The 187,505-nt window shown below is 71.3% G+C and carries 183 protein-coding genes, 1 tRNA gene and 1 riboswitch (1 of these 185 only partly in view); of the genes, 115 read left to right on the top strand and 69 right to left on the bottom strand.

From position 1 onward, the window contains the following. Positions 1-134 precede the first annotated feature (134 nt). Positions 135-779: a pyridoxamine 5'-phosphate oxidase family protein gene (locus QQ657_RS20300; RefSeq protein ID WP_284743742.1), complete on the bottom strand. Its 645-nt coding sequence runs from the start codon at positions 777-779 to the stop codon at positions 135-137. Between the two features lie 80 nt (positions 780-859). Here QQ657_RS20300 and pdxR point away from each other — a divergent pair, with 80 nt between their 5' ends. Both pdxR and QQ657_RS20290 read left to right on the top strand, forming a co-directional pair. Further along, positions 860-2,230: a MocR-like pyridoxine biosynthesis transcription factor PdxR gene (gene pdxR, locus QQ657_RS20295; protein ID WP_284743741.1), complete on the top strand. Its 1,371-nt coding sequence runs from the start codon at positions 860-862 to the stop codon at positions 2,228-2,230. 361 nt (positions 2,231-2,591) lie between these two features. Further along, positions 2,592-3,686: a D-alanine--D-alanine ligase family protein gene (locus tag QQ657_RS20290; protein WP_284743740.1), complete on the top strand. Its 1,095-nt coding sequence runs from the start codon at positions 2,592-2,594 to the stop codon at positions 3,684-3,686. Here QQ657_RS20290 and QQ657_RS20285 read toward each other — a convergent pair. Then, on the bottom strand, positions 3,683-4,222 hold the full coding sequence (locus QQ657_RS20285; protein WP_284743739.1) for a DUF3515 domain-containing protein: 540 nt from the start codon (positions 4,220-4,222) through the stop codon (positions 3,683-3,685). The genes QQ657_RS20290 and QQ657_RS20285 overlap by 4 nt on opposite strands. Before the next feature lie 19 nt (positions 4,223-4,241). After that, a complete protein-coding gene (locus QQ657_RS20280; protein ID WP_155545137.1) occupies positions 4,242-4,475 on the bottom strand; it encodes an Lrp/AsnC ligand binding domain-containing protein in 234 nt (77 codons plus the stop codon). A gap of 124 nt (positions 4,476-4,599) precedes the next feature. Here QQ657_RS20280 and QQ657_RS20275 point away from each other — a divergent pair, with 124 nt between their 5' ends. Together QQ657_RS20275 and QQ657_RS20270 are read left to right on the top strand one after the other, a co-directional pair. Continuing rightward, a complete protein-coding gene (locus QQ657_RS20275) occupies positions 4,600-5,556 on the top strand; it encodes a thiamine-phosphate kinase (protein WP_284743738.1) in 957 nt (318 codons plus the stop codon). Between the two features lie 16 nt (positions 5,557-5,572). Continuing rightward, positions 5,573-6,052, top strand: a complete 480-nt coding sequence (locus tag QQ657_RS20270) for a GNAT family N-acetyltransferase (protein ID WP_284743737.1) — start codon at positions 5,573-5,575, stop codon at positions 6,050-6,052. On the opposite strand, the gene QQ657_RS20265 is transcribed toward QQ657_RS20270, so the two are convergent. Further along, entirely contained in the window at positions 6,039-7,193 is a 1,155-nt protein-coding gene (locus QQ657_RS20265; protein WP_284743736.1) for a glycoside hydrolase family 27 protein, read from the bottom strand. The two genes, QQ657_RS20270 and QQ657_RS20265, sit on opposite strands and share 14 nt — an antisense overlap. 92 nt (positions 7,194-7,285) lie before the next feature. On the opposite strand from QQ657_RS20265, the gene QQ657_RS20260 reads away from it, so the two are divergent. From QQ657_RS20260 to QQ657_RS20250, 3 genes are read left to right on the top strand one after another with little or no spacing between them, the layout of a single operon-like run. Next, positions 7,286-7,816 carry a gamma carbonic anhydrase family protein gene (locus QQ657_RS20260; protein ID WP_284743735.1) on the top strand — a complete coding sequence of 177 codons (531 nt, stop codon included), beginning with the start codon at positions 7,286-7,288 and terminating at the stop codon, positions 7,814-7,816. Between the two features lie 30 nt (positions 7,817-7,846). After that, positions 7,847-8,524, top strand: a complete 678-nt coding sequence (locus tag QQ657_RS20255; protein WP_284743734.1) for a uracil-DNA glycosylase — start codon at positions 7,847-7,849, stop codon at positions 8,522-8,524. A 60-nt stretch (positions 8,525-8,584) separates the two neighbouring features. Continuing rightward, complete coding sequence (locus tag QQ657_RS20250) at positions 8,585-9,355, top strand: alpha/beta fold hydrolase (RefSeq protein WP_284743733.1); 771 nt, start codon at positions 8,585-8,587, stop codon at positions 9,353-9,355. A 58-nt stretch (positions 9,356-9,413) separates the two neighbouring features. Here the strand turns inward: QQ657_RS20250 and rpmB are convergent, their stop codons facing one another. Further along, positions 9,414-9,605 carry a 50S ribosomal protein L28 gene (gene rpmB / locus QQ657_RS20245; protein WP_003091970.1) on the bottom strand — a complete coding sequence of 64 codons (192 nt, stop codon included), beginning with the start codon at positions 9,603-9,605 and terminating at the stop codon, positions 9,414-9,416. Positions 9,606-9,738: 133 nt separating this feature from the next. Here rpmB and QQ657_RS20240 point away from each other — a divergent pair, with 133 nt between their 5' ends. Genes QQ657_RS20240 through QQ657_RS20230 form a run of 3 tightly spaced genes read left to right on the top strand, consistent with a single transcriptional unit; the run spans position 9,739 to position 13,937 of the window. Continuing rightward, the gene (locus QQ657_RS20240; protein ID WP_284743732.1) at positions 9,739-11,316 is read left to right on the top strand and encodes a DAK2 domain-containing protein; all 1,578 of its coding nucleotides are present in this window, start codon (positions 9,739-9,741) and stop codon (positions 11,314-11,316) included. 3 nt (positions 11,317-11,319) lie between these two features. Beyond that, positions 11,320-13,473, top strand: a complete 2,154-nt coding sequence (gene recG / locus QQ657_RS20235; protein WP_284743731.1) for an ATP-dependent DNA helicase RecG — start codon at positions 11,320-11,322, stop codon at positions 13,471-13,473. Further along, entirely contained in the window at positions 13,470-13,937 is a 468-nt protein-coding gene (locus QQ657_RS20230; protein ID WP_284743730.1) for a GNAT family N-acetyltransferase, read from the top strand. Before recG ends, QQ657_RS20230 begins: the two co-directional genes overlap by 4 nt. On the opposite strand, the gene QQ657_RS20225 is transcribed toward QQ657_RS20230, so the two are convergent. Further along, on the bottom strand, positions 13,897-14,532 hold the full coding sequence (locus QQ657_RS20225; RefSeq protein ID WP_284743729.1) for a TetR/AcrR family transcriptional regulator: 636 nt from the start codon (positions 14,530-14,532) through the stop codon (positions 13,897-13,899). The genes QQ657_RS20230 and QQ657_RS20225 overlap by 41 nt on opposite strands. 31 nt (positions 14,533-14,563) lie before the next feature. Here QQ657_RS20225 and QQ657_RS20220 point away from each other — a divergent pair, with 31 nt between their 5' ends. The 5 genes from QQ657_RS20220 (at position 14,564) to QQ657_RS20200 (ending at position 23,383) form a co-directional block, all read left to right on the top strand. Continuing rightward, positions 14,564-15,703, top strand: a complete 1,140-nt coding sequence (locus tag QQ657_RS20220; protein WP_284743728.1) for an erythromycin esterase family protein — start codon at positions 14,564-14,566, stop codon at positions 15,701-15,703. Positions 15,704-15,756: 53 nt separating this feature from the next. Further along, positions 15,757-18,135 carry a caspase, EACC1-associated type gene (locus tag QQ657_RS20215; RefSeq protein ID WP_284743727.1) on the top strand — a complete coding sequence of 793 codons (2,379 nt, stop codon included), beginning with the start codon at positions 15,757-15,759 and terminating at the stop codon, positions 18,133-18,135. 43 nt (positions 18,136-18,178) lie between these two features. Next, complete coding sequence (locus QQ657_RS20210; protein ID WP_284743759.1) at positions 18,179-19,075, top strand: S8 family peptidase; 897 nt, start codon at positions 18,179-18,181, stop codon at positions 19,073-19,075. 133 nt (positions 19,076-19,208) lie between these two features. Further along, positions 19,209-22,586: a pyruvate carboxylase gene (locus QQ657_RS20205; RefSeq protein WP_284743726.1), complete on the top strand. Its 3,378-nt coding sequence runs from the start codon at positions 19,209-19,211 to the stop codon at positions 22,584-22,586. Continuing rightward, complete coding sequence (locus tag QQ657_RS20200) at positions 22,583-23,383, top strand: arginase family protein (RefSeq protein WP_284743725.1); 801 nt, start codon at positions 22,583-22,585, stop codon at positions 23,381-23,383. The genes QQ657_RS20205 and QQ657_RS20200 overlap by 4 nt, the downstream gene beginning before the upstream one ends. A 15-nt stretch (positions 23,384-23,398) precedes the next feature. Here the strand turns inward: QQ657_RS20200 and QQ657_RS20195 are convergent, their stop codons facing one another. From QQ657_RS20195 to QQ657_RS20180, 4 genes are read right to left on the bottom strand one after another with little or no spacing between them, the layout of a single operon-like run. Beyond that, entirely contained in the window at positions 23,399-23,761 is a 363-nt protein-coding gene (locus QQ657_RS20195; RefSeq protein WP_284743724.1) for a GntR family transcriptional regulator, read from the bottom strand. Beyond that, complete coding sequence (locus QQ657_RS20190; RefSeq protein WP_284743723.1) at positions 23,758-24,453, bottom strand: hypothetical protein; 696 nt, start codon at positions 24,451-24,453, stop codon at positions 23,758-23,760. The genes QQ657_RS20195 and QQ657_RS20190 overlap by 4 nt, the downstream gene beginning before the upstream one ends. A gap of 44 nt (positions 24,454-24,497) precedes the next feature. Next, positions 24,498-25,133 (bottom strand): VC0807 family protein, encoded by a 636-nt coding sequence (locus tag QQ657_RS20185; RefSeq protein ID WP_284743722.1) that lies wholly within the window; start codon positions 25,131-25,133, stop codon positions 24,498-24,500. Then, positions 25,133-25,600 carry a MarR family winged helix-turn-helix transcriptional regulator gene (locus tag QQ657_RS20180; RefSeq protein WP_284743721.1) on the bottom strand — a complete coding sequence of 156 codons (468 nt, stop codon included), beginning with the start codon at positions 25,598-25,600 and terminating at the stop codon, positions 25,133-25,135. The genes QQ657_RS20185 and QQ657_RS20180 overlap by 1 nt, the downstream gene beginning before the upstream one ends. Before the next feature lie 304 nt (positions 25,601-25,904). On the opposite strand from QQ657_RS20180, the gene QQ657_RS20175 reads away from it, so the two are divergent. Then, entirely contained in the window at positions 25,905-27,185 is a 1,281-nt protein-coding gene (locus QQ657_RS20175) for a PucR family transcriptional regulator (RefSeq protein WP_284743720.1), read from the top strand. A 222-nt stretch (positions 27,186-27,407) separates the two neighbouring features. On the opposite strand, the gene QQ657_RS20170 is transcribed toward QQ657_RS20175, so the two are convergent. Continuing rightward, on the bottom strand, positions 27,408-28,841 hold the full coding sequence (locus tag QQ657_RS20170; protein WP_284743719.1) for a DUF6801 domain-containing protein: 1,434 nt from the start codon (positions 28,839-28,841) through the stop codon (positions 27,408-27,410). Positions 28,842-28,929: 88 nt separating this feature from the next. Continuing rightward, positions 28,930-29,550, bottom strand: a complete 621-nt coding sequence (locus QQ657_RS20165; RefSeq protein ID WP_284743718.1) for a DUF6801 domain-containing protein — start codon at positions 29,548-29,550, stop codon at positions 28,930-28,932. Positions 29,551-29,942: 392 nt separating this feature from the next. Here QQ657_RS20165 and QQ657_RS20160 point away from each other — a divergent pair, with 392 nt between their 5' ends. Further along, positions 29,943-30,845 carry an RCC1 domain-containing protein gene (locus tag QQ657_RS20160; protein WP_434056759.1) on the top strand — a complete coding sequence of 301 codons (903 nt, stop codon included), beginning with the start codon at positions 29,943-29,945 and terminating at the stop codon, positions 30,843-30,845. 54 nt (positions 30,846-30,899) lie between these two features. Here the strand turns inward: QQ657_RS20160 and QQ657_RS20155 are convergent, their stop codons facing one another. From QQ657_RS20155 to QQ657_RS20095, 13 genes are all read right to left on the bottom strand, one after another. Next, positions 30,900-31,568, bottom strand: coding sequence for a hypothetical protein (locus QQ657_RS20155; RefSeq protein WP_284743716.1), 669 nt, complete (start codon positions 31,566-31,568; stop codon positions 30,900-30,902). A 40-nt stretch (positions 31,569-31,608) separates the two neighbouring features. Further along, the gene (locus QQ657_RS20150; RefSeq protein WP_284743715.1) at positions 31,609-32,202 is read right to left on the bottom strand and encodes a hypothetical protein; all 594 of its coding nucleotides are present in this window, start codon (positions 32,200-32,202) and stop codon (positions 31,609-31,611) included. Then, complete coding sequence (locus tag QQ657_RS20145) at positions 32,199-32,714, bottom strand: Rv1363c family protein (RefSeq protein ID WP_284743714.1); 516 nt, start codon at positions 32,712-32,714, stop codon at positions 32,199-32,201. The genes QQ657_RS20150 and QQ657_RS20145 overlap by 4 nt, the downstream gene beginning before the upstream one ends. Continuing rightward, positions 32,699-33,904 carry an MCE family protein gene (locus QQ657_RS20140; RefSeq protein ID WP_284743713.1) on the bottom strand — a complete coding sequence of 402 codons (1,206 nt, stop codon included), beginning with the start codon at positions 33,902-33,904 and terminating at the stop codon, positions 32,699-32,701. The genes QQ657_RS20145 and QQ657_RS20140 overlap by 16 nt, the downstream gene beginning before the upstream one ends. Beyond that, positions 33,904-34,968, bottom strand: coding sequence for an MCE family protein (locus QQ657_RS20135; protein ID WP_284743712.1), 1,065 nt, complete (start codon positions 34,966-34,968; stop codon positions 33,904-33,906). The genes QQ657_RS20140 and QQ657_RS20135 overlap by 1 nt, the downstream gene beginning before the upstream one ends. Positions 34,969-34,982: 14 nt before the next feature. Continuing rightward, positions 34,983-36,002, bottom strand: coding sequence for an MCE family protein (locus QQ657_RS20130; protein ID WP_284743711.1), 1,020 nt, complete (start codon positions 36,000-36,002; stop codon positions 34,983-34,985). After that, complete coding sequence (locus tag QQ657_RS20125; protein ID WP_284743710.1) at positions 35,999-36,991, bottom strand: MCE family protein; 993 nt, start codon at positions 36,989-36,991, stop codon at positions 35,999-36,001. The genes QQ657_RS20130 and QQ657_RS20125 overlap by 4 nt, the downstream gene beginning before the upstream one ends. After that, positions 36,988-37,995, bottom strand: a complete 1,008-nt coding sequence (locus QQ657_RS20120) for an MCE family protein (RefSeq protein WP_284743709.1) — start codon at positions 37,993-37,995, stop codon at positions 36,988-36,990. The genes QQ657_RS20125 and QQ657_RS20120 overlap by 4 nt, the downstream gene beginning before the upstream one ends. After that, positions 37,992-39,269: an MCE family protein gene (locus QQ657_RS20115; protein ID WP_284743708.1), complete on the bottom strand. Its 1,278-nt coding sequence runs from the start codon at positions 39,267-39,269 to the stop codon at positions 37,992-37,994. The genes QQ657_RS20120 and QQ657_RS20115 overlap by 4 nt, the downstream gene beginning before the upstream one ends. After that, positions 39,266-40,117 (bottom strand): MlaE family ABC transporter permease, encoded by an 852-nt coding sequence (locus tag QQ657_RS20110; RefSeq protein WP_284743707.1) that lies wholly within the window; start codon positions 40,115-40,117, stop codon positions 39,266-39,268. Before QQ657_RS20110 ends, QQ657_RS20115 begins: the two co-directional genes overlap by 4 nt. Positions 40,118-40,119: 2 nt before the next feature. After that, on the bottom strand, positions 40,120-40,914 hold the full coding sequence (locus QQ657_RS20105) for an MlaE family ABC transporter permease (RefSeq protein ID WP_284743706.1): 795 nt from the start codon (positions 40,912-40,914) through the stop codon (positions 40,120-40,122). Between the two features lie 474 nt (positions 40,915-41,388). Continuing rightward, the gene (locus QQ657_RS20100; RefSeq protein ID WP_284743705.1) at positions 41,389-42,381 is read right to left on the bottom strand and encodes an LLM class flavin-dependent oxidoreductase; all 993 of its coding nucleotides are present in this window, start codon (positions 42,379-42,381) and stop codon (positions 41,389-41,391) included. An 8-nt stretch (positions 42,382-42,389) separates the two neighbouring features. After that, entirely contained in the window at positions 42,390-43,769 is a 1,380-nt protein-coding gene (locus tag QQ657_RS20095; protein ID WP_284743704.1) for an FAD-dependent monooxygenase, read from the bottom strand. Between the two features lie 59 nt (positions 43,770-43,828). Between QQ657_RS20095 and QQ657_RS20090 the strand changes: the two genes are divergently transcribed. From QQ657_RS20090 to QQ657_RS20080, 3 genes are read left to right on the top strand one after another with little or no spacing between them, the layout of a single operon-like run. After that, a complete protein-coding gene (locus QQ657_RS20090; protein WP_284743703.1) occupies positions 43,829-44,032 on the top strand; it encodes a helix-turn-helix domain-containing protein in 204 nt (67 codons plus the stop codon). A 4-nt stretch (positions 44,033-44,036) separates the two neighbouring features. Beyond that, on the top strand, positions 44,037-44,504 hold the full coding sequence (locus QQ657_RS20085) for a Clp protease N-terminal domain-containing protein (RefSeq protein ID WP_284743702.1): 468 nt from the start codon (positions 44,037-44,039) through the stop codon (positions 44,502-44,504). A 55-nt stretch (positions 44,505-44,559) separates the two neighbouring features. Further along, positions 44,560-48,345 (top strand): nSTAND1 domain-containing NTPase, encoded by a 3,786-nt coding sequence (locus QQ657_RS20080; RefSeq protein WP_491047354.1) that lies wholly within the window; start codon positions 44,560-44,562, stop codon positions 48,343-48,345. Between the two features lie 174 nt (positions 48,346-48,519). Here the strand turns inward: QQ657_RS20080 and QQ657_RS20075 are convergent, their stop codons facing one another. Further along, entirely contained in the window at positions 48,520-48,918 is a 399-nt protein-coding gene (locus QQ657_RS20075) for a nuclear transport factor 2 family protein (protein WP_284743701.1), read from the bottom strand. Between the two features lie 76 nt (positions 48,919-48,994). On the opposite strand from QQ657_RS20075, the gene QQ657_RS20070 reads away from it, so the two are divergent. Next, complete coding sequence (locus tag QQ657_RS20070; protein WP_284743700.1) at positions 48,995-49,429, top strand: MarR family winged helix-turn-helix transcriptional regulator; 435 nt, start codon at positions 48,995-48,997, stop codon at positions 49,427-49,429. 34 nt (positions 49,430-49,463) lie between these two features. On the opposite strand, the gene QQ657_RS20065 is transcribed toward QQ657_RS20070, so the two are convergent. Continuing rightward, positions 49,464-51,578, bottom strand: a complete 2,115-nt coding sequence (locus tag QQ657_RS20065; RefSeq protein ID WP_284743699.1) for a HelD family protein — start codon at positions 51,576-51,578, stop codon at positions 49,464-49,466. A gap of 123 nt (positions 51,579-51,701) precedes the next feature. On the opposite strand from QQ657_RS20065, the gene rsmD reads away from it, so the two are divergent. The 14 genes from rsmD (at position 51,702) to QQ657_RS19995 (ending at position 62,475) form a co-directional block, all read left to right on the top strand. After that, a complete protein-coding gene (rsmD, locus tag QQ657_RS20060) occupies positions 51,702-52,262 on the top strand; it encodes a 16S rRNA (guanine(966)-N(2))-methyltransferase RsmD (protein ID WP_284743698.1) in 561 nt (186 codons plus the stop codon). A 53-nt stretch (positions 52,263-52,315) separates the two neighbouring features. Then, the gene (gene coaD / locus QQ657_RS20055) at positions 52,316-52,801 is read left to right on the top strand and encodes a pantetheine-phosphate adenylyltransferase (protein WP_284743697.1); all 486 of its coding nucleotides are present in this window, start codon (positions 52,316-52,318) and stop codon (positions 52,799-52,801) included. Positions 52,802-52,943: 142 nt separating this feature from the next. After that, on the top strand, positions 52,944-53,663 hold the full coding sequence (locus tag QQ657_RS20050) for a ribonuclease domain-containing protein (RefSeq protein ID WP_284743696.1): 720 nt from the start codon (positions 52,944-52,946) through the stop codon (positions 53,661-53,663). A gap of 66 nt (positions 53,664-53,729) precedes the next feature. Beyond that, complete coding sequence (locus QQ657_RS20045) at positions 53,730-54,245, top strand: RNA polymerase sigma factor (RefSeq protein WP_284743695.1); 516 nt, start codon at positions 53,730-53,732, stop codon at positions 54,243-54,245. Next, on the top strand, positions 54,245-55,048 hold the full coding sequence (locus tag QQ657_RS20040; protein WP_284743694.1) for a hypothetical protein: 804 nt from the start codon (positions 54,245-54,247) through the stop codon (positions 55,046-55,048). The genes QQ657_RS20045 and QQ657_RS20040 overlap by 1 nt, the downstream gene beginning before the upstream one ends. A gap of 114 nt (positions 55,049-55,162) precedes the next feature. Next, a complete protein-coding gene (locus tag QQ657_RS20035; RefSeq protein WP_284743693.1) occupies positions 55,163-55,891 on the top strand; it encodes a DivIVA domain-containing protein in 729 nt (242 codons plus the stop codon). Between the two features lie 77 nt (positions 55,892-55,968). Then, positions 55,969-56,571, top strand: a complete 603-nt coding sequence (locus QQ657_RS20030) for a YceD family protein (protein WP_284743692.1) — start codon at positions 55,969-55,971, stop codon at positions 56,569-56,571. A gap of 70 nt (positions 56,572-56,641) precedes the next feature. Further along, positions 56,642-56,824: a 50S ribosomal protein L32 gene (gene rpmF / locus QQ657_RS20025; RefSeq protein WP_013223689.1), complete on the top strand. Its 183-nt coding sequence runs from the start codon at positions 56,642-56,644 to the stop codon at positions 56,822-56,824. A gap of 13 nt (positions 56,825-56,837) precedes the next feature. Next, on the top strand, positions 56,838-57,587 hold the full coding sequence (rnc, locus tag QQ657_RS20020; RefSeq protein WP_284743691.1) for a ribonuclease III: 750 nt from the start codon (positions 56,838-56,840) through the stop codon (positions 57,585-57,587). A gap of 89 nt (positions 57,588-57,676) precedes the next feature. Then, complete coding sequence (locus tag QQ657_RS20015; RefSeq protein ID WP_284743690.1) at positions 57,677-59,032, top strand: polysaccharide lyase 6 family protein; 1,356 nt, start codon at positions 57,677-57,679, stop codon at positions 59,030-59,032. Positions 59,033-59,062: 30 nt separating this feature from the next. Beyond that, a complete protein-coding gene (gene mutM, locus QQ657_RS20010) occupies positions 59,063-59,920 on the top strand; it encodes a bifunctional DNA-formamidopyrimidine glycosylase/DNA-(apurinic or apyrimidinic site) lyase (RefSeq protein WP_284743689.1) in 858 nt (285 codons plus the stop codon). A gap of 58 nt (positions 59,921-59,978) precedes the next feature. Continuing rightward, positions 59,979-60,413 (top strand): helix-turn-helix domain-containing protein, encoded by a 435-nt coding sequence (locus QQ657_RS20005; RefSeq protein ID WP_284743688.1) that lies wholly within the window; start codon positions 59,979-59,981, stop codon positions 60,411-60,413. 323 nt (positions 60,414-60,736) lie between these two features. Then, complete coding sequence (locus QQ657_RS20000; RefSeq protein WP_284743687.1) at positions 60,737-61,306, top strand: hypothetical protein; 570 nt, start codon at positions 60,737-60,739, stop codon at positions 61,304-61,306. After that, a complete protein-coding gene (locus QQ657_RS19995) occupies positions 61,303-62,475 on the top strand; it encodes an MAB_1171c family putative transporter (RefSeq protein WP_284743686.1) in 1,173 nt (390 codons plus the stop codon). The genes QQ657_RS20000 and QQ657_RS19995 overlap by 4 nt, the downstream gene beginning before the upstream one ends. Before the next feature lie 65 nt (positions 62,476-62,540). On the opposite strand, the gene QQ657_RS19990 is transcribed toward QQ657_RS19995, so the two are convergent. Further along, positions 62,541-63,440: an SMP-30/gluconolactonase/LRE family protein gene (locus QQ657_RS19990; RefSeq protein WP_284743685.1), complete on the bottom strand. Its 900-nt coding sequence runs from the start codon at positions 63,438-63,440 to the stop codon at positions 62,541-62,543. Between the two features lie 61 nt (positions 63,441-63,501). On the opposite strand from QQ657_RS19990, the gene QQ657_RS19985 reads away from it, so the two are divergent. The 4 genes from QQ657_RS19985 (at position 63,502) to QQ657_RS19970 (ending at position 66,734) form a co-directional block, all read left to right on the top strand. Beyond that, the gene (locus QQ657_RS19985; protein ID WP_284743684.1) at positions 63,502-63,948 is read left to right on the top strand and encodes an Lrp/AsnC family transcriptional regulator; all 447 of its coding nucleotides are present in this window, start codon (positions 63,502-63,504) and stop codon (positions 63,946-63,948) included. Between the two features lie 88 nt (positions 63,949-64,036). Continuing rightward, complete coding sequence (locus QQ657_RS19980) at positions 64,037-64,360, top strand: PadR family transcriptional regulator (RefSeq protein WP_284743683.1); 324 nt, start codon at positions 64,037-64,039, stop codon at positions 64,358-64,360. Continuing rightward, a complete protein-coding gene (locus tag QQ657_RS19975) occupies positions 64,357-65,601 on the top strand; it encodes a DUF1700 domain-containing protein (protein ID WP_284743682.1) in 1,245 nt (414 codons plus the stop codon). The genes QQ657_RS19980 and QQ657_RS19975 overlap by 4 nt, the downstream gene beginning before the upstream one ends. 227 nt (positions 65,602-65,828) lie before the next feature. Continuing rightward, positions 65,829-66,734, top strand: a complete 906-nt coding sequence (locus QQ657_RS19970) for an alpha/beta fold hydrolase (RefSeq protein WP_434056758.1) — start codon at positions 65,829-65,831, stop codon at positions 66,732-66,734. A gap of 174 nt (positions 66,735-66,908) precedes the next feature. Here QQ657_RS19970 and QQ657_RS19965 read toward each other — a convergent pair whose 3' ends face one another. Then, the gene (locus QQ657_RS19965) at positions 66,909-67,430 is read right to left on the bottom strand and encodes a YflT domain-containing protein (RefSeq protein WP_284743680.1); all 522 of its coding nucleotides are present in this window, start codon (positions 67,428-67,430) and stop codon (positions 66,909-66,911) included. A 211-nt stretch (positions 67,431-67,641) separates the two neighbouring features. Between QQ657_RS19965 and QQ657_RS19960 the strand changes: the two genes are divergently transcribed. Genes QQ657_RS19960 through QQ657_RS19945 form a run of 4 tightly spaced genes read left to right on the top strand, consistent with a single transcriptional unit; the run spans position 67,642 to position 71,840 of the window. After that, on the top strand, positions 67,642-69,006 hold the full coding sequence (locus QQ657_RS19960; protein ID WP_284743679.1) for a glutamine synthetase family protein: 1,365 nt from the start codon (positions 67,642-67,644) through the stop codon (positions 69,004-69,006). Continuing rightward, on the top strand, positions 68,987-69,712 hold the full coding sequence (locus tag QQ657_RS19955) for a gamma-glutamyl-gamma-aminobutyrate hydrolase family protein (protein ID WP_284743678.1): 726 nt from the start codon (positions 68,987-68,989) through the stop codon (positions 69,710-69,712). The genes QQ657_RS19960 and QQ657_RS19955 overlap by 20 nt, the downstream gene beginning before the upstream one ends. Continuing rightward, positions 69,709-71,073, top strand: coding sequence for an aldehyde dehydrogenase family protein (locus tag QQ657_RS19950; protein WP_284743677.1), 1,365 nt, complete (start codon positions 69,709-69,711; stop codon positions 71,071-71,073). The genes QQ657_RS19955 and QQ657_RS19950 overlap by 4 nt, the downstream gene beginning before the upstream one ends. After that, positions 71,073-71,840 carry a 3-oxoacyl-ACP reductase gene (locus QQ657_RS19945; RefSeq protein ID WP_284743676.1) on the top strand — a complete coding sequence of 256 codons (768 nt, stop codon included), beginning with the start codon at positions 71,073-71,075 and terminating at the stop codon, positions 71,838-71,840. The genes QQ657_RS19950 and QQ657_RS19945 overlap by 1 nt, the downstream gene beginning before the upstream one ends. Here QQ657_RS19945 and QQ657_RS19940 read toward each other — a convergent pair. Beyond that, positions 71,837-72,043, bottom strand: a complete 207-nt coding sequence (locus QQ657_RS19940; RefSeq protein ID WP_284743675.1) for a hypothetical protein — start codon at positions 72,041-72,043, stop codon at positions 71,837-71,839. The genes QQ657_RS19945 and QQ657_RS19940 overlap by 4 nt on opposite strands. Positions 72,044-72,115: 72 nt before the next feature. Here QQ657_RS19940 and QQ657_RS19935 point away from each other — a divergent pair, with 72 nt between their 5' ends. The 7 genes from QQ657_RS19935 (at position 72,116) to QQ657_RS19905 (ending at position 81,772) form a co-directional block, all read left to right on the top strand. Beyond that, positions 72,116-73,414, top strand: a complete 1,299-nt coding sequence (locus QQ657_RS19935) for a helix-turn-helix domain-containing protein (RefSeq protein WP_284743674.1) — start codon at positions 72,116-72,118, stop codon at positions 73,412-73,414. A 150-nt stretch (positions 73,415-73,564) separates the two neighbouring features. After that, positions 73,565-73,658: riboswitch (glycine riboswitch) on the top strand. 140 nt (positions 73,659-73,798) lie between these two features. Further along, positions 73,799-76,630 (top strand): aminomethyl-transferring glycine dehydrogenase, encoded by a 2,832-nt coding sequence (gcvP, locus tag QQ657_RS19930; protein ID WP_284743757.1) that lies wholly within the window; start codon positions 73,799-73,801, stop codon positions 76,628-76,630. Between the two features lie 6 nt (positions 76,631-76,636). Then, entirely contained in the window at positions 76,637-77,728 is a 1,092-nt protein-coding gene (gene gcvT, locus QQ657_RS19925) for a glycine cleavage system aminomethyltransferase GcvT (RefSeq protein ID WP_284743673.1), read from the top strand. A 12-nt stretch (positions 77,729-77,740) separates the two neighbouring features. Next, positions 77,741-78,118, top strand: coding sequence for a glycine cleavage system protein GcvH (gene gcvH / locus QQ657_RS19920; RefSeq protein ID WP_284743672.1), 378 nt, complete (start codon positions 77,741-77,743; stop codon positions 78,116-78,118). Then, positions 78,118-79,392 carry a serine hydroxymethyltransferase gene (gene glyA, locus QQ657_RS19915; protein WP_284743671.1) on the top strand — a complete coding sequence of 425 codons (1,275 nt, stop codon included), beginning with the start codon at positions 78,118-78,120 and terminating at the stop codon, positions 79,390-79,392. The genes gcvH and glyA overlap by 1 nt, the downstream gene beginning before the upstream one ends. Further along, complete coding sequence (lipA, locus tag QQ657_RS19910) at positions 79,389-80,390, top strand: lipoyl synthase (protein ID WP_284743670.1); 1,002 nt, start codon at positions 79,389-79,391, stop codon at positions 80,388-80,390. The genes glyA and lipA overlap by 4 nt, the downstream gene beginning before the upstream one ends. 14 nt (positions 80,391-80,404) lie before the next feature. After that, positions 80,405-81,772 (top strand): L-serine ammonia-lyase, encoded by a 1,368-nt coding sequence (locus QQ657_RS19905; protein ID WP_284743669.1) that lies wholly within the window; start codon positions 80,405-80,407, stop codon positions 81,770-81,772. A gap of 37 nt (positions 81,773-81,809) precedes the next feature. On the opposite strand, the gene QQ657_RS19900 is transcribed toward QQ657_RS19905, so the two are convergent. Then, complete coding sequence (locus QQ657_RS19900; RefSeq protein WP_284743668.1) at positions 81,810-82,112, bottom strand: hypothetical protein; 303 nt, start codon at positions 82,110-82,112, stop codon at positions 81,810-81,812. A 65-nt stretch (positions 82,113-82,177) separates the two neighbouring features. Between QQ657_RS19900 and QQ657_RS19895 the strand changes: the two genes are divergently transcribed. Beyond that, positions 82,178-82,897, top strand: coding sequence for a FadR/GntR family transcriptional regulator (locus QQ657_RS19895; RefSeq protein ID WP_284743667.1), 720 nt, complete (start codon positions 82,178-82,180; stop codon positions 82,895-82,897). 89 nt (positions 82,898-82,986) lie between these two features. Beyond that, positions 82,987-84,900, top strand: a complete 1,914-nt coding sequence (locus tag QQ657_RS19890; RefSeq protein WP_284743666.1) for a transglycosylase domain-containing protein — start codon at positions 82,987-82,989, stop codon at positions 84,898-84,900. Position 84,901: 1 nt separating this feature from the next. On the opposite strand, the gene QQ657_RS19885 is transcribed toward QQ657_RS19890, so the two are convergent. Further along, on the bottom strand, positions 84,902-85,558 hold the full coding sequence (locus QQ657_RS19885; RefSeq protein ID WP_284743665.1) for an O-methyltransferase: 657 nt from the start codon (positions 85,556-85,558) through the stop codon (positions 84,902-84,904). A 68-nt stretch (positions 85,559-85,626) separates the two neighbouring features. On the opposite strand from QQ657_RS19885, the gene QQ657_RS19880 reads away from it, so the two are divergent. Further along, entirely contained in the window at positions 85,627-86,949 is a 1,323-nt protein-coding gene (locus QQ657_RS19880) for an aminotransferase-like domain-containing protein (RefSeq protein ID WP_284743664.1), read from the top strand. A 95-nt stretch (positions 86,950-87,044) separates the two neighbouring features. After that, positions 87,045-88,163, top strand: a complete 1,119-nt coding sequence (locus tag QQ657_RS19875; RefSeq protein WP_284743663.1) for an FAD-dependent oxidoreductase — start codon at positions 87,045-87,047, stop codon at positions 88,161-88,163. A gap of 3 nt (positions 88,164-88,166) precedes the next feature. On the opposite strand, the gene QQ657_RS19870 is transcribed toward QQ657_RS19875, so the two are convergent. The 3 genes from QQ657_RS19870 to QQ657_RS19860 all read right to left on the bottom strand — a co-directional run bounded on the left by QQ657_RS19870 (position 88,167) and on the right by QQ657_RS19860 (position 92,655). Then, on the bottom strand, positions 88,167-89,960 hold the full coding sequence (locus QQ657_RS19870; RefSeq protein WP_284743662.1) for a hypothetical protein: 1,794 nt from the start codon (positions 89,958-89,960) through the stop codon (positions 88,167-88,169). Positions 89,961-90,397: 437 nt separating this feature from the next. Beyond that, a complete protein-coding gene (locus QQ657_RS19865; RefSeq protein ID WP_284743661.1) occupies positions 90,398-92,377 on the bottom strand; it encodes an SDR family oxidoreductase in 1,980 nt (659 codons plus the stop codon). Positions 92,378-92,451: 74 nt separating this feature from the next. Continuing rightward, complete coding sequence (locus QQ657_RS19860) at positions 92,452-92,655, bottom strand: hypothetical protein (protein ID WP_284743660.1); 204 nt, start codon at positions 92,653-92,655, stop codon at positions 92,452-92,454. A gap of 207 nt (positions 92,656-92,862) precedes the next feature. On the opposite strand from QQ657_RS19860, the gene QQ657_RS19855 reads away from it, so the two are divergent. Next, the gene (locus QQ657_RS19855; RefSeq protein WP_284743659.1) at positions 92,863-94,086 is read left to right on the top strand and encodes an NAD(P)/FAD-dependent oxidoreductase; all 1,224 of its coding nucleotides are present in this window, start codon (positions 92,863-92,865) and stop codon (positions 94,084-94,086) included. Here the strand turns inward: QQ657_RS19855 and QQ657_RS19850 are convergent. Further along, a complete protein-coding gene (locus QQ657_RS19850) occupies positions 94,079-94,855 on the bottom strand; it encodes a MerR family transcriptional regulator (RefSeq protein ID WP_284743658.1) in 777 nt (258 codons plus the stop codon). The genes QQ657_RS19855 and QQ657_RS19850 overlap by 8 nt on opposite strands. Here QQ657_RS19850 and QQ657_RS19845 point away from each other — a divergent pair. Next, positions 94,854-95,108, top strand: a complete 255-nt coding sequence (locus QQ657_RS19845; RefSeq protein ID WP_284743657.1) for a hypothetical protein — start codon at positions 94,854-94,856, stop codon at positions 95,106-95,108. The two genes, QQ657_RS19850 and QQ657_RS19845, sit on opposite strands and share 2 nt — an antisense overlap. Here QQ657_RS19845 and QQ657_RS19840 read toward each other — a convergent pair. Then, positions 95,098-96,303 (bottom strand): multidrug effflux MFS transporter, encoded by a 1,206-nt coding sequence (locus QQ657_RS19840; RefSeq protein ID WP_284743656.1) that lies wholly within the window; start codon positions 96,301-96,303, stop codon positions 95,098-95,100. The genes QQ657_RS19845 and QQ657_RS19840 overlap by 11 nt on opposite strands. Before the next feature lie 203 nt (positions 96,304-96,506). Here QQ657_RS19840 and QQ657_RS19835 point away from each other — a divergent pair, with 203 nt between their 5' ends. From QQ657_RS19835 to QQ657_RS19810, 6 genes are read left to right on the top strand one after another with little or no spacing between them, the layout of a single operon-like run. After that, the gene (locus QQ657_RS19835; protein ID WP_284743655.1) at positions 96,507-97,358 is read left to right on the top strand and encodes a fumarylacetoacetate hydrolase family protein; all 852 of its coding nucleotides are present in this window, start codon (positions 96,507-96,509) and stop codon (positions 97,356-97,358) included. A 2-nt stretch (positions 97,359-97,360) separates the two neighbouring features. Beyond that, on the top strand, positions 97,361-98,665 hold the full coding sequence (locus QQ657_RS19830; protein ID WP_284743654.1) for an enolase C-terminal domain-like protein: 1,305 nt from the start codon (positions 97,361-97,363) through the stop codon (positions 98,663-98,665). Further along, positions 98,658-99,404 (top strand): SDR family NAD(P)-dependent oxidoreductase, encoded by a 747-nt coding sequence (locus QQ657_RS19825; protein ID WP_284743653.1) that lies wholly within the window; start codon positions 98,658-98,660, stop codon positions 99,402-99,404. Before QQ657_RS19830 ends, QQ657_RS19825 begins: the two co-directional genes overlap by 8 nt. Positions 99,405-99,451: 47 nt before the next feature. Then, a complete protein-coding gene (locus QQ657_RS19820) occupies positions 99,452-100,483 on the top strand; it encodes a sugar ABC transporter substrate-binding protein (RefSeq protein WP_284743756.1) in 1,032 nt (343 codons plus the stop codon). Then, positions 100,480-102,003 (top strand): sugar ABC transporter ATP-binding protein, encoded by a 1,524-nt coding sequence (locus tag QQ657_RS19815; protein ID WP_284743652.1) that lies wholly within the window; start codon positions 100,480-100,482, stop codon positions 102,001-102,003. Before QQ657_RS19820 ends, QQ657_RS19815 begins: the two co-directional genes overlap by 4 nt. After that, positions 102,000-103,013, top strand: a complete 1,014-nt coding sequence (locus QQ657_RS19810) for an ABC transporter permease (RefSeq protein ID WP_284743651.1) — start codon at positions 102,000-102,002, stop codon at positions 103,011-103,013. The genes QQ657_RS19815 and QQ657_RS19810 overlap by 4 nt, the downstream gene beginning before the upstream one ends. A 28-nt stretch (positions 103,014-103,041) precedes the next feature. Here the strand turns inward: QQ657_RS19810 and QQ657_RS19805 are convergent, their stop codons facing one another. After that, positions 103,042-103,773 (bottom strand): FadR/GntR family transcriptional regulator, encoded by a 732-nt coding sequence (locus tag QQ657_RS19805; protein ID WP_155545211.1) that lies wholly within the window; start codon positions 103,771-103,773, stop codon positions 103,042-103,044. Positions 103,774-103,853: 80 nt separating this feature from the next. On the opposite strand from QQ657_RS19805, the gene QQ657_RS19800 reads away from it, so the two are divergent. From QQ657_RS19800 to QQ657_RS19790, 3 genes are read left to right on the top strand one after another with little or no spacing between them, the layout of a single operon-like run. After that, positions 103,854-104,192 (top strand): L-rhamnose mutarotase, encoded by a 339-nt coding sequence (locus QQ657_RS19800; RefSeq protein ID WP_284743650.1) that lies wholly within the window; start codon positions 103,854-103,856, stop codon positions 104,190-104,192. A 5-nt stretch (positions 104,193-104,197) separates the two neighbouring features. After that, on the top strand, positions 104,198-105,166 hold the full coding sequence (locus QQ657_RS19795) for an aldo/keto reductase (protein ID WP_284743649.1): 969 nt from the start codon (positions 104,198-104,200) through the stop codon (positions 105,164-105,166). Next, a complete protein-coding gene (locus tag QQ657_RS19790) occupies positions 105,163-106,020 on the top strand; it encodes an amidohydrolase family protein (protein ID WP_284743648.1) in 858 nt (285 codons plus the stop codon). Before QQ657_RS19795 ends, QQ657_RS19790 begins: the two co-directional genes overlap by 4 nt. A 30-nt stretch (positions 106,021-106,050) precedes the next feature. Here QQ657_RS19790 and shbA read toward each other — a convergent pair whose 3' ends face one another. The 4 genes from shbA to QQ657_RS19770 form a co-directional block, all read right to left on the bottom strand. Further along, positions 106,051-106,707, bottom strand: a complete 657-nt coding sequence (gene shbA, locus QQ657_RS19785) for an RNA polymerase sigma factor ShbA (RefSeq protein ID WP_284743647.1) — start codon at positions 106,705-106,707, stop codon at positions 106,051-106,053. A gap of 254 nt (positions 106,708-106,961) precedes the next feature. Next, positions 106,962-107,258, bottom strand: a complete 297-nt coding sequence (locus QQ657_RS19780) for a DUF202 domain-containing protein (RefSeq protein ID WP_284743646.1) — start codon at positions 107,256-107,258, stop codon at positions 106,962-106,964. 583 nt (positions 107,259-107,841) lie between these two features. Continuing rightward, positions 107,842-108,195: a YidH family protein gene (locus QQ657_RS19775; RefSeq protein ID WP_284743645.1), complete on the bottom strand. Its 354-nt coding sequence runs from the start codon at positions 108,193-108,195 to the stop codon at positions 107,842-107,844. A gap of 11 nt (positions 108,196-108,206) precedes the next feature. Then, entirely contained in the window at positions 108,207-108,680 is a 474-nt protein-coding gene (locus QQ657_RS19770; RefSeq protein ID WP_284743644.1) for a GtrA family protein, read from the bottom strand. A 134-nt stretch (positions 108,681-108,814) separates the two neighbouring features. On the opposite strand from QQ657_RS19770, the gene QQ657_RS19765 reads away from it, so the two are divergent. Both QQ657_RS19765 and QQ657_RS19760 read left to right on the top strand, forming a co-directional pair. Beyond that, the gene (locus tag QQ657_RS19765; RefSeq protein WP_284743643.1) at positions 108,815-109,210 is read left to right on the top strand and encodes a hypothetical protein; all 396 of its coding nucleotides are present in this window, start codon (positions 108,815-108,817) and stop codon (positions 109,208-109,210) included. A gap of 83 nt (positions 109,211-109,293) precedes the next feature. Then, positions 109,294-109,587: an iron-sulfur cluster biosynthesis family protein gene (locus QQ657_RS19760; protein WP_284743642.1), complete on the top strand. Its 294-nt coding sequence runs from the start codon at positions 109,294-109,296 to the stop codon at positions 109,585-109,587. 57 nt (positions 109,588-109,644) lie between these two features. Here the strand turns inward: QQ657_RS19760 and QQ657_RS19755 are convergent, their stop codons facing one another. From QQ657_RS19755 to QQ657_RS19740, 4 genes are all read right to left on the bottom strand, one after another. Then, on the bottom strand, positions 109,645-110,760 hold the full coding sequence (locus tag QQ657_RS19755) for a glycerate kinase (protein WP_284743641.1): 1,116 nt from the start codon (positions 110,758-110,760) through the stop codon (positions 109,645-109,647). Next, positions 110,757-111,689, bottom strand: a complete 933-nt coding sequence (locus QQ657_RS19750) for a 2-hydroxyacid dehydrogenase (protein WP_284743640.1) — start codon at positions 111,687-111,689, stop codon at positions 110,757-110,759. Before QQ657_RS19750 ends, QQ657_RS19755 begins: the two co-directional genes overlap by 4 nt. Positions 111,690-111,719: 30 nt before the next feature. Then, on the bottom strand, positions 111,720-112,607 hold the full coding sequence (locus QQ657_RS19745) for an SGNH/GDSL hydrolase family protein (RefSeq protein ID WP_284743639.1): 888 nt from the start codon (positions 112,605-112,607) through the stop codon (positions 111,720-111,722). A 106-nt stretch (positions 112,608-112,713) separates the two neighbouring features. Beyond that, complete coding sequence (locus QQ657_RS19740) at positions 112,714-114,804, bottom strand: alpha-galactosidase (RefSeq protein ID WP_284743638.1); 2,091 nt, start codon at positions 114,802-114,804, stop codon at positions 112,714-112,716. 76 nt (positions 114,805-114,880) lie between these two features. On the opposite strand from QQ657_RS19740, the gene QQ657_RS19735 reads away from it, so the two are divergent. The 28 genes from QQ657_RS19735 (at position 114,881) to QQ657_RS19600 (ending at position 143,900) form a co-directional block, all read left to right on the top strand. Continuing rightward, the gene (locus tag QQ657_RS19735; RefSeq protein WP_284743637.1) at positions 114,881-116,071 is read left to right on the top strand and encodes an ROK family protein; all 1,191 of its coding nucleotides are present in this window, start codon (positions 114,881-114,883) and stop codon (positions 116,069-116,071) included. Positions 116,072-116,089: 18 nt separating this feature from the next. Then, positions 116,090-117,355, top strand: coding sequence for an ABC transporter substrate-binding protein (locus tag QQ657_RS19730; protein ID WP_284743636.1), 1,266 nt, complete (start codon positions 116,090-116,092; stop codon positions 117,353-117,355). Next, positions 117,355-118,311, top strand: coding sequence for a carbohydrate ABC transporter permease (locus tag QQ657_RS19725; RefSeq protein WP_284743635.1), 957 nt, complete (start codon positions 117,355-117,357; stop codon positions 118,309-118,311). Before QQ657_RS19730 ends, QQ657_RS19725 begins: the two co-directional genes overlap by 1 nt. Then, on the top strand, positions 118,311-119,144 hold the full coding sequence (locus QQ657_RS19720; RefSeq protein ID WP_284743634.1) for a carbohydrate ABC transporter permease: 834 nt from the start codon (positions 118,311-118,313) through the stop codon (positions 119,142-119,144). The genes QQ657_RS19725 and QQ657_RS19720 overlap by 1 nt, the downstream gene beginning before the upstream one ends. An 87-nt stretch (positions 119,145-119,231) precedes the next feature. Then, complete coding sequence (locus tag QQ657_RS19715) at positions 119,232-120,485, top strand: glycoside hydrolase family 27 protein (protein ID WP_284743633.1); 1,254 nt, start codon at positions 119,232-119,234, stop codon at positions 120,483-120,485. 167 nt (positions 120,486-120,652) lie between these two features. Continuing rightward, the gene (locus tag QQ657_RS19710) at positions 120,653-121,462 is read left to right on the top strand and encodes a CoA transferase subunit A (protein ID WP_284743632.1); all 810 of its coding nucleotides are present in this window, start codon (positions 120,653-120,655) and stop codon (positions 121,460-121,462) included. Further along, positions 121,459-121,704 carry a hypothetical protein gene (locus QQ657_RS19705; RefSeq protein WP_284743631.1) on the top strand — a complete coding sequence of 82 codons (246 nt, stop codon included), beginning with the start codon at positions 121,459-121,461 and terminating at the stop codon, positions 121,702-121,704. Before QQ657_RS19710 ends, QQ657_RS19705 begins: the two co-directional genes overlap by 4 nt. Next, positions 121,701-122,453, top strand: a complete 753-nt coding sequence (locus tag QQ657_RS19700; protein ID WP_284743630.1) for a CoA-transferase subunit beta — start codon at positions 121,701-121,703, stop codon at positions 122,451-122,453. The genes QQ657_RS19705 and QQ657_RS19700 overlap by 4 nt, the downstream gene beginning before the upstream one ends. Next, on the top strand, positions 122,450-123,631 hold the full coding sequence (locus QQ657_RS19695) for a thiolase family protein (protein WP_284743629.1): 1,182 nt from the start codon (positions 122,450-122,452) through the stop codon (positions 123,629-123,631). Before QQ657_RS19700 ends, QQ657_RS19695 begins: the two co-directional genes overlap by 4 nt. Before the next feature lie 12 nt (positions 123,632-123,643). After that, positions 123,644-124,381, top strand: coding sequence for a protocatechuate 3,4-dioxygenase subunit beta (pcaH, locus tag QQ657_RS19690; RefSeq protein WP_284743628.1), 738 nt, complete (start codon positions 123,644-123,646; stop codon positions 124,379-124,381). Beyond that, positions 124,378-124,932 carry a protocatechuate 3,4-dioxygenase subunit alpha gene (pcaG, locus tag QQ657_RS19685; protein ID WP_284743627.1) on the top strand — a complete coding sequence of 185 codons (555 nt, stop codon included), beginning with the start codon at positions 124,378-124,380 and terminating at the stop codon, positions 124,930-124,932. Before pcaH ends, pcaG begins: the two co-directional genes overlap by 4 nt. Continuing rightward, positions 124,929-125,732: a 3-oxoadipate enol-lactonase gene (gene pcaD / locus QQ657_RS19680; RefSeq protein WP_284743626.1), complete on the top strand. Its 804-nt coding sequence runs from the start codon at positions 124,929-124,931 to the stop codon at positions 125,730-125,732. The genes pcaG and pcaD overlap by 4 nt, the downstream gene beginning before the upstream one ends. Beyond that, positions 125,729-126,133 (top strand): 4-carboxymuconolactone decarboxylase, encoded by a 405-nt coding sequence (gene pcaC / locus QQ657_RS19675; RefSeq protein ID WP_284743625.1) that lies wholly within the window; start codon positions 125,729-125,731, stop codon positions 126,131-126,133. Before pcaD ends, pcaC begins: the two co-directional genes overlap by 4 nt. A 10-nt stretch (positions 126,134-126,143) precedes the next feature. Further along, the gene (locus QQ657_RS19670) at positions 126,144-126,974 is read left to right on the top strand and encodes an IclR family transcriptional regulator domain-containing protein (RefSeq protein ID WP_284743624.1); all 831 of its coding nucleotides are present in this window, start codon (positions 126,144-126,146) and stop codon (positions 126,972-126,974) included. A gap of 498 nt (positions 126,975-127,472) precedes the next feature. Further along, the gene (locus QQ657_RS19665) at positions 127,473-128,078 is read left to right on the top strand and encodes a nucleotidyltransferase family protein (protein ID WP_284743755.1); all 606 of its coding nucleotides are present in this window, start codon (positions 127,473-127,475) and stop codon (positions 128,076-128,078) included. 148 nt (positions 128,079-128,226) lie between these two features. Then, positions 128,227-129,096, top strand: coding sequence for an AAA family ATPase (locus QQ657_RS19660; protein ID WP_350310687.1), 870 nt, complete (start codon positions 128,227-128,229; stop codon positions 129,094-129,096). A gap of 259 nt (positions 129,097-129,355) precedes the next feature. After that, positions 129,356-129,429 (top strand) — tRNA-Arg (locus QQ657_RS19655). A gap of 66 nt (positions 129,430-129,495) precedes the next feature. After that, positions 129,496-130,608 (top strand): vWA domain-containing protein, encoded by a 1,113-nt coding sequence (locus QQ657_RS19650; protein WP_284743623.1) that lies wholly within the window; start codon positions 129,496-129,498, stop codon positions 130,606-130,608. Next, entirely contained in the window at positions 130,601-131,713 is a 1,113-nt protein-coding gene (locus QQ657_RS19645) for an XdhC family protein (protein WP_284743622.1), read from the top strand. The genes QQ657_RS19650 and QQ657_RS19645 overlap by 8 nt, the downstream gene beginning before the upstream one ends. Positions 131,714-131,935: 222 nt before the next feature. Further along, a complete protein-coding gene (locus QQ657_RS19640; RefSeq protein ID WP_284743621.1) occupies positions 131,936-132,460 on the top strand; it encodes a (2Fe-2S)-binding protein in 525 nt (174 codons plus the stop codon). After that, on the top strand, positions 132,460-134,901 hold the full coding sequence (locus QQ657_RS19635; protein ID WP_284743620.1) for a xanthine dehydrogenase family protein molybdopterin-binding subunit: 2,442 nt from the start codon (positions 132,460-132,462) through the stop codon (positions 134,899-134,901). Before QQ657_RS19640 ends, QQ657_RS19635 begins: the two co-directional genes overlap by 1 nt. Continuing rightward, positions 134,898-135,752 (top strand): FAD binding domain-containing protein, encoded by an 855-nt coding sequence (locus QQ657_RS19630; protein WP_284743619.1) that lies wholly within the window; start codon positions 134,898-134,900, stop codon positions 135,750-135,752. Before QQ657_RS19635 ends, QQ657_RS19630 begins: the two co-directional genes overlap by 4 nt. Positions 135,753-135,844: 92 nt before the next feature. Further along, positions 135,845-136,582, top strand: coding sequence for an SRPBCC family protein (locus tag QQ657_RS19625; RefSeq protein ID WP_284743618.1), 738 nt, complete (start codon positions 135,845-135,847; stop codon positions 136,580-136,582). 573 nt (positions 136,583-137,155) lie between these two features. Beyond that, the gene (locus QQ657_RS19620) at positions 137,156-138,382 is read left to right on the top strand and encodes a GGDEF domain-containing protein (RefSeq protein WP_434056757.1); all 1,227 of its coding nucleotides are present in this window, start codon (positions 137,156-137,158) and stop codon (positions 138,380-138,382) included. A 266-nt stretch (positions 138,383-138,648) separates the two neighbouring features. Continuing rightward, positions 138,649-139,716, top strand: a complete 1,068-nt coding sequence (locus QQ657_RS19615) for an NAD(P)-binding domain-containing protein (RefSeq protein ID WP_284743753.1) — start codon at positions 138,649-138,651, stop codon at positions 139,714-139,716. 459 nt (positions 139,717-140,175) lie between these two features. Next, complete coding sequence (locus tag QQ657_RS19610) at positions 140,176-141,729, top strand: discoidin domain-containing protein (RefSeq protein ID WP_284743752.1); 1,554 nt, start codon at positions 140,176-140,178, stop codon at positions 141,727-141,729. 9 nt (positions 141,730-141,738) lie between these two features. Further along, the gene (locus QQ657_RS19605; protein WP_284743616.1) at positions 141,739-142,971 is read left to right on the top strand and encodes an MFS transporter; all 1,233 of its coding nucleotides are present in this window, start codon (positions 141,739-141,741) and stop codon (positions 142,969-142,971) included. Next, positions 142,968-143,900: a TolB-like translocation protein gene (locus tag QQ657_RS19600; protein ID WP_284743615.1), complete on the top strand. Its 933-nt coding sequence runs from the start codon at positions 142,968-142,970 to the stop codon at positions 143,898-143,900. The genes QQ657_RS19605 and QQ657_RS19600 overlap by 4 nt, the downstream gene beginning before the upstream one ends. Here QQ657_RS19600 and QQ657_RS19595 read toward each other — a convergent pair. Then, complete coding sequence (locus QQ657_RS19595; protein WP_284743614.1) at positions 143,890-144,462, bottom strand: TetR/AcrR family transcriptional regulator; 573 nt, start codon at positions 144,460-144,462, stop codon at positions 143,890-143,892. The genes QQ657_RS19600 and QQ657_RS19595 overlap by 11 nt on opposite strands. A gap of 78 nt (positions 144,463-144,540) precedes the next feature. Between QQ657_RS19595 and QQ657_RS19590 the strand changes: the two genes are divergently transcribed. Continuing rightward, the gene (locus QQ657_RS19590) at positions 144,541-145,920 is read left to right on the top strand and encodes a cytochrome P450 (RefSeq protein ID WP_284743613.1); all 1,380 of its coding nucleotides are present in this window, start codon (positions 144,541-144,543) and stop codon (positions 145,918-145,920) included. Here QQ657_RS19590 and iolD read toward each other — a convergent pair. The 8 genes from iolD to QQ657_RS19550 are packed head-to-tail and all read right to left on the bottom strand — an operon-like array spanning position 145,910 to position 154,063. Then, complete coding sequence (iolD, locus tag QQ657_RS19585) at positions 145,910-147,745, bottom strand: 3D-(3,5/4)-trihydroxycyclohexane-1,2-dione acylhydrolase (decyclizing) (RefSeq protein ID WP_284743612.1); 1,836 nt, start codon at positions 147,743-147,745, stop codon at positions 145,910-145,912. The genes QQ657_RS19590 and iolD overlap by 11 nt on opposite strands. After that, positions 147,742-148,632: a 5-deoxy-glucuronate isomerase gene (iolB, locus tag QQ657_RS19580; RefSeq protein WP_284743611.1), complete on the bottom strand. Its 891-nt coding sequence runs from the start codon at positions 148,630-148,632 to the stop codon at positions 147,742-147,744. Before iolB ends, iolD begins: the two co-directional genes overlap by 4 nt. Beyond that, positions 148,629-149,417 (bottom strand): Cgl0159 family (beta/alpha)8-fold protein, encoded by a 789-nt coding sequence (locus tag QQ657_RS19575; protein ID WP_284743610.1) that lies wholly within the window; start codon positions 149,415-149,417, stop codon positions 148,629-148,631. The genes iolB and QQ657_RS19575 overlap by 4 nt, the downstream gene beginning before the upstream one ends. Further along, positions 149,414-150,343 (bottom strand): 5-dehydro-2-deoxygluconokinase, encoded by a 930-nt coding sequence (gene iolC / locus QQ657_RS19570; protein ID WP_284743609.1) that lies wholly within the window; start codon positions 150,341-150,343, stop codon positions 149,414-149,416. Before iolC ends, QQ657_RS19575 begins: the two co-directional genes overlap by 4 nt. Then, positions 150,340-151,119 carry an ATP-binding cassette domain-containing protein gene (locus QQ657_RS19565; protein WP_284743608.1) on the bottom strand — a complete coding sequence of 260 codons (780 nt, stop codon included), beginning with the start codon at positions 151,117-151,119 and terminating at the stop codon, positions 150,340-150,342. The genes iolC and QQ657_RS19565 overlap by 4 nt, the downstream gene beginning before the upstream one ends. After that, a complete protein-coding gene (locus QQ657_RS19560; RefSeq protein WP_284743607.1) occupies positions 151,116-152,159 on the bottom strand; it encodes an ABC transporter permease in 1,044 nt (347 codons plus the stop codon). Before QQ657_RS19560 ends, QQ657_RS19565 begins: the two co-directional genes overlap by 4 nt. Positions 152,160-152,168: 9 nt before the next feature. Beyond that, positions 152,169-153,164 carry a sugar ABC transporter substrate-binding protein gene (locus tag QQ657_RS19555; RefSeq protein ID WP_284743606.1) on the bottom strand — a complete coding sequence of 332 codons (996 nt, stop codon included), beginning with the start codon at positions 153,162-153,164 and terminating at the stop codon, positions 152,169-152,171. 20 nt (positions 153,165-153,184) lie between these two features. After that, positions 153,185-154,063, bottom strand: coding sequence for a TIM barrel protein (locus QQ657_RS19550; protein WP_284743751.1), 879 nt, complete (start codon positions 154,061-154,063; stop codon positions 153,185-153,187). 113 nt (positions 154,064-154,176) lie between these two features. Here QQ657_RS19550 and QQ657_RS19545 point away from each other — a divergent pair, with 113 nt between their 5' ends. Both QQ657_RS19545 and QQ657_RS19540 read left to right on the top strand, forming a co-directional pair. After that, positions 154,177-155,196 carry a LacI family DNA-binding transcriptional regulator gene (locus QQ657_RS19545; RefSeq protein WP_284743605.1) on the top strand — a complete coding sequence of 340 codons (1,020 nt, stop codon included), beginning with the start codon at positions 154,177-154,179 and terminating at the stop codon, positions 155,194-155,196. Beyond that, the gene (locus QQ657_RS19540; protein WP_284743604.1) at positions 155,193-156,191 is read left to right on the top strand and encodes a Gfo/Idh/MocA family protein; all 999 of its coding nucleotides are present in this window, start codon (positions 155,193-155,195) and stop codon (positions 156,189-156,191) included. The genes QQ657_RS19545 and QQ657_RS19540 overlap by 4 nt, the downstream gene beginning before the upstream one ends. 124 nt (positions 156,192-156,315) lie before the next feature. Here the strand turns inward: QQ657_RS19540 and QQ657_RS19535 are convergent, their stop codons facing one another. Beyond that, positions 156,316-156,897 carry a TetR/AcrR family transcriptional regulator gene (locus tag QQ657_RS19535; protein WP_284743603.1) on the bottom strand — a complete coding sequence of 194 codons (582 nt, stop codon included), beginning with the start codon at positions 156,895-156,897 and terminating at the stop codon, positions 156,316-156,318. A gap of 59 nt (positions 156,898-156,956) precedes the next feature. Here QQ657_RS19535 and QQ657_RS19530 point away from each other — a divergent pair, with 59 nt between their 5' ends. Continuing rightward, positions 156,957-157,463, top strand: a complete 507-nt coding sequence (locus QQ657_RS19530; protein ID WP_434056755.1) for an SRPBCC family protein — start codon at positions 156,957-156,959, stop codon at positions 157,461-157,463. 1 nt (position 157,464) lies between these two features. Here the strand turns inward: QQ657_RS19530 and QQ657_RS19525 are convergent, their stop codons facing one another. Then, positions 157,465-157,770 (bottom strand): hypothetical protein, encoded by a 306-nt coding sequence (locus QQ657_RS19525; RefSeq protein ID WP_284743602.1) that lies wholly within the window; start codon positions 157,768-157,770, stop codon positions 157,465-157,467. Positions 157,771-157,813: 43 nt separating this feature from the next. Then, positions 157,814-159,655, bottom strand: coding sequence for an asparagine synthase (glutamine-hydrolyzing) (gene asnB, locus QQ657_RS19520; RefSeq protein WP_284743601.1), 1,842 nt, complete (start codon positions 159,653-159,655; stop codon positions 157,814-157,816). A gap of 402 nt (positions 159,656-160,057) precedes the next feature. On the opposite strand from asnB, the gene kdpF reads away from it, so the two are divergent. From kdpF to QQ657_RS19480, 8 genes are all read left to right on the top strand, one after another. Further along, positions 160,058-160,159 (top strand): K(+)-transporting ATPase subunit F, encoded by a 102-nt coding sequence (kdpF, locus tag QQ657_RS19515; RefSeq protein ID WP_247062298.1) that lies wholly within the window; start codon positions 160,058-160,060, stop codon positions 160,157-160,159. Beyond that, on the top strand, positions 160,159-161,820 hold the full coding sequence (gene kdpA / locus QQ657_RS19510; RefSeq protein ID WP_284743600.1) for a potassium-transporting ATPase subunit KdpA: 1,662 nt from the start codon (positions 160,159-160,161) through the stop codon (positions 161,818-161,820). Before kdpF ends, kdpA begins: the two co-directional genes overlap by 1 nt. Beyond that, a complete protein-coding gene (gene kdpB / locus QQ657_RS19505) occupies positions 161,817-163,862 on the top strand; it encodes a potassium-transporting ATPase subunit KdpB (RefSeq protein ID WP_284743599.1) in 2,046 nt (681 codons plus the stop codon). Before kdpA ends, kdpB begins: the two co-directional genes overlap by 4 nt. 5 nt (positions 163,863-163,867) lie before the next feature. Next, complete coding sequence (locus QQ657_RS19500) at positions 163,868-164,458, top strand: potassium-transporting ATPase subunit C (RefSeq protein WP_284743598.1); 591 nt, start codon at positions 163,868-163,870, stop codon at positions 164,456-164,458. Positions 164,459-164,462: 4 nt separating this feature from the next. Beyond that, positions 164,463-166,991 (top strand): sensor histidine kinase, encoded by a 2,529-nt coding sequence (locus QQ657_RS19495; RefSeq protein ID WP_284743597.1) that lies wholly within the window; start codon positions 164,463-164,465, stop codon positions 166,989-166,991. Beyond that, a complete protein-coding gene (locus QQ657_RS19490) occupies positions 166,988-167,686 on the top strand; it encodes a response regulator (RefSeq protein ID WP_284743596.1) in 699 nt (232 codons plus the stop codon). Before QQ657_RS19495 ends, QQ657_RS19490 begins: the two co-directional genes overlap by 4 nt. A gap of 21 nt (positions 167,687-167,707) precedes the next feature. Continuing rightward, on the top strand, positions 167,708-167,932 hold the full coding sequence (locus tag QQ657_RS19485) for a hypothetical protein (RefSeq protein ID WP_284743595.1): 225 nt from the start codon (positions 167,708-167,710) through the stop codon (positions 167,930-167,932). Between the two features lie 102 nt (positions 167,933-168,034). Further along, positions 168,035-168,211, top strand: a complete 177-nt coding sequence (locus QQ657_RS19480) for a hypothetical protein (protein ID WP_284743594.1) — start codon at positions 168,035-168,037, stop codon at positions 168,209-168,211. A gap of 154 nt (positions 168,212-168,365) precedes the next feature. Here the strand turns inward: QQ657_RS19480 and QQ657_RS19475 are convergent, their stop codons facing one another. Beyond that, the gene (locus QQ657_RS19475) at positions 168,366-168,944 is read right to left on the bottom strand and encodes a hypothetical protein (protein ID WP_284743593.1); all 579 of its coding nucleotides are present in this window, start codon (positions 168,942-168,944) and stop codon (positions 168,366-168,368) included. A 234-nt stretch (positions 168,945-169,178) separates the two neighbouring features. Between QQ657_RS19475 and QQ657_RS19470 the strand changes: the two genes are divergently transcribed. Together QQ657_RS19470 and smc are read left to right on the top strand one after the other, a co-directional pair. Continuing rightward, on the top strand, positions 169,179-169,466 hold the full coding sequence (locus tag QQ657_RS19470) for an acylphosphatase (RefSeq protein ID WP_284743592.1): 288 nt from the start codon (positions 169,179-169,181) through the stop codon (positions 169,464-169,466). 169 nt (positions 169,467-169,635) lie between these two features. Further along, positions 169,636-173,238 carry a chromosome segregation protein SMC gene (gene smc, locus QQ657_RS19465; RefSeq protein ID WP_284743591.1) on the top strand — a complete coding sequence of 1,201 codons (3,603 nt, stop codon included), beginning with the start codon at positions 169,636-169,638 and terminating at the stop codon, positions 173,236-173,238. Between the two features lie 4 nt (positions 173,239-173,242). On the opposite strand, the gene QQ657_RS19460 is transcribed toward smc, so the two are convergent. From QQ657_RS19460 to QQ657_RS19445, 4 genes are all read right to left on the bottom strand, one after another. Next, the gene (locus QQ657_RS19460) at positions 173,243-173,467 is read right to left on the bottom strand and encodes a hypothetical protein (protein ID WP_284743590.1); all 225 of its coding nucleotides are present in this window, start codon (positions 173,465-173,467) and stop codon (positions 173,243-173,245) included. A gap of 58 nt (positions 173,468-173,525) precedes the next feature. Next, on the bottom strand, positions 173,526-174,026 hold the full coding sequence (locus QQ657_RS19455; protein ID WP_284743589.1) for a DUF3455 domain-containing protein: 501 nt from the start codon (positions 174,024-174,026) through the stop codon (positions 173,526-173,528). Between the two features lie 84 nt (positions 174,027-174,110). Further along, positions 174,111-175,676, bottom strand: a complete 1,566-nt coding sequence (locus QQ657_RS19450; RefSeq protein ID WP_284743588.1) for a sodium:solute symporter — start codon at positions 175,674-175,676, stop codon at positions 174,111-174,113. Between the two features lie 15 nt (positions 175,677-175,691). Continuing rightward, positions 175,692-176,897 carry an anhydro-N-acetylmuramic acid kinase gene (locus tag QQ657_RS19445; protein WP_284743587.1) on the bottom strand — a complete coding sequence of 402 codons (1,206 nt, stop codon included), beginning with the start codon at positions 176,895-176,897 and terminating at the stop codon, positions 175,692-175,694. Between the two features lie 140 nt (positions 176,898-177,037). On the opposite strand from QQ657_RS19445, the gene ftsY reads away from it, so the two are divergent. Next, positions 177,038-178,315 carry a signal recognition particle-docking protein FtsY gene (gene ftsY / locus QQ657_RS19440; protein ID WP_284743586.1) on the top strand — a complete coding sequence of 426 codons (1,278 nt, stop codon included), beginning with the start codon at positions 177,038-177,040 and terminating at the stop codon, positions 178,313-178,315. Here the strand turns inward: ftsY and QQ657_RS19435 are convergent. Continuing rightward, a complete protein-coding gene (locus QQ657_RS19435; protein ID WP_284743585.1) occupies positions 178,312-178,797 on the bottom strand; it encodes a hypothetical protein in 486 nt (161 codons plus the stop codon). The two genes, ftsY and QQ657_RS19435, sit on opposite strands and share 4 nt — an antisense overlap. 147 nt (positions 178,798-178,944) lie before the next feature. Here QQ657_RS19435 and QQ657_RS19430 point away from each other — a divergent pair, with 147 nt between their 5' ends. Continuing rightward, on the top strand, positions 178,945-179,448 hold the full coding sequence (locus QQ657_RS19430; RefSeq protein ID WP_284743584.1) for a GNAT family N-acetyltransferase: 504 nt from the start codon (positions 178,945-178,947) through the stop codon (positions 179,446-179,448). A 4-nt stretch (positions 179,449-179,452) separates the two neighbouring features. Here QQ657_RS19430 and QQ657_RS19425 read toward each other — a convergent pair whose 3' ends face one another. Further along, positions 179,453-179,851 (bottom strand): hypothetical protein, encoded by a 399-nt coding sequence (locus QQ657_RS19425; RefSeq protein WP_284743583.1) that lies wholly within the window; start codon positions 179,849-179,851, stop codon positions 179,453-179,455. Between the two features lie 16 nt (positions 179,852-179,867). Further along, the gene (locus QQ657_RS19420) at positions 179,868-180,644 is read right to left on the bottom strand and encodes an IclR family transcriptional regulator (protein ID WP_284743582.1); all 777 of its coding nucleotides are present in this window, start codon (positions 180,642-180,644) and stop codon (positions 179,868-179,870) included. 113 nt (positions 180,645-180,757) lie between these two features. Here QQ657_RS19420 and aceB point away from each other — a divergent pair, with 113 nt between their 5' ends. The 3 genes from aceB (at position 180,758) to QQ657_RS19405 (ending at position 184,832) form a co-directional block, all read left to right on the top strand. Continuing rightward, positions 180,758-182,335 carry a malate synthase A gene (gene aceB / locus QQ657_RS19415; RefSeq protein WP_284743581.1) on the top strand — a complete coding sequence of 526 codons (1,578 nt, stop codon included), beginning with the start codon at positions 180,758-180,760 and terminating at the stop codon, positions 182,333-182,335. Next, entirely contained in the window at positions 182,335-183,522 is a 1,188-nt protein-coding gene (locus QQ657_RS19410; RefSeq protein ID WP_284743580.1) for a DUF6986 family protein, read from the top strand. The genes aceB and QQ657_RS19410 overlap by 1 nt, the downstream gene beginning before the upstream one ends. 158 nt (positions 183,523-183,680) lie before the next feature. Then, positions 183,681-184,832, top strand: a complete 1,152-nt coding sequence (locus QQ657_RS19405; protein WP_284743579.1) for an IS481 family transposase — start codon at positions 183,681-183,683, stop codon at positions 184,830-184,832. 58 nt (positions 184,833-184,890) lie between these two features. On the opposite strand, the gene QQ657_RS19400 is transcribed toward QQ657_RS19405, so the two are convergent. Further along, a complete protein-coding gene (locus QQ657_RS19400) occupies positions 184,891-186,030 on the bottom strand; it encodes a DUF2786 domain-containing protein (protein WP_284743578.1) in 1,140 nt (379 codons plus the stop codon). A gap of 56 nt (positions 186,031-186,086) precedes the next feature. Here QQ657_RS19400 and QQ657_RS19395 point away from each other — a divergent pair, with 56 nt between their 5' ends. After that, on the top strand, positions 186,087-186,413 hold the full coding sequence (locus QQ657_RS19395) for a DoxX family protein (RefSeq protein ID WP_284743577.1): 327 nt from the start codon (positions 186,087-186,089) through the stop codon (positions 186,411-186,413). Here the strand turns inward: QQ657_RS19395 and QQ657_RS19390 are convergent. Then, positions 186,410-186,898: a MarR family winged helix-turn-helix transcriptional regulator gene (locus QQ657_RS19390; protein ID WP_285484762.1), complete on the bottom strand. Its 489-nt coding sequence runs from the start codon at positions 186,896-186,898 to the stop codon at positions 186,410-186,412. The two genes, QQ657_RS19395 and QQ657_RS19390, sit on opposite strands and share 4 nt — an antisense overlap. Before the next feature lie 8 nt (positions 186,899-186,906). Further along, a protein-coding gene (locus QQ657_RS19385; RefSeq protein ID WP_284743576.1) for a PucR family transcriptional regulator crosses the window boundary here: on the bottom strand, positions 186,907-187,505 show its end. Its footprint extends 733 nt past the window's final position; the window shows 599 of its 1,332 coding nt (coding positions 734-1,332); its start codon lies off the right edge, out of view; the stop codon is at positions 186,907-186,909.

Below are 187,505 nucleotides of genomic sequence, written 5' to 3'. Positions count from 1 at the left end.
TGCGCGACCACCAGAGCAGCAAGCTCGTCATACGACGGACGCCCATCCCCGGTCACACGATGATCATCGCACCACGACAACCACCACACGACCGGGGACCTGACTAGTTACAAACAGTGTTCTAACCCTGTTTCTCACTCACGACCGGTGACGTGCGGGGGCGTCGTCCAGCCGGGGGAGAGGTCGGTGGACGGCTCGGGCGCGCCGAAGACCGTCCGGACCGGCAGCACCCCGGCCCAGGCCGCGTCGGCGTCGAGGTCCTCCGGCTCGTCGTCCGGGCCCTCGGCGCGCATCTTCACCGACGCCTCGGCGAGGTCGAGCGCCAGCACGCTCACCGCCGCGAACTCCTTCGCGTTGACCTCGCGCGCGTGCTCCCACGAGCCTGGGGCGAGGTGGTCGGTCAGCACCTTGAGACCGTGCATCTTCGCTTCGGAATCGGTGACCAGTGTCGCTTTCCCGAAGATGACCGCGCTGCGGTAATTCATCGAGTGGTTGTTCACCGACCGCGAGTAGACGATGCCGTCGAGGAGCGTCACCGTGACGCAGACGTCGAGGTCCCGCGACGCCGTGCGCAGGCTCGACGCGCCGGTGGAGCCGTGCAGGTAGAGCGTGTCGCCGTCGCGGCCGTAGCCGGTCGGCAGGACCATCGGCGCGCCGTCGCGGACGATGCCGAGGTGGCAGATCAGGCCCTCGTCCAGGACGTCGTGGAGGGCCGAGCGGTCGGTCACGGCCCGGTGCTTCTTGCGGCCGAGCGTGGTGCGGGGCGTGGTGGACAGCATGCGACCAGCGTCTCCCAGTGCAGTGGCATCGGAAAATGTCCACTTCTCGTACACTTGGGAAGTCCACTTGAGGAGGTCCCGTGACCCACGCCGACACCGCGCTCCCGGTGAGCCTCGATCGCTCGGCCGTGACGCCGTTGGCCGTCCAGCTCGCCGACGCGCTGCGCGAAGCGGCGGCTTCCGGCCACCTGCGCGGCGGCGACCGGCTCCCTTCGACGCGGGCCTTGGCCGGCCGGCTCGGCGTCAGTCGCACGGTGACGTCCGCGGCTTACGAGCAGCTGCACGCCGAGGGGTGGATCGCCGGGCGCCACGGCTCCGGCACGTACGTGACGACGCCGCCTTCGTTTTCGGCTTCGGAGGTCCCGGCGCCCGCGGTCCCGGCGCCCGAGACGGAGGTGCCGTCGCTGCTCGACCTGGGGCCCGGCACGCCGTGGGCGGACGGCCTGGACCGCGCGGCCTGGCGCCGCGCCTGGCGTGCCGCGGCCGACCCGGACCCGCTGGTCCGCGCGCACCGCGCCGGGCTGCCGGAGTACCGGGCGGCGGTGTCGGAGCACTTGCTGCGCCACCGCGGGCTGGCGGCGGGTTCGGTGCTGGCGACCGGCGGGACGACGGCGGCGGTCGTCGAGCTGGCCGCGGCGGTGCTCGAACGCGGGGACGTCGTCGCCGTCGAGGAGCCGGGGTACCAGCGCGCGGTGCAGGCGTTCCTGCGGGCGGGCATGCGGGTGGTGGGCGTGCCGGTGGACGACGAGGGGCTGCGGCCGGACGCGATCCCGCCGGGGGCGAGGGCGGTGTACTGCTCGCCGGCGCACCAGTACCCGATGGGCAGCCGGCTGAGCGCGGCGCGGCGGGTTTCGCTGGTGGAGCTGGCGCGTTCAGCCGGGATGCTCGTTATCGAGGACGACTACGACGGCGAGCTGCGCTTCGACGTGGCGCCGTTGCCGATGCTGGCTTCGCTGGCGCCGGACGTCGTGGCGCATCTGGGGACGACGTCGAAGATCCTCACGCCGACGCTGGGTGCGGGGTGGATGGTGGCGCCGGAGGCGATCACGTCGGCGGTGCTGGCGTATCGGGATTTGACGGGGACGCGGCCGTCGCCGGCGGGGCAGCGGGTGTTGTACGAGTTCGCGCGGAACGGGGATTTGGGTCGTCACCTGCGGAAACTTCGGCGGGAGATGGCTGAGCGGCGGACGTTGCTGGCGGGGGCGTTGGCCGCGGCCGGGGTGCCGGTCCGCGGTGACGACGCGGGGGCGCACCTGGTGGTGCCGTTTCCGTCGGCTTCGGTGGAGGTTTCGGTGATCGCTTCCGCTGAGCGGCGGGGGATCCGGTTGGACGGGTTGGCTCGGCATTTCGCCGGGGAGCCTTCGTCGCATGGGGTGGCGATCGGGTATGCCGGTTGTGCTCGGGAGGCTTTGGTGGCTGCTTTGCCTACGTTGGTTTCTTTGCTGCGCTGAGGTTTGGTGGTTTCCACGGCTTGTTGTGGTGTGCTTGCGCTGTTGTCCACAGCCCGGCCGTGATGTGGACAACTGGGTTCGGCCGGTGGTTTTCGGGGCTTTGCGTCGGCCCTCGTCGATACGCTGGAGCGGGCGGTGGCCCCCAAGGGGAGGGCGGGCTCCGCCCTGGCCGGCCGCAGCCGAACCCCAGCGCCCAGCAATGCCGAACCCGGTCCCGAGCGCGAAGCATTCCCGGGCCCACCGGTCCCTCGATGTACCAGACGTGACAGGCCCCGCACAGGTTGCGCTCACCGCCCGCCGTCGGCCGCCCGGCGCACCGGGCTCGGCTGTTCGCCGAGGTCACCGGGTACGGTGGCTCACCATGAGCGAGAAGATCCGGGTGGCGGTCGTGTTCGGCGGGCGCAGCAGCGAGCACACCATCTCCTGCCTGTCCGCCGGCAGCGTCCTGGGGAACCTCGACCCGGAACGCTTCGAAGCCGTCCCGGTCGGCATCACCCGCGCCGGCCGGTGGGTGCTCGGTACCGGGGACTCCGCCCAGCTCGCCATCCGGGGCCGCGAACTGCCTTCCGTCGACGACGGCAAGGGCCTCGTCCTCGCCGGTGATCCCTCCAGCCAGGGCCTCGTCGCCGTCGAAGCCGGGCGGGAAAGCGAGCTGCTGTCCCAGGTGGACGTCGTCTTCCCCGTGCTGCACGGCGCCTTCGGCGAGGACGGCACCATCCAGGGCCTCCTCGAGCTCGCCGGCATCCCGTACGTCGGCCCCGGCGTTCTCGCCAGCGCCGCCGCCATGGACAAGGAGACCGCGAAGAAACTCCTTGCCGCCGAAGGGCTTCCGGTCGGTACCTTCGCCGCCCTCCGGCGGGATCAGTCCACTTTGGACGACGAGGACAAGGGCCGGCTCGGCCTGCCCGTCTTCGTCAAGCCGTCGCGTGCCGGGTCGTCCGTCGGCATCAGCCGCGTGACGGACTGGGACGACCTCGACGCCGCCATCGAACTCGCCCGCGCCACCGATCCCAAGGTCCTCGTCGAGGCCGCTGTCGTCGGTCGCGAGGTCGAGTGCGGGGTGCTCGAGTTCCCGGACGGCCGCGTCGAAGCCTCGCTGCCCGCCGAGATCCGCGTTCTCTCCGAAGACGAAAACGCTTGGTACGACTTCGAAACCAAGTACCTCGGCGACGACGCGGAGCTGGACATCCCCGCCAAGCTCGACGACGCGCTCACCGAGAAGCTCCGCGCCATGGCCGTCAAGGCGTTCCAGGCGCTCGACTGCCAGGGCCTCGCCCGCGTCGACTTCTTCGTCGGCGCCGACGGCGAGCTGACCATCAACGAGGTCAACACCATGCCCGGCTTCACGACGAAGTCCGCCTACCCGAAGATGTGGGAGGTCACCGGCGTGGACTACGCGACGCTGCTGACCACCCTCATCGAGACGGCCGTCGCCCGCGGCACCGGCCTGCGCTAGGAGAACCGCAGCGGACGCGGGGGCAGCTTCGCCGCGACCGTGTCCGAGATCTGCTGCAACGGCCCCGTCCCGGCGCTGTCCGGCACCGTCAAAGCCGCGTAGACCTCGCGATCCACGACGTACCACGTCGACGCGCCGTCGCCCGGCACCTGCAGCCACTGCACCTTGTTCACCAGTCGCAACGCCGCGGTCGGCGTCAGCTCCGGGGGCCGGTCCAGCCCGCAGCGCAGGACGAGCGGATCGGTCGAGCCCCAGGCCACCGTCGCCGGCGGCGCCGGGTCGGCCAGGGTGCGCACCTTCAGAGACGTCCCGTTCGACGTCAGCTCGGTCGGCACCGCGCTCAGCAGCGTCGTGCAGCCCGGGGCCGTGGCGAAGGGCGCCGGCACCGGGACGAGCGGCAACGGGCCGGAATCGGCGGAGTTCGAGGAGCGCAGGGTCAGCGCGAAGACGGCGACGGCGACCGCCAAGGCCACGGCAAGGGCAGCCGCGGTGACGAGCACCACCTTGGGTGGAGCACCGGTGTCGGAATCTGGCACCCGACCACTACACCACTGCTCAGAGATGCACGACCGGGCAGGTCAGGGTCCGCGTGATGCCTTCCACGTTCTGCACCTTCGCGACCACGAGCTGGCCCAGCTGGTCGACGCTGTCGGCGGCCGCGCGGACGATCACGTCGTACGGTCCGGTGACATCCTCCGAACTGGTGACGCCCGCGATGCTGGAGATCTCGGCCGCCACCGCGGCCGCCTTGCCGACCTCGGTCTGGATGAGGATGTATGCGTGGACCACGGCGCGCCCTTTCGTCGGGATCGGTCAGCTCAGGTAGGAACGTATAGCCAGCTCACCGAAAAACATAGGGCATCCGACTATCGGTGATCGATCTTTGTCCCGGTAGAGAAAGCAGAGGTGACCGGTGTCACCGAACGACGCAACGGTCGCCGAGACCGGCGAGTTCGCGCTCATCCGCGCCGTCACCGAAGGACGGCGCCAGCCCCCGGGCACGCTGCTCGGCCCGGGTGACGACGCCGCCGTCGTCGCCGCCCCCGACGGCCGCGTGGTCGCCAGCACCGACGTGCTCGTCCAGGGCGTCCACTTCCGGCTCGACTGGTCGCCACCCGAGTACGTCGGGCGCAAGGCCGTCGCGGTCAACCTGGCCGACATCGCCGCCATGGGCGCCACCCCGACCACCGTCCTGGTCGGCCTCGCCTGCCCACCCGACACCCCGCGCGAGCTCGTCACCGCGCTCGCCGACGGCATGTGGGCCGAAGCCGAGCGTGCCGGCATCGGCGTCTCCGGCGGCGACATGGTCCGCGCCGACCAGCTCGTGATCAGCGTCACCGCGCTCGGCGACCTCGGCGACCGCGAACCCGTGACGCGCTCGGGCGCCCGGCCCGGCGACGTCGTCGCGGTCTGCGGGAAGCTCGGCTGGGCCGCCGCCGGACTGGCCGTGCTCGGGCGCGGGTTCCGCTCCCCGGTCGGCGTCGTCAACGCCCAGCGCTGCCCGGAACCGCCCTACGACGCCGGCCCGCGTGCCGCCCTGGCCGGGGCCACCGCGATGATCGACGTCTCCGACGGGCTCCTGGCCGATCTCGCCCACATCGGCGAGGCCTCCGGCGTCGGCCTCGATATCCGGACCGCCGACCTCGACATCCCCGCGCGGCTCACCGAAGTCGGCGCCGCGCTGGGCGCGGACCCCCTGGACTGGGTGCTCACCGGCGGTGAGGACCACGCGCTGGTGGCCACCTTCCCGCCGTTCGCCGAGCTGCCCGAGGGCTGGCGCACGATCGGCGTCGCGACCATGCCGGACTCGGGGATCACCGTGGACGGCAAGCCTTTTGCGCGAGAAGCCGGTTGGACCCACTGGCGCTGAACTAAAGTCGGCGGACGTGAGAATCGTTCCGGTCCCCTTCGACCATCCCGACGCGGTCACGCTCATGGCCGCGGTGCAGCAGGTGTACGTCGACCGCTACGGCAGCGAAGACGCCACCCCGATGAACCCCGAGCAGTTCGACCCGCCCGCGGGCCTGTTCCTGGTCGGCTACCAGGGCGACGAGGCCGTCGCCTGTGGAGCGTGGCGGGCGCACGACGGCCCCGAGCCGGACTTCCAGGACGGCGACGCCGAGTTCAAGCGCATGTACGTCGCCGATTCCGCCCGCGGCCGCGGCTTCGCGCGCATGATCCTCTTCGAGCTGGAACGCACGGCCGCGCTGTCCGGCCGCAAGCGCGCGGTGCTGGAGACCGGCACCCTGCAGCCGGAGGCGATCGCGCTCTACGCGTCCTCGGGCTACGTCGAGATCCCGGGCTTCGGCATGTACAAGAACGAACCCGAGAGCCGGTGCTACGCCAAGGACCTCAGCGGGGCGTGAGCTTCAGCAGGGCCGCGGCGTGCGGCCGCAGCGACGCGGAGACGTCCGTTCCGACGTCCTGGTGGGCCCACAGGTCCCGGACGTTCCACGCACCCGGGATCGCCGCGGAGACGGTCGCGGTGGTGGTGCCGGTGTTGAGCAGCACCACCGCGAACCCACCGCCGGTCAGGGGTTTCCCCCACACCTGGTAGCCGGGACCCGCGGCGAGCTGGCGGCCCTGCCCGCCCGCGAAGTCCTGGTCGACGGCGATCGCCTCGGGGTTGCCCAGCGTCGCGAGGTCGTCGTCGCTCAGCTTCGCCGGGTCGGTGCCGGCGAACAGCGGCGCGTTCAGCACGGCCCAGACGCTGAAGTGCGCGCGGGCCTCGTCCGCGCTCAGCGTGCCGTTGCCGACCTGCAGCATGTCCGGGTCGTTCCAGCCGCCCGGCGAGCCGCTGTGGACGGCGACGGTGGCCTGCTGGTCGATCGTCGCGAGCACGGAGTCCCAGGTCGGGGTCAGGTCGTAGGTGGTCCGCCACAGGTTCGCCACCGGCCGCGCCCAGGTCCACGGGCTGGAGACGCCGTATTCGGAGATCGCGTAAACGATCGGGCGGGGGAGCGCGGCGAGCTCGTCGCGCATCTTCTCGAACGCCGCCTTCCGGTCGAGGCCGTCGACGGTGTCGGCGTTGCACCAGTCGTACTTGAGGTAGTCGACGCCCCAGCGGTCGAACGTCTCGGCGTCCTGCTGCTCGTGGCCCAGCGAGCCGATGCCGGACGCGGGGTAGGCGTCGTTGGCCATCGCGCAGGTCCGGCTGCCCGGCACGGCGTAGATGCCGAACAGCAGGCCGCGGGAGTGGACGTAGTCGGCTAGGTCGGCGATGCCGTGCGGGAACCGCGTGGGATCGGCCGCCAGCGAGCCGTCGGCGGCGCGCTTCGGGGCCTGCCAGCAGTCGTCGACGACGACGTAGCGGTAGCCGGCGTCCCGCAGGCCGGTGTCCGCCAGCGCGTCGGCCGCCTTCTTGACGACGTCCTCGGTCAGGTCGTGGCAGCGGACCTGGTTCCAGCTGTTCCAGCCCATCGGCGGGGTCGCGGCCAGGCCGTTCGCCAGCGCCGGCGACGCCCCGGGCAGGCTGAGCAGCCAGGTCAGCACGACGAGCAGGAGCACGAGGGCCGTGCTCCCGGTACTGGCGTTCCTGTCGGCGGCGATGCCGTGATCCAATCGCAGAGCACGTGAAACCGCAGTCACCCGGAGGCGGCATGCCGATCTACGCTCTCGGTTCCCTCGAGCCGACGATCCACCCCGACGCCTACGTCCACCCGGACGCGACGGTGATCGGCGACGTCCGGATCGGCGCGTTCGCGTCGGTGTGGCCGCAGACGGTGCTGCGCGGCGACCACGGGTACATCGAGATCGGCGACCGCTCCAACGTCCAGGACGGCTGCGTCCTGCACTGCACGGAGAGGCACCCGACGATCCTCGGGCCGTCGTCGGCGATCGGGCACGCGGTGCACGTCGAGGGCGCGACGATCGGCACCGGCTGCCTGATCGCGTCCGGCTCGGTGGTGCTGAACGGCTCGGTGATCGAGGACGGCGGCATGGTCGGCGCCGGCGCGGTGCTGTCGTACGGCTCACACGTGAAGACCGGCGAGATCGCGCTCGGCGTGCCCGCGAAGACGCGGGAGAACAAGTCGTTCAGCGCGGAGAACATCGCGCTGGTGGTGGATTCCTACGTCGGACGCGGGCAGCGGTTCCGGACCGAGCTGAGGCGGCTCGACCCGCTCGGGTGACGCCGGCCACGCCCGGTAGGCTGGCGCGCCGTGACCGCACGACCGCTGCAGGACATCGTCGAGGCAGGCTGGGCCGAGGCCCTCGAACCGGTGGCGCCGCAGGTCGCCGCCATGGGGGAGTTCCTCCGCGCGGAGATCGCCGCCGGCCGGACCTACCTGCCGGCGGGTGAGCACGTGCTGCGGGCGTTCAAGCAGCCGTTCCACGACGTCCGGGTGCTGATCGTCGGGCAGGACCCGTACCCGACGCCGGGGCACGCGGTCGGCCTGAGCTTCTCGGTGGCGCCGGACGTCCGGCCGATCCCGAAGAGCCTGGTCAACATCTACAAGGAGTACGCCGAGGACCTCGGCCACCCGCTGCCGGCCAACGGCGACCTGACGCCGTGGGCCGACCAGGGCGTCCTGCTGCTCAACAGGGCCCTGACGGTGCAGCCCGGCAAGTCGAACTCGCACCAGGGCAAGGGCTGGGAAGACGTCACCGAGCAGGCGATCAAGGCCCTCGCGGCCCGGTCGGAGCCGATGGTGGCGATCCTGTGGGGCCGCAACGCCCGCAACCTGCGCCCGATGCTGGGCGAGGTGCCGTGCATCGAGTCGGCGCACCCGAGCCCGCTCTCGGCGCACAACGGCTTCTTCGGGTCGCGGCCGTTCAGCCGCGCCAACCAGCTGCTGGAGAAGCAGGGCGCGGCACCGGTCGACTGGAAACTCCCGTAGGTTCGGTGTCCGGATCCGCGTGACGGCTCCGACCAGGGGGAACGGACCTTGGAGGACACCATGAACGTCACATCGGCCGACGGCACGCCGATCTTCTTCGAGCGGCGCGGCACGGGCGCGCCCGTGATCCTCGTGGGCGGCGCGTTCAACGACCGGACCACGGTCGCCGGCTTGGCCGAGGTCCTGGCCGACGACTTCACGACGATCGCCTACGACCGGCGGGGGCGCGGCGCCAGCGGCGACACCGGCCCTTACGCGATGGAACGGGAGATCGAGGACATCGCGGCGCTGATCGCCGAGGCCGGCGGGACGGCGTCGGTGTTCGGGCACTCGTCGGGCGCGGTGCTGGCCCTGGAAGCGGCCGCCGCGGGCCTGCCGATCGAGAAGCTGGTGGCGTACGAGCCGCCGTACGCGACGGACTCGGACCCCCGCGACGACGTCACGGAGAAGGTGCGCGCGCAGATCGCGGCGGGCGACCGCGACGGCGCGGCGGCGACGTTCCTCGAGGTCGCGGGCACGCCGCCGGAGATGATCGAGGGCATGAAGTCGGCCCCGGTGTGGGGCTGGTTCACCGGCCTGGCGCACACGCTCCCGTACGACCTGACGATCTGCGGCCCCGGCGCCCGCCCGCGCAAGGACCACCTGGCCCGGATCTCGGTCCCGACCTTGGTGATCGGCGGCGGCGCGAGCCCGGAGAAGCTGCAGTCGGGAGCCCGCATCGCGGCGTCGTCGGTGCCGGGAGCCCGCCACGAGACCCTCCCGGGCCAGGACCACGGGGTCCTCCAGCACCCGGAGACCCTGAAGCCGCTCCTGACGGACTTCCTGAAGTAAGCGCACAAAAATGGCGGGTGCTCCGGAGAGCACCCGCCATTTTCGAACTCTTCTCGCCTCAGCCGCGAACGACCTTGCCCGCCTTGATGCACGAGGTGCACACGTTCAAGCGCTTGCGCTGGGACACACCCACCTTGGCGTGGACGGTCTGGATGTTCGGGTTCCACCGGCGGTTGGTACGGCGGTGGGAGTGCGAGACCGACTTGCCGAAGCCGGGTCCCTTGCCACAGACGTCGCACACGGCAGCCACGTCGAACTCCTTTGGATCTGGGTCATAGAAATGAGCCCAGATGCACTGGGCAACTCGACCATAGTAACTACTGGCTTCGCGAGGTTCCGCACCGGGTCGATACGCTGCCTCGGACCGGTCAGGAGGTTACGGGGTGCGGGTGCTGGACACGGCGGCGGTGTCGGCCTGGGCGACGGGCTGCGTGCACAGTCTCGCGAGCCTGCGGCCGGCCATCGACGAGATCAACGTCTACCCCGTCGCGGACTCCGACACCGGCTCCAACATGCTCTTCACGATGACCGGCGCGGCCCGGGAGCTCGAAGCCGCCGAGCCGGAAAGCGCCGCCGAAGCGCTGAAGATCCTCGCCCGCGGCGCCGTGGCTTCGGCCAAGGGCAACTCCGGCGTGATCCTTTCCCAGGTCGTGCGCGGGCTGGCCGACCGCGCCGAAGGCGAGCTCGACGGCGAGTGGCTGGCCGGCGCGCTCGGGCACGCCGACGAGGTCGCCACCGGCGCCGTCAGCCGTCCGGTCGCCGGGACCATCCTCACCGTCCTGCACGCCGTGGCCCTCGCCGTGCGCGGTGACACCCGGTCCCTGACCGAGGTCGCCCGGGAGGCCGCGCGGGAAGCCGCGCACGCCCTCGAGAAGACGCCCTTGCAGCTGCCCGCGCTGGCCAAGGCCGGCGTCGTCGACGCGGGCGCCCGCGGGCTCGTCGCCGTGCTCGACGCCCTGGTCGGCGTGCTCACCGGCACCGCGCTCGAGCAGTTCCACGCCCTCGAGGTGCACGCGGACCCGCTGGCCGAGGCCTTCGCCTGGGAGGTCATGTACCTCCTCGACGGCGTCGAGGAAGCAAGCCTGCCGACCCTGCGCAAGGAGCTGAGCGGCCTCGGCGACAGCGTCACGGTGGCCGGCGACGGCTCCGGCAGCCACGCCGTGCACGTCCACTGCGCCGACATCGGGGCCGCCATCGAGGCCGGGCTCGCGCTCGGCCGTCCACGCAAGATCCGCGTCGAGCCGCTGCTCACGCCGACGCCGATCGAGCCCGGCGGCGGGATCGACCGCACGGTCGTCGCCGTCGTGCACGGCGGCGAGCTGGCCGAGCTGCTGCGTGCCGAGAGCATCCCGGTGCTGGCCGTGCCCGACGGCGAAACCCCCAGCGTCGAGGACGTGATCAGCCTGCTCAACGAGGCCGCCGGCCGGCACGTCACCGTGCTGCCGGGCAGCGTCGCGCTCACCGCGGCGGCCGACACCGCGGCCGGGCACGCGATGGCCGCCGACCGGGACGTCGTGGTCATCCCGTGCGTCTCGCCGGTGCAGGTCCTGGCCGCCCTCGCGGTGCACGACGCCGGGCGCCGCACCAACGACGACGTCGTCGCGATGGCCGAAGCGGCCGCCGCGACCAGGCGTGGCGAACTCCGGATCGCGCGGGAGGAATCGCTAACCTGGGTGGGCCGGGCCCAGTCCGGCGACGTGGTCGGCCTGGTCGACGACGAGGTGGTGCTGATCGAACCGGCACCGGCGTCGGAGACGAACCTGGTCGCGGCCGCGATGAAGGTGCTGAACCGGATGCTGGCGCTCGGCGGTGAGCTGGTGACGGTGCTGAGCGGGGACGCCGCCCCGCCCGGGGTCGCCGAGGAGCTCGCCGAGCAGCTGCGGGTGGAGCACCCGGAGGTGGAGCTGACGAGCTACGCCGGCGGCCAAGTGGAGGCCGTGCTGCTGATGGGAGTCGAATAGCCGATGGCCGGACTGCGCGACAAGCTGCCGCTGCTGCTGGGCGCCAAGACGGCGAAGGCGCTCGCCACGGCGTTGGACATCGAGACGGTCAGCGACCTGCTGCGCCACTACCCGCGCCGCTACGCCGAGCGCGGCGAGCTCACCGACATCGCGGGCCTCGAGCTCGGTGAGCACGCCACCGTGCTGGCGCGCGTGGAAAAGGTGAGCAAGCGGCGGATGAAGTCCCGGAACGGGACCATCCTCGACATGGTGATCACCGACGGGAAACGCCGGCTCACCTGTGCCTTCTTCAACCAGGCCTGGCGCGAGAAGGACCTCGTCCCCGGCAAGACGGGCCTGTTCGCCGGCAAGGTGTCCGCCTTCCGCGACACCCTCCAGCTGACCAACCCCGAGTACGAGCTGTTCGAGGCCGACCGCGAGGCCGAGGCGATGGACGACTTCCTCGCCGCGATCATCCCGGTGTACCCGGCGGCGCAGGGCATGCCGACGTGGTCGATCGCGAAGTGCGTGCGCCAGGTGCTCGACGTCCTCGAGGTCGACGACGACCCGATGCCGGCGGAGCTGCGGCGGCTGCACCGCCTCTCGGACCTCGACACCGCGCTGCACGGCATCCACCGCCCGGACAACTGGGCGCACCTGGAGGCGTCGAAGAAACGCCTCAAGTGGGACGAGGCCATGGCCGTCCAGCTGATCTTCGCGCAGCGGCGCCACTCGGCCATCTCGCGGCCGGCGAAGGCGAACCCGCACGTCAGCGGCGGTCTGATGGACGCCTTCGACAAGCGGCTGCCCTTCGACCTGACCGCGGGCCAGCGGGGGATCGGCGACGAGATCGCCACCGACCTCGCCTCCGAGCACCCGATGAACCGGCTGCTGCAGGGCGAGGTCGGCTCCGGCAAGACGATCGTCGCGCTGCGGGCGATGCTGCAGGTCGTCGACAACGGGCGGCAGACGGCGATGCTGGCGCCCACCGAGGTCCTCGCCGCCCAGCACGCGCGGTCGCTGCGGGAGATGCTCGGCGACCTCGGCCAGGCGGGCGAGCTGGGCGCGGCGGAAAACGCCACGAAAGTCACGTTGCTCACCGGGTCGATGGGCGCGAAGGAGCGCAAGAAGTCGCTGCTGGAGATCGTCAGCGGCGAAGCGGGCATCGTCGTCGGCACGCACGCGCTGATCCAGGACCACGTCGAGTTCGCCGACCTCGGCCTCGCGGTCGTCGACGAGCAGCACCGCTTCGGCGTCGAGCAGCGGGACGCGCTGCGCACCCGCGGCGCCGGGGACACCAGCCCGCACGTCCTCGTCATGACCGCGACGCCGATCCCGCGCACGGTCGCGATGACCGTGTACGGCGACCTCGAGGTGTCCGCGCTGCGCGAGATGCCGGTCGGGCGGTCGCCGATCAAGACCACCGTGGTGCCGGTCGCGGAGAAGCCGGCCTGGTTCGACCGGATCTGGCAGCGGGTCCGCGAAGAGGTCGGCAAGGGGCACCAGGGGTACGTCGTGTGCCCGCGGATCGGCGACGAGCCGCCGTCGGACAAGAGCGACAAGCGGCCGCCGCTCGCGGTCCTCGACGTCGCGCCCGACCTGGAGCACGGCGCGCTGCAGGGGCTGAAGATCGGCGTGCTGCACGGCCGGATGCCGCCCGACGAGAAGGACGCTGTGATGCGCGCGTTCTCCGCGGCGCAGCTCGACGTCCTCGTGGCCACCACGGTGATCGAGGTCGGCGTCAACGTCCCGAACGCGACGGCGATGGTGATCATGGATGCCGACCGCTTCGGCGTCAGCCAGCTGCACCAGCTGCGTGGCCGTGTCGGCCGGGGCAGCGTGCCGGGCGTCTGCCTGCTGGTCACCGAGGCCCTCGACGGCACGGCGACGCGCGAGCGCTTGGCAGCGGTCGAGTCGACGACCGACGGCTTCGAGCTGTCGCAACTGGACCTGGAGCTGCGCCGGGAAGGCGACATCCTCGGCTCCGCGCAGTCCGGCAAGCGCTCGACGCTCAAGCTGCTTTCGCTGCTGCGGGACGAGGACGTGATCGCCGCGTCGCGGGAGAGCGCGCAGGAGATCGTCGAGAAGGACCCGGACCTGAAGAAGTACCACGGCCTGGCGCAGATGGTCGCCGACGTCGTCGACGTCGACCGTGCGGAATACCTGGAGAAGAGTTGATCCGCCCGGCCACGGTCGCCGACGCCGCGGCGATCGGCGAGGTCCACGTGGCGTCGTGGCAGGCGGCGTACGCGGGGTTGATTCCGGCGGACTTCCTCGCCGGGCTCTCCGCGGAGTCGCGCGCGGCGTCGTGGGCCCGGCGCATCGGCGATGGCGGCCCGGTGCTGGTCGCCGAAGAAGACGGCGCCATCGCGGGGTTCGCCGCGTACGGGGATGGCCGGCTCTACGCGCTGTACCTGCTGCCGGAGTACTGGGGGCGGGGCCTCGGCCGGGAGTTGCACGACCGGGTCGTCGAAGAGCTTTCCGGTGACAGCGTCGTCCTGTGGGTGCTGTCGACGAACGAACGAGCGAAGGCCTTCTACGTCCGGCAGGGCTGGGTGGACGACGGCGCCACCCAGACCGAGACGATCGACGAGGGCCGGGTCACGCTGGAGGAGCGGCGGTTCCGGCGTTCGTTGCCGTGAACACGCCGGCTTTCGCGGCGGCCGCGGCGGCTTTCGCGGCGAGATCGGCGTCCGCCGGCGTCACGCCTTCGCGGGAGATGAACAGGCGGTAGAAGATCGGCCCGCACGCCACCCGCACGACCTCGACGGCGTCCGTGCCGGCCGGGACTTCGCCGCGGTCGACGGCCCGGCCGACCACCACCGCCGAGCGCGCGTGGCGGTCGACGTAGAACTCCTGCAGGGCGTCCGCCGCGCGGGAGGAGAGGAACGCCGCCGAGATCGACGCCGTCGGGAGCTCGCGCTCGCCCGGCGAGGTGAAGTAGTGCACCAGCTCCAGGTTGATCCCGCGCAGGTCGCCTTCCAGGGAACCGGTGTCCGGGGCCGTCCACTCCTGCTCGGTCCCCATCGACAGGGCCGCCGCGACCAGGCCTTCGGCGGACTCCCACCGGCGGTACAGCGTCGTCTTGTGCACGCCGGAGCGTTCGGCGACCGCCTCGACGGTCAGCTCGGCGTACCCGCGTTCGCCGAGCAGCTCGAGGGTGGCATTGAGCGCGGCGAGGCGGGTCCGCTCGGTGCGTCCGCCCGGCCGCCGCGTGCCGGAAATCTCGGTTGCCAACTGCTACTCCTGTTGCGTTAGTGTGCCCAGTATGCCAGAACCGGAGTCCGTCGACGTCACGTCCATCGCCGCGCTGATCGGCGACGCCGAGGTCGTCGCGATCGGCGAGAACAACCATCACATCCGCGAGTTCGGCGTGCTGCGCGACCGCCTCCTGCGTCACCTCGTCTCCGAATGCGGGTTCACCGTGCTGGGGTTCGAGGGTGGGTTTCCCGAAGGGCACCTGGTCGACACGTGGCTGTCCGGCGGCTCGGGTGACGTCGCCGACATCGCGCGGGACGGCTTCACGTTCGGCCTGGGGGACTCGGCCGAGGTGCACGCGATGCTGACCTGGCTGCGCGGCCGCGGTGTCCGGTTCGCCGGTCTGGACGTGCCGAGTTCGGCGGGTTCACCGGTGCCGTCGCTGCAGGCTCTCCGTGAGCACGTCCTGCGCGTGGACCCGGCCAATGTGTCGCTTGTGGACGCTGCGCTGACGGCGTGCGAGCCCTATGCGTCGATCAGCAGTGCGGTCGCTCCCGGGCGGTACAAGGAAATGAGCGCGTCGGCGCGGGATGCGGCGACGGTGGCGCTGACTGTCCTCAAAGGACATGTGGAGGCGCTCGGCTACGGCGACGTCGCCGCCCACCACGCTGAGGGCGCGCTGCGGATCGACCTCTACCTGCGGGAGCTGGACGCGTTGATGGCGGGCCGCGCGCCCGAGCCGCAGAGTTCGTCGCGGGACACGTACATGGCGGCGACCGTGCGGCTGCTGCGGCGGCTGTACCCGGGCGAGAAGATCGTCCTGATGCTCCACAACGGACATCTGCAGCGCGTGCCGTTCTCGCCGATGCCCGGCATGACGGCGCCGTCGGCGGGTACCCACCTGGCCGCGGAGCTGGGGGACAAGTACTTCGCGCTCGCGCTGACCGCCGTCTCGGGGACGACGACCGGCCTCGTGCCCGACCCGGAAGCCCGGCTTGGGTTCCGGATGTACGAGCAGGCTCTGGAGGGGCCCGCGGAAGGCAGCGTGGAGGCGGCGCTGGCTTCTCAGGCCCCGTGTGTGGTCGCGCATCCCGCGGCGTCGAGCATCCGGCACGCGCACATGGCGCCGGCGGTCGACGTGGCGGCCGCGTTCGACGCCGTCGTCTGCCTGAAAGGGCAGGAAACGATTTTCCAGGCGTCCGCCGGCTAGGTGTGCCCGTTCGGCTGCTTGCCGTAGTGCGCGGGTGGGCGTTTCCTACCGGTATGGCCGGGCGGAGGCGGGCGTTGATCGTCGCCAACGGCGAGTACGACAACGCGGGGCTGCAGCGGCTGGGCTCGCCCGCGGCGGACGCGGACGCCCTCGTGGAGGTGCTGTCCGACCGGGCGATCAGCGACTTCGAGGTGCGGGTGGTCCGCAACGAGACCGCGCACGTCGTGCAGGCGGAGATCGAGGATCTCTGCGCCGAGGGCCGTCCCGACGACGTCCTGCTGATGCACTTTTCCTGCCACGGCTTGAAGGACGACTCGGGCGGCCTGTACTTCGCCGCGCGCAACACCCGGCCCGACCGGCTCCGGTCGACGGCGGTACCCGCGCAGTTCGTGCAGCAGTGCCTGCGACAGAGCCGCTCGCGCAGCGTCGTGCTGCTGCTGGACTGCTGCTACGGCGGGGCGTTCGGGCAGGGCGTGGCGGTGCGGGCGTCGGGCGACGCGAACGTGCTCGACAGTTTCCGCGGCGGCCGCGGCCGGGCGGTCATCACGGCGTCGAACTCGATCGAATACGCCTTCGAGGGCGCCCGGCTGGCCGAGGGGGAGCCCGCGCAGCCGTCGGTGTTCACGGCGGCGCTGGTGGAGGGGCTGCGCACGGGCGAGGCCGACCGCGACGAGGACGGCTGGATCGCGCTGGGGGAGCTGTACGAGTACCTGTTCGACCGCGTCCGCGAGCGCAACCCGAAGCAGACCCCGAGCCGCGACATCGAGATGCAGGGCGAGCTGTACCTGGCGAAGAGCCGACGCCGCCGGATCAAGCCGTCCCCGATCCCGGCCGACCTCGCGGGCGCGATCACGGCGGAGAACCCGTTCACGAGGCTGGGCGCGGTGGCGGAGCTGAGACGCCGGCTGGCGAGCGACAACCTCCCGGTGGCGATGGGAGCGTTCGAGGCGCTGAAGTCCATGGCGGCGACGGACATCCAGCACGTCGCGGCGGCGGCTTCGGACGCGCTCGGCTTCGCGGTGGTCCGGGTGGACGTGCCTTCGGTGCGGTTGTCGGCTGCTTCCGGCGCGCGTGCCTCGGCGTCGCTGCGGGTGCCGGGCCCGCCGGTGGCGCGGGAGGTGCGGTTCGAGGCATCGCACGCGTGGATCGCGGTGACGCAGACGGCTTCGGGCGCGGACCTGTCGGTGACGGCCGGGGAGCCGGGGGTGCGGCGCGGGAAGGTGGTGGTGACCGGGCCGACCGGGGATGCCGTGGTGGAGGTGGAGATCGAGGCGGTCCCGGCCGCCGAGCCGGAGCCGGAGGTGGCGGCCGAGCCGGAGCCGGCTGTCGAGTCCGAACCGGAGGTGGCGGCCGAGCCGGAGCCGGAACTGGTGCCGGAGCCGGAGGTGGCGGCTCAGCCCGTGCCGGAAGCCGAGCCGGAGCCGGTGGCCGGGCCGGAACCCGAGGCGGCACCGGAGACCGCGACTGAACCCGAGCCGGTGAAGCGCCCCGATGTGGCATCGGGTGCGTCCGACGCACCCGGCACCACAGGGGGCCGCGCCCCCGAACCCGTGGTGGTGGCGGATCCCGGCTCCGCAGCCGAACCCGCCGTCGCGGAAGCAGAAGCGCGGCAACCCGTCGAGCAGGCGGATCCCGTCGCCGGCACCGCCGGGATCCTCGCCATCGCCGGCGCCGTCTTCGCACTGATCGGGCTCGGCCTGCATTACTACTACGACAACTCCTTGGCCTCCTACCGGCCGGGCATGCCCCTCTACGTGGTGGTCGTGGCGGGGTGCGCGCTCGTCGCGGGGGTCCTGTCCCTGAGCCCGCGCACGCGGCAGCGGATCGGTCCGTCGTTGCTGCTGGGAGTCGGCTTCGCGGCGCTGTTCGGCTTGCTGAGGTTCAGCGCGGAGGGTGTCGTGGTTTCGTCGGTCACCCCCGACGAGGTCCTGGGCGCCGGGTTCACCTTCGAGCTGATCGCGCACAGCGCGATGGTTCTCGCGGGGGTGTGCGCGCCGATCGCGCTACGCCGGAGCCCCGCGGCCGGGCTGGGCGCCGGCATGGTGCGCGGCTGGGAAGGGTGGGTGGCGATCGGGCTCGGAGTGGGAGTCGCCGCCGGGTGGATCATCGAACTCGCCCAGCTGGCCGAGGCCGATCCGAGCGAAGGCGAGCGGGTCGCGGCGTACTACGTCCTCGGGGCGGTGCTCGCCGTCGTGCTGCCTGCCGTCGCGGCGGTCCTGCGGCCGCCCGTCGTCGGCTGCGCGGTGCTGGCCGCCGGGACCGCCGGGCTGGCCGGTGTGCTGGGCCCGACGTTCGCCACCATGGATCCGTACACCTACCTGAGCTACGCGGGCCTGGTGATCGCGGTGTCGGGGTTGGCGGGGCTCTTGGTGCTCGCCGTCGTGTGGGGCGTCCGGCTTCGCAGGAATCAGCCGATCGAGCGACAGTCCTGAGTTGTCGCCCCGCCACCGGCGGGGTACCACGACGATCATGAGGATGCTGCTCGCCGCCGTGGCCATCGTGTTCGCCGGACAGACGCCGGCCGTCGCCGCCGGTGGGGTGCAGCCCGATCCGCCCAGCTGGGGCCTGGACCGGATCGACCAGCGCGCCGGGCTCGACCACGCCTACCACTACGCGAGCGACGCTTCGGGCGTCACGATCTACGTGATCGACAGCGGTGTCGACGCGCGGCACCCCGACTTCGAGGGCCGCGTCGCGCCCGGGCGGGACTTCCTGAACGGCGGCTCCGACACCTCCGACACCAACGGCCACGGCACGCGCCTCGCCGGGATCGCCGCCGGCAAGGACTACGGCGTCGCGAAGGGCGCGCAGATCGTGCCGGTGCGGGTGCTCGACAAGGACGGCGGCGGTGCCACCGACCAGATCATCGCGGGCATCGACTGGGTCGCGCAGAACGCCCAGCAGCCCGCGGTCGCCGTCCTCGGCATCGGCGGCGTGCCGAACGACCAGCTCGACGCGGCTGTCAAACGGCTCGCCGCGGTGGTCCCGGTCGCGGTCCCAGCGGGCAGCGAAACGGCGGACGCGAGCGGCTTCTCCCCGGGCCGCGTCACCGAGGCGCTGACGGTCGGGGCCACCGACGCCCAGGACCACCCCGACAAGGCGTCGAACTTCGGCCAGGACGTCGACCTGTACGCGCCGGGCGTCGAGGTCCCGGCCCCGATCGCGGGCGGCACGGGCGCCGGCCCGGAGTCGGGCACCTCGATGGCGGCGGCGTTCGCGGCGGGAGTGGCGGCGCTGTACCGCGCCCAGCACCCGGAAGCGGCGCCCGACCAGGTGGACCAAGCGCTTGTTCAGGCGGCGACCCCGGACGCGCTCAAGGGAGTTCCGGACGGCACGGCCAACCGGCTCCTTTACGCACCCGCGGGATCCTGAGAAGCTGCCCAGACGCGCTCCCGGCCAATCTTCCGCGGCGCATGATGTCCATCACCTGGTACTGAACTCCCGCAGAGCGGGAAGAACCGGGTAACGTGCGTTGACTTACCGATCCATACGGGAAGGACCGGGCATGTTCCGCAAGGTGCTGGTGGCCAACCGCGGCGAGATCGCCATCCGCGCGTTCCGCGCCGGCTTCGAACTGGGCGCGGGCACGGTCGCCGTGTTCCCCCACGAAGACCGCAACTCGCTGCACCGGCTGAAGGCCGACGAGGCGTACGAGATCGGCGAACCCGGTCACCCCGTGCGCGCCTACCTCTCGGTGGACGAGATCGTCAGCGCGGCGAAGAAGGCGGGAGCCGACGCCGTCTACCCCGGTTACGGCTTCCTCTCCGAGAACCCCGATCTCGCGCGCGCGTGCGAAGAAGCGGGCATCACCTTCGTCGGGCCGAGTGCCGACATCCTCGAGCTCACCGGCAACAAGGCACGCGCGGTCAAGGCCGCGCGGGAGGCCGGCGTGCCGGTGCTCGGGTCGTCCGAACCCTCCAGCGACGTCGACGCGCTGGTCGCGGCCGCCGACGACCTGGGCTTCCCCGTGTTCGTGAAGGCCGTCGCCGGCGGTGGCGGGCGCGGGATGCGCCGCGTCATGGAGCCCGCCCAGCTGCGCGAGTCCATCGAGGCCGCCGCGCGCGAGGCCGAGTCCGCCTTCGGCGACCCGACCGTCTTCCTCGAGAAGGCCGTCGTCGAGCCGCGGCACATCGAGGTGCAGATCCTCGCCGACGGCGCGGGCAACATCATCCACCTCTACGAGCGTGACTGCTCGGTGCAGCGGCGGCACCAGAAGGTCGTCGAACTGGCCCCGGCGCCGAACCTCGATCCCGAGCTGCGGGACCGGATCTGCGCGGACGCCGTCAAGTTCGCGAAGCAGATCGGCTACCGCAACGCCGGCACCGTCGAGTTCCTGCTCGACAAGCAGGGCAACCACGTCTTCATCGAGATGAACCCGCGCATCCAGGTCGAGCACACGGTCACCGAAGAGGTCACCGACGTCGACCTCGTGCAGTCGCAGCTAAGGATCGCCGCCGGCGAGACCCTGGACGACCTGGGCCTGAGCCAGGACAAGATCTACCTGCGCGGCGCGGCTCTCCAGTGCCGCATCACCACCGAAGACCCGGCCAACGGCTTCCGCCCGGACACCGGGATGATCTCCGCCTACCGCTCGCCGGGCGGCTCGGGCATCCGGCTCGACGGCGGCACCGCCTTCTCCGGCACCGAGATCAGCGCGCACTTCGACTCGCTGCTGGTGAAGCTCACCTGCCGCGGCCGCGACTTCAAGACCGCCGTCGGCCGCGCGCGCCGCGCCGTCGCCGAGTTCCGGATCCGTGGCGTCGCGACGAACATCCCGTTCCTGCAGGCGGTTCTCGACGACGAGGACTTCCGCGCCGGGCGCGTCACGACGTCGTTCATCGAGGAGCGCCCGCAGCTGCTCACCGCGCGGCAGTCCGCCGACCGCGGCACGCGCCTGCTGACCTACCTCGCCGACCAGACGGTCAACAAGCCGAACGGCGAGCGCCCGAAGACCCCGGACGCGACGCTGAAGCTGCCGAAGCTCCCGAAGGACGCCCAGCCGGCCGACGGCTCGAAGCAGAAGCTCGTCGAACTGGGCCCGGGCGGGTTCGCGGAGTGGCTGCGGAAGTCGCCGCACATCGGGGTCACGGACACGACGTTCCGCGACGCGCACCAGTCGTTGCTCGCCACCCGCGTCCGTACGAAGGACCTCCTCGCGGTCGCGCCGGTCGTCGCGAACACCCTGCCGCAGCTGCTGTCGCTGGAGTGCTGGGGCGGCGCGACCTACGACGTCGCGCTGCGGTTCCTCGCCGAGGACCCGTGGGAGCGTCTCGCCGCGCTGCGCGAAGCCGTGCCGAACATCTGCCTCCAGATGCTGCTGCGCGGGCGCAACACCGTCGGCTACACGCCTTATCCGACCGAGGTGACCACCGCCTTCGTCGAGGAGGCGACGAAGACCGGCATCGACATCTTCCGGATCTTCGACGCCCTCAACGACGTCGAGCAGATGCGCCCGGCCATCGAAGCGGTGCGCGAGACCGGCTCCGCCGTCGCCGAAGTGGCGCTCTGCTACACCTCGGACCTGTCGGACCCGGGCGAGAAGCTCTACACGCTCGACTACTACCTCAAGCTGGCCGAGCAGATCGTCGGCGCCGGGGCGCACGTCCTGGCGATCAAGGACATGGCCGGGCTGCTGCGCGCGCCCGCGGCGACCCGGCTGGTCACCGCGCTGCGCAAGGAGTTCGACCTGCCGGTGCACATCCACACCCACGACACCGCGGGTGGCCAGCTGGCCACCTACCTCGCGGCGATCAACGCGGGCGCGGACGCCGTCGACGGCGCGGTGTCGTCGATGGCGGGCACGACGTCGCAGCCGTCGCTGTCGTCGATCGTGGCGGCCACCGACCACTCCGACCGCACGACCGGGCTCGACCTGGACGCGATCGGCGAGCTGGAGCCGTACTGGGAGAGCGTGCGCAAGATCTACGCGCCGTTCGAGGCCGGGCTGGCCTCGCCCACCGGGCGCGTCTACCACCACGAGATCCCCGGCGGGCAGCTGTCGAACCTGCGCACGCAGGCCATCGCGCTGGGCCTGGGCGACCGGTTCGAGGACATCGAGGCGATGTACGCGGCGGCCGACAAGATCCTCGGCCACCTGGTGAAGGTGACGCCGTCGTCGAAGGTCGTCGGCGACCTCGCGCTGCACCTGGTCGGCGCGGGCGTCTCGCCGGCCGACTTCGAGGCGGAGCCGAACAAGTTCGACATCCCCGACTCGGTGATCGGCTTCCTGCGCGGCGAGCTCGGCGACCCGCCGGGCGGCTGGCCGGAGCCGTTCCGCACCAAGGCCCTCGAGGGCCGCGCGGCGGCGAAGCCGGTCGCCGAACTGTCCGAAGAGGACCGTTCCGCACTGGCGGAGCACCCGCGCCGGACGCTCAACCGGTTGCTGTTCCCGGCGCCCACCAAGGAGTACGAGACGCACCGCGAGGCCTACGGCGACACATCCGTGCTACCCAGCAAGGACTTCTTCTACGGGCTGCGGCCGGGGGAGGAGTACCAGGTCGACCTCGAGCCGGGCGTGCGGCTGCTCATCGAGCTGGAGGCGATCGGCGAGGCCGACGAGCGCGGCGTGCGCACGGTGATGTCGACGCTCAACGGTCAGCTGCGCCCGATCCAGATCCGCGACCGGTCGATCGCGTCGGACATCCCGGCGACCGAGAAGGCGGAGAAGGGCAACCCGAAGCAGGTCGCGGCGCCGTTCGCCGGCGTGGTCACGCTGCAGGTGTCCGAAGGCGACACGGTCGAGGTCGGCGCGACGGTCGCGACGATCGAGGCCATGAAGATGGAGGCGTCGATCACCGCGTCCGCCGGCGGCAAGGTCGGCCGGCTGGCGATCAACTCCGTCCAGCAGGTCGAGGGCGGTGACCTGCTACTGGTGCTGGAGTGACGCTGGTCAACGCGGTCCCGCAGCGCCAGGGCGCGGTGGGACCGCGGGCGGCGGAGCTGCCGGACGGCTGCCTGGCGCTCGCGGAGCTGGCCGGGCACGTGCTCGGCCGGCCGGTGCACCACGTCCGGCAGACGCGCTCGGTGTCCGAAGTGGACCGCGGTGTCTCTTCGCGCGCCGAGCTGACGGGCCCGAACCGCGCCGCCCAGCTGGCGGCACTGGAGTCACCCGGCGGCCCGGTCCTGACGATCGGCGGCGACTGCGGGGTCGAGCTGGTCCCGATCGGCGTGGCCCGCTTCCGGTACGGGCCGGGCCTGGGCGTCGCGTGGTTCGACGCGCATGCCGACCTGAACACGGCCGAGTCGTCGCCGTCCGGGGCGTTCCACGGCATGGTGCTGCGGTCGTTGTTCGGCGAGGGCGACCCGGAGTTCGCGGCGGCGCCCGCGCTGGAGCCGGGCCGGGCCGCGCTGCTGGGGACCCGCGTGTTCGACCTGGAGGAACGGGCGGCGGTCGCGCGGGGGCTGGCGGTCACGTCGATGGATGCACTGGCGGGCGCGGAGAAGCTGTACGTCCACGTGGACCTGGACGTGCTCGACCCGGCGGAGTTCCCGGGCCTCAACTACCCGGAGCCGGGCGGCTGGACGATCGGGCGGCTGGTGGCCGAGCTGGACGCCCTGGCCGGGTACGAGGTCGTGGGCGCGGGGATCACCGAGTGCGTGGGCACGTCCCGCGAGGTCGAGGTGCTGACGCCGGTCCTGGAAGCGGTGGGCCGGCTGCTCGTGAGTGGGAAACAGGGTTAGAACACTGTTTCCCACTCACGACCGGTAGGCCGCGCGGACCGCGTCCAAGGCGGTGTCGAGGTCCGCGCCCAGGTCCTGGGCGTGGGTGGCGAACTCGGCCGCCGCGGAGTGCAGCAGCGCCGTGCGGTCCGGGCGGCCGGCCGGGATCGTCACCACCGTGCCGCGCGCGCGGGCCGTCGCCACCCAGCCCGCCGCCTCCAGTTCGCGGTACGCGCGGGCCACCGTTCCGGACGCCAGTCCCAGGTCCCGGGCCAGCTGGCGGATCGGCGGTAGCCGCGCACCCTCCGGCAGCGCTCCGGTCGTGATCGCGTGGATCACCTGGTCGTGCACCTGCCGCCACGGCGCGAGCCCGTTCTCCGTGTCGACGACGATCTTCACGCGGCCGCCGGCAGCCGTTTCACCGGGGCCGTCACGGCGAGGAACGCGGCCAGCCCGGCCACCACGACCACGAGCGAGCCGAGGTTGCCCGCCGGCCAGCCGAGCGCGGCGCAGGTGCCGATGCCCAGCCCGATCGCGACGCGCCCGCTGCGGCGGCGCAGCGCCAGGTCGGCACGCGGCTCCCCGACCGCCGGGCGGCGCACCGCGAGCGCGGTGATCACCCAGCAGAGCAGCGTGGTGCCCGCCGCGACGGCCACCAGCGTCCACTGCCGGGTCCAGGCCAGGTGCGCGATCGCGCCCGCCGAAGCCAGCCCGCTGAGCACCAGCGCCCAGACCGGGACGACGTCGCGCAGCGTTCGCGGCACCAGGACGGCTTCCCGGCGCGGGCCGCGCGCGGGCCGCTGGGCGAACAGCTCGGCGATCAGGCCGCCGAGCAGCAGCGTCGCGACGATCGTGCCGGCCCCGGTGCCGTCGAGGACCGGCGGGATGACCAGGAACAGCCACGGGTACCAGATCCGGCGCCGCTTGAGGTACCGGACGGCGAGCGCCACCTCGGCGGCGTCCGGGTCCGGCACGCCCCAGCGTTCGAGCAAGCGCTTTCCGTGCTTCTCGCCGGGCCACAGCACGATCAGGATCGCCAGGCCGATCAGCCCGGTGAAGAGCGCGACCGCCAGCACGTTGTCCCACGGCATGTCCGGACCTCCTCGCTTGTATCAAGCACACGATACAAGCAGTCTCAGCCCGCCGCGACCCGGTGGGCCTCGATCACGGGCCGCATCGGGCGCATCCGCAGCCGCGTGACCACCACGGCCAGCACGAACACCACCACGAGTGGCACTTGGGAGAGCCACACGGACTCGTCCACGCGCTCGGGCGGCAGGCTGTAGACGACCACGACGCGGAAGACCGCGTCGAGAGCGAAGGCGCCGGCCCACACCGCTGTCACGCCGCGGACCGTGCGGCGGAACCGGTCCGAGTGGGTCCACGCGCGTTCGTAGGCGTCGGCGAGCGCGGGATCGCCCCGGGTGGCGAACGGCTTGCCCGAGTCCAGCACCAGCGGCCGCCCGGTGAAGCAGGTCACCAGCGCGTACACCGCCGCGACCGCCAGGTAGAGCGCCGGTTTCGCCAGCACGATCCGCGGGTCGCCGCTGACGATCAGCAGCGCTGCCGAGAGGCCCATCTCCAGGAAGATCAGCACGCCGAGCGCGTCCACCTTGCCCCGGCGGAGCGTGGTGACCAGCGCGTGGAGGCCGGTGGCGGCGCCGGCGATCGTGAGCGACCAGAACGCGCTCAGCCCGAAACCGGAGTGCAGCAGGAAGTAGCCGCCGATCGGCAGGGCGAGGTCGAGGACGACCGGGAGGAGGGCGCGCATCAGTCCGCCTCCCGCTGCCAGCGCCGTCCGGGAGCCGGCCGTTTCTTGGCCGCCGCGACCGAAGTCTCCAGCCGGGCCAGCAGTTCGCCGAGCCGGCGGACGTCCTCGGCGGACCAGTCCCGCAGGAAGTCGGCGAAGCGGTCGAGCCCGAGCTTCGTCAGGCGGCGCACCTCGTCCCAGCCCGGCTCGGTGAGCGAGATCAGGCAGGACCGCCGGTCTTCCGGATCGGCCTCGAGCCGCACGTGCCCGGCGTCTTCCAGGGCTCGCGTCTGGCGGGTGATCGACGACTGGTGCACGTCCAGCTCGGCGGCGACCTCCGACGGCCGGACGCGGCCCTTGACGGCGGCCAGCCGCAGGATCGCGACGCGGGTCGGGTCGGCGGCGCGCAGCTGGGCGCGGCGCATCGCCTCGCTGATCCGGGACAGGGGATAGACGACGCTCTCGAGGTCCTCATCGCTGTGCGGCATGACGACGACGGTAAGGCTACTTGCGTCACGCAAACAAGTGGTTGGCGAGAATCTCAGGGATATCCCCGAGGACTCCGGGGTCTGGGGGAGTTCGGCCGTTCGTACGTACAATCGTGAGCAGTCGGCGGGGTGGTTGTCAGCGTTCCGCAGCCGAGCCTCGTGAACTTGTCACGAAGATGACAAGAAATCGGTTTCCCTTCGAAGGTGTGACACGTTCCGGACTACTTTTTCGATGTGTCCGGTGTCACCCCGCATCAGGTGGGGTGCGCTGGCCGGGATCCCGGGGCGGAGCGAAGGAGCTGCGATGTCGGTGGAGCGCGGATTCGATCACGCTGCGCCGCCACCCGCCGCACTACCTCGCAAGCTCGCCGACATCCTGCGTCCCGAGCTGGCCAGCCTCGCCGCGGAGATCGTCGACGAGATCCGCGCGACCATCCCGGCCTACGCCCGCCCGCTCGACGGCCCCTACGGCAAGTCGATCCGCGCCGGCGTCGAGTACGCGATCACGTTGTTCGTCGCGCAGATCGCCGACCCGACGGTGTCCAAGGAGCAGTCCCACGAGGTGCACCACCGCTTGGGGCAGAACGAAATGCGCGAAGGCCGCAGCCTCGACACGCTGCAGTCGGCGTACCGGGTCGGCGCGCGCGTGTCGTGGCGGCGGATCATGCGCGTCGGGCGAAGAAGCGGGCTCTCGTCGGCGGTGATGTCCCAGCTGGCCGACGCGATGCTGGCGTTCATGGACGAACTCGCCTCCGTCGCGCTCGACGGCTACCTGGAGGCGAAGGCACGCACGGCGGGAGCGCTCGACACCTGGCGCCGCAAGCTCTTGCACCTCATTCTCGAGACGCCCCCGGCGTCCCCCAAGGCGATCGCCGAGCTGGCCCAGCTGATCGGCTGGCCGGTGCCGACCGACGCGACGCCGGTGGCGGTCTGCCCGGCCGACGGCGTCGCCCCGGCCCGCCGTCACGCGGGACTGGACGCGGACATCCTCGCCGAGCTCGACACGCCCGACCCGAAGCTGGTGATCCCCGGCGAGCTGAGCGGCGCCCGGCTGGCGACGCTGCAGGTGGCCCTGCCGGACTGCCGGCTCTCGATCGGCCCGTGCGTCCCGCTCGCGTCGGTCGCGGATTCCCTGCGCTGGGCCCGGAACGCGCTGCACCTGGCCGAGCGCGGCGTGCTGATGCCACGCCCGGTGCTGCGCGCCGAGGAGCACTTGGCGACGCTGCTGGTCAACTCCGACACGGGCCTGGTCGGCACGCTGCGCCACCGCCTGTTCGCGCCGCTGGCGGACATGACGGGCAAGCAGCAGGAGCGGCTGCTGGAGACGCTGCGGGCGTGGCTCGACAGCCAGGGCAACGTGGTGGAGATCGCGGAGCGCCTGGGTGTCCACCCCCAGACGGTCCGCTACCGCATGAGACAGCTCCAGGCGACGTTCGGCGACAGCCTGCGTGATCCGGCGGCACGGTTCGAGATGGAGCTGGCCCTGCGCGCGGGCGCGGCACCGTTGCCGCTGCGCTACCCGGTCACCGAGCTGCTCCCGGCCCCGCGCAGCGGCGGGTTGCATCCACAGTGGACGCCGCGGTAGCCGGGACTAGGTAAGCCGCTGGAGTCGGCTGCCCACACCTGTGTTGTGTAGTGGCGGACGAACCTTCCCTTGGCGCCGAACGACTCGCCACGCCGTGTCCGCTCCGGACGCCGCACAGGCGAAGGCGTCGGTCAGGCCACGCAGGTACCAGCCGGAAGGGCCGGCCGTCGGGCTTCGGCGACCGGGAGACGCCGGAACACGGTCCCTCCGCTGTGGATCGGGTCAGCGGCTCGCGCGGAAGACCTCCGCCGGGATCGGCGCGACCGGCGGGCAGTTGCGGTGGTCCGGCTCCTGGCACAGGGTGATGAGCGACAGGTGCGCCGACGCCTGGTTGCCCGGCCCCGAGTTCTGGCCGGTGAACAGTGAGCTCAGCTTCTCGGCCGCGCCGCAGTTCTTGAACGGTGGCAGCGTGAAGCCGCGGTACTTCGGGTCGGGGTTGGCCGAGTCGGTGCCGATGAGGCCGCCGGCGCCGAACGGGTCGTACTCGCCGATCATGTCGATCGGGATCGGCTTCTCCGACACGCAGTCCGGGCCGGCCTCGAGCGGGACGCCGTTCACCTTGACGTCGCTCAGCCGCGAGACCACGTCGAGGTGGTTGCGCAGGATCCCGTCGAACAGCGTCCCGAACGAGTGGATCATGGTGCTGCTCCGGTAGTCGACCGGCAGGAACTCGACGGTCGCGCTGATCGGCAGGAACCCGTACCCGAGGTACGACACCGTCACCGGGGCGAAGGCCAGCTCGCCGGTGATCTCGCTCCGGATCGGGAACCCGTCGACGTCGGTGATCCGGAACCAGACGCCGTTGGCCAGCACGGCCGGCTTGCTGTGGATCTTGCTGCCGGTCTTGGCGATCGTGCTCGTGTTGTCGACCTGATTCGACTGCAGCGGCAGCACCATGGTGAAGGTCTCGTCCGGTGGCGGTTCTTCGTCCAGCAGAGAGTGTTTCTGCGGGACGGTCGACCGCGGACCGGGTGCGGCCTTCTTCTCCGGCGCCGGCTTGCCCGCCGGTGGCGTGGTGGCCGCCAGCACCGGGACAGCGCCGAAGGAGAGGTCCTGGCCGCTGTCGGCGGCGCAGGTCACCTGCTCGGCGGGCTGGTCCGGTGGCGCGCCCGTCGGGCCGATGGCGAGTTTCGGCGGCGTCAGCCGGATCCGCAGCACGCCGGCGGCGGACGGGGAGAACGACGGCAGCTTCCCCTTGGCCACCAGGGTGAGGTCGCCTTCGGCGGGCAGCGCGGTCGCGGCGATGGTCATCGGGACGGCGAGGGTGTCCTTGACCTTCCCCTGTTCCAGCAGCAGCTGGAAGGCCAGGCCGCCCTCGAGGGTGGCGCCGGTGCCGAGCAGCTGCTGGGCGGCGGCCCGCGGCAGCGAGAACGACACGGACAGGTCGTCGATGGCCGCCGGCTTGCCGATCGTCATCGAGGCGGGCAGGGTCGCGGTCGTGGCGACGGTGAGCTTCAGCGGTCCGATCGGATCGGCGAACGGGCACGTCGCGGCCACGGTCTTGGCCAGCTCGTGACGCCCGGACGCCGTGGCTCCGGCGGGTTCGCCCGGTGCGGCCGACCCGATGCCGGTGAACGCGCCGGTGGTGACCGACACGACGCACACCAGCGCGATCGCGCCGCGGGTCGCCGTCCGCCGGGTCAGCCTGGGGGCCATGCCGTGCTCCTGTCCGTGCCACCGGGAAACGAGCCGTAGGGATGGCCGGGGCCCCGGCCATCCCTACGGTGCTGCTAGTTCAGCGCTGTCACGTGATGACGAAGGTCGGCGAGAACGCCAGGTTCTGCGCCGGGCTCGTCGTCTTCGGCGTGCAGCTCATGTTCCAGTTCGCCCAGGTGTTGTTGGACGCCTTGTGGAACTGCAGAGCCGCGGTGATCGGAGTGCCGAGCGACAGCGTGTCGCTGCCCGCGGCCGCCGGGGCCGTGTAGGTCGGGATCGACGAGGACGCCACCTGGCTGATGACCACGGTGATCGGTCCGCCGGTCGGGTAGATCGTCTCCGGGATGTCCAGGCCGCTCGCCGGGCCGGAAACCGTTCCGCTCGCGGCGGTCACCGGGACCGTCGCCGTGCCGCGGAGGCCGTTGTAGCCGACGGCGGTCAGCAGCGAGTGCACCGCGGCGGAGATCGTCGCGGTGCCACCGACGTTGGTCGGCGTGACGGTGGTGCCGGCGGCGATCGAGTCCGGCCCGGTCAGGGAGGCGGTGATCCCCACGTCCTGCTGCGGGATGCCGGGGAAGGTGCATCGGTAGGTGGCGCCCGCGTTGTAGGCGGTGTCGGCCGAAGCCACGCCGGTGAAGACCATGCCGAGCGCGCTGACGGCCGCGGCGGTGGTGACTGCTTTGAGGGACAGGTTCCTGAGTCGGGTCATGACTGCCAATCTCCTTTGATCATCCAGCTGACGTCTCGGTGGGCGCTGCCCACGCGCCCCGCGGACCGATCGGTACCGCGAATTCCCCGGTGTTTCCCTGGTGCAGCCCAGACCCTCGCGAGGTGGCTGTGAGAAAGTATGTTACTCACCAGTCGGTTGCGCAACAAGCGTGTGCCGGACCGGCTTCCGGAGTGGTCCTCAGGCGGGTATTTTTTGTCAACGACGGAGTATTCGGAGGCGGACCTTGGTCGGCGCTTGACAAAGAATCCGGCGGGTATCCTCCGGCGATTGTCCGGGTTAGTATCGAAGTGCGCGTGTGCGCCGTGATCGCAGGGACCGATTCAGGGAAAGAAGATACCGTGGCCGCAGTCTTCCGTTTCCGGCGCGCCGCCGTGCTGGTGGCCGCCGCGCTGGTCGTCACCCCGCTCGTGCCGGCCGCGTCCGCCTCGGCCGAGGACACCGGGGGCGTCCTCGCGTGGGGGCTGACCTACTACATCATGGGGCCGCCCCCGGAGGCTTCCGAAGGGCTGAGCGCGGTCTCCATGGGCAGCCTGGACGCGATCGGGCTCAAGGCGGGCCAGGTCCTGGTCTGGGGCGACAACAACTTCGGCCAGACCGAGGTGCCCGAGGCGGCGATGTCGGGCGTGAGCGCGGTCGCCGCCGGCTGGGGCCACGAGCTCGCGCTCAAGAACGGCGGCGTCCTGGCCTGGGGGAACAACTGGTACGGCCAGGCCGAGGTGCCCGCCGACGCGAAGTCGGGTGTCGTCGCCATCTCCACCAGTGCCCTGCACAACCTCGCGCTCAAGGAAGGCGGGCGCGTCGTCAGCTGGGGCCTGCGCACGGACGTCCCGGCCGCCGCGACGTCCGGTGTCACCGCCGTTTCCGCCGGTGGCGACCACAGCCTGGCGCTGAAGAACGGCGGGGTCATCGCCTGGGGCAGCGACAGCTTCGGCCAGGCCGAGGTGCCCGCCGACGCGAAGTCGGGTGTCACCGCCATTTCGGCCGGTCACCAGCACAGCCTCGCGCTCAAGGACGGCCGGGTGATCGCCTGGGGCCGCGACGACAACCACCAGGCCGAGGTCCCGGACACGGTCCAGTCCGACGTCGTGGCGATCGACGCGGGCTGGACGTTCAACCTCGCGCTCAAGAGCAACGGCGACGTCGTCGCCTGGGGCTCCAACGACCAGATGGAGAGCGACCCGCTGAGCAACGGGATCTGCGGCCCGCTGCTGGCCGTGTCGGCGGGAGACCGCTACAGCGTCGTGCTCAAGGCGGACCCTTCCGCACCCTGCTGACCAGGCACGAAAGAGGGGCGCACCGGCCGGTGCGCCCCTCTTCCGTGCCCCGGGTCAGCCTTCGGTCTTGGCCGCCAGGTCCAGCGAGATCGTGTTGCCCGGACCCGAAACCAGCGCACCGAGCGCCAGGTCCGCGATGAAGCAGTTCTTGAAGTCCGGGATGGTGTACGTGCCGGTGACGGTGATCTTCGGGCCGAAGATGTCGACGTCCTTGGCGCTCAGGTCGAGGTCGAGCGGCTTGCTCGCCTTGCAGCTGCCCGGCACGGTCGGCAGCGGGATCACCGGGATGATCAGGCCGGCCCAGATGTCGTAGATCTCCATGTTCGCCTGGGCGTGCGTGGTCAGCGTGCCGTCGGCGATGGTGCCGGTGGCCGGGCCGGTCGGGGTGATCTTGACCTTCGCCTTGATTCTGAACAGCCCCGACACCAGCGAGATGTTCGCCTGCGACGTCGGCAGCGTCAGGTCCGCGCGCAAGCCCACCGAACCGGTCTGGTCGTCGATGATCAGGGCGCCGTCGAGGTTGCCCGGGCCGAGGGCCATCGCGCTGCCGGTCTTCTTGATCACGGTGCTGCCGGTGACGGTGTAACCGACCGGGATCTCGACCACGTCGGCCGAAGCCGGCACGGCGGTGACAACGCTCATCGCGATGCCCGCGGCCGCCGTGACCGCGGCCGCGCGTGCCATTTTCCGGCCGTTCTTCCGAGTGCGCGACAAAGTAGGCATGCCAACTCTCCTTCGAATTGTGCAGCGGTGTGAAACAGGGTCAGCGGGGGGTCAGCCCGGTAATCTTCCAGGCATTACCCTCACGTTCCGCGGTCACCGAAAGCTGAGCGGCCGCGGAACTGCTGGAATTGTTGTCGGCGCGGGTGGCGGCTTGGTCCAGGAACACGAGGAGCCGGGCGTGCCCTTCGCGCAGATCCTGTACCGCGGATGACGTCACCCGTGTTGTCAGCACCAGTTTCTGGGCCGGTGCTTTTTCCTTCACCTGGGCGAACAGCCGGTCGTAGGTGGTGAGTGCGTCGCCGCGCAGGACGTCCCGCGCGGCCTGTTCCGTGACCTCGGTCTTGTCGTAGGAGTAGGAGAAGATCCGGTTGAGCGCCAGCGTCACCGCCGAGGTGACGTCGGCGGTCGCCCCGACGTCGGTGAGCGCGTGGTTGGCCGCGGCCGGGTCGTCCGCCGCCGAGCGCGCTGCGAGCGTGAACACCACACCGGCGGCCGCCAGCAGCACCGAGACGACGACCAGCAGCGGCAGCAGGAGCGGCCGGCGCCGGGGCGGTTCAGCTTCGGCGACCACCTCGTCGGAGGAGGCCGTCACTTCGGCTTCTTCCTCAGCAGTGGGCAACGCGTCGGTGCTCATCTCGCCCCCACCGGCAGTTCGTCGAGGGCGCTGAGCTTCCAGCCGCCGTCGGTCCGGGTCAGTCCCGCGGCGAACCGGTTGCGCTTGGTCGCCGGCGCGACACCCTCCTTCAGCGCGGTGATCTCCACCGAGGCCAGCAGCTTGGCGGTGCCGGCGTGCTCGTCGAGCTCGCTGAGCGCCGCGTCCAGCACCTTCCCGGTGGACACGGTCGCGTCCTGGGTGAGGGTCTTCTTCGTGGCTTCGTCGGTGTGGGCCAGCCGGTCGTGCAGTGGCCCGGTCGACGCGTCGAGCCACTGCGCGAGCCCCTGGTCCAGCTGGTGGTAGTCGAGGGTGCACAGCAGCGCGACCAGCTGCCGGCCGCTGGACAGCGCTTCGTCGCGGGCGGTCCCGTAGGTCAGCGTTTCGCTGTTTGCCGTGCGGTACCAGCCGATCCCCGCCCAGGCCGCGAACGCCGCGGTGACGACCACGGCGGCGACCGCGGCCCGCAGCGGCCGCTTCACTTTCCCAGCCACAGCATCTCCTCGAGGGTCGGGGAATCCGGCTGGCCGGCGGACACGGTCAGCGGGGTCCCGGAGCCGGGCACCGCGGCGGGCGGCACCGGCGGGTGCGCCGCGTTCTGCGAGCCGCGCACCGATGTCGCGTCGCCCTTCTCGAGCGTGCAGGACGCGCCCGTGTTGAACGGCAGCGGTGTGGTGTCCGTGCTCGGCCGGTACTGCGTGCTTTCGTACCCGGCGCGGCAGGGCAGCGGGTCGTAGAACGTCAGCGCCATGCCGAGGTTGCCGTCGCCCCCGCCGAAGACCGTCGACGCCGTCGCGACCGCCTTCGGGGTCGCGACGAGCAGCTGTTCCAGGTCGCCGGTGCGGGCCTGGAACACCTGCGCGGTGGTGAGCAGGTTGGCGAGCAGGATCGGCAGCCCCGGGTCGGTCTCCTTCAGCAGGCTGCCCAGCTCGGACGCGGCCGGCGGCGCGGTCGCGATCAGCCGCCTCAGGTCACCGTCCGAACTCGACAGCTGCGCGGCGAACAGCTTGGCGTTGCTCGTGAACGAGCGCCACTCGGTGGCGGAGTCGAGCTGGGTGCGCAGCACGGTCGAGCCGTCGTCGATCAGCTTCGTGGTCTGCGGCAGGTTGGCCGAAGCGTCCTTGGTGAACGACGTCGCGGTGTCCAGCAGGACCTGCAGGTCGGGCCCGGTGCCGCGCAGGGCGTCGTCGAGTTCGTCGACGACCGTGCGCAGGTCGCCGGTCGGCACCGACGCGGTCAGCGAGTCGAGGTCGCCGAGCAGGTTCTGCACCGGCATCGGCAGCGTCGTCTTCTCGCGCGGGATCACCGAGCCGCCGGTCAGGTAGGGGCCGTCGGCGGTCCGCGGCTGCAGGTCCACGTACTGCTCGCCGACCGCGGAACGGTTCGCCACCACGGCCTGGGCGTTCGACGGGATCGGCGGGGCCGAGTCGTCGATGACCAGGTCCGCCTCCATCCCGGACGGCGTCAGCCGCAGCTCGCCGATCCGCCCGACGGCGACCCCGCGGTAGGTCACCTCGCCGTTGGTGAAGATGCCGCCGCCCTCGGCGAGTTCCAGCTTCACGGTGTACCCGCTGCCGCCGAAGAGCCGTCCGATGCCCGCGTAGTTCGCGCCGACGAACGCGACCGTCACCAGCGAGATCACCACGAACGCGATCACCTGGACCCGGACCCTGGTGGTCAGCATCAGCGCCCTCCCGACGTCGTGACGCCGCTGGCCGGCAGGGGCAGCGTCGGCAGGCCGGGCGGGACGCCTTCGCCGGGCGGCGGCAGCGCCTGCCCGGGCGCCGGGATCACCGACGCGTAGACGTTGAGGTAGTCGCCCTTGATCGCCGGGAGGACCGCGTCGGTGTACGGGAAGGACGGCAGGATCTCCAGCGACTTCGGCAGCGACGCCCCGGCGTCGGCGAGCCGGTGCAGGATCGGCGCGAGCGCGGTCAGGTCGGCCACCAGGTCGTCCTTGCTCTTGTGGATGACGTCGGTGGCGACACCGGAGAGCTGGTCGAGCGACTGGAGCATGGCGACGAGCTGGGTGCGCTGGTCGGTCAGCGTGCGCAGGCCAGGGGTGAGGTCGGTGAGCGCGCCGGACACCTGCGCGTCGCGGTCGGCGAGCGTGGTCGCCAGCTGGTTGACCCCTTCGAGGGCCGCGGTGATGTCCTGGCGGTGCGCGTCCAGGTCGGTGGCGAGGGTGTTGACCCCGGACAGGAACGAGCGGATCTGCGTCTCGTTCCCGGTCATCACCTTCGACAGTTCGCGGTTGATCGTCTGCAGCTGCCCGATGCCGCCGCCGTTGAGCAGCAGCGAAAGCGCGCCGAAGACCTCTTCGAACTCCGGGTTGCGGTTGGTGCGCGACACCGGGATCACGGCTTTGTCGGCCAGCCGCGCGGTCTGCTGCGGCGCGGTACCGTCCGGGGCGGCGAGCTCGACGAACTTCTCGCCCAGCAGGCTGGACTGCCGCAGCCGCGCGACGGCGTCGGCGGGCAGCACGACGTCGCCGTTGACCTCGACGACGGCCTCCGCGGTCCAGCCGTCGGCGCCGAGGCGGATGGTCTGGACGCGCCCGACCGGGACGTCGCCGACCTTCACCGCGGCCTGCGGCACCAGGTCGAGGACGTCGGCGAACTGCACGGTGACGTGGTACGGGTGGTCGCCGACGTCGGCGCCGCCGGGCAGCGGCAGGTCGTAGACACCCTTGAACTCGCCCGAACAGGCGGTCAGCACCAGGCAGCAGCCGGCGGCCAGGGCCGTCATGCGTCTCAACGGTTTCATCTGCCGCCCGCCTCGTTCGTGTAGACGGATCCGGTGACCGGCAGCGGCAGGTAGTCGAGCAGGTCGGTGCGGCTCTGCAGGGCGCCGGTGGCGGGGTCGACCGTCTGGAGCAGGTTGGTCGCGGCCAGCGGGGCGGTTTCGAGGGTCTCGGCCAGCGACGCGCGCTGGTCGACGAGGGTCTGCGTGGTCACCGCCAGCTTGTCCACATTGGACGTGATCAGCGCGCGGTTGTCCTTGATGAACCCCTGGATGTCGGCGAGCGCGCTGCCGAGCGAGCGCAGCGCCGTGGCCAGCTCGTCGCGGTTGGCCGACAGCGTGCCCGACACCGCGGCGAGCTGCTGGTTGACCTGGGTGACCTGGTTGTCGTTGGCGGCCAGCATGCTGGTGAACTGCTGCAGCTCCCGCACGGTGGTGAACAGGTCGCCGGAGTTGCCGGCCAGCGTCCGGGCCAGCTCCGCGAGCTGCTTGACGGAGTCGTTGAACGCGGCGCCGTTGCCCTCCAGGTTGCGCGCGCCGGTCTTCAGCAGGTCCGACAGCGCGCCGTTCTTGTTCGCGCCGTCCGGCCCGAGCGCCTTGGTGAGCGAGTCGAGGCTGGCGTAGAGCTGGTCCAGCTCGACCGGGGTCGCGCTGCGGTCGACGCCGATGGTGGCGTTGTCGACGAGCCGCGGTCCGCCGCGCGCGGGCTTGGAGAACTGGACGTACCGGTCGGCGACGACGCTGGGCGCGATGACGACGACGTCGGTGTCGGCCGCGATCGGCGCGGAACCGTCGTAGGTCAGCGTCACCTCGACCTGCTCGCCGCGTGGGGTCACCGACTCGACCTGGCCGATCCGGACGCCGAGGAGCCGGACGTCGGAGCCGCTGTAGACCCCGACCGCGCGGGAGAAGAGCACGGTCGCGCGGTCGAGCCCGGTGCCGGAGAAGATCCACCACAGCGCGGCCACGACGACGAGCGCGAGCACGACGGCGGTGGCGACGAACCGGCTGAGCCGGACCTGGTTGCGGGTCGAGTTCACTTCGGGGCTCCCGTCTGCTTCGGCGGCACACACGGGTCGCGGTTTTCGGGGAGCAGGCCGCAGAGGTAGGTGTCGAGCCAGCGGCCGTTGCCGAGGGCGTTGTTCGCCAGCCGGAAGTACGGCCCGGCGGCGGCGAGGCTCTTGGCCAGGTTGTCGTTCTGCCGCGTCAGCAGGTCGGTCACGGTGTTCAGCTGGCTCAACGCCGGCTTCAACGCGTCGGTGTTGTCCTTGACCAGGCCGGAGAGCTGGGTGGCCAGCGCCTGCGCGCCGGTCAGCAGGTCGTGGATGGCCTGGCGGCGCCGGTCGAGCTCGCCCAGCAGCAGGTTGCCGTCGGAGAGCAGCTGCTCGAAGTCCTCGTTCGAGTTAGCCAGCGTCGTGGTGATCTTCTTGGCGTTGGCCAGCAGATCGGCGAGCTGGTCGTCGCGCGAGGACACCGTCTTCGACAGGGCGGACAGCCCGTCCAGCGCGGTGCGGACGTGGGCCGGGGCGTTCCGGAACGTGTCGCTGATCGCGGTGAAGCTGTCGGCGAGCTGCTCGGTGTTGATCGACCCGGCGGTGTTCGCGAGGCCGTTGAACGCCTCGGTGACGTCGTACGGCGTGACCGTCCGGCTCCGCGGGATCGCCTGGCCGGGGTCCTGCACGCCGTCGCCGGTCGGCTTGAGCGCGAGGAACTTGCGGCCCAGCAACGTCTTGATCCGGATCTCCACCGACGTCCGGTCGCCGACCCACGCGTCCTTCACGCGGAAGGTGACGAGCACGTGGTCGTCGGCCAGCTCGACGTCGCGGACCTCGCCGACCTTGATGCCGGCGACGCGGACCTCGTCGTCGGCCTGCAGCCCGGCCGCCTCGGAGAACTCCGCGTGGTAGGTGGTGCCGCCGCCGACGATCGGCAGGTTGTCGTAGTTGAACGTCACGGTCAGCAGCGCGGCCAGCACGACGCTCCCGGCGACGCCGAGGGCGAGCGGATTGCGTTCCTTGAAGGACTTCACGCGCCGCACCTCTCCGCCGTGACCGGCGTCCCGCGCGGGGGCGTGGTCTGCAGGGTGGCGCTGCACAGGTAGAAGTTCATCCACGAGCCGTAGGAGCTGATCCGGCCGAGCCCGTTCAGCTTCTCCGGCAGCGTGCTGAGCGTCTGCTCGAGACCGGGCAGGGTGTCCTTGTCCGCCAGGTTCTTCGTGACGCGGTCGAGCCCGGTGATGCTGTCCTTCAACGGGGTCCGCACGTCGCCGAGCAGGCCCGCGGTGGCCGTGGACAGGTCGCCGAGGCCGCCGATGGCGTCACCGATGACGGCCCGGTCCGAGGCCAGGCCGGAAACCAGCTCCCGCAGGGTCGAAATCAACGTCGTCAGCGCGGTTCCCTTGCTGTTCACCGTGCCGAGCACGTGGTTGAGGTTGGTGATCACCTCGCCGATGAGCTGGTCGCGGCTCGCGAGCGTCGAGGTCAGCGAGCCGGTGTGCGCGAGCAGCTCTTCGACCGTGCCGCCCTCGCCCTGCAGCACCTGCACGATCTCGCCGGAGAGCTGGTTGACGTCGGTGGGGGAGAGCGCCTGGAACAGCGGCTTGAAGCCGTTGAACAGGTCGGTCAGGTCGAGGGCGGGCGTGGTGCGGTTCAGCGGGATCTCCCCGCCGATCGGGAGCGTCCCCTGGCCGCCGGCACCGCGCTCGAGCGCGATGTAGCGCTGGCCGACCATGTTGCGGTACTTGATGACCGCGCCGACGTCGGCGGGCAGCTGCCGGCCTTCGTCGAGGGAGAACCGGATGTGCGCGAGGCTGTGGTCGGCGATCTCGAGCTCCTCGACCTGCCCGACGCGGACCCCGGAGATCCGGACGTCGTCGCCGACGTTCAGCGACGTCGCGTCGGTGAACGTGGCGCCGTAGAGGTCGGTCCGGCCGACGCCGGTGCCGGCGATGGAGATCGCCAGCAGCACGGTCGCGGCGGTGGTGACCAGGATGAAGATCAGGCTCTTGACCAGCGGGGCGGCGAACTTCCTCACTTGAGCGTCACCTCCGTGCCGCGGTAGAGCGGGCCGACCAGCACGCTGCTCCAGTCCGCGACGTCCTTGGTGGGCACGCCCAGCTGCGGCGCGAGCACGGTGGCGAGCAGCTCGCGTTCCTGCGGCGAGTTCGCGACGCCGAGGTCGTCGCGGGTGCCGACCAGCAGCGGGTGCTGGGGCGCGCCGGGCGCCACGGCGGCGGTGCCGGTCGTCGGCGCGACGCCGCTGGGGTAGCAGCGCGGACCGCCGCCGCTCGCCGGGACCGCCGGCTCGTCCTTGCCGGGCACGTACTTGCCGCGGGCTTGGGTGACGGTGATCGCGGCGTGCATGCCGGGCTGGTTCGTGCCCTTGCCGAGCGCTTCGTCGACCGGCCCGCGCAGGGCGTCCATCGCCTTGAGGGTGCACGGGAAGCTGGGGGAGTACTCGGCCGCGACCTCGAGGGCGGCGCGGCTGTCGGCCGACAGGGCGATGATGTTGTTCTTGTTGCGGCTCAAGAAGTTTTCGACCTCGCCCGCGGAGTCCGTCACCTGCTGGTACACGGTGGCGAGGTCGGCCGTCTTGTCGTGCACCGTGTTCAGCGTGACGGCGGAGTCGGTGAGCGCGTCCAGCAGATCGGGCGCGATGTCGCCGTAGAGCCGGGAGACGGACGCGAGGTCCTGGATGTCCTCGGTGAACTTCGGCAGCTGCGGGGTGAAGTCCTTCAGGTACGTGGCCGCGGTGGAGAGGGTCTGGCCGATCTGCTCGCCGCGGCCCTCCAGCGCCGTCGAAACCGCGGTCAGCGTGGTCGCCAGCTTCTGCGGCTGGACGGCCTTGAGCAACGGGAGGAGGTTGTCGAAGACGCGTTCCAGCTCGATCGCGTTGGCCGAGCGATCCTGCTCGATCGTGTCACCCGCGACCAGGTGGGAGTCCCTCGCGCCGTCCGGAATGGACAGCTGGACGTACCGCTCGCCGAACAGCGTCTTCGGCACGAGCAGCGCGGAGACGTTGCGCGGCAGCATGTCCACCTTGTCCGGCTCCAGCGCGAGCGCGATCTCGGCACCCTGCGGGGTCGCCCGGACGTCGCGGATCTCGCCGACGAGCACCCCGCGGGCCTTGACCTGGCCGCCCGCCGAGAGCTGGTTGCCGATCCGGCTCGCCTTCAGCGTCACCGGGACCGTGCTGACGAAGTCCTTGTCGTACACCTTGATCGAGAGCGTCACGAGCACGCCCATGACCACCAGGAACAGCACCCCGGCGGTGCGGACCCCGGCCTTGCGGCGGGTATCGCGTCTCATCCGGCCACCTGCACGGTGGTCGTCGCGCCCCAGATCGCCAGGCTCAGGAAGAAGTCGATGATGCTGATCGCGACGATCGCGGTGCGCACCGCGCGGCCGACCGCCACGCCGACGCCGGCCGGGCCGCCGCTCGCGCGGAAGCCGTAGTAACAGTGAGCCAGGACCACGACGACGCTGAACACCAGGACCTTCCCGAACGACCACAAGACGTCGCCGGGCGGCAGGAACAGCAGGAAGTAGTGGTCGTAGGTGCCCGCGGACTGGCCGAAGAACCACACGGTGATCTGCCGCGAGGCGAGGTAGCTCGACAGCAGGCCGATCGCGTAGAGCGGGATGACGGCGAGGAAACCGGCGATCACCCGCGTCGTCACCAGGTACGGGACGCTCGGGATGCCCATGACTTCCAGTGCGTCGATCTCCTCGGAGATCCGCATCGCGCCGAGCTGCGCGGTGAAGCCGCAGCCGACGGTGGCGCTCAGGGCGAGGCCGGACACCAGCGGGGCGATCTCGCGGGTGTTGAAGTAGGCGGAGACGAACCCGGCGAACGCCGACGTGCCGACCTGGTTGAGCGCGGAGTAGCCCTGCAGGCCGACGACCGTGCCGGTGGCGACGGTCATCCCGATCATCACGCCGATCGTGCCGCCGATGACGGCGAGCGCGCCGCTGCCGAAGCTGACCTCGGCCAGCAGGCGGACGACCTCGCGCAGGTAGCGGCGCAGTGCTCGCGGCGTCCAGGCGATCGCGCGGAGGAAGAACAGGATCTGGTCGCCGAGGGTGTCGAGGAACCCGAACCGGCGGTCGACGGCTTCGCGCACGCGCGCGGCCTTGGGGACTTCCGTGGTCGTCACGTTCAGCTCCCCTTGGGCGGCACGAGTTGCAGGTAGACGGTGGTGAGCACCAGGTTCAGCACGAACAGCAGCAGGAACGTGATGACCACGGACTGGTTGACGGCGTCGCCGACGCCCTTCGGGCCACCCTTGGGGTTCAGCCCCCGGTAGGCGGCGACCACGCCGGCGACGAAGCCGAAGATGACCGCCTTGATCTCGCTGATCCACAGGTCGGGCAGCTGCGCCAGCGCGGAGAAGCTGGCCAGGTACGCACCCGGCGTCCCGTGCTGCATGATCACGTTGAAGAAGTAGCCGCCGAGCACGCCGACGACGCTCACCATGCCGTTGAGGAAGACCGCGACGCCCATGGCGGCGAGCACCCGCGGCACGATCAGCCGCTGGACGGGCGAGACGCCGAGGACCTCCATGGCGTCGATCTCTTCCCGGATGGTGCGCGCGCCGAGGTCGGCGCACATCGCGCTGCCGCCGGCCCCGGCGATGAGCAGCGCGGTGACGATCGGGCTGGCCTGCTGGATGATCGCGAGCACGCTGGCCGCGCCGGTGAAGGACTGCGCGCCGATCTGCGTGGTCAGCGACCCGATGTGCAGCGCGATCACCGCGCCGAACGGGATGGAGACCAGCGCCGTCGGCAGGATCGAGACGCTCGCGATGAACCAGAACTGCTGGATCAGCTCACGCAGCTGGAACGGGCGGCGGAACGTCAGCCGGACGACGTCGAGGCCGAGCCCGTAGAGCCGTCCGGTCTGCCGCAGCGCGGCGGCCCCGGGGAACGACGTCGTCGTCGTCCGTTCGGCCATTCGTGTGCCTCCCCAGCGGTTTCGACGGCACGCCGAATACACCCGAGTCGAGCAAGGGGAATGGTCCGAACGGGGTAACAATTGTCGGCCATTCACGGTCTCGGGGCTCACCGTGCCGGTTCCTACTGGTCGGTACGTTAACCACGGCCTTGTTGGGAGACAAGAACTTGAGCAGGATCACGCGGTCACGGGCTGGTAACCGCGCATTTCTTGTCCGCGGCTGACAAACCGACCTGATCTTGTTGTCAAAGATGGGAAAAAAATCCCGTCCCGGATGTGAGAGGCGTTTACGAGCTGCGCACTCGCGTTCATTTCCGCTCGAGGCGACACCGCCGAACGGATGACACGCGTGATCGGGAGGCCGGCACGCGTGATCAGAGGGTCGACACGCCGCAGCAGGGTAGGCCGCGCCGTGTCGTCCGTCCAATCACGCGTGTCGACCCTTCGATCACGCGTGTCGACCTGCTGATCACGTCAGGACTTGAGGCCGGCCAGCAGCTCGTAGGAGCGGACGCGGTCCGCGTGGCCGTGGACCATGGTCGTGACCATCAGCTCGTTGGCGCCCGTGTCGGTCAGCAGCTGCTCGAGTCCCTTGTGGACCGTCTCCGGCGAGCCGACGATGCTCGAGCCGAAGCGCTCGGCCAGGAACGCGCGGTCCATCTCCGTGTACGGGTACTCGGCCGCCTCCTCCGGCGTCGGCAGCGCGATCGGGCGGCCGCGGCGCAGGCTCAGGAACGTCAGCCCCGACGGCCCGGCCAGGAACTGCGCGCGGTCGTCGGTCTCGGCGGCGACCACGGACACCCCGAGCATCACGTACGGCTCGTCGAGCACCCCCGGCCGGAAGTTCTCCCGGTAGAGCTGCACGGCCGGGATCGTGTTCTCCGCCGCGAAGTGGTGCGCGAAGGAGAACGGCAGCCCGAGCCGCCCGGCCAGCTGCGCGCTGAAGCCGCTCGAGCCCAGCAGCCACACCGGCGGCTGGTTGCCCTCGGCCACCACCGCGTTGACGCCGCGCGCCTCCGAGTGGGTGAAGTAGCCGATCAGCTCCTGCAGGTGCTCCGGGAAGTTCTCCGCGGACAGCCCGCCAGGGCCGCGCAACGCCAGCGCCGTCCGCTGGTCGGTGCCCGGCGCGCGGCCGATGCCGAGGTCGATGCGGCCCGGGTGGAACGCCTCCAGGGTGCCGAACTGCTCGGCGACCACCAGCGGCGCGTGGTTGGGCAGCATGATCCCGCCCGAGCCGACGCGGATGCGTTCGGTCGCGCCGGCGACGTGGCCGATCAGCACGGCCGTCGCCGAGCTGGCGATGCCGGGCATGTTGTGGTGCTCGGCCAGCCAGTAGCGGTGGTAGCCCAGCCGTTCCGCGGCGCGGGCGAGGTCCAAGGTGTTTCGCAGCGTCTCGCCGACGGTGTTCCCCTCGGAGACGGGGGACAGGTCGAGCACGGACAGCGGCACGTCAGGCAGTGAGCTCACAACCGGGGTCAACGCCCCGGTGCCGTCATTGCTTCCCGCAACGCCGCCGGATCGTCCCCGCTGAACGCGACCACGCCGTCCGGGCGCACGAAAAGCGCCTCCGCCGGGGCGTCCGGACACTCCGCCGTGACGATCTTCACGTCCGGGCCGGCGGCTTCCCGCAGGTCGGCGCGGTCGGCGAAGTCGAACAGCACCGGACGCGCCGCGCGCATGACCTCGGCCACGCGGGTGGCGCGGCCGCCGACGGTCAGCGGCAGGTCGGGGACGTACGGCAGCTCGTCGGCGTCCCGCAGCAGCCCGGCCAGGTGCCGCGTCGCTTCGGGAAGGGCCGCCAGCTCGCCGAAGAGCGTCCGCAGCGCGTCGCCGTCCTCGCCGGTGACGCGGTCGAGCAGGGCCTGGACGCGGGTCTGCGTCAACGTCCGCGCGGCGACCGGGTGCCGTTCCGCGTGGTAGCTGTCGAGCAGGCTTTCCGGCGCCGAACCGCGCACGACGGCGGCGAGCTTCCAGCCCAGGTTGACCGCGTCCAGCAGCCCGACGTTGAGCGAGGAGCCGCCGGCCGGGAAGACGTGCGCCGCGTCGCCCGCGAGGAAGACGTTCCCGGCGCGGTAGCGCTCGGCGAGCCGGGCCGAGCTGACCGTCCGCGACAGCCACAGCGGCTCCTCCAGCGGCAGGTCGGTGCCGAGCACGCGGCGCACGGCGTCGCGGAACTCGCCGAGCGTCGGCTCGCCCGCGGGCTCTGGTGCCACCTCCCGGACGCCGGCGATCACGACGCCCGGCGTCAGCGACGTCACCAGCACCCGGCCGCCGGGCCGGCGGTTCCAGCCCCGCACCAGGCCGGGCACCGTCGCGAAGAGGCCGGCGTCGGCGCGGAAGTGCCCGAGCCGCATCAGCTCGTCGTCGGTGGTGCCGGGGAAGCCGATCCCGGCCAGGTCTCGGACGCGGCTGTGCGTGCCGTCGCAGCCGACGACGTACCGCGCCTCCAGCCGGTACGAGCCGTCCGGGCCCCGGACCGTGTCGAGGTCCACCAGCTCGTGGCCGCGCCGGATCTCCGCACCGAGTTCGGTCGCGCGGGCGGCCAGCAGGGCTTCCATCCGCGGCTGCTGCAGCATGAGTCCGCGCATCGGTGAGTCCAGCCCGGCGAAGTTCAGCGGCACGGGTCCGAACGGGAATCCGGGGAACGGGCCGGCGAACGCGGCCTCGGCCCGGAAGCGGTCCAGCAGGCCCCGGTGGTCGAGCTGCTCGACGATCCGGCCGCCGAGCCCGTTCGCCCGTGGCCGTTCGTCCGGCGTGGCCCGCCGGTCCAGGACCGCCACTTCGGCTCCGCCGAGCCGCAGCTCCGCCGCCAGCATCAGGCCCACCGGGCCCGCACCGATCACCGCGACATCCATGACGTCCTCCTCATGTCAGTTTGGACTGACGAACTGATGTCAGGCTAGACTGACACACCATGGAAGCGGAAGAGCTTTCCGGGCGGATCTCGGAAACCGACCCCGCGGTCGCGCTGCGGGCGGTCGGCGCGCTGCATCGCCTCGCCGAGCAGGTCGAGGCGGCCGCCGTCGCGCACGCGAGGGAGCGGGGCTGGTCGTGGGAGCAGATCGGGGACGCGCTCGGCGTCGCCCGCCAGTCCGTGCACGCGAAGTACGGGACGTGAGGCCGTGGTGCTCGACCGGCTGATCGCGAAGAGCCCGTTCGCCGTCGTGGTGACGGCGGCCCTGGAGGAGTCCCGCCGCCGCGGCGACCGGCGCCTCGGCACCGAGCACCTGCTGCTCGGCCTCCTCCACGACCCGGACAGCGCGCGGGCCCTCGGCAAGAACGTCGAGGAGGCCCGCGCGGCCCTCGACCGCCTCGACCGCGCGGCCCTGGCGGCGCTCGGCATCGAAGTGGAAGGGCTGCGGCCGGCGCAGGTCCCGGTGAAGCGCGGACGCCTGACTCCGGGCGCGTTGACGTCGAACGCCCGCGCGGTCGTCAACGAGGCGATCCGCGGGAAGCCGCGGGAGCCCGCCGAACTGCTGCGGGCGCTGCTGAAGGTGACTCCGCCCGATCCGGCCGCCGACCTGCTCGCGGAGCTCGGTGTCGACGCCGGAGCCGTCCACCGGCGGCTGGTTTCGCCGAACGAACAGTGACGCGGCGCGGCACCCGATACGGTTGGGGACAAACCGGCGGACAAAGGGAGGACGGGTGCCGCGTCCGGAGCGACCCTTGGATCCCGGCGACGATCCGCTGACCGAATTCGCCGCCGATCTCCGGCGATTGCGGGAGAGTGCCGGGAATCCGACGTACCGCGAGCTCGGCCGGCGCGCGCACTACTCGGCCGGGACGCTTTCGGAGGCTGCCGGCGGGCGGAAACTCCCCAGCCTGGCGGTCACTTCGGCCTACGTCCGGGCCTGCGGCGGAGTGCCCGGTGAATGGGAAGAGCGCTGGCACGCCGTCGCCGGAAGTGCGAGCCGCGAGGGTGACGATTCACCACCCGAGCCGGAAAGCGGGGAAAAGCCGCCGTATGTCGGCCTGGGTGCATTCGGGCCCGCCGACGCGAGCCGATTCTTCGGCCGGGAACGACTGGTCGAAAAGCTCGTCGGCCGGCTTTCGAGACAACGTTTTCTCGCCGTCCTCGGCGCGTCCGGTTCGGGGAAGTCCTCGCTGCTGCGCGCCGGCCTGCTGCCGTCGGTGAAGGACCCGGTCGTGCTGCTCACCCCGGGCGCCCGGCCGCTGCAGGAGTGCGCCGTCAAGTTCGCCGCCGCGCTCGGCCTCGCGCCCGGCGCGCTGCTCGACGACTTCGCCGCGCACCCGCGCAACCTCGGCCTCGCGGCCCGCCAGCTCGCCGATGTCGACGACACCGACGTCGTCGTGGTCGTGGACCAGTTCGAAGAGGTCTTCACCCTGTGCCAGGACGACCAGGAACGCACGCGGTTCCTCGGTGCGCTCGTCACCGCGACCACCGAGCCCGGCAGCCGGACCCGGGTCGTCCTCGGCATCCGCACCGACTTCTACACGCACTGCGCGCAGCACGCGGACCTCGCCGAGGCCATGCAGGACGCCCAGGTCCTCGTCGGCCCGATGACCACCGAGGAGCTCCGGCAGGCGATCTCGCGGCCCGCGGTCGACGCCGGGTACCGCGTCGAGAACGCCTTGGTCTCGCGGCTCGTCGCGGACGCCACCGGCCGGCCCGGCGTGCTGCCGCTGCTCTCGCACGCGCTCCTCGAGACGTGGCGGCGGCGCCGCGGCACCACGCTCACCCTGGCCGGGTACGAGTCCACCGGCGGCATCGAGCGGTCGGTCGCGCAGACGTCGGAAGGCACCTTCGCGACGCTCTCGGCGCGCCAGCAGCGGCTGGCGCGGCAGATCTTCCTCCGGATGACCGCGCTCGGCGAAGGCACCGAAGACACCAAGCGCCGGATCAGCCGGGCCGAGCTCGACACCGACGACGAGGACACCGCCGTCGTGCTCGGCGAGCTGGCGGCGGCGCGCCTGGTCACCCTGGACGACACCGGTATCGAGATCACCCACGAGGCCCTCATCCGCGGCTGGCCGCGGCTGCGCGAGTGGCTCACCCAGGACCGCGAAGGCCTGCGCGTGCACCGGCAGCTCACCGAGGCGACGGACGCGTGGGAGTCGGTCGAGGAGGACCCCGGCTGGCTCTACCGCGGCACCCGGCTGGCCATCGCGCGGGAGTGGGCGGCGCGCCAGGACACCGCGCTTTCCCAGCGGGAACGGCGTTTCCTCGATGCCAGCCTCGCCGTCGAGCACGCGGAGCAGGAGCGCGACCGCCGTCGCACGCGGCGGCTGCGGCAGCTCGTCGCGCTGCTCGCCGTGCTGCTGGTCGTCGCCGTCGCGGCCACCGCGTATGCCGTGCGCGCCGAGAACACGGCCACCGACCAGCGCAACAGCGCGCTCGCCCAGAAGGTCGCGGGCCAGGCCCTGGCCATGCGCGCCACCAACCCCGCGCTGGCCGCGCAGCTCGCGCTCGCCGCGTACCGCCTCGATCCGAGCGCCGACGCGCGCAGCAGCGTGCTCGGCATGTTCGCGACGCCGTACTCGACCCGCGTCACCGGGCACACCGGCCGGGTCAACACCGTCGCCCTCCGCCCGGACGGGCAGGTCCTCGCGACGGCGAGCTGGGACGGCACGGCGCGCCTGTGGGACGTCCACGACCCGCACCACCCGGTGCCGCTGGGCGTCCTCGCCGGGCACACCGGCAACGTCAACAACGTCGCCTTCAGCGCCGACGGCCGGACCGTCGCGACCGCCGGGTTCGACGGCACCGTCCGGGTCTGGGACGTCGGCGACCCCGCCCGGCCGGGGCCCGGGGTGACCATCGAACAGCACGAAAACAAGGCGTACGCGGTCGCGTTCAGCCCGGTGGGGCCGCTGCTGGCGACCGGCGACGGCGCCGGCACGCTCCGGCTGTACGACACCACCGACCCGGCGCACGCGCGGCCGGTGGGGGAGCTGACCGGGCACACGTCGTACGTCAACAACGTCGCTTTCAGTCCCGACGGGCGGCTGCTCGCGTCCGCGTCGGCCGACAAGACCGCGCGCGTCTGGGACGTCGCCTCGCGGCGTCCACTGGGTGTCGCGACCGGGCACACCGACGTCGTCCACTCGGTCGCCTTCGGCCGCGACGGGCGGACGCTCGCCACCGCGAGCGCCGACGAGACCGCGCGCCTGTGGGACGTCACCGACCCTGCGATGCCTCGGCAGCTGTCGTCGCTCGGCGCGCACAAGGCGATCGTGCGGTCGGTCGCGTTCGCCCCCGACGGGCACACCCTGGCCACCACCGGTTTCGACCGCACGGCGCGGTTGTGGGACGTCGCCGACCCGCGGCAGCCGCGCGAGGTGTCGGCGCTGCCCGGGCACACCGGCGCGATCGGCTCCGCGGTGTTCACCCGCGACGGCCGCAGCCTCGCCACCGCCAGCGACGACCAGACCGCCCGGCTCTGGGACCTGCCCGGCCCGGCGATCCCGGCCCACACGGCACAGGCGTGCCACGCCGCGTTCGGCGGCGGGGTGCTCGCCACCGGCGGCTACGACAAGGCGGTGCGGCTGCACGACTTCGCCGACCCGGCCGCGCCGCGGACCGTCGCCACCATCGGCGGCTTCGGCAACGCGGTCTGCGGCGTCGCGATCAGCCCGGACGGCCGGACGCTGGCCACCGGCAGCTGGGACCACACGATGACGCTGCGGGACATCACCGATCCGGCCCACCCCGGGCCGCCGGTGGTGTTCTCGCGCCCGCACGACGACATCGACGCCGTCGCGTTCAGTCCGGACGGCCGGGTGCTCGCCACCGCGGGCGAGGGCCACACGGCCCGGCTCTGGGACCTCGCCGACCGCCTGCACCCGGTGGAGATCGCCACGCTGACGGGCCACGACGACGACGTCCACACACTCGCCTTCAGCCCGGACGGCCGGACGCTGGCGACCGCGGGCTGGGACCACACCGCGCGGCTGTGGGACGTCTCGGCGCCCCGGACCCCGCGGCCGCTCTCGAAGCTCGAAGGGCACACCGACACGATCTTCTCGGTCGCGTTCAGCCCCGACGGCCGGACGCTGGCGACGGCAGGCGCCGACCGCATGATCCGCCTGTGGGACGTCGCCGACCCCGCCGCCGCGCACGTGTCGGCGGTCCTCGCCGGGCACGCCGACATCGTCATGTCGGTGTCCTTCAGCGGCGACGGGCAGGTGCTGGCGTCCGGCAGCTACGACCGCACGGTCCGGCTGTGGGACCTCGCCCGGCGCGAGCCGTACGCGGTGCTGCCCGAAGAGGACGACCGGGTCTACGCCGTGCAGTACGCCCCGGACGGCCATACGCTGGTGGCGACCGTCGCGGACGGCACGGTCCGGTTCGCCGAGACCGACCCCGGCCGCGCGGCGGCGAAGATCTGCGCGGTCGCGGCGCCCCGGATCACGGCGGCGGAGTGGTCGGCGAACCTGCCGGGCATCGACTACGGCCCGCCCTGCCCCTGACGAGTTGTTCGGTGTTGTTGTTCGGTGCCGGCACGCGGACACCGAACAACGATTGTCCAGTAGACATGCCCTCGGACGCGTTCCGTCCGAGAGACGTTTTTTCACCGGGGGTCTGAAGGGCTCCTTCAAGGGCACGGGAACCCGCCTCCCGCCCCTCGAAGGAGCCCTTCAGCGTCACTGCTCCCGGGTCCAGGCGAGCGTCGCGGCCATTTCGCCGAACCGCCAGCCCGCCGGGGTGCGCGTCGCGGTGCAGGCCACGCGCAGGCCGCTGCTCCGGTGCGGCGGTTCGCCGTCGCGCCAGAAGTGCACGAGCTGGCCGGCCCGGGCCTTCGCGTGGTCGCCGTCGACCTCCACCAGCACGTCCCCGTGCACGTGCTGGGTGCGGATTCCCGCGACCTCGCTGCTCTTCAGGAAGGCGATCACCTCGTCGAGGCCGCGCAGGTCCGCGCGCGGCGAGTGCACCACGGCGTCGGGGCTGTAGACCTCGCCGGCGTCGTCGTGGCGGCATTCGTCCAGCAGGTTCGCCAGGCGGGCGAAGAGGTCGGCGATCTCGAGGCGGTCTTCGGCGGACATCCGGGCTCCTTGTGTTGGTGAGACCAACACTACCGCTAGAGTGTTGGTCTCACCAACACAATGGGAGTGGCCCGGCATGGACGAGATCCCGGAGCGCCTGACGGCGAAGCCGAGCTGGCTGATCACGCAGCTGGCCGTGCACGTCCGCCGGCTGGTGTCCGACGGCTTCGCCGCCGCGGGAGCGCGCGGGTACCACTACCGGATCCTGGCCGCGCTCCACGAGTCCGGGCCGGCGAGCCAGGCCGAGCTGGGCCGCCGGTGCCGCGTCGACCGCAGCGACGTCGTGGCGGCGGTGGGGCAGCTCGTGGAGCTGGGCCAGGTCGACCGCACACCGGACCCGGACCACGGGCGCCGCAACCGCGTGACGCTCACCGAAGCCGGCCTTCGTCAGCTGCGGCGCATGGACGAGGTCCTCGACCAGGTCCAGGCCGACCTGCTCGCCCCGCTCCCGGAGGAGGACCGGCGGACGCTGGCCCGCCTGCTCAAGCAGGTCCTGGCCCACCACGAGTAGCCGACCCGCCGGGTACGCGAGCCGACCCTCCGGGTCAGCCCGCCGGGATCCAGTCCGGGTTCGAGGCCAGCACGATCAGCTGCTGCGTCGCCCGGGTCAGCGCGACGTACAGCACCCGCCGTCCGGTCGTCGACTCGGTGATCAGGTCGTTCGGCTCCACGAGCACCACCGCGTCGTACTCCAGGCCCTTCGAATCCAGGCTGCCGACGACCTTGAGCCGCTCGTCCGCCTGTCCCGACACCCAGCCCGAGACCTCCGGCACCCGGTCCATCGCCGTGATGACGCCGACCGTGCCCTCGACCGCGCCCAGCAGCTCCTTCACCGCCGCCTGCGTCGCCGAGGCCAGGCTCGCCGCCTCCACCGGGCGGACCTCCGGCTCGACGCCCGTCTTGCGCACCGCCACCGGCAGCTCGCCCGACTCCGCGTGCCCGGCCACCACCTTGGCCGCCAGGTCGAAGATCTCCGCCGAGTTCCGGTAGTTCGTCCGCAGCGTGAACCGCCGCCGCGCCGTCTTCACGCCGAACGCCTGGTCGCGCGCCTGGGCCGCCTCCGCCGGGTCCGGCCACGAGCTCTGCACCGGGTCGCCGACGACCGTCCAGCTCGCGTACTTCCCGCGCCGGCCGACCATCCGCCACTGCATCGGCGACAGGTCCTGGGACTCGTCGACGACCACGTGCGAGTACTCGTCGTAGTGCTCGGGCCGGGTCGGGGCGCCGCCGGACCGCTGCGGCTCCACCTCGATCATCTGACGGCGCTTGCGCTTCGGCGGCGGCCCGATCAGCACGCGCAGCTCGTCGAGCAGCGCCACGTCGGCGATCGACCAGCCCCGCGACCGGTCCGCGAGGTCCGCCGCCAGCAGCGAGATCTCCTGCCGGTTCAGCACGCCCTTCGCGACCGACGCCAGCCGCTTCTCCTCGCCCAGCCACTTCAGGATCTGCGCCGGGTAGAGCACCGGCCACCACACCACCAGGAACCGGTGGAAGTCGATCCGCTCGCCCAGGTCGGTGATCATCTCCGCCCGGTCGAACGGCTTGTGGTCGGCCTTCGCGTACTCCTCGGCCTTCGCCGCCAGGGTGTCGAGCAGCAGCTCCGCCGCCCGGATCCGCGACCGGTTCGGCGGCGCGCCCTGCGTGTGGGCCTTGCGGCGCACCTTCTCGAGCTCCCGCGCGTTCAGCCGGAGGACCTCGCCGCGGTAGACGATCCGCATCTCCTCGGGCGCCTCCGGCGGGGTGTCCCGCAGCGCCCGCAGCAGGATCTTGCGCATCCGCAGCGACCCCTTGATCGCGGCGAGCGGCGCCGCGTCCTGCCGCGTCGCGTCCAGGCCGTCGAGGACTTCGCCGAGCGCGCGCAGTTCGACGTTCGTCTCGCCCATCGAGGGGAGGACGCGAGAGATGTAGCTGGTGAACACCCCGGACGGCCCGATCACGAGCACGCCGGCCCCGCCGAGCTGACGGCGGTAGCGGTAGAGCAGGTAGGCCGCGCGGTGCAGCGCGACCGCGGTCTTGCCGGTGCCCGGGCCGCCGGTGATCTCGGTGACGCCGCGCCACGGCGCCCGGATGACCTCGTCCTGCTCCTTCTGGATGGTCGCGACGATGTCGCGCATCTTCTCGCCGCGCGAGCGTCCCAGCGCGGCCATCAGCGCGCCTTCGCCGACGATCTGCATGTCCTCGGGCACGGCGTCGGCGATCAGGACGTCGTCGTCGACGTCGAGGACGTTCTGGCCGGAGCAGCGGATCACGCGCCGCCGCACGACGTCCATCGGTTCCTCGGCCGTGGCCTGGTAGAACGCGGCCGCGGCCGGCGCGCGCCAGTCCGTCACGAGGTTGTCGAACTCCGCGTCGCGGATGCCGAGCCTGCCGACGTAGGTGCGTTCGCCCTCACGGTCGTCGAGCCGGCCGAACACGAGCCCCTCGTACTCGGCGTCGAGCGTCTGGAGCGTCTGGTTCGCGTGGTAGACCATCATGTCGCGCTCGAACAGCATCGACGCCTGCTCGAAGATCGCCTCGCGCTGCGCGCCCTGGCCGATCTCGTAGCCCTTGGTGCGCATCGCTTCCGCTTGGGCACGCAGTTCGTCCAGACGGGTGTACACGCGATCGACGTGGGCTTGTTCGATGGCGATCTCGGCCCGTCTGACCCGAGGTTCCGACACGCATGGCTCCTTGACAGCTCTGGATCGCCTCCGAGGGCGAAGAACGACTCTACGCGTTGGGTCCGGCGGGTACACCCGTGTCCCGGTCATCCGCGCTCCGTGTCCTCCCCTCACAATCGGGGGGTGACCAGGATCGTGGCCGGGACGGCGGGCGGGCGGCGGCTGAAGGTGCCGCCGAAGGGCACCCGGCCGACGTCCGAACGCGTGCGGGAGGCCCTGTTCAACGCACTGGAGACGGCGGGCGAGCTGGACGGCGCCCACGTCCTCGACCTCTACGCCGGCTCCGGCGCCCTCGGCCTCGAAGCGCTGTCCCGCGGCGCGGCGGACGCGCTGTTCGTGGAGTCCGACCGGCGCGCGGTGGACGTCCTGCGCGGCAACGTCGCGGCGCTGGGCCTGGGCGGCACGGTCCGCGCCGGGCAGGTCGAGGCGGTGGTCGCGGCCCCCGCGCCCCGGCCGTACGACCTGGTGCTGGCCGACCCGCCCTACGCCGTGGACGCGGCCGCGCTCGGCAAGGTGCTGGCTTCGCTGGCGGCGGGCGGCTGGCTGGGGGAGAGCGCGCTGGTCGTGGTCGAGCGCGCGGCCCGCGACGGCGAGCCGGACTGGCCGGCGGGCTTCGAGCCCTCGCGCGCGAAGAAGTACGGCGACACGGCGGTCTTCTGGGCGGAGTACTCGGCTGTGGCGTGAGCCACGTGCGGCAGAGCGGGCGCCGCGACCTGCGGCACGGTAGCGTCCGCGCCATGCGGCGTGCGGTCTGTCCCGGTTCCTACGATCCGGCCACCAACGGGCACCTCGACATCATCGAGCGGGCGAGCGGGCTGTTCGACGAGGTCGTCGTCGCGGTGGGGGTGAACAAGAGCAAGAAGGGCCTCTTCGAGATCGAAGAGCGCCTGGAGATGCTGCGCGAGATCACCTCGAAGCTGCCCAACATCCGCGTCGACTCGTGGGAAGGCCTGCTCGTCGACTACTGCCGCGAGAACGACATCGCGGCGATCGCCAAGGGCCTGCGCTCGGTCAGCGACTTCGACTACGAGCTGCAGATGGCGCAGATGAACCGCGAGCTGACCGGCGTCGAGACGCTGCTGATGGCGAACAACCCGGCGTACGGGTTCGTGTCCAGCTCGCTGGTCAAGGAGGTCGCGGCGCTCGGCGGCGACATCGAGCACCTGGTCCCGCCGGTGGTCTACGAGCGCCTCTCGGAGAAGTTCCCCAAGCTCGGCGCCTGATCATCCACAAGAGACTCCGCGCAACCCGGGACGTCCGGTTCCCGTCGTTCGGCCCCCTACGTTCGTCGGGACTTCCGCCGCGCACGGCCGGAGTTCACGTTCCTGTCTTCTGACGATCATCCGATCGGGTTACGGTCCGAAAATGACCAACTACCGATCACGCCTGGTCGCGGTCTTGTTCGCGCTCCTGGCCACGCTGTCCATGGGGGTCACCGCCGCCGAAGCGGTGACGGCATCACCGGCATCACCGGCATCACCGGCCGTCGCCGCCCAGAACGCGTGCGGGAACCTCTCCGGGTTCTCCCACACGACGCTCTCGGCCCTGCCCGCCGAGGCGACGACGACGTACAACCTGATCCAGAAGGGCGGCCCCTTCCCGTACCCGCAGAACGACGGCGTCGTCTTCGACAACCGGGAAGGCATCCTCCCGGCCTGCGCGTCGGGCTACTACCACGAGTACACGGTGCCGACGCCCGGCTCGAGCAACCGCGGCACGCGCCGCATCGTGACCGGCTCGGGCGGCGAGTACTTCTACACCGGCGACCACTACGCGACCTTCAAGGTCATCGACATCAGCGGCGGCGGCACGACGCACGCCTGCGGCGACCTGTCCGGCCTCACGAAGATCGGCTACTCCCAGCTCTCGGCGGCGGCCCGCACGGTGGTCGACAACGTCCGCGGCGGGGCGACCAGCAGCACGACCTACGAGAACCGCGAAGGCGTGCTCCCGGCCTGCGCGTCGGGCTACTACAAGCTCTTCAACGTCGGTACGAACGACCGCGTGATCTCCGGCAAGGCGGGCGAGCTGGCCTACACGCCCGACCACTACGTCACCTTCAAGCGGATCGACCTGAATTCCTGACCCGCGTGCAACGCGCCGCGCCTCCCCGTCCGTGAGTACCGGGGGAACATCGGACGAGGAGGCGCGATGCGGTCTGGGGACGAGGCGGCGTTCCGGGAGTTCGCCAGGGAACGGGCGCTGCCGCTGCGGCGGACGGCGTTCCTCCTGTGCGGCGACTGGCACTTGGCCGAGGACCTGGTCCAGGTCGCGCTCATCAAGCTCCACCGGGTCTGGCCGAAGGTCACCCGGACGGGGCCCGTCGACAACTACGCGAGACAGGTCCTGCTCCGCTGCTGGCTCGACGAGCGGCGGCGACCCTGGCGGCGCAACGAGCGTCGCGACGGTGTCGTCCCCGACGAGCCGCGGTCCGGCCCGGCCGACGCCGGGATCGGCGACGACCTGCTCCGCGCCCTCGCCGAGGTTCCGCCGAAGCAGCGCGCCGCCGTCGTGCTCCGTTACTGCGCCGACCTCCCGGTCGCCGACGTCGCGAAGGCACTGCGCTGCTCCGAAGGAACCGTCCGGAGCCAGGCCGCGCGCGGACTCGAAGCGCTGCGCGCGGCCTTGACGCGGCTGGAAGACCCGGCCGCGGAGAGGAGCGCGTGATGACCGACCTGGAGACCAGGCTGCGCGAGGTGGTGCTCGCCGAGCCACCCCTGGGGTTCGACCCCGACGACGTCGTGACGAAGGCGGCGAAGCGGCAGCGCAACCGCCGCGCGACCGTGGCGACCGTGGTCGTGACGCTGGGGATCGCCGGCGCCGCGGTCGTGGCTCTGCGGCCGTCGCCACCCCCGCTCGCGCCCCCGGCGGCGACGTACCTGCCGCCGGTGATCATCGTGAAGCCGCCGCAGCAGCCGCAGACGCCACTCGAACAGCGGAACATGGCCCACCTGAAGGAAGTGCTGCCCGGCGTGATCCCCGGTGCGCGCAAGATCATCATCGACAGCTTCTACAGCATGGGTGGCGAGCTGCACGCCGACGAGATGAGCACCGGCATCTCCTTCGTCGATCACGACGGGAAGGGGCACTCCTTCAACCTCGCGATCCTGGGAAAGCTCACGGTGGCGCGGAACACGCGGCCGGTGTCGGAGGCGTGCCCGCCGGGCGGGCGGATGCGCTGCGACAAGATCCCCCAGCCGGACGGCAGCACGGTCGTGATCTCGGAACTCTCCGAAGGAGGACTGCCCGGCGGGCCGCCGTCCACCGTGGTGGCCGGGCGCGCCGCCGCCCACTACCGCGTCGACGGGACCTCCGTCGACGTCAGCGACCTGGGACGGGTTCCCCCGATGACGGCGGCCGAGCTGGGTATCCCGGCCGCGCCGATCGACGCACCGGCCGGGGAGGGCCTGACGCTCGACGACCGGCAGCTGATCGCCCTCGTCACCGATCCGGGCTTCGCCGCCCAGTAGGGGGACCCCGTCGCTGGGCGTGGCCTGGGGGGACACGCCCGGTGCCGGTGGCGTTCACCGGTTCCGCGGGAAAAACGGGCAGACTGATCTCAGCGACAGGGGATTGGAGTTGCCGTGTACCGGGTTTTCGAGGCGCTCGACGAGCTCGTCACCATCGTCGAGGAGGCGCGCGGCGTTCCGATGACGTCCAGCTGCGTGGTGCCCCGCGGCGACGTGCTCGAGCTCCTCGACGACGTCCGCGACGCACTGCCGGCGGAGGTCGACGACGCGCAGGACGTGCTCGACAAGCGCGACGACCTGATCCACGCCGCCCGCAAGGAGGCGGGGGAGGCGGTCGCCGGCGCGAACGCCGAAGCCGAGCGTGCGATCGCCGACGCCACCGACGAGGCCGAGCGCATCCTGGCCGACGCGCGCGCCCGTGCCGAGCAGATGCTCGCCGACGCGCACGACCAGGCCGACCGCACGGTCGCGGCGGGCCAGGCCGAATACCAGAACCTCACCGACCGGTCCCGCGCCGAGTCCGAGCGCATGATCCAGGCCGGCCGCGACGCCTACGACCGGGCCATCGAGGACGGCCGGGCCGAGCAGGGCCGCCTGGTCGCGCAGACGGAGGTCGTCCAGGCCGCCCACGCCGAGTCGGCGCGCATCGTCGACGAAGCGCACGCGGAGGCCGACCGCCAGCGCGGCGACTGCGACGCCTACGTCGACGGGAAGCTCGCGGAGTTCTCGGAGCTGCTGGCGACGACGTTGCGGACCGTCGACTCGGGCCGCAACCACCTGCGGTCCCCGGCGAACCTGCCCAACAGCGGCGGCCGCCCGACGCTCTACGACTATCAGGTGTGACCAGCCTCCCATCGGCCGGATGACGTGCGTGGGTGCCAGCTCGAATGGACTGGCGACCAGTGCGTACTCTGGTCTGGATGTCCGAGAACAAGACCCCCCAGCTCGACGACCGCAGCCCCTGGGTGATCGACACCCGTGAGCTCGGCCGTCACGCCGGCCTGAGCCGCGCCGTCCAGCGCAGCGTGCCGGTGGAGACGCCGCTCGGCGTCCCCGATGTCATCACCATCGACGCGGGCTCCGAGCTCAAGCTCGACCTGCTGCTCGAGTCCGTCGTGGAGGGCGTCCTGGTCAGCGGCACCGCCACGGCGACCGCGAAGGGCACCTGCGCGCGCTGCCTCGACCCGCTGACCGAGGAGATCGAGGTCGAGGTCCAGGAGCTGTTCGCCTACCCGGGCTCGGCCACCGAGGAGACCACCGACGAGGACGAGATCCCCCGGCTGATCGACGACCGGATCGACCTCGAGCCCATCGTGCGCGACGCCGTCGTGCTCGCCCTGCCGCTGGCGCCGCTGTGCACCGAGGACTGCGCCGGGCTCTGCATCGAGTGCGGCGTCAAGTGGGCCGATCTCGAGCCCGGACACGGGCATGAGAAGATAGACCCTCGGTGGGCCGCACTGGTCGAGCGCTTCGACGAGAATGCGGGCGAGAAGCCTGCGCCGGGTCCCGCTGAGCAAGCCTGACGAGCGACCCAGCTCGTTGCGGAGGAAGTTCGCTCGCACCGCGAGCAGACCGTCTTAAGGAGATCTACTCGTGGCCGTCCCGAAGCGGAAGATGTCGCGATCCAACACGCGCTCCCGCCGCAGCCAGTGGAAGGCGGCTCCGGTGCAGCTGGTGCCCTGCTCCAACCGCGCCTGCAAGCAGCCGAAGCTCCAGCACATCGCGTGCCCGTCGTGCGGCCAGCACAACGGTCGCCAGGTCGTCGAGCCCGCCTGATCGGGTAGCCGACATGGGGGGCAAGACGCCCGGGGGACCACCAGCCGATCCGGCGCCGTTGCTCGAAGCGCTCGGGGTCACACTCGACCCCGAGCTGCTCGGGCTGTCGCTGACCCACCGTTCGTACGCGTACGAAAACGGGGGCCTGCCGCCGAACGAGCGGCTGGAGTTCCTCGGTGACGCCGTGCTCGGCCTGGTCGTCACCGATCACCTGTACAACACGCATCCCGACCTGCCCGAGGGCCAGCTCGCGAAGCTCCGCGCCAGCGTCGTCAACATGCACGCACTGGCGCGGGTCGCGCGCGGGCTCGGCGAGGGCGGGCTCGGGGCGCACCTGCTGCTGGGCAAGGGCGAAGAGCTCACCGGCGGCCGGGACAAGGCGAGCATCCTCGCCGACGGCCTGGAAGCGGTCATCGGTGCCGTCTACCTCGAGCACGGCATCGAGATCGCGCGCAAGCTCGTGCACCACCTCTTCGACGGCCTGCTCGCCGAAGCTCCGCTGCGCGGTGCCGGGCTGGACTGGAAGACGAGCCTGCAGGAGCTGACCGCGTCGGCCGGCCTCGGCGTGCCCGAGTACAAGGTCGAGGACACCGGTCCGGACCACCGCAAGGAGTTCACGGCCACCGTCCTCGTCGCCGGCCGCCCGCTGGGCAACGGCAACGGGTCGACGAAGAAGGAAGCCGAGCAGAAGGCCGCCGAGACGGCCTGGCGCTCGCTGTCGGCCGAACTCGAAGCCGAGAAGAAGGACGACTCGGAGTCCTGATCACCGGGAACTCCGTTTGACGCTTCCGCCTGCCCCTCAGTAGCGTGATGATCATCCGCCGCGCTCGTACTCACTGAGAGGTCTGGCGGATGCGTCTGTTCTTGGTTCCCCTGATCGTGGCGGCGTTCGTCGTCGTTCCCGGACCGTCCGCGTCGGCGGCGCAGGTGCGCGTCACCTCGCTGCCGGCGCTGCAGTCCGCGCTGGACAAGGCGAACCCGGGCGACACGATCGTCCTGGCCGACGGCTCGTATCCGGCGGGCTCGACGCTCTCGATCAAGCGGTCCGGCACGGATGCCGCGCCCGTGACCGTCGCCGCCGAGCACACCGGCAAGGCCACGATCACCGGCTCGAAGACGTTCGCCTTCGCGAGCGGCGTCTCGAACGTGGTCTTGCGGGGGTTCAAGTTCCGCAATGGCGCGTCCCTGAGCATCCCCGCCGGCGCTTCGCACAACCGCCTGACGCGCAACGACTTCCAGCTCACCGGCGACGGGAACTGGGTGACGGTCAGCGGTGACGACACGGTCGTCGACCGCAACGTCTTCCAGAACCGCACCAGCCAGGGTGTGTTCCTGCAGATCCTCGGGCCGTCCGGGGCCATGGCGAAGCGCGTCCACGTGCACCACAATTACTTCTTCAACCACCAGTTCGCCGGTTCCAACGGCGGCGAGTCGATCCGGCTCGGGCTGAGCGACCGCCAGTCGTACTCCGCGAACGCGCTGATCGAGAACAACCTCTTCGAGAAGGCCGACGGCGACAGCGAGGCGATCTCGGTCAAGTCGTCCGACAACGTGGTGCGGTACAACACGATCCGCGACAGCAAGGGCTACATCGTGCTGCGGCACGGCAACCGCAGCGTCGTCGAGGGGAACGTCCTGTTCGGGTCGGGCATCCGGTTCCACGGCAACGACCACAAGATCGTCGACAATTACGTCGCGAACTCCGGCGACCGCGCGATCGTGTTCGGGTCCGGCGACGAGGCTGACAGCGGTCCGACGAGCAAGCTCCATGATCGACCCGATCGGGTGACGGTCGCCTACAACACGGTGCTGGGTTCGAAGAGCGTCATCGACGGCGACGGCGGCGACTTCAAGCCGAAGGACTGCGTGGTCGCGGACAACATCGTGCAGGGGACGTCCGGCCCGCTCGTGACGCTGCCCAGCGGGTCGACGGTGAAGTACGAAGGCAACATCACCTTCGGCGGCTCGGCGGGGATCCCGTCCCGTTCGGTGGATCCGAAGCTGGTCAAGGACGCTGCCGGGCTGTACCGGCTGGCGGCGGGGAGCCCGGCGATCGACGCGGGCGTGGGTTCGTACCCGTTCGCCGCGAAGGACTTCGACCTGCAGTCCCGTTCGGGTGCTTTCGACGTCGGCGCGGACGAGTACGCCGCCTCCGGCGCGACGCGGGTCCCGCTGACGAAGGCCGACGTCGGACCTACCGCTCCTTAAATTGTCGTACCTCCCGGGCACAATGAACGCATGCCCGAACTCCCCGAGGTCGAAGTCGTCCGCCTGGGCCTCCAGACGCACGTCGCGGGCCGGACCATCCGCGAGGCGGAGGTCCTGCACCCCCGCGCCATCCGCCGGCACGCGCTGGGCGCGGAGGACTTCGCGAAGCGGCTGGCCGGCAGCCGCGTCGAGGCGGCGCGGCGCCGCGGCAAGTACCTGTGGCTGGAGCTGTCCGACAAGGAGGCGCTGCTGGCCCACCTCGGGATGAGCGGGCAGATGCTCGTCCAGCCCGAGGAGGCACCGGACGAGAAGCACCTGCGGGTGCGGCTGCGCTTCGACGACGACGGGCCGGAGCTGCGGTTCGTCGACCAGCGGACGTTCGGCGGCCTGGCGCTCGACGACCTCAACGAGGTGCTGCTCCCGGACACGATCGCGCACATCGCCCGCGACCCGATGGACCCGGCGTTCGACCTCGACGCGGCGGTGCGCGCGCTGCGGTCGCGGCGCACCGAGGTCAAGCGGGCGCTGCTGGACCAGACGCTGGTTTCGGGCATCGGCAACATCTACGCGGACGAAGCGCTGTGGCGTGCTCGCCTGCACTGGTCCCGGCCGACCGAAAAGCTGACCTTGGCGAAGGGGCGTGAGCTGCTGACGGCGGCGTCCGACGTGATGAACGCGGCGCTGGGCGCGGGCGGGACGTCGTTCGACGCGCTGTACGTGAACATCAACGGGCAGTCGGGGTACTTCGACCGGTCACTGGACGCGTACGGCCAGGAGGGGCTGCCGTGCCACCGGTGCGGGACGGCGATCCGGCGGGAGCCGTTCATGAACCGGTCGTCGTTCTCCTGTCCCCGCTGTCAGCCGCGGCCGAGAGCGAACTCGCGTTGATAAATGGTGTTCAGCTTTCAGCTAGGATGAATGTGCCTGGTAGCTGAGGGAGTGCATCGTGGTCAAGGAGCCCGGCAAGTCGACGCTGGCCGACAAGATCGACCGGCTGTTCCACGTGGTCCGCAGGCCCGATCGGGAGCCGTACAGCAACGAAGAGGTCGCGAAGGCCTGTCGTGAGGCAACGGGCGAGAGCTTCTCGACGACCTACTTGTGGCAGCTGCGTACGGGCCGCCGCGACAACCCGACGAAGCGTCACCTCGAAGCACTGGCCCAGTTCTTCGGGGTACCTCCGGCATACTTCTTCGACGACGAGCAGAGCACGAAGATCGCGGAGGAGCTGGCGTTGCTGGGGGCCCTGCGCGACGCGGGGGTCCGGGACTTGGCGCTGCGAGCGGTGACGTTGTCATCGGACGGCTTGGACACGATCAGCGACATGATCGACGCGATCGCCCGAAGGGAGGCCGGTCGCAGCGGACCGAAGAAGGAGGGCTGAGGTGACGGCGTTCCCGGGATCGGCAAGCGAGCCCTGCGCTGCGGACCCCCTGCAGAGCGCCGACTCGCCGGCGGGTCCGAGCTGTCGACCAGGCGCGGCTTATCGCGACCGCCGCGCTGACCCGGGTCGCGTGGCGGGCGCTGCCTTCCGCCGTCGGCCGTGCCCCGCGGCCCCGGACCGCTCGCCGGAACCCGCGTCCACTCTCAGCTCGCAGGCCGGCCCGAAATCCGCCGGGCCGATCTTGCTTCCCCCGCGTATCCCCGCCGTCTTCGTCGCGTTGAACCGGCCGGGGCCGTGGGGTCGCGGCGTGAGGGAGGGCTGACGTGGCGCGGACATCGTGGCTCCGGCGACCGGGGCGGGCGCTGTGGAAGCGGGCCCGCGAGGTCGCCGACGCCGTCACCCTTCCCGAGCCCTTCGATGCCGAGGCGTTCATCGCCACCCTGGCCGCCGGGCGGGGGCGCCCCATCGAGCTCATGCCCGTCAGCGCTCCCGAAGGCGCCCCCTGCGGGCTGCTCATGAGCACCGAACGCGCCGACTACATCCTCTACCCGACCACCACCACCGCCCTGCACCGGCAGCACATCCTGCTCCACGAGGTCGGCCACCTGCTCTGCGGCCACACCGGCCCGGCCGGCGGCGCGGACGGTGTCGCGCTCGACGCCGCCGCCGGGCGGCAGCTCATGCCCAGCCTTTCGCCCGAGCTGGTCCGGCGCGTGCTCGGCCGCACCACCTACACCGAGGTCGAGGAGCGCGAGGCCGAGCTCGTCGCGAGCCTGCTCGCTCAGCGCGTCGTCCGGCCCGGGGAGCCGCGCGAGCTCGCGGCCGACGTCCCGGACGGCGTGCGGCGCTTCGACTCCCTCTTCGGCGGCCGGGACCGCCGCCGGGCGCCGTGACCGAGACCCTGGCCTACCACCTCTGCCTGATCGGGTTCGCCGGGTTCGGGTACAAGCTCGTCGAAGCGCGCCGCAGCCAGCCGGTGCGCACCATGTGGTTCCTCGCCGGGTTCGGCATCTGCATCGCCATCGGCATCGTCGTGCTGACCCCCGCGATGGCCGCCCTCGCCGGCCCGGGCCCGGTGGCCGAGTGGGTCCTGAGCCTGGCCGGTGACGAGCTGAAGCTGGGCGCGATCGGCTTCGCCGTGGCGTTCACGCAGTCGGTGTGGCGCGGCGAAGGCGCCCGGCTCGCCCCGCACGCGCTGTTCACCGGCGCGACGATGGTGCTGCTCGCGGTGTGCTTCACGCTTTCCGGACCGCGGCGCGTCGGCGACGACACGGTCTTCTCGGACGCCGGCCTGCCCTTCGCCCTGGCCGACAAGCTCATCTTCCTGGCCTACAGCCTGATCAGCCTCGCCCTGCTGATCGCGGTGTTCGCCCGCAGCGCGTGGCAGGCGGAACCGGGCCCGCTGCGCACCGGGCTCTGGCTGCTGGTCGTCGGCGTGGGCGCGGCGTTCGCGTGGACGTTCTGGGACATCGACGACGTCCGCCAGCTCGCCGAGACGGCCCGGATCGGCGCCCGCGAGGACGTGCCGTCGTCGGTGCTCGCCGCGACGACGATCGGCTTCGTGGCGGCCGGCGCGACGCTCAGCGCGTGGTCGCCGGCGGTGTCGTCGGCGATCGGGCGGGTGCGGGCGTACCGGGCGTACCGCCGCATCGAGCCACTGTGGACGGCGTTGCGCGCGGCGGTGCCCGGCATCGCGCTGGACCCGGGCCGCGAGCTGACGGGCGGCGCCGAGTTCGCGCTGTACCGCAGGGTGATCGAGATCCGCGACGGTCACCTGGCGCTCCGGGCCCACTTCGACCCGGACCTCCCGGCCCGGGCGGAGACGGCGGCCCGCCGTGCGGGAGTGCCGGAAGCCGAGCTGGCACCGACGGTAGAGGCGGTGACCCTGGCCGCGGCGATCGAGGCGGGCCGGCAAGGACGAAGGTTCGCACCGACCGAGGCGACGCCGGACCCCCTCCCGGACGCGGACGTGGTGGCGGAAGCGGCGTGGCTGGTCCGGGTCAGCCGGGCGTGGCAGCGCGCCGCGGTGGTGGACCGGGTCCGGGCCGGCGCGCTTGGCTGAGCACACGTCCTCACCGAATGCCATGAGGGGCACCTTCATGGTTTTAAAGTCCATGAGGGTGCCCCTCATGGGTAACGAGCGCCGTTGACCGTCACCCTCAGCGTGTACAGCGAGCTCGAAGCCGTGATGAACAGCTCGTTCCCCCTCGCACCCCCGAACGTGAAGTTCGAGCAGATCTCCGGCACCCGCAGCTTCCCGATCCGCGTCCCGTCGGCCGCGAAGCAGTGCAACCCGTCGTGCGCAGCCGCCCAGACCTGGCCTTCACTGTCCACCCGGACGCCGTCGAACACGCCGTTGTCGCACGTCGCGAAGACCGATCCGCCGCTCAGCGCGCCCTCGCGGCCCACCTCGAACACCCGGATGTGGCTGGGTTTCTGCCGCGTGTCCACTATGTACAGCAGGGACTCGTCGGCCGAGAACGCCAGCCCGTTCGGGCGCGAGAAGTCGTCCGCGACGATCCGCACCTCACCCGATGGCGCCACGCGGTACACGTGGCACGCGCCGATCTCGCTCTCCGCCCGGTACCCCTCGTAGTCGCTGTCGATGCCGTAACTCGGGTCGGTGAACCAGATTGACCCGTCCGAGTGCTCGACGACGTCGTTCGGGCTGTTGAAGCGCTTCCCCTCGTACTCCGATGCCAGCACGGTGATCGAGCCGTCGTGCTCGGTGCGCGTCACCTGGCGGCGGCCCTGCTCGCAGCTGACCAGCCGCCCGGCGCGGTCGACCGTGTGGCCGTTCGAATAGTGGGCGGGCTGCCGGAACACGCCGACCTGGCCCGTCGTCTCGTCCCAGCGCAGCGTGCGGTCGTTCGGGATGTCGCTGAACACCAGGTAGCGCCCGGCGGGGAAGTACGCCGGCCCCTCGGTCCAGCGGCAGCCGGTGTGCAGGCGCTGCATCCACTCGTCGCCGTTGACGCGGGCGAAGCGCTCGTCCAGCACCTCGAAGTCCGTCTTCACCAGATCCATCTGTCACCCCTAATGAGATTCTGCGCTAAGCATGGATCGCCGAACCTGATATGGTCAAGCCGTGGACGACGTGGATCGCATGCTGCTCGCCGAACTCCAGCAGGACGCGACGCAGGCGTACGCCGCGCTGGGCAAGGCAGTCGGCCTCTCCGCGGGGGCGGCCCACGAACGCGTCCGCAAGCTGCGCGAGCAGGGCGTCATCCGCCGGACCACTGTGGACGTCGACCCGGCCGCGGTCGGCCGCGGCGTCGCGGCGTTCGTCCTCGTCGAGGCCAACGCCTGGATGGGGGACGAGCCGGTGCGCGCGGCCCTCGAAGCGCTGCCCGAGGTGGTGGAGGCGCACGTCATCGCGGGGCCGGCGTCGCTGCTGGTCAAGGTGCGCACGCCGACGACCGAGGAGCTCCAGGCGTCGCTGCGCCGGCTCTTCACGATCGACGGCGTCACCGGCACGCAGACCATCGTGATCCTCGATTCCTTCTTCGAACGCCCGGTGGACCCGACCGCCTGAAGCAGCCCGACACGGCCGGATGGCCCTCCGCCGTGCGCACTACTGTGCAATGCGTGGTACCTTTCCAAGCGTAAGACTGGAGGGTGCAGTGGAGATCAGTCAGCTGCTCAAAGGGGTGCTCGATCTGGCCGTGCTCGCGGTGCTCCGCGAGGAAGACGGCTACGGGTACGACGTCCTGCGAAGACTCAGGAGCGCCGGCCTGGACGAGGTGGGGGACGCGTCGGTGTACGGGACGTTGCGCAGGCTCTACAAGGCCGGCCTGCTCACCTCGTACGTGGTGCCCAGCGAAGAGGGCCCGCACCGCAAGTACTACAGCCTGAACGAGCCGGGCCGGCTCCGCCTGACGGAGTCGGGCAAGACCTGGCAGAACTTCGCATTGACGATGAACGTGCTTTTGGGAGAGGCAGCATGAGCGACAAGCCGACCGCCGTGCGGGTGTATCTGGCGCGGGTCCGCACCGCGCTCGCCGACCTGCCCGCGAGCGAGATCGAAGAGATCCTCGAAGACGTCCGCCCGCACCTGGCGGAGCTGGAGGCCGAGCTGGGGGAGAGCGCCCGCGTCGAGGCCCTGATCGAACGGCTCGGCACTCCCGAGAGCTACGCCGCCGAGCTGCGCGCGTCCGGCGGGTACCCGCCGGCGGCCGAAGGCGCGACGCAGGTGCTCGCCACGACCAAGAGCCCGAGCCTCGCGAAGCCGCGGATCGCGTTCTGGGGCCTGGTGCTCTGCGCGGTGGCGCTCGCGCTGTTCGCGTTCGCCGCCGCGGTCAGGGTCGACCCCGACGGGCTGCTGGGCGCGGTGCTGTTCCTGCCGGTGTTCCTGGTCAGCCTGTTCCTGCTGCTGAAGGGCGGGGTCGAGCCGGTGCTCGCGCTGCCGGAGGTGGTGTGGCTGCGGCAGGCGCTGAACAAGGGGCGGCAGCAGGAAGACTCCGGGAAGGCGCTGAACTACCTCGCTTCGCTGAAGCCGGCGTGGTGGATCGTGTGCGCCGTCGTCCTGATCGCCTTCGGGCTGCTGCTCATGCTGCGCACGCGCAGTGCCGTGCTGCTGCTGCCGTTCCTGCTCGTCGCGGGCGGCGCGGCCGTCTGGGCGGGCCCGCGGCTGCGGCGCGACCGGCGGCTGCTGTGGGTGGCCGTGCCGATTTCGGCGTTCGTCATCGGCGGCATCCTGGGCGGGTTCGGCGCCGCGGTCGACCTGATCTCGCACCGGAACTCGTACTCGAGCTCGCCGTCGTACTACCCGTCGTCGTCCGACCGGTACGGCAACGAGCAGCTGAGCTACGGCAACCGCGAGATCGAGAACGTCTACGCGTTCGACGCCGAGGGCAAGCCGCTGACGGAGGTCTACCTCTACGACGAGGAGGGCCGGCCGATCACGCTGACCCGCTACGGCTGCGAGCGCTCGAGCGGGACCAAGGAGAAGATCGGCGAGGACAACCGGTTCCCGCGGCCGAAGATCGACCAGGGTGTCACCGACGACCAGGGCAACTACAACGGCTACAACGGGTACCGCTCGGCCTGCCGCGAAGACGCGGGGGTGCCGTTCAGCGCGGCGATCCCGAAGGTGACGGTGCCGCCGAGCCCGTCCGCCGCGACGACGCCCGCGTCACCGACGACGACGCCCGCGCCGACGACGACCACGCCGCCGCCGACCAGGTAAGAAGCCATCAGGAGCGGAGGTCGGGGCCGCTCCTGACGCGACGAAGGCCGCCTCCGGACCCGATCCGGGGGCGGTCTTCGATCTTCCGCCGCTCGCGGTGTTCACCCGATCCCAACGTGCGTGAAACGCGGGCGTGCTGAGCTGGGTTCGTGCCACTCACGGAGGTCGGGGCGGACACCTTCGCCCCGCGGACACGGGTCGTCCACGGGTACGAGCGCGCCTACCGGATGGCCGGGCGCGGGCCCGCCCTGCTGTTCCTGCACGGCATCGGCGACGACTCGGCGACGTGGCTGGAGCTGCTGGCCTCGCTCTCGGCCGACCACACGGTGATCGCGCCCGACCTGCTCGGCCACGGTGCTTCGGCCAAGCCGCGCGCGGACTACTCCGTCGCGGCCTACGCGTCCGGCATGCGCGACCTGCTGACCACCCTCGACGTCGACCGGGTGACCGTGGTCGGGCACTCGCTCGGCGGCGGCGTCGCGATGCAGTTCGCCTACCAGTTTCCGGAACGCTGCGAACGGCTCGTGCTGGTCGGCTCGGGCGGCGTCGGGGCGAGCGTGCACCCGCTGCTGCGGCTGGCCGCCGCGCCGGGTGCGGGGCTGGTGCTGCCGCTGCTGGGTACGCGGCCGGCGCTGACGGCGCTGCGCGGGCTCGCCGAGCTGCTGCGGGTGTCCGAGGGGCTGGGGCTGGGCCCGGACCTCGACTACGTGGTGACCCGCTACGTCCGGCTGCTCGAGCCGAGCACGCGCTCGGCGTTCCTGCGGACCCTGCGGTCGGTCGTCGACTGGCGCGGGCAGGTGGTCAACATGCTGGACCGCTGCTACCTGACCGAGGGGATCCCGACGCTGCTGGTGTGGGGGACCGACGACCGGGTCGTGCCGAGCGGCCACGCGCTGCGCGCGCACCGGGCGATGCCGGGCAGCAGGCTGGTGCTGTTCGAGGGCGCGGGCCACTTCCCGCACCGGTCCGACCCGCAGCGGTTCCTGGAGATCCTGCGCGAGTTCCTGACGCAGACGCCGCCGGCGCACTACGACCGCGGCCGGTGGGGCGATTTGCTGCGGGCCGGCCGGCGGGAGGGATCGCCGGACCCGGAGGAGGTCCCCGATGCGCCGACGGTTTCCTCGGGGACCTGAGCAGCCCCCGTTTTCCACGCTACCGGTGGGCACCGACAGTTCCGGTGTCGTCCGCGCGGGTTGTCCACAGCCGGCAGGCGCCCTGACACCACATCGGCGGCCTCGGCCCGGACGCGACGAAGGCCACCTCCCCTCAGGAAGGTGGCCTTCCGATCGGCCCGGGTCAGTGTCCGGTCAGTGGCCGAAGGCGCTGCGGGCTGCGAGGTCCGCCAGGAGCGCACGTCCCTTCTCGGCGTTGCGGGGCTGGGACAGGACGTCGTAGCGGCGAGCCACCAGCTGGCTCTGGGAAATGAACCCGCGCTTGTTGCGGTTGGCCGCGTACCCGAGTGCGCCGAACGCCAGGTTGAACCCGAGGCCGGCGACCAGGCCGATCACGATCGGGACCAGGCCCGCGCCGGGGTTCAGCAGGCTCAGCACCAGCCCGAGGAACACACCGAACATCGCGCCGGACGTCGCCGCGCTGCCCAGGACCTTGCCCCAGGACATCTTGCCGGCGATGCGCTCGACGAGCATCGGCTCGACACCCACGATCGTGACGTCGGTGACCGGGAACTCCGCGCCCGCGAGGTGGTCGACCGCGCGCTGCGCCTGCTCGTAGGACTCGTAGGAACCGATCGGCCAGCCGGTGGGCAGGGTGGGCAGCTGGGGCCGCGCCTGCTGCTGTCCGATCGTGTTCTGCTGCGTGAATGTGGTCATCGATCTCACCTCTCCTGCCCCATACAACGTGGGAGTACCCCGGATTCCTCCCTTCGCGCGGAATTCACAGGCTTCTCTCAGCCGGGCAAACGACGCATACCGACCGCCGATCCAATGGCTCAAGAAAATACCTTTGTTCCGGTTGACCCGCCGGGCGTGACCGGGTAGGAAGAAGCCGCAAAGGATTCGCATCAAACCTTTGGGGCGGCTGATGGCACGCAGACGAGGCATGCTCACGCTCGACGAGCTCCGGGCGCGGGTGGACGCGGGCACGATCGACACCGTGCTCGTCGCGATCACGGACATGCAGGGGAGGCTCCAGGGCAAGCGCTGCTCGGCGGAGTACTTCCTGGACGAGGTCGTCGGCCACGCCACCGAGGCGTGCAACTACCTCCTCGCCGTGGACGTCGACATGAACACCGTCGACGGCTACGCGCTCTCTTCCTGGGACAGCGGCTACGGCGACTTCGTGCTGCGCCCCGACCTCGAAACCCTGCGCGAGATCCCCTGGCACGAGGGCACCGCGCTGGTCCTGGCCGACGTCGAGCGCGTCGAGGGCGGGCCGGTGCCGATGTCGCCGCGCCAGATCCTGCGCCACCAGCTCGACCGCCTCGCCGAGCGCGGGCTCGCCGCCTACGTCGGGACCGAGCTGGAGTTCATCGTCTTCGACGACACCTACGAAGCCGCCTGGGACAAGCGCTACCACGGCCTCAAGCCCGCCAACCAGTACAACGTCGACTACTCGATGCTCGGCACCGCGCGGCTGGAGCCGCTGCTGCGCCGCATCCGCAACGACATGGCCGGCGCCGGGCTCTACCCGGAGTCCGCCAAGGGCGAGTGCAACCCCGGCCAGCAGGAGATCGCCTTCCGCTACACCGACGCGCTCAGCACCTGCGACAACCACAGCGTCTACAAGAACGGCGCCAAGGAGATCGCCGCGCAGGAGGGCAAGAGCCTCACGTTCATGGCGAAGTACAACGAGCGCGAGGGCAACTCCTGCCACATCCACATCAGCTTGCGCTCCACCGAGGGGCGGGCGGTGCTTTCGGGCGACCACGACCACGGCTTCTCGACGCTCATGGAGCAGTTCCTCGCCGGCCAGCTCGCCGGGTTGCACGAGCTGACGTACTTCCTCGCGCCGAACATCAACTCCTACAAGCGGTTCGTGCCCGGCAGTTTCGCGCCGACCGCGATCGCGTGGGGCACCGACAACCGCACCTGCGCGCTGCGCGTCGTCGGCCACGGCGATTCGCTGCGCGTCGAGAACCGCGTGCCGGGTGGGGACGTCAACCCGTACCTGGCCGTCGCCGCGCTGATCGCCGCCGGCCTGCACGGCATCGAGAACGAGCTGGAGCTGGAGGACCCCTTCACCGGCAACGCCTACCACTCCGACCGGCGCACGGTGCCGACCACGCTGCCCGAAGCCGCCGCGGCGCTCGCCGGCAGCGAGCTGGCGCGCGAGGCGTTCGGCGAGGACGTCGTCGAGCACTACCTGAACGCGGCGAAGATCGAGGTCGACGCCTACAACGCCGCCGTCACCGACTGGGAGCTCGTCCGTGGTTTCGAGCGCCTCTGAAAACCCTGACGACCGCCCGGTCATCGGGCTCACCAGCTACCTCGAACCCGCGAAGTTCCTGGTCTGGGAGACCGAAGCCGTGCTGCTGCACCGGGTCTACGTCGACTGCGTCGTCGCGGCCGGCGGCATCCCGGTGCTGCTGCCGCCGGTGAGCGACGCGTACGACCGACTGGTGTCCACTGTGGACGGGCTGGTGCTGACCGGGGGCGCCGACGTCGAGCCGGAGCGCTACGGCCAGGAACAGCACCCCACGACCTACATCCGGCCGAACCGGGACGCCTTCGAGTTCGGCCTGTTCGAGGCGGCGCGGAAGGCGGGCAAGCCCGTGCTCGGCGTGTGCCGCGGCCTGCAGGTGATGAGCGTCGCCCTCGGCGGCACCCTGGTCCAGCACCTGCCCGAGGCCCGGGAGACGACCGAGCACCAGCCCGCGCCCGCGACGTTCGGCCGGGGCACCGTCACCCTCGCCGACGGCAGCCGGGCGGCGGCGATCCTCGGCTCGGAAACCAAGACGCTGTGCTACCACCACCAGGCGATCGACCGGCTCGGCGCGGGCCTCGAACCGGTCGGCTGGGCCGCCGACGGCACGGTCGAGGCCGCCGAGGTGCCCGGCGAGTTCACCCTGGGCGTGCAGTGGCACCCCGAGCAGGACGGCGACGACGTCCGGCTGTTCCGAGCACTTGTCGAAGCCAGCAAGGAGAGGCGATGACGACGTTCGACGTGATCAACCCCGCCACCGAAGCGGTGGTGCGGTCGGTCGCGCTGACCAGCGCCGAGGAGACGGACGCGGCGATCGCCCGCGCCCGGGCGGCGTTCCCGGCGTGGCGCGACGTCACCCCCGGCGACCGCGCGCGGCTGCTGCGCCGCTTCGCCGACGCCGTCGAGGCCGATCTCGAGCACCTCGCACGGCTCGAGGTCGAGAACTCCGGGCACACCATCGGCAACGCCCGCTGGGAGGCGGGCAACGTCCGCGATGTCCTCAACTACTACTCCGCCGCGCCGGAACGCCTGATCGGCAAGCAGATCCCGGTCCCGGGCGGCGTCAACGTCACCTTCCAGGAACCCCTGGGCGTGGTCGGCGTGATCGTGCCGTGGAACTTCCCGATGCCGATCGCGGGCTGGGGCTTCGCGCCCGCGCTCGCCGCGGGCAACACCGTCGTCCTCAAGCCCGCCGAGCTGACGCCGCTCACCGCGATCCGGCTGGCCGAGCTGGCGCGCGAGGCGGGCATCCCGGAAGACGTCTTCCAGGTGCTGCCGGGCAAGGGATCCATTGTCGGGCAACGGTTCGTGGACCACCCGGGCGTGCGCAAGGTCGTCTTCACCGGCTCCACCGAGGTCGGCAAGCAGATCATGGCCGGCTGCGCGGCCCAGGTGAAGCGCGTGACGCTCGAGCTGGGCGGCAAGAACGCGAACATCGTCTTCGCCGACTCCGACCTGGAGAAAGCGGCGGCGACCGCGCCCTACGGCGTCTTCGACAACGCGGGCCAGGACTGCTGCGCGCGGTCGCTGATCCTGGTGCAGGCGAGCGCGTACGACCGCTTCATGGAGCTGCTGGAGCCCGCGGTGCACGGCGTCGTCGTCGGCGACCCCGGCGACGAGAAGACCGAGATGGGCCCGCTGATCTCGGCCGTGCACCGCGAGAAGGTCGCGTCGTACGTCCCGGACGACGCGCCCGTCGCGTTCCGCGGCAGCGCGCCCACCGGCCCCGGCTACTGGTTCCCGCCGACCGTCCTCACCCCCTCCGACCTGCGGCACCCGGCTGCGGCGGACGAGGTCTTCGGCCCGGTCGTCGCCGTCGTGCCGTTCGACGGAGAAGCCGACGCGATCCGGATGGCCAACGCCACCGAGTACGGCCTGTCCGGGTCGATCTGGACCCGCGACGCCGGCCGTGCGTTCCGGGTGGCGCGGGGCGTCGAAGCCGGCAACCTGTCGGTCAACTCGCACTCTTCGGTGCGCTACTGGACGCCGTTCGGCGGCTTCAAGCAGTCCGGCCTCGGCCGCGAGCTGGGCCCCGACGCCGCGGCGGCGTTCACCGAAACCAAGAACGTCTTTCTCAGCACGGAGGAGTAATGGTCCAGCGTTTCGAAGGCCGCGTCGCGGTCATCACCGGCGGCGCGAGCGGCATCGGGCTGGCCTCGGCCCGCCGCCTGGCGAGCGAAGGCGCGAAGGTCGTCATCGCGGACCTGACGCCGGCCGTGGGCAAGGCGGCCGCGGACGAGGTCGGCGGCGCGTTCATCCAGACCGACGTCACCGACGCCGAGCAGGTCGAGAACCTGTTCCACAGCACGGTCGAGCAGTTCGGCTCGGTCGACGTCGCGTTCAACAACGCGGGCATCTCCCCGCCGGAGGACGACTCCATCCTGACCACCGGCATCGAGGCGTGGGAGCGGGTCCAGCGCGTCAACCTGACGTCGGTGTTCCACTGCTGCAAGGCCGTCCTGCCGCACATGCAGCGCCAAGGTCGCGGTTCCATCATCAACACGGCGTCGTTCGTCGCGGTGATGGGCGCGGCGACGTCGCAGATCTCCTACACCGCGTCGAAGGGCGGGGTGCTGGCGATGAGCCGTGAGCTGGGCATCCAGTTCGCGCGGGAGAACATCCGCGTCAACGCGCTGTGCCCGGGGCCGGTGAACACGCCGCTGCTCAAGGAGCTGTTCGCGAAGGACCCGGAACGCGCGGCGCGGCGGCTGGTGCACGTGCCGGTCGGCCGGTTCGCCGAGCCCGAGGAGATCGCGGCGGCGGTGGCCTTCCTGGCCAGCGACGACGCCAGCTTCATCACGGCGTCCCAGTTCCTGGTCGACGGCGGCATCTCCGGCGCGTACGTCACCCCGCTCTAGCGGCGCGTCTTCTCCCCGGGTTTCCGCACGCCGTACACCTCCCGCAGGTACTTCCAGGCCGCGTTGAGGGTCTTGCGCTCTTCGGAGATCTGACGTTCGCGCCGCCGCAGGATGCGGGTGGCGACCTCGGCGGCGAGGAAGGCGCCGGCGGCGAAGGTCAGCGTGCCGACGATCAGGATGAGGGCGATCACGGTGGTGGTCATGGTGACCAGCGTCGATGCCGGGTGGGCGATTCGTCCCTGCGCAAAGCTAGCGGGTTTCGTTAGCTTTGTGAGGTGACGCACTGGCGCGCCGACGAGTGGGCGGAAGCGGTCCGGACCGGGATCCGCTCGCGCGGGCTCTCCCTGGACGAGGCCGCGAGACGCATCGGCGTCCCCACGTCGACGCTGCGCAGCTGGATCGAGCACCGGCACGCGCCGAAGGTGACCGTCTTCGACCACTGGGCGCAGCTCGCCGAGGTCACCGGGCTCGGGGAGGCCGAGCTGCTGCGCGTCGCCGGCGTGCTGCCCGAGAGCCTCGCCAGCCCGGTGCACGTGGCCCAAGCCGCGAAGGCGCTGCGGGAGGGCATCGACCAGGCCGGGCAGTTCCTCCGGCAGGCCACGGCGCTCGTGTACTCCTCGCCCGGCACGCAGGTGGCCAACCTGATCGCCGCGTCGCCGGTCGACTGGGAGATGCGGATCCGCTCGGCGACCCGCGGCGACGAGGTCCGCGTCACCTACCACCACTACGTCGGCGTCGTGGCGCCCCGGGACTTCCCCCACGACGACGCCGAGGTGCGCCGGATCCTCGAGCACGACGTCCTCGGCGAGCTGTGGCGGCCGCTCGGGCTCTACTGGCGGGTCGCCGAGGTGCACGACTGGCACGAGCCGCCGCGGCTGGTGATCCAGGTGCCCGAGCAGGAGGCGACGCGCCCGCCCGTGCCGTCGCCGGTCGTCGCCGCGCCGCCGGTCGTGGTGCTGTCGCCGATCTGGGGGTACGGCGAGCTGCTGGCGTCGCTGGTCGCCGACGGCCTCGGGTTCGGCAACGTCGACTTCCGCTACTTCGGCCTCCCGGACGCGATGGCCGACCGCGTCCGGATCACCGCCCGCGAGCTGGCCGAGCCCGCGCCGCGGCTGGTGCACTCGGTGCCGCCGATCATGCTGCTGCACGGCCTGGCCGTGCCCGACCTGACCGGACGGCTTCCGGTCGTCGTCCGCTACGGCCCCCGCATGCGCGGGCGGGCAGCGCGTATTTATCGCGAGCCGCTGCTCGAAGCCGGGTTCGCGGACCCCGAAGAGGGGGCACGCGCGATCGAAGCCGCCGTCGAGGCCGGGATCCCGCCGGGCTGCGCGTACTACGAGGTGACGCTCGACGACGAGGACGTCTTCGACGGCGACCGTCCCTCGCTGGACCGGCTCAACGACGCGGTGGCGTGGTACGCCGAGCAGATCGTCGAGCAGGTGCTGCTGGGGGCCGGCCACCCGCCGGTGCCGCTGGGCGGGCCGCTGAAACGGCTGGTCCTGCCGTCCGGCCGGGTCCGGCGGCCGCCCGCGCTGGCCGGTCAGGTGGTTCGCCGGGTCGCCGGGACGTCTTGAATGAGTCATTCAGGACCTCCGAAGACCTGAATGACTCATTCAAGACCTCCGGGGCCGGCGTTCGGAGCCTGATGTGGCGTTGCCCGTGTGAAGTAGACGGATCTCGAAGGCGGCAGGTACCGTAGCCGCCACAACTGCAGATCGGGCCGTCGAGCCGAGGCGGGAGAGCCCTCACGAAGTCAGTGGGGCACCGAAGGAGCAAACTCCCCGGAATCTCTCAGGTATCCGCTACCGCTTCGTGCGAGGCCACTCTGGAAAGCAGGCGCACCCGCGCCTCACCCAAGGTGAAAGCCGTGTCTGACACGGTGAAACTCTCAGGTGCCATGACAGAGGGGGAGTTCCCAGCGCACCGTTGTGCCCGGTGCCCGGCCCGAGGAGCTCCCGATCACCTCTACGCAGTTCGACGCCCGCCACATCGGCCCGTCCGAGGCCGAGCGCGCGAAAATGCTCGCCGAGTGCGGTTACGGAAGCCTGGACGCCCTCGTCGGCGCCGCCGTCCCGAGCGCCATCCGCGCCACCCGTGACCTGCGGCTCCCGCCCGCCGCGTCCGAAGAGGAAGCCACCGCGGAGCTGCGCGCTCTCGCCGCGCGCAACCGCCCGATGACGCAGATGATCGGCCTGGGCTACTCCGACACCGTCACCCCCGGCGTGATCCGCCGCAACGTCCTCGAGAACCCCGCTTGGTACACGGCGTACACGCCCTACCAGCCGGAAATCTCCCAGGGCCGGCTCGAAGCGCTGCTCAACTTCCAGACGATGGTCGCCGACCTGACCGGCCTGGCCACCGCGAACGCGTCCCTGCTGGACGAGTCGACCGCCGTCGCCGAGGCCGTCACGCTGATGCGCCGCGCGTCGAAGTCCAAGTCGAACAAGGTCGTGCTGGACGCCGAGTGCCTGCCGCAGACCATCGCCGTCGTGCGGACCCGCGTCGAGGCCCTCGGCATCGAGGTCGAGGTCCGTGACCTGCTCACCGGCCTCCCGGACGACTTCTTCGGCGTCGTCGCCCAGTACCCCGGCGCGTCCGGCGTGCTGCGCGGACGCGGCTTCTACCACGCGATTTCCGAGTCGGCGAAGGCCGCGGGCGCGCTGTTCACCGTCGCCGCCGACCTCCTCGCCCTGACGCTGATCACCGCCCCCGGCGAGTTCGGTGCCGACGTCGCCGCCGGCTCGACGCAGCGCTTCGGCGTCCCGCTCGGCTACGGCGGCCCGCACGCCGGGTACATGTCCGTCCGCTCCGGCCTCGAGCGCTCGCTGCCCGGGCGCCTGGTCGGCGTCTCGGTCGACGCCGACGGCAACTCCGCCTACCGGCTGGCGCTGCAGACCCGTGAGCAGCACATCCGCCGCGAGAAGGCGACGTCCAACATCTGCACCGCGCAGGTCCTCCCGGCCGTGCTGGCCGCGATGTACGCGGTCTACCACGGCCCGGACGGCCTCAAGCGGATCGCCCAGCGCGTCCACGGCCTGGCCGCGGGCTTCGCGGAGGCTCTCCGGAAGACCGGTGTCGAGGTCGTGCACGAGTCCTTCTTCGACACGGTCGTCGCGCGCGTCCCCGGCCAGGCCGCCGAGGTCCACGCGGCCGCCCGCGAGGCCGGGATCAACCTCGGCCACATCGACGCCGACCACGTGCGGGTCGCCTTCGACGAGGTCAGCACCCCGGCGATCACCACGAAGGTCCTGCGTGCGTTCGGCGTCGAGGCGGACGTCGAAGACGGCGTCGCCCTGCCGAACGGCCTGGCCCGCGAGAGCGGCTTCATGGGCCACGAGGTCTTCGGCAGCCACCGCTCCGAGACGGCGATGCTGCGCTACCTGCGCCGCCTGTCCGACCAGGACTACGCGCTCGACCGCGGCATGATCCCGCTCGGCTCCTGCACGATGAAGCTCAACGCCACCAGCGAGATGGAGCCGATCAGCTGGCGCGAGTTCGCCGGCATCCACCCCTTCGCGCCAGCCGAAGACGCCGAGGGTTACCACACGCTCGTGGGGCAGCTCGCGGACTGGCTGGCCGAGGTCACCGGCTACGACAAGGTGTCGCTGCAGCCGAACGCGGGCAGCCAGGGCGAGCTGGCCGGGCTCCTCGCGATCCGCGCCTACCACCGCGCGAACGGCGACGACGCTCGCGACGTCTGCCTGATCCCGTCGTCCGCGCACGGCACCAACGCCGCGTCCGCGGTGCTCGCCGGGATGCGCGTGGTCGTCGTCAAGTGCACCGACGAGGGCAACGTCGACCTGGCCGACCTGCGGTCCAAGGTGGACACCCACCGGGACACCCTGGCCGCGATCATGGTCACCTACCCGTCCACGCACGGCGTGTACGAGCACGACATCGACGAGCTGGCCAAGATCGTCCACGACGGCGGCGGCCAGGTGTACGTCGACGGCGCGAACCTCAACGCTCTCCTCGGCCTGGCCAAGCCGGGCGAGTTCGGCGGCGACGTCTCGCACCTCAACCTGCACAAGACCTTCTGCATCCCGCACGGCGGTGGCGGCCCCGGCGTCGGCCCGGTCGCGGTGCGCGCGCACCTGGCGCCGTACCTGCCGAACCACCCGCTGCTCGACCAGGCCGGCCCCGAGACCGGCGTCGGCCCGATCAGCGGTGCGCCGTACGGCTCGGCGTCGATCCTGCCGATCTCGTGGGCCTACGTCCGGATGATGGGCGCGCCCGGCCTGACCGCGGCCACGAAGGTCGCCGTGCTGGCCGCGAACTACGTCGCCTCGCGCCTGGCCCCGCACTACCCGGTGCTCTACACCGGCCAGGACGGCTTGGTCGCGCACGAGTGCATCCTCGACCTGCGCCAGCTCACCAAGGAGACCGGCGTGACGGTCGACGACGTCGCGAAGCGGCTCATCGACTACGGCTTCCACGCGCCGACGATGTCGTTCCCGGTCGCGGGCACGCTGATGGTCGAGCCGACCGAGTCCGAGGACCTGGGTGAGATCGACCGGTTCATCGCCGCGATGATCGCCATCCGCGCCGAGATCGACGAGGTGGCCGCCGGCAAGTGGAGTGCGGAGGAGTCGCCGCTGCGGGGCGCCCCGCACACCGCGGAGACGCTGGTCGGGGAGTGGGACAAGCCCTACGACCGCGAGCTGGCCGTGTACCCGGCCGGGGTGTCGCGCAAGAACAAGTACTGGCCGCCGGTCCGCCGCATCGACGGCGCCCGCGGCGACCGCAACCTCGTGTGCTCCTGCCCGCCCCTCAACGCTTACGAAGGCTGAACCCCAGTGTCGAAGGAAACCTCACTGCACGGCGTCCACAAGGGACTCGGTGCGCTGTTCACCGACTTCGCCGGCTGGTCCATGCCGGTCCGCTACGCCAGCGAGCTGGCCGAGCACAAGGCCGTCCGCGAGGCGGCCGGGCTGTTCGATCTCTCGCACATGGCCGAAATCCACGTCACCGGCAAGCAGGCGGCCGACGTCCTGGACTTCGCGCTGGTCGGCAACCTCACCGGGGTCAAGCCGGGCCGGGCGCGGTACACGATGATCTGCGACGCCTCCGGCGGCGTGCTGGACGACCTGGTCGTCTACCGGCTCGCCGACGAGCACTACCTGGTCGTCGCGAACGCGGGCAACGCGAAGGTCGTCGCGGACGCGCTGGCCGAGCGGGTCGCGGGCTTCGACGCCGTGGTGGACGACCGGTCCGAGACGACCGCGCTGATCGCCGTCCAGGGCCCGAACGCCGCCGCGATCCTCGGCGCCGTCACCGACGCCGACCTGGGCGCGCTCAAGTACTACGCCAGCGTGCCGGCGGTCGTGAAGGGCCACGAGGTCCTGCTCGCCCGCACCGGCTACACCGGCGAAGACGGCTTCGAGCTGTTCGTCCCGGCCGACGAGGCACCGGCGGTCTGGCGGATCCTCACCGAGGCGGGCGAGGGCCACGGCCTGGTCCCGGCGGGCCTGGCGTGCCGCGACACGCTGCGGCTGGAAGCCGGGATGCCGTTGTACGGCAACGAACTCACCCTCGACCAGAGCCCCTTCGAAGCCGGGCTCGGGCGCGTCGTCAAGTTCGAGAAGCCGGGCGACTTCGTCGGCCGCGCGGCGCTGGAGGAGCGGTCCAAGCAGGACGTCCCGCGCGTGCGGGTCGGGCTCAAGGGCGCGGGTCGTCGCGCTCCGCGGCACGGCTACAAGCTGCTGTCGGACGGCGTCGAGATCGGCGAGGTCACCAGTGGGGCGCTGTCGCCCACGCTGGGTTACCCGATCGCCATGGCGTACGTCGATCGGGCGTACGCCGAGCCCGGCACCGAACTTTCCGTCGACATCCGGGGCAGGATCGAGCCCGTCGAGGTCGTCGCCCTGCCCTTCTACTCCCGCGCGTAAAGGACTTTCACCATGAGCATCCCCGAGAACCTGAAGTACACCAAGGAACACGAGTGGCTGAACGTCGAGGACGGCGTCGCCACCGTCGGCATCACCGCCTTCGCCGCCGAGTCGCTCGGTGACATCGTGTTCGTCCAGCTTCCCGACGCCGGCTCGACCGTGACCGCGGGCGAGGTGTTCGGCGAGGTCGAGTCGACCAAGTCGGTCAGCGAGCTGTACGCGCCCGTGTCCGGCGAGGTCGTCGAGGTGAACGAGGCCACATCGGACCGCCCCGAGGTCATCAACGAGGACCCGTACACGGAAGGCTGGCTGCTGAAGGTGCGTCTCTCCGGTGACGTGCCCGAACTGCTCGACGCCGCCGCGTACGCCGCGCTCACCCAGGAGAACTGATGACGACGTTCGACCAGCACCTGTCCGAAGTCGACCCCGAGGTCGCTGCGGCCGTCGCCGACGAACTGACCCGCCAGCAGTCCACCCTGGAGATGATCGCCTCCGAGAACTTCGCCCCGGTGGGCGTGCTCGAGGCGCAGGGTTCGGTGCTGACCAACAAGTACGCCGAGGGTTACCCCGGCCGCCGCTACTACGGTGGCTGCGAGCACGTCGACGTCGTCGAGCAGCTCGCGATCGACCGCGCGAAGGCGCTGTTCGGCGCCGAGCACGCCAACGTCCAGCCGCACTCCGGCGCGCAGGCCAACGCCGCCGCGATGTTCGCCGTGCTCAAGCCCGGCGACACGATCCTCGGCCTCGACCTGGCGCACGGCGGCCACCTGACGCACGGGATGAAGATCAATTTCTCGGGCAAGCTCTACAACGTCGTCGCCTACCACGTCGACAAAGAGACCGGGATCGTCGACCTGGCCGAGATCGAACGCCTGGCTGTCGAGCACAAGCCGAAGCTGATCATCGCCGGCTGGTCGGCGTACCCGCGTCAGCTCGACTTCGCCGAGTTCCGCCGCATCGCCGATCTCGTCGACGCCCGCCTGATGGTGGACATGGCGCACTTCGCCGGGCTGGTCGCGACCGGGCTGCACCCGTCGCCGGTGCCGCACGCCGACATCGTCACCACGACCACGCACAAGACCCTCGGCGGCCCGCGCGGCGGGCTCATCCTGTCGCGCCAGGAGCTGGCGAAGAAGATCAACTCGGCGGTGTTCCCGGGTCAGCAGGGCGGGCCCCTGGAACACGTCATCGCGGCCAAGGCCGTCGCGCTGAAGATCGCCGCGAGCGAGGAGTTCAAGGAGCGCCAGCAGCGCACCCTGGAGGGTTCGCGGATCCTGGCTTCTCGCTTGTCCCAGTCGGATTGTGCGGACGCCGGAGTGCGCGTGCTGACCGGCGGCACCGACGTCCACCTGGTGCTCGTCGACCTCGTCCAGTCCACTCTGGACGGTCAGCAGGCCGAGGACCGGCTGCACGAGGTCGGCATCACGGTCAACCGCAACGCCGTCCCGTTCGACCCGCGCCCGCCGATGATCACGTCGGGCCTGCGGATCGGTACGCCGGCACTGGCCACCCGCGGCTTCCAGGCCGACGACTTCACCGAGGTCGCCGACGTCATCGCGGAGGCTTTGAAGCCGGACTTCGACGACGCCCTGCGTTCGAAGCTGCGCGACCGCGTCGAAGCGCTGGCGGCGAAGCACCCGTTGTACGCGGACCTTTCGCGATGAGCGCGCTGCCCGAGGGCCGGAAGCTGCTGCGTCTCGAGGTGCGCAACAGTGAGACGCCGATCGAGAAGAAGCCGCCGTGGATCAAGACGCGGGTGCGGATGGGGCCGGAGTTCACCGAACTCAAGGGTCTCGTGCGCCGCGAAGGCTTGCACACGGTGTGTGAAGAGGCCGGTTGTCCCAACATCTACGAGTGCTGGGAAGACCGGGAAGCCACGTTCCTCATCGGTGGTGACCAGTGCACGCGTCGGTGCGACTTCTGCCAGATCGATACCGGTAAGCCGGCTGAGCTGGATCGGACTGAGCCGCGGAAGGTCGCGGAGTCCGTTCAAGCGATGGGTCTGCGCTACTCGACGGTCACCGGTGTGGCTCGGGATGACCTTGAGGACGGCGGTGCCTGGCTGTATGCGGAGACCGTCCGGCAGATCCACGACTTGAACCCGGGTACGGGTGTGGAGTTGCTGATCCCGGACTTCAACGCGGACCCGGCGCAGTTGGCCGAGGTGTTCGGTTCGCGTCCCGAGGTGTTGGCGCACAACGTGGAGACGGTGCCGCGGATCTTCAAGCGGATCCGTCCCGGGTTCCGGTACGCGCGTTCCCTGGAAGTCATCACCAAGGCCCGTGAATTCGGCCTGGTCACGAAGTCCAACCTTATCCTGGGTATGGGCGAGACGCCTGACGAGGTCGCTCCGGCGATGCAGGACCTGGTGGACGCGGGCTGCGAGATCTTGACGATCACGCAGTACCTGCGTCCGTCGCCGCGGCACCACCCGGTGGACCGGTGGGTGAAGCCGGAGGAGTTCGTCGAGCATTCGAAGGCTGCCGAGGCGATGGGCTTCGCCGGTGTGATGGCCGGACCGCTCGTCCGGTCGTCCTACCGCGCGGGACGCCTGTACGCGCAGACCAAGGGCTACCGTGGGGAGGAGCTGCCGGCGAACCTGCAGCACCTCGCCGACCAGGGCCCGGCCGCGCAAGAAGCCAGCTCCCTGCTGGCGCGATAGGAAGGGGCGGATCAATGGCGATCAGCGTCTTCGACCTGTTTTCCATCGGCATCGGCCCGTCGAGCTCCCACACCGTCGGGCCGATGCGAGCGGCACTGACCTTTGTGGACGGACTCGGCGACGACCTCGGCCGCACCGCCCGCGTCCAGTCGGAGCTCTTCGGCTCGCTCGGCGCGACCGGGTTCGGCCACGGCAGCGACAAAGCCGTCCTGCTCGGGCTTTCGGGCGAGCGTCCCGAAGGGATCGACACCGACACCGTGCCGATTCGCGTCGCGGAGATCCGCGAGTCCGGCAGGCTGCTGCTGGGCGGCACGCACGAGATCGCGTTCGACGAGGACAACGACCTCACGATGCACCGGCGCAAGTCGTTGCCGGCGCACCCGAACGGCATGGTGTTCCGCGCGTTCGACGCGTCCGGTTCGCTGCTGCGCGAGCGGACGTACTACTCGGTGGGCGGCGGTTTCGTCCGCGACGAGTCGTACGAGACCGACACGGTGTTCGTCGAGGACTCGACGCCGGTGCCGTACCCGTTCCGCACGGGCGCGGACCTGCTCGGGCACTGCGCGTCGACCGGGCTGCCGATCAGCGAGATCATGATGGCGAACGAGCTGTCCTGGCGTTCGCGCGACGAGGTGCGGGCCGGGCTCCTGGCGATCTGGGCGGTCATGGCCGAGTGCGTCCGCAACGGCTGCACGCACGAAGGCGTCCTGCCGGGCGGGCTGAAGGTGCCGCGTCGCGCGAAGGCGTTGCACGAGAAGCTCCTGGCCGAGGACGGCGCGGACGACCCGTTGTACGCGATGGACTGGGTCAGCCTGTACGCGCTGGCGGTGAACGAGGAGAACGCCGCGGGCGGGCGCGTGGTCACGGCGCCGACCAACGGCGCGGCGGGGATCATCCCGGCGGTGCTGCACTACTACCAGCGGTTCATCCGGCACTCGACCGACGACGGCATCGTGACGTTCATGCTCACGGCGGCCGCGATCGGCTCGATCCTCAAGCAGACGGGCTCGATCTCGGGCGCGGAGGTCGGCTGCCAGGGCGAGGTCGGCTCGGCTTCGGCGATGGCGGCGGCGGGGCTGACGGAGGTGCTGGGCGGCTCGCCGGCCCAGGTGGAGAACGCCGCGGAGATCGGGGTGGAGCACCACCTCGGCCTGACGTGCGACCCGGTGGGCGGGCTGGTCCAGATCCCGTGCATCGAGCGCAACGCGGTGGGTGCCTCGAAGGCGATCCACGCGGCCCGGATGGCGATGCGCGGCGACGGCAGTCACGTGGTGACGCTGGACAAGGCGATCAAGACGATGCGCGAGACGGGCGCGGACATGAGCGTGAAGTACAAGGAGACCGCCCGCGGCGGCCTGGCGGTGAACGTCATCGAGTGCTGACGGCGCAGCTTTCGTAGGGAAAGTGCCGCTTGGCGGGTCAGTTCCGCCGGTCCTCGTCTTCCACCGCCAGCTTCAACCCCACCTCGACCAGTCTCCAGCCGAGCTGCTGTTTTCTCGTTCCCGGGCTGCGGCTCGGCGTCGCCCGCCCCGGAGGGCGGTTGCGGACTCCGTGCCGCAGCTCGTTCTCGCGCTCGTGAACCAGATCCTCGGCCATGAGGAAGTGCACCGGATCGCCCCCTGCGTCGATGTTCGGTTTCGGTGGTGCCATCGTCGCCGACCGTGGCCGTCGGGTTCCACCTGTTTTCCGCGCGCGAACAGCATTGTCACCGACAGCGATCATCCGTGGCCACTCCGAAGGTGCGCCGCGCCGGGGGTGATCCACACGCCGCGGCCTAAACTCGCGGGATGGAACCGACCTCGGTGGTGAATGCCGGTGAAGCGCTGTTCCGGCCGGTCCGCGCGGGCAACGCCTTCGAGGAGACCGTCGAGCGGCTGCTCCAGGCCATCCGCCTCGGCGTCGTCGGTGCGGGGGAGCGGCTGCCGTCGGAGCGGGAGCTCGCCGAACGGCTCGGGGTCAGCCGCGTCACGCTGCGCGAAGCCATCCGGGCCCTCGCCGATGCCGGTTACGTCGAGTCACGGCGAGGCCGCTACGGCGGCACTTTCGTGCACGACACCCTGCCCGGACCGCCCGCGCCCGACGGCAAGGTCGACGCCGTCGGCATCGAGGACGCGTTGTGCCTCCGCTACGTCCTCGAGACCGGCGCGGCGGAGATGGCCGCCGCCCGCTCGCTCAGCCCCGCCGACCGCCGGCACCTCACCGGCACGCTCGCCGAAGCCGCGAGCGCGGACCTCGACGACTACCGCCGCAAGGACTCCCGCCTGCACCTCGCGATCGCCGAGGTGACCGCGTCCGGCTCCCTGACCACGGCGATGGCCGACGCCCGCACCCGCGTCAACCAGCTGCTCGACCGGATCCCGCTGCTCCCGCCCAACCTCGAGCACTCGAACGCCCAGCACGAGGCGATCGTCGACGCGATCCTGGCCGGCGACGCCCCCGCGGCCCGCCAGGCCATGGCGGAACACATCGAAGGCACGGCTTCCCTTCTGCGCGCGTTCCTGGCCTGATCGAGGTCTTGACAGAAGTCTTGACAGGATTCGAACAACCTCGTTAGTTCTCCACAGAACCTCCTCACCCGTTCGGCCGTCATCCATTCGTGACCTTGGCGACCGAGGAAATAGAGGAAGAGAACGAGCAGCCGGACACCCCGCGACGCCGGAGGTGGCGGCGGATCCGACGCATCGGGTACTGGACCTTCGGGCTGCTCGTCGGCGTACCGCTGATCGCCTTCTGGGTCGCCTACCTCGTGCTCGACGTCCGCAGCCCGCAAGAGGTCCTCGCCGGGCTCGACAAGACCGTCGTCCTGCAGTACTCGGACGGGTCGCCGCTGCTCAAGGTGATCCCGGCCGACGGCGACCGGACGTTCGTGCCCTACTCGCAGGTGCCCGAGAAGCTGCGTGACGCCATCATCGCCACCGAAGACCCGACCTTCTGGGACAACCAGGGCTTCGACCCGACCGGCATCGGCCGCGCGTTCCTCACCGGCGTCGGCGGCGGGTCCGGGATCACCCAGCAGTACATCAAGAAGTCCACCGGCGACGACGACGCGACCATCGGCCGCAAGTTCGCCGAGCTCGTCCTGTCCACGAAGATCACCCAGGAACAGAGCAAGGAACAGATCTTCGAGAGCTACGTCAACATCATCTCCTTCGGCCGCGGCACGTTCGGGCCCGCCGCGGCGATGAACGCCTACTTCGGCAAGAAGCTCGACGACTCGATGACGTGGAGCGAAGCCGCCTTCCTCGCCGGGATGATCCAGTCGCCGTCGGTGCACGACCCGGCCGCGTCCGGCGACGCGCACGCCGCCCGGCGCTGGCAGTACGTGCACGACAAGCTCGTGGCCCGCGGATACGTCAAGGCCGGCGAGCCGATGGCCTACCCCGGCGAAGAGATCCAGGCGCCGTCGGAGACCCGCGCGGGCCGCCTCACCTACGACGAGTTCCACATCAAGCAGCAGGTCCTGGCCGAGCTCGAGCAGGACGGTTTCCCGCTCGGCCGGCTCCAGCAGGGCAACATGACCGTCGTGACCACGCTGGACCACGGCCTGCAGGACGCCGCGAAGAAGGCGTTGCAGGACAGGCTGAAGGGCGAGCCGAAGGAGTTCCGCGGCGCGGTGGTCGCCGTCGACCCGAAGACCGGTGCCGTGCGCGTCTACCAGGGCGGCGACCAGGGCGTCCGCGACTACGCGAGCACGCCGCACGCGGCAGGCTCGGCGTTCTACCCCTTCACGCTCGCCGCCGCCCTGCGCCGCGGCTACGGCCCGGACGTGCCGGTCCCCGCGCCCGAGGAGCAGGAGTTCCTCGGCGAGAAGTTCAAGTACCCGGACGTCTGCGGCGTCAAGTGCACGCCGCGCACGGCGATGCAGGCGCACGCCGACGGCCCGTTCATCGCCCTGGCGAAGAAGCTCGGCCCGGACGCGCTGAGCGAAACCGCGCGGCAGGCCGGCATCCCCGAGACCGTCGACGGCACGCCGACCATGCGGGAGAAGGACGGCTTCCTCATCGGGCCGGGCATCGCGATCGGCCGGTACCCCCTGCGGCCGCTGGACATGGCCGGCGCCTACGCGACCTTCGCGAACGACGGCGTCCGCACGACCCCGCACCTGGTGGCGAAGGTGCGCGACGAGAGCGGCGCGGTCGTCTGGGAGCACACCGACACCGCGCGCCCCGCGTTCGACGAGGACGAAGACGCGAGCCGCCGCATCGCCCGGGACGTCACCGGCACGCTGACCGACGGCGGCGGGGCGGCGCTGCGCACCGGCGAGGCCGAGCACGGCAGCAGCCCGGACAACCAGGACGCCTGGGCCGTCGGCTACACCCCGCAGCTGGCCGCCGCGGTCTGGATCGGCTCCGACGACGATCGCCGGCTGGTCGACGCGAACGGCGCGAAGCTCACCGGCGACGTCGTCCCGGCCGACATCTGGCGCGGGTTCATGACGGCGGCCCACCAGCCTGTGCCGGACCGGAAGATCGTCGTGGCCCCGCCGCCGGTGGTGCGGCCGCCGCGGTGAGTCAGCGGACCAGGGCCAGCACGAACCCGTCGTGTCCCTTGGTGCCCACGGTCTGCACGGCGGTCGCGTCCAGCCGCGGCTCGGCGGCGAGGACGTCGACCATCTCGCGCACGCCGAGGACGTCCGGGTCGGTGCTGCCCGCGTCGATCACCCGGCCGGCCCGGACGACGTTGTCGACGACGATCGTCGTGCCCGGCCGCGACAGGTCCAGCACCGCGCGCACGTAGTTCCCGAGGTTGTTCTTGTCGGCGTCGACGAAGATGAAGTCGAACGGCCCGGTGAGCGTCGGCAGCGTGTCGAGCGCGGCGCCGACGCGGATGTCGACGACGTCCTCGCCGAAGCCCGCCCGCGCCAGGTTGGCCTTCGCGACTTCGGCGTGCTTGGGCTCGTACTCGCAGGTCACCAGCTTGCCGCCGGCCGGGAGCGCGCGGGCCAGCCAGATGGTGCTGTACCCGCCGAGCGTGCCGACCTCCAGGATCGAGCGGGCCCCGGCCTGCCGGGCCAGCAGGTTCAGCAGCTTGCCCTGGTTGGGCGCGACGGCGATGCGCGGCAACCCGGCGGCGGCCGAGTCGGCGAGTGCGTCGTCGAGCACCGGATCGGGGGAGAGCAGCGCGCCGGTGAAGTAGTCGTCGACTTCGGCCCAGTTCTGGTCGGTCATGGCACCTCCACCGCCAATCTAGCGGGCTGGGATCATGCTCAGGAGCGATCGAAAGCGGAAAGGTGGACATGGACGACTACCGCGTCGTCGCGGACGCCCTCGCCGCCGACATCGAGGCCGGCCGCCTCCGCCCCGGGGACCGGCTCCCTCCGCAGCGCCGCTTCGCGCGGCAGCGCGGTCTCGCGAACTCCACCGCCGCCCGCGTCTACGGTGAGCTCGTGCGGCGCGGCCTGGCCGTCGGTGAGGTCGGGCGTGGCACCTTCGTGCGGGCCGCGAAACCGCCGCCCGAACCCGCGCTCGCCGAACCCGGGGACGCCCGCGTCGATCTCGAGCTCAACTTCGCCGTCCTGCCCGACCAGAGCGCCCGGCTCGCCAAAGCACTCGAACCCCTGCTGCGCGACGACGTCCTCACCGCGGCCCTGCACCCGATCGGTGCTGCGGGAACTACCACCGCCCGGGAAGCCGCGGCCGCGCTGCTCACCCGTGGCGACTGGCGGCCGGACCCCGCAGCCGTGCTCTTCACCGGCAACGGTCGGCAGGCCATCGCGGCCGCGATCGCCGCGTTCGTGCCGGTGGGGGAGCGGCTCGCGGTCGAGTCGCTGACCTACCCGGTCGTGAAGGCCGTCGCGGCGAGGCTCGGCGTGGAGCTGGTCCCCATCGACACCGACGAACACGGACTCGTGCCGGCCGCCCTGGCCGAGGCAGGGCCGGTGCGCGCGCTCTACGTCCAGCCGACCCTGCACAACCCGCTCGGCACGACCATGCCGCCGAAGCGGCGCGAAGAGCTCGCCGCCGTCGCCGCGCGGCTGGACCTGCCGGTGATCGAAGACGGCATCTACACCTTCCTGCGCGACGACGTCCGGCCGTTCGCCGCGTACGCGCCGGAGCGGACGGTCTTCGTCGACAGCCTGTCCAAGCGCGTCGCGCCCGGCCTCACGGCGGGATTCCTGGTGGCGCCGCCGGCCTGGACCGCGCGGCTGGCGTCGTCGGTCCGCTCGGGTGCGTGGGCCGCGTCGCGCTTCGCCGTCGAAGCGGCGACGCAGTGGATCGTCACGGGCACCCTCGCCGAAGTCGAAGCCGCGAAACGCGCGGACGCCGCCGCGCGGGCGTCAGTCGTCGAGGCGAAGCTGCCGGGACTGCGGGGCGACGCGGCGTCCTACCACCGCTGGTGGGAGCTGCCGGAGCAGTGGCGGGCGGAGACGTTCGTCGCGGCGGCGGCCCGCCGGGGCATCGCCCTGCTGCCTGCCGCGGCGTTCGCGGTGCTGCCGGGCCACGCGCCGAACGCCGTGCGGATCGCCGTGTCGGCCCCGCCGGTGCCGACGCTGGCCGCCGCCCTCGACGTCCTGGCGGCGCTGGCGAACGGCAGCCCGGACGACCTGCTGGCCGACTGACAGCGGGTGCCAGCGGCGTGCCAGCGCGGTGTGCGGCCCGCACCAGGCACCCCCGCCACTCTTCGGTTGTCGCGAACCGAACCGAAGGAGCATCCATGAACGTCACGATCATCGGCGCCGGCCTCGGCGGCCTCACCCTGGCCCGGGTCCTGCACGTCCACGGCATCCCCGTCACCGTCCACGAGGCCGAGTCCTCCCCGATGGCGCGCATGCAGGGCGGGATGCTCGACATCCACGACTACAACGGGCAGCTCGCCGTCGAAGCCGCCGGCCTGGAGGACGAGTTCCGCGAGCTCATCCTCGAAGGCCGCCAAGCGATGCGGATCCTCGACCGGGACGCGAACCTGCTGTACGAGAAGACCGACGACGGCACGGGCGGCCGTCCCGAAGTGCAGCGCGGCGAGCTGCGCCGCATGCTGCTCGACGCGCTCCCGGAGGGCACCGTCCGGTGGGGGCACAAGGCCGCCGGGGCCCGCACCCTCGACGACGGCCGCCACGAAGTGACCTTCGAGGACGGCACCAGTGTCGTCACCGACCTGCTTGTCGGCGCGGACGGCGCCTGGTCGAAGGTCCGGCCGCTGCTGACCGACGCCACTCCGGTGTACGAAGGCACGGCGTTCGTCGAGACGTACCTGTTCCTCGCCGACTCCCGCCACCCCGAGACCGCCAAGGCGGTCGGCGGCGGGTCGATGGTCGCGCACGGCGGCTCGCCGGACGAAGGGATCAACGCCCACCGCGAAAGCGGCGACACCCTGCACACCTACGTGTCGCTCAACCGGCCGCTGGACTGGTTCACGGCCATCGACTTCACCGATCCGGCCGCGTCCGCCGCGCGCGTCGCGGCGGAGTTCGAGGGCTGGGCGCCGGAGCTCACCGCGCTGATCACCGACGGGGACACCACCCCGGTCCTGCGCCCGCACTACTCGCTGCCGGTCGGGCTCCGGTGGGCCCGCGTGCCGGGCGTGACCCTCGTCGGCGACGCCGCGCACCTCGCGCCCCCGAACGGCGAAGGCGCCAACCTCGCCATGCTCGACGGCGCGGAGCTCGGTCAGGCCCTGGCCGCGCATCCCGGCGACGTCGAGGCCGCCATCGCGCAGTACGAGGAAGCCATGTTCGTCCGCGCCGCGACGCCGATCGACGACGCCGTCCTCCTCGAGAGCCTGTTCGGCGACGACGTCCCGGAGACCCTGCTCGAGCTGGTCCGGGGCGAGTGAGAACTAGGGCGCGTACTTCCCGACGAAGCTGCCGCAGGTGACCGCGCGGCCCGTGAGCCGGGCCTGGATCGCCTTCTCCAGGCCGAGGTAGTCGAACACCGGTGTGTCGATCGGGATCGACTCCGGCACCGGGCCGCCGGTCGCGAGCATCCGGATCGAATCCGTCTCGAACAGCACCAGGTAGCCGCCGTCGCGGTTCAGCTCGTCGGCCGTCGCGAGCATCCGCTCGGGTGCGTCGCCGACGATCTCCAGCGGCAGCGGCCACTCCAGCGGGAACGGGTTGCGCAGGCCGAACGCGGGGTAGGCGAACGTGCTGTCCGGCAGGATCGCCGTCTTCGCGGCCGGGAACTGCGCGAGGCAGTCGCGGATCTGCCGGACGAACGTGTGCGTCGAGGGATTGGTGCGGATGCCGGCCATCTTCGGGCTGACGTCGCCGAGGTCGGCGGTCAGCCGGTCGTGCCCGAGGTCGAGGTAGGCCGCCTGGTCGTGGCGCGCGACGACGACCCAGCCGCACACCGCCACCGCCGTCAGGCCCGCCGTCGCCGTCACCCAGCGGCGCGCGAGCCGCGGCCGCGGCGGGACGAGGTGGCTCAGCAGCAGCAACGCCGTCAGCGCGAGGGTGCCGGTGAGCAGCGTCGGCGTGTCGTTGCCCCACGACAGGCTGGTCATGAACCCGGTCGCGAGCACGAGCAGGCCGGCCCACGGCACCTTCCGCGTGACGGCCGCGTTGACCGGCACGCTGACCGCGACGATCCACCACAGGACGTCCGCCCAGCGCGAGGAACCGGTGAACCGGCCGTCGACGACGGTCCAGACGACGGCGGCCGCACCGGCGAGAACGAGCACCCAGGACGCGGCGCGCCCGGCCGCGCCGAGCCGGTCACCGGGCAGCCGGACGGCCAGCAGCACGACGGCGATCGCGGCGAAGAAGCCCAGTTCCCGCATCGGTGCGCGGGTCAGCACCTCGGGGTCTTCGAGCCAGAGCCCGAGCAGCCGCTGGCCGTACGCGGGCACGCCCCCGGTCAGCTGCTCGACCATTTCGGCGAACCCGCCGCCGAGGCTCACCCAGGCCACGTACGCCAGCCCCGGCGCGCCGAGCGCGAGCAGGTCGAGGACGAGCCGCCGCCACCAGCGCGCCGTCCGCAGCGCACCCGCGCGGGTGGCCGGGTGCAGCAGCAGCCACAGCACGCCGATCACCGCGGCGAAGGCGAAGCTCTGCTTGACGAACACCGCGCAGCCGAGCAGCACCAGCCCGCCGCGCCGGGCGAGCGCGCGGTCTCCGCTGAGGCCGGCGTCGAGTGCCCAGGCGCCGCACGCGGTGAGCGCGATGCCGTCGACCGTGTGCCAGGCCATCAGCGGGAAGGCGTTGAGGTTGATCAGCGACGCCGCCGCGACCATCGCGGTCATGCCCGGGCCCCAGTCGAGCACCCGGCGGCGGGTGACCAGCGTGGCGAAGGCGATGGTGGCGACGATGATCTCGATCATCGAAAGGAAGCTCGACCCGAAGAACAGCGGCATCGGGAGGGCGTAGTCGACGACGTGCAGCACCGCGGACCCGAGCGGGCGCGCGGAGATGATGTCGGCGTGCGGGACTTCGCCGTGCAGCACGCGCCACGCCTGGGCGAGGATGAAGCCCTGGTCGGAGGGGTGGAACCCGAAGCGGCCGACGCGCAGTTCGGTGGCCAGTGCCAGCAGGATCACCCAGCCGGCGTGGACGCCCCAGCGCAGCAGCGGCCGGGCGGGTTTCGCGGGCCGGGGTTCCGGGGCGGCGGCGCGCGCAGGACTCGCCACGTCCACGCCAGCCCGCCTTCCGCTCCCCGATCACACCCGGAAAGCGATGGTAGCGGCCTGGCTCGGCACCGGCTTGGACAGCACCACCGGGCCCGCCGGTCCACCCCGGCGCGGCCGGACGTCTTGAATGAGTCATTCAGGTCTTCGGAGGTCCTGAATGAGTCATTCAAGACCTTTCGGCCGGGCGGGGCGGAGTTTCGCGGCAGCCCGGGGGCCGGAGCCGGGCGGCGCGCACCCCGGCTCCGGCCCCTTGCGTCACCCGATGGTGCGCCGGGCGGTGCCGATGGCGGCCGTCTCGGCGGCCATGGCGGATCGTTCCCCAGTACTGCTGATATCCGGCATTCCGAACTCCCCAGTTCACGCCCGTACCGATGTACGGGACTCGCGCGAGGGTAGAAGTACCGTCGTCTCCAGTGCCAGGGTTTCGGCGGAATTCGAGGGGATCAGGCGCGGCGACGCCAGAACAGGCGGGTGACCGCCGCCGCGACCGCCGCCGGCGCGGGCGGGCGGGGCAGGCCGCGCGCCTCGGGCGCGGACTCCGGCATCGCCCGGTAGGCGAGGTGCGCGGCGAACCGGGCGAGCCGCGGCGCGGTGAGCGTCGCCAGCTCGGCGGCCCGGCCTTCGGGCAGGCTGAGGATTTCCGGCCGGTCCGCCAAGGCCTTCACCACGAGCGCGGCCGCGCGTTCCGGGCTGCTCGACGGGATGCCGCGGTAGCCGGTCGGCGCGATCATCGGCGTCCGGACCAGGGGCATCCGCACCGACGTGAACGTGATGCCGTCCGACAGCGTCTCGCGGCCCGCCGTCAGCCCGAACTCTTCCAACGCGGCCTTCGACGCCAGATACGCCGAGAAGCGCGGGGTGTCGGTCTGCAGGCCCTGGGTCGTGACGTTGACGACGTGGCCGAACCGGCGCTCGGCCATCGACGGCAGGAAGCCGAGGATCAGCCGCACCGGCCCGAAGTAGTTGATGGCCATCGTGCGCTCGTAGTCGTGGAAGCGTTCGGTGGACAGCGCGACCGAGCGCCGGATCGACCGGCCGGCGTTGTTCACCAGCATGTCGACCGCGCCGTGGTCGCCGAGCACGTCCTTGACCAGCGCGTCGACGGCGTCGCCGTCGGTGAGGTCGCAGGGGTACGCCGCGGAAGCGCCGCCGGCCGCGGTGATCTCGTCGCGGACCTCTTCGAGCTCCGAAGCACGCCGGGCCACGAGGATCACCTTCGCGCCCTTGCGTGCCACGGCGAGTGCCGACGCCCGGCCGATCCCGGACGACGCGCCGGTGATCAGCACCGTGCGTCCGGCCAGCCCGTGCCGGCGGCGCGCGCGGTCGGGGTCGAGGTGGGCCTGCCAGTACCGGTAGAGCGGCGCCGCGTAGTCGCGCAGCTCCGGCAGTTCGATGCCGCTGCCGAACAACGCGGTCGTCGTGCGCGCGGTGTCGAAGACGACGTCCGTGCTCAGGTGCGGCAGCACTTCGAGGGGAATGCCCAGCTCATCGAGGACGGCGGCACGGGCGGCCCGGCCGCCGGGCACGCGGTCGACGCCGTTCGCTGCCGCGTGCGCGAGCCGGGTGCCCACGCGCCGCACGACCCCGGACGGCCGCGCCGGCAGCACAGCCCGGATCCTCGGCCCGCCGGCGGCGCGCGCGAAGGCGTTGTAGACGGAGTTGAGCGACTGCGGCCGGGCGGCGGCGAGGTGATAGGTCGCCCCGGACGGCGCGTCCCGGTGCATCAGGTGCTCCATCGCCTCGACGACGTAGTCGACCGGCACCAGGTTCGTCGCGCCGAGGCCGGGCGCGGCGAGCGGGAGCCGCGCGGGCAGAGCCGCGAGCCGCGAGATCGTGGGGAAGAAGTAGTACGGGCCGTCGACCTTGTCCATTTCGCCGGTGCGCGAATCGCCGACGACGGCCGAGGGCCGGTAGACGCGGAAGGGCAGGGACTGCTCGCGGACGAGCTTCTCGGCCTGGAACTTCGTCGCGTGGTACGGCGAGCCGAAGTGCTGGCCGAGGTCGAAGTCGGCCTCGGTGAACCGCCCGGCGTGGTCGCCCGCGACGGCGATCGAGGACACGTGGTGCACCAGTCCCGCCTCCGCGGCCAAGGCGAAGGCGAGCAGGTGCCGGGTGCCCTCGACGTTGGCGCGCCGGTTGGCGTCCTCACCGGCGGTGAGGTCGTAGATCGCGCCGAGGTGGACGACGTGGTCGAGGTGCCCCACCCCGGCCGGGTCGACGCCGAGCCGGGGTTCGGCGAGGTCGCCGACCACGGGGTGGAGCTTGTCCGCACCCGGCCAGTCCTGGGCCAGCTTGGCCAGGCGTTCCCGGGAGGTCTCGCGGACCAGCGCGTACACGGCGGACGTCTCCGGCCGCCGCAGCAGGCGGGCGACCAGGCGCTTCCCGATGAAGCCCGTCGCGCCCGTCACGAAGTAGGTCGTCATGGCCGGTCCCTTCCGTCGACGGGCCGACTCTAACCTACTGAAAAGTAGGAACGGTAGTTGTCAGTGTCTTCGGCTCACGGTTCGGCCGTCTCGTCCGCCGTCGCGACGACGGCGTCACGCAGGGCGGCGCGCAGCCGTCCGACGTCGAGCGGGCCGAGCACCGCGGCCTCGCCCGGCGGCGCGACCAGCACTACTTTGTCCTGACTGACGAACACCGTCACGTCCCTGCGCCTGCCGGCCAGATCCCGGCAGCCGACGGACCATTCGCCCCGACTCATGGTCGCCGCCCCTCCGTTTTCTCCTCGTGGTCGTGCTCCGTGCGAGGGTGGGAGCGAAGCCCGGAGGCGCTATGACGCCGGTTCACCCGATTTGCCTACTCGCGGGTTTTGTCTTGCGCTTCGCGGATTTCCGGCGTATCCCCCGGTCGTGGCCGGGCCCGTTCCGGAGTACCGTCCGCACGGACTCGTCGACGTGGGAGGTCACTGATGCCGGAGCCGCGGAAGATCGTCATCGTCGGAGCGGGCTTGGGCGGCGCGTCCGCCGCGGCCGCGTTGCGCGAACGCGGTTATACCGGCGAGGTCCTGCTGATGGGCGCCGACCCGCACCGGCCGTACGAGCTGCCGCCGTTGTCGAAGGGCGTGCTGCTCGGCACCACCGACGAGCCCGACTGGGTGCACGAAGAGAAGTACTACGCGGAGCACGACATCCGCTTCAGCGCGGGCGTCACGGCGACCCGCGTCGAGCTGGGCGCGCGGCTGGTGTTGGACGACGCGGGCGGCGAGCACCGCTACGACCGCCTCGTGCTGGCGACCGGCTCGCGGCCGCGCTCGCTCCCGGTCCCCGGCGGCGACCTTCCCGGGCTGTACACACTGCGCAGCCTCGACGACGCGCTCAAGCTGCGTTCGGCGTTCGCCGAGGCGGAGCGGGTGGTGATCGTCGGCGCCGGCTGGATCGGCTCGGAAGCCGCCGCGGCGGCCCGCACGCACAACGCGGACGTGACGGTGGTGGACCCGGTCGCGGTGCCGCTGGCCACCGTGATCGGCGAGACGGTCGGCGGGGTGTTCCGGGACCTGCACACGGAAAAGGGCGTCCACTGGCGCCTGGGCGAGCAGGTCGCGGAGATCACGGGCGGCCCGGACGGCGTCCGCGGCGTCCGGCTGAGCGGCGGCGACGAGCTGACGGCGGACGTGGTCCTGGTGGCGGTCGGCGCGGCACCCCGGGTGGAGCTGGCCCACGCGGCGGGCTTGGAGCTGTCCGACGACGGCGGGGTGTGCGTGGACGCGGGCCTGCGCACGGCGGCCCCGGACGTGTACGCGGTGGGCGACATCGCGGCCCACTTCCACCCGCGCTACGGGCACCGCATCCGCGTGGAGCACTGGTCGAACGCGAAGGACCAGGGCACGCACGTGGCGCAGAACCTGCTGGGGGAGAACGAGCCGTACCTCGCCTCGCCGTACTTCTTCACGGACCAGTACGACCTGGGCTGCGAATACCGCGGGCTCGCGGACCCGGCGGCGGACGAGCTGGTGGTCCGAGGCGATCTCGCGGCCCGCGAGTTCACGGCGTTCTGGCTGCGCGACGGCGAGGTGTCGGCGGCGATGAACGTGAACATGTGGGACGACGGGGATGCGTTGAGCGCGCTCGTGGACGGCCGGACGAAGGTGACGGCGGAGCAGCTCAAGACCGCGGATCTGGCGTCGCTCACCTGAGGCGTTCGCGGAGCAGGGAGTCGAGCCGTCGCCAAGCGGGCGACGACGCGTTGACGGCGCCCTGCACCAGTGCCGGGATCGCGGAACCCTTGTCGTACGAAGGAAGTTCCTCGCCGTAGCGGGCGTGCGTCGCCGAAATGAGCTTGGCGGCGAGCGCGTCGACGCGGGGGTCCCGCGGGTCGAGGTCGTGCACGCCGTCGTACTCGAGAACGATCGGCAGCAGTGCCGGGTCGGCCAGCATCGACGACTGGTCCCGGAAGTTCGCGCGGGCCGTTTCGGGATGCGTGGCGAACACCAGCAGCCACAGGTCCTTCTGCAGCGCCACCCACCGCTCGCTGAACCCGAGGCCGGACATGCGCGAAAGAAACTCCACGACGTCGGCGGGCAGCGCGGACAGCTGCCCGCCGGCCAGTTGCCGGAGCCGCTCCTGGGTCTCCCGCAGGCCGCGGATGCGGGCGGACAGGTCGTCGTCGATCTGCCGCAACGCCTCGCCGAGACCGTCGCCGGAGCGGAGCTCGCGGATGCGCGCCAGCGGCACGCCGGCCTCGGCGAGCGTGCGGATCTTGATCAGCTCCACGGCGTCGGCCGCGCTATAGCGGCGGTAGCCGGACGCGTCGCGCGGCGGCTCCGGAAGGAGGCCCTTCGCGTGGTAGACGCGGATCGTCTTGGCCGTGACCCCGACGTACCCGGCGAGCTGTCCGATGGTGAGCACCCGGCCATCGTCCCACTTGACCTTGCCCTTGGGGCAAGGTTGCAGGATGGCGGGCATGGCGGACTACGAGACCCTGCGCGCGCTGGCCGACGAGGGCAACGAGACGGCGCTCGACCGGCTCGCCGACCTCGCCGACGCCCGCGGCGACGTCGAAGAGCTGAGCGAGCTGCTCGACGAGGGCTGCGACCACGCCGGCGTCCTGCTCACCCGGCGCGCGGTCGCCGCGGAAGACCTCCTGGAGCTGCAGCGGATCGCCGACGCCGGCCACGAGCCGGCCGGCGAAGAGCTGGAACGCCTGCTCAGGAAGTAGCCGGGCGCGTCAGAGCGAGATAAGCCACCAAGGCCAGCACGGCGAACCCCGCCATCGTCGCGGCCATCGGCACCGCGGTCCCGGGGCCGCCCAGCCCGACCAGCGGCGTCGCCACCGCACCCACCACGAACTGCAGCACCCCCAGCAACGCCGAGGCCGCTCCCGCGGACCGAGCGTGGGAAGCCAGCGCCAGCGAACTCGCGTTCGGCATCACCAGGCCGATGCTCGACACCAGCAGGAACAACGACACCAGAAGAAACGCCAGGGGAGCCCGGACGAACACCGACACCAGCACCGCGGCCCCGCCGAAGACCCCGAGCAGCAAGCCGGAAAGCAGCAGCGCCCGCTCGCGGATCCGCCCCACGAGCCGCCCGTTGAGCTGGCCCGCCAGCACGATCCCGACGCCGTTCACGCCGAAGACCACGCTGTACGCCTGCGGACTCAGCCCGTAGACGCCCTGCAACGCGAACGACGAGCCCGAGATGTAGGCGAACATCGACGCGAACAGCAGCCCGGACGCCAGCGCGTACCCCGCGAACGACCGGTCCAGCGCCAGCCGGCCGTACGTCCGCATCACCTGACCGAGCCGCGCCGGGGACCGCGTCGAAGAAGGCTCGGGAAAGAAGAACACCACCACGGCCAGCAGCAGCGCGCCGAACACCGTCAGCACGACGAACACCCCGCGCCACGACGTCCAGTTCAGCAGCTGCCCGCCGATCAGCGGCGCCAGGATCGGGGCCAGCCCGCTCACCAGCATCAGCGTCGAGAAGAACTTCGTCATCGCGGTGCCCGAGTAGAGGTCCCGCACCGTGGCCCGCGCGATCACGATGCCGGCCGCCGCGCCGAGGGACTGCACGCCCCGCGCCGCGACCAGCAGCCAGGCGTCCGGGCTCACCGCGCACAGCACCGAGCCCACGACGTACAGCGCCAGGCCCACCAGCAGCGGGCGACGGCGGCCCAGCGCGTCCGACAGCGGTCCGAGCACCAGCTGGCCCAGGGCCAGGCCGGCGATGAACGCGCTGAGCGTCAGCTGGACCGTCGTGTCCGCCGCGTGCAGGTCGCCCGCCATCCGCGGCAGCGCGGGCAGGTACATGTCGATCGACAGCGGCCCGAACGCCGAGAGACCACCGAGGACGAGGACGAACTTCAGCTGCGTCCGCCTGCTCGTCGCGGTACGTTCCGGCGTGATGGTCATGCGCCTCCTCGGGTCCCTGACTCCGACCAGCGACGCGGTGACCTGCGCTATTCCGGCTGTGAGCGGTGACACCCCGTGCTCAAACGAGCACTGTACCGGTACTGATCCGATCAATTTCCGGTCGATTGGGCGACGGCTCTGGATTGGCGACCCTGACTGCGATATACATCGGATGTCTGGTCGAGCGGGTGAAGGGAAAATCCGTGCAGCTTGTGCGCCTCGGGGAGCCGGGAAGTGAGCGTCCGTTCGTGCGTGCCGACGACGGCACGACCTACGAGCTGGGCGGCCTGACCGCCGACATCGACGGCGGTTTCCTCGCCGCGGACGGCGTCGCCCGCGCGGCCGCCGCGCTCGCCGCCGGGGAGCTGCCGAAGGCGGACGTCGACGGCCTGCGCGTCGGTCCGCCCATCGCCCAGCCCGGCAAGGTCGTCTGCATCGGCATGAACTACCGCCGCCACGCGGAAGAGACCGGCGCGACGCCGCCGACCGAGCCCGTCGTCTTCATGAAGGCGCCGGACGTCGTGGTCGGCCCGGCCGACGACGTCCTCATCCCGCGCGGGTCGGTCAGCACCGACTGGGAGGTCGAGCTCGGCGTCGTCATCGGCAAGACCGCGCGCTACCTCGACAACGTTGACGAGGCCCTGGACTACGTCGCCGGCTACGTCGTCTCGAACGACGTTTCCGAGCGCGCGCTGCAGTTCCGCACCGCCCAGTGGGACAAGGGCAAGTCGTGCGAGAACTTCAACCCGCTCGGCCCGGCGCTGGTCCCCGCGGCCGAGGTGCCCGACCCGCAGGACCTCGGCCTGCGGCTGTGGATCAACGGCGAGAAGAAGCAGGACTCGTCGACCAAGGACATGATCTTCTCCGTGGCCGAGATCATCCACCACCTGAGCCAGGTCATGGTGCTGCGCCCCGGCGACCTCATCAACACGGGAACCCCGGAGGGCGTCGCGCTCGGCCAGCCCGACCCCAAGCCCTACCTCCGCGACGGCGACGTGATCGAGCTGGAGGTCGACGGCCTCGGCCGCCAGCGCCAGACCGCGAGGCAGGCCTGACCATGGCGAAGATCATCGGCATGGAGGTCCTCGACGTCCGGTTCCCGACCTCCCGGGAACTCGACGGCTCGGACGCCATGAACCCCGACCCGGACTACTCCGCCGCCTACGTCGTGCTGCACACCGACGGCGGCCCGGACGGCTACGGGCTCGCGTTCACCATCGGCCGCGGCAACGACGTCCAGGCCGCCGCGATCCGCGCGCTCGCCCCGCACGTCGTCGGCCGGGACGTCCCGGCCGACGCGGCCGCGCTCGGCGACCTGTCGCGCACGCTTGTCGGCGACTCGCAGTTCCGCTGGCTGGGCCCGGAAAAGGGCGTCGCGCACATGGCCGTCGGCGCGGTGGTCAACGCAGCCTGGGACCTCGCCGCGCGCCGCGCCGGACTGCCCGTCTGGAAGTTCGCGGCGCGGATGACCCCCGAAGAACTCGTCAGTCTCGTCGACTTCCGCTACTTGAGTGACGCGCTCACCGAAGCCGAGGCCCTCGACATCCTGAGGCGCGCGGAACCCGGCCGTGCCGAGCGGACGAAACAGCTGGAAGCGCACGGCTACCGCGCCTACAGCACGTCCCCCGGCTGGCTCGGGTACGCCGACGCGAAGCTGGTGCGGCTGGCCGAACAGGCCGTCGCCGACGGCTTCGAGATGATCAAGCTCAAGGTCGGCGGCAACCTCGAGGACGACGTCCGGCGCATGAAGCTCGCCCGCGAGACAGTCGGCGACGGCATCCGGATCGCGGTCGACGCCAACCAGCGCTGGGACGTCCAGGCCGCGGTCGACTGGATGACCGAGCTCGCGCCGTACGACCCGTACTGGATCGAAGAACCGACCTCCCCGGACGACGTCCTCGGGCACGCGGCCATCGCGAAAGCGCTTGCCCCGATCCGCGTCGCCACCGGTGAGCACGTCCAGAACCGCGTCGTCTTCAAGCAGCTGCTGCAGGCGGACGCGATTTCGGTGTTGCAGCTCGACGCCGCACGCGTCGGCGGGTTCAACGAGAACCTCGCGATCCTGCTGCTGGCCGCCAAGTTCGGCGTCCCGGTGTGCCCGCACGCCGGCGGCGTCGGGCTCTGCGAGCTCGTCCGGCACCTCTCGATGTTCGACTTCGTGGCGGTGTCCGGCACCGACGCGGACCGCTCCATCGAGTGGGTCGACCACCTGCACGAGCACTTCACCGACCCGGCCGTCGTCGAGCGCGGCCGGTACCTCGCCCCGACCGCCCCCGGGTTCTCCGCGCGCATGCACGACGCGACGCTGCGCCGCTTCCGGTTCCCGGACGGTCCCGAGTGGACGGAGACCGCAAGTGAGTGAATTCGAGGGCCTGGTGGCCGCCGTCACCGGAGGCGCCTCGGGCATCGGCCTGGCCGCGGCCACGCTGTTGGCCGAGCGCGGCGCGCAGGTGGCGGTCCTCGACCTGAAGCCGGGCGACGACGGCATCCGCTGCGACGTCTCTTCGGACGACGAAGTCCGCACCGCGATCGACGCTGTCGTGGAACGCTTCGGGCGCCTCGACATCCTCGTCAACAACGCCGGCATCGGCGCGCAGGGCGACGTCACGGGCAACGGTGACGACGAGTGGCACCGCGTGTTCGACGTCAACGTCGTCGGCATGGTCCGGCTCGCGCGCGCCGCGCTGCCGCACCTCAAGAACTCGCCGTCCGCGGCGATCGTCAACACCTGCTCCATCGCGGCCTGGGCCGGCCTGCCCAACCGCGCGCTCTACTCGGCCACCAAGGGCGCGGTGCTCTCGCTGACCCTGGCCATGGCGACCGACCACCTGCCCGACCGGATCCGCGTCAACTGCGTGTGCCCCGGGACGGCGGACACCCCCTGGGTGGGCCGGCTGCTCGACGCCGCCGGCGACCCGGCGGCCGAACGCGCGGCGCTCGCCGCGCGCCAGCCGATGGGCCGGCTGGTCACCGCGGACGAGGTCGCGAACGCCATCGTCTACCTCGCCAGCCCGCTTTCCGCTTCGACCACCGGCACCGCGCTCGCGGTGGACGGCGGCATGTACGGCCTGCGCCCGCGCGGCCCGGTTCAGCCCCAGTAAGAGACTTGATTTCCGCTGTCATCAAGGAGGATGCGGTGCGCAACAGGGTGATCCAGGTGGCCGCGACGGCCGCCGTCTGCGGCCTGGTTCTGGCCGCCTGCGGGTCCACTAAGGACAACGCGTCGGCGCCCGCGGCGGGCGGCGGCTCCGGGGGCAAGGTCGGCGCGACGCTCCCGCTGCTGACCTCGCCGTTCTGGCAGGCCTACAACAACTACGTGCCGCAGATGGCCAAGTCCGAGGGCGTCGACGTCCTCCCGACGGTCAACGCGGACAGCGACCCGGCGAAGCTGATCACCGACATCGGCACCTTCCTCAACCAGGGCGTCAAGGGCCTGGTCGTCACGCCGCTGGACTCGGCCGCGATCGTCGCCGGGCTCAAGCAGGCGGAGAACAAGGGCGTGCCGGTCGTCGCGGTCGACGTCGCTCCCGAGAGCGGCAAGGTCGCCATGGTCGTGCGGGCCGACAACAAGGCCTACGGCACCAAGGCCTGCGACGCGATCGGCGAGAAGGTCAAGTCCGGCAAGGTCGTGCAGATCATGGGCGACCTCGCGTCGGTCAACGGCCGCGACCGCTCGGAAGCCTTCCGCGACTGCATGAAGTCCAAGTACCCCGGCGTTCAGGTGCTGGAGATCCCGGCCGAGTGGAAGGCCGACAAGGCGTCCTCCGGGCTGGACAGCATGCTGACCGCGAACCCGGACATCAAGGGCGTCTACATGCAGGCCGGCGGCGTCTACCTGGCCCCGACCGAGCAGGCCCTCAAGCGCAAGAACCTGTTCTTCCCGGTCGGCGACCCGAAGCACATCGTGCTCGTCTCGAACGACGGCATCCCGCAGGAGCTGGCCGCGATCCGCGCCGGCGAACTGGACGCCACCGTGTCCCAGCCGGCCGACGCGTACGCGAAGTACGGCCTCTACTGGCTGAAGAAGGCCATGGCGGGCGAGACGTTCAAGCCCGGCCCGACCGACCACGACAGCACCATCGTCGAGATCAGCCCCGGCATCCTCGAGGACCAGCTGCCCGCGCCCGTCATCACCAAGGCCAACGTGGACGACAAGGCCCTCTGGGGGAACAACCTGTGACCGCGCTGCCCGCCGGCGAAACCGCCGTCCCGGTGGTCAGCGCGATCGGTGTCGGAAAGCGCTACGGCCCGACCGTGGCGCTGCACGACGTCAGCCTCACCGTGCACCCCGGCGAGTCGCACGCGCTCGTCGGGCGCAACGGGGCCGGCAAGTCGACGCTCGTCTCCATCCTCACCGGTCTGTCCCCCACGGACACCGGGCACGTCGAGTTCGGCGGCGAGCCGGCCCCCGCGCTGACCAAGCAGGACGACTGGAAGGCCCGCGTCGCCTGCGTGTACCAGCACGCGATGGTCGTCCCGCAGCTCACCGTCGCCGAGAACCTGTTCCTCAACCGGCAGGCGGGCGGCGGGTTCTCGATCGGCTGGAAGTCGTTGCGGCGCAAGGCCCGCGAGCTGCTCGACTCGTGGGACGTGCACGTCGACGTCGACACCCCGGCCGGCGAGCTGTCGGTCGAGGACCGGCAGTTCGTCGAGATCGCCCGCGCGCTGTCCTACGGCGCCCGGTTCATCGTCCTCGACGAACCGACCGCGCAGCTGGACAGCCAGGCCATCGAGCGGCTCTTCGAGCGGATGCGCCAGATGCAGGCGGGCGGGGTGACGTTCCTGTTCATCTCGCACCACCTGCACGAGGTGTACGAGGTCTGCCAGGCCGTCACGGTGCTGCGCGACGCGAAGCACGTGCTCACCGCGCCGGTGGCCGAGGTCGGCAAGGCCGAACTGGTCGACGCGATGACCGGCGAACCCGGCGGCCTGTCCGTCCGCGACGCCGCTTCCCGGGAGTCGCTGGAAGCGGACGCCGCGGAGATCTTGAGCGTCGACGGGCTGTCCGGCGACAGCTTCCACGACGTCTCGTTCCGGCTCCACCAGGGCGAAGTCGTCGGGCTCGCGGGCAGCAACGCCAGCGGGAAGCACCAGGTCGCCGAGACGGTCTACGGCCTGCGGACGCCGTCCGCGGGCACGGTCCGCGTCGACGGCAAGCCGTTGCGACCGGGCGACATCCCGGCGGCCATCCGGGCCGGGATCGGCTGCGTGCCGCGCGACCGCCACCACGAAGGCCTGGTGCTGGCGCACTCGATCGCCGACAACGCCACCCTGTCCATCTTGGACAAACTGGGGCGTGGCGGGATCGCGTCGCCGAGTACGCGGCACGCGAAGGCGTCGCAGGCGCTGAAGGACTACGACATCGTGGCCGCGGGCGCCGAGCAGCCGGTGTCCGACCTCTCCGGCGGCAACCAGCAGAAGATCGTGCTGGCCCGGGCGCTGCTGAGCGACCCGCGGGTGGTCGTGCTGATCAACCCGACCGCCGGGGTGGACGTGAAGTCGAAGGAGGCGCTGCTCGCGGTCGTCGACCGGGTGCGCGCCGAGGGCAAGGCGGTGCTGATCGTCAGCGACGAGCTCGACGACCTGCGCCTGAGCGACCGGGTCCTGGTGCTGCGCGCCGGAGCCGTGGTCGCCGAGCACGAGGCCGGGTGGTCCGACGGCGACCTCGTGGCCGACATCGAAGGAGTCGAGCTTTCGTGACCGACGTGATGACCTCTCCGCAGACGGAGCTGCCCGCGCCACCCCGGCGCCGGAAAGCCGTCTGGCTGCGTGAACTCGCGCTGCTGCCCGCGCTCATCGTGGTGTTCGTCATCGGCGGCCTGGTCGACGACACGTTCGTCGGCTGGAGCAACATCGTCAGCATCCTGACCGCGTCGGCGGCGCTGTCGCTGGTCGTGCTGGGCGAGTCGCTGGTGCTGATCACCGGGAAGTTCGACCTGTCGCTGGAATCCACGATGGGCCTGGCGCCCGCGCTGGGCGCGATGGTCGTGATCCCGGCGGCGTCGGCCGGCTTCGGCGTGGAACTGCCCGCCGCGATCGGGCTCTTGGTGATCCCGCTGTGCGGCGCGCTCGTCGGGTTCGTCAACGGCTTCCTGATCGTGAAGCTGAAGCTGAACGCCTTCATCGTGACGCTGGCGATGCTCACCGTGCTGCGCGGCGTGCAGGTCGGGTCGACCAAGGGCAAGACGCTGTTCAACCTGCCGGACTCGTTCACGAACCTGGCGACCACGACGTTCCTCGGGCTGCCGATGTCGGTCTGGCTGGCCGCGGCGCTGTTCGCGATCGCCGGCTGGGTGCTGCGCTACCACCGCGTCGGCCGCGCGCTGTACGCGATCGGCGGCAACCGCGAAGCCGCGCGGGCCGCGGGTGTGCGCGTCGACCGGATCGCGTGGGCCGTGTTCGTCGTCGCCGGGATCCTCGCGGCGATCGGCGGGCTCGCGTACACGGGTTACGTCGGCGCGCTCGGCGCGAACCAGGGCTCGGGGCTGATCCTGCAGGTGTTCGCGGCGGCGGTGATCGGCGGCGTCTCGCTCGACGGCGGCAAGGGCACCCTGGTCGGTGCCCTCACCGGCGTCCTGCTGTTGTCGTCGGTGTCGAGCCTGCTCAACTACGCGCACGTGACAGCGGAGTGGCAGGGCGCGATCTACGGCGCCATCATCCTGGTCGCGCTGATCATCGCCCGGTACGCGGGCGGAAAGCCCCAGACCTGATGGTCACCCGGTGATCATCGGATCACTGTCAGGAGGCTTCCGCGGCCGGCTCGGCGTCCGAATCGGGCACAGTCGGGTCGTCCGCGGTGCCCAGTGCGTTGCGCAGCCACTGCTCCACGCCCGCGACGTGCACGGTCGCCCACGAGCGCGCCAGTTCCGGCTCGCGTGCCGCGATCGCCTCGTAGATCGCCGAGTGCTGCTCCCGGGTCTTCGCGACCGCGCCCTCCTGGGTGAGGCCGCGCCAGATCCGGGCGCGGGCCGTCGGCCCGGAAAGGCTGTCGAGCAGCGAGCAGAGCACCGGGTTGCCGGAGCCGTCGGCGATCTTGCGGTGGAACTGCAGATCGTTGGCGACCAGCGCCTCGACCGTCGGCGAGTCCTCCAGCTCCCCGAGGAGCTGCCCCAGCTCGGTGATGTCGTCGTCGCTCATGTGCAGCGCGGCCAGCGCGGTCGCGGCCGGCTCGAGGATCCGCCGCACGGCGAGGAAGTCGAGCACGGTGTCGTCGCGGTGGAAGTCGACCACGAACGTCATCGCGTCGAGCAGCAGGTTCGGCTCGAGGCTGGTGACGTACGTACCGTCGCCCTGGCGGACGTCGAGCACCCTGATCAGGCACAACGCCTTGACGGCCTCCCGCAGGGAGCTGCGCGAGAGCCCGAGCCGCTGGGCCAGCTCGGCCTCCTTCGGCAGCCGGTCGCCCGGCGCCAGCTCGCCGGAGATGATCATGTCCTTGATCTTGTCGATCGCGACATCGGTGACGGGCATCGTGTCCGCCCTTCCCTGCAACAGACCTCGGATGTTTCGGTGTTACCCCCAGCGTGCCATGTCCCGGCGAAGGAGTGGTGATGACCCACGGACCCGCACCGCAAAGAGTGGCTCTGCACACCCGGCTCAAGCCTGGCAAAGAGGCCGAATACGAGTCCGTCCACGCCGTCATCCCACCAGAGCTGGACGTCGCCCTGCGCGAAGCCGGCGTTCGCACCTGGCGGATCTGGCGTAACGGTCTCGACCTCTTTCACGTCGTCGAAGTGGACGACTACGCGGCGATGCGGGCGGCGTTGCGGGAGCACTCCGCGAACGTCCCGTGGCAGGCCAGGATGGCCGAGCTGCTGGCCGTCGAAGACGACTACTCCGGCGACGACACCGGCATCGGGCTGGTCTGGGAACTGCCGGTGAAGGAGTGACGGCGTTGGAACTCTCCCTGTCCCCGCTCGGGCTCGGCTGCGCGCAGCTGGGCAACCTCTACCACGCGATCAGCGACGAGACCGCGGCCGCGACCGTGCGCCGCGCGTGGGACGAGGGCGTCCGGTACTTCGACACCGCGCCGCACTACGGCCTCGGCCTGTCGGAGACGCGCCTCGGCGCGGCGCTGCGGTCGTATCCCCGCGACGAGTACGTGCTCTCGACGAAGGTCGGCCGCGTGCTGGAGCCGAACCCGGACGGCGCGGGCGCGCGCGACGACCAGGGCTTCGCCGTCCCGGCCGCGTACAAGCGCCGGTGGGACTTCAGCCGCGACGGCGTCCTGCGCTCTTTCGAGGACAGCCTGACGCGGCTAGGGCTCGACCGCGTCGACATCGTCTACGTGCACGACCCCGACGACCACTTCGAGGAAGCCCTGCGCGGCGCCTTCCCCGCGTTGCGTGAGCTGCGGGACCAGGGCGTGATCCGCGCGTTCGGCGCCGGGATGAACCAGGCGCCGATGCTCACGGAGTTCGTCCGCCGGACCGACCTCGACGTGCTGCTGGTGGCCGGGCGCTACACGCTGCTCGACCAGCCGGCGCTCGACGAGCTGCTGCCGCTCTGCGTCGATCGCGGCGTCTCGGTCGTCGCCGGCGGCGCGTTCAACGGCGGCATCCTGGCGACCGCCGAGCCGGGCCGCGTCTACGACTACGCCGACGCCCCGCCGGAGCTGGTCGAGCGCGCCGGGCGGATCGCCGAGGTCTGCGCGCGCCACGGCGTCGAGCTGCCGGAAGCCGCGCTGGCGCTGCCGATGGCGCATCCCGCGGTGGCGTCGGTCGTCGTCGGCGCGCATGATCCGGACCAGGTCAGCGTCAACGCACGACGCGCGCGGGCCGCGGTGCCGCTCCAGCTGTGGAAGGAACTGGTCGACGCGGGCTTGCTGCGCGCCGACGTCGTCATCGCCGAAGGAGCCTCATGATCGACGCGCACCACCACCTGTGGGACCCGTCGCGGCGCGAGTACCCGTGGATGGCGGGGGCGGCGCTCGACCCGATCCGCCGTCCGTACACGGTGGACGACCTGCGCGCGGTGACCAAGGCGGCCGGCGTGCACGCGACGGTGCTGGTCCAGACGGTGTCGTCGGCCGAAGAGACTTCGGAGTTCCTCGCGACGGCTTCGGCGGAGCCGGTCATCGCGGGCGTGGTCGGCTGGGTGGACCTCGCGGCCCCGGACGTCGCCGACCGGCTGGCCGCTCTTCGTGAGGAGGGCCCGCTGGTCGGGATCCGGCACCAGGTGGAGAACGAGCCGGACGACGATTGGCTGCTGCGCCCGGCGGTGGTGGCCGGGCTGAGCACGGTGGCGTCGGCGGGCCTGGCGTACGACCTGCTGGTGCGCCCGGCGCAGCTGCCCGCGGCGGCCGAGGTGGCGTTGCGGTTGCCCGAGCTGCGGCTGGTGCTGGACCACGCGGCGAAGCCGCCGATCGCGGCGGGGGAGTGGGAGCCCTGGGCGTCCGGGGTTGCTGCGCTGGCGGCGCGCGAGAACGTCGCGTGCAAGCTCTCCGGGCTGGTCACGGAGGCGGACTGGACGGGCTGGGAGGTCGGTCACCTGCGCCGGTACGTCGACCACGTGCTGGACGCGTTCGGTCCTTCGCGGATGGTGTTCGGCTCGGACTGGCCGGTGTGCGAGCTGGCGGCGTCTTATGAGCTGGTTCTGGACGCGGCGATCGCGCTGACCGGCGGGCTTTCCGACGCCGAGCGGCTGGGCGTGTTCGAGCACAACGCCCGCCGCGTCTACGGCTTGGATGCGAGCGGGGAGACCTCCCCCAGGGGGTAGAAGAGGTTTCCCCGCTCGCGGCTGGGAGGTCTAGAACTCTTCGTCGTGGATCATGCCGCGCAGCCGGGTCAGGGCGCGGTGCTGCGTCACGCGGACGTTGCCCGCGGAGATCCCGAGCGCTTCGGCGGTCTCCTGCGCGGAGAAGCCGACGGCGATGCGCAGGGTCAGGATTTCCTGCTGCACCCGCGGCAGCGACGCGAGCAACCGGCCGAGGCGGGCGCCGAGGTCGAGGTGCAGCGCGTGGGTCTCGGGCTCGTTGCCGGCGACGAGCGGGCGCTCCGGGAGCTCGGGGACGGGCTCGGAGCGGTCGCGGGCGACAGCGCGGTAGGCGTCGGCGACCTTGTTGGCCGCGATCGCGTGGACGAGGTAGAGGAAGGAGCCGCCGCGGTCCTGATAATCCGGAAGGGCCTTCAACACCGCGAGGCACACCTCCTGGGCGACGTCGTCGGCCGAGAGGTAGGAGAGGTCGCGGCCGCCCATCCGCGCCCGGCAGTACCGCACCACGACCGGCTCGATCATCTGGAGCAGGTTGTGGATGGCGGCGGGGTTGCCCTCGCCCGCGTCCTTGACGAGCGGGTCGAGGTCCTCCTTGGTGAGCCGTCCGCTGGGCCTCGGAGATGACTCCAGACTGCGATAATCGCGATCGCTGTTGTCGGACTGCTCGGCGGTCCTCGTCGGTGCTGTCATGAGTCGTCTCCCCGGCCGACCCTCGACCGTCGCTGCCGGGGGATCAACTCTCTGTGACGTTCCGATCGCAGATACTCCGGGAGACCCGGTCTTACCTGCGTTCCGTGCGACGCTGGGTAATCGTAAGCACGGGATGGCGCATCAGTCCAGATTTCAAGTACCAATACCCCGTTAGCAGCAGTGACCGTGATGTTCCCGCGACCAGACCCCGCACATTGCGATTAATCGGTTTCAGGATGTGCCGAGTTCACCCGTCAGTGGAGGACGGCCACGGAAGCGGCAGTCATGGTCACGGCGAGCGACGCGACGGCGGGCAGAAGAGGACTCATCGCGGCGGGCCGGGCGGTCCGCAGAGCTCGTTCCCGGCGCACGCCCACGGCTGCGAGCAGGGCAGATGTCACGGCGGCGAGCAGCACGGGGACGAGCGAGACACCCCAATGGCGCTGGGCGGCGGAGTGCAGGAGAAGTACGGTGCAGGCGGCGGAGGCGAGAGCGGTCCGCCGCCAGGCGAGCCCGGTGCGCTCGGCTTGGGCGCCATCGGGGGTGGTCACGGGATTACCCGCAGGCGGATGACGGTACTTCTGACGTCGCGATAATCGCAAAGCGCGGGTATTCGGGGGAAGGCCTGGAGTCGGGCGACGTTGGGCCGAATGGCTTGAACGGCTCCTGGTGGCGCTGGGCGGGGCTGTTCGGACGGCCTAACGGCATGTGCGGTCCGTGGCGGAGTGTGCGGGAAGGGTCCGGCTGGGGTTGCGGTGGTGAGCTGCCGAATGTTCGAGCGCGGTTGCGCCCGGATGGCTCGGCGGGGCTGGTGCCGGTGTCGGATCGGTGTGGTCTGTGTGCCGTGTGGCCGGGGCGCCTCGGTCCGCTGTCGGCTGGGTCGGATTCCCACGGCCGATGGCGTCTGCCCGAGTTCGGCCGCGGCGGGCCTGCCCGCCATCCGCGATCGGCGCGCCGGTGCGGTTACCGCGGCGGTCCTGCCCGCCGCCCGCGAGCGGTGCGCCGGTGCGCTTGCCGCGCTCGCCTCGGTCAGCTGCTGACTGGGCCGAAACCCCGCGACCCATGGCATCTGCCCGAGGCCGGCCGCGGCGGGCCTGTCCGCAGCCCGCTCGTGCCGCGCCGCGTCCGGCTCCCTCACGACACCACCAGCAACACCGCCGCCGCCACGGTCAACGCCAGCAGCCCTCCGGTCAGCGCCACGATCGTCCAGCTCCGCGGCAACGGCTCACCCGCCCGCATCGCGATCTGCACCCGCCGCCACCGCGGGTACGCCGTCGCGGCCAGTGCTGCCGCCAGCACCACGCACAGTCCGGCGAGCACCGCGCTGGCCGCCGCCGGGGCCGGGACCAGCTGGTGTACCGCGACCCCGCCCGCCAGCAACCCCAGCGCCGTCCGGATCCACGCGAGGAACGTGCGCTCGTTGGCCAGCGTGAAGCGATAATCCGGTTCACTGCCGCCCTCGTGGGGCTTGATGTCTTCCGAGGCCACGCCTCCAGACGCTAGCCGCTGTGCGCCGGCGTGGCCGCCCGGTGCGCGAACACCCACCAGCGCAGCACCGCGAACCGCACGAACCCGCCGACCAGGCTGGCCAGCAGCAGCGTGCCGGTCTCCTCCCACGACGTCGGCCGCTCGACGACCGCGTCGAGGATCGCCAGCACCGCCGACCCGTACCCGGCGTAGAACGCGAACGTCAGCAGGTCCTGCAGGTGCCGCTTCCCGGCGTTGCTGGGCCGCCCGGCGAAGGTGACGCGGCGGTGGAACTCGGTGTTCCCGATCGTGGTCAGCGCGATCGCGACCAGGTTCGCCACCTGGGAGCCGAGCTCGTCGCGCAGCAGCAGGAACAGAACGGCCTGCACGCCAGTCGTCACTACGCCGGCCACGACGTACCACGCGGCATGCGTGCCGAGCTCGTGGTGCCGTTCCGGGTCGGTGGCGAGCAGCCGGTGTCCCGGTGCGCACCTGGTGGTGGCCATGATCCGAAGCTACCCCGCGTTCACAAACTTGTGAATATGTTAAACCCGTTGAAGAAATGTGATCCCGGTGACACCGGCCGGGTTTGAAGCCCCCGACGCCCCGGGTAGGTCACCGGCGATGACGGGAGAAAGCAGTGAGTGAACCGCAAGGCTTGGACCCCAGCGAGGCGCTCGACGAGGACGAGCTGCGCGTGGACCCCCTCGAAGCGGGTGTCGAGCCGCCCGAGCACTGGAGCGCCGCCGACCGCTTCGGCACCACGCCCAGAGAAGCTCGCGAAGGCGAGCCGATGGACCAGCGCCTCGCCGAAGAGGTGCCGGACACCGAGCCGGAGCCGGTCCCGGAACGCCCGCTCGCGGCGACCCCGGCCGACCAGCTCGACGAGACCGTCGAAGACGCGCCGGCGGACTTCGAGCCGGTGACTCCGGCCGACGAGATCCCGCGCCGCCACGCCGACCCCGATCCGCGCGAAGAGGCGGACTATGCCGGCGGGTCCGTGGCGGACGCCATCCGCGAGGCGCGGCAGGGCTGATCCGCTCAGACTGCACACCCGAACGGGCGCCCTTAGCGTGGGGCACCACAGTGCATCCGACCGCGACGAAGGGAAGGCCGAAGATGCTGACCGTGACCGAAGCCGCCGCCGAGGCGATCACCGCACTGACCAGTCAGGGGGAGGGCGACGCCGGGCTCCGCCTGGCTGTCCAGAACGCCGACGGCGAAAGCGCCCAGCTGGCGCTGTCCGTCGCCCCCGAACCCGCGGCGGGCGACAGCGTGCTGGGTGCCGAGGAAGGCCCGAAGGTCTTCCTGGAACCGCAGGCCGCGGCGTTGCTCGACGACAAGGTGCTCGACGTCCAGGAGGACGAAGCCGGCGGAGTCGCCTTCGCCGTGCTGCCGCAGCACACGAGCTGACCACGGCGGACGGGCCCTCCGCAGCGTCGCGGGGAGGCCCGTTCGCCGGGCGGTTCGCTAGCGGGCCGCCCAGTCGCGGACCAGTTCCGCTGCACGCGCCCGCAGCAGTTCCGCCGCATTCGCCTGCGCATGCTCCACCGACGGCGCGTGGTCGATCAACGCGCTGCTCCCCACCACGCCCAGCCGCGCCAACCCGGCGGCATCGAGCCGGATCCGCCCGGCCAGCGCCAGCAGCGGTATCCCCCGCGCCCGGTCCGCGATCCCGGCCGGCGCCTTGCCGTTCAGGCTCTGCTCGTCGAGCGAACCCTCCCCGGTGATGACCAGGTCCGCGCCCACCAGAGCGTTGTCGACCCCGGTCAGCCCCGCGATGAGGTCGAACCCGGATTCGACGATCCCGCCCAGCGCGATCGCGCCCGCCGCGACCCCGCCACCGGCGCCCGCACCCGGAATCCGGGAGACGTCCGGAGCGCCACCCACCTGGAGAGCGTGCGCCCACCGGCCCAGCGCCTCGTCGAGCAGCTTGACCTCCGAAGGCCCCGCGCCCTTCTGCGGCCCGAACACGGCGGCGGCGCCTTCCGGGCCCAGCAACGGGTTCGTGACGTCGGTGGCGACGGCGACGCTCACCCCGGCGAGGCGTTCCCGGACCGGCGTCAACTCCGTCGACGCCACCCGCGACAGCGTCGCGCCGCCCAGGCCGACCGGCGCGCCGAACGCGTCCAGCACGCCGCCGCCGAGCGCGCCGAGCATCCCGGCCCCGCCGTCGGTGCTGGCCGTGCCGCCGACCGTCAGGACGAGCCGGCGAGCGCCGTGGATCAGCGCGTCCGCGAGCAGCTCCCCGACGCCCCAGGTGTGCGCGCCCAGCGCGGTTTCCGGGCTGGGCTCGACGAATTCGATCCCGCACGCGCGCGCCGACTCGATGTACGCCGTGCCGTCCAGCACCGCATAAGAAGCCTGGACCGGGTCTTCGAGCGGCCCGCGGACGGTCAGCCGGACGATCCGCGCGCCCGCCGCTTCGAGGACGTCGAGAGTGCCTTCGCCGCCGTCGGCGACCGGGCAGGTGACGATTTCGGCGTCCGGTAAGGCATCTCGCACGCCGAGCGCGATGGCCTCCGCGGCCTCGACCGCGGTGAGACTGCCCTTGAACTTGTCGGGCGCGATGACGATCCGGGTCATGGCTTCACCTCCGTCAGCGGGGGACGCCCGGCGAGCACCGCCGCGACGTTGCGGGCCGCCAGCACGGCCATCGCCGTGCGCGTCTCGACCGTGGCGGACCCGAGGTGCGGGCTCAGCACGACGTCGTCGCGGCCGAGCAGCCGCGGTTCGACGTCGGGCTCCTTCTCGAACACGTCCAGCGCGGCGCCGGCGATCTCCCCGGCTTCGAGGGCGTCGGCCAGCGCGGCTTCGTCGACGACCGGGCCGCGCGTCGTGTTCACCAGGTACGCACCGGGTTTCATGGCGCGCAACGCGGCCGCGTCGATGAGGTGGCGCGTCTCCGGGGTCAGCGGGCAGTGCAGCGAGACGACGTCCGAGCGCGCCAGGAGCTCTTCGAAGGAAACGGACCCCGCTTTCGACCGTCCCGAGTGGACGATCGACATGCCGAACGCCTCGGCCCGCTTCGCCACCGCCCGGCCGATCTGGCCGAACCCGACGATGCCGAGCGTCTTGCCCTGCAGGCCCGAGCCGAGCAGAAAACCGAGGTGGAACGACCACGGCGTGCGCGAGCGCAGCAGCCGTTCGCCCTCGCCGATCCGCCGGGTCACCGCGAGCAGCAGGCCGAAGGCGAGGTCCGCGGTCGCGTCGGTGAGCACGCCCGGCGTGTTCGTGACGACGACGCCGCGCCCGGCCAGCGCCGGGACGTCGACGTTGTCGTAGCCGACGGCGACGTTCGCGACCACCTTCAGCCCGGGCCCGGCGGCGTCGGCCAGCGCGCCGTCGAGCCGGTCGTGCAGCATGCCGACCACCGCGTCCGCGCCGGCGGCGAACTCGTGCAGCTCCCCGGGCGTCAGCGGGCGGTCGGCGGGCGACACCACCACGTCGCCCGCCTCGGCCAGGACCTTCACCGCGTCGTCGGGAATCCATCGGGTCACCGCGATCTTGGGCACCCCGACAGCCTAGTTCACCGCTCTGACGATTCAGCCCCGCTGGACCGCGTCGAGGACGATCTCCGACTGCGCGGCGGCCCCGGCACCGTTGGGGTGGAAGGGGAACGCGAGCAGCAGCGGGTTGCTCACCGAGATCGGGATCAGGCCCTCGGCGTAGCGGACGGTGGGCGCCTGGCACGCGTCGTGCCCGACGGTCGGGGTGTAGGTGTCGACGAGCTCGGCGTCGTTGGCCGCGGCGACCCGCGCCAGCATGGCGTTCATCTGGAGGAACTTCGCCTGCAGGTAGGCGACGTCGCCGTCGGCGATGGGGATCACCGGCCAGCACCCCTTCCCGCTCGCGGGGAGCCCGGCGAGGTAGTTCACCAGCAGGACCCGTGCCTGCGGCGAGCGCTCGTGGATCCCCTGCAACGCGCTAGCGACCTTGGGTTCGCTCGCCTTGACCGCGTTTTCCAGCTGGTCGACGCCGCCCGCGGTGAACTTCGCCTTGCACGTGCTCACCGGCAGGAGGTTGAGGCACTTCGTCACGGCCGACGCGAGCCCGATGTCGTTGCCGCCGATGCCGACGGTCACCAGGTCGGTGGTCGGGGTGAGCCGGTCGAACTGCGGCGGGTTCGTCCCGCCCAGCGGCAGCTTCTGCGGCTGCGTGAAGTCGGTCGTCGTGGCCCCGCCGCAGCTGGCGTCGCGGAACGTTTCGACGCCGAGGGCGCCGGCCACCTCGTGTGGGTAGTCCGAAGTGGACTGTGCGCAGTCGAGCGGGGTGAACTGGGTGGCGGGTGGGAGGGTGACGAAGACGTCGGCCGTCCAGGAGTCACCCAGGGCGACGTACTCGTGGTAACCCGTGCTCGCCGACGCCGGAGCGGCGAAGGCGAGCAAGGCGAGCGCGGGCACGACGAGCAGAGCGGACAGGCGCTTGCGCATGCTGCCTCCGTTGGCGAGCGAAGTGAAGGACTTTCACATTCGGCTCACGTCCGGTGAAAAGTCAATCCAGGTCACCCGTCCTGGTGACGCCGGTCGGCGTGGGTATTCAGACCCTGGTCAGCCGCGCCACCGCGCTCGCGTACCCGCTCCCGGGCAGGTCGACGTCGAGACCGTGGCTCAGCAGCACCGCGCCGTCGTGCACGACGCCGTCCTGGTCGCGGTAGCGCCCCGCCGGGTTCAGCCCCGCGAGCCGCGGCGGCGTGATCGGCCGCGCGAACTCCGCGGGCCGCCGCCAGAAGAAGACCACGACGTCGTTGTCCAGCACGTACTGCACCGCGGTCAGCGCCGACTTCGCCGGGTCCGCCAGCCGGTACAGCTCGCCGTGCTGCACCACCGGCCGGATTTCCTTGTACAGTGCGACGAGCGCCGCGGCCTCCTCGAGTTCCGCGTCGCTCCACTTCGGCAGGTCGCCGCCCAGGCCGAGCACGCCCGCCATCGCGACGTGGAACCGGAAGCTCAGCGGTGCCTCGCGGCCGGTGGTCGGGTTCGGGCTGTCGGTGACCCAGGCCGACATGGTGCCGGCGGGGTAGAGCTGGCCGTAGCCGTGCTGGATGGTGATCCGGTCGGCGGCGTCGGTGTTGTCGGACGCCCAGATCTCGTCGGTGCGCGCGAGGATTCCCAGGTCGGTGCGCCCGCCGCCGCCCGCGCAGCCCTGGATCCGCAACGCGGGGTGATCGGCGCGCAGCCGGTCCAAGATGGTGTGCACCGCGCGGACGTGCCCGACCCAGAGCCGTCCCGCGTCGTCGCCCGCCGCGGGCCAGCCGGCCTCGGTGAACGCGCGGTTCATGTCCCACTTGAGGTAGTCGATGCCGTGCTCGCCGACCAGCCGGTCCAGCCACTTGTGCGCCCAGTCCGCGACGTCCGCGCGCGCGAAGTTCAGCACGAGCTGGTTCCTGAGCGTGGTTCGCGAGCGGTGGGCCATGTGCAGCACCCAGTCCGGGTGGGCGCGGTAGAGATCGCTGTCCGGGTTGACCATCTCCGGCTCGACCCACAGCCCGAACTTCATCCCGTGCGCGTGGACGGCGTCGGCCAGCGGCCGCAACCCGGCCGGGAAGCGCTGCTCGTTGGCGGTCCAGTCGCCGAGCCCGGCGGTATCGCCGGTGCGGGCGCCGAACCAGCCGTCGTCCATGACGAACAGCTCGGTCCCGAGTTTCGCCGCGGCCGCCGCGAGGGACGTCTCGGTCTGCTCGTCGACGTCCCAACCGGTCGCCTCCCAGGAGTTGTAGACGATCGGCCGCAGCTCCTCGGGGTGTGGCTGGACGAACTCGCGGACGTAGGCGTGCCACCGCCGGCTCGTGCCGCCGAAGCCGTCGGCCGCGTAGAGCCCGGCGAACACCGGCGTCTCCCAGGTTTCACCGCGCAGCAGCCGCCAGCCGACGTGCTCGTGGCCGAACCCGCCGGTCCACGTGACGCGGCCGGTGTGCGTGCGCTCGACCGTGATCCGCCAGCTCCCGCTCCACGCGAGCGCGGTGCTCCAGACCTCGCCGGACGCCTCGGTCGCGTCACCCGCGTCGAGCATCACCCAGGGGTTGACCTGGTGGCTGGACACGCCGCGGCGGCTGGTCAGCGTGGTTTCGCCGACCGGCACCGGTTCGCGCAGCACGCCGTACTCGGCGCTCCACGCGCCGGAGGTCCGGGTGAGCCGCGCGCCGTCGCGCCGGGGGAGCGTCCACGACGCGGAATCCGTGCGCAGCAGGGAAATCGGGGCTTCGCCGGTGTTGCGCAACGACGTCCAGCGCTCGACGACTTCGCCGCGGGCGCGGTAGTGCAGCGAGAGTTCGAGGGGGTAGTGGCGGTCGGCGAGCCGGACGACGAGCGCGTCGTCCTCGATCGCGAAGCCGTCGTAACGCCACTCGAGGGCTGACGTCCCGTCCTCGTACCGCACGGCCAGCGCCGCGACGCCGAAGAAGGCGCCACCCTCGGCCGGCAGCTCCTGCCGCTCGTCACCCGGCTCGTCGAAGCTGCTGTCGGCCAGGTTGCGGCGCGCGGCGACCTGCGTGGCTTGGGCCAGCGTCAGCGGCGGACCCCAGTGGACGTGGCGCGGCCGGTCGTCGGCGTCGAGCCGGAAGGCGTACGAGCTCTCGGGGGTGCGCAGCAGCCAGAGCCGGTGCGCGGGGTCGTGTTCGACGAGCGACATGATCCCGAGCGTAGGCATGACCAGCCGAAAAATAAATTCTTGACGAAGTTAATTAATCCTGCCTACCCTTCCGGCCATGCCTCGCAGTGCACCGGCAAGGGCGCCGATCACCAGTCCCGCGGCAGCGACCGTGTTCACCACGGTCCTGACCGAAGGGCCGGTCTCCCGCGTCGACGTCGCCCGGCGCACCGGGCTCTCCTCCGCCGCGGTCACCAAGGCGGCCCGGCCCTTCATCGAAGCCGGTTACCTCGAAGAACTCGCCTCCGAAGGCCGCACCGGCCCCGGCGCCGGCCGGCCCGCGAACCCCCTCGCGATCCGCCCCGACCGCGAGTACTTCGTCGGCGTCAAGATCACCGGCGACGACCTGATCGGCGTGGTCACCGACCTGCGCGCCGACGTCCGGGCCAGCGCCCACCATGCGCTGACCAGCCACGACACCGGCCACGTCGTCCGCGCGCTGGCCGACCTCGTCGGCGAACTGCTGGCCGGCCCGACCCCGGACGGCACCAGCAACCTCCGCGAGCGCGCCTACTGCCTCGGCGTCGCGGTGTCCGGCGACGTCGACCGCGCGTCCGGCGTGGTCCGGTACTCGCCGTTCCTCGGCTGGCGGGACGTCCCGCTGGCTTCCCTCTTGGAAGACGCCACCGGGCTCACCGTGACGCTGGAGAACGACGTCAAAGCCCTCGCCGTCGCCGAGCAGTGGTTCGGCGAAGGTGTCGGCGCGTCGTCGTTCGCGCTGGTCACCGTAGGAACGGGCATCGGCAGCGCGCTCGTGGTGAACGGCGACCTGGTCCGCGGCGCACACGGTGTCGCCGGCGAGATCGGGCACGTCCCGGTCGCCGACGGCGGACCGCCGTGCCACTGCGGTGGCCGGGGCTGCGTCGAGGCGATCGCGTCCACCGAAGCGATCCTCGTCCGCGCTCGCGAGGTCTCCGGCGAACCCACGCTGGGCATGGAAGACGCCGTGGCCCGCGCCCGGGGCGGCGACGAGCCGCTGCGCGAGGTGTTCGCCGCGGCGGGCCACGCGATCGGTCTCGGCCTGGCGGCGCTGGTCAACCTGTTCGGCCCGGAACGGGTGGTCGTCTCCGGGGAAGGCGTCGCCACCTACGACCTGTTCGAGGACCAGATCCGCCGGACCTTCGCGGTCCAGGCGTTCGGCAGCGCCGCCCGCTGCGGCCTGGTGATCCGGCCGCTGCCGTTCGAGGAGTGGGCACGGGGCGCGGCCGCCGTCGCCATCCAAAGTCTTTTCGTCGCCGAGAGCGTCTAAGGAGTCCCTGTGAGCCCCATGAATCGTCGAAGCTTCCTGGTCGGTTCCGTGTTGTTCGCCGGGGGAGCGGCCCTCGCGGGCTGCACCTCGGACCCGCTGAACAAGAACGCGGGCGCCGCAACGGGTGCCAAGGTCACGCTGCAGCAGTGGTACCACGCGTACGGCGAATCCGGGACGCAGCAGGCCGTCCAGCGCTACGCGCAGGAGTTCACCAAGGCCAACCCGGACATCGCGATCAACGTCAGCTGGATCGCCGGCGACTACGAGACCAAGCTCAACTCGGCGATGCTCACCGCGCAGGCGCCCGACCTGTTCGAGCTGGGCGACTTCCGGTACCAGAACGTCAAGAACGGCCTGCTCGCGCCGCTCGACGACATCATCACGCCCGCCAAGGCCGACTTCAGCCCGGCCGCGCTCGACACCGTGACCGTCGACGGCAAGGTCTACGGCGTCAAGATGATCGACGACGTCATGATGCTGTACTACCGCAAGTCCGCGCTGCAGGCCGCGGGCGTGCAGCCGCCGCAGACGTTCGCCGAGCTGCTCGACGCGACCCGGAAGCTGAACAGCGGCAAGCAGAAGGGCCTTTACGTCGGCACCGACGGCGTCGGCGAGGCCGCGACGCTCCTGCTCTGGTCGTCCGGCGGCGACTTCTTCGACAGCAGCGGCAAGAAGGTCGCCTTCGCCTCGCCCGAGGCCGTCGCCGCGATCGCCGGGCTCAAGCAGCTGCACGACACCGGCGGCCTGCTCCAGGGCTACCCGACCGACTGGTCCGACCCCGGCGCGTTTGCCAATGGCGCCACGGCGATGCAGTGGGGCGGCCTGTGGTCGCTGCCCGACATCAAGAAGGCGCTCGGTGACGACTTCGGCGTCGTCGCGTGGCCGAAGTTCGGGGACGCCGGCAAGCAGGTCGCGCGGGTCGGTGGCTGGTACCAGCTGGCCAACGCGAAGTCCCAGAACCTGGACGCGGTCAAGAAGTTCATCGACTGGCTGTGGATCAAGAACGCCGACCTGCAGAAGGACTGGTGCGTCAAGTACGGCTTCCACATCCCGGCGCGCAAGCCGGTCGCCGCGCAGACGACCGAGTTCTCGAGCGGTCCGGCGAAGGACGCCGTGACGATCTCGCAGCAGAACGGCAAGTCGTACTCGGGGCTGTGGAACAAGGCGTCGGCGACGCTGTTCCTGCAGGCCGCGACGAAGATCGCGAACGGGGCGGACCCGGCCGCCGAACTCGGCGACGCGGCGAAGAAGGCCCAGGCCGAAGTCGACAAGCAGCTGGCCTGATGACGGCCGTGATGGAGGAGGCTCCGCCGGTCACGGTGGCGGCGAAGAAGCGCCGCCGGCGTCGTGACTGGCGGGCGATCGGCGCGTTCGCGGTGCTGACCGGGCCCGTGGTGATCGGGCTGGGGCTGTTCAAGTACGTCGCGATCGCGTGGAGCTTCCTGCTCAGCTTCAACGACGCCCGCGGCACCATCAGCATCGGCCACTGGATCGGCTTCGACAACTACGCGTTCCTGCTCGGCGACGACGCCTTCCTGACGTCTCTGTCGACGATCGCGCTCTTCACCGTGTTCATCGTGCCGATCACGTTCGTCGCGTCGCTCGGCCTCGCGGTGCTGATCAACAGCATCAAGCGCGGCAAGGCGTTCTTCCGGACGATCTTCCTCATCCCGGCGGCGGTGTCGTACGTCGTCGCGGCGCTGGTGTGGAAGATGGCGCTGTTCAACGGCCTGCCCTCCGGCGTCGCGAACGTCCTCGGCGGGCTGTTCGGCGCGGACCCGGTGCCGTGGCTGTCGGAGACGAGCCCGCCGGTGTACTGGGTCGCGGTGGTGACGCTGCGGCTGTGGCTGCAGGTCGGGCTGTACATGATCCTGTTCCTGGCCGGGCTGCAGGCGATCTCGCCGTCGCTGTACGAGGCGGGCGAGCTGGACGGCACGACGAAGTGGCAGGCCTTCCGCTACATCACGCTGCCGCAGCTGCGGAACACGTCGGTGGCGGTGCTGCTGCTCATCCTCATCGCGGCGTTCCAGGCGTTCGACGAGTTCTACAACCTGTTCGGCACCGGGCTTTCGGGCACGGCGACCGCGCCGGTGAAGCCGCCGCTGGTCTACCTCTACGACTCCGCGCTCGGCGACCAGAACTACGGCGTCGGCTCGGCGGGGGCGTTCCTGCTGACCGTGCTCATCGTCGTGATCACGCTGCTGCAGGGCCGGTTCGTCGGCTTCGGGAAGAAGGACTGATGGCCGTCATCGCGGTGCCGCGGAAGGCGCCGAAGTACGTCCTCGCGTCGGTCCTCGCGGTGATCTTCCTGCTGCCCTTCTACATCATGCTGCGCAACGCGCTCATGACGCGCCAGCAGGTCAGCTCGCCGGACTGGTCGTGGCTGCCGGACCCGCTGTCGTGGGTCAACTTCGGCGACCTGTTCGCCGACGCGTCGGTGCCGATGGCGCACTCGCTCTGGAACTCGTTCCTGGTCGCGATCGTCACGGCGCCGGTCGGCACGCTGTTCGGTTCGATGGCGGGGTACGCGCTCGCCCGGATCAACGTCCCGGGACGTCGCGCGGTGTTCACGTACGTGCTGGTCACGCTCATGATCCCGCAGTCGGTGACGTTCGTGCCGACGTTCGTGGTCGTCGGTTCGATGGGCGGGGTCAACACGGAGTGGGGGATCATCGCGCCGAACCTGTTCAGCGCGTTCACCGTGATCCTGTTCCGCAACTTCTACCTGCGGTTTCCCCTTGAGCTCGAGGAAGCGGGCCGGCTCGACGGGCTCGGCTACCTCGGCGTCTACCGGCGTCTCGTCCTGCCGAACTCCGGAAGCATGATCGCGTCACTCGGGGCGCTGATGTTCATCGAAAGCTGGAACGCGTTCCTGTGGCCGCTGGTGATCGGGCAGGACCCGTCGTCGTGGACCGCCCAGATCGCGCTCTCGACGTTCCTGACCGCGCAGTCGGTCAACCTGCCGGCGCTGTTCGCCGGCGCGCTCGTCACCATCGCGCCGCTGGTCGCGATGTTCCTGGTCGCCCAGCGGTTCATCGTCAGCGGGATCGCGGCGAGCGGGCTCAAGGAGTAGGTCCCCCTTCCCCTTTATCCGAGGAGTGTCTCGATGAAGCGCCTCCTTTCCGTTTGCCTTGCCGTGCTCGGTTTTCTGTCTTTCTTGGTGCCCGTCGCCGACGCGCGGACGCCGTTCGTCAAGCCGTTCATGGGCTGGAGCAGCTGGAGCCTCGAGTCGTCGACCCGCGCGGGTTACGGCACTTCGTGGCTGAACGAGTCGCACGTCCGCGACGCGGCTTCGGCCATGGCTTCGAAGCTCAAGCCGGCCGGCTACACCAACGTCAACATCGACTCCGGCTGGAACGCGGACCTGTCGTGGGTGTTCCACACCGACGTCAACGGGATCCCGACGCCGGATCCGGGCCGCTTCCCGTCCGGGATTCCCGCGTTGGCTTCCTACGTCCACGGGCTCGGGCTGAAGCTCGGCCTGTACGCGGTGACGGGCCTCGAAAAGGAGGTCTACGACAAGAACGCGCCCATCTTCGGGACCTCGTGCCACGCGCAGGACATCGCCTACCGGCCGCTGACGCCGTCCAACGGCTGGGGCGGCAACTGGAAGGTCGACTTCGGGAACCCGTGCGCGCAGAGGTACTACGACTCGATCGTGGCCCGGTTCGCGTCGTGGGGCGTCGACTTCATCAAGGTCGACGGGACGACGGCCGACAACGTCCCCGACATCAAGGCGTGGTCTGCCGCCATCGACCGTTCGCGGCGGCCGATGTGGCTGACGGCGAGCGCGTGGCCGGTGCCGCGGTCCATCGGGCCGTCTCTCGCTCCTTACGCCAACGGCGTGCGGATCGACACGGACGTCGAGTGCTACTGCGACACCGTGTCCACCTGGGACAGCTCGGTGAAGGCGCGGTGGGCGGACCTGCCCGGCTGGCAGGGCGTGTTCGGGCCGCAGTACCGGCCCGACCTGGACTCCATGCCGATCAGCAACAACACGGGGTCCGGCATCCAGGACGGGATCTCCGACGTCGAGCGGCAGAGCGTGATGACGTTCTGGTCGATGGCGTCCTCGCCGCTGTACGTCGGGGGAGACATCTACTTCCTGGACGCTTCCGCGGTGTCGATCCTGACGAACCCCGAGGTCATCCGCGTCGACCAGTCGGGGACGTACGCGACTCAGGTGACCGGCGGGAACCTCCAGGTGTGGAAGAAGCGCGCGCCGGACGGCACGACGTACGCGGCCGTCTACAACCTGGGCTCCACACCCGCGGACATCACGGTGGACCTCGGCGTGCCGGGGGCGCGGCCGGTGCGTGACCTCGTCGCGCGGAAGGACCTCGGGCGGTTCCGGGGCTCGTGGACGGCGTCTTCGGTGCCGCCGCACGGCTCCCGGCTGGTCCGGATCGGCTGACGTTCTCTTCCGAAGGGGACTTTCCTCGCTGCTCACGCGAGGAAAGTCCCCTTCGTCGCGCCTGCGTCATCCATTGGGTGGAAGACGTCTGGTCGGCGGCCCGCGGGGCGTGCTATGTTCGGTTGCAGAACGAGTGTGCGTCATGCGAACGGATGCGGGAGAGTGGGATGGCGGAGCTGCTGTCACTGGAAGAGGCCGTCGGCCGGCTGGTGCACGACGGCGACACCGTCGCGCTCGAGGGCTTCACGCACCTCATCCCGGTCGCGGCCGGGCAGGAGATCATCCGGCAGGGTCGCCGGGGGCTCACGCTGGTGCGGATGACCCCGGACATCGTGTACGACCAGCTGATCGGCGCGGGCTGCGCGAGCAAGCTGATCTTCTCGTGGGGCGGCAACCCCGGCGTGGGCTCGCTGCACCGCTTCCGCGACGCCGTCCAGCACGACTGGCCGGTGCCGCTGGAGATCGAGGAGCACAGTCACGCGGGCATGGCGAACCGCTACGTCGCCGGCGCGTCCGGGCTGCCGTTCGCAGTGCTGCGCGGCTACACGGGCACGGACCTGCCGGCGCAGACGGAGACCATCAAGCCGATCACGTGCCCGTTCACCGGCGAGCGGCTCACGGCGGTCCCGGCGCTGAACCCGGACGTCACGATCGTCCACGCCCAGCGCGCCGACCGCGCCGGCAACGTCCAGATGTGGGGCATCACCGGCGTCCAGAAGGAAGCGGTCCTGGCGGCGAAGCGCTCTCTGGTGACGGTGGAGGAGATCGTCGACGAGCTGGAGCCCAAGGTGGGCGCGGTGATCCTCCCGTCCTGGGTGGTCACAGCGGTGGCCGAGGTTCCCGGCGGCGCAAAGCCGTCGTACGCGGCCGGGTACTACGAGCGCGACAACTCGGCGTACCAGGCGTGGGACGAGGTGGGCCGCGACCGCGAGGAGTTCACGAAGTGGCTGAACGAGCTGACCGGGGTGAAGGCATGACCCCCACCAGTCGCCGCCGGCACGCACCCGGGGTGGTCGCTGCCTCCTTCCCCGAGGCAGCGCCCACCGGCCGGGCTCGCGCCGGCACCGACTTGCCCTTGTGGTCGTTTGCTCTCACCCCGGCCCGCACCACCCCGGTCGGGGTGCCTGGCCGGGTCTCCTCCCCCGAGGCAGCGCCCACCAGCCAGGCCCGCGTCCACCCCACCGGCACGACCCGCAAGACCGCGGAGGCGAAGGCATGAGCACCGACTACACGGCCGACGAGATGATGAGCATCGCGGCGGCCCGTGCCCTCGGCGACGGCATGTCCTGCTTCGTCGGCATCGGCCTCCCGAGCAAGGCGGCGAACCTCGCCCGCCGCGCGCACGCCCCCAACCTCACCCTGATCTACGAATCCGGCTGCCTGGGCGCGAAGCCGTCCCGCCTCCCGCTGTCCATCGGTGACGGCGAGCTGGCCGACACCGCCGACGCGGTGGTCAGCGTCCCGGAAGTGTTCAACTACTGGCTCCAGCCGGGCCGCATCGACGTCGGTTTCCTCGGCGCCGCCCAGCTCGACAAGTTCGGCAACATCAACACGACCGTGATCGGCTCGGACTACCACGACCCGAAGGTCCGCCTCCCGGGCGCGGGCGGCGCCCCGGAGATCGCGGCGTCGTGCGGCGAGGTGTTCATCGTGCTGCGCCAGAGCCCCCGCGCGTTCGTCGAGAAGGTCGACTTCGTGACGTCGTTCGGCCACGGCGCCGGCAAGGGCGACCGCGAGAAGCTCGGCCTCCCCGGCCAGGGCCCGACGCTCATCGTGACGGACCTCGGCCTGATGCGCCCCGACGCGGAGACCGCCGAGCTGACCCTCACCGAGCTGCACCCGGGCGTGGAGCTGGACCGGGCGATCAAGGCGACGGGGTGGAAACTGAAGGTCGCGGAAGACCTGAAGACCACCCCCGCCCCGACGGAGCAGGAGCTCACCCTCCTGCGAGAGCTGGAGAAGGCATGACCGACGTCTACGTCCTCGACGCGATCCGCACCCCGTTCGGCCGCTACGGCGGCGCACTGGCGGGTGTCCGCCCGGACGACCTGGCCGCGGGCGTCCTCAAGGCCCTCGTGGCGCGCAACGACCTCGATCCGTCCACAGTGGACGAGGTGACCCTCGGCGACGCGAACGGCGCGGGCGAGGACAACCGCAACGTCGCCCGCATGGCCGCCCTCCTGGCGGGCTGGCCCACGAGCGTCCCCGGCAACACCGTCAACCGCCTGTGCGGCTCCGGCCTCGACGCGGTGATGCAGGCCAGCCGCGCGATCCAGGTCGGTGACGCTTCGCTGGCGGTCGCCGGCGGTGTCGAGTCGATGACCCGCTCGCCGCTGGTCATGCCGAAGCCGGAGAAGGCGTTCCCCGCCGGCAACCAGACCCTCTACAACACCGCGCTCGGCTGGCGCATGGTCAACCCGGAGATGCCGTCTCAGTGGACGATCTCCCTCGGCGAGTCCACCGAGCAGCTCGCCGAGCGTTACGGCATCGGCCGCGACGAGCAGGACGCCTTCGCCGCCCGAAGCCACGTCAACGCCGCGAAGGCGTGGGACGAAGGCTTCTACGACGACTTGGTCGTCCCGGTCGAAGGCGTGGACCTGGCCCGCGACGAGGGCATCCGCCCGGACTCCAGCGCCGTGAAGCTGGCCAAGCTGAAGCCGGTCTTCCGCAAGGAGAACGGCACCGTCACGGCGGGCAACGCCTCCCCGCTGAACGACGGCGCGTCGGCGCTCCTGCTCGGAGACGAAGCGAGCGCGAGCCGGCTCAACGCGACCCCGCTGGCCCGGATCGCCGGGCGCGGCGCGGCGGGCGTCGACCCGGACGTCTTCGGCATCGGCCCGGTGCGCGCGGCGGAGATCGCCCTCGAGCGCGCCGGCATCGGCTGGGACGACCTGGTGGCGGTCGAGCTCAACGAAGCGTTCGCCGCCCAGTCGCTGGCCTGCCTGCGCGACTGGAAGAAGCTCGACCCGGAGATCGTGAACACCCACGGCGGCGCGATCGCGATCGGACACCCGCTCGGCGCGTCCGGCGGCCGCATCCTCGGCACCCTGGCGCACGACCTCCACCGCCGTGGCGGAGGCTGGGGCCTGGCCGCCATCTGCATCGGCGTCGGCCAGGGCCTGGCCGTCGTCCTCGAAGGCCGGTAAAGGAGAGAAGACGTGGCTACTCCGACCGAATTCAGGCTGCCCCGCTACGGCGAGGACCCCGAGGGCACGCACCCCCCGCTCGGCTACCCCGGCTACCGCTCCACGGCGCTGCGCCACCCCGAGCAGGACCTGGTGCTGCTGCCGCAGATGCTGACCGAGGTCACCGGCCCGCTGCTCGGTCCCGGCCGCCTCGGCGAGCTCGACAACGACCTCACCCGCCGGCACGCGGGCGAGCCGCAGGGCCAGCGGATCATCGTCACCGGCCGCCTGCTCGACGGCGACGGCCGCCCGGTGCGCGACTCCCTCGTCGAGATCTGGCAGGCGAACGCGGGCGGCCGCTACCGCCACACCGGCGACCGCTGGCCGTCGCCGCTCGACCCGAACTTCGACGGCGTCGGGCGCGCCCTGACCGACAGCGACGGCCGCTACGCCTTCACCACCATCAAGCCGGGCGCGTACCCGTGGAAGAACCACGACAACGCCTGGCGCCCCGCGCACATCCACTTCTCGGTGTTCGGCTCGGCGTTCACGCAGCGGCTGGTCACCCAGATGTACTTCCCGGACGACCCGCTCTTCTCCCAGGACCCGATCTTCAACTCCATCCCGGACGAGAAGGCCCGGCAGCGCATGGTTTCGCGCTACGACCACGAGATCACGCAGTCGGAGTGGGCGCTGGGGTTCCAGTTCGACATCGTGCTCCGCGGGCGCGACGCGTCGGTGTTCGAAGAGGAAGAGGACGAAGACGAATGACCAAGCTGCTTCCCACCCCTTCGCAGACCGTCGGCCCGTACCTGTCGATCGGGCTGCCCTGGCCGGACGGCCCGTACGTCGTGCCCGAGGGCACGCCCGGCGCGTTCTGGATCCGCGGCATCGTCCGCGACGGCAACGGCGACCCGGTCCCGGACGCGATGATCGAGACGTGGCAGGCCGACCCCGACGGCGGGTTCCGCCACCCGGACGACCCGCGCGGCGAGGCGTCCGGCGACTTCCGCGGCTTCGGCCGCTGCCCGACCACCCCCGAGGGCACGTACGGGATCCTCACGCTCCTCCCGGGCGTGGTGCCCGGTGAGGGCGGCGCCGCCCAGGCCCGCCACATCGACGTGTCGGTGTTCGCGCGCGGCCTGCTCAACCGGTGCGTCACGCGGATCTACTTCGAGGACCAGGACAATTCCGGAGACCCGGTGCTGGCGACGGTGCCGGCGGAACGGCGCGGCACCTTGATCGCGGCGAAGACCGACGGCGGCTACCGCTTCGACGTGCGCCTCCAGGGCGACGGCGAGACGGTGTTCTTCCGGGTATGACGAACGCGAACGGAGGTGACGGCGTGGGTGCCGTCCGGCTGCACCGGGTCGTCGAAGGGCCCGAAGACGGTCCGGTGGTGGTGTTCGGGGGATCGCTCGGCAGCGACATCCGGATGTGGGAACCCCAGGTCGTGCCGCTGCTGGAGCGCGGCTTCCGGGTGGTCCGCTACGACACGCGCGGACACGGTGCTTCGCCGGTGCCGCCGGGTCCGTACGACCTCGAAGACCTCGGCTTCGACTTCCTCGCGCTGCTCGAAGACCTCGGCGTCGCGAAAGCACACCTCGTGGGCCTGTCGCTCGGCGCGATGACGGGCATGTGGCTCGGCGCTCACGCGCCGGACCGGATCACGAGCCTGGTGCTCTGCTGCACGTCCGCGAAGCTCGGCCCGCCGGAAATGTGGGCCGACCGGGCCCGCACGGTCCTCGAGAAAGGCACCGTTGCGGTGGCTGCCGCCGGTGTCACCCGCTGGCTGACCCCGGGGTACGCCGAGCGGCATCCGGACCGCGCCGCGTACCTGCGGTCGATGATCGCCGCCGTCCCGGCCGAGGGCTACGCGGCCTGCTGCGGCGCGATCGAGCGGATGGACCTGCTCGACGTGCTGCCGAAGATCACCGCGCCCACCCTGGTCATCGCGGGCGCCGACGACCCGGCCACCCCACCGGAGGGCCACGCCGACCTGATCGCGGCGGGCATCCCGGGCGCGCGGCTGGAGGTCGTGCCGGACGCCGCACACCTGGGTAGCTACGAACGGCCCGAAGAATTCACGAGGCTGATCCTCGAGCACCTGGAGGCGAAGTGACTGGCGACCGTCACGAGCAGGGCATGAAGGTCCGGCGCGAGGTACTCGGCGATGAGCACGTCGACCGCGCGGTCGCGGGCACGACGGACTTCAGCCGCCCGTTCCAGGACTACATCACCGAAGGGGCGTGGGGCTCGGTCTGGTCCCGCGACGGCCTCGACCGCCGCACGCGCAGCTGCGTCACGCTCGCGGCGCTGACCGCGCTGCAGGCGCACAACGAGCTGGCGATGCACGTCCGCGCGGCGGTCCGCAACGGCCTCACGGCGGCGGAGATCGGCGAAGTCCTGCTGCACACGGCGGTCTACGCGGGAGCCCCGGCGGCGAACGCGGCGTTCGCCATCGCCCAGCGCACCCTGGCCGAGCTCGGCGAGCCGAGCGCCCGGCCCGCCGACGCCGGATAAGGTGCCGGGCATGGACACGGGGAGGCCCATCGAAGCCGAGCTCGACAGCGAGCCGGCACACCGCGGCGCCCACCACGTCCAGTCGCTGGAGCGCGGGCTGGCGGTGATCAAGGCGTTCCACTCGGACGCGGCAGAGCTGACCCTGAGCGACGTCGCCCGCGCAACGGGCCTGACCCGAGCCGCGGCCCGCCGTTTCCTGCTGACCCTGACCGACCTCGGCTACGTCCGCACGGACGGCAAGTACTTCTCCCTGACGGCCCGCGTGCTGGAGCTGGGCTACTCGTACCTGTCGAGCATGACGTTGCCGGAGGTGGCCCAGCCCCACCTGGAGCACCTGTCGGCGGGAGTCCGCGAGTCGAGTTCGGTGTCGGTCCTGGAGGGAACGGACATCGTCTACGTGGCGCGGGTGGCGGTCTCCCGCATCATGACGGTGAGCATCAACGTGGGAACCCGCTTCCCGGCGTACGCGACCTCGATGGGCCACGTCCTCCTGGCGGGTCTGAGCAGGGCGGAGCTGGAGGCGTACTTCGTGGTGGCGAAGCTCGACCGCCTCACGGACCGCACGGTGACGGCCCCGGACCGCCTCCGCACGGAACTGGCCAAGGTGACCGACCAGGGCTGGGCCATGGTGGACCAGGAGCTGGAGGAAGGCCTCCGTTCCGTGGCGGCCCCGATCCACGACCGCAAGGGCCGAGTGGTGGCAGCGGTGAACCTGTCAACACACGCAAGCCGCACCACGGCGGAGTCGGTGGAGAAGGACCTGGTCCCACCCCTCCTGGAGACGGCAAAGTCGATAGAGGCGGACCTGGCGATCAGCGCCCCCGGCCGAGCCCATGGCTGAGCAAGAACCCACCCCACGCCCACCGGCGCCCACAGGTGACCGCCGCCAGAGCACTGCCCGGCTGAGGGCGAACCTCTCCCGGCCGAAATCACCAACCACCCACCGGCTGCCTGCCGCCACGCGCCACCGACTTGCTGCCTCGGCGATCGCACTGCGGCCGCGTGCAGCGGTGCCACCCCGGACTGCCGCACCGGTGGCTTCGGCGGTCGCACTACGGCCGCGTGCGGCCGCGCCGCCTCGGCTTGCTACGCCGCGGGCCTCGGCGATCGCACTTTGGTCGCGCGCGAGTCTGTCTCGCCGGGTTGATGCGCCGATGGCTTCGGCGGTCTCACTACGGCCGCTCGTGGCCGCGCGGTCCCGGACTGTTGCGGTGCTGCCGCGAGCCGCTGCAGACCTATGCCTGTCAACCGTCCGGCCGCCGCAGAGCGAGAGCGGCGCTGCCCGGGCCCTCTCGCCTTGTCCGTCCGCAACGGCACCCCGCGCAGAGCCGGCGCGCCCATGACCGCGCACGACCCCGGCACTCCACCCATCGCCGGTCTTCTCCTCGCCGCTGGGGCCGGCCGCCGCTTCGGCGGGCCGAAAGCCCTCGCCGAACTCGGCGGGCAGCCCCTCGTCCTGCGCGCACTCGCCATCCTGACCGCGGCCGGCTGCCACCCCATCCGAGTCGTGCTCGGTGCCGCCGCCGACGAAGTCAGCGCGCTCCTGCCCGACCCGGCCCAAGCCGTGCGGGCCGCGGGCTGGGAGACCGGTATGGGCGCCTCCCTCAAAGCCGGCCTCGCCGCGCTCGACCAGGAGACAGGTCCCGTGGCCGCGCTGGTGCACCTCGTCGACCTGCCCTGGGTCGGCGCGGACATCCTCGCCCGGGTCGCCGCCGACGCGACCCCCGAAACCGTCGCCCGCGCGGCCTACGAAGACGTCCCGGGCCACCCTGTCCTCCTCGGCCGCCGCTGGTGGGCCGAAATCGCCGAAACCGCCCAAGGCGACCGCGGCGCCCGGGACTGGCTGGCCGGCCGCCCCGACCTCGAGCTCATCGAGTGCGGGGACCTCGGCAGCGGCCGCGACGTCGACCACCGCACCGACCTCCCCAGCACACCACCCTCCTGACCACCGGCCCGCCGCACAAGCCGACCGTCCAGGTACGCGAGCCGACTCTCCAAGTACGCGTGTCGCCCATCCAGGCACGCGAGTCGTCCGGCCATCGTCCTCAGCCGGTGACCCGCGAACAGCCGCCGCGCCGCCTACGATCGACAGCGTGACCGACTCGCCTGAAGAACTCGCCGCCGCGCTGGACGTGACCGGCTATCTCGCCGATGACGGCCTCGCCACCGCCGGGTTCCTCGCCCTCCGGATGGGCCGTCCGCTGTTCTGCGAAGGCGAACCCGGCACCGGGAAGACCTCGCTCGCCATCGCGCTGGCCACCGCGCTCGACCGGCCGCTCGTCCGCCTCCAGTGCCACGAGGGCATCGACGCCGCCCAGGCGCTCTACGAATGGGACTTCCCGCGCCAGCTCCTGCACCTTCGGGCCCTCGAAGCCGCCGGGGACGGGGGCCTCGACGTCGAGGCCGCCGAGCGCTCGCTCTACACCGAACGCTTCCTGCTCGCGCGCCCGCTGCTGCAGGCCCTGATCACCTCACCGTGCGTGCTGCTGGTCGACGAGATCGACCGCGCCGACGACGAGTTCGAAGCCTTCCTCCTCCAGCTGCTCGACGAGCACGCCGTGACCATCCCCGAATACGGCGAAGTCCGCGCCGAAGTGCCGCCGCTCGTGGTGCTGACCTCGAACCGGACCCGCGAAGTGCACGACGCCCTCAAGCGCCGCTGCCTCTACCACTGGCTGGAACACCCGGACCTGGCGCGCGAGGTCACCATCCTGCGCCGGAGGATCCCCGAGGTCGGCGAGCGGCTGGCCCGGCAGGTCGCGGAAGCGGTGCACCGCCTGCGCGAGATGGACCTGCTGAAGCCGCCGGGAGTCGCGGAGTCCCTCGACTGGGCCCGGGCCCTGCTGGCCCTGCACCGCGACGAACTGGACGCGGCATCGGCGGCCCGGACGCTCGGCGCCGTCCTGAAATACAGCGAAGACCTCGACCGGGTCCGGGCGAAACTCGACGCCCTGTTCGCCTGACAGTCCACAAAGGACCGCAGTTAATTGCGTTGACCACGCAGGCGGGCTCCGGCATGCTTTTTCCAGCACAGCAGGCAACACCACCGAGAGGAGGAGATCGTGACCGAAGCCCGGCAACTCCGATGCGGCACGATCTCCCGTGCCGTTCGCTGAATCTTCCTGAAGGCTCTTCGCGCCCACCCCTCGCTACCTCGGGTCGGCCGCCGCGAAGAGCGCGGTCTGCGCCTGTCCGGGGAGGGACGTGCGCGCAGGCCGCCCCGTCCCGGTAGCTCAGCAGGACAGAGCGCGGCGCTACGAACGCCGAGGTCCGAGGTTCGACTCCTCGCCGGGACACCGAACCAGCGCCCGAACCAACCGTCGACTCCGACGCTCGATCCCAAGCGAGCGCACAATGGAGTCATGACCACCGCCGCCGATCCCGTTGCCGGGTACGCAGGGTTCGCCGCTGCCCTGCGCGAGGCCGGGGTTGCCTGCGATGCGCGTCGCGTGCAGGCCTACCTGGCCGCCGTCGGTGAGATCGATGTCGCCGGACCCACTCAGCTCTACTGGGCCGGCCGGCTCACCCTGTGCTCCAGTCCCGACGACCTCCCGTGCTACGAAGAAGCCTTCAGCCAGTGGTTCTCGATCGAAACCACCACCCCGCAGCGCGCGAAGTCCGCCGTGCCGAAGCAGGCGCGGATCGCGCCGCTGGTCGATGCCGACGGCGCGGGCACCGACGGCGGCGACGGCCCCGAGCAGCTGAAAGTCGCCGCGAGCGCCCACGAAGTCCTCCGCCACCGTGACCTCGCCGCGCTGACCACCGCCGAACGCGAACACCTCCGCGAACTCCTGGCCACCCTGAAACCCGCGCCCCCGTTGCGGCCGGCCTCCCGCCGGACCCCGGCGAAGCGCGGCCGGCTCGATCCCTCCCGCACCCTGCGCGCCATGCTCGCCAGCGGCGGCGAACCCCTGAAACTCGCGTACGTCCGGCGGGCCAAGCGGCCGCGCCGGGTCGTGCTGCTCATCGACGTTTCCGGGTCGATGAGCCCGTACGCCGACGCCCTGCTCCGGTTCGCCCACGTCCTCACGCGCAGCGCACCCCAGTCCGTCGAGGTCTTCACCCTCGGCACGCGGCTGACCCGCGTCTCGCGCCAGCTGCGTCAGCGCGACCCCGAACGCGCGATGCTCGCGGCGGGTTCGGCGGTGCCGGACTTCGCCGGCGGCACCCGCCTCGGCGAGACGCTGCAGGCCTTCCTCGACCGGTGGGGCCAGCGCGGCGTCGCTCGCCGCGCGGTGGTCACCGTGTTCTCCGACGGCTGGGAGCGCGGCGACACCGGCCTGCTCGGCGAGCAGCTCGCCCGCCTGCGCCGGCTCGCGCACGCCGTATTCTGGGTGAATCCGCACGCCGGCCGTGCGGGGTACGCTCCGGTCCAGTCCGGCATCGTGGCTGCCCTGCCCCACATCGACCGGCTGCTGGCCGGGCACACCCTGGCCACATTGGAACGACTGCTCGGGGAGATTTCCGATGCGTGACGTACTGGACGACGTGTTCCGCCGCTGGTCCGACGGGGAAACCGTCGGGCTCGGCACCGTGGTCGCCACCTTCTCGTCGGCGCCCCGCGCGCCCGGCGCCGCGATGGTCGTCGCCTCCGACGGCACCGTCGCCGGCAGCGTGTCCGGCGGCTGCGTCGAAGGCGCTGTCTACGAGCTCGCGCAAGAGGTCGTCGCCGAGCGCAAGCCGGTGCTGCAGCGCTACGGCGTCACCGACGACGACGCCTTCGCGGTCGGCCTGACCTGCGGCGGGATCATCGACATCTACGTCGAGCACGTCGATCGCGCGTCGATGCCGGAGCTCGGCGACGTCGTCGCGTCCGTGCGCGGCGGCGAGCCCGTCGCGGTCGTCACGGTCATCGAGCACGAGCGCGAAGGCCTGGTCGGCGAGCACATGATCGTCTGGCCGGACCGCACCGAGGGTTCGCTGGGCTCGTCGCGGATGGACGACGCCGTGGCCGACGACGCGCGCGGCCTGCTGGCCAGCGGCCGCACCGGCACCCTGCACTACGGCCCGGACGGGCAGCGCCGCGGCGAGGGCATGGCGGTGTTCGTCAACTCCTTCGAGCCGCCGCCCCGCCTCCTCGTGTTCGGCGCGATCGACTTCGCCGCCGCGATGGCGCGCATGGGCGCCTACCTCGGTTACCAGGTCACGGTGTGCGACGCGCGGCCGGTGTTCGCCACCAGCAGCCGCTTCCCGGACGCGCACGACGTCGTCGTCGACTGGCCGCACCGCTACCTGGAGGCCGAAGCCGCGGCCGGCCGCATCGACCAGCGCACGGCGATCGCGGTGCTGACCCACGACCCGAAGTTCGACGTGCCGCTGCTGGAGGTCGCGCTGCGCCTCGATGTCGGGTACGTCGGCGCGATGGGTTCCCGCAAGACGCACGACGACCGCTTCGCCCGCCTGCGCGAAGCCGGGATCACCGAGCCGGAGCTGGAAAGGCTGTCCTCGCCGATCGGTCTCGACCTCGGCGCGCGCACCCCGGAGGAGACGGCCGTGTCCATCGCCGCGGAGATCATCGCGCTGCGGTGGGGCGGCGGCGGCAAGCGGCTCGCGGAACTGACGGGGCGCATCCACGGCTGAGTGCTTTCGGAAAAACGCTGCTCCGGGTGGCCCACAAAAGTTCACCCATCCGGACTTCCGCAAATACGGCGTTCCACAGAGGATTCGCGCTTATCTGCGGAACAGGTAGTTGAACGTGTGACATCAGGACTTGTCCGCGCGAAGGTCGCGTAGCACGCTCGGAGGTCTGTGAGCCCGATCACGGTCGGGCGGGCCGTTCCCGAACCGGCTTTTGGAGGCCTGATGCGCATCACCGTCACCGTCGACGGGACCAAGTACACCGACGAAGTCGAGCCCCGCACCCTGCTGGTCCACCACCTGCGCGAAAAACTCGGCAAGGTCGGCACCGTCGTCGGCTGCGACACGAGCAACTGCGGTGCCTGCACCGTCCACCTGGACGGGCACAGCGTGAAGTCCTGCTCGGTGCTGGCCGTGCAGGCCGACGGCTGTGAGGTCACCACCATCGAAGGCCTCGCCCGCGACGGGCAGCTGCACCCGGTGCAGAAAGCGTTCCACGACAACCACGCCCTGCAGTGCGGGTTCTGCACGCCCGGCATGATCATGCAGTCGATCGACCTGCTGGCCGACAACCCGGACCCGGACGAACAGGCGGTCCGCGAAGGGCTCGAAGGCAACCTCTGCCGCTGCACCGGCTACCAGAACATCGTCCGCGCGGTCCGCGACGCCGCGCAGAACATGAGCCCCGGCGCCGGCCCCGAGGTCGAGCGGATCGCCGAGACCAAGCACGTCGGCGTGGGTGGTGACTGATGACCGCCACGATCGAACCGGAAGTCGGAAAGTCACGTCGCCGCAAGGAAGACGAGCGGCTGATCACCGGCCGCACGCGCTGGACCGACAACATCGCGCTGCCCGGGATGCTGCACATGGCGGTCCTGCGCAGCCCGTTCGCGCACGCCAAGATCGTCTCGATCGACACGTCGGCGGCGAAGGGCGCGTCCGGCGTCGTCGCCGTCTACACCGCGAAGGACCTCGACCCGGACGGCGCGATCGGGATGCCCTGCGCGTGGCCGATCACGCCGGACATGAAGGCGCCACGCCGTCCGATACTCGCCGCCGACCAGGTCAACTTCGCCGGTGAAGGCGTCGCGGTCGTCGTCGCGCGGACGTCCGCCGAAGCGCACGACGCGCTCGAAGAGATCGATGTCGAGTACGACGAGCTGCCGGTCGTCCTCGACATGGAAGCCGCCATCGCCGACGGCGCCGCGCTGGTCCACGAGGATCTCGGCACCAACACGAACGCGGTCTGGAAGTTCGACTCCGCCGAGGCCGGCACCGGCGGCAACGTCGAGGACGCGATCAGCTCGTCGGAGGTCGTCCTCAAGCGCCACTTCCGGCAGCAGCGCCTGGTGCCGGCGTTCATGGAGCCGCGTGCCTGCGTCGTCGACCCGACCAGCGCCCAGATCACCATGTGGGCGGCCACGCAGGTCCCGCACATCCTGCGCGTGATGTCGGCGCTGACGCTCGGCATCCCCGAGCACAAGCTGCGCGTGATCGCCCCGGACGTCGGCGGCGGCTTCGGCGGCAAGATCGGCGTCCTGCCGGAAGAGATGATGTCGCTGCTCGTCGCGCAGAAGCTCGGCAAACCGGTCAAGTGGAACGAGACGCGGTCCGAGACGATGCTCGCCGCGCACCACGGCCGCGACCAGATCCAGGACATCACGATCACCTCGACCCGCGACGGCCAGGTGACCGGCCTCAAGGTCGAGCTTCTCGCCAACCTCGGCGCGTACAACGGCCTCGTCGGCCCCGGCGTGCCGATCCTCGGCGCGTTCATGTTCAACGCGATCTACAAGATCCCGGCGTACCACTTCGCGTGCACCAACGTGTTTACGACGACGACGCTGACCGACGCCTACCGCGGCGCCGGCCGGCCGGAGGCGACGTTCGCGATCGAGCGGATCATGGACGAGCTCGCCGTCGAGCTCGGCATGGACCCGATGGAGCTGCGCGAGAAGAACTGGATCAAGCACGAGGAGTTCCCGTTCACCACGGTGTGCGGGCTGACCTACGACTCCGGCAACTACGAGGCCGCCACCGAGAAGGCCAAGCAGCTCTTCGACTACGACGGCCTGCGCGCCGAACAGGCGCAGCGCCGCGAGGCGGGCGACAAGGTCCAGCTCGGCATCGGCATCTCGACGTTCACCGAGATGTGCGGGCTCGCGCCGTCGCGGGTGCTCGGCTCGCTGGCCTACGGCGCCGGCGGCTGGGAGTACGCGTCGATCCGGATGCTGCCCACCGGCAAGGTCGAGGTCACGACCGGCGCGTCCGCGCACGGCCAGGGCCACGAGACGGCGTGGAGCCAGATCGTCGCCGACCAGCTGGGCGTCGCGTTCGAGGACGTCGAGATCCTGCACGGCGACACCCAGTCGTCGCACAAGGGCCTGGACACCTACGGTTCGCGGTCGCTGGTCGTCGGCGGGATCGCCGTCATCAAGGCCGCCGAGAAGGTCGTCGCGAAAGCCAAGCCGATCGCGGCGCACCTGCTCGAATGCGCGGAGGACGACCTCGAGTTCGCCGGCGGCAAGTTCACCGTGAAGGGCACCGACACGTCCACGACCATGGGCGACGTCGCGCTCGCGACGTTCTTCGCGCACAACCTGCCCGACGGGGTCGAGCCGTCGCTCGACTCGGACGCGACGTTCGACCCGGAGAACTTCTCGTTCCCGCACGGCACGCACCTGTGCGCGGCCGAGGTGGACACCGAGACCGGGCGGATCAAGCTGCGCTCGTACGTCTGCGTCGACGACGTCGGCGTCGCGGTGAACCCGCTGATCGTCGAGGGCCAGGTGCACGGCGGGCTCGCGCAGGGCATCGCGCAGGCGCTGTTCGAAGGCACCGAGCACGACGACAGCGGCACGCTCACGACCGGGACGTTCGCCGACTACCTGCTGCCGTCGGCGGCGGACCTGCCGTCGTTCACCACCGACCGCACGGAGACGCCGGCGACGTCGAACCCGCTCGGCGCCAAGGGCGTCGGCGAAGCGGGCACGATCGCGTCCACCCCGGCGGTGGTCAACGCGGTGATCGACGCGGTGCGGTCCTTCGGGGTCGACGACATCGAGATGCCGTTGACGCCGATGCGGGTGTGGCACGCCATCCAGCACGGCACCACCGACGCGGGCGGCCCCGGCCGTTCCGAGGCCGGCGGCGGGCTGGGCTCCATCGACGCCACCGGAGGTGCGCAGTGATCCCGTCTTCCTTCGACTACGTGCGCCCGTCCACAGTGGACGAGGCGGTGCAGGCGCTGGCGTCGGCGGGTGAGGACGCCAAGGTCATCGCGGGCGGGCAGAGCCTGCTGCCGGTGCTGCGGATGCGCCTGGCCGCGCCGACGACGCTGATCGACCTCGGGCGCGTCGCAGAGCTGCGCGGCGTGCGGGAGGACGGCGACCAGCTGGTCATCGGCGCGATGACCACGCACTACGACGTCCAGCGGGACGCGTTGGTGGCTGAGCACGCGGCCCTGCTCAAAGAGGCGACGGACACGGTCGCCGACCCGCAGATCCGCCACCGGGGAACGCTGGGCGGCGCGATCGCCCACGCCGACCCGGCCGGTGACCTGCTGGCGCCGGTGCTCGCCCTGGACGCGTCGCTGGTGCTGGCCGGGCCTTCGGGGCGCCGGACGGTGCCGGCCGCGGAGTTCTTCCAGGACCTGTTCACCACGGCGCTGGCCGCGGACGAGCTGCTGGTCGAGGTCCGCGTGCCCAAGCACACCGGGTGGCGGGCGCACTACGAGAAGTTCAACCGGGTCGCCCAGGCGTGGTCGATGGTCGCGGTCGCGGTCACCGTCCGTACCGAAGCGGGAGTCATCGAGGAGGCCCGTGTCGCCTTGACGAACATGGGCTCGACCCCGGTGCGCGCGTCGGGCGTCGAAGCGGCGCTGGTCGGGGTCCAGGCCTCGGCCGACTCGATCGCCGCGGCGGCTTCGCACGCTGCGGAAGGCACGAACCCGCCGGTCGACAGCAACGCCGACGTCGAATACCGCCGTCACCTGGCCCAGGTCCTGACGGGCCGGGCGATCGCGGCGGCGGCCGGGGCCTGACGTCCGGAGTTCGTCCCCCTGGCCGCCGCCCCGGCGGCGGCTAGGGTGGGCACCGGACACCTCATCAGGTCTGGCAGAGAGGAGGTCGGCCCGTGCGGCTCGACCACGAATTCACCGTCCCGGCTCCGATCGGCGAGGTCTGGCAGGCGGTCGTCGACCCCGAGCGGGTGGCTCCGTGCATGCCGGGTGCCACGCTGACGAAGGTCGAAGGGGACAAGTTCAGCGGGACGGTGAAGGTCAAGCTCGGGCCGATTTCCCTGCTGTACAAGGGGAACGGCGAGTTCCTGGAGAAGGACGACGCCGCGCACAAGGTGACGATCAAGGCATCGGGCAAGGACTCCCGAGGATCGGGCACGGCGGCGGCGACGGTGACGTTGACGCTGACGGAGGCCGAAGGGGGAACGCACGGTTCCGTGGCGACGGACCTGTCGATCACGGGCAAGCCGGCCCAGTTCGGCCGCGGCCTGATCAGCGAGGTGGGCGGCAAGATCCTGGACACGTTCGCGGGGTGCTTGTCGGGCAAGCTGGCCCCGGCGCCCGAGCCGGCCCCGGTGGCGGAGCCGGTCCCCGAACCTGCGGCGGCTTCGGAGCCGGTGGTCAAGCCGGCCCCGGCGGTGAAGCCGGCCCCGACGACGGCGGAGATCAACACGGACCCCAAGCCGGCGGCGGAGCGTCCGCCGCTGCGAAGCGTCCCGGCGGCCCCGGAGACGGAAGCGATCGACTTGCTCGACTACGCGGGGCAGTCGGTGCTGAAGCGGCTGGCGCCGGTGCTGGTGGCGATCGCGGCGGTGGTCGGGCTGGTGGCGATCATCCGCGCGCTGCGCAAGTAGTGCGGTCGGTTTTGGGCGGTTCGGCTCTTTGAGGTGGGCCGGCGGTGTTCCGGATCTGCGCAGGTCGGAGTGGGTAGTTGCGCTAGGCCGCGCAGGTGAGCGATGCCGGGCGGTGCTGCCGACTGGGCCGCGCAGCTGAGCAGGGCCGGGTCGCGTATTTGAGCCATGCCGGCAGAGCCGCCTGGCTGGGCCACGCAAATGAGCCGACCATGCGGAGTAGCTGACCCCCGTGCCGGGCCGTGCCGCCCGACGGCCGCGCAGCTGAGCGGCGCGGCTGCTGTCGTCGCGCAATTCTCCGTCGGCCCGCGTCGATCTTTGCTGGTCTCGGCAGGCTGAGCTGGGCGGATCTACCCTGCGCGGGTCTTCGGGCAGGAGCGTTGCCCGCAATTCGCCCGGACTGGCGACGCGCGTCGTCGGAACGGCTACGCTGGGCAACCTGGTCGGCCGAACTTCGCGCAAGGGGTACGTCACGATGCCGGTCCGTCACTTCTGTGGCCACGGCTCTTGAGAGCCCAGGCCGCCGTGCGCCGGGAAGCGCTTTCCGCCTGGCCGGGCTGGCCCGCGCGGTGGGAGATGTGGGCCGGGGCGAAGGCCCGCTGGATCACCTACGCGCTCGGTTGTGAGCTGGTCGCCGTCGTGGCGACCGGGGTCGCGCTGGTCACCGGGTTCGGCGAGCCCGTGCGGCCGGTCTGGTTCGCGGTGCTGGTGGCGCTCGGCGTCGCGCAGGCCGAAATGTCGCGCCGCATCGAGCGGCTGCGGCGGTGGATGAGCGGGCAGACCCACATCAACGTCACGTCGGTCTGGTACCTCGCCGGCGTCGTCCTGCTGCCGCCGGCCTGGGTGGCACTGCTGGCTGTCGTGCTCTACACGCACCTGTGGGTGCGCGTGTGGCGTCAGGTGCGTACGCGGCCCGCGCACCGCTTCGTCGCCAGCACGGCTTGGGCGATGCTCTCGTGCTTCGCCGCTTCGTCCGTTCTCACGGTGTCGGGCTTGCACGGGACGCCGTTGCAGACGGCGCGCGGACTGTTCGCGCTCTGCCTGGCGGCGGCGGTGTTCGAGCTGGTGAACATCGGCCTGGTCTCGGCCGGCATCTACCTCTACACGAGCCAGCGCTCGGCGGCCGACCTGATCGGGACGTGGGAGGACAACGCTTTCGAGCTCGCCACGCTCTGCCTCGGCGGTCTCGCCGCGCTGGCGCTGGCCGAGCAGCCGGTGCTGGTGGTGTTCGTCGTCGCGCCGTTGTTGCTGCTGCATCGCTACCTGTTGCTGAAACAGCAGCTGCAGGTCGCGGCGGTCACCGACGAGAAGACAGGGCTGCTCAACACGGCCGGCTGGCACGACTCCGCGGCGCGCGAACACAGCCGCGCACTGCGGCGCGGCCCCGCCGGCGGCGGTTTCGCGGTGCTGATGATCGACCTCGACCACTTCAAGCGCATCAACGACACGTACGGCCACCTCACCGGCGACGACGTCCTGGCCGCGGTCGCGGTCGCGATTTCCGGTGCGGTGCGCCAGGGCGACACGACCGGCCGATTCGGCGGCGAGGAGTTCGTGGTGCTGCTGCCGGGCATCGGCCGCGCGGACGTGCTGGGCATCGCCGAACGTGTGCGGGTCGCGGTGGGGGAGCTGAACGTGGTGATCTCGACGGGGAGCGGGACGGTCCGGGTGAGTGGGTTGTCGGTGTCGATCGGAGTGGCGCGCCATCCTGAGGCGGGGCCGACGCTTGATGACGTGCTCCGCTCGGCTGACGCTGCGTTGTATCGCGCCAAGGAGGCTGGGCGGAACCGCGTTGCCGTGTGACTCCGCGGTGCTCGGGCCGGGTAACCGGTCGCGGTGCCGGGGCGCTGGCCGGGGTGTGGCTTGGGTCGGCGTGGCTTGGGCGGGGGCTGGGTGCCAGCCGTGGTGTGGCCCGGCGCGTTGTCGGCTCAGCTGGGGTGGCGGTCGCAGAACTGGGGCGTGAGCGTCCCGAGCGCAGGGACCGGACGCCGGGGCAAAGTCGGGCGCAACCCTCGACGTCTGTGATCCATGGCGCGAAATACCGCCGGCCGTCAGTCGTTGAACTTCACATGAGCGGTGCGGATCACGAGACCGACGTCGTGGTGATCGGGGCGGGGCAGGCCGGGCTTTCGGCCGCCTATCACCTGCGGCGGGCCGGGTTCGCCAACGATCGCGGCTTCGTCGTGCTCGATCACGGGAAGCGGGCCGGGGGTGCTTGGCAGTATCGGTGGCCCTCCCTCGTGCTCGGCAAGGTGCATGGCATCTACGACCTGCCCGGCATGGCCTTCGGCAGCCCGGACGTGACGCGACCTGCTTCCGAAGTCGTCTCGGAGTACTTCGCGCGCTTTGAAAGCGTCTATGACCTCCCGGTATTCAGGCCCGTCGACGTCCAGTCCGTGACGCGAGCGGGGGAGCGGTTGGTGGTTTCGAGCCCGGCCGAATCCTGGGCGGCTCGGGCCGTGATCAGTGCCACCGGTACCTGGGACCGGCCCTTCTGGCCGCGCTATCCCGGCCAGGAGACCTTCGCCGGCCGTCAAGTGCACACGGCGGACTACGCCGGCCCCGGAGACTTCCGTGGTCAGCGAGTTGTCGTGGTCGGTGGTGGGGCGTCGGCCGTTCAGCTACTCATGGAGTTCGCCCCTCTCGCCCGCGCCACGGCCTGGGTGACACGGCGCCCGCCCGCGTGGCGCGATGAGCCGTTCAGCGAGAACTGGGGACGCGACGCCGTCGCGAAGGTCGACGAGCGGGTGCGGGCGGGGCTGCCGCCGGAGAGCGTCGTGAGCGTGACCGATCTCGCCGTGACGCCGGAAGTGCGCGCCGCGCGCGCCGCCGGGATTCTCGAGCGGCGGCCGATGTTCGAGCGCATCACGCCCCGCGGGGTTGTCTGGGCGGACGGCTCTCGCTTCGACGCCGACGTCATCCTCTGGGCGACCGGGTTCCGCGCGGCGCTCGACCACCTCGCGCCGCTGCACGTGCGCGAACCCGGGGGCGGGATCCGGATGGACGGGACGCGCGTGGTGCGTGAGCCGCGGCTGCACCTCGTGGGGTACGGGCCATCGGCCAGCACGGTCGGGGCGAACCGGGCGGGACGCGCCGCTGTCGGCGAGATCAAGAAGCTGCTGAGTTCGGACGGGTGAGGTCATACATCCGAAGCTACCCGAACACCTGTGCGATGATCATCGCTGGATCGGGTGAACTCCGGCGGCGAGGGACGACGAGATTTTCGGCGTGAAATAAGGGAAACGGCGCGGGCGGATGGGCGCTGCCCCCGGTTCCCACGCTACCCGCGACCACCGACAAAACCGGCGGCGAACCGGGAAAGGTCGGGCGTCTGCGGTACCCATCCCGCGGCACGGGGCAGTGCACCGCTCATCGGAAACCGTGCTGAGCTGGGCAAACGCACAGAACCTCACCCTCTTGACCGATTCAACGACAAGACACGTCTTGTCAGCCGAAACCGGTCACCGATACAGTCCGCTTTAGTTAGGAAACTTTCCTAACAGTTTCAAACGCCGCAGCCCACCAGCCACCGCCAGGCCCAGAAGGAGCGCGACGTGCCGTCGACCCGCCCACGAACACTCACCCGCCTCACGCCCGTGATAGCGGCGATCGTCCTGCTGCCCTCGGCGATCGCCACGGCCAGTACCCAAGCCGATGTCCTGCTCTCCCAAGGGAAGCCCGTCGCGACCTCCACCACCGAGAGCTCGTCGTACGCCGGCACGAAGGCCGTCGACGGCAGCACCACCACCCGCTGGGCCAGCGTCGAAGGCGCCGACCCGCAGTGGCTGCGGATCGACCTCGGCCAGTCCGCCGCGATCCACCGCGTCCTCCTCAACTGGGAAGCCGCCTACGCCAAGAAGTACCGCATCGAAGTCTCCGACGACGGCACGAACTTCACCGCCGCCACCACCGTCGACAATGGTGACGGCAAGACCGACGACCTCACCCTGAACGCCCACGGCCGGTACGTCCGCTTCGTCGGCGTCACCCGCGCGACGAGCTACGGCTACTCCCTCTGGGAAATGCAGGTCTTCGGCTCCACGGACTCCTCCGGCGACACCCAGGCCCCGACCACCCCGGCCGGCCTCACCGCCGGCACGACCACCGCCACCAGTGCCGCTCTGACCTGGAGCGCCGCCACGGACAACGTCGGCGTCGCCGGGTACGACATCCTGCGTGACGGCACCGTCGTCGCCACCAGCACCACCCCGTCCTACACCGACAACGGCCTCACTCCCGACACCGGCTACTCCTACGCCGTCCGCGCCCGCGACGCCGCCGGGAACACGTCGGGCACCAGCACCCCGGTCACCGTGAAGACCAAGGCGGGCAGCGGATCGGGCTTCGTCCTCGCCGCGGCCGGGGACATCGCCGAACGCTGCACCTCGAGCAGCTCGAGCTGCGCCCACGTCAAGACCGCCAAGCTGGTCGAGCAGATGAACCCGGCCGCCGTGATCACCATGGGCGACAACCAGTACGACGACGCCCACCTCTCGGACTTCAAGTCCTACTACGACAAGACGTGGGGCAAGTTCAAGAGCATCACCCACCCGATCCCGGGCAACCACGAGTCCTACGACGACACGCCGTTCAAGGGCTACGAGGACTACTTCGGCGCCATCGCCAAGCCGCAGGGAAAGCGGTACTACAGCTGGGAAATGGGCAACTGGCACTTCATCGCCCTCGACTCCAACGACTTCGTCACCCACGACGACCTCGCCGAGCCGCCCCAGATCACCTGGCTCAAGCAGGACCTCGCGAACAACAAGAAGGGCTGCGTCGCCGCCTACTACCACCACCCGCGGTGGAGCTCGGGTGACCACGGCGACAACCCCGACAGCACCGAGCTGTGGAACATCATGACCGCCGGCAAGGTCGATCTGGTCCTCAACGGCCACGACCACGACTACGAGCGGTTCGTCCCGCAGAACGCCGACGGCAAGGCCGACGCGAACGGTCCGGTCGAGATCGTCGGCGGCAGCGGCGGCGCCAACCTTTACGACCTGAGCCCGGCGCACCAGACGACCGCCAAGCTGCTCAAGACCTTCGGCGTCCTCAAGCTGTCGATGACGGACACGTCGTTCCAGTCGCAGCTCATCGGCGTCGACGGCAAGGTCCTCGACAGCAGCCCGACCTACACCTGCCACTAGGAGCCGGGCATGTACATCGCGGCAAGCCGTACCTCGGACCTGGCGGCCGGCACCGACCGGAAACCCGCGCTGAAACGCGTGTCCGCCAACGTCGTGGCGCTCGGGATGGTCAGCCTGGTCACCGACGTCTCCTCGGAGATGGTCACCGCCGTCCTCCCGCTCTACCTGGTGCTCGGCCTTGGCCTGAACCCGCTGCAGTTCGGGCTGCTCGACGGGCTCTACGCGGGCGCCACCGCCCTCGTGCGGGTGCTCGGCGGGCACCTCGCCGACCGGTGGCGGCGGCTCAAGGCCGTCGCCGGGTTCGGGTACGGCTTGTCCGCGGTGTGCAAGCTCGGCCTGGTCGCGGCCGGCTCGTCGGTCGCGGCGATCGGCGTCGTCCTCGCCGCCGACCGCACCGGCAAGGGCCTGCGCACCGCCCCGCGCGACGCCCTGATTTCGCTCAGCAGCACGCCGGACGCGCTCGGCCGGTCGTTCGGCGTGCACCGCGCGCTCGACACCGTCGGCGCGTTCCTGGGACCTCTCGTCGCGATGGCGGTGCTCGCGCTGAGCCTCGGCAGCTACACCAGCGTGTTCTTCACCAGTTTCTGCGTCGCCGCGATCGCCGTGCTGCTGCTGGCGTTGTTCGTCAAGGACCATCCCGGCGGCGTCGACCGCGCCGCGGTGTCGCTGCGCATGGCGGCAAACCTCCTCAAGCAGAGCGACTTCCGGCGCGTGACGCTCTGGGCCGCACTGCTGGGCCTGGTGACGGTCGGCGATTCGTTCGTCTACCTGGTCCTGCAGCGGCGCTGGGAGATCGCGGCGACGTTCTTCCCGCTGCTGCCGCTCGGCACCGCCGGGGTCTACCTCGTCCTGGCCGTGCCGCTCGGCAAGCTCGCCGACCGCGTCGGCCGCTGGCCGGTGTTCCTCGGCGGCCACGGGGCCTTGTGCCTGGCACTGGTGCTGCTCTGTGGTCCGCAGGCCGGCGTGTGGCTCGCCGTCGTCGCGCTCGGCCTGCACGGCGTCTTCTACGCGGCCACCGACGGCGTCCTCATGGCCGCCGCGGGCCCGCTCATCCCGCGTGGTCTCCGGGCCACCGGGATGGCCGTCGTGCAGACCGGGCAGGCCGTGGCCCGCATGCTCTCGTCCGTCCTCTTCGGACTGGCCTGGACGCTCTGGGACCTGCGGCCCGCGGTGCTCGCCGCCGCGGCCTGCCTGGCCGTCGTCGCCCTCGCCGCCGCTCTCGTGAAACCGGTGCGCCCGTGAAGAAACTCGTCCTCGCCCTGCTCGGCACGGCGCTCCTGATCGCCGCGGCCGTCGTCTACACCGTCAGCGCCCGCCACGACACCGCGGACGCCGAACCGGCCGCTCAGCTCACGCTGAGCCCCGGTCAGCTGCTGTTCCGCGACACCGCGACCGGCCGCGTCGGCACCCTCGGCCAGGGAAAACGGCAGCTCAGCGGCCTGAAGTGTGATCGCTTCGCGGCGGCGAAGCAGACGGCCGTCTGCCTGGCCGTGCGGCCCGGGACGCTCCCGGCGGTGACCGACGTCCTCGTCCTCGACGACCACCTCGCCGTCCGCCACACCGAGTCCCTGCCCGGCACGCCGAGCCGCGCCCGCGTGTCCCCGGACGGCAAGCGCGTCTACTGGACGCTGTTCGTCACCGGCGACTCGTACGCGCAGACCGGCTTTTCGACGCGCGCCGGGCTTTACGAGGTCGACACCGGACGGCTCGTCAAGACGATCGAAGAGCTCCCGGTCTTCGCCGGCGACCAGCGCTACTTCGCCGCGGACGTCAACTACTGGGGCATCACGTTCGCCTCGGACGGCAACCGCTTCTACGCGACGCTCGGCAGCAAGGGCAAGACCTACCTCGTCGAGGCCGACTACCGGCGCTACCGGGGGAAGACCGTGAGGGAGAACGTCGAATGCCCGTCGCTCTCGCCTGATGCCACCCGCATCGCCTTCAAGAAGAAGGTGAGCGACGGCGCCTGGCGGCTGTCGGTCCTGGACTTGAAGACGATGAAGGAAACCGAGCTGGCGGAACAGCGGAGCGTCGACGACCAGGCGCTCTGGCAGGACGACCACACGGTTCTCTACGGGTTGGACAACGCCGTGTGGGCGGTCCCGGCGGACGGCTCCGGCGCCCCGCGGAAGCTGGTGGACAAAGCCGCGTCGCCGGCCGTCACGGGGTGACGCCGACCGCCGCGAACAACGTCCGCACGCACAGGTCGCGCAGCTCTTCCTGGGTGACCGTCGGCTGGTCGAGCCACTCGAGGATCGTCGTCGCGACGAACGTCAGCCAGCCGCGGACGGCCAGCCGCGTCACCTCGGTGATGGGGGTCAGCAGGCTCACCGCGTCCAGGATCCGGGCCGCGTTCGCGGCCATCCCGGCCTCGCGGATCTCCTGGATCTCACGGTCGGCGCCGCTCGCGGCGCGGTGCACGATCCGGTAGCCGTCGGGGTGCGTGCGCGCGAACTCGAGGTAGACGTCGAGCCCGGCCCGCAGCTGCTCCGCCACGGGCAGCGCCGGGTCGGGCTCGCTCATTTCCAGGAGCTGGTCGCGTTGCGCGCGGACGATCGACGCGAAGAAGTCTTTCTTGGTGGGGAAGTAGTGGTACAGCAGGCCGCGGGAGACCTGCGCGATCTCGGCGACCTCTTCGATCCACACCTCGTCGTACGGCCGTTTCGCGAACAACCCGGCCCCGATCGTGAGGAGCTGCTCGCGCCGCTGCTCGGTGCTCAGCCTCGTCCGCATCCCCCGACCTTACTTGACACGGGTTCAGTAGCGGGGGATCGTGACCCTATTGGATCCGGGTTCAATAGGAGAGACGCCGTGGACACGACCGCGCTTCCGCACCGGCCGGGCCGCCTGCCGGTGATCGGCGACCTGATCGGCGCCAACCCGCGCACGCCGCTGCAGGACACGTTGCGCATCGGCCGGCGCATCGGGCCGATCTTCACCCGGAAGATCTTCGGCTTCGAGATCGTCTTCGTGGGCGGCGTCGACCTCGTCACCGAGCTGAACGACGAGACGAAGTTCGGCAAGCACGTCGGGATGGGCATCGAGAACCTGCGCGCGCTCGCCGGCGACGGCCTGTTCACCGCCCACACCCACGAGCCCAACTGGCGGCTCGCGCACGACATCCTGCAGCCGGCGTTCTCCGCCGAGGCGATGCGCCGCTACCACCCGGTGATGCTGGACGTCGCCCGCGAACTGGTCGCGCGCTGGGACGCCGCGAGCGGGCCGGTCGACGTCGCCGCCGACATGACGCGGCTGACCCTGGAGACGATCGGCCTCGCCGGGTTCGGCTACCGGTTCGGCTCGTTCGAGCGCAGCGAACCGCACCCGTTCGTCACGGCGATGATCCGCGCGCTGCGGTACGCGCAGCTGCAGAACGTCAAGCTCCCGTTCGTGCGGCGCGCGTTCGCCGGGACGGCCGAGCAGAACCAGGCCGACATCGCGACCATGACGAACCTGGTCGACGAGGTCATCGAAGAACGCCGCCGCAGTGGTGAGGAAAGCCGTGACCTGCTCGGCCTGATGCTCAGCGAGGGCCACCCGATGACGGGGGAGCGCCTGGACCCGGTGAACATCCGCAACCAGGCCATCACGTTCGTCGTCGCCGGCCACGAGACGACGTCCGGCGCGCTGTCGTTCGCGTTGTACTACCTGACGCGCCACCCCGAGCTGCTCGCGAAGGCCCGCGCCGAGGTCGACGCGGTGTGGGGCGACCGCGAGCCCGCCTTCGGAGACGTCGCGAAGCTGCGTTACGTCCGTCGCTGCCTCGACGAGGCGATGCGGCTCTGGCCGACCGCGCCCGGTTACTCCCGCGAAGCACGCGAAGACGTCGTGCTCGGCGGGAAGTACCGGATGCGCGAGGGCGACTGGGTGATCGTGCCGCTGCCGCTGGTGCACCGCGATCCCGCGGTCTGGCCGGACCCCGAGCGGTTCGACCCGGACCGCTTCGAGCCTGCCGCGGTGAAGAAGCGGCCGGCGCAGGCGTACAAGCCGTTCGGGACGGGCGAGCGCGCCTGCATCGGCCGCCAGTTCGCGCTGCACGAAGCCGTGCTGGCGCTGGGCATGGTGCTGCAGCGCTACGACTTCGAGGTCGATCCGTCGTACGAGCTCAAGATCGTCGAGTCGTTGACGCTCAAGCCGAGCGGGTTCACCCTCCGGCCGCGGGTCCGGACGAGAGAGCCGCTCACGACCTGAGGTAGCGGACCTGGCCGGGCTTCGAGCGTTCGAACTCGTCGCGTCCGGCGAGATGCTCGGGCACGCCGACCTCCCACCACGCGCCGGCTTCGGTCCACGACGACGGCTGCGTCTTGACGACGACCACCGCCGGACGCCGTTCCGACACCGCCGCCTCGCGGGCCTTGGCGTACGCAGTACGCAGGGAGTCCACATCGGACGCCGGGAACACCAGGCAGCCCAGCGATTCCGCGTGCCGCGCGAAGTCCACTCGCGGCGGCGAAGCGTGGGAAGTCGTGCAGTCGGCGTAGAAGTTGTTGAACGGTTTCCCGCCCTGACCCTCCTGGAGCCGCCCGATCACCGCGTAGCCGTCGTTGTCGCAGACGACCGCGACGAACGGGTGACCCGCGAAGGCGGCCGAGAACAGCTCGGAGTTGAGCATCAGGTACGAGCCGTCGCCCAGGAGCGTCGTCACCAGGCCCGGATGCGCGATCGCCGCGCCCCACGCGCCGGACAGCTCGTAGCCCATGCAGGAAAAGCCGTATTCGACGTCCATCGAAAGCGAGCCGGAGCCGCGCCAGCCGCCGATCAGCTCGCCCGGCAGGCCGCCGGAGGCCGTCATCACGTAGTCGTCCGCCGCCGAGAGGTCGTTCACCACGCCCACGACCTGCGCGTAGGACGGGATCTCGGCGGCCGCCGAGCGTAGCGAATCGACGTGCGCGTCCCAGGAAGCCCGCTCGGCCGCGGCCCGCGACGTCCACGCCGGGTCGACCCGCCAGCTCTCCAGCTGCGCGCCCAGGTCGGCCAGCCCCGCGTCGGCGTCCCCGACCACGGACAACGCGCCGTGCTTCACCGCGTCGAACCGGGCCGCGTTGAGCGCGACCAGGCGGACGTCGGGGGAGAAGACCGTCCACGACGCCGTCGTGAAGTCCTGCAGGCGCGTCCCGACCGCCAGGACGACGTCGGCCGCGGCCGCGAGGACGTTCGCCGACGTCGAGCCCGTGATGCCCAGCGGCCCGGCGTGCAGCGGGTGCGAGTGCGGCACCAGCGTGCGGCCCGCTGTGGTCTCCACCAGCGGGATCCCGTGCCGCTCGGCGAAGTCCACCGCGCGTTTGCCGGCGCCGGAGTACCGGACGCCGCCGCCGAGCACGAGCAATGGACGTTTCGAGGCCCGCAGCACGCCCGCCGCCTCGGTGACCGCACGCCGGTCGGGACGCGACCGCAACGGCCGGTGCGTGACCGGCTCGAACAGCGCGTCCGGGAAGTCGTACGTCTCCGCCTGGACGTCCTGCGGCAGCGCCAGGACCACGGGCCCGCTGTCCGCCGGGTCGGTGAGTACCCGCGCGACCTGCGGCAACGTCGAGAGCAGCTGCTCGGGCCGGGTGATCCGGTCGAAGTAGCGCGAGACCGCGCGGAAGGCGTCGTTGACCGTCGCGGTCGCGTCGCCGAAGGGTTCGATCTGTTGCAGCACGGGATCCGGCGCCCGGCTGGTGAAGGTGTCGCCGGGCAGCAGCAGGACCGGCAGCCGGTTGGCGTGCGCGACCCCGGCCGCGGTGACCATGTTCAGCGCGCCCGGCCCGATCGACGACGTCACGACGCCGACCTGCCGCCGGTGCGTGGCCTTCGCGTACCCGACCGCGGCGAGCGCCATGCCCTGCTCGGTGTGCCCGCGCCACACCGGGATGTCCCCGCGGTGTTCTTCGAGCGCGGTCCCCAGGCCGAGGACGTTGCCGTGCCCGAAGATCGCGAAGACGCCGGGGAAGAGCGGGACTTCGCGCCCGTCCAGGGTTTCCGAGCGCTGGGCGAGGATCCAGCGGACCAGCGCCTGAGCCGTCGTCAGCTTCACCGCACACGTCCTTCGTGGCTCGTCACCGGGCAGCGGGGATCGAGGTCCTGCGACGCCCACGTGTCGCGGACCCAGCCGTGCGCGGGGTCGTCGCAGAACGCCATCGAGCGTTCCGAAGCCGGCCCGGCCAGGACGTTCAGGTAGTACATCGGGTAGCCCGGCGCGGCCACGCACGGCCCGTGGAAGCCGCGCGGGATCAGGAAGACGTCCTGGTCGCGGACGGCGACGTCCTCGTCCAGCTCACCGTCGGTCGTGTAGGTCCGGTGCAGGCCGAACCCCTCGCGCGACGGCGTCACCCCGTCGCGGCCGGCGATGCGGAAGTAGTAGATCTCCTCGTTGACGACCTCGCACTCGCTCGCCTCGTCGTGCTTGTGCGGCGGGTACGACGACCAGTTGCCGCCCGGCGTGATCAGCTCGCACGCGTTGAGCTTGTCGGCGTGGTCCCACACCCCGGGGACGCCGAAGTTGGTCACCTGCCGCGTCGCCTGCCCAGCGCCGCGGACCTCGACCGGGACGTCCTCGGCGGGGCCGTACTTCGCTTCGAGCCGCCGGGTGCAGCGGGCCATCGGCAGCGCGACCTGCGCGCCGGTCTCGGAAGTCAGCTCGACCTCGGCGTCGCGGGGGACGTAGACGAAGTCCGTGACCCGGGTGAACACCGACTCACGCCCTTCCAGCTCGAACTCCTCGCCGTCGACGCGGACCGTGAGCGAGCCGGACAGCGGGAGCACGAACGCCTCGAACTCGCCGGTTTTGACCGTGCGCGGGAGCCGGGTGCCGATCCGGAGCACCCGCAGCCCCGTGTAGGCCCAGCCCGCCGAATCCGGGGTGAGCCGGACCGGGTCGGCGTCGTCGGACAGTGTCCCGAGTGGACGGTGCAGCTTGCTCACTTCGCGGCCTCCAGTACCTTTGCGGCGGCTTCGACAGCAGGCCCGACGCTTCCGCCGAGCCGGGTGAGGTCCATGACCAGGCCGCGGACGACCCCGTGCCACAGCATCCACGACTCCGGGTCGGCGGCCGGCGGACCGCTGAGCACCACCGGCAGCGTCGTGGCGCCCAGGACAGCGGCCGAGCCGGGTGACGGAAGCTTGAGCCAGGTGTGCGCCGATGTCGTCCCGAGGCCGGACGCGACCGTGACGGCCCGCGCCAGCGACTCCGGGTCCTCCTGCGGTACCGGCTTGCCCTCGGAACCGGCGTAGGGGAGTGGCTCGATCATCGCGACCAGGCCGTACGCGGCCAGCTCGGTGACGGCGTCGGCGCAGGCCTGCCGGGCCGAGGCCGTGCCGGGCAGGCGCAGCAGCATCTCGCCGCCGTCCAGCCCGCAGTCGACCAGCGTCCCGGCGTCGTAGCCGGTGAACCCGTCGTCGCGGTTCATCGCCCCGAGGACGACCTTCTCGTGCAGGGCGTCGAGCAGGAGCAGTTCCTCGACGACGTCCGGGGTGCCGAGGACGCCGTCGACCGCCGGGTTGTCGAGGGCGACCAGGAGCCGCTCCAGCAGCGCCCGCCGGTCCGGCGCTCCTCGAGCCGGCTGATCGGCGGAGACCAGGAACAGCGTGTCCTGGTCGGACAGGAGCTGGGGACGGCGTTTGCGGGTCGCGTAGGCCTGGCGGATCGCGCCGGGGTTCGTGGCCCGGGTGTGCAGGAGTTCGCGCCAGCGCTCGTCGGTGAGGATCACAGCAACTCCTCGATCTCCGCCGCGGTCGGCATCGCGTCGGCGCAGGCCAGCCGGGACGCCACCAGCGCGCCCGCGGCGTTCGCGTACTCGGCGATGCGGACCGGCTCCCAGCCCGACAGCAGCCCGTGGATCAGGGCTCCGCCGAAGCCGTCGCCGGCACCGAGCCCGCAGACGACCTCGATGCGTTGCGGCCGCACGGTCCGGCGTCCGTTCGGCGTCGCCACCAGCACGCCGTCCGCGCCCTTCTTGATCACCGCGAGCCGCACCCCGCGTTCGAGCATCCGGTCGGCGGCGGCGTCCGGATCCGCGGTGCCGACGGCGACCTCCACCTCGGTCCGGTTGCCGACCGCGACGGTGACGTGGTCGAGCATCGCGCCGATCTCTTCGCGGGCCTGCTCGACCGACGGCCAGAACATCGGCCGGTAGTCGAGGTCCAGCACGGTGTGCTCGCGACGGCCGCGGGTTTCGAGGATCTTCCGCTGCGTGGTGCGGGCGGGCTCGGCGGACACGCCGGTGCCGGTGACCCACAACAGCGGCACCGACTCGACGACGTCCCACGGCACGTCGTCGTCGGTGAGCGTGAGGTCGGGGGCGATGGGGGAGCGGTAGAACAGCGGCGGCGGGTCCGCGGGCGGGTTCAGCTCGCAGAACACCACCGGCGTCTGGAGATCCGGCGACGTGCCGACGTGCGCCGAGGACACGCCGAAGCCTTCCAGGGCTTGCCGGACGTAGTCGCCGAAGCCGTCCGGGCCGACCTTGGTCAGCACCGCCGTGTGACGGCCGAGCCGCGCGGCGGCGACCGCGACGTTGGTCGCGGTGCCGCCGAGCGACTTGGCGAACGTGCTGACGCCGGCCAAGGGGACGCCGCTCTGCTCCGGGTAGAGGTCGACGCCCACCCGGCCGATCGTCAGCACTTCGAGACTCACGCCTTCTCCACCTGCCGCAGTTCGTGTTCCAGGGCTTCCAGTTCCGCACCGCCCGCCATCTGCCGGGTCAGTTCGTTGATGTCGATGTCCTTCTTCTCGTACGAGCCGAGTGGCGCACCGCGCTTGAGCAGCAGGAACCGGTCGGCGACCGGGTAGGCGTGGTGCGGGTTGTGCGTGATCAGCACGACGCCGAGCCCGCGATCACGGGCCTGCGCGACGTACTTCAGCACCACCCCGGCCTGCTTGACGCCCAGCGCGGCGGTCGGCTCGTCGAGGATCAGGACCTTCGCGCCGAAGTACACCGCCCGCGCGATCGCGACGCACTGGCGTTCACCGCCCGACAGCGTCCCGACCGGCTGCTCGACGTCCCGCAGGTCGATGCCCATGTCGGACAGCGCCTGCTTGGTCGTCTCACGGCCCTTGCGCCGGTCGAGGAACTTGAACGGGCCGAACCCGATCGTCGGCTCCGAGCCGAGGAAGAAGTTCCGCCAGACGCTCATCAGCGGCACCACGGCGAGGTCCTGGTACACGGTCGCGATGCCGTGGTCGAGGGCCTCCCGCGGCGAGGCGAGCCGGACCGGCTGCCCGTCGATGAGGAACTCGCCGCGGTCGTGCTGGTGCACGCCGGCCAGGATCTTGATCAGCGTGGACTTCCCGGCGCCGTTGTCGCCGAGCACGCAGGTCACCTCGCCGGCGTTGACCACAGTGGACACATCGCGCAGCGCGATCACGCTGCCGTAAGTCTTTCCGATATCGCGAACTTCGATGAGGCTCATCGCCGGACCCTTTCCGCGCGCCGCCGGAAGGCGTTGTTCACCAGGACCGCGGCCAGCAGCATGATGCCGAGGAACAGCATGAACCAGTCGCTGTTCCACTGCGCGAACACGATGCCCTGCCGCGCCATGCCGAAGATCAGCGCGCCGATCGCCGCGCCCACCGCCGAGCCGAACCCGCCGGTGAGCAGGCAGCCGCCGATCACGGCCGCGATGATGTACTGGAACTCCAGCCCGATGCCCTGGTTCGCCTGCACGCTGGCGAACCGCAGGATGTTGATCGAGCCGACCAGCCACGCGCCGAGCGCGGTGCCCATGAACAGCAGGATCTTCGTGCGCACCACCGGCACGCCGACCGAGCGGGCCGACACCTGAGACCCGCCGACCGCGAAGATCCAGTTGCCGAACCGGGTCCGCATCAGCAGCACCGCGGCGACGGCCGTGACCACGATCCACCAGATGATCGACGACTGGAACTCCGTGCCGCCGATGTCGAACGTGGACGCGAACAGCCCGCCGGCGGACTCGTACCCGCTGGTCGAGCGCATGCCCGAGACCTGGACGGTGTTGGTCACCCAGCGCGTCACGCCGAGGTTGAGCCCCTGCAGGGCGAGGAACGACCCCAGCGTGACGATGAAGCTGGGCAGCCCGGTCTTCATCACCAGCCAGCCGTTGAACGCGCCGACGCCGAGCGCGAACGCCAGCGAGACCAGCAGCGCGAGCCAGACGTTCCACCCCGCCTGCGTCGCCAGGATCGCCGTGACCAGCGACGTCGACGCCGTCATCACGCCGGCCGAGAGGTCGAACTCGCCGCCGACCATGAGCAGCGCGACCACGACGGCCATGATGCCCAGGGTCGAGGAGTCGTCGAGCCAGGTCGCCACGCCCAGCGGGCTGAGGAACTGGCCGGTGACGACGGAGAAGAAGACGAACACGAGCACGGCGCCGAGCAGCGCGCCGATCTCGGGCCGGACGACCAATCGGTCGGTCAGGCTCTTCTTCCCCACACGCTCGTCGGGTCGGGTCTGGATCGCTGCGGTCATCACGTCCCCTTAGCGGGTGCCGCGCTGCGCGTACGGGGCCACGGTGTCGATGGTGGTCTTGTCGACGAAGCCGGGGCCGGTCTGCACCGGGTGGCCGCCGCCGATGGTGTTGCCGTTCTCCTTGTACAGCTTGAGGAACACGATCGGCAGGTAGCCCTGCTCGTACTGCTGCTGGTCGACGGCGAAGAGGATCGTGCCGGCCTTGATGGCCGCGACGACATCGGCGTTCAGGTCGAACGTCGCCACCTGCGCCTTGGAGCTCGCCTCCTTGGCCGCGTCGACCGCGCGGGCCGCGACCTGGGAGTTCAGCGCCAGCACGGCGTCGATCGACGGGTCGGACTGCAGCGCGCCGCGGATCCGCGCCTGCGCGTCGGTCGGGTTGGAGATGTCGACCTGCAGCGTCGAGACGTTGCCGAAGGCCTGCTTCGCGCCGTCGCAGCGCTGGTTCTGGCCGATGTTGCCGGCCTCGTGGATGACGCACAGGAGCTTCGTCTTGCCGGCCGCCTTGAGCCGCTGGCCCGCGCCCTGGCCCGCGAGGCCCTCGCTCTGCCCGACGTGCGCGATCGCGCCGAACGCCGCGCTGGAGTCTTCGCCGGAGTTGATGGTGACGACCGGGATGCCGGCCTTGACCGCGTTCTGGATCGACGTCTGCAGCGCCTGCGGGTTCGCCATGGAGACGACCAGGCCACTGACCTTCTGCGCGACGGCGTTGTCGATCAGCTTGGCCTGGTTGCCCGGGTCGCCGTCGGAGTAGTAGTCGACGCCGACGTTCAGATCCTTGCCCGCCTGCTCGGCGCCGTTCTTGACGACGTTCCAGAAGGCGTCGCCGGCGCTGCCGTGGGTGACCACGGCGATCTTGAGCGGGCCGCCGGAACTCGGGGCCGCGGCGGACGGGGCGCTCGAGCTGCTGGACGAGTTGTCGGCGCTGGGACCGCTGCAGGCGGAAAGGACCAGCCCGGCGGCGGCGATCGCCGCGACGCCGGCCAGCTTCTTGATAGAAAACACAGTCACTCCTTTGGGACCGATTACAGGGAGTCGATGATCTTCGCGAGGTGGGCGAGGCTGCGCTCGGTGTCCCGCCGCGGTGTGTCGTCGGGGCTCGAGTCGCCGAGGGCGGTGTCCTGTTCGAGGACGTACCAGCCGTCGTAGCCGGCCGCCTGGACGGAGCGCACCATCGACGCCACGTCCACGTCCCCTTCGCCGAGCGGGGTGTAGATGCCCTGCCCGACCGCGTCGGTGTAGCCGAGCCGGCCCGCGCGGACCTCGGCCGCCAGGTCTTCTCGGACGTCCTTCAGATGCACGTGCCCCACCCGTTCGGGATGCCGCTGCGCCAGCTCGACCGGATCCGTCCCGCCGATCATCAGGTGCCCGGTGTCGAGGCACAAGCCGAGGTCGGAATCGGCGAGGAAGCGCTCGACCTCGGCCTGCTGCTCGACGTGCGTCCCGACGTGCGGGTGCAGCACGGTGCGCAGGCCGTGGGCGGCGGCGATGTCGCGGATCTTTCCGGCGGTGCCGACGAGCGTCGCCCATTCGGCGTCGGTGAGCTTCGGGCGTTCGTCGTAGCCGTCGAGCCCGGTCGCGGCGGCGAGCACGAGGACGTCACCACCGCACGCGGCGAACAGCGCGGCGGACTCTTCGGCTTCCTTGAGGGCGTCTTCCTGGTTTTCGTGGAGGACGACGGCGAGGAAGCCGCCGACGAGCGTCAGCCCGTGCGTCCCGAGCAATTCCCGGAGCTCCACCGGGTCGCGCGGGAGGTACCCGGGCGGGCCCAGCTCGGTGGCCTGGACGCCCAGCTCGGCCATCTCGCCGAGCACGGTCGCCGCGTCGAGCACCCGGCCCCACCCCGGGACTTCGCAAACGCCCCAAGAGATCGGCGCGGCGGCTACTCGGATCGTCGCTGTCACCATGGGCCTCCGTTGGTCCGTTGGAGCGCTCTATTGATTAGAGCGCTCTAATCTTGTAGCGTCCGTCACATCAAGTCAAGGCCGAGTTTTTCGTGGTCAGGGGAGGTGCGGTCATGCGTCCGACCATGGAAGACGTCGCCGCGCGGGCGGGAGTTTCCCGCGCGCTGGTCTCCCTCGTGATGAGGAATTCACCGAAGGTCTCCGACGCCCGCCGCTCGGCCGTGCTGCGTGCCGCGAAGGAGCTCGGCTACCAGCCGCACGTCATGGCGCGGTCGCTGGCCAGCCGCACGTCCACGGTGCTCGGCGTGATGGTCAACGACCTGCGCAACGCGTTCTTCGCCGACATCGTCGAAGAGCTGGACAGCGCCGCGCAGGCGGCGGGCTTCGACCTGATCCTCAACACGGGCGGCCGCAGTCCCACGCGCGAGTGGAACGCCTTGCACAACCTCCTTTCCTTCCGCCCGGCGGGGATCATCCTGCTGTCGCCGGTCGTCCCGGCGTCGGCGATCCAGGTCGCGGCCCGGCAGTGCCCGGTCGTGCTGGTCTCCCGGACCGCCCGGTCGTCCACAGTGGACACGGTGAACGACGACGGCGAGGCGGGTTCCGCGCTGGCCGTCGACCACCTGGTCGGCCTCGGGCACCGGCGCATCGCGCATCTCGACGGCGGCGCCGCGGCCGGGTCGGCCCAGCGGCGGCGGGGCTTCGAGGCCGCCATGCGGCGGCACGGGCTCGAGCCGATCGTCGTGCGCAGCGAGCACACCGACATCGGGGGCGAGAACGCCGTGCGGGAGCTGCTGGCCGAGTACGCCCGCCCGGACCTGCCGACGGGGCTGGTCTCCGGCAACGACTTCAATGCCGTGGGGGCGATCTCGGCGCTGGAAGAAGCCGGGCTGCGCGTACCCGAGGACGTGTCGGTCGTCGGCTACGACAACACGTCGCTCGCCGCACTCCGTCATCTTTCGCTGACCACAGTGGACCAGCCGCGCAAGGACATGGCGCGGCTGGCCTTCGAAGCGTTGATCGAACGCGTCCGCGGGGAGCGCACGGAGCCGGTCCGGCACCTGCTGCACCCGTCCCTGGTGGTCCGCGCGACCACTGCCGAGATTTCCGTGACAGGAGGAATACAACGATGAGGTTGGGACTGGCGGGCACCGGCCGGATCGGCACCGCGCACGCGGAGACGCTGAAGGGCTTCGACGAGGTGGAGTCGGTCGTGGTGGCCGACGTCGACACCGCGCGGGCCCAGTCGGCGGCCGCGAAGCTGGGCGTCGAGGCGGCTTCCCTCGACGAGCTGTTCGCCGCGGGCCTCGACGGCCTGGTCGTCACGGCGGCGACGGACGCGCACCCGGGCCTGATCATCGCGGCGGTCGACGCGGGCATCCCGGTGTTCTGCGAGAAGCCGGTCGCGGCGGACATCCCCGGCACCCTGGCCGTGATCGACCGCATCGGAGCGTCGGACGTCCCGGTCCAGATCGGCTTCCAGCGCCGGTTCGACGCGGGCTACGCGGCGGCGCGGGCGGCGGTCGCGTCGGGCGAGCTGGGCTGGCTGCACACGCTGCGCGCGACGACGTTCGACCCGGCACCCCCGCCGGCGGAGTACGTCGCCCATTCGGGTGGGCTGTTCCGCGACTGCGGCGTGCACGACTTCGACATCATCCGCTGGGTGAGCGGCCGCGAGGTGGCCGAGGTGTACGCGATCGGCGCGAACCGCGGAGAGCGGTTCTTCGCGGACGCGGGCGACGTCGACACGGCGGCGGCGACGCTGACCCTCGACGACGGAACACTGGCGACGGTGTCCCTGACCCGCTACAACGGCGCGGGTTACGACGTGCGGCTGGAGGCGTTGGGCTCGGTGTCGGGCGTGGTGGTCGGCCTGGACGACCGGGCGCCGCTGCGGTCGGTGGAGCCGGGGGTGCCGCCGCTGCCGGGGCCGGCGTACCCGGGGTTCATGGAGCGGTTCCGCCCGGCGTACACGACGGAGCTGCGGGCGTTCCTGGACGTCGTCGCGGGCCGGGCACCTTCGCCGTGCGTGGCGGCGGACGCGTTGGAGGCGTTCTACATCGCGGAGGCGTGCGAGCTGTCCCGCCGCGAGCGGCGCCCGGTGGGGCTGGTGGAGGTCAGGCGCTGAGCAGCTTGCGAAAGGGTCGACACGCGTGATTGCGGAGCCGACACGCGTGATCAGGAGGTCGACACGCCGCGGGGTCGGGAGCCTCGCCGTGTCGACCCTTCAATCACGCGTGTCGACCTTCCGATCACGGGCGCAGGAGCTTGCGGACGGTGCGTTCGACCAGCGCCGCGGCCTTCGGCGGGGGAGTGCGGCCTGTCGAGAGGTAGCGGTGGACGACCGCGCGCGGGATCTCGACCAGGGCGAGGACGACCTCCTCGTCCGTGCAGCCGGTGAGCGGCGGCAGGGCCCGCGTCGCACGCTTGAGCGTGTCGCGCAGCTCCTGCTCGTCCTCGGTCACAGCCTTCGCGGCTTCGGGTGACCAGTCGGCGGGCCCGAAGGCGTGCTTGCCCGCGTCGAGGACCCGCGCGCCCTCGGGGTGCTTGCGGCACCAGTGGACGACGCTCGTCGCGGCCTCGACCGCCGCTTCGATCGTCGTCGCTTCGCCGAGGCACCGGGTGAAGGTGTCCTGGAAGTCGCGCAGGGTCCGGCGCCAGAGCTCGGCGAGCAGCGCGGGGCGGTCCGGGAAGCGGTGGTAGATGGAGCCGTTGGGGGCTCCGGTGGCCTTCGCGGTGGCGGCCATGGTCACGGCGCGGGCCCCGCCTTCGGCGAACAAGGCCGTGGCGGCGTCGAGGAACTGCGCTGTGGTGTGCGTCGCGGGGCGGCCCATGTTGTAGAGATTAGGCTCTAATACGTTCTGGAGGACAGTCTCCAGAACGGAGGGCTCTCGTGATGGTCCGCAACGTCCACACCCGCCGGTTCCCGGTCTCCGCCGACCGGCTCGTTCCCCTGCTGGAAACGCTCGGCACCCCGGAGGACCGGCTCTGGCCGGTGGCCGACTGGCCCCCGACCCGCCTGGACGGCCCCCGCGTCCCGGGCACCCCGGCGGGCCACGGGCCGGTGCGCTACGTCGTGGAGGAGGTATCCCCGGACCGGCTGCGGTGCCGGTTCACCGCACCGGCGGGCGTACACGGGTACCACGAGCTCACGATCGACGGCGGCACGCTCACCCACGTCCTGGACGCGTCACTGCACGGCCGGGCCCGGCTGACCTGGCCGTTGTTCTTCAGGCCGCTGCACGACGCGTTGCTGGAGGGGCTGCTGGACCGGGCCGAGCTCGAGGTGACCGGCCGGGTGGCGCGGCCGGTCCGGTGGTCGCCTTACGTCCGGCTTCTGCGGGCACTGGGCCGTATCCGCCTGCGGAGCACTCGCGTTGCCGTCAAGCCGGCGAGCTGAGCTACGACCGCCGAGCCGGGCTCAGCTTCGGCAGGATCTCCGTCCGCACGTACTCCAGCGCGTCCCGCTCCGGGAGGATGTGCGGCCCCTGCACCCACACCACCCCGTGCCGCACGGCGGCCGCGGTGACCCGTTCCCGCAAGGTCCCCACCACTCCCGCGCCCAGCACCAAGGCGTCCACGAAGCCCAAGCGCGTCAAAACCGCTTCCTCCGAAACGACGCCGTCCGCGGCGAAACCCGCCGCGGACAGCGCCGCCGTCACCCTCGAGACCGTGGCCGGGTTGCGGCCGAACAGGAGCACCTTCATGCCCCCAGCCTCGTACCTCAAGGGCGGTTGAGGTCAAGACAGGTCAAGACAGTTCGAGCGTGGGGGAGTACATCTCGATCCAGTGGTAGAGGTCGAGCAGCCGGTCCAGCCCGACCCGCGCCGCCGGGTTCATGGTCGCCGGGTCCACTTCGGACACCTGGTGCGCCCACGCCTTGTCCACCAGGCCGAACACCTGGTGGCCCGGCTCGGCCAGGACCTCCTTGACCTGCTGCTGCAACGCCGCCGCGTAGCCCGGGTCCTGCGTCGACGGGTACGGGCTCTTCACCCGCTGGGCCACCGACTCCGGCAGGACATGGGAAGTAGCGTGGCGCAGCAGGCTCTTCTCGCGCCCGTCGAACGTCTTCAGCGACCACGGCGTGTTGTAGACGTACTCGACCAGCCGGTGGTCGCAGAACGGCACGCGGACCTCCAGGCCCACCGCCATCGACGCGCGGTCCTTGCGGTCGAGCAGCATCCGCACGAAGCGGGTCAGGTGCAGGTTGCAGATGGTCCGCATCCGCGCCTCCTTCGCCGACTCGCCGTCCAGGTGGTCGACCGCGGAGACCGCAGTGCGGTACTGGTCCCCGATGTAGGACTCCAGGTCCAGCTTCTGCCGCAGCTCGGTCGTGTACAGCGACGCGCGCTCGTCCATCATCGACGTCCGGAACGCCAGCCACGGGAACGTGTCCGCGTTGACGGCCTTCTCGTCGTGGAACCAGCGGTAGCCGCCGAACACCTCGTCGGCCGACTCGCCCGACAGGGCCACCGTCGACTCGCCGCGGATCGCCTTGAACAGCAGGTACAGCGAGGTGTCCATGTCGCCGAGCCCGGCCGGGATGTCGCGGGCCTTCAGCACCGCGCGCCGCACCGCCGGGTCGCTCAGCTCCGCCGGGTTCAGCATGACGTTCTGGTGCGCCGACCCGACCAGCTCCGCGACGTCACGGATGTACGGCGAGTCCGCGGTGTCGCGCATCTCGTCCGGCTTGAAGTTCTCCTCCTGGCCGAAGAAGTCGACGGAGAACGTCCGCAGCTGCTCGCCCTGCCCGGCGAGGTGGGGTGCGGCGAGGCCGGTGACGGCACTCGAGTCGAGGCCGCCGGACAGCAGTACGCAGCGCGGGACGTCCGCGACGAGCTGGCGGTGCACGATGTCGGTCATCAGCTCGCGGACGCGGGCGACCGTGGTCTCCTGGTCGTCGGTGTGCTGCTTCGCGTCGAGCTTCCAGTACGTGCGGGTGCGGACGCCCTCGCGGGACACGGTGACGATCGTGCCCGGCTGGACTTCCTCCATGCCCTTCCACAGCGACCAGCCGGGGCTCTTGGTGAACGCCATCAGCTCGCGGAGGCCGTCGGTGTCGACGACCTTGCTCGCCAGCGGGTTCGCCAGGATGGCCTTCGGCTCGGAGCCGAACAGGACGCCGTCGCGGGTCGGGTAGTAGTAGAACGGCTTGATGCCCATCCGGTCGCGGATCATGACGAGCCGGTCGTCGCGCTCGTCCCAGATCGCGAACGCGTACATGCCGTTGAGGTGGTCGACGACCTCGTCGCCCCACTGCAGGTAGCCGTGCAGCACGACCTCGGTGTCGCTGTCGGTCTCCCACTTGTGGCCGAGCTTGGTCAGCTCTTCCTTCAGCTCGGTGAAGTTGTAGGCCTCACCGCTGTAGACCATCGCGACGTCGCCGTTCGGCGTGTGCACGGACATCGGCTGCCGGCCGCCGGGCAGGTCGATGATGGCCAGCCGCCGGTGGCCGAGCGCGACGTGCGTGCGCACCCACGTGCCGACGTCGTCCGGGCCGCGGCAGGCCATGGTCTCCGTCATGGCGTCGACCACGTCCTGGCGGCGGGTGAGGTCGGCGTCGTAGGAAACCCAGCCGGCGATACCGCACATAGGTGAACCCCTCTCCCAGATTTGCTTAGCCGATACAACTATCGGTAACACAGGTGTAACACGGCCTGAAGATCTTGTCTGCCCGAATTGCACGTTCCGCACTTGTTCGGTCACTCGTTGTGTCGCGAGTCACTAACCAACTGCATACAGTGAGTACTGGGCAAACGTTTGCGTGACGCCCGCCACCGGCCATAAAGACGGCGTAAATGGGTGTCAGGAACGCATCAAGAGGCCGTCAGCCGCAGGTCGGGACGAGGTCCCTGAGACGCACAGTGAACGCGTCCGGTCACCGAACCCGGTGACCCGTCTTGAGAGGTGCCCTGTGGCCGACTTGCTCTACGCCGTCCTGCTGATCGGCGTGTTCGTGGTGCTCGCGCTGGCGCTGCGCGGGCTGGAGAAGCTGTGAGCGGCGCCGGGACCGTGGCCAACGTCGTCGGCGGGCTGCTGGCGCTGGGCCTGCTCGTGTACCTGTTCGTCGCCTTGATCAGGCCGGAGAAATTCTGATGTCCGACACCGCGGCCGGGCTCATCCAGCTCGGCCTCCTCCTCGCCGCTCTCGCCGCGGTCTACAAGCCGCTCGGCGACTACCTGGCGCGTGTCTTCTCGACCGAGAAGCACCTGAAGCTCGAGAAGGGCCTCTACAAGCTCTTCCGCGTCGACCCGGACTCCGAACAGCGGTGGCCGACCTACGCCGCGGGCGTGCTCGGCTTCTCGTTCGTCTCGGTCGTCCTGCTCTACCTGCTGCAGCGGCTCCAGCCGCTCCTGCCGTGGAGCCTGGGCCGCGGCTCGGTGAGCCCGGGCGTCGCCTTCAACACCGCGGTTTCCTTCGTCACCAACACGAACTGGCAGTCCTACGTCCCCGAGACGACGATGGGCCACTTCGTGCAGATGGCCGGGCTGACCGTGCAGAACTTCCTGTCGGCCGGCGTCGGCCTCGCCGTGGCGATCGCGGTGACGCGCGGGTTCGTCCGGGCGAAGACCGACCGGCTCGGCAACTTCTGGGTGGACCTCACGCGCGGCACGATCCGCGTCCTGCTGCCGATGGCGTTCGTCTTCGCGATCGTGCTGGTCGCGCTCGGCGTCGTGCAGAGCCTCAAGGCCGGCGTCGCCGTCACCAACCCGGACGGCAGCCACAGCACCATCGCCCTGGCCCCGGCGGCGAGCCAGGAGGCGATCAAGGAGCTGGGCACCAACGGCGGCGGCATCCTCAACGCCAACTCCGCGCACCCGTTCGAGAACCCCACCGCGTGGACGAACCTGATCGAGCTGTTCCTGATCCTGGTGATCCCGGTCAGCCTGACCCGCGCGTTCGGCAAGCTGGTCGGCAAGCCCAAGCAGGGGTACGTCCTGCTCGGCGTGATGAGCCTGCTGTGGGCCGCGTCGCTGGCGATCATCTGGTTCTCCGAAGCCAACGCGAACAACCCGGCCGCGCTGGCCGCGGGCGCGAGCATGGAAGGCAAGGAACAGCGGTTCGGCATCGGCCTGACGTCGATCTTCGCCGACACCACCACCGGCACGTCGACCGGCGCGGTCAACGGCGCCCACGACAGCCTCTCGGGCCTCGGCGGCGGGGGACCGCTGCTCAACATGCTCTACGGCGAGATCTCGCCCGGCGGCGTCGGCACCGGCCTCTACGGGATCCTGGTCATGGCCATCATCGCGATGTTCCTGGCCGGGCTGATGGTCGGGCGCACCCCGGAGTACCTGGGCAAGAAGCTCGGCAAGCGCGAGGTCACCTGCGCGGCGATCGCCATGCTCGCGATGCCGACCGTGGTGCTCCTCGGCTCCGGGATCGCGCTGCTACTGCCGGACACCGCGGGCGCGCTGGGCAACGGCGGCGCGCACGGCCTGTCCGAAATCCTCTACGGCTACGCGTCCACCGGCAACAACAACGGCAGCGCGTTCGGCGGCCTGACCGCGACGAGCGACTGGTTCCAGTCGTCGTTCGGCGTCGCCATGGCGATCGGCCGGTTCGTGCCGATCCTCGCCGTGCTCTGCCTGGCCGGTTCGCTGGCCGCCCAGCGCAAGGTGCCCGAGACCGTCGGCACCCTGCCCACCACCGGGCCGCTGTTCGCCACCATGCTCACCGGCACGGTAGTGCTCGTCGCGGCCCTCACGTTCATCCCGGCGCTCGCGCTCGGGCCCATCGCGGAGGCACTCGCATGACCGTCACCGAAGAACGACCCCAGGTGACTCCCCTCGAAACCACGAGCCGCGTCGGCGCCGGGGTTTTCAGTCCCCGCCAGCTCTGGACGTCGCTGCCGGACGCGTTCCGGAAGCTCAACCCGAAGCACCAGCTCGGCAACCCCGTGATGTTCGTGGTGTGGGTGGGCTCCGCGCTCACCACGGTCTTCGCGATCACCGACCCGAGTGTGTTCACCATCCTGATCGCCGTCTGGCTCTGGTTCACGGTGTTGTTCGCGAACCTCGCCGAGGCCGTCGCCGAAGGACGTGGCAAAGCGCAGGCGGAAAGCCTGCGGCGGTCGAAGAAGGAAACCGTCGCCCGCCGGCTCACCTCGGACGGCGAGGAGCAGGTACCCGGGGTCGAGCTGAAGATCGGTGACCTGGTCGTCGTCGAGGCGGGCCAGGTGATCCCGGGCGACGGCGACGTCGTCGAGGGCATCGCGACCGTCGACGAGTCGGCCATCACCGGCGAGTCCGCCCCGGTCATCCGCGAGTCCGGCGGCGACCGGTCGGCGGTCACCGGCGGCACGACCGTGCTGAGCGACCGGGTCGTCGTCAAGATCACGACCAAGCCGGGCGAGTCCTTTGTGGACCGCATGATCGCGTTGGTGGAAGGCGCCTCCCGGCAGAAGACACCGAACGAGATCGCGCTGACCATCCTGCTCTCGACGTTGACGATCATCTTCCTGCTCGCCGTCGTGGCGCTGCAGCCGATGGCGCGCTACTCCGGCAGCGAGCAGTCGGTGATCGTGCTGACCGCGCTGCTGGTCTGCCTGATCCCGACGACGATCGGTGCGCTGCTGTCCGCGATCGGCATCGCGGGCATGGACCGTCTTGTGCAGCGCAACGTCCTCGCGACGTCGGGCCGCGCGGTCGAGGCCGCCGGCGACGTCTCGACGTTGCTGCTCGACAAGACCGGCACCATCACCTTCGGCAACCGCCGGGCGACCGAGCTGATCCCGGTCGGAACGTCCACACCGGACGAACTCGCGCGCGCGGCCCGGCTGGCCAGCCTCGCCGACGAAACCCCCGAGGGACGCAGCGTCGTCGAGCTGACCGAGGCCCACGCGGGCCAGGACGAACGCGGCGAGTTCGTCCCTTTCACCGCGCAGACGCGGATGAGCGGGCTCGACGTCGGTGGCCGGCGGATCCGCAAGGGCGCCGCGTCCGCGGTCCGCGCGTGGGTGCGGGAGAACGGCGGTGAGTTCCCCGACGAGACCGAGCGCGTGGTCGACGAGATCAGCGCTCAGGGCGGCACCCCGCTGGTGGTCGCCGAGGACACCGTGGTGCGCGGCGTGATCCGGCTGTCCGACGTCGTCAAGCCGGGCATGAAGGAGCGCTTCAAGGAACTGCGGGCGATGGGCATCAAGACGGTGATGATCACCGGCGACAACCCGCTCACCGCCAAGGCCATCGCCGCGGACGCGGGTGTCGACGACTACCTCGCCGAGGCCAAGCCCGAAGACAAGATGGCGCTCATCAAGCAGGAGCAGGAGGGCGGGCGCCTGGTCGCGATGACCGGCGACGGCACCAACGACGCGCCCGCGCTCGCGCAGTCCGACGTCGGCGTCGCGATGAACACCGGCACGTCGGCCGCGAAGGAGGCCGGCAACATGGTCGACCTCGACAGCGACCCGACCAAGCTGATCGAGATCGTCGAGATCGGCAAGCAGCTGCTCATCACCCGCGGCGCGCTGACCACGTTCAGCGTCGCCAACGACCTCGCCAAGTACTTCGCGATCCTGCCGGCGATGTTCACCGGCATCTTCGCCCAGCTCGGCGCGCTGAACATCATGCACCTGGCCACGCCGAAGTCGGCGATCCTCTCCGCGGTCATCTTCAACGCGCTGATCATCGTCGTGCTCATCCCGCTGGCCCTGCGCGGAGTGCGGTACAAGCCGTCGTCGGCCTCGGCCCTGCTGCGCCGCAACCTGCTCGTCTACGGCCTCGGCGGCATCGTCAGCCCCTTCCTCGGGATCTGGCTGATCGACCTGCTCGTACGCCTCATCCCTGGAATCGGGTGAATCTCGTGAACACTCTCGTCAAGCAGACCTGGGCCGGGCTGCGCGTGCTGGTCGTGCTGACCGTCCTGCTCGGGGTGATCTACCCCCTGGCGGTGTGGGCGATCGCCCGCATCCCCGGGCTGGAGGGCAACGCCGAAGGCTCGGTCGTCACGCAGAACGGCCAGGCGGTCGGGTCGTCGCTCATCGGCGTCGACCCGGTGCCCGCCGACCCGGCGCACGACCCGTGGTTCCACAGCCGGCCCTCCGCGGCCGGCCCGGCGATGCCCTCCGGCGCGTCCAACAAGGGCCCGTACAACGAGGACCTGGTGAAGACCATCCAGGAGCGGCGCGACGCCATCGCCAAGCGCGAAGGCGTGTCACCCGACCAGGTACCGCCGGACGCGGTGACGGCGTCGGGTTCCGGCCTCGACCCGTCGATCAGCGTGGCCTACGCCGACCTCCAGATCGCCCGCGTCGCCCGGGTGACGGGGTTGCCGGTGGACCGCGTGAAGCAGCTGGTCGAAGCGAACACCTCGGGCGCGGGGATCGGCGTCCCCGGCGTGAATGTGCTCCAGCTCAACTTGGCCGTGCAAGGTGCGGCCGGAGGGGCACACTGACAGCGTGACCAGTACGAAGAAGCCGCGCCGAGGGGAGCTGAGGATCTACCTCGGCGCGGCTCCGGGCGTCGGCAAGACCTTCGCCATGCTCGGCGAAGCGCGGCGGCGCCTCGACCGCGGCACCGACGTCGTCGTCGGGCTGGTGGAGACGCACGGCCGCGAGAAGACCGCGGTGCTGCTCGACGGCCTCGAGGTCGTCCCGCGGCGGCACGCCGGGCACCGCGGCCGCGAGTTCGACGAGATGGACGTCGACGCCATCCTCGCCCGCGCGCCCGAGGTCGCCGTCGTCGACGAGCTCGCGCACACCAACGTGCCGGGCTCGCGCAACGCCAAGCGCTGGGAGGACGTCGAGGAGCTGCTGGCAGCCGGGATCGACGTCCTGTCCACGGTCAACGTGCAGCACCTGCAGAGCCTCAACGACGTCGTCGAGCGGATCACCGGCGTCACCCAGCAGGAGACCGTGCCGGACGAGGTCGTCCGCCGTGCCGAACAGCTCGAGCTGGTCGACATCACCCCGGAGGCGCTGCGGCGGCGGCTCGCGCACGGCAACGTCTACCCGGCCGAGCGGATCGACGCCGCGCTCGGCAACTACTTCCGGCCCGGCAATCTGACGGCACTGCGCGAGCTGGCCCTGCTCTGGGTGGCCGACCAGGTCGACGTCGCCCTGCAGCGCTACCGCGCCGAGCAGAGCATCACCGACACCTGGGAGGCGCGCGAACGCGTCGTCGTCTCCATCACCGGCGGCGCGGAGAGCGAGACGCTCATCCGCCGCGCCAGCCGGATCGCCACCCGCGCCGGCGCCGAGCTGCAGGTCGTGCACATCCTGCGCGGCGACGGCTTGTCGGGGCTCGGGCCGGCCGCGATCGCCCGCTGCCGGACCCTGGCCGAAGAGGTGGGCGCGACCTTCCACACGGTCGTCGGCGACGACGTCCCGACCGCGCTGCTGGACTTCGCCCGCGGTGTCAACGCGACCCAGCTGGTGATCGGCACCTCGCGGCGCTCACGCGTGGCGCGGCTGTTCGACGAGGGCATCGGCGCCGGGGTCGTGCGGCAGTCCGGGTCGATCGACGTCCACATGGTCACCCACTCCGAGGCGGGCGGGCGCCTGCGGGCCCGGCTGAGCGCGAGCCCGCTGGGGTTCTCGCGGCTGGTCGCGGGCTGGGTGCTCAGCGTCGTGCTGCCGGTGCTGGTCACCGCCGTCGGGTTCTTCATCCCGAGCGGGCTCGACTTCGCCACCGACGTCATCTCCTACGTGCTGGCCACCGTCGTCGTGGCGCTGGTCGGCGGGCTCGGGCCGGCGCTGGCCGCGGCCGTGCTCGGCGCCGGGCTGCTGAACTTCTTCTTCACGCCACCGCTTTACACGCTGAACGTGCACACCCCGCAGAACCTCGTGACGCTGATCGCGATGGTCGTGGTCGCCGTGCTCGTCGCGCTGGTCGTCGACCAGGCGGCGCGCCGGGCCACGCAGGCGGCGCGGGCGCGGACCGAGGCGGCGCTGCTCGCGTCCTACGCCCGGACCGTGCTGACCCACGCCAACCCGATCGAACGGCTGCTGGAGAAGGTCCGCGAGAACTTCGCGCTGACGTCGGTGACCCTGCTGGAGAAGCAGGAGGGCGAGTGGCGCGCGGTGGCGACGGCGGGGGAGCACCCGTGCGCGGATCCGGACGAGGCCGACGTCGACATCGCCGTCACGGCTGATGTGCACCTGACGCTGCGCGGGCGGGCGCTCCCGGCGGCCGACCGGCGGGTGCTGGAAGCCGTGGCCGGGCAGGCGTTGCTCGCCCTGCGCCAGCAGCGGACGGCCGCCGCCGCGGCCCGCGCCGAGCGCAAGGCCGAGGCGACCGAGCTGCGCACCACGCTGCTGTCCGCGGTCGGGCACGACCTGCGCACGCCGCTGACGTCGATCAAGGCGTCGATCGGCAGCCTGCGCGCGCCCGATCTGCGGCTGTCCGAAGAGGACACCGCCGAGCTGATGGAGGCCATCGAGCTGTCGGCCGACCGGCTGGCCGGGCTCATCGACAACCTGCTCGATTCGTCGCGGCTGGCCACCGGCGCGGTGAAACCGCACCTGCGTCCGGTGGGCTACGACGAGGTCGTCGCGCACGCTCTGTCCACTGTGGACTCGTCCGACGCGGTGCGGGTGGCCGTGGACGACCAGCTCCCGGCGGTGCTCGCCGACCCCGGCCTGCTGGAACGTGTGGTGGCGAACGTGCTGGACAACGCCCTCCGGCACGGCGGCGCGCCGGTGTCCGCGCGGGGTTCGGCGCACTCCGGCCAGGTGGAGCTGCGGATCGTCGACCACGGCAAGGGGCTGCGCAAGGGGGCCGCGGACTCGGCGTTCGCGCCGTTCCAGCGGCTCGGCGGCGACCGCGACACGACACCGGGCGTCGGGCTCGGGCTGTCGGTGGCGAAGGGGTTCACCGAAGCGATGGGCGGCACGATCCGCGCCGAGGACACGCCGGGCGGCGGGCTCACGGTCGTGGTTTCCCTGCCCGCTTTCAGCGTCGAGTTCGAAGAGGAGGGCGTGCGATGAGCGACCCGGGTGCCACCGTGCTGGTGGTGGACGACGAGCCGCAGATCGTGCGGGCGCTGCGGATCAACCTGAACGCCCGCGGCTACAAGGTGATCACCGCGCACGACGGCACGGCCGCGCTCAAGGCGGTGGCCGAGACCAAGCCGGACGTCGTCGTGCTCGACCTCGGGTTGCCCGACCTGGACGGCACGGAGGTGATCGCGGGCCTGCGCGGCTGGACGACGGTGCCGATCATCGTCCTGTCGGCCCGCGGAGACTCGGCCGACAAGGTCCAGGCCCTCGACGCGGGCGCGGACGACTACGTCACGAAGCCGTTCGGGATGGACGAGCTGCTGGCCCGCCTGCGAGCGGCGGTCCGCCGCTCGGCGGTGACGGGCGCGGACGACGCGGACGCGGTGGTGGAGACGTCGTCGTTCAGCGTCGACCTGGCCGCGAAGAAGGTCCGCCGCACTGACGGCGTGGAAGTCCACCTGACGAAGACCGAGTGGGGCGTGCTGGAGCTGCTGGTCCGCAACCGCGGCCGGCTGGTGGCGCAGAAACAGCTGCTGCACGAGGTGTGGGGGCCGACGTACGAGCGGGAGTCCCACTACCTGCGGGTCTACCTGGCCCAGCTGCGGCGCAAGCTGGAGCCCGAGCCCTCGCGGCCCCGGCACCTGCTCACCGAGCCCGGGATGGGTTACCGCTTCGAGGTCTGAGGCAGCGGGTACCTCGTGCGAATGACCGAGTGGAAATGGGTACCCGGCGGCCGGCTACCGGAGAAGGGCGCCCTGGGACTGGCGATCCTGTGGACCGTGTGCACGCTCGGCTTCGGCTTCCTCGCCCTCGACGGGGGAGTGACCGGGTGGCAGCGAGCGTTCCAGGTCGCGGCGATGGCGGCCGGGCTGTTCCTGGCCGCCCGCTACTGGTTCCGGTACGCCCAGGCGAAGCGGAACCGCGGCTAGCGGGTTACGGCTTCGAGGTCTAGGACGGCTTCGGACGGGGTACCTCACCAGGCATGGACGGGTCGAAGCCGTGGCTGCTCGGCGGGTGAGCGCATCCCGCCGGTGATCGTGCTGACGCTGGCGGTGGGGGCGACCTTCGGGGTGCTCGGCTGGATCCTCACGGCCTTCGACGGCGACGAAGCCGGCTGGGCGAGATGGCTGCGCATCACGGCCGCGGGCGCCGGGGCCCTGCTGACGGTCTACCTGTGGCGCTTGTTCGCGCACCGGCTCCGGCGCTGATCCGGCCGGCTTTCTCGGCCCGGGCACGCCGAAGGCCACCGCCGGAACGGTGGCCTTCCGTGCGTTGAGCGCACCCGATGTGGCGTCGGGTGCGTGAGGAGCGCCCCAAAGTGGCCTTGGTTGCGTCAGACGCAACCAAGGCGGCCTTGCGTTCCTACTGCGCGTGCGTGGTGCTCCCGGTCGGACCCGAGGAGGTGCCGGTCGGAGCGGCCGTCGGCGAGCCGCCGGTGCTCTCGCCGCCGCCGGTGGTGGTGGTCGGCGTGGTCGGCGTGGTGGGGGTTGTCGGCGTGGTGGTCGGCGGCGTCGTCTTGGGCGTCGACGGGGGAGTCGTCTTCGGCGTCGTCTGCGGCGGCGGGTTGCCCGTGTCGTCGCGGGGCGGCGGGGGTGGGTCGGCGTGGGTGACCACGGTCGTCGTGGTCTTGCCGTCCGGGCTGATCGACACCACCGTGCTCGGCGCCGTCGAGGAGGTCGCCGACGACTCCGACGTCGGCGCGCCGGCCGTCGACGGGCCGGTGGACGACGGGGTGTTCGGCACCGTCTGCAGGCCGGCCTGCGAGGTGCCCTGGCCGCCGGTGCCGCCGGTGCCACCCGCGGTGGTGGCGGGGTCCGGGCCGGCGAGCTCGGCGACCGCGGCGAACGCGGTCGCGACCACCAGACCGGCCACCCCGAGCACGACGTACCCGGTGCGGTTCGGTTTGCTGCTCTTCGGCGGGGCGGTGTCGATCCTGGTCACGTGCGAGCTCGATGCGGACCCGTCGGGGCGGGGCATTGCAGGCTCCTCGGGGGGCTCGGGAAGGCTGGGGAGTACGCCGTAGCGAGGCCGTTAATCGATCACTGCTTCCCCAGGTGGGGGAACCCGGGAGGACGACCTCGGCGGCGAGGCTATCACCGTCGGTGCCCTATTCGCCCAGGTAGTGGGCCTGCGTGATCACTGTGCGCAGTCGAAGTGTCCGGAAAGGATGAAAGCGTGCGTGAGGAACAAACGAACACCCGGTTGACGGCGTGGGTCCGCGGGCGGGTCCAGGGTGTCGGTTTCCGCTGGTGGACCCGCAGCCGGGCGCTCGAGCTCGGACTGGCGGGCAGTGCGCGGAACATGCCCGACGGGCGTGTCGAGGTCATAGCGGAGGGTGATCGAGACAACTGTGAGCGGTTGCTGACCGCCCTGCGGTCCGGAGAATCACCCGGAAGTGTGGAGAACGTCGCGGAGCGCTGGTCCGACCCGAAAGGGGGACTCAGCGGCTTCCTCGAACGCTGACACAGGCCTTGGTACTTCCGGGGCGGGTGTGGCGCACGAGGTTGCTGAGGCCTCCGCCGATGTGCTAGGGCGCGCCGAGGAGGGGACGCGTCCGGCGGTCCCCGGAGGCCCCCGGGTAGCCTGGGACGATTGAATCGCCAGTACCGGCAGCCAGAGGGGTCAGCACCCAGTGCACCTGAAAAGCTTGACGCTGAAGGGCTTCAAGTCCTTCGCCTCGGCCACCACGCTGCGCTTCGAACCGGGCATCACCTGCGTGGTCGGGCCGAACGGCTCGGGCAAGTCCAACGTGCTGGACGCCCTGCGCTGGGTCATGGGCACCCAGGGCGCGAAGGACCTGCGCGGCGGCAAGATGGAGGACGTCATCTTCGCCGGCACTGCGGGCCGCGCCCCGCTCGGCCGCGCCGAGGTCACCCTCACCATCGACAATGCCGACGGCGCGCTCCCCATCGAGTACGCCGAGGTGTCGATCACCCGCCGGATGTTCCGCGATGGCGCGAGCGAGTACGAGATCAACGGCGACCGCTGCCGCCTGATGGACGTCCAGGAGCTGCTGTCGGACTCCGGCATCGGCCGCGAGATGCACGTCATCGTCGGGCAGGGCCAGCTCTCGGCGATCCTCGAATCCAAGCCCGAGGAGCGCCGCGCCTTCATCGAAGAGGCCGCCGGCGTCCTCAAGCACCGCAAGCGCAAGGAACAGACCCTGCGCAAGCTGGCCAACATGCAGGGCAACCTCGACCGCCTAGGCGACCTCACCACCGAGCTGCGCCGCCAGCTCAAGCCGCTGGGCAAGCAGGCCGAGATCGCCCGCAAGGCCCAGTCGGTGCAGTCCGAGCTGCGCGACTCCCGCCTGCGCCTGCTCGCCGACGACCTGGTCACCCAGCGGGGCACGATCGAGCGCGACGAGGCCGACGAGAAGACCGCCCGCCAGCGCCGCGCCGAGGTCGAGCAGACCCTCGAGATCGTCTCCGCCGAAGAGACCGAGCTGGAGTCTTCGCTCGCCGAGGACGCGCCGCTGCTGCAGAGCGCCCAGGAGACCTGGTACAAGCTGTCCGCGCTGGCCGAGCGCCTGCGCGGCACCGTCCGGCTCGCGATCGAGCGGCAGCGCCACCTGTCCGCCGACGTCTCGACAGCGACCGGCGGCCGCGACCCCGAAGAGCTCCTCGAAGAGGCCGAGCGCGTCGCCGAGCAGGAAGAGGAGCTCAACGAGGCCGTCATGGAGGCCCGGGAGCTGCTCGCCCAGACCGTGCTGCGGCGCGAAGACCTCGAACAGCGCGTCCAGGCCGCCGAGCGCGCGCACTGGGCCGCCGTCCGCGCCATCGCCGACCGCCGCGAGGGCATGGCCAAGCTGACCGGCCAGGTCGAGGCGCTGCGCAGCAAGAACGGCGCCACCTCCGACGAGATCGACCGCCTCAGCGTCTCCCTCGAGGAGTCCGCCGAACGCGCCGAGATCGCCGTCGAAGAGCTCGAAGTGGCCAAGGCCGAAGGCGGCGTCGAGGAGTCCGACGACTCCGGCCTGATGGACCACCACGACCGCGCGGTCGAAGCCAACAACGCGGCCAAGGCGCGCGTCGAAGAGCTGGTCAAGGCCGAGCGCACCGCCGAACGCGAGATCGCGTCCGAGAAGGCGCGGGTCGAGGCGCTGTCGATGGGCCTGCGGCGCAAGGACGGCGCGGGCGCGCTGCTCGGCGCGTCCCACGAGCTGCCGGGCCTGCTCGGCTCGGTCGCCGCGCTGCTCACCGTCGAGCCGGGCTACGAGGTCGCGCTGGCCGCGGCGCTCGGCCCGGTGGCCGACGCGGTCGCCGTCACCGGCGGCGAAGACGCCCTGCGCGCGTTGAAGTACTTGAAGGACACCGACTCCGGCCGCGCGGGCATCCTGCTCGGCGGTCCCGAGTCCACTGTGGACACCTACTCGTGGCCCTCGCTGCCGGAAGGCGCGCGCTGGGCCCGCGAGGTCGTCACGGCGCCGGCGCAGCTGCGGCCCGCCGTCGAGCAGGCCCTCGAGAAGCTCGCCCTGGTCCGCGACCTCGGGTCGGCGCGCCACCTGGTCGCGGTGCACCCGGAGGTCCGGGCGGTCACCGCCGAAGGGGACGTCTTCGGCGCCCGCTGGGCGATCGGCGGCTCCGGCAAGCGCGAGAGCGTCATCGAGGTCCAGGCCGCCGTCGACGAGGCGGGGGAGCGGCTCCGCACGGCCGAACGCTTGCTGGAGCGCTACGCGGCCGAGCTGGAAGGCGCCCGTGCCGAGCAGCAGGCGCGTCGCGAAGAGGTCTCGCAGGCCAAGGACGCCCTCGGCGAGGCCAAGGTCCGCAAGGCCCGGTCGTCGGAGCGGCTCAGCCGGCTGCAGCAGGCGGCCCGCCAGGCCCAGGCCGAGGTCGAACGGTTCAGCGGCCAGCGCGCGAAGGTCGAGCAGAGCCGCGTGCAGGCCCTGGCCCAGCTCGCCGAGCTGGAGGAACGGCTCGCCGCCGTCGCCGAGCAACCCGTCGAGGACGACCCGGACACCGCCGAGCGCGACGCCGCCGTCGAGGAGCTGGCCGTCGTCCGGCAGGAGGAGATGGAGGCGCGGCTCGCGCAGCGCACCGCCGAGGAGCGGGCGCGCAGCATCGCGGGCAAGGCCGAAGGGCTCCGCCGCGCCGCGCACGCCGAGCAGCAGGCCCGTGAACGCGCCGAGCGCGCCGCCGCGAACCGCAAGCGCGGCGCCGAGATCGCCAACGCCGTCGTCAACGGCGGCGAGATCGCCCTCGACCGCATCGAGCACTCCGTCCAGCGCGCGGCCACCGAACGCGACCAGGTCCAGGCCCGCCGCCAGAGCCGCGAGGCCGCGCTGACCGGCGTCCGCGCCAAGGTCCGCGAGCTGACCGGCGAGCTGGAGAAGCTGACCGACGCCGTCCACCGCGACGAGGTGCTGCGCGCCGAGCAGCGGCTGCGGCTGGAGACCCTGGAAGCGAAGATCGCCGAGGACTTCGGCATCGGCCTCACCGATCTCGTCCAGGAGTACGGCCCGGACGTCCCGGTCCCGCCGAGCGCGGGCGAGATGGCCGAGTACGAGGCGGCCAAGGACCGCGGCGAAGACGTCACCCCGCCGCCGCCCATGCCGTACGACCGCGACACCCAGGCCCGTCGCGCCAAGCGCGCCGAGAAGGACCTTTCCCTGCTGGGCAAGGTGAACCCCCTCGCGCTGGAGGAGTTCGCGGCGCTGGAGGAGCGGTACAAGTTCCTCTCCACGCAGCTGGAAGACCTCAAGGACACGCGCAAGGACCTCGAGGCGGTCATCAAGCAGGTCGACGAGAAGATCCTCGAGGTCTTCGCCGGGGCCTACGCGGACGTGGCGCGCGAGTTCGAGACGGTGTTCAGCGTGCTCTTCCCGGGCGGCGAGGGCCGGATGGTCCTCACCGAGCCGGACGACCTGCTGGCCACCGGCGTCGACGTCGAAGCGCGCCCGCCGGGCAAGAAGGTCAAGCGGCTTTCGCTGCTGTCCGGTGGCGAGAAGTCGCTGGTCGCGGTGGGCATGCTGGTCGCGATCTTCCGCGCCCGGCCGTCACCCTTCTACGTCATGGACGAGGTCGAGGCCGCGCTGGACGACACCAACATGCGCCGGCTGATCGGGCTGTTGGAGCAGCTGCGCGACTCGTCGCAGCTGATCATCATCACCCACCAGAAGCCGACCATGGAGATCGCCGACGCGCTCTACGGCGTGAGCATGCAGGGCGACGGCATCACGAAGGTGATCTCGCAGCGCCTGCGCACGGCCGACGACGAACCGGTCGCGGTCGGCTGAGGCGTCACACCTCGTCTTCGCGCGGTGCGTGGCGCTCCTCGCCTCGCACGCGTAGCTCGTAGGTGCCGAGATCGTTGCCGATGTGGGTGGCGTCGTCGATCCGCGGCCGGCGCCCGCGCGGCGTCATCATGCCCCGCTTGACGCCTCGCTTGCGGTCAGACCGGTCCATGACCAGCGCGATGGCGAGCACCATGAAGAGCACCACGCCGATGCCGATGAAGAACCCCATGTGAGACCCCCTCTCCCGCTCCCAGATTACGGGAGCGGGAGAGGCCGGTCACATCCCCTTATCCGGCGACCCAGAAGGCGTAGTCGGCCGAGTAGCGGACCGCCGTCTGCGCGCCGTCGGTGCAGGTCCCGGCCGGAGCCAGCCCACCCCGCGTGTTCAGGCGCTGGACGTAGGTCACCTTGCCGAAGATGCCGTCACCGGTGTTCAGGTTCGCCTTGAGCAGCAGCTCCGGGATCGCGCCGTCCCGCGGCGAGTTCGCCACCGCCGCCGCGCCGACCGTGCTTCCGTCCACGATGGACGTCCACACCGGACCCTTGCTGTGCAGGGCCACCGGCTTCCCGTGTTTCGACAGCACCGCCGCGGGCTGGATCAGCGTCCACGCGCCGGCGGTGCAGCCGTAGATCTGCACGCCCTCGGCGGCGTACGTCGCGATGGTGTGGTTGCCCGCGGGAACCTTGATCGCCTCCGGCACCGTCGCCGGCGCCGGAGTGGCCGAAGCCGTCGCCGCGCCACCGAGCACCAGGGCACCGACCGCGAGCGCCACCGTCATCCGTTTCATGGATCCACCTTCGATTCCTCCCGCCGCTTTTCGGCGGGCACCCGCAGACCGACACGGGCGCCCGCCGGAAACGGTTCAGAAGGATCAGGCGGCGGGGACCTCCGCGGTTTCCTCGGCGGCGTCGGCTTCGGCCGCCTTCGGGTCCGGCGTCCGGTGCCGCAGCGCCAGCAAAGCGCCCACGACCAGCGTGATCACCACGCCCAGCAGCGTGTACCAGGGGTAGGCCAGCGCGACCTTGTCCCCGGCCGCCTTGGAGAAGTCGATCCCGATCAGCCCGCCGGTCTTCGCGCTGAACTTCACCCCGAGGATCACGAACGCCATCACCACGACCGTGGCGACGAACGCGATGATCGCGTCCACCTGCCGGGCCTTCTTGATCAGCAGGCCGAGCAGGAACGACCCGAGCAGCGCGCCGTAGGTGTACCCGGTGATGGCCAGGCCGAGCTCGATCACCGAGTTCTTCGTGGTCGAGAACAGCGACGCGAACACCGCGAACACGACCGCCCAGATCAGCGTCCACATGCGACCGTGCTTGAGCAGCTTCGAATCCTCCGGCGAGCGCTTGGTGAAGCGCTGGTAGAGGTCGGCCACGGTCGACGTCGAAAGGGCGTTGAGCGCGGACGCGAGCGCGCCCATGGTCGACGCGAGCACCCCCGCGATGAGCAGGCCCGAGACGCCGACCGGCAGGTCGTCGATGATGAACCGCGAGAACACGTCGTCCGGGCTCTGCAGGCCGAGCTGCGCCACCGACTTGCGGCCGTTGAACACCCACAGCATCGCCCCGACCAGCAGGAACAGCGCGAACTGGATGGTGACGATGATGCCGCTGCCGATGAGCGCCTTCTGGCCGTCGCGCAGGCTGCGCGTCGCCATCAGCCGCTGGGCGATCAGCTGGTCGGCGCCGTGCGAGGCCATGGACAGCGCCGCGCCGCCGAGCACCGCCGTGATGAACGCGTACGGGCTGGTCAGCAGGTTCTTCGTGAAGTCGACGAGCATGAACTTGCCGTCGTCGGACGCCTGGGTCATCCAGTCGCCGGGCAGCTTGTTGAGCAGCACGATCGCGGCCACCGCCGCGCCGCCGAGGTACAGCGTCAGCTGGATGACGTCGACCCAGACGACCGCCTTGATGCCGCCGATGTAGGCGTAGATCAGCGTCAGCGCGGTCAGGATCACCACGATCACCCAGTAGTCGAGGTGGATGTTGTAGTGCCCGAGGATCACCTTGATCGGGATCGCGCCGGCGAACAGGCGGACACCCTCGGCGAGCAGGCGGGTGATCACGAACGTCACCGACGCGGTGCCCTGCAGCCCGGAGCCGAACCGCTTGCCCAGGAACGCGTACGCGCTCACCAGGTTGCCGCGGAAGTACCGCGGCAGCAGCACGAACGCGGCGATGACCCGGCCGATGATGTAGCCGAAGGCCAGCTGCAGGAACAGGAACGCGTTGCCGAAGACGAGCCCCGGCGTGCTGATCACGGTGAGCGTCGAGGTCTCCGTGGCCACCACGGACAGCATCACCGCGCCCCACGGGAGGCTGCGCTCGCCGACGAAGTAGTCGGCCGCCGACCGTTGCTTCCGGCCGACGAGCACGCCTATCAGCGGCATCGCCGCCAGGTAGACCACGATGATGGCGAGGTCAACACCGCGCATGGACTTCTCCTACTGTCATCCGGCCTTCTCCGCGACTCGCAACCGCGTCACGGTGCCCCCCAGCGGGGCGGGAAGGATCAGGGGCCCGGCACCCGGGACGAGCGCGCCGAGCAGGCGCGGTCCGCGGGCACCGGTCGCGGACGGCACCGTACCGGGTACGCCGCACCAGGTCAGCCAGCCGAGCAGCGCGGTGAGGTACGCCTCTTTGCCGGCGCCGGGCAGGCCCAGGTCGTCGCTGGTCTTGAGCACGGACGGCAGGTTCCGGGCCAGCGCCGTCATCAGGGCCGGGTTCGCGACGCCGCCGCCGGAAGCGATGACCGTCGCGACGCCGTGGCGCACGCACTCGCCGGCGACGGTCACCGCGGTGAACTCGGTCAGCGTCGCCAGCAGGTCCCCGGGCTCGACCGGCGGCAGCCCGGCGAGGGCGGCGTCGAGGTAGGGCCCGTTGAAGTACTCCTTGCCGGTGGACTTCGGCGGCGCGGCGGCGAAGTACGGGTCGGCGAGCAGCCGGGCGAGCAGGTCGGCGCGCACCGAGCCGCCGAGCGCGAGCCGGCCGTCGACGTCGCTGCGTTGCCCGCTGACGCGGTGGGCCGCGAGGTCGAGCAGCGCGTTGGCGGGCCCGGTGTCGTAGGCGATCGCCGGTTCGTCACCGGTGACCACGGTGATGTTCGCGATGCCGCCGAGGTTGAGCGCGGCGACCGGCCGGCCGCCGTCCTGGGCCAGGCCGCGCAGCCACAGCTGGTCGAACGTGCTCGCCAGGGGCGCGCCGTGGCCGCCCGCGGCGACGTCCCGGGCCCGCAGGTCGGCCAGCACCGGCAGGCCGGTGCGTTCGGCGATCCAGGCGGGCTGGCCGAGCTGCAGCGTGCCGCGGACGTGGCCGTCCTCGACCCAGTGGAACACCGTCTGGCCCAGCGAGGCGACGAGGTCCGCGCCGCCACCGGCCAGTTCTGCGGCACCGCGCGCGGCCGCGTCGGCGAACGCCTGGCCGACGCCGGTGTCGAGCCGCGTCAGCTCGCCGGCGGTACAGGAGTTCGGCGGCAACGCGGCGAGCAGGCCCTCGCGCAGCCGTTCCGGGTAGGGGACGTCGAGCTCGCCGAGCGGGGTGAGCACGACCGTGCCGTCCTCGGCGTGCAGGTCGGCGGCGGCCACGTCGATGCCGTCGACCGACGTGCCCGAAATCAGCCCGATCACCCGGAAGCCGTGGCTCGCGCTCATCCCCATCCGGAGGGGTTTAGTGCAGGGGCCCTGGTGGCGCAACCCCGCGTGGTGAAGTCTTGGCCCAATCGGGATCTACGTCGTTATGAATTGCCTGTGCGGACGGGGTGTCCGGGTCTGTGCGGTGCGGATGAAAGGATGGGCGGGTGTCGAGCACCTGGTTCCTGTTCGTAGTCCTCGCCGTCGTCGTGCTGGTCGCCGTCCTGGTGACCGGCCTGCTGGTCGCGCGCCGGCGCCGGATCAGCCTGGACGCCCAGCGCGAGGTCGAGGAGAAACCGAAGGGCGGCTCCTATGCGGCCAGCGGGGGCATCGCCCTCGCGCCCGGGGGCACGGCTGAAGCTCCCGAGCACCCGGTCGAGGAACGGCCGGAAACCGACGGCCAGCCCGCGGTCGGTGACGACGCCGCCGTGCCGCGCGATTCGGCGCAGCGCACGGTGCGCGACGTCAAGCTGCCGGAAGAGCCCGAGGTCGCTCCCGTCACCGAGGAGATCGACCCCGCGACCGGCCGCCTGGAGCGGCTGCGCGGCCGGCTGTCGAAGTCCCGCTCGGTGTTCGGGACCAGCCTGCTCGGCCTGCTCGGCGCCGGCGACCTCGACGAGGACTCCTGGCAGGACGTCGAAGACACGCTGCTGATGGCCGACCTGGGCGCGGCCACCACGACCCAGATCGTCGAGCGGCTGCGCGACGAGCTGTCCCGCCGCGCGATCCGGTCGTCGGCCGAGGCGCGCGAGGTGCTGCACGAGGTGCTGACGGCGCAGCTGTCCACCGACAGCGAGCGCGCGGTGCGGGCGCTGCCGCACATCGTCGACGGGCAGAAGCAGCCCGCGGTGGTCCTGGTGGCGGGCGTCAACGGCACGGGCAAGACGACGACCACGGGCAAGCTCGCCCGCGTCCTGGTGGCCCAGGACAAGACGGTGGTGCTGGGCGCGGCGGACACGTTCCGCGCGGCGGCGGCCGACCAGCTGCAGACGTGGGCCGAGCGCGTGGGCGCCGAGGTCGTCCGCGGCAAGGAAGGCGCGGACCCGGCGGCGGTGGCGTTCGACGCGGTGAAGCGCGGCGTGGACACGGGCGTCGACGCGGTCCTGATCGACACGGCGGGCCGGCTGCACACGAAGACGGGCCTGATGGACGAGCTGGGCAAGGTCAAGCGCGTCGTGGAGAAGCAGGCGAAGGTCGACGAGGTCCTGCTGGTGCTGGACGCGACGACGGGCCAGAACGGGTTGATGCAGGCCCGGGTGTTCGCCGAGGTCATCGACGTGACGGGGATCGTCCTGACGAAGCTGGACGGCACCGCCAAGGGCGGCATCGTGTTCCAGGTCCAGCGGGAGCTGGGAGTGCCGGTGAAGCTGGTCGGGCTCGGCGAAGGTCCGGACGACCTGGCGCCGTTCGAGCCGGGTGCGTTCGTGGACGCCCTGCTCGGCTAGACCCGGAAGAGCGGCGTCCCGTCGGCCTTGCGCAGGCCCAGCTGCAGCAGCACCGGCGCGGTCGCGCGCTGGACCGGGATGAGGAACGGCGACGTCTGCCGCGCCGCGACCGTCAGCCGCGACCAGCCGATGCCCTGCAGCGTCGGGCCGGAGCGGGTGCGCCGCAGCGGGTCGACGATCATGGCCGCCCCGAAGTAGTGGCCGCCCGGCACCGAGATGCGGGCGGTGTGGCCCAGGACGAACGAGAACACCGTGCCCGTGCGGCTGCCGTCTTCCTGCAGCGTCAGGATCACCGGCGTGCGCCCCTTCGTGGTGACGTGGTGCCGCACGGTGATTTCGACCGTCCCCGCCGCGGTCTTGGGCGGGCGCGGCCACACGGGTGACAACGGCGAGCCGTCGAGCGCGCGGTCGACCAGGCGGTCCAGCAGGTTCGAAGCGGCACCCTGTGCGAGCCAGGTCAGAGCGCCGGTGTGCGTGTCCATGCGGCCTCCGCCGATATTCAGGTGACGGGCGCCCGCGCGGCGGCGCACACTCCGGGGATGCCCGGTTGACGCAGTGCGCTTTTCGCTCGTGCCCCTCCTCGTAACAGACGTCCCAAAGCCGTCATTCGCTACGAGAGAGGACCCATCATGACTGTCATCACCGGCGAACGGGTGCGGTTGCGCCCGATCGTCGCAGCGGATCGCGCCCGCGTGCGCGAGATCCTGGCCACCCCGGAGGTCGCCCGCTGGTGGGGCGACCCCGACACCGAGACCGAAGGCCTGTACATCGTCGAGGACGGGTACACGTGCTACGTCATGGAATTCGACGGCGCGGTCGTCGGGCTGATCCAGAGTTGCGAGGAGCTGGATCCGCAGTACCGCCACGCGGGCATCGACATTTCGGTGCACCCGGACTTCCACGGCCGCGGAATCGGCACGGACGCACTCCGGGCGCTGGCCCACCACCTGCTCGAAGCCGGCGGCCACCACCGCCTGACGATCGACCCGTCGGCATCCAACGAGACGGCGATCAGGGTGTACGCGAAGGTGGGCTTCCGCCCGGTAGGGCTGATGCGCAACTACGAGCGCGCCCCGGACGGCACCTGGCGCGACGGGCTGTTGATGGATTTGCTGAAGGGTGAGCTGACCTGAGTCGTCAGTCCTTGTCGATGACCTGCTGGAGCAACCGGCCGATCTGCTCCATGCCGATGTTCACCTTGGTGAACCCGCTAGTCATATCGACCCTGAGGCTGCCGACCTCGGCTTTGAGGCCGGCGACATCGGTCTTGAGGGCCGCGATGTCCCGGTGGTCTTCGACCTGGGTCTCGCGCAGGGCGCCCGTCGTCCTGACCAAGGCGTTGAGAAGCTGCTTGAACTCGGAGACGTCCCGGTCCGCCGCACCGGCGAGCACGCGAGCCGCGGTGGCGTCCTGTCGAGACTGACGCACCTGTTCCTCCAACGCGGTCACGCGGGCTTCGAGGTCTTCGAGGCTGGCCATGCGGCGTACTTTACCGGCGGTCTCGGAACCATCGACGCTAGGGTCGCTTTCAGTCATGAGATATCACTCACTGTTACACTGATAGTGGCGCCTGGGACAGGCTCGCGCCCAAGGCGTCGGCCACCCGCTGCACCGCCGGGGCGATGTGCGCCACCGCCTCGGCGGTCAGCCGCCCGGACGGGCCCGACACCGACACCGCCGCCGGCACCGGCGCGCCCGGCACCGCCACCGCGACGCACCGCACGCCCAGCTCCTGCTCCGCTTCGTCCAGCGCGTACCCCTGCTCGGCGATCCGCGCGAGCTCGACGGCCAGCAGGTCCGCGTCGGTGAACGTGTGCTCGGTATAAGCCGGCATGCCGGTCCGCGAAAGCAGCGAGCGCACGTCGTCCGCGGGCAGGTGTGCCAGCATCGCCTTGCCCACCCCCGTGCCGTGCGGCAGCAGCCGCCGGCCGACCTCGGTGAACATGCGCATCGAGTGCTTCGAGGGCACCTGGGCCACGTACACGACTTCGTCGCGCTCCAGGACCGCCAGGTTCGCCGTCTCGCCGACCTCCTCGACCAGCTCCGCCAGCAGCGGCCGCGCCCACGCGCCGAACTGCATGCTCGCGTTCTCGCCGAGGCGGATCAGGCGCGCGCCCAGCGCGTAGCGGCGGTTCGTGTTCTGCCGGACGTACCCGAGGTCGACCAGGGTGCGGATGAGCCGGTGGATCGTCGGCATCGGCAGCCCGGACAGCGTCGCGAGCTCCGACAGGCTGGCCTCCCCGCCGGTGTCCGCGAGGTGTTCCAGCAGCTCGAAGGCACGCTGCAGGGACTGGACGCCGCCGTCGCGTCCGTTCTTCTCCGCTGCCACCGGTGGCCCTCCTTACGTCGGCGTTGAGGTTCCGCTATGCAGAAACTATAGTCCGGCTGGTAGAAAACCGTAGGGCCGTTATCCAAAGATCCGAACCTTCGAGGTGTTTCCCCATGTCTTCTGAAGTCCAGGTGCTGGGCGAGCCGGTCGAGCGCGGTGACGAGATCCTCACGCCCGAGGCGCTCGACTTCCTCGCCGGCCTGCACGACGCGTTCGCCGGCCGCCGCGACGAACTGCTCCAGGCGCGGAGCAAGCGGCGCGAGGAGGCCCGGACCACCGGCAGGCTCGACTTCCTGCCGGAGACGAAGGAGATCCGCGACGGCGACTGGCAGGTCGCCGGCGCCCCGCCCGCGCTGCGCGACCGCCGCGTCGAGATCACCGGGCCGACCAGCCGCAAGATGACCATCAACGCGCTCAACTCCGGCGCGAAGGTGTGGCTCGCCGACCTCGAGGACGCCAACACCCCGCACTGGGCGAACGTCGTGTCCGGCCAGGTCAACCTGTACGACGCCGTCCGCGAGAACATCACGCTCGAGAGCGGCGGCAAGAGCTACGCGCTCAAGGACGACGTCGAGCACGCCACGATCGTGGTCCGCCCGCGCGGCTGGCACCTGCCCGAGCGCGGCCTGTCCTTCGGCGGCCGCGAAGCCGTCGGCGCGCTCGTCGACTTCGGCCTGCACTTCTTCCACAACGCGGCCGAACAGCTCAAGCGCGGCAAGGGCCCGTACTACTACCTGCCGAAGATGGAGAGCCACCTCGAAGCGCGGCTCTGGAACGACGTCTTCACCCACTCGGAGAAGGCACTCGGCATCGAGCACGGCACCGTCCGCGCCACCGTGCTGATCGAAACCATCCCGGCCGCGTTCGAGATGGAAGAGATCCTCTACGAGCTGCGCGAGCACGCGTCCGGTCTCAACGCGGGCCGCTGGGACTACCTGTTCAGCGTGATCAAGTACTTCCGCGACGCGGGCGAGAAGTTCGTGCTGCCGGACCGCAACTCCGTCACCATGACCGCGCCGTTCATGCGCGCCTACACCGAGCTGCTCGTGCGCACCTGCCACAAGCGCGGCGCGTTCGCGATCGGTGGCATGGCCGCGTTCATCCCGAGCAAGGACCCCGAGGTCAACCAGGGCGCCTTCGACAAGGTGCACGCGGACAAGTCCCGCGAGGCCGGCGACGGCTTCGACGGCTCCTGGGTCGCGCACCCGGGCATGGTCGAGCTCTGCAAGGAAGAGTTCGACAAGGTCCTGGGCGACGAGCCGAACCAGCTCGGGCGCACCCGCGACGAGGTAAGCGTCACCGCCGACCAGCTGCTGGACGTCGCCTCGACGCCGGGCGGCGCGACGGCGGGCGGCCTGCGCGCCGCGGTCGACGTCGGCGTCCGCTACATCGCGTCCTGGCTGAGCGGCAACGGCGCGGCGGCGATCCACAACCTGATGGAGGACGCGGCCACGGCGGAGATCTCGCGGTCGCAGATCTGGCAGTGGGTCAAGAACGGGACCACTTTGGACACCGGCGACGTCGTGACGTCGGAGCTGGTGCGCGGCGTGCTGGCCGACGTCCGCGGCGAGCTCGCCCGCGAGCTGCCCGCCGACCGGCTGCTGCCGGCCGTCGAGCTGTTCGAGCAGGTCGCGCTGGCCGACGAGTTCCCGGACTTCCTGACGCTGCCCGCCTACGAGCGGATCAAGTAGTGCGTCTTCCCGACGACGTCTACGACGCCGCCGACGCGCGCTTGGCCGAGGCCGACGCGCGCGTCGCGGCGGCGTACCCGGGGGAGCGGCCGGGGCGGCAGCCGGTGCACACGGTGTACGTGCCGGCATCGCAGTACCGCACCCGCATGGTCGCCGACTGGGGCAAGCAGGCGATGCGCGTCTTCATCGAGCACGGCGACCTCCTCGGCGTCGACGACGGCGTGTACGAACGCGTCCGCGCGAAGCTGCTGACCGAGCCGATCGAGGACCTGCGGATCGACTTCGAAGACGGCTTCGGCCGCGTGCCCGACGACGTCGAGGACGCGGCCGCGCGGGCGGCGGGCCAGACCCTGGCCACCACCGGCGGGACGCCGTTCTGCGGCATCCGCTTCAAGAGCTTCGAAGCGGCGACGCGCCGGCGGGGCATCCGCACTCTGGACCTGTTCCTGGGCGCGCTGCTCGAGAACGGGCCGCTGCCGCCCGGGTTCGTCGTCACGCTGCCGAAGGTGACGGCGGTCGAGCAGGTGTCGGTCGCCGCGGAAGTCCTGGAGCGTTTGGAATCCGCGTACGACCTGCCTGAGAACACGCTGCGGTTCGAGGTCCAGATCGAGACCGCCCAGTCCATTGTGGACCTCGACGGGACCCTGTCCGTGGCGCGGATCGTGCGGGCCGCGTCCGGCCGGTGCACCGGCCTGCACTACGGGACGTACGACTACAGCGCCGGCCTGGGCATCGCGGCGGCGTACCAGAGCATGGAGCACCCGGCGGCGGACCTCGCCAAGGGCCTGATGCAGGTCGCGGCGGCGGGCACCGGCGTCCGCCTGTCGGACGGCTCGACCAACCGCCTGCCCCTCGGCGACGCGCTCCCGGAGGCGTGGGCCGAGCACCAGCGCCTGGTGCGCCGATCCTTGGAGCGCGGCTTCTACCAGGGCTGGGACCTGCACCCGCACCAGCTGCCGACGCGCTTCGCGGCGACGTACACGTTCTACCGCGAGGGGTTCCCGGCAGCGGTGGAGCGGCTGCGCGCCTACGCCGACAAGCAGGCCGGGGGAGTCCTGGACGAACCGGCGACGGCCCAGGCACTGGCGGTGTACCTGCTGCGCGGCCTCGACTGCGGGGCGCTCGACGAGGGTGAGCTGCCGTTCGGGCGGCCGGAACTGGAGAAGTACGCGCTACGGCTCGCGTGAGGGTCGTGAGTGGGAAACAGTGTTCTAACCCTGTGCCGCAGCTCAGGACATCGCCGACAGTTGATGTCTCAGGACATCGCGGACACTGATCGGCCTGTCGGCGTGGTGACCAGGGCTTTTGTGGTGATCATGCGGCGATGGGCAGAACAGGGTTTTCGATGGATCCTGAGTTCGTCGCCGCGGTCGCTCGGGTCGCTCACGGCGAGAAGATCAACGTGGCGCAGTTCTGCCGCGATCATGCGGTCTCCCGCGACACCTTCTACAAGTACGTAACCCGGTTCCGCGCCGAGGGCGCCAGCGGGTTCACCCGCCGCAGCACCGCCCCGCACCACCGTCCCAGCACCCTGGGGCCGGAGGTAACCGAGGCGGTGCTGCGGGCCCGCAAGGAACTGGCCGACGAGGGCCGCGACAACGGCCCGATCTCGATCCGCTGGCGGCTCGAGGACACCGGACAGTTGCCGCTGCCCTCCCGCGCCTCGATCCATCGCATCCTGTGCGCCCACGGCCAGATCGTGGCCCAGCCCCGCAAGAAACCGAAAACCCGCCGCCGGTTCACCTACGCCGATCCCAACGGCTGCTGGCAGATCGACGGCATGGAGCACTACCTCGCCGACGGCACCAAGGTCTGCATCATCCAGATCCTCGACGACCACTCCCGCCTCGACGTGTGCTGCTACGCCGCAGCCGGCGAAACCACCGCCGACGCCTGGGCCGCGCTGGAACAAGCCTTCGCCGGCTACGGCATACCCGTCACACTCCTGTCCGACAACGGGCTGGCCTTCACCGGCAAGCACCGCGGCTGGATGGTCGAGCTGGAACGCCGCCTCGCCGAACTCGGGGTCACCAGCATCGCCTCCACCCCGCACCACCCACAGACCTGCGGCAAGAACGAACGCGGCCACCAGACCCTGCAGAAATGGCTCGCCGCCCACCCTCCAGCCGAGAACCTCGCCGCCCTGCAAGACCTTCTCGACGAATACCGACAGTTCTACAACAACCGCCGCCACCAAAGCCTCGACGGCCAGACACCCCAGCAACGCTACGACGCCCGGCCGAAAGCCACCCCCGCCACCGGCCCCCGCCGACGCAGTGGCGTCACCACCCGCCCCGTCTCCGCCACCGGAGTGATCGCCTTCTCCGGCTGTTCCATCGTCCTCGGCCGCGCCTGGGCCGGCCGCGTCGCCACCATCTACTGGCAAGGCGACCGCGTCACCGTCATGATCAACGACACGGTCGTCCGCCAGCTCACCCTCGATCGATCAGTACGCTATCAACGCCTCACCAACCACACACTGTCCGGAAAGTCCTGAGACACATCCGTCCGTGAGGTCCTGAGACAGCACACAGTGTTCTAACCCTGTTTCACACTCACGACCGGGTCTCGCCGAGGCGGGCGCGGTCGGCGGCCGACCGGCCGGCGTGCCAGCCCTCGGGGCTGCGCACGGTCACCGATTTGCTGACCACCGCGGGGAAGAGCGTGGTGAAAGCCGACTCCACCGCCAGGTCGTGCGACGCCAGCACCGGCAGCAGTCGGTCCGGGTCCGGCGACTCCGCGATCGTCGCTTCGGCGGCCTGGTCGAGCCGCTCGCCGATGCGGGTCGCGTAGGAGACGAGGAACGACTTCCGGAACGCCCGGTCCCGGCCGGCGGGGTCGGCGATCATCGCCCGCGTCGCCTGGACGAGCAGGGACGTGGTCAGCAGCGCGACGGCGGCCAAGTCGTCCTCGTCGCCGACGATGGTGACGAAGTCCCAGCGCGAGTCGTAGACGGCCCGGCAGCGGTTCGCCTTCGCGACCACGTGGACCAGCAGCGACTTCGCGTCGACGTAAGGGGTGTCGAGCCAGATCCGGCGGGACGCGGGCAGCTCGGGCCCGGCTTCGATCAGCACCCGGTCGAGGGCGTGCCGCGTCATGAGCTCCTGCGCCTTCGCCGAAAGGGCTTCGGCCTCCTCCGGGAACGAACTCGATTCGGCTTTCGCCAGCAGCGCGCGGACGCGGCTCAGCTTCTTCTCGTCCACAGTGTGGCGCGCCGGTGTCGCGGTTCCCGGCGGGACGAGGGCCGGCAAGGTCATCAGGAAACCCAGGGCTTCGATGACGGAGGTCAGCGCCTCGGCCGGGGTCAGGATGTGCTTCGCCGCCCACTGCGTCAGGTGCGGCTCGGACTCCGTCCACCAGCGGGCGGTCTCGCACTGCCCGGCGTCCGCGGCCAGGGTGTCGAGCGCGTAGGACCGGGCGAACTCGTCGACCCGCCGCCGGGCCGCCTGGTCGACGTCCTCGGGCAGCCAGCCGCCCCGGCGGACCCGGGAGATCACCTGATGCCCGGCCAGACGCGCCCCGTCAGCCGCCTCGGCCGGCAGATCGAGATCCGGCGCCAGCTGTTTCGCACGTGCTGCGCCGCGGACTCCCCGCGCGGTCTCGTAGGCGGCGGCCAGCAGCGCGTCGCCGAATTCTTCGGCGGTCCGCGGCCGCGCGGTCTCTTCGGCCGGGATGCGTCGTTTCTGCTTGCCCACGGGCCGAGTGTGCCGCAGCCCGGTCACCTTCCCGGCGGCCGCCCCGTCGGGAAGGCATGCACACCGCCGTCGTCATCACCGTGATCGTCCTGAACGCCGGGATCGGCCTCGCCGACCTGGTCAAGGCCCCGTTCGTGCTGGCCACCTCGAACGCCGTCGACGTCCCGCCCAGCTGGCTCCCGATCCTCGGCACGCTCAAGCTCGCCGGCGCCGCCGGTCTGACACTGGGCCTGCTCGGAGCCGAACCCCTGGGCGTGGCCGCCGGAATCGGCTTGGTCCTGTTCTACGTCGGCGCCGTCGTCGCGCACGTCAAAGCCCGCAAGTTCGCCACCGCCGCCGCCCCGCTGGTCTTCCTCGGGCTCGCCGCGGCGACGCTGGTCTAACGCAGCCGCGGGAGGGCGTCGCGCGCGAAGTGGCTCAACGTCCGCAGGTCCTCGGCGAACCGCTCACGGTGGTCCGGGGGCAGCGGCCGGAAGAACAGCTGCTCGATGTTCTCGACGTGCAGCCGGCTCGCCCGCACCGTGGTCTCCTCGCCGAGCGGGGTCAGCCGCACGAGCTGGACACGCCGGTCGCGCGGGGACGCCGTCCGCGTCACCAGGCCGAGCGCTTCCATCCGGTCGACGAGCCGGGTCGCCCCACCCGTCGTCAGCACCTGCTCCTGCGCGATCGAGCGCATCGTCAGCCCGTCGTCCCCGGCGCGGCCGACGATCAGCAGCACCTCGTACATCAGGTGCGTGATCCCGCAGTCGCGTTCGAGAGCCCGCCCGAGCAGGTACTCGAGCCGGTTCGCCGCCCCTTGCAGCCGCCCGAAGGCCAGCACGCGCGGGTCGTGCCCCGCCTGCCGGGCCGACGTGATCTCCGGGTCCACGCCGTCCATCATCCCGCCTGGTCGCCGGCGCGCAGCGCGAGGTAGACGTCGAGCTGGTCGGTGAACTCGGTCAGGTCCGCGCCGAGCAGTTCGCCCGCCCGGCCGATGCGGTAGCGCAGCGTGTTGACGTGGACGTGCAGTGCTTTCGCCGCCCGCGTCGGCGAGCCCGAGCACTCCAGGAACACCCGCACCGTGTGCACCAGGTCCGTGTGCTGCTCGGCGTCGTAGGCCAGCAGCGGCCCGAGGACGCGCCGCCGCACCGCCGCGCGCAGCCCGTCCGGCGCTCCGGCGAGCAGCAGCTGGTGCACGTCCACCTCACCGGCCGGGACGACCGCGACGCGTCCCGTGCGTCGCGCCGCCACCTCCAGTGCGTACCGCGCCGTCTCCCGCGCCTCGTCGAGCGGGGCGGGATCGCCGACCCCGCAGAGGATCCGCGACGCCCGGAGCAAAGGTTCCACAGTGGACAATTCCGCCGCGGACGGCACCTGCGCGGCCGTCGCGAAGGAAGTGTCCCCAGTGGACTCGAGCAGGACACCGCCGGGCACCAGTTCCCCCAGCACGTCCCGGCTCTCGTCGCTGCCTTCGGTCCGCAACGCGACCACGCGCA

Origin of the sequence: Amycolatopsis ponsaeliensis (genome assembly GCF_030182635.1) — a bacterium.
Taxonomy (GTDB): domain Bacteria; phylum Actinomycetota; class Actinomycetes; order Mycobacteriales; family Pseudonocardiaceae; genus Amycolatopsis; species Amycolatopsis ponsaeliensis.
This window is presented reverse-complemented; position numbering and strand designations above follow the sequence as displayed.

Coding starts and splice junctions, on each gene's coding strand:
- QQ657_RS20300 (WP_284743742.1), bottom strand. CDS start 779: ATGCTGTCCACCACGCCCCGCACCACGCTCGGCCGCAAGAAGCACCGG.
- QQ657_RS20290 (WP_284743740.1), top strand. CDS start 2,592: ATGAGCGAGAAGATCCGGGTGGCGGTCGTGTTCGGCGGGCGCAGCAGC.
- QQ657_RS20260 (WP_284743735.1), top strand. CDS start 7,286: ATGCCGATCTACGCTCTCGGTTCCCTCGAGCCGACGATCCACCCCGAC.
- QQ657_RS20250 (WP_284743733.1), top strand. CDS start 8,585: ATGAACGTCACATCGGCCGACGGCACGCCGATCTTCTTCGAGCGGCGC.
- recG (WP_284743731.1), top strand. CDS start 11,320: ATGGCCGGACTGCGCGACAAGCTGCCGCTGCTGCTGGGCGCCAAGACG.
- QQ657_RS20220 (WP_284743728.1), top strand. CDS start 14,564: ATGCCAGAACCGGAGTCCGTCGACGTCACGTCCATCGCCGCGCTGATC.
- QQ657_RS20215 (WP_284743727.1), top strand. CDS start 15,757: ATGGCCGGGCGGAGGCGGGCGTTGATCGTCGCCAACGGCGAGTACGAC.
- QQ657_RS20210 (WP_284743759.1), top strand. CDS start 18,179: ATGCTGCTCGCCGCCGTGGCCATCGTGTTCGCCGGACAGACGCCGGCC.
- QQ657_RS20205 (WP_284743726.1), top strand. CDS start 19,209: ATGTTCCGCAAGGTGCTGGTGGCCAACCGCGGCGAGATCGCCATCCGC.
- QQ657_RS20190 (WP_284743723.1), bottom strand. CDS start 24,453: ATGCCGTGGGACAACGTGCTGGCGGTCGCGCTCTTCACCGGGCTGATC.
- QQ657_RS20185 (WP_284743722.1), bottom strand. CDS start 25,133: ATGCGCGCCCTCCTCCCGGTCGTCCTCGACCTCGCCCTGCCGATCGGC.
- QQ657_RS20180 (WP_284743721.1), bottom strand. CDS start 25,600: ATGCCGCACAGCGATGAGGACCTCGAGAGCGTCGTCTATCCCCTGTCC.
- QQ657_RS20175 (WP_284743720.1), top strand. CDS start 25,905: ATGTCGGTGGAGCGCGGATTCGATCACGCTGCGCCGCCACCCGCCGCA.
- QQ657_RS20170 (WP_284743719.1), bottom strand. CDS start 28,841: ATGGCCCCCAGGCTGACCCGGCGGACGGCGACCCGCGGCGCGATCGCG.
- QQ657_RS20165 (WP_284743718.1), bottom strand. CDS start 29,550: ATGACCCGACTCAGGAACCTGTCCCTCAAAGCAGTCACCACCGCCGCG.
- QQ657_RS20155 (WP_284743716.1), bottom strand. CDS start 31,568: ATGCCTACTTTGTCGCGCACTCGGAAGAACGGCCGGAAAATGGCACGC.
- QQ657_RS20150 (WP_284743715.1), bottom strand. CDS start 32,202: ATGAGCACCGACGCGTTGCCCACTGCTGAGGAAGAAGCCGAAGTGACG.
- QQ657_RS20140 (WP_284743713.1), bottom strand. CDS start 33,904: ATGCTGACCACCAGGGTCCGGGTCCAGGTGATCGCGTTCGTGGTGATC.
- QQ657_RS20135 (WP_284743712.1), bottom strand. CDS start 34,968: ATGACGGCCCTGGCCGCCGGCTGCTGCCTGGTGCTGACCGCCTGTTCG.
- QQ657_RS20115 (WP_284743708.1), bottom strand. CDS start 39,269: ATGAGACGCGATACCCGCCGCAAGGCCGGGGTCCGCACCGCCGGGGTG.
- QQ657_RS20105 (WP_284743706.1), bottom strand. CDS start 40,914: ATGGCCGAACGGACGACGACGACGTCGTTCCCCGGGGCCGCCGCGCTG.
- QQ657_RS20095 (WP_284743704.1), bottom strand. CDS start 43,769: ATGGATGTCGCGGTGATCGGTGCGGGCCCGGTGGGCCTGATGCTGGCG.
- QQ657_RS20090 (WP_284743703.1), top strand. CDS start 43,829: ATGGAAGCGGAAGAGCTTTCCGGGCGGATCTCGGAAACCGACCCCGCG.
- QQ657_RS20075 (WP_284743701.1), bottom strand. CDS start 48,918: ATGTCCGCCGAAGACCGCCTCGAGATCGCCGACCTCTTCGCCCGCCTG.
- QQ657_RS20070 (WP_284743700.1), top strand. CDS start 48,995: ATGGACGAGATCCCGGAGCGCCTGACGGCGAAGCCGAGCTGGCTGATC.
- coaD (WP_284743697.1), top strand. CDS start 52,316: ATGCGGCGTGCGGTCTGTCCCGGTTCCTACGATCCGGCCACCAACGGG.
- QQ657_RS20050 (WP_284743696.1), top strand. CDS start 52,944: ATGACCAACTACCGATCACGCCTGGTCGCGGTCTTGTTCGCGCTCCTG.
- QQ657_RS20045 (WP_284743695.1), top strand. CDS start 53,730: ATGCGGTCTGGGGACGAGGCGGCGTTCCGGGAGTTCGCCAGGGAACGG.
- QQ657_RS20040 (WP_284743694.1), top strand. CDS start 54,245: ATGACCGACCTGGAGACCAGGCTGCGCGAGGTGGTGCTCGCCGAGCCA.
- QQ657_RS20030 (WP_284743692.1), top strand. CDS start 55,969: ATGTCCGAGAACAAGACCCCCCAGCTCGACGACCGCAGCCCCTGGGTG.
- rnc (WP_284743691.1), top strand. CDS start 56,838: ATGGGGGGCAAGACGCCCGGGGGACCACCAGCCGATCCGGCGCCGTTG.
- QQ657_RS20015 (WP_284743690.1), top strand. CDS start 57,677: ATGCGTCTGTTCTTGGTTCCCCTGATCGTGGCGGCGTTCGTCGTCGTT.
- mutM (WP_284743689.1), top strand. CDS start 59,063: ATGCCCGAACTCCCCGAGGTCGAAGTCGTCCGCCTGGGCCTCCAGACG.
- QQ657_RS19990 (WP_284743685.1), bottom strand. CDS start 63,440: ATGGATCTGGTGAAGACGGACTTCGAGGTGCTGGACGAGCGCTTCGCC.
- QQ657_RS19975 (WP_284743682.1), top strand. CDS start 64,357: ATGAGCGACAAGCCGACCGCCGTGCGGGTGTATCTGGCGCGGGTCCGC.
- QQ657_RS19970 (WP_434056758.1), top strand. CDS start 65,829: ATGGCCGGGCGCGGGCCCGCCCTGCTGTTCCTGCACGGCATCGGCGAC.
- QQ657_RS19965 (WP_284743680.1), bottom strand. CDS start 67,430: ATGACCACATTCACGCAGCAGAACACGATCGGACAGCAGCAGGCGCGG.
- QQ657_RS19960 (WP_284743679.1), top strand. CDS start 67,642: ATGGCACGCAGACGAGGCATGCTCACGCTCGACGAGCTCCGGGCGCGG.
- QQ657_RS19950 (WP_284743677.1), top strand. CDS start 69,709: ATGACGACGTTCGACGTGATCAACCCCGCCACCGAAGCGGTGGTGCGG.
- QQ657_RS19945 (WP_284743676.1), top strand. CDS start 71,073: ATGGTCCAGCGTTTCGAAGGCCGCGTCGCGGTCATCACCGGCGGCGCG.
- QQ657_RS19940 (WP_284743675.1), bottom strand. CDS start 72,043: ATGACCACCACCGTGATCGCCCTCATCCTGATCGTCGGCACGCTGACC.
- gcvH (WP_284743672.1), top strand. CDS start 77,741: ATGAGCATCCCCGAGAACCTGAAGTACACCAAGGAACACGAGTGGCTG.
- glyA (WP_284743671.1), top strand. CDS start 78,118: ATGACGACGTTCGACCAGCACCTGTCCGAAGTCGACCCCGAGGTCGCT.
- lipA (WP_284743670.1), top strand. CDS start 79,389: ATGAGCGCGCTGCCCGAGGGCCGGAAGCTGCTGCGTCTCGAGGTGCGC.
- QQ657_RS19905 (WP_284743669.1), top strand. CDS start 80,405: ATGGCGATCAGCGTCTTCGACCTGTTTTCCATCGGCATCGGCCCGTCG.
- QQ657_RS19900 (WP_284743668.1), bottom strand. CDS start 82,112: ATGATCGCTGTCGGTGACAATGCTGTTCGCGCGCGGAAAACAGGTGGA.
- QQ657_RS19895 (WP_284743667.1), top strand. CDS start 82,178: ATGGAACCGACCTCGGTGGTGAATGCCGGTGAAGCGCTGTTCCGGCCG.
- QQ657_RS19885 (WP_284743665.1), bottom strand. CDS start 85,558: ATGACCGACCAGAACTGGGCCGAAGTCGACGACTACTTCACCGGCGCG.
- QQ657_RS19880 (WP_284743664.1), top strand. CDS start 85,627: ATGGACGACTACCGCGTCGTCGCGGACGCCCTCGCCGCCGACATCGAG.
- QQ657_RS19875 (WP_284743663.1), top strand. CDS start 87,045: ATGAACGTCACGATCATCGGCGCCGGCCTCGGCGGCCTCACCCTGGCC.
- QQ657_RS19865 (WP_284743661.1), bottom strand. CDS start 92,377: ATGACGACCTACTTCGTGACGGGCGCGACGGGCTTCATCGGGAAGCGC.
- QQ657_RS19860 (WP_284743660.1), bottom strand. CDS start 92,655: ATGAGTCGGGGCGAATGGTCCGTCGGCTGCCGGGATCTGGCCGGCAGG.
- QQ657_RS19855 (WP_284743659.1), top strand. CDS start 92,863: ATGCCGGAGCCGCGGAAGATCGTCATCGTCGGAGCGGGCTTGGGCGGC.
- QQ657_RS19845 (WP_284743657.1), top strand. CDS start 94,854: ATGGCGGACTACGAGACCCTGCGCGCGCTGGCCGACGAGGGCAACGAG.
- QQ657_RS19850 (WP_284743658.1), bottom strand. CDS start 94,855: ATGCCCGCCATCCTGCAACCTTGCCCCAAGGGCAAGGTCAAGTGGGAC.
- QQ657_RS19840 (WP_284743656.1), bottom strand. CDS start 96,303: ATGACCATCACGCCGGAACGTACCGCGACGAGCAGGCGGACGCAGCTG.
- QQ657_RS19830 (WP_284743654.1), top strand. CDS start 97,361: ATGGCGAAGATCATCGGCATGGAGGTCCTCGACGTCCGGTTCCCGACC.
- QQ657_RS19805 (WP_155545211.1), bottom strand. CDS start 103,773: ATGCCCGTCACCGATGTCGCGATCGACAAGATCAAGGACATGATCATC.
- QQ657_RS19800 (WP_284743650.1), top strand. CDS start 103,854: ATGACCCACGGACCCGCACCGCAAAGAGTGGCTCTGCACACCCGGCTC.
- QQ657_RS19790 (WP_284743648.1), top strand. CDS start 105,163: ATGATCGACGCGCACCACCACCTGTGGGACCCGTCGCGGCGCGAGTAC.
- shbA (WP_284743647.1), bottom strand. CDS start 106,707: ATGACAGCACCGACGAGGACCGCCGAGCAGTCCGACAACAGCGATCGC.
- QQ657_RS19770 (WP_284743644.1), bottom strand. CDS start 108,680: ATGGCCACCACCAGGTGCGCACCGGGACACCGGCTGCTCGCCACCGAC.
- QQ657_RS19760 (WP_284743642.1), top strand. CDS start 109,294: ATGCTGACCGTGACCGAAGCCGCCGCCGAGGCGATCACCGCACTGACC.
- QQ657_RS19755 (WP_284743641.1), bottom strand. CDS start 110,760: ATGACCCGGATCGTCATCGCGCCCGACAAGTTCAAGGGCAGTCTCACC.
- QQ657_RS19745 (WP_284743639.1), bottom strand. CDS start 112,607: ATGCGCAAGCGCCTGTCCGCTCTGCTCGTCGTGCCCGCGCTCGCCTTG.
- QQ657_RS19740 (WP_284743638.1), bottom strand. CDS start 114,804: ATGTCGCTCGTCGAACACGACCCCGCGCACCGGCTCTGGCTGCTGCGC.
- QQ657_RS19735 (WP_284743637.1), top strand. CDS start 114,881: ATGCCTCGCAGTGCACCGGCAAGGGCGCCGATCACCAGTCCCGCGGCA.
- QQ657_RS19730 (WP_284743636.1), top strand. CDS start 116,090: ATGAATCGTCGAAGCTTCCTGGTCGGTTCCGTGTTGTTCGCCGGGGGA.
- QQ657_RS19725 (WP_284743635.1), top strand. CDS start 117,355: ATGACGGCCGTGATGGAGGAGGCTCCGCCGGTCACGGTGGCGGCGAAG.
- QQ657_RS19720 (WP_284743634.1), top strand. CDS start 118,311: ATGGCCGTCATCGCGGTGCCGCGGAAGGCGCCGAAGTACGTCCTCGCG.
- QQ657_RS19710 (WP_284743632.1), top strand. CDS start 120,653: ATGGCGGAGCTGCTGTCACTGGAAGAGGCCGTCGGCCGGCTGGTGCAC.
- QQ657_RS19705 (WP_284743631.1), top strand. CDS start 121,459: ATGACCCCCACCAGTCGCCGCCGGCACGCACCCGGGGTGGTCGCTGCC.
- QQ657_RS19700 (WP_284743630.1), top strand. CDS start 121,701: ATGAGCACCGACTACACGGCCGACGAGATGATGAGCATCGCGGCGGCC.
- QQ657_RS19695 (WP_284743629.1), top strand. CDS start 122,450: ATGACCGACGTCTACGTCCTCGACGCGATCCGCACCCCGTTCGGCCGC.
- pcaG (WP_284743627.1), top strand. CDS start 124,378: ATGACCAAGCTGCTTCCCACCCCTTCGCAGACCGTCGGCCCGTACCTG.
- pcaD (WP_284743626.1), top strand. CDS start 124,929: ATGACGAACGCGAACGGAGGTGACGGCGTGGGTGCCGTCCGGCTGCAC.
- QQ657_RS19670 (WP_284743624.1), top strand. CDS start 126,144: ATGGACACGGGGAGGCCCATCGAAGCCGAGCTCGACAGCGAGCCGGCA.
- QQ657_RS19665 (WP_284743755.1), top strand. CDS start 127,473: ATGACCGCGCACGACCCCGGCACTCCACCCATCGCCGGTCTTCTCCTC.
- QQ657_RS19650 (WP_284743623.1), top strand. CDS start 129,496: ATGACCACCGCCGCCGATCCCGTTGCCGGGTACGCAGGGTTCGCCGCT.
- QQ657_RS19645 (WP_284743622.1), top strand. CDS start 130,601: ATGCGTGACGTACTGGACGACGTGTTCCGCCGCTGGTCCGACGGGGAA.
- QQ657_RS19640 (WP_284743621.1), top strand. CDS start 131,936: ATGCGCATCACCGTCACCGTCGACGGGACCAAGTACACCGACGAAGTC.
- QQ657_RS19635 (WP_284743620.1), top strand. CDS start 132,460: ATGACCGCCACGATCGAACCGGAAGTCGGAAAGTCACGTCGCCGCAAG.
- QQ657_RS19620 (WP_434056757.1), top strand. CDS start 137,156: ATGTGGGCCGGGGCGAAGGCCCGCTGGATCACCTACGCGCTCGGTTGT.
- QQ657_RS19615 (WP_284743753.1), top strand. CDS start 138,649: ATGAGCGGTGCGGATCACGAGACCGACGTCGTGGTGATCGGGGCGGGG.
- QQ657_RS19605 (WP_284743616.1), top strand. CDS start 141,739: ATGTACATCGCGGCAAGCCGTACCTCGGACCTGGCGGCCGGCACCGAC.
- QQ657_RS19595 (WP_284743614.1), bottom strand. CDS start 144,462: ATGCGGACGAGGCTGAGCACCGAGCAGCGGCGCGAGCAGCTCCTCACG.
- QQ657_RS19565 (WP_284743608.1), bottom strand. CDS start 151,119: ATGAGCCTCATCGAAGTTCGCGATATCGGAAAGACTTACGGCAGCGTG.
- QQ657_RS19560 (WP_284743607.1), bottom strand. CDS start 152,159: ATGACCGCAGCGATCCAGACCCGACCCGACGAGCGTGTGGGGAAGAAG.
- QQ657_RS19545 (WP_284743605.1), top strand. CDS start 154,177: ATGCGTCCGACCATGGAAGACGTCGCCGCGCGGGCGGGAGTTTCCCGC.
- QQ657_RS19540 (WP_284743604.1), top strand. CDS start 155,193: ATGAGGTTGGGACTGGCGGGCACCGGCCGGATCGGCACCGCGCACGCG.
- QQ657_RS19535 (WP_284743603.1), bottom strand. CDS start 156,897: ATGGGCCGCCCCGCGACGCACACCACAGCGCAGTTCCTCGACGCCGCC.
- QQ657_RS19525 (WP_284743602.1), bottom strand. CDS start 157,770: ATGAAGGTGCTCCTGTTCGGCCGCAACCCGGCCACGGTCTCGAGGGTG.
- asnB (WP_284743601.1), bottom strand. CDS start 159,655: ATGTGCGGTATCGCCGGCTGGGTTTCCTACGACGCCGACCTCACCCGC.
- kdpA (WP_284743600.1), top strand. CDS start 160,159: ATGTCCGACACCGCGGCCGGGCTCATCCAGCTCGGCCTCCTCCTCGCC.
- kdpB (WP_284743599.1), top strand. CDS start 161,817: ATGACCGTCACCGAAGAACGACCCCAGGTGACTCCCCTCGAAACCACG.
- QQ657_RS19490 (WP_284743596.1), top strand. CDS start 166,988: ATGAGCGACCCGGGTGCCACCGTGCTGGTGGTGGACGACGAGCCGCAG.
- QQ657_RS19485 (WP_284743595.1), top strand. CDS start 167,708: ATGACCGAGTGGAAATGGGTACCCGGCGGCCGGCTACCGGAGAAGGGC.
- QQ657_RS19460 (WP_284743590.1), bottom strand. CDS start 173,467: ATGGGGTTCTTCATCGGCATCGGCGTGGTGCTCTTCATGGTGCTCGCC.
- QQ657_RS19455 (WP_284743589.1), bottom strand. CDS start 174,026: ATGAAACGGATGACGGTGGCGCTCGCGGTCGGTGCCCTGGTGCTCGGT.
- QQ657_RS19450 (WP_284743588.1), bottom strand. CDS start 175,676: ATGCGCGGTGTTGACCTCGCCATCATCGTGGTCTACCTGGCGGCGATG.
- QQ657_RS19445 (WP_284743587.1), bottom strand. CDS start 176,897: ATGGGGATGAGCGCGAGCCACGGCTTCCGGGTGATCGGGCTGATTTCG.
- QQ657_RS19435 (WP_284743585.1), bottom strand. CDS start 178,797: ATGGACACGCACACCGGCGCTCTGACCTGGCTCGCACAGGGTGCCGCT.
- QQ657_RS19430 (WP_284743584.1), top strand. CDS start 178,945: ATGACTGTCATCACCGGCGAACGGGTGCGGTTGCGCCCGATCGTCGCA.
- QQ657_RS19425 (WP_284743583.1), bottom strand. CDS start 179,851: ATGACTGAAAGCGACCCTAGCGTCGATGGTTCCGAGACCGCCGGTAAA.
- aceB (WP_284743581.1), top strand. CDS start 180,758: ATGTCTTCTGAAGTCCAGGTGCTGGGCGAGCCGGTCGAGCGCGGTGAC.
- QQ657_RS19405 (WP_284743579.1), top strand. CDS start 183,681: ATGGATCCTGAGTTCGTCGCCGCGGTCGCTCGGGTCGCTCACGGCGAG.
- QQ657_RS19395 (WP_284743577.1), top strand. CDS start 186,087: ATGCACACCGCCGTCGTCATCACCGTGATCGTCCTGAACGCCGGGATC.